At 71.0% G+C, this 224,903-nt stretch carries 202 protein-coding genes, 5 pseudogenes and 1 riboswitch (1 of these 208 cut by a window edge); of the genes and pseudogenes, 124 read left to right on the top strand and 83 right to left on the bottom strand.

Annotated elements, in window-relative coordinates; all coding sequences use genetic code 11:
* The 5 genes from ACZ7M2_RS24010 to ACZ7M2_RS23990 form a co-directional block, all read left to right on the top strand.
* Nucleotides 1–482 carry the 3' portion of a TetR/AcrR family transcriptional regulator gene (locus ACZ7M2_RS24010; RefSeq protein WP_471596978.1) on the top strand. It extends 88 nt beyond the left edge of the window, so 482 of the gene's 570 nt are visible here — the last part of the coding sequence; its start codon lies off the left edge, out of view; its stop codon occupies nt 480–482.
* A 225-nt stretch (nt 483–707) separates the two neighbouring features.
* A complete protein-coding gene (locus ACZ7M2_RS24005) occupies nt 708–1,232 on the top strand; it encodes an aldehyde dehydrogenase family protein (RefSeq protein ID WP_471596977.1) in 525 nt (174 codons plus the stop codon).
* 278 nt (nt 1,233–1,510) lie between these two features.
* A complete protein-coding gene (gene panD, locus ACZ7M2_RS24000; RefSeq protein ID WP_067360967.1) occupies nt 1,511–1,930 on the top strand; it encodes an aspartate 1-decarboxylase in 420 nt (139 codons plus the stop codon).
* 60 nt (nt 1,931–1,990) lie between these two features.
* The gene (locus ACZ7M2_RS23995; RefSeq protein WP_471596976.1) at nt 1,991–2,335 is read left to right on the top strand and encodes a GNAT family N-acetyltransferase; all 345 of its coding nucleotides are present in this window, start codon (nt 1,991–1,993) and stop codon (nt 2,333–2,335) included.
* Entirely contained in the window at nt 2,335–2,982 is a 648-nt protein-coding gene (locus tag ACZ7M2_RS23990; RefSeq protein ID WP_471596975.1) for an aspartate/glutamate racemase family protein, read from the top strand. Before ACZ7M2_RS23995 ends, ACZ7M2_RS23990 begins: the two co-directional genes overlap by 1 nt.
* A 539-nt stretch (nt 2,983–3,521) precedes the next feature.
* On the opposite strand, the gene gndA is transcribed toward ACZ7M2_RS23990, so the two are convergent.
* Complete coding sequence (gndA, locus tag ACZ7M2_RS23985) at nt 3,522–4,961, bottom strand: NADP-dependent phosphogluconate dehydrogenase (protein WP_471596974.1); 1,440 nt, start codon at nt 4,959–4,961, stop codon at nt 3,522–3,524.
* 282 nt (nt 4,962–5,243) lie between these two features.
* On the opposite strand from gndA, the gene ACZ7M2_RS23980 reads away from it, so the two are divergent.
* Complete coding sequence (locus tag ACZ7M2_RS23980) at nt 5,244–6,458, top strand: transglycosylase family protein (RefSeq protein ID WP_471596973.1); 1,215 nt, start codon at nt 5,244–5,246, stop codon at nt 6,456–6,458.
* Here the strand turns inward: ACZ7M2_RS23980 and ACZ7M2_RS23975 are convergent.
* On the bottom strand, nt 6,448–7,845 hold the full coding sequence (locus ACZ7M2_RS23975; protein WP_471596972.1) for a DMT family transporter: 1,398 nt from the start codon (nt 7,843–7,845) through the stop codon (nt 6,448–6,450). The two genes, ACZ7M2_RS23980 and ACZ7M2_RS23975, sit on opposite strands and share 11 nt — an antisense overlap.
* A gap of 210 nt (nt 7,846–8,055) precedes the next feature.
* On the opposite strand from ACZ7M2_RS23975, the gene ACZ7M2_RS23970 reads away from it, so the two are divergent.
* The 6 genes from ACZ7M2_RS23970 to ACZ7M2_RS23945 all read left to right on the top strand — a co-directional run bounded on the left by ACZ7M2_RS23970 (nt 8,056) and on the right by ACZ7M2_RS23945 (nt 17,452).
* The gene (locus tag ACZ7M2_RS23970; protein WP_471596971.1) at nt 8,056–8,805 is read left to right on the top strand and encodes a (2Fe-2S)-binding protein; all 750 of its coding nucleotides are present in this window, start codon (nt 8,056–8,058) and stop codon (nt 8,803–8,805) included.
* An 81-nt stretch (nt 8,806–8,886) separates the two neighbouring features.
* Complete coding sequence (glgA, locus tag ACZ7M2_RS23965) at nt 8,887–10,038, top strand: glycogen synthase (RefSeq protein ID WP_471596970.1); 1,152 nt, start codon at nt 8,887–8,889, stop codon at nt 10,036–10,038.
* Between the two features lie 89 nt (nt 10,039–10,127).
* Nucleotides 10,128–11,378 (top strand): glucose-1-phosphate adenylyltransferase, encoded by a 1,251-nt coding sequence (glgC, locus tag ACZ7M2_RS23960; RefSeq protein WP_471597024.1) that lies wholly within the window; start codon nt 10,128–10,130, stop codon nt 11,376–11,378.
* A 225-nt stretch (nt 11,379–11,603) separates the two neighbouring features.
* On the top strand, nt 11,604–14,210 hold the full coding sequence (locus ACZ7M2_RS23955) for a PA14 domain-containing protein (protein WP_471596969.1): 2,607 nt from the start codon (nt 11,604–11,606) through the stop codon (nt 14,208–14,210).
* A 262-nt stretch (nt 14,211–14,472) separates the two neighbouring features.
* Nucleotides 14,473–15,804: a wax ester/triacylglycerol synthase family O-acyltransferase gene (locus ACZ7M2_RS23950; protein ID WP_471596968.1), complete on the top strand. Its 1,332-nt coding sequence runs from the start codon at nt 14,473–14,475 to the stop codon at nt 15,802–15,804.
* A gap of 124 nt (nt 15,805–15,928) precedes the next feature.
* A complete protein-coding gene (locus ACZ7M2_RS23945) occupies nt 15,929–17,452 on the top strand; it encodes an SDR family NAD(P)-dependent oxidoreductase (protein WP_471596967.1) in 1,524 nt (507 codons plus the stop codon).
* A gap of 32 nt (nt 17,453–17,484) precedes the next feature.
* Here ACZ7M2_RS23945 and ACZ7M2_RS23940 read toward each other — a convergent pair whose 3' ends face one another.
* The 4 genes from ACZ7M2_RS23940 to ACZ7M2_RS23925 all read right to left on the bottom strand — a co-directional run bounded on the left by ACZ7M2_RS23940 (nt 17,485) and on the right by ACZ7M2_RS23925 (nt 21,842).
* Nucleotides 17,485–19,092 (bottom strand): serine hydrolase, encoded by a 1,608-nt coding sequence (locus ACZ7M2_RS23940; RefSeq protein WP_471596966.1) that lies wholly within the window; start codon nt 19,090–19,092, stop codon nt 17,485–17,487.
* A gap of 117 nt (nt 19,093–19,209) precedes the next feature.
* The gene (locus ACZ7M2_RS23935; RefSeq protein WP_471596965.1) at nt 19,210–20,010 is read right to left on the bottom strand and encodes an SDR family oxidoreductase; all 801 of its coding nucleotides are present in this window, start codon (nt 20,008–20,010) and stop codon (nt 19,210–19,212) included.
* Between the two features lie 25 nt (nt 20,011–20,035).
* Nucleotides 20,036–20,491 (bottom strand): hypothetical protein, encoded by a 456-nt coding sequence (locus ACZ7M2_RS23930; RefSeq protein ID WP_471596964.1) that lies wholly within the window; start codon nt 20,489–20,491, stop codon nt 20,036–20,038.
* A gap of 106 nt (nt 20,492–20,597) precedes the next feature.
* Complete coding sequence (locus tag ACZ7M2_RS23925; RefSeq protein ID WP_471596963.1) at nt 20,598–21,842, bottom strand: permease; 1,245 nt, start codon at nt 21,840–21,842, stop codon at nt 20,598–20,600.
* 565 nt (nt 21,843–22,407) lie between these two features.
* Between ACZ7M2_RS23925 and ACZ7M2_RS23920 the strand changes: the two genes are divergently transcribed.
* Nucleotides 22,408–22,581 carry a hypothetical protein gene (locus tag ACZ7M2_RS23920; protein WP_165853954.1) on the top strand — a complete coding sequence of 58 codons (174 nt, stop codon included), beginning with the start codon at nt 22,408–22,410 and terminating at the stop codon, nt 22,579–22,581.
* A 59-nt stretch (nt 22,582–22,640) separates the two neighbouring features.
* Nucleotides 22,641–23,129 carry a GNAT family N-acetyltransferase gene (locus tag ACZ7M2_RS23915; RefSeq protein WP_471596962.1) on the top strand — a complete coding sequence of 163 codons (489 nt, stop codon included), beginning with the start codon at nt 22,641–22,643 and terminating at the stop codon, nt 23,127–23,129.
* Between the two features lie 36 nt (nt 23,130–23,165).
* Here ACZ7M2_RS23915 and ACZ7M2_RS23910 read toward each other — a convergent pair whose 3' ends face one another.
* Entirely contained in the window at nt 23,166–24,509 is a 1,344-nt protein-coding gene (locus ACZ7M2_RS23910) for an amidase (protein WP_471596961.1), read from the bottom strand.
* Nucleotides 24,510–24,761: 252 nt separating this feature from the next.
* On the opposite strand from ACZ7M2_RS23910, the gene ACZ7M2_RS23905 reads away from it, so the two are divergent.
* From ACZ7M2_RS23905 to ACZ7M2_RS23895, 3 genes are read left to right on the top strand one after another with little or no spacing between them, the layout of a single operon-like run.
* On the top strand, nt 24,762–27,101 hold the full coding sequence (locus tag ACZ7M2_RS23905) for an alpha-L-fucosidase (RefSeq protein ID WP_471596960.1): 2,340 nt from the start codon (nt 24,762–24,764) through the stop codon (nt 27,099–27,101).
* A complete protein-coding gene (locus tag ACZ7M2_RS23900) occupies nt 27,094–28,989 on the top strand; it encodes a family 20 glycosylhydrolase (RefSeq protein ID WP_471596959.1) in 1,896 nt (631 codons plus the stop codon). Before ACZ7M2_RS23905 ends, ACZ7M2_RS23900 begins: the two co-directional genes overlap by 8 nt.
* A gap of 20 nt (nt 28,990–29,009) precedes the next feature.
* Nucleotides 29,010–30,542: an alpha-L-fucosidase gene (locus ACZ7M2_RS23895; RefSeq protein ID WP_471596958.1), complete on the top strand. Its 1,533-nt coding sequence runs from the start codon at nt 29,010–29,012 to the stop codon at nt 30,540–30,542.
* Nucleotides 30,543–30,617: 75 nt separating this feature from the next.
* Here ACZ7M2_RS23895 and ACZ7M2_RS23890 read toward each other — a convergent pair whose 3' ends face one another.
* Nucleotides 30,618–31,661 (bottom strand): LacI family DNA-binding transcriptional regulator, encoded by a 1,044-nt coding sequence (locus ACZ7M2_RS23890; protein WP_471596957.1) that lies wholly within the window; start codon nt 31,659–31,661, stop codon nt 30,618–30,620.
* A gap of 220 nt (nt 31,662–31,881) precedes the next feature.
* On the opposite strand from ACZ7M2_RS23890, the gene ACZ7M2_RS23885 reads away from it, so the two are divergent.
* Genes ACZ7M2_RS23885 through ACZ7M2_RS23860 form a run of 6 tightly spaced genes read left to right on the top strand, consistent with a single transcriptional unit; the run spans nt 31,882 to nt 41,399 of the window.
* Nucleotides 31,882–33,174 (top strand): ABC transporter substrate-binding protein, encoded by a 1,293-nt coding sequence (locus ACZ7M2_RS23885; RefSeq protein WP_471596956.1) that lies wholly within the window; start codon nt 31,882–31,884, stop codon nt 33,172–33,174.
* Nucleotides 33,175–33,182: 8 nt separating this feature from the next.
* Nucleotides 33,183–34,079, top strand: coding sequence for a carbohydrate ABC transporter permease (locus ACZ7M2_RS23880; protein ID WP_471596955.1), 897 nt, complete (start codon nt 33,183–33,185; stop codon nt 34,077–34,079).
* 44 nt (nt 34,080–34,123) lie between these two features.
* Nucleotides 34,124–35,041 carry a carbohydrate ABC transporter permease gene (locus tag ACZ7M2_RS23875; RefSeq protein ID WP_471596954.1) on the top strand — a complete coding sequence of 306 codons (918 nt, stop codon included), beginning with the start codon at nt 34,124–34,126 and terminating at the stop codon, nt 35,039–35,041.
* 37 nt (nt 35,042–35,078) lie between these two features.
* Complete coding sequence (locus tag ACZ7M2_RS23870) at nt 35,079–36,338, top strand: glycoside hydrolase 5 family protein (RefSeq protein WP_471596953.1); 1,260 nt, start codon at nt 35,079–35,081, stop codon at nt 36,336–36,338.
* On the top strand, nt 36,335–38,338 hold the full coding sequence (locus tag ACZ7M2_RS23865) for an endo-beta-N-acetylglucosaminidase (RefSeq protein ID WP_471596952.1): 2,004 nt from the start codon (nt 36,335–36,337) through the stop codon (nt 38,336–38,338). Before ACZ7M2_RS23870 ends, ACZ7M2_RS23865 begins: the two co-directional genes overlap by 4 nt.
* 43 nt (nt 38,339–38,381) lie before the next feature.
* Nucleotides 38,382–41,399 (top strand): alpha-mannosidase, encoded by a 3,018-nt coding sequence (locus ACZ7M2_RS23860; RefSeq protein ID WP_471596951.1) that lies wholly within the window; start codon nt 38,382–38,384, stop codon nt 41,397–41,399.
* A 40-nt stretch (nt 41,400–41,439) separates the two neighbouring features.
* Here the strand turns inward: ACZ7M2_RS23860 and ACZ7M2_RS23855 are convergent, their stop codons facing one another.
* Nucleotides 41,440–42,141, bottom strand: coding sequence for a FadR/GntR family transcriptional regulator (locus ACZ7M2_RS23855; RefSeq protein ID WP_352049912.1), 702 nt, complete (start codon nt 42,139–42,141; stop codon nt 41,440–41,442).
* Between the two features lie 199 nt (nt 42,142–42,340).
* Here ACZ7M2_RS23855 and ACZ7M2_RS23850 point away from each other — a divergent pair, with 199 nt between their 5' ends.
* From ACZ7M2_RS23850 to ACZ7M2_RS23815, 8 genes are all read left to right on the top strand, one after another.
* A complete protein-coding gene (locus ACZ7M2_RS23850; protein WP_471596950.1) occupies nt 42,341–43,408 on the top strand; it encodes a sugar ABC transporter substrate-binding protein in 1,068 nt (355 codons plus the stop codon).
* The gene (locus tag ACZ7M2_RS23845; protein WP_471596949.1) at nt 43,405–44,898 is read left to right on the top strand and encodes a sugar ABC transporter ATP-binding protein; all 1,494 of its coding nucleotides are present in this window, start codon (nt 43,405–43,407) and stop codon (nt 44,896–44,898) included. Before ACZ7M2_RS23850 ends, ACZ7M2_RS23845 begins: the two co-directional genes overlap by 4 nt.
* Entirely contained in the window at nt 44,891–45,925 is a 1,035-nt protein-coding gene (locus ACZ7M2_RS23840) for an ABC transporter permease (protein WP_352049909.1), read from the top strand. The genes ACZ7M2_RS23845 and ACZ7M2_RS23840 overlap by 8 nt, the downstream gene beginning before the upstream one ends.
* 86 nt (nt 45,926–46,011) lie before the next feature.
* Entirely contained in the window at nt 46,012–47,382 is a 1,371-nt protein-coding gene (locus ACZ7M2_RS23835; RefSeq protein ID WP_471596948.1) for an L-fuconate dehydratase, read from the top strand.
* Nucleotides 47,379–48,137: an SDR family NAD(P)-dependent oxidoreductase gene (locus tag ACZ7M2_RS23830; protein WP_471596947.1), complete on the top strand. Its 759-nt coding sequence runs from the start codon at nt 47,379–47,381 to the stop codon at nt 48,135–48,137. Before ACZ7M2_RS23835 ends, ACZ7M2_RS23830 begins: the two co-directional genes overlap by 4 nt.
* Nucleotides 48,134–49,147: an aldo/keto reductase gene (locus tag ACZ7M2_RS23825; RefSeq protein WP_471596946.1), complete on the top strand. Its 1,014-nt coding sequence runs from the start codon at nt 48,134–48,136 to the stop codon at nt 49,145–49,147. The genes ACZ7M2_RS23830 and ACZ7M2_RS23825 overlap by 4 nt, the downstream gene beginning before the upstream one ends.
* Nucleotides 49,144–49,458: an L-rhamnose mutarotase gene (locus tag ACZ7M2_RS23820; RefSeq protein WP_403698236.1), complete on the top strand. Its 315-nt coding sequence runs from the start codon at nt 49,144–49,146 to the stop codon at nt 49,456–49,458. Before ACZ7M2_RS23825 ends, ACZ7M2_RS23820 begins: the two co-directional genes overlap by 4 nt.
* Complete coding sequence (locus tag ACZ7M2_RS23815; protein ID WP_471596945.1) at nt 49,455–50,294, top strand: amidohydrolase family protein; 840 nt, start codon at nt 49,455–49,457, stop codon at nt 50,292–50,294. Before ACZ7M2_RS23820 ends, ACZ7M2_RS23815 begins: the two co-directional genes overlap by 4 nt.
* A gap of 28 nt (nt 50,295–50,322) precedes the next feature.
* Here ACZ7M2_RS23815 and ACZ7M2_RS23810 read toward each other — a convergent pair whose 3' ends face one another.
* The gene (locus ACZ7M2_RS23810; protein ID WP_471596944.1) at nt 50,323–51,744 is read right to left on the bottom strand and encodes a lipase maturation factor family protein; all 1,422 of its coding nucleotides are present in this window, start codon (nt 51,742–51,744) and stop codon (nt 50,323–50,325) included.
* 176 nt (nt 51,745–51,920) lie between these two features.
* Between ACZ7M2_RS23810 and ACZ7M2_RS23805 the strand changes: the two genes are divergently transcribed.
* The 3 genes from ACZ7M2_RS23805 to ACZ7M2_RS23795 all read left to right on the top strand — a co-directional run bounded on the left by ACZ7M2_RS23805 (nt 51,921) and on the right by ACZ7M2_RS23795 (nt 56,335).
* Nucleotides 51,921–53,210: a DUF6777 domain-containing protein gene (locus ACZ7M2_RS23805; protein ID WP_471596943.1), complete on the top strand. Its 1,290-nt coding sequence runs from the start codon at nt 51,921–51,923 to the stop codon at nt 53,208–53,210.
* A 101-nt stretch (nt 53,211–53,311) separates the two neighbouring features.
* The gene (locus ACZ7M2_RS23800; protein WP_471596942.1) at nt 53,312–55,387 is read left to right on the top strand and encodes a SpoIIE family protein phosphatase; all 2,076 of its coding nucleotides are present in this window, start codon (nt 53,312–53,314) and stop codon (nt 55,385–55,387) included.
* Nucleotides 55,388–55,474: 87 nt separating this feature from the next.
* Nucleotides 55,475–56,335, top strand: a complete 861-nt coding sequence (locus ACZ7M2_RS23795) for an Fpg/Nei family DNA glycosylase (RefSeq protein ID WP_471596941.1) — start codon at nt 55,475–55,477, stop codon at nt 56,333–56,335.
* Between the two features lie 28 nt (nt 56,336–56,363).
* On the opposite strand, the gene ACZ7M2_RS23790 is transcribed toward ACZ7M2_RS23795, so the two are convergent.
* The 3 genes from ACZ7M2_RS23790 to ACZ7M2_RS23780 form a co-directional block, all read right to left on the bottom strand.
* Nucleotides 56,364–57,020 (bottom strand): anti-sigma factor family protein, encoded by a 657-nt coding sequence (locus ACZ7M2_RS23790; RefSeq protein ID WP_352049899.1) that lies wholly within the window; start codon nt 57,018–57,020, stop codon nt 56,364–56,366.
* 236 nt (nt 57,021–57,256) lie between these two features.
* Nucleotides 57,257–57,772, bottom strand: a complete 516-nt coding sequence (locus tag ACZ7M2_RS23785) for a hypothetical protein (RefSeq protein WP_471596940.1) — start codon at nt 57,770–57,772, stop codon at nt 57,257–57,259.
* A 152-nt stretch (nt 57,773–57,924) separates the two neighbouring features.
* Nucleotides 57,925–58,464, bottom strand: a complete 540-nt coding sequence (locus ACZ7M2_RS23780) for a sigma-70 family RNA polymerase sigma factor (protein ID WP_060899753.1) — start codon at nt 58,462–58,464, stop codon at nt 57,925–57,927.
* Between the two features lie 241 nt (nt 58,465–58,705).
* Here ACZ7M2_RS23780 and ACZ7M2_RS23775 point away from each other — a divergent pair, with 241 nt between their 5' ends.
* Entirely contained in the window at nt 58,706–59,860 is a 1,155-nt protein-coding gene (locus ACZ7M2_RS23775; protein WP_471596939.1) for a CapA family protein, read from the top strand.
* Between the two features lie 39 nt (nt 59,861–59,899).
* Here ACZ7M2_RS23775 and ACZ7M2_RS23770 read toward each other — a convergent pair whose 3' ends face one another.
* The gene (locus tag ACZ7M2_RS23770) at nt 59,900–60,364 is read right to left on the bottom strand and encodes a universal stress protein (RefSeq protein ID WP_471596938.1); all 465 of its coding nucleotides are present in this window, start codon (nt 60,362–60,364) and stop codon (nt 59,900–59,902) included.
* Nucleotides 60,365–60,562: 198 nt separating this feature from the next.
* On the opposite strand from ACZ7M2_RS23770, the gene lysX reads away from it, so the two are divergent.
* Nucleotides 60,563–63,850, top strand: a complete 3,288-nt coding sequence (lysX, locus tag ACZ7M2_RS23765; protein ID WP_471596937.1) for a bifunctional lysylphosphatidylglycerol synthetase/lysine--tRNA ligase LysX — start codon at nt 60,563–60,565, stop codon at nt 63,848–63,850.
* A gap of 81 nt (nt 63,851–63,931) precedes the next feature.
* The gene (locus tag ACZ7M2_RS23760; RefSeq protein ID WP_471596936.1) at nt 63,932–64,777 is read left to right on the top strand and encodes a polysaccharide deacetylase family protein; all 846 of its coding nucleotides are present in this window, start codon (nt 63,932–63,934) and stop codon (nt 64,775–64,777) included.
* A gap of 76 nt (nt 64,778–64,853) precedes the next feature.
* Here the strand turns inward: ACZ7M2_RS23760 and ACZ7M2_RS23755 are convergent, their stop codons facing one another.
* Complete coding sequence (locus ACZ7M2_RS23755) at nt 64,854–65,516, bottom strand: class F sortase (RefSeq protein ID WP_352049893.1); 663 nt, start codon at nt 65,514–65,516, stop codon at nt 64,854–64,856.
* Between the two features lie 332 nt (nt 65,517–65,848).
* Here ACZ7M2_RS23755 and ACZ7M2_RS23750 point away from each other — a divergent pair, with 332 nt between their 5' ends.
* Nucleotides 65,849–66,751, top strand: a complete 903-nt coding sequence (locus ACZ7M2_RS23750) for a hypothetical protein (RefSeq protein ID WP_471596935.1) — start codon at nt 65,849–65,851, stop codon at nt 66,749–66,751.
* A 109-nt stretch (nt 66,752–66,860) separates the two neighbouring features.
* Here the strand turns inward: ACZ7M2_RS23750 and ACZ7M2_RS23745 are convergent, their stop codons facing one another.
* From ACZ7M2_RS23745 to ACZ7M2_RS23735, 3 genes are all read right to left on the bottom strand, one after another.
* Nucleotides 66,861–67,454 carry a hypothetical protein gene (locus tag ACZ7M2_RS23745; protein ID WP_471596934.1) on the bottom strand — a complete coding sequence of 198 codons (594 nt, stop codon included), beginning with the start codon at nt 67,452–67,454 and terminating at the stop codon, nt 66,861–66,863.
* A 223-nt stretch (nt 67,455–67,677) separates the two neighbouring features.
* Nucleotides 67,678–68,442 carry a bestrophin-like domain gene (locus tag ACZ7M2_RS23740; protein WP_471596933.1) on the bottom strand — a complete coding sequence of 255 codons (765 nt, stop codon included), beginning with the start codon at nt 68,440–68,442 and terminating at the stop codon, nt 67,678–67,680.
* Between the two features lie 15 nt (nt 68,443–68,457).
* Complete coding sequence (locus ACZ7M2_RS23735) at nt 68,458–69,021, bottom strand: hypothetical protein (RefSeq protein WP_471596932.1); 564 nt, start codon at nt 69,019–69,021, stop codon at nt 68,458–68,460.
* A gap of 282 nt (nt 69,022–69,303) precedes the next feature.
* On the opposite strand from ACZ7M2_RS23735, the gene ACZ7M2_RS23730 reads away from it, so the two are divergent.
* The 4 genes from ACZ7M2_RS23730 to ACZ7M2_RS23715 all read left to right on the top strand — a co-directional run bounded on the left by ACZ7M2_RS23730 (nt 69,304) and on the right by ACZ7M2_RS23715 (nt 74,611).
* Nucleotides 69,304–70,251, top strand: a complete 948-nt coding sequence (locus tag ACZ7M2_RS23730; RefSeq protein WP_060897635.1) for an SCO0930 family lipoprotein — start codon at nt 69,304–69,306, stop codon at nt 70,249–70,251.
* Between the two features lie 445 nt (nt 70,252–70,696).
* Complete coding sequence (locus ACZ7M2_RS23725; protein WP_470059869.1) at nt 70,697–71,509, top strand: SAM-dependent methyltransferase; 813 nt, start codon at nt 70,697–70,699, stop codon at nt 71,507–71,509.
* Nucleotides 71,506–73,641 (top strand): putative bifunctional diguanylate cyclase/phosphodiesterase, encoded by a 2,136-nt coding sequence (locus ACZ7M2_RS23720; protein WP_471596931.1) that lies wholly within the window; start codon nt 71,506–71,508, stop codon nt 73,639–73,641. The genes ACZ7M2_RS23725 and ACZ7M2_RS23720 overlap by 4 nt, the downstream gene beginning before the upstream one ends.
* Before the next feature lie 190 nt (nt 73,642–73,831).
* Nucleotides 73,832–74,611 (top strand): SDR family NAD(P)-dependent oxidoreductase, encoded by a 780-nt coding sequence (locus ACZ7M2_RS23715; protein WP_471596930.1) that lies wholly within the window; start codon nt 73,832–73,834, stop codon nt 74,609–74,611.
* Between the two features lie 34 nt (nt 74,612–74,645).
* On the opposite strand, the gene ACZ7M2_RS23710 is transcribed toward ACZ7M2_RS23715, so the two are convergent.
* The gene (locus tag ACZ7M2_RS23710; protein ID WP_054227929.1) at nt 74,646–75,527 is read right to left on the bottom strand and encodes a LysR family transcriptional regulator; all 882 of its coding nucleotides are present in this window, start codon (nt 75,525–75,527) and stop codon (nt 74,646–74,648) included.
* Between the two features lie 119 nt (nt 75,528–75,646).
* On the opposite strand from ACZ7M2_RS23710, the gene ACZ7M2_RS23705 reads away from it, so the two are divergent.
* The 5 genes from ACZ7M2_RS23705 (at nt 75,647) to ACZ7M2_RS23685 (ending at nt 80,917) form a co-directional block, all read left to right on the top strand.
* Nucleotides 75,647–76,318 carry a succinate dehydrogenase gene (locus tag ACZ7M2_RS23705; protein ID WP_471597023.1) on the top strand — a complete coding sequence of 224 codons (672 nt, stop codon included), beginning with the start codon at nt 75,647–75,649 and terminating at the stop codon, nt 76,316–76,318.
* Nucleotide 76,319: 1 nt separating this feature from the next.
* Nucleotides 76,320–78,278, top strand: coding sequence for a fumarate reductase/succinate dehydrogenase flavoprotein subunit (locus ACZ7M2_RS23700; RefSeq protein ID WP_471596929.1), 1,959 nt, complete (start codon nt 76,320–76,322; stop codon nt 78,276–78,278).
* Entirely contained in the window at nt 78,275–79,024 is a 750-nt protein-coding gene (locus ACZ7M2_RS23695) for a succinate dehydrogenase/fumarate reductase iron-sulfur subunit (protein ID WP_352049883.1), read from the top strand. Before ACZ7M2_RS23700 ends, ACZ7M2_RS23695 begins: the two co-directional genes overlap by 4 nt.
* 313 nt (nt 79,025–79,337) lie before the next feature.
* Nucleotides 79,338–80,108, top strand: a complete 771-nt coding sequence (locus tag ACZ7M2_RS23690; RefSeq protein WP_471596928.1) for a GNAT family N-acetyltransferase — start codon at nt 79,338–79,340, stop codon at nt 80,106–80,108.
* Complete coding sequence (locus ACZ7M2_RS23685) at nt 80,108–80,917, top strand: lysophospholipid acyltransferase family protein (RefSeq protein WP_403698275.1); 810 nt, start codon at nt 80,108–80,110, stop codon at nt 80,915–80,917. Before ACZ7M2_RS23690 ends, ACZ7M2_RS23685 begins: the two co-directional genes overlap by 1 nt.
* Nucleotides 80,918–80,963: 46 nt before the next feature.
* On the opposite strand, the gene ACZ7M2_RS23680 is transcribed toward ACZ7M2_RS23685, so the two are convergent.
* The 4 genes and pseudogenes from ACZ7M2_RS23680 to ACZ7M2_RS23665 form a co-directional block, all read right to left on the bottom strand.
* Nucleotides 80,964–83,312, bottom strand: a complete 2,349-nt coding sequence (locus tag ACZ7M2_RS23680; RefSeq protein ID WP_471596927.1) for an ATP-binding cassette domain-containing protein — start codon at nt 83,310–83,312, stop codon at nt 80,964–80,966.
* Nucleotides 83,313–83,358: 46 nt separating this feature from the next.
* The gene (locus ACZ7M2_RS23675) at nt 83,359–84,402 is read right to left on the bottom strand and encodes an LLM class flavin-dependent oxidoreductase (protein WP_471596926.1); all 1,044 of its coding nucleotides are present in this window, start codon (nt 84,400–84,402) and stop codon (nt 83,359–83,361) included.
* Between the two features lie 37 nt (nt 84,403–84,439).
* On the bottom strand, nt 84,440–85,654 hold the full coding sequence (locus tag ACZ7M2_RS23670) for a glycosyltransferase family 39 protein (RefSeq protein WP_471596925.1): 1,215 nt from the start codon (nt 85,652–85,654) through the stop codon (nt 84,440–84,442).
* 160 nt (nt 85,655–85,814) lie between these two features.
* Nucleotides 85,815–86,517 (bottom strand): annotated as a pseudogene (locus tag ACZ7M2_RS23665) (NAD-dependent epimerase/dehydratase family protein).
* 227 nt (nt 86,518–86,744) lie between these two features.
* On the opposite strand from ACZ7M2_RS23665, the gene ACZ7M2_RS23660 reads away from it, so the two are divergent.
* Nucleotides 86,745–87,713, top strand: a complete 969-nt coding sequence (locus ACZ7M2_RS23660) for an aldo/keto reductase (protein WP_471596924.1) — start codon at nt 86,745–86,747, stop codon at nt 87,711–87,713.
* A gap of 28 nt (nt 87,714–87,741) precedes the next feature.
* Here the strand turns inward: ACZ7M2_RS23660 and ACZ7M2_RS23655 are convergent, their stop codons facing one another.
* A complete protein-coding gene (locus ACZ7M2_RS23655; RefSeq protein ID WP_471596923.1) occupies nt 87,742–89,598 on the bottom strand; it encodes a glycoside hydrolase family 9 protein in 1,857 nt (618 codons plus the stop codon).
* Between the two features lie 546 nt (nt 89,599–90,144).
* On the opposite strand from ACZ7M2_RS23655, the gene ACZ7M2_RS23650 reads away from it, so the two are divergent.
* Nucleotides 90,145–92,070 (top strand): ricin-type beta-trefoil lectin domain protein, encoded by a 1,926-nt coding sequence (locus ACZ7M2_RS23650; RefSeq protein WP_471596922.1) that lies wholly within the window; start codon nt 90,145–90,147, stop codon nt 92,068–92,070.
* 85 nt (nt 92,071–92,155) lie between these two features.
* Here ACZ7M2_RS23650 and ACZ7M2_RS23645 read toward each other — a convergent pair whose 3' ends face one another.
* The 3 genes from ACZ7M2_RS23645 to ACZ7M2_RS23635 form a co-directional block, all read right to left on the bottom strand.
* Nucleotides 92,156–93,409, bottom strand: a complete 1,254-nt coding sequence (locus tag ACZ7M2_RS23645) for a polysaccharide deacetylase family protein (RefSeq protein ID WP_471596921.1) — start codon at nt 93,407–93,409, stop codon at nt 92,156–92,158.
* 216 nt (nt 93,410–93,625) lie between these two features.
* Complete coding sequence (locus ACZ7M2_RS23640) at nt 93,626–94,345, bottom strand: DUF4232 domain-containing protein (RefSeq protein WP_471596920.1); 720 nt, start codon at nt 94,343–94,345, stop codon at nt 93,626–93,628.
* A gap of 195 nt (nt 94,346–94,540) precedes the next feature.
* Nucleotides 94,541–95,932 (bottom strand): serine/threonine-protein kinase, encoded by a 1,392-nt coding sequence (locus tag ACZ7M2_RS23635; protein WP_471596919.1) that lies wholly within the window; start codon nt 95,930–95,932, stop codon nt 94,541–94,543.
* Between the two features lie 324 nt (nt 95,933–96,256).
* On the opposite strand from ACZ7M2_RS23635, the gene ACZ7M2_RS23630 reads away from it, so the two are divergent.
* The 3 genes from ACZ7M2_RS23630 to ACZ7M2_RS23620 all read left to right on the top strand — a co-directional run bounded on the left by ACZ7M2_RS23630 (nt 96,257) and on the right by ACZ7M2_RS23620 (nt 99,735).
* Nucleotides 96,257–97,798, top strand: coding sequence for an amidohydrolase (locus tag ACZ7M2_RS23630; protein ID WP_471596918.1), 1,542 nt, complete (start codon nt 96,257–96,259; stop codon nt 97,796–97,798).
* A gap of 201 nt (nt 97,799–97,999) precedes the next feature.
* Nucleotides 98,000–98,551 (top strand): RNA polymerase sigma factor, encoded by a 552-nt coding sequence (locus tag ACZ7M2_RS23625; protein WP_471596917.1) that lies wholly within the window; start codon nt 98,000–98,002, stop codon nt 98,549–98,551.
* A 245-nt stretch (nt 98,552–98,796) separates the two neighbouring features.
* Nucleotides 98,797–99,735, top strand: coding sequence for a hydrolase (locus tag ACZ7M2_RS23620; protein WP_143610137.1), 939 nt, complete (start codon nt 98,797–98,799; stop codon nt 99,733–99,735).
* 99 nt (nt 99,736–99,834) lie between these two features.
* On the opposite strand, the gene ACZ7M2_RS23615 is transcribed toward ACZ7M2_RS23620, so the two are convergent.
* The 4 genes from ACZ7M2_RS23615 to ACZ7M2_RS23600 form a co-directional block, all read right to left on the bottom strand.
* Nucleotides 99,835–101,184 (bottom strand): jacalin-like lectin, encoded by a 1,350-nt coding sequence (locus ACZ7M2_RS23615; protein ID WP_471596916.1) that lies wholly within the window; start codon nt 101,182–101,184, stop codon nt 99,835–99,837.
* A 42-nt stretch (nt 101,185–101,226) separates the two neighbouring features.
* Complete coding sequence (locus ACZ7M2_RS23610; protein WP_471596915.1) at nt 101,227–102,612, bottom strand: glycoside hydrolase family 43 protein; 1,386 nt, start codon at nt 102,610–102,612, stop codon at nt 101,227–101,229.
* A gap of 89 nt (nt 102,613–102,701) precedes the next feature.
* Nucleotides 102,702–104,042 carry a glycoside hydrolase family 43 protein gene (locus ACZ7M2_RS23605; protein WP_471597022.1) on the bottom strand — a complete coding sequence of 447 codons (1,341 nt, stop codon included), beginning with the start codon at nt 104,040–104,042 and terminating at the stop codon, nt 102,702–102,704.
* Between the two features lie 161 nt (nt 104,043–104,203).
* Nucleotides 104,204–106,753 (bottom strand): beta-L-arabinofuranosidase domain-containing protein, encoded by a 2,550-nt coding sequence (locus ACZ7M2_RS23600; protein WP_471596914.1) that lies wholly within the window; start codon nt 106,751–106,753, stop codon nt 104,204–104,206.
* A 246-nt stretch (nt 106,754–106,999) separates the two neighbouring features.
* Here ACZ7M2_RS23600 and ACZ7M2_RS23595 point away from each other — a divergent pair, with 246 nt between their 5' ends.
* Nucleotides 107,000–107,503, top strand: coding sequence for a phosphatase domain-containing protein (locus ACZ7M2_RS23595; RefSeq protein WP_471596913.1), 504 nt, complete (start codon nt 107,000–107,002; stop codon nt 107,501–107,503).
* Between the two features lie 168 nt (nt 107,504–107,671).
* On the opposite strand, the gene ACZ7M2_RS23590 is transcribed toward ACZ7M2_RS23595, so the two are convergent.
* The 6 genes from ACZ7M2_RS23590 to egtA form a co-directional block, all read right to left on the bottom strand.
* Nucleotides 107,672–107,887 carry a dodecin gene (locus tag ACZ7M2_RS23590; RefSeq protein WP_352047419.1) on the bottom strand — a complete coding sequence of 72 codons (216 nt, stop codon included), beginning with the start codon at nt 107,885–107,887 and terminating at the stop codon, nt 107,672–107,674.
* A 229-nt stretch (nt 107,888–108,116) separates the two neighbouring features.
* Nucleotides 108,117–108,440, bottom strand: coding sequence for a hypothetical protein (locus ACZ7M2_RS23585; RefSeq protein WP_471596912.1), 324 nt, complete (start codon nt 108,438–108,440; stop codon nt 108,117–108,119).
* 297 nt (nt 108,441–108,737) lie between these two features.
* The gene (gene egtD, locus ACZ7M2_RS23580) at nt 108,738–109,700 is read right to left on the bottom strand and encodes an L-histidine N(alpha)-methyltransferase (protein ID WP_471596911.1); all 963 of its coding nucleotides are present in this window, start codon (nt 109,698–109,700) and stop codon (nt 108,738–108,740) included.
* Nucleotides 109,697–110,506: an ergothioneine biosynthesis protein EgtC gene (gene egtC, locus ACZ7M2_RS23575; RefSeq protein WP_471596910.1), complete on the bottom strand. Its 810-nt coding sequence runs from the start codon at nt 110,504–110,506 to the stop codon at nt 109,697–109,699. The genes egtD and egtC overlap by 4 nt, the downstream gene beginning before the upstream one ends.
* Nucleotides 110,506–111,828, bottom strand: a complete 1,323-nt coding sequence (egtB, locus tag ACZ7M2_RS23570; RefSeq protein WP_471596909.1) for an ergothioneine biosynthesis protein EgtB — start codon at nt 111,826–111,828, stop codon at nt 110,506–110,508. Before egtB ends, egtC begins: the two co-directional genes overlap by 1 nt.
* 56 nt (nt 111,829–111,884) lie before the next feature.
* Complete coding sequence (gene egtA / locus ACZ7M2_RS23565; protein ID WP_471596908.1) at nt 111,885–113,195, bottom strand: ergothioneine biosynthesis glutamate--cysteine ligase EgtA; 1,311 nt, start codon at nt 113,193–113,195, stop codon at nt 111,885–111,887.
* A gap of 278 nt (nt 113,196–113,473) precedes the next feature.
* Here egtA and ACZ7M2_RS23560 point away from each other — a divergent pair, with 278 nt between their 5' ends.
* Complete coding sequence (locus ACZ7M2_RS23560) at nt 113,474–114,373, top strand: TIGR02452 family protein (RefSeq protein ID WP_471596907.1); 900 nt, start codon at nt 113,474–113,476, stop codon at nt 114,371–114,373.
* On the opposite strand, the gene ACZ7M2_RS23555 is transcribed toward ACZ7M2_RS23560, so the two are convergent.
* Both ACZ7M2_RS23555 and ACZ7M2_RS23550 read right to left on the bottom strand, forming a co-directional pair.
* On the bottom strand, nt 114,327–114,782 hold the full coding sequence (locus ACZ7M2_RS23555) for a type II toxin-antitoxin system PemK/MazF family toxin (protein WP_095851156.1): 456 nt from the start codon (nt 114,780–114,782) through the stop codon (nt 114,327–114,329). The genes ACZ7M2_RS23560 and ACZ7M2_RS23555 overlap by 47 nt on opposite strands.
* A gap of 59 nt (nt 114,783–114,841) precedes the next feature.
* The gene (locus ACZ7M2_RS23550) at nt 114,842–115,795 is read right to left on the bottom strand and encodes a LysR family transcriptional regulator (RefSeq protein WP_471596906.1); all 954 of its coding nucleotides are present in this window, start codon (nt 115,793–115,795) and stop codon (nt 114,842–114,844) included.
* A gap of 167 nt (nt 115,796–115,962) precedes the next feature.
* Here ACZ7M2_RS23550 and ACZ7M2_RS23545 point away from each other — a divergent pair, with 167 nt between their 5' ends.
* Nucleotides 115,963–116,478 carry an SRPBCC family protein gene (locus ACZ7M2_RS23545; protein WP_471596905.1) on the top strand — a complete coding sequence of 172 codons (516 nt, stop codon included), beginning with the start codon at nt 115,963–115,965 and terminating at the stop codon, nt 116,476–116,478.
* Nucleotides 116,479–116,596: 118 nt separating this feature from the next.
* On the opposite strand, the gene ACZ7M2_RS23540 is transcribed toward ACZ7M2_RS23545, so the two are convergent.
* The 3 genes from ACZ7M2_RS23540 to ACZ7M2_RS23530 form a co-directional block, all read right to left on the bottom strand.
* A complete protein-coding gene (locus ACZ7M2_RS23540) occupies nt 116,597–118,102 on the bottom strand; it encodes a flotillin family protein (protein WP_471596904.1) in 1,506 nt (501 codons plus the stop codon).
* Between the two features lie 145 nt (nt 118,103–118,247).
* On the bottom strand, nt 118,248–118,466 hold the full coding sequence (locus ACZ7M2_RS23535; RefSeq protein WP_095857581.1) for a hypothetical protein: 219 nt from the start codon (nt 118,464–118,466) through the stop codon (nt 118,248–118,250).
* Between the two features lie 108 nt (nt 118,467–118,574).
* The gene (locus ACZ7M2_RS23530) at nt 118,575–119,999 is read right to left on the bottom strand and encodes an amidase (RefSeq protein WP_403698323.1); all 1,425 of its coding nucleotides are present in this window, start codon (nt 119,997–119,999) and stop codon (nt 118,575–118,577) included.
* A 170-nt stretch (nt 120,000–120,169) separates the two neighbouring features.
* On the opposite strand from ACZ7M2_RS23530, the gene ACZ7M2_RS23525 reads away from it, so the two are divergent.
* The 3 genes from ACZ7M2_RS23525 (at nt 120,170) to ACZ7M2_RS23515 (ending at nt 123,935) form a co-directional block, all read left to right on the top strand.
* A complete protein-coding gene (locus ACZ7M2_RS23525) occupies nt 120,170–121,204 on the top strand; it encodes a LacI family DNA-binding transcriptional regulator (protein WP_471596903.1) in 1,035 nt (344 codons plus the stop codon).
* A 78-nt stretch (nt 121,205–121,282) separates the two neighbouring features.
* A complete protein-coding gene (locus tag ACZ7M2_RS23520) occupies nt 121,283–122,461 on the top strand; it encodes a 4-hydroxybenzoate 3-monooxygenase (protein ID WP_471596902.1) in 1,179 nt (392 codons plus the stop codon).
* A 37-nt stretch (nt 122,462–122,498) separates the two neighbouring features.
* The gene (locus ACZ7M2_RS23515; protein WP_471597021.1) at nt 122,499–123,935 is read left to right on the top strand and encodes a benzaldehyde dehydrogenase; all 1,437 of its coding nucleotides are present in this window, start codon (nt 122,499–122,501) and stop codon (nt 123,933–123,935) included.
* Nucleotides 123,936–123,979: 44 nt separating this feature from the next.
* Here the strand turns inward: ACZ7M2_RS23515 and trxA are convergent, their stop codons facing one another.
* Nucleotides 123,980–124,366, bottom strand: a complete 387-nt coding sequence (gene trxA, locus ACZ7M2_RS23510; RefSeq protein ID WP_054231635.1) for a thioredoxin — start codon at nt 124,364–124,366, stop codon at nt 123,980–123,982.
* 135 nt (nt 124,367–124,501) lie between these two features.
* Between trxA and ACZ7M2_RS23505 the strand changes: the two genes are divergently transcribed.
* Nucleotides 124,502–125,935 (top strand): dihydrolipoyl dehydrogenase family protein, encoded by a 1,434-nt coding sequence (locus ACZ7M2_RS23505; RefSeq protein ID WP_471596901.1) that lies wholly within the window; start codon nt 124,502–124,504, stop codon nt 125,933–125,935.
* 703 nt (nt 125,936–126,638) lie between these two features.
* Here ACZ7M2_RS23505 and ACZ7M2_RS23500 read toward each other — a convergent pair.
* Nucleotides 126,639–127,295: a peptide deformylase gene (locus ACZ7M2_RS23500; protein WP_471596900.1), complete on the bottom strand. Its 657-nt coding sequence runs from the start codon at nt 127,293–127,295 to the stop codon at nt 126,639–126,641.
* Nucleotides 127,296–127,585: 290 nt separating this feature from the next.
* On the opposite strand from ACZ7M2_RS23500, the gene ACZ7M2_RS23495 reads away from it, so the two are divergent.
* From ACZ7M2_RS23495 to ACZ7M2_RS23475, 5 genes are all read left to right on the top strand, one after another.
* The gene (locus tag ACZ7M2_RS23495) at nt 127,586–128,992 is read left to right on the top strand and encodes a PepSY-associated TM helix domain-containing protein (protein ID WP_471596899.1); all 1,407 of its coding nucleotides are present in this window, start codon (nt 127,586–127,588) and stop codon (nt 128,990–128,992) included.
* Between the two features lie 31 nt (nt 128,993–129,023).
* Entirely contained in the window at nt 129,024–129,491 is a 468-nt protein-coding gene (locus tag ACZ7M2_RS23490; protein WP_471596898.1) for a BlaI/MecI/CopY family transcriptional regulator, read from the top strand.
* A 6-nt stretch (nt 129,492–129,497) separates the two neighbouring features.
* The gene (locus ACZ7M2_RS23485) at nt 129,498–130,448 is read left to right on the top strand and encodes a M56 family metallopeptidase (protein ID WP_471596897.1); all 951 of its coding nucleotides are present in this window, start codon (nt 129,498–129,500) and stop codon (nt 130,446–130,448) included.
* Between the two features lie 236 nt (nt 130,449–130,684).
* On the top strand, nt 130,685–132,100 hold the full coding sequence (locus tag ACZ7M2_RS23480) for a hemolysin family protein (RefSeq protein ID WP_471596896.1): 1,416 nt from the start codon (nt 130,685–130,687) through the stop codon (nt 132,098–132,100).
* Nucleotides 132,097–133,116, top strand: coding sequence for a hemolysin family protein (locus tag ACZ7M2_RS23475; RefSeq protein WP_471596895.1), 1,020 nt, complete (start codon nt 132,097–132,099; stop codon nt 133,114–133,116). Before ACZ7M2_RS23480 ends, ACZ7M2_RS23475 begins: the two co-directional genes overlap by 4 nt.
* Before the next feature lie 190 nt (nt 133,117–133,306).
* Here the strand turns inward: ACZ7M2_RS23475 and ACZ7M2_RS23470 are convergent, their stop codons facing one another.
* From ACZ7M2_RS23470 to ACZ7M2_RS23460, 3 genes are all read right to left on the bottom strand, one after another.
* Nucleotides 133,307–133,654: a tetratricopeptide repeat protein gene (locus ACZ7M2_RS23470; protein WP_352047399.1), complete on the bottom strand. Its 348-nt coding sequence runs from the start codon at nt 133,652–133,654 to the stop codon at nt 133,307–133,309.
* Nucleotides 133,655–133,723: 69 nt separating this feature from the next.
* Nucleotides 133,724–134,164: a MarR family winged helix-turn-helix transcriptional regulator gene (locus ACZ7M2_RS23465; protein WP_471596894.1), complete on the bottom strand. Its 441-nt coding sequence runs from the start codon at nt 134,162–134,164 to the stop codon at nt 133,724–133,726.
* Nucleotides 134,161–134,697 carry a MarR family winged helix-turn-helix transcriptional regulator gene (locus ACZ7M2_RS23460; protein WP_471596893.1) on the bottom strand — a complete coding sequence of 179 codons (537 nt, stop codon included), beginning with the start codon at nt 134,695–134,697 and terminating at the stop codon, nt 134,161–134,163. Before ACZ7M2_RS23460 ends, ACZ7M2_RS23465 begins: the two co-directional genes overlap by 4 nt.
* Nucleotides 134,698–134,830: 133 nt before the next feature.
* On the opposite strand from ACZ7M2_RS23460, the gene ACZ7M2_RS23455 reads away from it, so the two are divergent.
* Complete coding sequence (locus tag ACZ7M2_RS23455; protein WP_471596892.1) at nt 134,831–135,796, top strand: pirin family protein; 966 nt, start codon at nt 134,831–134,833, stop codon at nt 135,794–135,796.
* Nucleotides 135,797–135,990: 194 nt separating this feature from the next.
* Here ACZ7M2_RS23455 and ACZ7M2_RS23450 read toward each other — a convergent pair whose 3' ends face one another.
* On the bottom strand, nt 135,991–136,242 hold the full coding sequence (locus ACZ7M2_RS23450; protein WP_471596891.1) for a hypothetical protein: 252 nt from the start codon (nt 136,240–136,242) through the stop codon (nt 135,991–135,993).
* 126 nt (nt 136,243–136,368) lie between these two features.
* Entirely contained in the window at nt 136,369–137,235 is an 867-nt protein-coding gene (locus tag ACZ7M2_RS23445; RefSeq protein ID WP_471596890.1) for a LysR family transcriptional regulator, read from the bottom strand.
* Nucleotides 137,236–137,392: 157 nt separating this feature from the next.
* Between ACZ7M2_RS23445 and ACZ7M2_RS23440 the strand changes: the two genes are divergently transcribed.
* From ACZ7M2_RS23440 to ACZ7M2_RS23410, 7 genes are all read left to right on the top strand, one after another.
* Nucleotides 137,393–138,427 (top strand): alcohol dehydrogenase catalytic domain-containing protein, encoded by a 1,035-nt coding sequence (locus ACZ7M2_RS23440; RefSeq protein ID WP_471596889.1) that lies wholly within the window; start codon nt 137,393–137,395, stop codon nt 138,425–138,427.
* Between the two features lie 53 nt (nt 138,428–138,480).
* Nucleotides 138,481–139,557, top strand: coding sequence for a flavin monoamine oxidase family protein (locus tag ACZ7M2_RS23435; protein WP_471596888.1), 1,077 nt, complete (start codon nt 138,481–138,483; stop codon nt 139,555–139,557).
* The gene (locus ACZ7M2_RS23430; RefSeq protein WP_471596887.1) at nt 139,545–140,099 is read left to right on the top strand and encodes a DinB family protein; all 555 of its coding nucleotides are present in this window, start codon (nt 139,545–139,547) and stop codon (nt 140,097–140,099) included. The genes ACZ7M2_RS23435 and ACZ7M2_RS23430 overlap by 13 nt, the downstream gene beginning before the upstream one ends.
* Nucleotides 140,096–141,349 (top strand): MFS transporter, encoded by a 1,254-nt coding sequence (locus ACZ7M2_RS23425; protein ID WP_471596886.1) that lies wholly within the window; start codon nt 140,096–140,098, stop codon nt 141,347–141,349. Before ACZ7M2_RS23430 ends, ACZ7M2_RS23425 begins: the two co-directional genes overlap by 4 nt.
* Nucleotides 141,346–141,672: a sulfurtransferase TusA family protein gene (locus tag ACZ7M2_RS23420; RefSeq protein ID WP_471596885.1), complete on the top strand. Its 327-nt coding sequence runs from the start codon at nt 141,346–141,348 to the stop codon at nt 141,670–141,672. The genes ACZ7M2_RS23425 and ACZ7M2_RS23420 overlap by 4 nt, the downstream gene beginning before the upstream one ends.
* Nucleotides 141,673–142,790: 1,118 nt before the next feature.
* Nucleotides 142,791–143,243 (top strand): MarR family winged helix-turn-helix transcriptional regulator, encoded by a 453-nt coding sequence (locus tag ACZ7M2_RS23415; protein WP_471596884.1) that lies wholly within the window; start codon nt 142,791–142,793, stop codon nt 143,241–143,243.
* Between the two features lie 308 nt (nt 143,244–143,551).
* Nucleotides 143,552–144,277, top strand: coding sequence for an AraC family transcriptional regulator (locus ACZ7M2_RS23410; protein ID WP_471597020.1), 726 nt, complete (start codon nt 143,552–143,554; stop codon nt 144,275–144,277).
* A gap of 112 nt (nt 144,278–144,389) precedes the next feature.
* Here ACZ7M2_RS23410 and ACZ7M2_RS23405 read toward each other — a convergent pair whose 3' ends face one another.
* The 3 genes from ACZ7M2_RS23405 to ACZ7M2_RS23395 all read right to left on the bottom strand — a co-directional run bounded on the left by ACZ7M2_RS23405 (nt 144,390) and on the right by ACZ7M2_RS23395 (nt 147,880).
* Entirely contained in the window at nt 144,390–145,409 is a 1,020-nt protein-coding gene (locus ACZ7M2_RS23405) for a Gfo/Idh/MocA family protein (RefSeq protein WP_471596883.1), read from the bottom strand.
* Entirely contained in the window at nt 145,409–146,410 is a 1,002-nt protein-coding gene (locus tag ACZ7M2_RS23400) for a Gfo/Idh/MocA family protein (RefSeq protein ID WP_471596882.1), read from the bottom strand. Before ACZ7M2_RS23400 ends, ACZ7M2_RS23405 begins: the two co-directional genes overlap by 1 nt.
* Nucleotides 146,411–146,701: 291 nt before the next feature.
* The gene (locus ACZ7M2_RS23395; RefSeq protein WP_471596881.1) at nt 146,702–147,880 is read right to left on the bottom strand and encodes a phytanoyl-CoA dioxygenase family protein; all 1,179 of its coding nucleotides are present in this window, start codon (nt 147,878–147,880) and stop codon (nt 146,702–146,704) included.
* 108 nt (nt 147,881–147,988) lie between these two features.
* Here ACZ7M2_RS23395 and ACZ7M2_RS23390 point away from each other — a divergent pair, with 108 nt between their 5' ends.
* From ACZ7M2_RS23390 to ACZ7M2_RS23380, 3 genes are all read left to right on the top strand, one after another.
* Entirely contained in the window at nt 147,989–149,035 is a 1,047-nt protein-coding gene (locus ACZ7M2_RS23390; protein ID WP_471596880.1) for a LacI family DNA-binding transcriptional regulator, read from the top strand.
* A 152-nt stretch (nt 149,036–149,187) separates the two neighbouring features.
* Entirely contained in the window at nt 149,188–149,946 is a 759-nt protein-coding gene (locus tag ACZ7M2_RS23385) for a PIG-L family deacetylase (RefSeq protein WP_471596879.1), read from the top strand.
* A gap of 214 nt (nt 149,947–150,160) precedes the next feature.
* Nucleotides 150,161–151,540, top strand: coding sequence for a multicopper oxidase family protein (locus tag ACZ7M2_RS23380; protein ID WP_471596878.1), 1,380 nt, complete (start codon nt 150,161–150,163; stop codon nt 151,538–151,540).
* 39 nt (nt 151,541–151,579) lie between these two features.
* On the opposite strand, the gene ACZ7M2_RS23375 is transcribed toward ACZ7M2_RS23380, so the two are convergent.
* From ACZ7M2_RS23375 to ACZ7M2_RS23365, 3 genes are read right to left on the bottom strand one after another with little or no spacing between them, the layout of a single operon-like run.
* The gene (locus tag ACZ7M2_RS23375) at nt 151,580–152,386 is read right to left on the bottom strand and encodes a thioesterase family protein (protein WP_471596877.1); all 807 of its coding nucleotides are present in this window, start codon (nt 152,384–152,386) and stop codon (nt 151,580–151,582) included.
* 46 nt (nt 152,387–152,432) lie between these two features.
* Entirely contained in the window at nt 152,433–152,759 is a 327-nt protein-coding gene (locus ACZ7M2_RS23370) for a branched-chain amino acid transporter permease (protein ID WP_471596876.1), read from the bottom strand.
* Nucleotides 152,752–153,519, bottom strand: coding sequence for an AzlC family ABC transporter permease (locus ACZ7M2_RS23365; RefSeq protein ID WP_352044998.1), 768 nt, complete (start codon nt 153,517–153,519; stop codon nt 152,752–152,754). The genes ACZ7M2_RS23370 and ACZ7M2_RS23365 overlap by 8 nt, the downstream gene beginning before the upstream one ends.
* A 79-nt stretch (nt 153,520–153,598) precedes the next feature.
* Between ACZ7M2_RS23365 and ACZ7M2_RS23360 the strand changes: the two genes are divergently transcribed.
* Nucleotides 153,599–154,036 carry an Lrp/AsnC family transcriptional regulator gene (locus ACZ7M2_RS23360; protein ID WP_471596875.1) on the top strand — a complete coding sequence of 146 codons (438 nt, stop codon included), beginning with the start codon at nt 153,599–153,601 and terminating at the stop codon, nt 154,034–154,036.
* Between the two features lie 87 nt (nt 154,037–154,123).
* Here ACZ7M2_RS23360 and ACZ7M2_RS23355 read toward each other — a convergent pair whose 3' ends face one another.
* A complete protein-coding gene (locus ACZ7M2_RS23355) occupies nt 154,124–155,104 on the bottom strand; it encodes an NADPH:quinone reductase (RefSeq protein ID WP_471596874.1) in 981 nt (326 codons plus the stop codon).
* A gap of 332 nt (nt 155,105–155,436) precedes the next feature.
* On the opposite strand from ACZ7M2_RS23355, the gene ACZ7M2_RS23350 reads away from it, so the two are divergent.
* The gene (locus ACZ7M2_RS23350; RefSeq protein ID WP_471596873.1) at nt 155,437–157,218 is read left to right on the top strand and encodes an FAD-binding dehydrogenase; all 1,782 of its coding nucleotides are present in this window, start codon (nt 155,437–155,439) and stop codon (nt 157,216–157,218) included.
* Nucleotides 157,219–157,480: 262 nt separating this feature from the next.
* Here the strand turns inward: ACZ7M2_RS23350 and ACZ7M2_RS23345 are convergent, their stop codons facing one another.
* From ACZ7M2_RS23345 to ACZ7M2_RS23330, 4 genes are read right to left on the bottom strand one after another with little or no spacing between them, the layout of a single operon-like run.
* Nucleotides 157,481–158,293 carry an energy-coupling factor ABC transporter ATP-binding protein gene (locus ACZ7M2_RS23345; protein WP_471596872.1) on the bottom strand — a complete coding sequence of 271 codons (813 nt, stop codon included), beginning with the start codon at nt 158,291–158,293 and terminating at the stop codon, nt 157,481–157,483.
* Complete coding sequence (locus ACZ7M2_RS23340; protein ID WP_471596871.1) at nt 158,293–159,162, bottom strand: energy-coupling factor ABC transporter ATP-binding protein; 870 nt, start codon at nt 159,160–159,162, stop codon at nt 158,293–158,295. The genes ACZ7M2_RS23345 and ACZ7M2_RS23340 overlap by 1 nt, the downstream gene beginning before the upstream one ends.
* Nucleotides 159,159–159,935 (bottom strand): energy-coupling factor transporter transmembrane component T family protein, encoded by a 777-nt coding sequence (locus ACZ7M2_RS23335; RefSeq protein ID WP_471596870.1) that lies wholly within the window; start codon nt 159,933–159,935, stop codon nt 159,159–159,161. The genes ACZ7M2_RS23340 and ACZ7M2_RS23335 overlap by 4 nt, the downstream gene beginning before the upstream one ends.
* Before the next feature lie 5 nt (nt 159,936–159,940).
* Complete coding sequence (locus ACZ7M2_RS23330; protein ID WP_075027958.1) at nt 159,941–160,753, bottom strand: hypothetical protein; 813 nt, start codon at nt 160,751–160,753, stop codon at nt 159,941–159,943.
* 261 nt (nt 160,754–161,014) lie between these two features.
* Here ACZ7M2_RS23330 and ACZ7M2_RS23325 point away from each other — a divergent pair, with 261 nt between their 5' ends.
* The 7 genes from ACZ7M2_RS23325 to ACZ7M2_RS23295 are packed head-to-tail and all read left to right on the top strand — an operon-like array spanning nt 161,015 to nt 168,309.
* Nucleotides 161,015–162,007 carry a thymidylate synthase gene (locus ACZ7M2_RS23325; protein ID WP_471596869.1) on the top strand — a complete coding sequence of 331 codons (993 nt, stop codon included), beginning with the start codon at nt 161,015–161,017 and terminating at the stop codon, nt 162,005–162,007.
* A 19-nt stretch (nt 162,008–162,026) separates the two neighbouring features.
* Entirely contained in the window at nt 162,027–163,877 is a 1,851-nt protein-coding gene (locus ACZ7M2_RS23320; RefSeq protein ID WP_471596868.1) for a B12-binding domain-containing radical SAM protein, read from the top strand.
* Nucleotides 163,878–163,910: 33 nt separating this feature from the next.
* Nucleotides 163,911–164,594: an SAM-dependent methyltransferase gene (locus ACZ7M2_RS23315; RefSeq protein WP_470048554.1), complete on the top strand. Its 684-nt coding sequence runs from the start codon at nt 163,911–163,913 to the stop codon at nt 164,592–164,594.
* 5 nt (nt 164,595–164,599) lie between these two features.
* Nucleotides 164,600–165,415, top strand: coding sequence for an HAD family hydrolase (locus tag ACZ7M2_RS23310; protein WP_471596867.1), 816 nt, complete (start codon nt 164,600–164,602; stop codon nt 165,413–165,415).
* Nucleotides 165,403–165,939, top strand: coding sequence for a P-loop NTPase family protein (locus ACZ7M2_RS23305; protein ID WP_351836774.1), 537 nt, complete (start codon nt 165,403–165,405; stop codon nt 165,937–165,939). The genes ACZ7M2_RS23310 and ACZ7M2_RS23305 overlap by 13 nt, the downstream gene beginning before the upstream one ends.
* 57 nt (nt 165,940–165,996) lie before the next feature.
* Complete coding sequence (locus ACZ7M2_RS23300; RefSeq protein ID WP_471596866.1) at nt 165,997–167,172, top strand: GNAT family N-acetyltransferase; 1,176 nt, start codon at nt 165,997–165,999, stop codon at nt 167,170–167,172.
* 18 nt (nt 167,173–167,190) lie between these two features.
* Nucleotides 167,191–168,309 (top strand): GNAT family N-acetyltransferase, encoded by a 1,119-nt coding sequence (locus ACZ7M2_RS23295; RefSeq protein WP_471596865.1) that lies wholly within the window; start codon nt 167,191–167,193, stop codon nt 168,307–168,309.
* On the opposite strand, the gene ACZ7M2_RS23290 is transcribed toward ACZ7M2_RS23295, so the two are convergent.
* Nucleotides 168,296–169,228, bottom strand: a complete 933-nt coding sequence (locus ACZ7M2_RS23290; RefSeq protein ID WP_471596864.1) for a phytanoyl-CoA dioxygenase family protein — start codon at nt 169,226–169,228, stop codon at nt 168,296–168,298. The two genes, ACZ7M2_RS23295 and ACZ7M2_RS23290, sit on opposite strands and share 14 nt — an antisense overlap.
* A gap of 123 nt (nt 169,229–169,351) precedes the next feature.
* Here ACZ7M2_RS23290 and ACZ7M2_RS23285 point away from each other — a divergent pair, with 123 nt between their 5' ends.
* The 3 genes from ACZ7M2_RS23285 to ACZ7M2_RS23275 all read left to right on the top strand — a co-directional run bounded on the left by ACZ7M2_RS23285 (nt 169,352) and on the right by ACZ7M2_RS23275 (nt 171,963).
* A complete protein-coding gene (locus ACZ7M2_RS23285; RefSeq protein ID WP_352045009.1) occupies nt 169,352–170,662 on the top strand; it encodes an MFS transporter in 1,311 nt (436 codons plus the stop codon).
* A gap of 119 nt (nt 170,663–170,781) precedes the next feature.
* Nucleotides 170,782–170,930: riboswitch (cobalamin riboswitch) on the top strand.
* Between the two features lie 35 nt (nt 170,931–170,965).
* Nucleotides 170,966–171,187, top strand: a complete 222-nt coding sequence (locus ACZ7M2_RS23280; RefSeq protein WP_054232543.1) for a CbtB domain-containing protein — start codon at nt 170,966–170,968, stop codon at nt 171,185–171,187.
* 23 nt (nt 171,188–171,210) lie between these two features.
* On the top strand, nt 171,211–171,963 hold the full coding sequence (locus ACZ7M2_RS23275; RefSeq protein ID WP_471596863.1) for a CbtA family protein: 753 nt from the start codon (nt 171,211–171,213) through the stop codon (nt 171,961–171,963).
* Nucleotides 171,964–172,090: 127 nt separating this feature from the next.
* On the opposite strand, the gene ACZ7M2_RS23270 is transcribed toward ACZ7M2_RS23275, so the two are convergent.
* On the bottom strand, nt 172,091–172,489 hold the full coding sequence (locus ACZ7M2_RS23270; RefSeq protein ID WP_352045011.1) for a VOC family protein: 399 nt from the start codon (nt 172,487–172,489) through the stop codon (nt 172,091–172,093).
* 95 nt (nt 172,490–172,584) lie between these two features.
* On the opposite strand from ACZ7M2_RS23270, the gene ACZ7M2_RS23265 reads away from it, so the two are divergent.
* Nucleotides 172,585–173,598, top strand: coding sequence for a helix-turn-helix transcriptional regulator (locus tag ACZ7M2_RS23265; RefSeq protein ID WP_471596862.1), 1,014 nt, complete (start codon nt 172,585–172,587; stop codon nt 173,596–173,598).
* Between the two features lie 57 nt (nt 173,599–173,655).
* On the opposite strand, the gene ACZ7M2_RS23260 is transcribed toward ACZ7M2_RS23265, so the two are convergent.
* Nucleotides 173,656–176,085: a SpoIIE family protein phosphatase gene (locus ACZ7M2_RS23260; RefSeq protein ID WP_471596861.1), complete on the bottom strand. Its 2,430-nt coding sequence runs from the start codon at nt 176,083–176,085 to the stop codon at nt 173,656–173,658.
* Between the two features lie 205 nt (nt 176,086–176,290).
* Between ACZ7M2_RS23260 and ACZ7M2_RS23255 the strand changes: the two genes are divergently transcribed.
* A complete protein-coding gene (locus ACZ7M2_RS23255) occupies nt 176,291–177,049 on the top strand; it encodes an IclR family transcriptional regulator (RefSeq protein ID WP_471596860.1) in 759 nt (252 codons plus the stop codon).
* Nucleotides 177,050–177,147: 98 nt separating this feature from the next.
* Nucleotides 177,148–178,317 (top strand): annotated as a pseudogene (locus ACZ7M2_RS23250) (PP2C family protein-serine/threonine phosphatase); the annotation flags it as partial.
* A gap of 902 nt (nt 178,318–179,219) precedes the next feature.
* Here ACZ7M2_RS23250 and ACZ7M2_RS23245 read toward each other — a convergent pair.
* The 9 genes and pseudogenes from ACZ7M2_RS23245 to ACZ7M2_RS23205 form a co-directional block, all read right to left on the bottom strand.
* Nucleotides 179,220–180,065, bottom strand: coding sequence for a CAP domain-containing protein (locus tag ACZ7M2_RS23245; RefSeq protein WP_471596859.1), 846 nt, complete (start codon nt 180,063–180,065; stop codon nt 179,220–179,222).
* Between the two features lie 456 nt (nt 180,066–180,521).
* Nucleotides 180,522–181,640 (bottom strand): 1,2-phenylacetyl-CoA epoxidase subunit PaaE, encoded by a 1,119-nt coding sequence (gene paaE / locus ACZ7M2_RS23240; RefSeq protein WP_471596858.1) that lies wholly within the window; start codon nt 181,638–181,640, stop codon nt 180,522–180,524.
* Nucleotides 181,640–182,158 carry a 1,2-phenylacetyl-CoA epoxidase subunit PaaD gene (gene paaD, locus ACZ7M2_RS23235; protein ID WP_452965732.1) on the bottom strand — a complete coding sequence of 173 codons (519 nt, stop codon included), beginning with the start codon at nt 182,156–182,158 and terminating at the stop codon, nt 181,640–181,642. The genes paaE and paaD overlap by 1 nt, the downstream gene beginning before the upstream one ends.
* Complete coding sequence (gene paaC, locus ACZ7M2_RS23230) at nt 182,152–182,979, bottom strand: 1,2-phenylacetyl-CoA epoxidase subunit PaaC (RefSeq protein ID WP_371643181.1); 828 nt, start codon at nt 182,977–182,979, stop codon at nt 182,152–182,154. The genes paaD and paaC overlap by 7 nt, the downstream gene beginning before the upstream one ends.
* Before the next feature lie 10 nt (nt 182,980–182,989).
* Nucleotides 182,990–183,292 carry a 1,2-phenylacetyl-CoA epoxidase subunit PaaB gene (paaB, locus tag ACZ7M2_RS23225; protein ID WP_470048586.1) on the bottom strand — a complete coding sequence of 101 codons (303 nt, stop codon included), beginning with the start codon at nt 183,290–183,292 and terminating at the stop codon, nt 182,990–182,992.
* Complete coding sequence (gene paaA / locus ACZ7M2_RS23220) at nt 183,289–184,287, bottom strand: 1,2-phenylacetyl-CoA epoxidase subunit PaaA (protein ID WP_471596857.1); 999 nt, start codon at nt 184,285–184,287, stop codon at nt 183,289–183,291. The genes paaB and paaA overlap by 4 nt, the downstream gene beginning before the upstream one ends.
* Nucleotides 184,288–184,475: 188 nt before the next feature.
* Nucleotides 184,476–185,699, bottom strand: a complete 1,224-nt coding sequence (locus ACZ7M2_RS23215; protein WP_471596856.1) for a thiolase family protein — start codon at nt 185,697–185,699, stop codon at nt 184,476–184,478.
* Nucleotides 185,692–185,904 (bottom strand): annotated as a pseudogene (locus ACZ7M2_RS23210) (phenylacetic acid degradation protein PaaN); the annotation flags it as partial. The gene ACZ7M2_RS23215 and the pseudogene ACZ7M2_RS23210, both read right to left, overlap by 8 nt.
* Complete coding sequence (locus ACZ7M2_RS23205) at nt 185,853–186,269, bottom strand: hypothetical protein (protein WP_471597029.1); 417 nt, start codon at nt 186,267–186,269, stop codon at nt 185,853–185,855. The pseudogene ACZ7M2_RS23210 and the gene ACZ7M2_RS23205, both read right to left, overlap by 52 nt.
* Nucleotides 186,270–186,416: 147 nt before the next feature.
* On the opposite strand from ACZ7M2_RS23205, the gene paaI reads away from it, so the two are divergent.
* Nucleotides 186,417–186,806: a hydroxyphenylacetyl-CoA thioesterase PaaI gene (gene paaI / locus ACZ7M2_RS23200; RefSeq protein ID WP_471597019.1), complete on the top strand. Its 390-nt coding sequence runs from the start codon at nt 186,417–186,419 to the stop codon at nt 186,804–186,806.
* Nucleotides 186,803–188,158 carry a phenylacetate--CoA ligase PaaK gene (gene paaK / locus ACZ7M2_RS23195; protein WP_403699107.1) on the top strand — a complete coding sequence of 452 codons (1,356 nt, stop codon included), beginning with the start codon at nt 186,803–186,805 and terminating at the stop codon, nt 188,156–188,158. Before paaI ends, paaK begins: the two co-directional genes overlap by 4 nt.
* A 76-nt stretch (nt 188,159–188,234) precedes the next feature.
* On the opposite strand, the gene ACZ7M2_RS23190 is transcribed toward paaK, so the two are convergent.
* Nucleotides 188,235–189,407, bottom strand: coding sequence for a S1 family peptidase (locus tag ACZ7M2_RS23190; protein WP_471596855.1), 1,173 nt, complete (start codon nt 189,405–189,407; stop codon nt 188,235–188,237).
* A 200-nt stretch (nt 189,408–189,607) separates the two neighbouring features.
* Here ACZ7M2_RS23190 and ACZ7M2_RS23185 point away from each other — a divergent pair, with 200 nt between their 5' ends.
* Nucleotides 189,608–191,254, top strand: coding sequence for an APC family permease (locus tag ACZ7M2_RS23185; protein ID WP_471596854.1), 1,647 nt, complete (start codon nt 189,608–189,610; stop codon nt 191,252–191,254).
* Here the strand turns inward: ACZ7M2_RS23185 and ACZ7M2_RS23180 are convergent.
* Nucleotides 191,248–191,868, bottom strand: a complete 621-nt coding sequence (locus tag ACZ7M2_RS23180) for a TetR/AcrR family transcriptional regulator (RefSeq protein ID WP_471596853.1) — start codon at nt 191,866–191,868, stop codon at nt 191,248–191,250. The genes ACZ7M2_RS23185 and ACZ7M2_RS23180 overlap by 7 nt on opposite strands.
* A gap of 168 nt (nt 191,869–192,036) precedes the next feature.
* Here ACZ7M2_RS23180 and ACZ7M2_RS23175 point away from each other — a divergent pair, with 168 nt between their 5' ends.
* The 3 genes from ACZ7M2_RS23175 (at nt 192,037) to ACZ7M2_RS23165 (ending at nt 195,198) form a co-directional block, all read left to right on the top strand.
* Complete coding sequence (locus ACZ7M2_RS23175) at nt 192,037–193,068, top strand: medium chain dehydrogenase/reductase family protein (protein WP_471596852.1); 1,032 nt, start codon at nt 192,037–192,039, stop codon at nt 193,066–193,068.
* Between the two features lie 75 nt (nt 193,069–193,143).
* Nucleotides 193,144–193,734 carry an ester cyclase gene (locus ACZ7M2_RS23170; RefSeq protein ID WP_471596851.1) on the top strand — a complete coding sequence of 197 codons (591 nt, stop codon included), beginning with the start codon at nt 193,144–193,146 and terminating at the stop codon, nt 193,732–193,734.
* A gap of 273 nt (nt 193,735–194,007) precedes the next feature.
* The gene (locus ACZ7M2_RS23165; RefSeq protein ID WP_471596850.1) at nt 194,008–195,198 is read left to right on the top strand and encodes a PP2C family protein-serine/threonine phosphatase; all 1,191 of its coding nucleotides are present in this window, start codon (nt 194,008–194,010) and stop codon (nt 195,196–195,198) included.
* Between the two features lie 10 nt (nt 195,199–195,208).
* Here ACZ7M2_RS23165 and ACZ7M2_RS23160 read toward each other — a convergent pair whose 3' ends face one another.
* The 3 genes from ACZ7M2_RS23160 to ACZ7M2_RS23150 all read right to left on the bottom strand — a co-directional run bounded on the left by ACZ7M2_RS23160 (nt 195,209) and on the right by ACZ7M2_RS23150 (nt 196,559).
* Nucleotides 195,209–195,469, bottom strand: coding sequence for a hypothetical protein (locus ACZ7M2_RS23160; RefSeq protein WP_471596849.1), 261 nt, complete (start codon nt 195,467–195,469; stop codon nt 195,209–195,211).
* Complete coding sequence (locus tag ACZ7M2_RS23155) at nt 195,456–195,722, bottom strand: DUF6400 family protein (RefSeq protein WP_471596848.1); 267 nt, start codon at nt 195,720–195,722, stop codon at nt 195,456–195,458. Before ACZ7M2_RS23155 ends, ACZ7M2_RS23160 begins: the two co-directional genes overlap by 14 nt.
* Nucleotides 195,723–195,854: 132 nt before the next feature.
* Nucleotides 195,855–196,559 carry a GAF and ANTAR domain-containing protein gene (locus ACZ7M2_RS23150; RefSeq protein WP_471596847.1) on the bottom strand — a complete coding sequence of 235 codons (705 nt, stop codon included), beginning with the start codon at nt 196,557–196,559 and terminating at the stop codon, nt 195,855–195,857.
* 250 nt (nt 196,560–196,809) lie between these two features.
* Between ACZ7M2_RS23150 and ACZ7M2_RS23145 the strand changes: the two genes are divergently transcribed.
* The 4 genes from ACZ7M2_RS23145 to ACZ7M2_RS23130 all read left to right on the top strand — a co-directional run bounded on the left by ACZ7M2_RS23145 (nt 196,810) and on the right by ACZ7M2_RS23130 (nt 198,575).
* On the top strand, nt 196,810–197,070 hold the full coding sequence (locus ACZ7M2_RS23145) for a WhiB family transcriptional regulator (protein WP_403698926.1): 261 nt from the start codon (nt 196,810–196,812) through the stop codon (nt 197,068–197,070).
* A 113-nt stretch (nt 197,071–197,183) separates the two neighbouring features.
* Nucleotides 197,184–197,618: an ATP-binding protein gene (locus tag ACZ7M2_RS23140; protein ID WP_471596846.1), complete on the top strand. Its 435-nt coding sequence runs from the start codon at nt 197,184–197,186 to the stop codon at nt 197,616–197,618.
* Between the two features lie 97 nt (nt 197,619–197,715).
* Nucleotides 197,716–198,114, top strand: coding sequence for a hypothetical protein (locus ACZ7M2_RS23135; protein ID WP_471596845.1), 399 nt, complete (start codon nt 197,716–197,718; stop codon nt 198,112–198,114).
* Between the two features lie 125 nt (nt 198,115–198,239).
* Nucleotides 198,240–198,575, top strand: a complete 336-nt coding sequence (locus tag ACZ7M2_RS23130; protein WP_471596844.1) for a hypothetical protein — start codon at nt 198,240–198,242, stop codon at nt 198,573–198,575.
* A 36-nt stretch (nt 198,576–198,611) separates the two neighbouring features.
* Here ACZ7M2_RS23130 and ACZ7M2_RS23125 read toward each other — a convergent pair whose 3' ends face one another.
* On the bottom strand, nt 198,612–199,070 hold the full coding sequence (locus tag ACZ7M2_RS23125; protein ID WP_471596843.1) for an ATP-binding protein: 459 nt from the start codon (nt 199,068–199,070) through the stop codon (nt 198,612–198,614).
* A 421-nt stretch (nt 199,071–199,491) separates the two neighbouring features.
* Between ACZ7M2_RS23125 and ACZ7M2_RS23120 the strand changes: the two genes are divergently transcribed.
* The 3 genes from ACZ7M2_RS23120 (at nt 199,492) to ACZ7M2_RS23110 (ending at nt 202,040) form a co-directional block, all read left to right on the top strand.
* Nucleotides 199,492–200,322, top strand: coding sequence for a lamin tail domain-containing protein (locus ACZ7M2_RS23120; RefSeq protein ID WP_471596842.1), 831 nt, complete (start codon nt 199,492–199,494; stop codon nt 200,320–200,322).
* 135 nt (nt 200,323–200,457) lie between these two features.
* The gene (locus tag ACZ7M2_RS23115; protein WP_471596841.1) at nt 200,458–201,051 is read left to right on the top strand and encodes a helix-turn-helix domain-containing protein; all 594 of its coding nucleotides are present in this window, start codon (nt 200,458–200,460) and stop codon (nt 201,049–201,051) included.
* Between the two features lie 92 nt (nt 201,052–201,143).
* On the top strand, nt 201,144–202,040 hold the full coding sequence (locus ACZ7M2_RS23110) for a class I SAM-dependent methyltransferase (protein ID WP_471596840.1): 897 nt from the start codon (nt 201,144–201,146) through the stop codon (nt 202,038–202,040).
* An 83-nt stretch (nt 202,041–202,123) separates the two neighbouring features.
* Here the strand turns inward: ACZ7M2_RS23110 and ACZ7M2_RS23105 are convergent, their stop codons facing one another.
* The 3 genes from ACZ7M2_RS23105 to ACZ7M2_RS23095 form a co-directional block, all read right to left on the bottom strand.
* On the bottom strand, nt 202,124–202,528 hold the full coding sequence (locus tag ACZ7M2_RS23105; protein WP_471596839.1) for a hypothetical protein: 405 nt from the start codon (nt 202,526–202,528) through the stop codon (nt 202,124–202,126).
* A gap of 68 nt (nt 202,529–202,596) precedes the next feature.
* Entirely contained in the window at nt 202,597–202,995 is a 399-nt protein-coding gene (locus ACZ7M2_RS23100) for a hypothetical protein (RefSeq protein WP_471596838.1), read from the bottom strand.
* A gap of 173 nt (nt 202,996–203,168) precedes the next feature.
* The gene (locus ACZ7M2_RS23095) at nt 203,169–204,059 is read right to left on the bottom strand and encodes an LLM class F420-dependent oxidoreductase (RefSeq protein WP_471596837.1); all 891 of its coding nucleotides are present in this window, start codon (nt 204,057–204,059) and stop codon (nt 203,169–203,171) included.
* Between ACZ7M2_RS23095 and ACZ7M2_RS23090 the strand changes: the two genes are divergently transcribed.
* From ACZ7M2_RS23090 to hypE, 18 genes and pseudogenes are all read left to right on the top strand, one after another.
* A complete protein-coding gene (locus tag ACZ7M2_RS23090; protein ID WP_471596836.1) occupies nt 203,986–204,528 on the top strand; it encodes a family 43 glycosylhydrolase in 543 nt (180 codons plus the stop codon). The genes ACZ7M2_RS23095 and ACZ7M2_RS23090 overlap by 74 nt on opposite strands.
* A gap of 95 nt (nt 204,529–204,623) precedes the next feature.
* Nucleotides 204,624–204,980, top strand: a pseudogene (locus tag ACZ7M2_RS23085) (beta-xylosidase family glycoside hydrolase); the annotation flags it as partial.
* A gap of 161 nt (nt 204,981–205,141) precedes the next feature.
* Nucleotides 205,142–205,279: pseudogene (locus ACZ7M2_RS23080) on the top strand (hypothetical protein); the annotation flags it as partial.
* Nucleotides 205,280–205,505: 226 nt separating this feature from the next.
* Nucleotides 205,506–207,317: an enoyl-CoA hydratase-related protein gene (locus ACZ7M2_RS23075; protein WP_471596835.1), complete on the top strand. Its 1,812-nt coding sequence runs from the start codon at nt 205,506–205,508 to the stop codon at nt 207,315–207,317.
* A gap of 49 nt (nt 207,318–207,366) precedes the next feature.
* Nucleotides 207,367–208,455, top strand: a complete 1,089-nt coding sequence (locus tag ACZ7M2_RS23070) for an NADH-quinone oxidoreductase subunit B family protein (RefSeq protein WP_403698903.1) — start codon at nt 207,367–207,369, stop codon at nt 208,453–208,455.
* An 83-nt stretch (nt 208,456–208,538) separates the two neighbouring features.
* Nucleotides 208,539–210,323: a nickel-dependent hydrogenase large subunit gene (locus ACZ7M2_RS23065; protein WP_352045042.1), complete on the top strand. Its 1,785-nt coding sequence runs from the start codon at nt 208,539–208,541 to the stop codon at nt 210,321–210,323.
* Nucleotides 210,320–210,931 (top strand): hypothetical protein, encoded by a 612-nt coding sequence (locus ACZ7M2_RS23060; protein WP_471596834.1) that lies wholly within the window; start codon nt 210,320–210,322, stop codon nt 210,929–210,931. Before ACZ7M2_RS23065 ends, ACZ7M2_RS23060 begins: the two co-directional genes overlap by 4 nt.
* Nucleotides 210,928–211,584, top strand: coding sequence for a DUF5947 family protein (locus ACZ7M2_RS23055; RefSeq protein WP_403698898.1), 657 nt, complete (start codon nt 210,928–210,930; stop codon nt 211,582–211,584). Before ACZ7M2_RS23060 ends, ACZ7M2_RS23055 begins: the two co-directional genes overlap by 4 nt.
* The gene (locus tag ACZ7M2_RS23050; protein WP_471596833.1) at nt 211,581–212,279 is read left to right on the top strand and encodes a DUF6084 family protein; all 699 of its coding nucleotides are present in this window, start codon (nt 211,581–211,583) and stop codon (nt 212,277–212,279) included. Before ACZ7M2_RS23055 ends, ACZ7M2_RS23050 begins: the two co-directional genes overlap by 4 nt.
* Nucleotides 212,276–213,718, top strand: a complete 1,443-nt coding sequence (locus tag ACZ7M2_RS23045) for a hypothetical protein (protein WP_471596832.1) — start codon at nt 212,276–212,278, stop codon at nt 213,716–213,718. The genes ACZ7M2_RS23050 and ACZ7M2_RS23045 overlap by 4 nt, the downstream gene beginning before the upstream one ends.
* Complete coding sequence (locus ACZ7M2_RS23040) at nt 213,715–214,275, top strand: hydrogenase maturation protease (protein WP_471596831.1); 561 nt, start codon at nt 213,715–213,717, stop codon at nt 214,273–214,275. Before ACZ7M2_RS23045 ends, ACZ7M2_RS23040 begins: the two co-directional genes overlap by 4 nt.
* A gap of 11 nt (nt 214,276–214,286) precedes the next feature.
* Nucleotides 214,287–214,391: a DUF6893 family small protein gene (locus ACZ7M2_RS23035; RefSeq protein ID WP_371643157.1), complete on the top strand. Its 105-nt coding sequence runs from the start codon at nt 214,287–214,289 to the stop codon at nt 214,389–214,391.
* A 192-nt stretch (nt 214,392–214,583) separates the two neighbouring features.
* Complete coding sequence (gene hypA, locus ACZ7M2_RS23030) at nt 214,584–214,979, top strand: hydrogenase maturation nickel metallochaperone HypA (RefSeq protein WP_067360395.1); 396 nt, start codon at nt 214,584–214,586, stop codon at nt 214,977–214,979.
* A 3-nt stretch (nt 214,980–214,982) separates the two neighbouring features.
* The gene (gene hypB / locus ACZ7M2_RS23025) at nt 214,983–215,753 is read left to right on the top strand and encodes a hydrogenase nickel incorporation protein HypB (protein ID WP_471596830.1); all 771 of its coding nucleotides are present in this window, start codon (nt 214,983–214,985) and stop codon (nt 215,751–215,753) included.
* Nucleotides 215,750–218,299: a carbamoyltransferase HypF gene (hypF, locus tag ACZ7M2_RS23020; protein WP_471596829.1), complete on the top strand. Its 2,550-nt coding sequence runs from the start codon at nt 215,750–215,752 to the stop codon at nt 218,297–218,299. The genes hypB and hypF overlap by 4 nt, the downstream gene beginning before the upstream one ends.
* Nucleotides 218,300–218,319: 20 nt before the next feature.
* Entirely contained in the window at nt 218,320–218,628 is a 309-nt protein-coding gene (locus ACZ7M2_RS23015; RefSeq protein ID WP_101402468.1) for a HypC/HybG/HupF family hydrogenase formation chaperone, read from the top strand.
* Complete coding sequence (hypD, locus tag ACZ7M2_RS23010; protein ID WP_471596828.1) at nt 218,625–219,749, top strand: hydrogenase formation protein HypD; 1,125 nt, start codon at nt 218,625–218,627, stop codon at nt 219,747–219,749. The genes ACZ7M2_RS23015 and hypD overlap by 4 nt, the downstream gene beginning before the upstream one ends.
* Entirely contained in the window at nt 219,742–220,830 is a 1,089-nt protein-coding gene (gene hypE, locus ACZ7M2_RS23005; RefSeq protein ID WP_471596827.1) for a hydrogenase expression/formation protein HypE, read from the top strand. The genes hypD and hypE overlap by 8 nt, the downstream gene beginning before the upstream one ends.
* Nucleotides 220,831–220,957: 127 nt before the next feature.
* Here hypE and ACZ7M2_RS23000 read toward each other — a convergent pair whose 3' ends face one another.
* Nucleotides 220,958–221,752: a COG4705 family protein gene (locus ACZ7M2_RS23000; protein WP_352045051.1), complete on the bottom strand. Its 795-nt coding sequence runs from the start codon at nt 221,750–221,752 to the stop codon at nt 220,958–220,960.
* Nucleotides 221,753–222,010: 258 nt separating this feature from the next.
* On the opposite strand from ACZ7M2_RS23000, the gene ACZ7M2_RS22995 reads away from it, so the two are divergent.
* On the top strand, nt 222,011–222,547 hold the full coding sequence (locus tag ACZ7M2_RS22995; RefSeq protein WP_471596826.1) for a VOC family protein: 537 nt from the start codon (nt 222,011–222,013) through the stop codon (nt 222,545–222,547).
* Nucleotides 222,544–223,380 (top strand): SDR family oxidoreductase, encoded by an 837-nt coding sequence (locus tag ACZ7M2_RS22990; protein ID WP_471596825.1) that lies wholly within the window; start codon nt 222,544–222,546, stop codon nt 223,378–223,380. The genes ACZ7M2_RS22995 and ACZ7M2_RS22990 overlap by 4 nt, the downstream gene beginning before the upstream one ends.
* A gap of 49 nt (nt 223,381–223,429) precedes the next feature.
* Here ACZ7M2_RS22990 and ACZ7M2_RS22985 read toward each other — a convergent pair whose 3' ends face one another.
* A complete protein-coding gene (locus ACZ7M2_RS22985) occupies nt 223,430–224,416 on the bottom strand; it encodes an LLM class flavin-dependent oxidoreductase (RefSeq protein WP_471596824.1) in 987 nt (328 codons plus the stop codon).
* 67 nt (nt 224,417–224,483) lie between these two features.
* On the opposite strand from ACZ7M2_RS22985, the gene ACZ7M2_RS22980 reads away from it, so the two are divergent.
* A complete protein-coding gene (locus ACZ7M2_RS22980; RefSeq protein WP_471596823.1) occupies nt 224,484–224,795 on the top strand; it encodes a DUF1330 domain-containing protein in 312 nt (103 codons plus the stop codon).
* Nucleotides 224,796–224,903 lie beyond the last annotated feature (108 nt).

The following is a 224,903-nucleotide window of genomic DNA, read 5'->3' as shown; positions in this document are numbered from 1 at the left end:
CGTTGAGTCCGCTCGCCGAGTCGATCGGCACCACCAAGCGCATGCTTCTGTACTACTTCGTCAGCCGCGAGAACCTGTTGGCCCAGGCACTGGCCGCCAGCCGTCCCGACGCCCACGCGATGTTCGACGACGTCCGCGACACCGCGGGACTGCGCAAGGCGGCCCATGCCCTGTGGGAGGCAATGACCGTCGGGGAGCAGTCCGGGCCGATCCGCATGCTGCTGCAGCTGCTCAGCCTGGCCGCCACCGATCCCGAGCAGTACGGCAGCGTCGCGGCCGAGACCGTCGAGGTCATGATCGGCCCCATCGCCGCGGCCTACCTCCGGCTGGGACACTCGCCACAACAGGCGCGGACCGGGGCCACGCTCCTCGTCTCCGGCCTGCGCGGTCTGTGCCAGGACCGCCTGGTGACCCATGACGTCGCCCGTACCGACACGGCCGCTCGCCGCCTCATCAGGGACGCAGTCGCGGCGGCCGACTGAGCTTGTGCCCCGCCCGGGCACCGATCGCGGAGCTCACCTCGAAGGCGGTGGCCGGTCCGGATTTCCTGCACATCGCCTCAAGGGCCCACTGGGCATGCGGCCGTACTCGTCTTCGAGGGCGCCGACGTCGAGGCGACCGTCGACGGCACCGTCGCCGACGGCTTCTGCAACGCCCACGCCGGCGGCCACCAGATCGGCGAGCGCGGCTACTTCCTCGCCTCGACGGTGATCTCGGGCCTGTGCCGGCACGACGAGATCGTGCAAGAGGAGATCTGCGCCCCCGTCCTGACGGTGCAACGGCTCGACAGCGAGGGTGAATCCGTCGAGTGGGCGAACCGCCAGCAGTATGGCCTGGCCGCGTCGGTGAGGACGAACGATCACCCACGCGCGCAACGGACCACCGCCGAACTCGACTTCGGCGCAGTCCGGGTCAACATCACCGGCACACTCACCCCGGAGGTCACCTTCGGAGGCTTTGAACACTCTGGACACGGCAACGACCTGTCCGCATGTGCCCTGAGCGCGACGGTCACCGCCGGCCCGGCTCCGGGGCCCTGGTCGAGGTCGACGTGCCGGCCGTACGCCCGTTCTCGGCTTCGCGGCCAGGAGGCACGGTGTCGTCCCGGACGATTCGGACAAGGCAGTACGGCGCCGGACCCGACCGTTCCGGCGTGCGGGAAATCCGGTGACGGCACCTCCGGCGAGTCGGCGACGTCCGCGGCGCCCACGCTCGACTCGACGGGAAGCTGAGGGCGTTGACCCTGGCCAGGTAGTAGGCCGAGGAGCCGTGGTTTTTGTCCCATCGTGACGTGACCAGGATCTCGATGCGGCTTCCCGGCTCCGGTCCGTACCCTGACTGCGAAAAGACTGCGAAATTTCGACTGGCGACCTGTCAGGAAACTCGGCAAGCGGTCAGTGCAAGTCCACCCTCAGCGGCGGCCGTCAGGTGGAGAACGGCCCGTTATAAGCTGAGTGAACAGCCCTTGACCTGCACAAAGCAGGCAGGGAGCGAATTCCGGGAGTTCTGAATGCTTCGTACTCTGTTCAAGTCCAAGATCCACCGTGCCACCGTCACCCAGGCCGACCTGCACTACGTCGGATCCGTCACGATCGACGCCGATCTGCTCGACGCCGCGGATCTGCTGCCGGGTGAGCTCGTGCACATCGTCGACATCACCAACGGCGCCCGCCTGGAGACGTACGTCATCGAGGGCGAGCGCGGTTCCGGGGTCGTCGGGATCAACGGGGCGGCGGCCCACCTCGTGCATCCCGGAGATCTGGTGATCATCATCAGTTACGCTCAGGTCTCCGACGCCGAGGCGCGGGCACTGCGGCCGAGGGTCGTGCACGTGGACCACGACAACCGGATCGTGGCCCTCGGCGCCGATCCGTCCGAACCGGTGCCGGGCTCGGACCAGGAGCGCAGCCCGCAGGCGGTCACCGTCTGAACCCCGGGTCCGGGGCAGCGGCTGAGCAAGCAGATGACCTGAGGACGCGAGGAGTTGCCCATGAGCGACACAGAGATCCGCGACGACCGTGCGGGCGGCCGCCTCGAGGCGATCGCCGGGGACGAAGTGGTCGGTCACATCGAGTACTTCGTCCTCGAGGCCCCCGCACGCGCCCTCGTCCCCGTGCACACCATCGTGGAGCCCGCGCACGAGGGGAAGGGCATCGCGGGCTCCCTCGCCCGTGAGCTGTACGGCATCGCCGCGCGCGAGGGCATCGTGGTCGCACCCCTGTGCCCGTACGTCGTGAAGTGGGCGGCGCGCCACCCCGAGGAGGCTCCGGCGGCCGACCCGGAGCTGCTCGGGGCGGCGATGGAGTGGCTCGAGGCGCACCCCGGGCGCTTCTGATGAACCGATCGGGTCCGCTCGCCCTGCTGCACACCTCGCCCCTGCACATCCCCGTCTTCGACGCGCTGCGCGACGAGGACCACCAGGGGCTGGAACTGCGGCACATGGTGGACGAGGAACTGTTGGCCCGCGCCCGGCGCGAGGGCCCGGCCGCGGTGGCCGGCGAGGTGCGGGCGGCCCTCGACCGGGCTGTCGCCGACGGGGCGCGTGCCGTGCTGTGCACCTGCTCGACCATCGGCGCCGTCGCCGAGGAGGCGGGCGCCGGGGTACCCGTGCTGCGGGTGGACCGCCCGATGGCCGCCGCCGCGGTCGCCGCGGGCCCCCGTGTGATGGTCGTCGCGACATCGGAGAGCACCTTGGAGCCGACGGTCGCCCTCGTCGAGGAGGAGGCCCGCACCGCCGGGCGCTCCGTACAGGTCCGTACGTTGCTGGTCGACGGGGCCTGGGCCCGTTTCGAGGCGGGCGACACCGACGGGTACGTCCGCAGCGTGGCGGCGGCCGCCGACTCGGTCACCGACGCCGACGCGATCGTCCTCGCCCAGGCATCCATGACCCCGGCCCAGCGGCTGACCACGACCGCGGTCCCGGTACTGTCCAGCCCCCGCCCCGGGCTCGCGGCCGGCGCGGACGCGGTGCGCCACGGATAGACGCTCCACCGGTGGAACGGCCGGGTCCGTCTGGTCCAACTGGTCCGCGCGCCCCGCGCGACGGGGTGACTGGGGGAGCGGTGGCCGGGTACGCGTGGGACAAGTCCAGGGCCGACGTATCGACTGGCTGGAGGACACCATGACGCATCCGAATCCCGATCCGGTGCAACCGGGTCCCACGCCCGGGCCGGGCCCCGACCGCCCGCAGCCCTTCCCAGACCCCCACCCCTTCCCGGACCCGACCCCGGATCCGGGCCCTCACCCTCCACCGAAGCCCACCCCTCCGCCGACCCCGGTGCCGAAGCCGCCGGGGCCCGAGCCGACCCCGCCGAGCCCGGGCCCGGTGCCGCCGGGCCCCGAGCCGGTACCGAACCCCGAACCGGGACCCCCGCTCACGTGAACAGCCGAGTGAACGGGTGAACGGGTGAACGGGTGAACGGCAGAGGCCGTCACGCCCCGGGTTCCAGGGATGTGACGGCCTCGGTGGCGCGGAGTACCCGTACGCCCGGTACCCGTACGCCCGGTACCGCTACGTCTGCCTACGCCTCGACCTCCGACCGGTCGCCGCCCCACAGCGTGTGGAACGAGCCCTCCCGGTCGACGCGCCGGTAGGTGTGTGCCCCGAAGAAGTCCCGCTGCCCCTGCGTCAGGGCGGCGGGCAGCCGGTCGGCGCGCAGCGCGTCGTAGTAGGCGAGGGCCGCGGAGAAGCCGGGTGCGGGCACGCCCTGGCGGGTGGCGGCCACCAGGACCTCACGCCAGTCGTCCTGCGCCGCCGCGATCTCTTGCGCGAACGTCTCGTCGGACAGCAGGCTCGGCAGATCGGGCCGGGCGTCGTACGCGGCGCGGATCCGGTCCAGGAATACCGCCCGGATGATGCAGCCGCCGCGCCAGATCGCGGAGACGGCACCGAGGTCGATGTCCCAGTCGTACTGGTCGCTGCCCGCGCTGATCTCGTGGAAGCCCTGCGTGTACGACACGATCTTCGAGGCGTACAGCGCCTGTTCCACCCGGTCCGCGAAGGCCGACGCCTCGGACTCCCCGAGCGGCTTCGCCTTGGGGCCCGCGAGCTCGCGGGAGGCGGCGCGCAGGTCGGCGTGCCCGGACAGCGAGCGGGCGAAGACCGCCTCCGCGATGCCGGACACCGGAACGCCCAGGTCCAGCGCGATCTGTACGGTCCAGCGGCCCGTGCCCTTCTGCTCCGCGCGGTCCTGGACCACGTCCACGAACGGCTTGCCCGTCGCCGCGTCCACGTGCGACAGGACCTCCGCCGTGATCTCGATCAGGTAGGAGTCGAGCCGGCCGGTGTTCCAGGTGCGGAAGATGTCGGCGATCTGCGCGGGGGAGTACCCGGCGACATCCCGCAGCAACTGGTAGGCCTCGCCGATCAGCTGCATGTCTGCGTACTCGATGCCGTTGTGCACCATCTTCACGAAGTGCCCGGCGCCGTCGGGACCGCAGTGGGTCACGCAGGGCGAGCCGTCCGGCGCCTTCGCGGAGATCTTCTCCAGCATCGGACCGAGCGACGCGTACGACTCCTTCGAGCCGCCCGGCATGATGCTCGGCCCGTTCAGCGCGCCCTCCTCGCCGCCGGACACGCCCGTGCCGACGAAGTGGATGCCCTGGCCCCGCAGGTCGCGCTCCCGGCGCCGGGTGTCCTCGAAGTGCGCGTTGCCACCGTCGATGATCATGTCGCCGGGCTCAAGGAGCGGGGCGAACTCCTGGATCACCGCGTCGGTCGGCTCACCGGCCTTCACCATGATCATCAGACGTCGCGGCCGCTCCAGTGCCTCGACGAACTCCTTCGCGGTCTCCGTCGCCACGAAGTCGCCCTCGTGGCCGAATTCCTCCACCAGCGCATGCGTCCGGGCCACGGTCCTGTTGTGCAGGGCGACCGTGTAGCCGTTGCGGGCGAAGTTACGGGCGAGATTGCGCCCCATGACCGCGAGACCCGTGACGCCGATCTGGGCTGAGTTGCTCATACGGTTGGCTCCTAAGAGATCCGGTAAGAGGTCTTGGTATTCATCGGTATCAGTCGGTATCGGTCGGTATCAGTACTGCCGGTGATCCTGCCGTGCCCGTTCGTCAGTACTCCTCCGGCCATCCTGACGTGTCGGAGACGTGTACGCAGAAGAACGACCCGCTGCCTCTCCGGGCGAGGGAGCGGCGCCCGGGGCGCACAGCACGGCCGATTGCGCTCTTGTCATGGCCTGTTCGCAGCGCTTACTTTTGCCGCTCCTGACGCATGTCGAGGGGGCTCCCACATGGCCGTACGCGGCCGGCACCGCCGGTATCAGCCGAACAGGATCAACCGCGCCTCACTCACCGTCACGGCGGGCGGCGCCGGAATGGCACTCCCGCTGATCGGCACCGGCGTCGCGCACGCGGCCGACGTGGACACCTGGAACAAGGTCGCCGCCTGCGAGTCCACGGACAACTGGAGCATCAACACCGGCAACGGCTACTACGGCGGACTGCAGTTCACCCAGTCCACCTGGGAGGCGTACGGGGGGCAGGTCTACGCCCCGCGCGCGGATCAGGCCACCAAGGACCAGCAGATCGCCATCGCCGAGAAGGTGCTCAAGGGCCAGGGACCCGGTGCCTGGCCGGTCTGCTCGGTGCGCGCCGGTCTCACGCGGGGCGGGGACACCCCCGACATCACCCCGGCCGCCGAGCGGACCGGCACCAGGTCGGACACCTCGCCCCAGACCACCAAGCGCTCCGTGCGCGACGTCCAGCCGCAGACCACACCCCAGTCGCGGGCCGGCACCGCCGAGATGTACACCGTCGTGCACGGAGACACGCTCTCCGGCATCGCGGGATCCCGCCACGTCCCGGGCGGTTGGCAGCGGTTGTACGACGCGAACCGCAGCACCGTCGGCTCCGACCCGGATCTGATCCTGCCGGGCCAGCGGCTGAACCTGCGGGGCAAGGGCCAGACCCCGGCGCACACCGGGAGCACCCCCTCGTCCGCGCCGAAGAAGCAGAAGACCCCCGACAAGACGTCCACGCACAGATCGTCCCCGCACAAGACGTCCCCGCACCAGACCTCCTCGGACACCGCCAAGAAGTCCGACACGCTCGTCGCCCCCGTGCACGCCGCGACCGGCACGCCCTACCGCGCCGCCGGTGCCTCTTGGTCGAAGGGCTACCACACGGGCGTCGACTTCCCGGTGCCCACCGGCACCTCCGTGAAGGCGGTCGCCGCGGGGCAGGTCGTCAGCGCGGGCTGGGGCGGCTCGTTCGGCTACCAGGTGGTGATCCGGCACACCGACGGCCGCTACACCCAGTACGCCCATCTGTCGGCGATCTCGGTGAAGGACGGGCAGAGCGTGGTGGGCGGCCAGCGCCTCGGCCGCTCCGGTTCCACGGGCAACAGCACGGGCCCGCATCTGCACTTCGAGGTGCGGACGGGGCCCGGTTTCGGCACGGACATCGACCCGGTCGCCTACCTGAGGGCGGGCGGCGTCAGGATTTGACGCGCGTGCGGTGGTGGTGGTCCAGCAGAGGCGTCGCCACTACGTAGGGCCCGCACAGGGGGCCGAAATAGGCCAGCGCGGGCGGCGCGTCCTCCTCGGACGGCTCGGGTGAGTCGGCCGGGTCGGGCGCGCTCTCCGCGGCCCCCACCATCGCCGGAGCCGGTACGAAGACGTCCTCGCCGTCGCGGTCCACGCCAAGTCCGTTTCCGAGCCCCGCGCCGAATCCGTCTCCGAGCCCGCTGTCGAACCCCTCTCCGAGCCCGCCTCCGAGTCCGTTCCCGAGCCCGATGTCGAACGCCTCCCCGAGCCCGGCTCCGAGTCCGCTTCCGAGCCCCGCGCCGATTCCGTCTCCGAGCTCGGCGTCGAACGCCTCCTCGAATCCCGCGCCGAACGCCTCTCCGCGGCTCTTGGCCGGCTCGTCCTCGTGGCCCGGTCCCGTGGACTGCTCGGGCAGCGCCGCGAGCAGCAGCGCCTCCAACGCGGAGTCCGGCGTGGCCGCTTCCGGCGCGGGCTCGGTCTCCGCGGCGGTGGGTGCGACGACCTCCGCGGTGCTCCGGGCGCTGCCGATCTGCTCGGTCGTGAGCAGGATCAGACCGCCCGCCGCGACGACTCCGCAGGCCAGCGCGAGCACGGTGCCCGTCTCGCCGTAGCGGAAGGTCTCGCCGAACATCGTGATGCCGACGGCGGCCGCCACGACGGGGTTGACGACCGTCAGTGTGGCCAGCGGCGCCGCGAGACCGCCGCCCCGGTAGGAGGCCTGCGACAGCAGCATCCCGGCCGTCGCGAAGACACCTATGAGGACGAGGCTCGGCAGGTCGGCGAGCGAGACCTGGTGCGACCAGTCCACCGCGACGGTCTTGGTGAACACCGAGGACATGCTGAAGGCTATGCCGGACCCCACCGCGAGCATCACGCTGCGCACGGCCGGGTGCCGGTGCGCGGCGCGGCCCGCCACCATGAAGGCCGCCACCGCGCCTCCCGACACCACGGCAAGCACCGTGATCTGGGTGTCGCTCAGGGACTGCGAGTCGGCCGAGCCGACCAGGGCGAGCAGGACCGCGAGGCCCACCGTGGCCATGATCGCGCCACGCCAGGCGGTCGCTCCGGCCTTGCGGCCGACGAAGACGGCCGCCATGGGGAGCGCGAACACGATGGTCAGCGCGCCCAGCGGCTGCACCAGGCTCAGCGGGCCGTAGGCGAGCGCCACCACGTGCAGCACCCCGCCGACGCCGCTCAGGGCGACCGCCGCCCACCAGCCGGGGCGGCGCAACGGCGCGTACGTCTGGTCGGGAGAGGTCAGCGCGACCTGCTCCTGGACGATCGCGCCGCCCGCGTACGCAACGGCGGAGACGAACGAGAGCAGGACGGACAGCGCGAGCGCGCTCATGAGTCCCTCCTCTGCGTGCGGCGGGGGCGCTGTGCCCGGCGCGGCGAACGATCGGCCTTCATACCCACTACGATGCCTCGCGCATCCGTTCACGTCGTCGTACCTGAGCAGGCAATGAGTAGTACTGCCGATGGAGTACGACTCGCCCCATGTCCTCCCCTGGGTGGGCGACATGAGAGGGAGACCCTCCGGTGAGAACCCCTAGGGGGCTTGGTACTACTGCTGTTCGTGGACCTCGACCCGGAACTCGCGGCGCTCGGCTCGCTCAGCGGCTTCTTCGTACTACACACCGGCGTACCGCCGGGTGCCCCGCTGCCGACGCTCGCACAGGCGTACGCGTCTCCCCGGGACGATGATCCCAGAGATGTCTGGTCGGATCCTCTGAATTTTCGTGTCCGGAAGGTCGCGGTGAGTCTGCGGGCTCCCGAGCCCCGGATCGCGGTCTCGGTGGCGCAGCAGGGCCTCGCGGCCCGTCTGTGGTCGGTCTCGCTCGGCGCCGCCGCGCTGTACGGGCAGCTGCCGGACCTCGCCCCGGGGCTGCTGCGGTGGGATCCGGACGGCAGCGCTCCGGACGACCTGTGGCTGTCCGAGGTACGCGCCCTGCCGGCGGCGGCGATCGGAGAGGTCGTACGGGACGGCCACCTCGCCCCGCTGGCGGCGGCTCTGCGCACCCGACACCGCATGTCGGAGGGCCTGTTGTGGGGGAACGCGGGCTCGGCACTCGCGGGTGCCTGGCGCCAGCTGCACCGCTGGGCCGAGGCGAACGGCCGTACGGACGTGGCCGACCGGGCCCGCGCCCTCACCGCCGACCTGTTCACGCATCCCGACCTGTCCGGGACCGTCGACCCCCGTACCCTCCGCCGCCGCAGCTGCTGCCTCTACTACCGGCTCCCCGGCGGCGGGCTGTGCGGCGACTGCTGCTTCGACCGCCCGCCGGGCGGGGCTCCGGGCCGCCGCTGAGCACCGCGGTCTTCCCCAAGCGTCCCTTCTGGGTGACCATGAAAGGCACCAGCCGGTATCCGGTACGACGGGGGGCTCTGCGTGCGAGTGGGACTGCTGACCCGGGAGTACCCGCCGGACGTGTACGGCGGCGCGGGCGTCCATGTCGAGTTCCTCGCCCGGGAGTTGCGGACCCTCACGGACCTGGACGTGCACTGCTGGGGCGAGGGCGCCGCGGGCGGCGTCGTGCGCCACCGGTCCTGGTCCTCGCTCGACGGCGCCAACGACGCGCTGCGCACCTTCTCCGTGGACCTCGCCATGGCCGCCGCCCTCGAAGGCCGCGAACTCGTCCACTCGCACACCTGGTACGCCAACCTCGCCGGCCACTTCGGCAAGCTCCTGTACGGCATCCCGCACGTCATGACAGCCCACTCCCTGGAGCCGCTGCGCCCCTGGAAGGCCGAGCAGCTCGGCGGCGGCTACGCCCTGTCCAGCTGGGCCGAGCGCACCGCCGTCGAGGCCGCCGACGCCGTCATCGCCGTGTCCGGCGCCATGCGCGAGGACATCCTCACCTGCTACCCGGCCCTGGACCCGGCCAAGGTGCGTGTCGTGCACAACGGCATCGACACCGCCCTCTACCGCCCGGACCACGGCACGGACGTCCTGGAGCGCATCGGCATCGACACCGCCCGCCCCTATGTCCTGTTCGTCGGCCGCATCACCCGCCAGAAGGGCGTGCCCCACCTGCTGCGCGCGGTACGGGACCTGGACCCGGCCGTGCAGGTGGTGCTGTGCGCGGGCGCCCCCGACACCCCCGAGATCGACCGGGAGTTCCGTGATCTTTTCCAGGAACTGAGTGCCGTACGCCAGGGCCTGCACTGGATCCCGCAGATGCTGCCCCGCCCCGACGTCGTCCAACTCCTCACGCACGCCGCCGTCTTCGTCTGCCCCTCGGTGTACGAGCCGCTCGGCATCGTCAACCTGGAGGCGATGGCCTGTGGGACGGCCGTGGTGGCGTCGCGGGTCGGTGGGATACCCGAGGTGGTCGAGGACGGCGTGACGGGTGTTCTGGTGCCGGTCGAGGAGAACTTCGAGGCCGGTCTGGCGCTCGCCCTCGACTCCGTGCTCGCCGATCCCATGGCCGCCCGGCGGATGGGTGAGGCCGGACGGGAGCGCGCGGTACGGGAGTTCGGATGGGACGCGGTGGCCCGCCGGACCGTCCAGCTTTACGAGGAAGTCCTCAAACCGGGGTAACCATCTGACAGGTGTACTTCAGTGACGGGGCCGGCCCGGCACAGCGGGCGCGGCTCGACGGGGCTTAGAGGGGCGGCGGCATGCGGCGAATGGGGTATCCCCTGGTCGAGCGGAGCCGAGACCTTGGGGAGGGACCTTCGGTACTGGGAATCGTACTTGCGGGTGGAGAGGGCAAACGGCTCATGCCCCTCACCGCGGACCGCGCGAAACCCGCGGTCACCTTCGGCGGGACGTACCGCCTGGTGGACTTCGTACTCTCCAATCTCGTCAACGCCGACATCCTGCGCATCTGCGTCCTGACGCAGTACAAGTCGCACTCCCTGGACCGCCATGTCACGACGACCTGGCGGATGTCGAGCCTGCTCGGCAACTACGTCACACCGGTCCCGGCCCAGCAGCGGCTCGGCCCGCGCTGGTACCTGGGCAGCGCGGACGCGATCCTTCAGTCCCTCAACCTCGTGCACGACGAACGGCCCGACTACATCGCGGTGTTCGGCGCCGATCACGTCTACCGCATGGACCCCCGGCAGATGCTCGCCCAACACATCGAGGGCGGTGCGGGTGTGACCGTCGCCGGGATACGGGTGCCGCGCGCCGAGTCGTCTTCCTTCGGGGTCATCAGCCCCGGCTCCGACGGGCAGACCGTGGAGGGCTTCCTGGAGAAGCCCGCCGACCCGCCGGGCCTGCCCGACGACCCCGAGTGCGTCTTCGCCTCGATGGGCAACTACATCTTCACCACCAAGGCTCTGGTGGAGGCGCTCCAGCGGGACGCCGAGGACGTGCACTCGGTGCACGACATGGGCGGATCGATTCTGCCCATGCTCACCGACCGCGGCGAGGCGCAGCTCTACGACTTCAGCGACAACCACGTGCCCGGCGAGACCACCCGCGACCAGGGCTACTGGCGTGACGTGGGCACCCTCGACGCCTACTACGACGCACACATGGACCTGATCGCCGAACGCCCCGCCTTCAACCTCTACAACCGCAGCTGGCCCATCTACACCAGTTCCGGGCAGCTCTCCCCGGCGAGATTCAACGCCGGGGGCATCGCGAGCGAGTCGATCGTCAGCGCGGGCAGTCTGATCCGGGGCCAGGTCACGCGGTCCGTGCTCTCGCCGGGTGTCGTGGTCGACCCGGGAGCCGTCGTCCAGGGCTCGATCCTGCACGACAACGTCCACATAGGGCGGGGCGCGGTGGTGCGCGGCGCGGTTCTCGACAAGAACGTCGAGGTGCCGCCGGGCGCGACGATCGGCGTCAACCCCGAGCGCGACGCGGATCTCTACACGGTCTCCAAGGGCGGGGTGATCGCGCTGGGCAAGGGCCGGATCGTGCCGTAGCGGCCGACGGCGACCGACAACGGCCCCGGTGCGTCCATGCCCATCGGGGCCGTTGTCATGTCCCTGGACAGAAAGTGGAACCCCGTGTTGTCATGCCAACTGTCGTTGGTGACCACGTTGTTCCGTCCGAGCAAGAGCCGCGCCACCCGCCCCACGCTCCTCCCGGGCCCGTCCGGCAACCGTCCTCACCACCGTCCCCCCACCCGTCCTCAACGAGGAGGATCCGTGCGTTTCGGACGACTCAGAAACCGACTCGCGTTACTGCTCGCCGCGGCCCTGGGCGCCGCGGGACTCGCCTCCGTGCCCGCCGCGGCCGACGATCCCGTCGCGGTCCACGGACTGAAGGGCGACTACTACACCCAGTCCGCACCCGGCGCCTTCGACTTCCACGAACTCAAGGCCACGGGCTTCGACCCGCAGCTCGACTTCGACGACCTGGAACCCCGACTGCGCTTCGCGACGGGCCAGGACAACGATGTCAGTGTCCGCTGGACCGGCAAACTCGTACCGGAGAAGAGCGGAGCCACCACCTTCTCGATCATCGGCGACAACGGTTTCCGCCTCTGGATCGACGGCAGACCCGTCATCGACCACTGGGTGGACGACTGGGATCGCGAGCAGACCTCCGAGCCGGTCGATCTGACGGCGGGGCACGCCTATGACGTCAAGCTCGAGTACTTCGAGCACTACGGCGGCTCCAACCTCCATCTGCGCTGGACCGAACCCGGCGGCGCCAAGGTGGCGATTCCGCAGTCGGCGTTCCTGCTGCCCGACGGCTACGACTACGACGGCGCCCTCGCGACCACCGTCCAGCCGGACGGCCGCACCCTCAGGCTCGACTTCGCACGGGAACTGTCCGCGCCCCCGGCCGCCGTCGTCGACCACCTCCAGGCCGTGATCGGCGGCGCCAAGTGGCCGCTGGGTGCTGCCGAGTTGGACCCCGCCGACCCCAGATCCCTTCTCGTCACGCTCAAGGAACCCGTCGTCGGCAACAAGACCGGCACTGCACGCGGCAACGCCGACCTGCGCTATGACGGCACGGGCGGCCTCGCCGCCGCCGGGGACGGCAAGGCGATCGGCGCCTTCTGGAGCAGCGGCCCCAACCGCTCCACGTACGAGCTGCGCACGAAGTGGGCCGACGAGGTCGGGCCGGACAACGCCCTGCCGGAATACCCCCGCCCGCAGCTCACGCGTGACGCCTGGCGCAACCTCAACGGGCGCTGGCAGTTCGCCGCCGCCACCGCGGGGGAGCAGCCCCCGGTCGGGAAGACGCTCGGCGAGCACATCCTCGTCCCGTACCCCGTGGAGTCCCAGCTGTCCGGCGTCGAACGCCACGAGGACCGCATGTGGTACCGCCGCACCTTCACCGTCCCGGCCGACTGGCACATCGGCTCGGGTCAACGGCTCCTGCTGAACTTCGGTGGCGTCGACTGGCAGTCCGAGGTGTACGTCAACGGGGTCAGGGTCGCCGAACACCGGGGCGGCTACGACAAGTTCGGCGCCGACGTCACCGACGCGCTGAAGCCCGGCCGCACCCAGGAGCTGATCGTCGGCGTGTACGACCCGACCGACGCCGCGTCCGGCGAGAACCCGCCGCTCGGCAAGCAGCGCCTCGACCCCAGCGGGATCTGGTACACCCCGACCTCCGGCATCTGGCAGACGGTGTGGATGGAGCCGGTCGCCCCGGACCACGTCGACTCGCTCAAGCTCACTCCGGACGTCGGCGGCGGCCGGCTCACCGTGGAACCGAAGGGCGTGCGCGACGGGCTGCCGGTCACGGCGACGGCGTACGAGGGAGGGCGGAAGGTCGCCACCGGCACCGGCCGTACCGGACAGCCGCTGACCCTGAAGATCGCCCACCCGCGCCTCTGGTCGCCGGACGACCCCTTCCTCTACGACCTCAGGGTGAGCGTCGGGCGCGACCGCGTCGGCAGCTACTTCGGGATGCGCTCGATCTCCGTGGAGAAGGTCGACGGCACCCCGCGCACCGTCCTCAACGGCAAGCCCGTCTTCATGATGGCCACGCTCGACCAGGGATTCTGGCCCGACGGCCTGTACACGGCGCCGACGGACGAGGCCCTCGCGTACGAACTGCGCATGCACAAGGAGATGGGCTTCAACGCGGTGCGCAAGCACATCAAGGTGGAGCCCGACCGCTGGTTCTACTGGGCGGACCGGCTCGGCCTGCTGGTCTGGCAGGACATGCCCGCCATGACCGCCGGGGTGAACCCGGGCGCCGCGGCCCGCGCCGAGTACGAGCGCGAGATGAAACTGATGATCGACCAGCACATCAGCAGTCCGTCGGTCGTGATGTGGGTGACCTTCAACGAGGGCTGGGGCCAGTACGACGAAGGGCGCATCGCCGACCAGGCCAAGGCCTGGGATCCGACCCGGCTCGTCAACGGCATGTCGGGGCTGAACCTGGGGGCCGACGGCGGCGCCGGCGACATCATGGACGAACACGGCTATCCGAGCCCTGCGCTGCCACCGGCTCCCGACGGCAGACGCGCGCTCGTCAGCGGCGAGTACGGGGGTCTGGGGCTCGCCGTGCCCGGGCACGCCTGGTCGGTCCAGCAGTCGTACGTGGACGTGGACCCGTCGACGTACACCGACGACTACCTCGCCCGCCTCGCCGAGGTGCGAGCACTCGCGTGCCGGGGCGGCAACGGCGCCGTCTACACCCAGATCTCGGACGTGGAGGGGGAGCTGAACGGGCTCCTCACCTACGACCGCAAGGTCGTGAAGCCGGACGTGGGGAGGTTGAGGGCGGCGCACGAGGCGTTGATCGCCGACGCGTCCCGGGCGACCCCCACGGGCTGCCCGGCAACCTGACACCTCGGGTCCTTCGAGGGCCTTCGCGGTCCTTCGGGCGACCCGGCGCTTCCGGTCCTTCGCGTGGCCGCGCGTCGGCGCGCGTGCCGCGGTCGGGACGCCTATCCTGATCCGACCTCACGTGCCCCTTGTGTCCCGCCCCTTTCGCGGGGGGCGGGACTTAATCTGCTGTTAACTGAGCGTAGCTTGATCGTACTTGACCGTAATCGTCTGCCGGGGTTTGACTGCTTGCTCACCCTGTCGTCGAAGCGAGAGCAAGCCGTTGACTCCTGATCTCCTCGCACCACTCGACCTGGCGTTCTGGAACATCGAGTCCGCCCAGCACCCGATGCACCTCGGCGCCCTCGGTGTCTTCTCCGCGCACTCGCCGACCGCGGGCGCGCACGCCGCCGAACTGCTCGCGGTCCGCGCGGCCGGGGTGCCCGGGCTGCGCATGCGGATCCGCGACGTCTGGCAGCCCCTCGCCTTCCCGCCCCACTTCGGGAGCGCGGCCCGGGAACCCGCGCTCGACTTCGAACCCCTCGACCACGTCCGGCTGCACGCGCCGACCGGGGACTTCCCCGCTGCCGCGGGCCGGCTCATGGAACGCCCGCTCCAGCGCGGCCGGCCCCCGTGGGAGGCGCATGTCCTGCCCGGCGAGGACGGCACCTCGTTCGCGGTGTTCTTCAAGTTCCACCACGCGCTGGCCGACGGCCTGCGGGCACTGATGCTCGCCGCCGCCCTCATGGACCCGCTGGACCTGCCCGAGCCCCGCCCGCGTCCCGCGGAGCCGCCCCGTGGACTCTTCCCGGACGTCCGCAAACTGCCCGACCTGGTGCGCGGAACCCTCTCCGACCTGGGCCGCGCCCTCGACATCGGCGGCTCGGTCGCCCGCGCCACCCTCGGCGCCCGCTCCTCGCCCGCCCTCACCTCGCAGCCCACCGGCACCCGCCGGATCGCGGGCGTCGCCCTCGACCTGGACGATGTGCACCGCGTCCGCAAGAGCGTCGGCGGCACCGTCAACGACGTCCTGATCGCCGTCGTCGCGGGCGCCCTGCGCAACTGGCTCGACGAACGCGGCGACAGCAGCGAGGGAGTCGCGCCCCGCGCCCTGATCCCCGTCTCCAGGCGCCGCCCGCGCACCGCGTACCCGCAGGGCAACCGGCTCTCCGGTTACCTGATACGGCTTCCCGTCGACGACCCGGACCCGCTCGGCCGACTCCGTTCGGTGCGTACGGCGATGGACGCCAACAAGGACGCGGGACCCAACCGGGGAGCGGGCGCCGTCGCGCTGCTCGCCGACCATGTGCCGCCGCTCGGTCACCGCCTCGGTGGTCCCGTCGTCGGCCAGGCGGCCCGGCTGCTCTTCGACATCCTGGTCACCAGTGTGCCGCTGCCCAGCCTCGGTCTGAAGCTCGGCGGCTGCCCGCTCACCGAGGTCTATCCGCTCGCCCCGCTGGCCCGCGGCCAGGCGCTGGCGGTGGCCGTGTCGACGTACCGCGGACGGGTCCACTACGGGCTCGTCGCCGACGCACAGGCCGTGCCGGACCTGAACCGGCTGGCCCGCGCGCTGACCGAGGAGGTGGAGACGCTGATCATCGCCTGCGGCCCCTGAAAAGGCCCGCGGGCACCGGTGATCATCTCGGGTTTGGCGCCTTGCCCCCTTGCTCCGTAAAATTCCGCCTTCGAAAGCGAGCGCGGTTCGAGCGCGGCGCGAGACCCGAGGAACGGCACACGCGATGACGGTGACAGAGGACGGCCAGGCGACTCTCGCCGTGGACACGGCTGAGGACGACCGGGCGGCTTCGGCCGTGGACGGGGAGGCGGTCTCCTACGGGCAGGGCATCGACCCGGAGCGGCTGGCCGTCTGCCTCAGCGTGCTCGACGAGCTCGACAAGATCGAGGTCGACCACCCGGACGCCATCGCCGTGCGCCGCGCCACCGCGGGCGTCTACCGCACGGTCAAGCAGCGCCGCCGTCAGGAGCGCAGGGCCGCCAAGACCGCCCACGACAAGGCCGTCACCGAGTCCACCGCGACCGGTTCCGCCCAGCGCATCGACGACGAGACCGAGGGCATCCTGCCCTCGTCCGTCACCGACGCCGGCGAGATCGCGGGGATACTCCAGCGCCCGCGCTCCTGCTACATCTGCAAGAAGCGGTACGTCGAGGTCGACTACTTCTACCACCAGCTCTGCCAGGACTGCGCCGCCGAGAACCGCGCCCGCCGCGACGCCCGCGCCGACCTCACCGGCAAGCGCGCGCTGCTCACCGGCGGCCGGGCCAAGATCGGCATGTACATCGCGCTGCGGCTGCTGCGCGACGGCGCGCACACCACCATCACCACGCGTTTCCCGAACGACGCGATCCGCCGCTTCAAGGCCATGCCCGACAGCGACGAGTGGATCGGCCGCCTGAAGATCGTCGGCATCGACCTGCGCGACCCGGCGCAGGTCGTGGCCCTGGCCGACTCGGTCGCCGCCGAGGGCCCGCTGGACATCCTGATCAACAACGCGGCCCAGACCGTTCGCCGTTCCCCGGGTGCCTACAGCGAGCTGCTCGCCGCCGAGTCCGGCCCGCTGCCCGCCGGTGAGCTGCCGCCCGCCGAGGTCATCGGCACCTTCGGCTCCGGCGCGGTGGCCGCGCTCCCGGTCGCCGGGGGCGGCGCGCTGACCGCACAGGACGTCACCGACCTGGCCCTGGTGTCCGGCTCGGCCTCCCTGGAGCGGATCGCGGCCGGTACGGCCATCGACGCGGGCGGCCTCGTGCCCGACCTCCACGACACCAACAGCTGGATCCAGTCGGTCGAGGAGGTCACGCCGGTCGAGCTCCTCGAGGTCCAGCTCTGCAACTCGACGGCCCCCTTCATCCTGATCAGCCGGCTGCGCGCGGCGATGGCGGCCTCCGGGGCCGACCGCACGTACATCGTGAACGTCTCCGCCATGGAGGGCGTCTTCAACCGCGGCTACAAGGGTGCGGGCCACCCGCACACCAACATGGCCAAGGCAGCCCTGAACATGCTCACGCGCACCAGCGCGCAGGAGATGTTCGAGAAGGACCGCATCCTGATGACCGCCGTCGACACCGGCTGGATCACCGACGAGCGCCCGCACCCCGACAAGATGCGTCTCGCCGACGCGGGCTTCCACGCCCCCCTCGACCTGATCGACGGCGCGGCCCGGGTGTACGACCCGATCGTGCGCGGCGAGCAGGGCGAGGACCTGTACGGCGTCTTCATGAAGGACTACGCGCCCGGCAAGTGGTGACCGCGCGCTCGGCCACGGGTGAAACCGTGCCCTCAGCTGCGGGTGAAGGTGCCCAGGCCGTCGTGGTCCCAGGCCTCGACGGTCACCCGCGACGCCTTCGAGCCGCCGGACCCCGGTGAACCCGGACCGACCTTGAAGGTCACCCCCGAGAGCCCGGTCGCGTTCTCGCCGACGGTCCGGAAAGCGAAGGTGTCGCCGTCGTAGTGGGTGAGCCGGAAGGCCGTGTGCTTCGGGCCCAGGCTCATGCTGAGCTCGCCGTTGGCCGCCGTGACGGTCAGCGGCCCGTAGTACGCGTTGTCGTACGTGCCCGTGTACCTGTCGGCGGCGCGGGCCACCGCCCCGTTGCGCGGGGGTCTGGCGTAGTCGGTGGGGGAGCGGCCCTGCTGCTCCTGCTGCCGGTAGACCCGGTCGACCAGGGGCAGCCAGTCCGTCGTGGGCTTCCCGTACTGGGCGGTGTCGAAGAAGTTCAGCGCGACCGAGTCGGCGAGGCCCACCGGCGCCCCGTTGGTCAGGACGGTGATGCCGAGCTGCTCGCCGGGCAGCATCGTCACATTGGTGTTGGCGCCGCGTTCGAAGGCGCCGGAGTGGCTGAGGCGGAGCCGGCCCTGGTCGTCGTAGCCGACGTTCCAGCCGAGGCCGTAGAAGCCCGCGCGGCCCGCCGGGGCCCGTGGGGGCTGGGCGACGATCTCGGGCAGATGGGTGCGCTCCAGCGGTGCGGCGGGGATGATCTGCCTGCCGTCCAGCTTCCCGTTCGCCAGTTGCAGTCGCATCCAGGTGGCCATGTCACGGGCCGTGGAGCTCGCGCCGCCCGCGGGCGACTGGGCGTCGGCGTCCCGGACGTACTTCGGCTGCCAGGTGCCGTCCGCGCTCTTCACATGGGTGACGGCCTTGTCCTTGGCCCGGTCGTAGTCGGAGAAGCGGGAGCTGGTGTTCTTCATGCCGGCGGGGCCGTACAGCGTGTCCTGGGAGAGTTTGTCCCAGGACGTGTCCTTCGCGTTCGCGACCGCCTGGGCCGCGGCGGTGACCCCGTAGTTGGTGTAGGCGTAGCTGGCGCGGAACGGGCCGAGCGGCTCGTATTTCAGGTGGTCCAGGATGTACGTCCGGTCGTAGCCGAGGTCTTCGAGGACGTCACCGGAGTGGTCGGGCAGTCCGCTGCGGTGCGAGAAGAGGTCGGCGTAGGTGACGTGCGCCGTGACCCAGGGGTCCTTGAGGGCGAAGCCGGGCAGCCGCGCCGCGACGGGGTCGTCCCAGCCGAGCGTCCTGCCGCCGACGACTCCCGCGACGACGGTCGAGGCCAGCGGCTTGGACAAGGACGCGAGCTGGAAGACGGTGTCCGGGTCGACGGCCCCGGACCGTCCCACCCGACGTTCGCCGAAGCCCTTGAGATAGACCACGCGGCCCTTGTGGACGACGGCCACGGCGACGCCGGGGACGCCGGTCTTCTTCATGGCCTCCCGCACGATCCCGTCGAGTCTGCCGACGGCGTCGTCCACCTTGGCCGGGGTGAGCTGCGGGGGCGGCTGGGGAGGCGGGGCCGCCGCGACGGCGGAGGGGGTGTGGCCCGCGCCGAGCAGGGCGGTCGCGGCGGCCGCGATCACCGCCGCGCATCGGTGGTGTCCCGCTCGTCGCCGCACACCCATGGTCACCATTGAACGCGCGCTGTCAGGCTTTGTCCTGCGGAGACGTGCGGCGTCCTGCGGGGCTCCGGCGGCAGCCGGGCCCGAACTGGTGGGAGCCGGTGGGAGCCGGCATGGCCGCTATGCGTCGGGCGCGCGCGTCCGCAGGCGTTCGTGGACGGTGTCGGCGGGGGAGTGAGCGGACCGGACCCGGGTCCCACCGTCGACCAGCAGATCGGCGCCCGTGATCCACCCGGCCGCGTCCGAGGCCAGCCAGACCACGGCCCGCGCGATGTCCTCGGGCCGGCCGATCCGGCCCAGCGGGAGCCCCGCGCCGAGCTCGTCCTCGGCGTTCTCCCAGACGAACCGGGCCATCTCGGTGCGGACGAGTCCCGGGGAGACGGAGTTCACCCGCACCTTCGGAGCGAGTTCGCCGGCGAGCTGCTGGGTGAGGTGGAGGAGGGCCGCCTTGCTGGTGCCGTACGCCCCCACGTTCGGCCCCACATGCCCGGCGCCCTCCGTGCACACGTTCACGACCGCGCCGCCGTGCTCGCCCATCCAGGCCCGCCAGGCACACTGCACCAACCGCAGGGGGGCCTCCACGTTGAGCGTGAACGCCTCGCGCCAGCGGTCCGGATCGGCGTCCATGAGCGGGCCGTACGGCTGGTTGGTCGCGGCGTTGTTCACCACGACGTCGATGCGCCCGAACTCCCGCAGCGCCAGCTCGGTCAGCTCCCGCAGATGCGCCGGATCGGCCACCGAGCCCGCGAGTCCGACGCCGCCGAGCCGTGCGGCGGCCCGGCCCACCGCGTCCGGGTCCCGGGCCGTCACACACACCCGCGCCCCCGCCCGGGAGAGCTCCTCGGCGACGGCGAGACCGATCCCGCGCGAGGCCCCGGTGACGATGGCGCTCCTGCCCTCAAGCCCGTACGGCGTCGTCATCCGCGTACCGTCTCATGACGGACCGTCAGTCGACAGCCCCGAGTCGCGAGTGCTGCGCCGCCACCAGTTCCAGCACCGTGCGCCAGTCCTCCAGGACCCCGGCGTCGAGACCGGGGACCCTGCCCGACTCGTCCGCGTGGCGCAGGCTCAGCACGTCGTCGGCGTCCGCGTCGTCGGCCCATCCGCCGGCGTGCAGACCGACGAGCCGGGAGACCCGCGCGCCGAGCAGCGGCCGGACCAGGTCCGCCGCCAGGTCGGCGTGACCGGTCGTGTCGCCGGGCCGCAGCAGGTGCCCTACGGCGTGGACCAGGCCCGCCACCTGGAGTTCCTTGTCCGCGGGACGACTTCGGCGCAGGAGCGCGGCGGTCTGTAGGGCGTGGTCGTGCAGATCCACTCGGCCGCCACAACGGCCCGGGGTGTCCCGGGCGCCCCGGCAGGCGTGCAGCAGATCCATCAGCTCCTCGACGCTGCGCAGCTCCATACGTCAGTCCTCCCGAGTCCTCCCGCGGGAAAAAGCCGTTTCCGGGCGCCAGCAGATCATGGCTGCCTTGCGAATCGGCCAACGGGATCTGAACTGCGCGCCGTGTTCAGTGGTGCCCGTGGCCTTCGGCCCCCGGAGTCCCGTGCCCGTGGGCTCCCGGCGCAGGTGCGCCGTGGTGGTGGCCTTCCGTCCCCACAGTCCCGTGCCCGTGGCCCTCCGGCTCCGGTGCCCCGCCCATCATCCGCAGCATCGCCTGGCCGCCCGTGCGCAGGAACCGCCACACCAGGGCCGCCGCCAGCAGCAGGAAGACGATGTTGAGCCAGGTCGTGTAGTTCCAGGAGACACCCTCCATGGGGATCGTCGCGTCGGCCTGGTCGGGGATGAGCCCGAGGCCGCCGAAGAGGAACTCCACGACGTATCCGGCGAACACCATGGCGACGTAGAAGGTGACAAGGAGGAAGCCGGTCATCCGGAGTCCGTAGTACTTCCGGTAGATGTTCAGGATCGGCAGGATCAACAGGTCGGCGAAGATGAACGCGACCACACCGCCGAAGCTGATCCCGCCCTTCCACAGCACGACGGCCAGCGGCACGTTCCCGATGGAGCAGACGAACGAGGCGATCGCCACGAGCGGGCCGATCAGGGGGCCGACCAGCCTCGCGGCGAGCGGATGGCCGTCCAGGAAGAGGGACTGCCAGAACGCGTCGGGCACCCAGGCCGCGATCGCGCCCGCGATCAGCAGACCGATCACCAGGTCGCGCAGGATCGCCGCCCACTCCATGACGAACACGTGTGCGACAGAGGTGTAGCCGTCGCGCGAGAGCAGCCGCCGCGCGAACGAGCCCTCCGTCTGGATCGACATGTCCATCGCGGCATGCCCTTCCATCGATCCGGCGAGCCCGCGCTCCGCCTGCTCCCGGGCCTCGCGCAGCAGTCGTTCGCGCAGAAAGATCCGGAAGAGCACGGCCAGCACTACGATCATGATCGGGCCGCCGACGAACTCGGCGACCGTGAACTGCCAGCCCATCAACAGGGCCAGGATCACGCCGAGTTCGACGACCAGATTGGTGGAGGCGATCTCGAACGCCATCGCCGCGGTGAAGTTCGCGCCCTTGCGGAACAGCGAGCGCGCCAGCGCGACGGCCGCGTACGAACAGGACGAGGACGCCGCGCCGAGCCCCGCGGCCAGCGTGAGCGTCCGCGGCCGGTCGTCACCGAGCAGCCGCACGATCGTCGCGCGGCGCACCACGGCCTGGACGACGGCGGAGAGGGCGAATCCCAGGATCAGCGCCCAGGTGATCTCCCAGGTCATCGACCCGGTGATGGACAGTGCGTGCAGGATCGCGTGCATCGGCCTCACTCTTTCCCGTCCGGCTTCCCCGATTCACGCGGGACTATACCCCCTAGGGGTATCTGCTGCCCTGTGGTGGGGGGCGGGTCGCGCCGGTTCAAGGTTCCGCAAAGACTTCGGAGGGCCGTCCCAAAGGGAGGCCGGGGCTCCGCGGGTCGGCCCATCACCCCTGCCTGGACGCCGGGTTGAGTCTTCCCGCCCTGGTCACGGGAGGTGTGGCGGTACGCCGAACGGGTGGCGTGGGAGGGGGGATACATCATCAAATAGACCCAGATCGAGGATCGATGGATGCTGATGGACGCAAGACAGTTACCTCGTGTTATCAGCCCCATCGAGCGGGCACCCGCTCATTTGGTTACCCTGTACCGGACGGACAGCCTGCAGGGGTTCCACCCACACCCAAGGTCCGTCCCGGGACAGCCGGTCACCACGGACTGCTCTCACGAGTTACCGGCGCCACCGCGTCCTTAACTGCCTTCGACTCAGACCCGAGGGGATGTCAGGCGACCGGAAGCAGACTGGCCCTGTACGTCCCGAGGGTGACCCGACACATAAGGAGTGCGCGGTGACACCGGAGAAGACGAATCGCGATCAGCGCCCCAAGGAACGCACGGAGCGCGGAGGCCGGCCCGAGAAGAAGCTCGGCAGCCTCGACGTGTGGGCCAGGTCCGCCCCGATCCGCCTGGCGGGGTACGAGGACGACCTCGCCGAGCCCCACATCCTGCCCAGCGTGGACTGACCGCTCGCGGCGGGACTCATCGCGATCGCTGACGGCATGGGCGTGCCGGACTCACGTCCATGCTGATCAGAGAGGCCGCGGCCGACGACTGGCCGCGGATCTGGCCTTTCTGGCACCGGATCGTCGCCGCGGGTGAGACCTGCACCTGGGGCCCGGGCACCTCCGAGGAGGCGGCCCGGGCCCTGTGGACGGCACCGGGCAAGCAGGTGTACGTCGCCGAGGACGCCACCGGAGCGGTCGTCGGATCGGCCTACGTCACCCCCGACCACGGCGGCCCCGCCGCTCGCGTCGCCAACGCCGGATTCATGGTCGACCCCGATCCCGACCACGCCGGGCTCGGCGTCGGGCGCGCGCTCGCCGAGCACATCCTCGCCGCGGCGAAGGCCGACGGCTACCGGGGCATGGTCTTCAACGCCGTCGTGGAGACCGATCCCGCCGTCAAGCTGTGGACCGCGCTCGGCTTCACGATCCTCGGCACCGTGCCGGACGCCTACGAGCACCCCCGGCACGGGCGGGTGGGACCGCACATCATGTACATGGCGCTGTGAAGTCCCCGCGCACCCCGGGGGGTGTCACCGCGCTCCTCAGTCCAGCGGCGCCGTCCGCCGCCACGGCCGCAGTTCCTCCAACTGACCCGCCAGTTCCAGGAGTCCGAGCTCGGATCCGGGGCGTCCGACCAGCTGTACGGCCGCCGGTGCCCCGCTCGGCAGGGTCCCGAACGGCACCGCCATCGCGGGCCACCCGGTGAGGTTCCACGGCGGCGTCAGCGGCGAGTAGTTCGTGTTGACCAGCACATTGCGCAGCCAGCCCCGCTCGTGCCACGGTGCGGCGGCCGGCCCCCGCCGGGCCAGCGCCGGGGTGAGCAGCACGTCGTGCTCCGCGAAGAACGGCTCCAGACGCCCGCGCAGCTGCTCGCGGCGCTCACCCGTGCGTACCCCGGCCACGAAGCGGCGCCCCACGGCGGCGTGCACCCGAGTCCGCCGGGCGAGCCGGCGCGGGTCGAGGTCCTCGGCGTCCACCGCGGTGCCCGCCGTCCAGTGCATCAGCGCGGCGGTGCCCAGCCAGTAGGGGTACGGCGGGTCGGCGGGCCGCACCTCGTGGCCCGCCCCGGCCAGCAACTCCCCGGCCTCCCGGGCCGCGTTCGCGTACGGGCGGCCGACACCCACGCCGACCAGCGGACTGCGCACGGAGACGGCCACCTTGCGGACGCGGTTCCCCGAGGGACGTATCGCCTCGGTGTCCGACAGGACCGCGAACATCAGGCGGGCGTCCTCGACCGTGGTCGCTAGCGGCCCGTTCTCCGACATGCCGAACCAGTCGCCGTGACCGATACCCGCCGGGATCGTGCCAGGGCCCGGCTTGAGGCCGACGATGCCGCAGTTGGCGGCCGGGATGCGCAGCGAACCCATCCCGTCGTTGCCCAGCGCGATCGGCACCATCCCGGCGGCGACCGCGGCCGCGCTGCCTCCCGAGGAGCCGCCCGCCGTGCGCGAGGTGTCCCAGGGGTTGCGGGCCGTGCCGTGGACACCCTCGGAGGTGCCGAAGACGCAGAGCTCGGGCACGTTGGTGAGACCCACGACCACGGCGCCCGCCGCGCGCAGCCGCGCCACCGTCGGATGGTCGTGATCGGCGGGGGTGTCCGCGGACGCGGCGGAGCCGTTGCGGTTCGACTCGCCGCGCACCGCGAGGTTGTCCTTGACGGCCACGGGCACCCCCGCGAGGGGGAGTTCGGCCAGGTCCGGGCGGCCGGCCAGCTCGTCGGCCGCCGCGAGGGCCGCCTCGGCCCGTACGACACGGAAGGCACCCACGCGCGCGTCGAGCCGCTCGATCCGCGCGAGGTGGTCGGCCACCACCTCGCGGGGCGTGGCCCGCTTCTCGCGTACGGCTGCGGCGATCTCGGTGGCGGTCCGGCCGACCCAGCTGGTCACGGGTGCTCCTCGGGGACAGGGGATTACTGGCGAGTACGAGGAGCACTGTGCCCGGCGGCGGGGTGCCGCGTCGAGAGCCGTCGCCCTTGGACATTCGGATCGGTCTTCTTGGACTTTCGCGCTCAGGCGTGTCCGGTATCTCCGCAGAGTCGCCGATCATCCGATCACTTGCTCAACTTTCGCACCTGCTCGCCCCATTGACAGGATCTGGTGGCGCCTCAATCATCAAACATCCGATGAATTGGAGCCGCTATGAGCACGTATCCAAGACGTCAGGTTCTGGGCGCCGCGGCTGGAGTGGCCGTCGCCGCCACTCTTCCCCTCGCGGCCACGGCCGAAGCGCGACCGGCGGTCGAGCAGTACGGCCAGTGGGTTCCCGTCCCCGACCCGATCCCCGTGCCGCTCGACGCGTACACCGACAACGACGGCATCGACACGGCGGCCGCCCCCGGCGGCAGCTTCGACGGCTCGGGGTACACGTTCCCCGGCGAGGAGCTCCCGGCTGGCCCCGTCGAGGTGGACGGCATCGCGTTCGTCTTCCCCTCCGCCGCCGCGGGCGCCCGGAACAACGTGGTGGCCCTCGGCCAGCGCATCGACCTCCCGAGCGGGCGCTATCTCTCGGCCCACTTCCTCACCGCGGGCAGCTACGGCGACGCCTCGGGCCGAGCCACCGTGCACTACGCCGACGGCTCGACGACCACCGCCGGGCTCGGCGGCGCGGACTGGTACGCGACCGGCGGGTCGCTGTCGGCCCCGTACCGCTACCGGCCGGACGGCACGAAGGACGAGCACGCTGTGGGGATCGGCACGGCCGAGGTCTGGATCGACCCGCGGCGCGAGGCGGTCGCCCTCACCCTGCCGACCACCAACCCCGCCGAGGCCGGCAAAGCCTCCCTCCACGTGTTCGCCCTCTCCCTCCAACCGGCCGCCCAGGGACGGGCGTTGGCCCTGCGGGACGCGCACTCCACCTTCTCCCTGGTGGAGTCGAGCGGCGCGCAGAGCGTGGAGGCCACGGTCGTCAACGCCGGCACGGTCGCCGTCCTCGCCGGTGACCGGGTGTCGATCGGCGTCGACGTGCCGGGCGCCCGCACCGTCGAGCCCGCGCACGTCATCCGCCTCGACCCAGGCGAGCAGGCGCGCGTCCGGGTCGGCATCCGCAACCGTGTGGGCACGGCACCGGGCACCGCGCGGCCCGGAAAGGTGACCGTCACCGGACGCGGGCAGCACGTCACCTCCACCGGGCGCGAGTTGACCCTCGGCGTGCCCGACTACCAGCCCACCGAGAGCTCTCTCGCCGGCCACCAGGCCCCGTACTGGTTCCACCGCGCCAAGTTCGGCATCTTCATCCACTGGGGTGTCTACTCGGTGCCCGCCTGGTCTCCGGTCGGCAAGCAGTACGCCGAGTGGTACTGGAACCACCTGCAGAGCCCGGACAACGCGGTGTACGCCTACCACCGGGACACCTACGGCGAGAACTTCGCCTACGACGACTTCATCCCGATGTTCACGGCGGAGAGGTTCGACCCCCGGGCCTGGGTGGAACTCTTCCGCGACGCGGGAGCCCAGTACCACGTGCTCACCTCCAAGCACCACGAGGGCTTCGCCCTGTGGGACACCAAGGTCTCCGACCGCAACGCCGTGAAGATGGGCCCGAAGCGCGATCTGATCCGCGAACTCTTCGACGCCTCGAAGAAGTTCACGCCCGAGCTGCACCGCGGCCTGTACTTCTCCATGCCCGAGTGGTTCAACCCCGACAACCCGTGGATGGGCCACGCCCCACGCAACCCGTACACCCTGGAGCCGCTCCCGTACACCGGATACACGGCGGGCAAGGACTATGTGAAGGACTATCAGGCCCCGCAGATGCTGGAACTGATCCACGGCTACGACCCGTCCCTCATCTGGTGCGACATCGGCGGCGCGAACGACAGCCTCCATGTCCTCGCCGAGTACTTCAACCACGGCAAGAACAGACCCAAGCCGTACGAGGTGACCGTCAACAACCGCTCGGGCATCGGCTTCCACGACTTCACCACCCCCGAGTACACGACGTACGAGAACACGGTCGTCGCGAAGTGGGAGTCGAGCCGGGGACTCGACCCCTTCAGCTACGGCTACAACAAGGCGACGCCCGACGCCGCCTACATGACCGCCGAGGAGGTCGTCCACAGCCTGGTCGACATCGTGTCGAAGAACGGCAACTTCCTGCTGGACATCGGCCCCCGCGCGGACGGCACCATCCCGGAGATCATGCAGACCCGGCTGCGCGAGACCGGCCGCTGGCTCAGGACCAACGGCGAGGCGATCTACGACACCACGTACTGGTCACGGATGGCGCAGCTCGGCGAGGACCTGCGGTTCACGGTCCGGCAGAACGAGGCGTTCTACATCCACGCGCTGACCGAGCCCGGCGCCACACTGACCGTCGAGGCGCCGGTGCCGATCCGCGGCGGGGACAAGGTGACGATGCTCGGTCACGACCGGCCGCTGACCTGGACGGTGAGCGGCGGGTCGCTGGTCGTCGACGTGCCGGAAGCGGCTCGCAAGGCGGGGCAGTACGTGTGGGTGTTCAAGGTGGAATGGCATGGTTGACCGACGCCCCGCACGGCCCGCTCGGAGCAGGTGGACCCGGAGGGCCGTCGGCTGCGTGGCGGCGCTGCTGCTGACGCTCGCCGCACCGGTCCCGGCGCTGGCGCGCACAGCGGAGGCGCGGACGGCCGCGGTGCCTCCCGTCACGGTCCCCGCCCTCGCCAACTGGACACCGGAACAAGGGAATTACTCCTTCGGTCCCGGCTCGCGCATCGTCGCGCGCGACGCCGCGGCACGCCGGGTCGCGGACACTCTCGCCGACGATCTGCGCGCGGCGGGCCACGGCACCGTTCCCGTCGTACGTCAGGGCGCGCACGCGGGTGACGTCGTGATCGGCGTCGACCCCTCCTCGTCGCGGCTCAGCACGGAGGGATACGAACTGCGCGCGGGCAAGAGCCTGCTGGTGACCGCCGCCGCCGAGACCGGAGCCTTCTACGGCACCCGCACCCTCCTCCAACTCCTCGCCCAGAGCGACCGCGTGCCCGCCGGGAGCACGGTCGACGTGCCCCAGTACAAGGAACGCGGTGTCGGCGTCTGCGCCTGCTACGTCCACATCTCCACGGCCTGGCTGGAGAACCTGGTGCGCGACATGGCGTACCACAAGCTCAACCAGCTGCTGCTCGAACTGAAGGTGAAGAGCGACGCCCACCCCGAGGCCAACGCCTGGGGCTACTACACGAAGGACGAGATACGCCGGCTCGTGGCCCTCGGCGAGAAGTACCACGTCGAGATCATCCCGGAGATCAACTCGCCCGGGCACATGGACCCCTGGATCCAGAACCGCCCGGACCTCCAGCTCACCGACGCCGACGGCGTGAAGCAGCCCGCCCGGCTCGACATCACACAGGACGCGGCCTTCACGTACTACACGAGCCTGATCGACGAGTACGCGCAGGTGTTCACGTCCGGGTCCTGGCACATGGGCGCCGACGAGTACATGCTCGGCTCCGACTTCGCCAAGTACCCGCAGATCCTCGCCTACGCACGGGCCAGGTACGGCGCGAACGCCACGCCGCAGGACGCGTTCATCGACTTCGTCAACCGCGTCCAGGCCTACGCGGCGGCCAAGGGCAAGAAGCTGCGCATCTGGAACGACGGTCTCACCGGCGCCAACACCGTGCCCGTCACGGCCGGTACGACGGTCGAGCACTGGCTGAACGTGGCGACGAAACCGAGCCGGCTCATCGCCCAGGGCTATCCGTTGATGAACGCCGCGTACTCCCTCTACCTCGTCCGCGGCGGCTTCCACACCGACACGAGGGCGCTGTACGACCAGAGCTGGGACCCGCGCAGTTTCGAGGGCGAGAAGCTCGCCTCACGCGCAGGCGTCACCGGGGCGAAGATCAGCCTCTGGCCGGACAACGGGCGCGGGGAGACCGAGAACGAGGTCGCGACGGCCATGGACCCGGCCCTGCGGCACATCGCCCAGGTCACCTGGGGCTCGCCGCACCCCGACCCGACGTACGCCGAGTTCACCGCGCGCGGTGCGGCCGTGGGGCACGCGCCCGGGTGGCGGGACCTGACCCGCGTGCCGGTGGCCGAGGGGACGTACACCTTCCGCGGTGGGGCCGCGACCGCCGATCTCCAGGTCCGGCGGACCGCGGACGGCTATGCGACCCTGCGGTCCACGACGAGCGGCGGCTGTCTGGAGGTGAGCGGCGGAAAGCTCACGCTGAACGTGCCCCTGGACCCCGGTGTCGAGGTGACCGAATCGCCGTGCGTCGCCGTGGACACCTTGCAGCGCTGGGAGCTGGACCCGGTGCGCGGCGGCGGATACCGGCTCGTCAACGCGATCACACGGATGGCGGTGCACGTGACGGACGCGGGGCGGCTCCTCCAGTACCCGCCGGACCAAGAGCCGCCCACCGTCTGGCAGTCGACCGTCCACTGATGTGAGGAGACTCCCACCCCATGGCCATCTCCAGACGCCTCTTCGTCCTGGCATCCACCGCCCTCGTCGTGTCCACCGGTACATCCGTCGCCCTCGCGGCCCCCGGCGAAGCGCCCTCCCGCATCCCCGTCAGCCCCTCCGACACCGAGGACGACCTGGTTCGCAAGGCCTCCCAAGTCCGGCCCACCGCACGACAGATCGCCTGGCAGAACCTCGGACGCACCGCCTTCCTGCACTTCGGCGTGAACACCTTCACCGGTCTGGAGTGGGGCACCGGCGACGAGGACCCGGACGTCTTCCAGCCTGTCGGGCTCGACACCGACCAGTGGGCCCGCGCCCTGCGCGACGGCGGCTTCGAGCTCGCCATCCTCACCGTCAAGCACCACGACGGGTTCGTCCTTCACCCGTCGCGCTACACCGACCACTCGGTGGCGTCGAGCAGTTGGCGCGGCGGGCGCGGCGACGTGCTGCGCTCCTTCGCCGACTCGATGCGCCGCCACGGGATCAAGGTCGGTGTCTACATCTCACCGGCCGACGAGAACCAGTACCTGCACGGCGTGTACGCCAACGGCAGCGCGCGCACGGAGCGCACCATCCCGACGCTCGTCGACAGCGACGACCGTACGAACCCGAGGACGTTCACGCTGGACGCCACCGACTACGGCGCCCATATGCTCAACCAGCTCTACGAAGTGCTCACCGAGTACGGACCCGTCGACGAGGTGTGGTTCGACGGGGCACAGGGCCGCATTCCGCCCGACAAGGTCGAGAAGTACGACTGGGACAGCTGGTACGCGCTGGTCCGGGCCCTCGCCCCCGACGCCTCGATCGCCGTGTCCGGGCCCGATGTGCGCTGGGTCGGCAACGAGGGCGGGCTCGCCCGCGAGGACGAGTGGAGCGTCGTACCGGTCACGGAGAAGGACAACGGCCGCACGGACTACGCGCTGGCCTACGACGCACCCGACGAGGGCAGCAGGGCCGCGCTGGTGGCGGCCCGGCCGGTGGCCGACTACCTGCAGTGGTGGCCGGCCGAGTGCGATGTCTCCATCCGTGACGGCTGGTTCTATCACGCCGAGCAACAGCCCAAGAGCGTGGACGAGTTGACCGACATCTACTTCCGCTCGGTCGGCCGCAACTCGGTGCTGCTGCTCAACATCCCACCCGACACGCAGGGCTTGCTGCCGGCCGCCGACGTGGTGCGGCTGCGCGAGTTCCGCGAACGCGTGGACCGGGAGCTGCCGGAGGACCTGGGGCGCGGGGCCGTGGTCCGCTCCTCCCCAGGGGTCCTCACCGTCGACCTCGGTACGGAACACGAGGTGGACCGGATCCGGCTCGCCGAGGACATCCGGCACGGCCAGCAGGTGGAGAGCTTCGTGGTCGAGGCGTACGCAGCGGGCGCCTGGAGCCGGGTGGCCGGGGCGGGCACGATCGGAGCGAGCCGGATCCTGCTGCTCGCGGTGCCCGTACGGGCCCGGCACTGGCGCCTTCGGGTGACGCGGTCACGGCAGACCGCGCGGATCGCGGAGTTCGCGCTGTATCGCTCACGGATCTGACGCGTACGGGAGGTGGATGCCCCGCACGGCGTCCACCTCCCACCGTCTCCGGCTCCGCGCCCGTCCTTCACCCTCTCAAGCCCCGCAGGGCCCCGTACTCTCCCGTTCGATCAGTCGCGGCACCGGTACCTGCACCGTCCGGGCCGGGCCGCCGTCCAGTAGTGCGGTGAGTTCCTGGGCGGCCGTGCGGCCGAACTGGACGGTGTCGCGGGAGAGGGCGGACAGCCAGGGTTTGACCACGCGGCACAGGGGCGAGTCCTCCCAGGCGACGACCGAGACGTCGCGCGGCACCAGGAAGCCGAGTTCCGTGGCGGCGGCGACGCCGGCGACGGCCATCACGTCGTTGTCGTAGACCAGCGCGGTCGGCGGGGTGCCGTTCTCCAGGACGCGGCGGGTGACGGCGGCGCCCTCCGCGTCCGAGTAGTCCGTGGGGACCGAGCGCACCTCCGTCAGACCCCGTCGCTCGGCCTCCGCGCGCAGGGTGCGGATCCGGCGCTCGGTGTGGGCGAGCCCCGGCAGGCCCGCGATGTGCACGATCCGGCGATGGCCGAGCGCGTACAGCTCGTCCACCACCGCGGCCATCGCGCCCGCGTCGTCCGCCCAGACGGTGGAGATCCCCGGGTGCCCCGCGTCCGGAACGCCGCCGATCACCACGGCGGGCAGACCCAGCTCCTCGAGCAGATCCGGACGCGGATCGTCGGTCCGCGGGTCGACGACCATGACTCCGTCCACGCGGTGCTCGGCCCACCAGCGCCGGTAGACCCCGCACTCGTCGGCCACGTCCTCCACCACCTGGAAGAGCAGGCCGAGATGACGCTCGGCCAGTACCTCCTGAATGCCGGAGATCAGCTGCAGGAAGAACGAGTCCACCCCCAGGGTGTCGGCGGGACGGGCCACCACGAGACCGACCGTCGCCGCGCCCTCGCCGGACAGCTGGCGCGCCGCCGTACTCGGCCGCCAGCCCAGCTGTTCGGCCACGCGACGGACCCGGTCGCGGGTGATCTCGGAGACCCCGGGCCGGTCGTTGAGCGCGAAGGAGACCGCGCTCTCGGAGACCCCGGCGCGCTGCGCGATGTCCTTCATCGTCGGTCGGCGCGCGGGTGACCGCTTGGCTGGCAACCCTGTTCCCCGTTCTGCTGAGCTGGTGTACTAATGCGCTTGAGCTGAGGCAATCTAAAGCGCATTAGTGATCGATTGCAAGAGGCTGCGGGAACGTCTGTGACCAGCCATGTTGTGGCACTAATGAATTTAGCTGGGCCAAATCCATTGACTTGCCCGGCGAGTTGGCTGCAAGGTCTGCCCCGGCACCGTTACCCCTGCTGCAAGAGGAGCCCCATCCGTGCGCATCTCCCGCAGAGCTCTCGCCGCCGCTGCCACCGTCGCCGTTCTCCTGCCGCTGAGTGCCTGCGGTTCCGGGAGCGACGGCGGTGGCTCGACGGACGCCTCCGGCAAGATCGAGGGCGACATCACCTTCCAGACCTGGAACCTGAGGGCCAACTTCAAGTCGTACTTCGAGGGCGTGATCGCCGACTTCGAGAAGAAGTACCCGGGCACCCATGTGAAGTGGGTCGACCAGCCCGCCGAGGGCTACGCCGACAAGATCAGCGCGGACGCGGCCGGCGGCACCCTGCCCGACGTCGTCAACGTCTCGCCGGACCTCGTCGCCCCGCTCGCCAAGGCGGGCCTCGCCCTCGACCTCGACAAGTCCGCCGCGCAGTACAAGAAGGAGTACCTGGACGGCGCCTGGGCCAGCCACCAGATACCGGGCATGACCGGCACGTACGCCTTCCCCTGGTACCTCAACACCGGCCCGCTCTTCTACAACAAGTCCCTGTTCAAGGAGGCCGGCCTCGACGCCTCCAAGCCGCCGACGACGTACGACGAACTCTTCGCCGACGCCCTGCAGCTGGCGAAGAAGAGCGACGGTAAGGTCGCCACGCTCGCCAACGTGCCCACCGTCGAGGACTTCGGCCGCTACGGCGTCGAGCTGATGAACAAGGAAGGCACCGCCTTCGCCTTCAACGACGCCAAGGGAGTCGAACTCCTCACCAAGTACAAGGAGTTGTACGACGCGAAGGCGCTCGACCCGCAGGCGCTGACCGCGACCCCGGAGTCCTCGGGCAAGAAGTTCCTCACCGAGGCCGTCGCCCTGAACCCGGGCAGCGCCCTGGACCTCGGCAACTTCAAGAAGCAGGCCCCGAACCTCTACAGGAACATCGGCATCACGGACCAGATCACCAGCACCGGCAAGGTGAACATGTACGTGATGGGCGTGATGGTCAACTCGCGCACCAAGCACACTCCCGCCTCGGTCGCCTTCGCGCACTTCGTCACCGACGCGCAGAACCAGATGTCCTTCGCCAAGAAGGTCGCGATCTTCCCGAGCACCGCGGGCTCGCTCGACGACCCGTACTTCACCAAGGAGGACGGCACCGACGAGACCCGCGTGCGGATAGCCGCCGCCAAGTCCCTGAAGAACGCGGTCAACTACACGCCGGTCCTCTTCAGCGAGCAGATGAAGACCGCGCTGCGCAACGAGGTCGCGAAGGCCCTGCAGGGCAAGGAGAGCCCCAAGACGGCTCTTGACAACGCTGTCAAGGCCTGCGACACGCTGCTCAGGCAGCAGGGCTGAGCGCAGCCATGGCGAGTTCCTCCAGCACCGCCCGGGTACGGCGCCAACTGCCGGCCAGCCCCTGGCTGTTCGCCGCTCCCGGCCTCCTGGTCGTGGGCGTGTTCATCCTCTATCCGTTCGTCTCGACCGTGGTCAACGCCTTCACCGACCGCCGCACCCTGATCCCGGGCAGGTTCGTGGGCCTCGCCAACTTCCGCGAGCTGCTGCACGACGACATGTTCTGGATCGGGCTGCGCAACAGCACGCTGTACGTCCTCGGGGTCGTCCCCGCGCTCGTCCTGCTGCCGTTGCTGCTCGCGCTGCTGGTCCAGAAGAACATCCCCGGGATCACCTTCTTCCGGTCGGCCTTCTACACCCCGGTGGTCGCGTCCATCGTCGTGGTCGGCCTGATCTGGGTGTGGCTCCTGGACGAACGCGGCCTGGTGAACTCGCTGTTGGAGTCGATCGGCGTCGGCAGGGTCGGCTTCCTCAGCGACCAGTGGCTGCTCCTGCTGAGCGCCATGGCCGTCACGGTCTGGAAGGGCCTCGGCTACTACATGATCATTTACCTGGCCGCGCTCGCCAATGTGCCGCGCGAGCTGCACGAGGCCGCGTCGGTCGACGGCGCGGGCGCGGTCCGGCGCTTCCTCACGGTCACCGTGCCGGCCGTCCGCTCCACCATGGTGCTGGTCGCCGCGCTCTCCTCGGTCGCCGCCTTCAAGGTGTTCTCCGAGGTGTACCTGATGGCGGGCCCGGACGGCGGCCCGGCGGGCGAGGACACCACCCTCGTGATGCTCGTGCAGCGCACCGGCACCGGACTGACGGGCCGGGTCGGGTACGCCTCCGCCATCTCGGTCGTCGTCTTCGTCGTCACCGTCGCGCTGATGCTGCTCGTGCTGCGCGCCGACCGCAAGGAGGACGCGTGAGCGTGCCGGAAGGAGGACGTGCGAGCGTGCGGGAAGGAGGACGCGTGAGCGTGCTGGAGAAGGAGCGTGACGTCGAGCGGCGTGCGCCGTCCGAGCGCGGGCCCCGGCTCCGCCGTATCACCGACGAGCACGGCCGCCGTGTCCGCGGCTGGGAACTCGCCCTGCGCTACCTGCTGTTGCTCGCCGTCCTCGCCCTGACCGTCGGCCCGTTCCTGTGGCAGCTGTCCACCTCGCTCAAGGGCCCGACCGAGGACATCTTCAGCTCACCGCCGAAGTTCCTGCCGGGCGATCCCACGCTGCACAACTACAAGCGGGTGGCCGACACCATCCCCGTCTGGGACTACGCCTTCAACTCCCTGAAGGTCGCGGGCGCCAACGTCGTCACCAACTGCGTCGGCTCGGCCCTCGCGGGTTACGCCCTGGCCCGCCTGCGCTACCGGGGCAGGCGCGTGGCGACCCTCGTCTTCATCCTCGCGATGCTGGTCCCCGTCGAGGGCATCATCATCGCCCAGTTCACCACCATGCGAGAACTCGGCCTGAACAACACGCTCATCGGGGTCGTCCTGCCCGGCAGCATCGGCGCGATGAACGTCCTGCTGATGCGCGGCGCCTTCCTCAATCTGCCGTACGAGATCGAGGAGGCGGCCTTCGTGGACGGCGCCAACACCTGGCAGCGGTTCCTGCGGATCGCGCTGCCCTCGGTGAAGGGCACGCTCGCCGTCGTCGCGATCTTCGCCTTCATGGGCGCCTGGGACGACTTCCTGTGGCCGCTCATCGTGCTCAGCGATCCCTCGAAGTTCACCCTCACCATCGGCCTCAACTATCTGCACGGCACCTTCGCCAACGACGAACGGCTCGTCGCCGCCGGCACGATCATCGCCGTGGCACCGCTCATCGCCCTCTTCGCCTGCCTCCAGCGGTACTTCTTCCGCGGCGTGGGGGAGGGCGCGGTCAAGGGCTGACCTCCCGCCGTCCCGATTCGCTTCGCAAGGATCCTGCATGCCTTCTGCCGTGCGCTTCGGCGTCAACTACACCCCCAGCGAAGGGTGGTTCCACCACTGGCTCGACTTCGACCTCGACTCCGTACGCGCCGACCTCGACTCCATCGCCGCGCTGGGCCTCGACCACATCCGGGTCTTCCCGCTGTGGCCCTACTTCCAGCCCAACCGCGCGCTGATCCGCCCGCGCGCCGTCGAGCAGCTGCTCCAGCTCGTCGACGCGGCCGGAGAACGGGGGCTCGATGTCAACGTGGACGGCCTGCAGGGGCACCTGTCGAGCTTCGACTTCCTGCCCGCGTGGACGCGGACCTGGCACCGGCGCAACCTGTTCACCGACCCGGAGGTCCTCGACGGCCAGGCGGCCTATCTGCGCACGCTCGCCGCGGCCCTCGCCGACCACCCGCACTTCATCGGCATGACGCTCGGCAACGAGGTCAACCAGTTCTCGGCGGGCCCGCCCCATCCGGACCCCGACCGGGCGAGCAGCGCCCAGATCGACGACTGGCTGGAGCGGATGCTCGCCGCCTGCGAGGAGGGCGCCCCCGGCAGGCTGCATCTGCACGCCGAGTACGACGCCACCTGGTACCAGGACGACATGCCGTTCACTCCGGGCCAGGCGGCCCGCCGCGGTGCCGTCACGGCCGTACATTCCTGGGTCTTCAACGGCACCGCTCAGCGGCACGGCCGTACCTCCGTGCCGACCGAACACCACGCCGCGTATCTGATCGAGCTGAGCAAGGCCTGGGCCGACGACCCGCACCGGCCCGTCTGGCTCCAGGAGGTCGGCGCACCCGCCCCCCTGATCCCGCCCGAGCACGCCGCGGCCTTCACCGAGGCCACCGTCGCGGCGGCGCTGGACTGTCCCGACCTGTGGGGCATCACCTGGTGGTGCTCCCACGACGTCTCCCGCGACCTCGCCGACTTCCCCGAACTCGAATACGGGCTCGGCCTGTTGACCAACGACCGGCGCCCGAAGGACAGCGCGCGGACGCTGGCCCGCGCCGCCCGCGAGCACCACCGCACGCCCGCCCCTCGCACCACGGCGCTGATCGTCCCCGCCGACCCCGCCGTCCGCTCGCTCTGCGCCCCGGGCGGCCCCGTCTTCGAGGCGTTCTTCCGGCTCACCGCCGACGGCGCCCGACCCACCACCGTCCTCGACGCGCGCGCGGACGACAAGGAACACCTCGCCGCGCGCGGCATCACCGAAGTCGTCAGTCCCGATCAGGTACTCCCCATCCCACAAGGAGAAACCCGCTCGTGAACCCCACCAGACGCACCGTCCTGCTCGCCGGCGCGACCGCCGCGCTGCTGCCCGCCCTGCCCGCGGTCGCGGAGACCGGGGCCGCAGCGACCGCGGCACCGCCGTACGCCTCCTACTGGTACCCCGACTCGCTGCCCTCGGGCACTCCCGGCACCGGCATCACCTGGCACAGTCTCAAGGCATGGAGCGCCGCCACCGACGCCGACCTGGCGTTCAACGCCTCGACCGTGCCGCTCGCCGCGCGCTTCACACCGACGCCGGCCAACACGACGGCCCGCAGCGGCCAGGCCCGTATCCAGTCCCTCGTCTCCTTCGGCCCCACGTCGAGCAACCCCTCGCAGGGGGCCGCCACCGCCGACTTCTACGCTCTCACCCACTGGGCCTACCTTGACGAACTCGTCTTCTGGGGCGGCTCGGCGGGCGAGGGCCTGATCCTCGCGCCGAACGCCCCGATCGTCGACGCGGCCCACCGGCACGGCGTGCCCGTCCTCGGCAACGTCTTCCTGCCGCCCGTCGCCTACGGCGGACAGCTTCAGTGGACCCGCGACCTGGTGCAGAAGGACTCCACCGGGCACTACCCCCTGGCCGCGCGGCTCGTCGCGGTGGCGGCGGCGTACGGCTTCGACGGCTGGTTCATCAACGCGGAGACCAGCGGCGGGAATACCGCGCTCGCCACCGACATGCTCGGCTTCATGAACGAACTGAAGACGCTCGGAACGGCTCAGGGGCAGCGCGTCACCTGGTACGACGCGATGACGGTGAGCGGCTCGGTGAGCTGGCAGGGCGCCCTGAACAACCAGAACAAGACGTTCTTCCAGGCCGCCGACTCCATGTTCGTCGACTTCCGCTGGTCGCAGAGCGGCCTGGCCTCCTCCGCGACGACGGCCCGGCAACTCGGACGCAGTCCCTACGAGTTGTGGGCGGGCGTCGACGTCGAAGCCAACGGCACCGGCCCGTCCGTCAATTGGGACGCCATCGTGCCGAGCGCCAAGGCCCACGTCACCTCGCTCGGCTTCTACCGGCCCGAGTGGACCCGCAACCACCTGCCCGCGAGCCGGACCCCCGGCGACTTCCACGCCGCCGACGACCTGTTCTGGACCGGCTCCTCCCTCGATCCCTCCAAGCCCGGCACGAACGCGAGCTGGCGCGCCCCGGCCGTCTCCGTCGCCGACCGCTCGACCGTCGCCTCGCTTCCCTTCGGAGCCGTCTTCAACACCGGTCACGGGCTGAAGTGGTACGAGGACGGCGAGGTCACCTCGGACACGGCCTGGAACCATCTCGGCCTCCAGGACCGGCTGCCCTCCCGCCGCTGGGTCGTGCGGACGAACGGACAGCGCCCCGCCGTCACCTTCGACTTCGCGGACGCCTGGCGGGGCGGAAGCAGCCTGCTCGTCGACGGCGCCCTCGACGCAGCCACCACGCTGGACCTGTACGCGACGAGGCTGCCGCTCACCGCGGACACGGTGGTCGAGCTCACCTACCGCACGGACGCGGGCGCCGCCGCCGTGGAGCTGGCCGTCGCCACCGCCGAGCCGAGCGCGGCGGGCGGGGCACCCCCGTACACGTACCTCCCGCTCGCGTCCTCGGGCGACGGCTGGCAGACCGCCGCAGTGCCGCTGACCGGACCGACCGGGACCGTGCACGCGCTGGGCGTGCGGCTGACGGCGAGCAGTGGTCCGGTGCGCTGGCGTCTCGGCCGGCTCGCGGTCCGCGATGCCGTGCTCACCCCCGCCGCACCCACCGACCTGCGCGTCACCGGCGCCGACGGAGGCAACCTGCGCTTCGCCTGGCAGGGCGCCCCCGGCGAAGTACGCCATTACGAGCTGTACCGGACGCTCCCCGACGGCACGCGCCGCTTCCTCGGCGGCACCTGCCAGAGCGCGTTCTACGTCGGCGGTCTCACCGCCGAGCAGGGCGAGTCGTCCGGGGGGTTCGAAGTGCGCGCGGTGGGGGAGCTGTTCACCGTCTCGACCGCCGCCACGACCACCCACACCTGGTAGCAGGACCACCTTCCCGCACCATCTTCACCCCACGGAGCACCCCATGCATGACGACCGCACCCTGGTCGAAGCCCGCCTCAAGCGCGTCCTCGACGAGCGCATCCGACCCGCCGTGTACCCCGAGTCCGTGCCGCTGGACGTCGCGGTGTGGCACGCTCCCGGTGAGCCGGTGCCCGTCGCCGAGGGGCTCGCGGCCGCACCCGAGCCGATCGAGGTGGGTGCGCGCTGGGGCGCTCCGTGGGGCACCAGCTGGTTCCGGGCCACCGGGACCGTCCCGGAGGCGTGGGCGGGGAAGACCGTCGAGGCACTGCTGGACCTCGGCTTCGACGAGAACATGCCCGGCTTCCAGTGCGAGGGGCTCGTCTACCGGCCCGACGGCACTCCGGTGAAGGGCCTCAACCCGCGCAACCAGTGGGTGCGCATCGGCGCCCCGGTCGAGGGCGGCGAGGAGGTCCGGCTGCATGTCGAGGCCGCCTCCAACCCGGTGATCCTCGACTACCACCCCTTCCTGCCCACCCAGTTGGGCGACAAGGAGACCGCGGGCACCGAGCCGCAGTACACCCTCACCCGGATGGACCTCGCCGTCCTCGACGAGACCGTGTGGGAGCTGGTGCTCGACCTGGAGGTTCTCGGCGAGCTGATGGCCGAGCTGCCGGTGGAGTCGGCGCGGCGCTGGGACATCCTGCGCGCGGTGGAGAAGGCGCTCGACGCGGTCGACCTGCAGGACGTGGGCGCGAGTGCCGCCGCGGCCCGCGAACGGCTTGCCGGGGTGCTCGCCGAGCCCGCCGTCCCGTCCGCGCACCGCATCAGCGCCGTCGGGCACGCGCACATCGACTCGGCGTGGCTGTGGCCGCTGCGCGAGACGGTCCGCAAGGTGGCGCGGACCACCTCCAACATGACCGCGCTCATCGAGGACGAGCCCGAGTTCGTCTTCGCGATGTCCCAGGCCCAGCAGTGGGCCTGGGTGAAGGAGCACCGGCCCGAGGTGTGGGCGCGGGTGAAGAAGGCGGTCGCGGACGGCCGGTTCGTGCCCGCGGGCGGTATGTGGGTCGAGTCGGACACCAACATGCCGGGCTCGGAGGCGATGGCCCGTCAGTTCGTGCACGGCAAGCGGTTCTTCCTCGACGAGTTCGGCATCGAGAACGACGAGGCCTGGCTGCCGGACACCTTCGGCTTCGCCGCAGGACTCCCGCAGATCATCAAGGCGGCGGGGTCCAAGTGGCTGCTCACCCAGAAGATCTCGTGGTCGCAGACCAACAAGTTCCCGCACCACACCTTTCAGTGGGAGGGCATCGACGGCACCCGCATCTTCACCCACTTCCCGCCCGTCGACACCTACAACTGCTCCATGCGGGGCAGCGAACTCGCCCACGCGGCCAGGAACTTCAAGGACAAGGGCGTCGCCCGGCACTCCCTCGCCCCCACCGGCTGGGGTGACGGAGGCGGCGGCACCACCCGCGAGATGGTGGCCAAGGCGGCCAGGGTCCGTGACCTCGAAGGCTCCGCCACCGTGGTGTGGGAGACCCCGACGGAGTTCTTCAAGAAGGCCGAGGCCGAGTACCCCAACGCCCCTGTCTGGGTCGGCGAGTTGTACCTCGAACTGCACCGCGCCACGCTCACCAGCCAGGCCAGGACCAAGCAGGGCAACCGCCGCAGTGAACACCTCCTGCGCGAGGCCGAACTCTGGGCGGCGACCGCGGCCGTACGGACCGGATTCCCGTACCCGTACGAGGAGTTGGACCGCATCTGGAAAACGGTCCTGCTCCACCAGTTCCACGACATCCTGCCCGGCTCGTCCATCGCCTGGGTGCACCGGGAGGCGCGCAGGACGTACGAGCGTGTCGCCGAGGAGCTGACCGGCATCATCGACGCGGCGCAGCGGGCGCTGGCGGGTGAAGGCGGCACAGAGCTCGTGTTCAACTCCGCCCCGCACAGCAGGGACGGGGTCCCGGCGGGCGGGGCCCTGCCCGCCGCCGCGACGAGCGAGGTGGCGCTCGCGCCGCGCGCAGGCGGCGGCCACGTCCTCGACAACGGCCTGCTGAGGGTCGAGATCGACGCCCGGGGCCTTGTCGTCTCCGCGTACGACATCGACGCCGACCGCGAGACGATCGCTCCTGGACGCGCCGCGAACCTGCTCCAGATCCACCCCGACTTCCCCAACATGTGGGACGCCTGGGACGTCGACGAGTTCTACCGCAACACGGTCACCGACCTGGTCGACGCCGACGAGGTCGCGCCCGGTGAGGACGGCGTGTCGGTGCGGCTCGTACGGTCCTTCGGCGCGTCGCGGGTCACCCAGGTGCTGTCGCTCGCGCCGGGGGAGCGGCGGCTCGGCATCGACACCGAGGTCGACTGGCACGAGACGGAGAAGTTCCTGAAGCTCGCCTTCCCGCTCGACGTGCACGCGGAGCGCTACGCCTCCGAGACACAGTTCGGGCACTTCTACCGGCCGACGCACACCAACACGTCCTGGGAGGCCGCCAAGTTCGAGGCATGCAACCACCGGTTCGTGCACATGGAGGAGCCCGGCTGGGGAGTCGCGCTCGTCAACGACTCGACGTACGGCCATGACGTGACCCGGACCGTCCGCGACAGCGACTCCGGTACGACCACCACCGTGCGTGTCTCGCTGCTGCGCGCCCCGCGCTTCCCCGACCCCGAGACCGACCAGGGCGTGCACCGTTTCCGGCACGCGCTGGTGCCGGGGGCCGGCATCGGGGACGCGGTGCGCGAGGGGTGGCGGATCAATCTGCCGGAGCGGCGGGTCAGCGGCGGGCATGAGGTCGCGCCCCTGGTGGAGGTGGCGCAGGACGCGGTCGTGGTGACGGCGGTCAAGCTCGCCGACGACGGCAGCGGGGATGTGGTCGTACGCTTCCACGAGTCCCGGGGCGGGCGCACCAGGGCCACGCTGACGGCCGGGTTCGAGGTCGGGGACGTCACCGTGACCGACCTGCTGGAGCGGCCCCTCGCGGACGCCGCGGTGCCGCGGCGCGACGACGACCGGGTCACCCTGTCGCTGCGCCCCTTCGAGCTGGTCACCCTGCGGCTGGCACGCGCCTGAGCGGTTGCGTGCCCGACCCCTTCGCGGGCCGCGGATCCGGCTACTGCGTGAGCTGGGTCCGCAGCCACTGCTCCACTTCGCCCACGTGCGCGGCGGCGGCAGCCCTGGCCGCCTCCGGGTCGTGGGCCACCAGCGCGCGGTGGATCGCCGCGTGCTCGCGGCGCGTGCGCTCGAAGGCGCCCTCCTCCTCGTAGCCCCGCCAGACCCGGGCACGGAACGTGCGCGAGGACAGGCCTTCCAGGATGGCCGCCATGGTGTCGTTTCCCGCGGCGGCCGCGATCTCGCGGTGGAAGGCCAGATCGTGGGCGAGGATCTCCTCCGGGTCGTCCGTCGCGTTCATCGCCAGCAGGTGTTTCTCGACCTCGGCGAGCTGGTCCGCCGTGATCCGTGCGGCGGCCAGCGCGGTCGCGGTCGACTCCAGGATCCGCCGCACCTCCAGCAGCTCGACCAGCCGCGGCCCGCGCGAGAGGTCGGCCACCACGCCGAAGGTCTCCAGCAGGTCCCCGGCCTCCAGCTGGGTGACGTAGATGCCCGAGCCGTGCCGGGCCTCCAGCACACCGAGGACCGTGAGCGCGCGGATCGCCTCGCGCATCGAGCTGCGGGACATGCCCAGCTGGGCGGCGAGATCACGCTCGGTCGGCAGCCGCTGCCCGGGCTCCAGCCGGCCCTCGCCGATCATCGCCTTGATCCGCTCGATGGCGCGCTGCGTCACGGTGCCCTTCTGCGGGGCCGACTCGTCCACGCCGTCTCCTCCTGTTGCCGGGTGCGCCGCAGTCTAACCACCAGAGTGGTCGGACCACTACGGCTGATAACGCGGAAATTTTGGCGCACGGGGGTGTTGCGGAGGTGAAGTGGTCTGATAAATATTCGTCCCGGTTGAGCGGGACGCTCGGCCACGCACCGTCACCCCCGATCGATCTCGCTCAACGAGGAGCCGTCAGATGGCCGGCAGAAACGTGCGGAACACGCGAATTGCGTCGCGGGCAGTGCGTGCGGCGGCTGCGGCCGCCTGCGCGACTCTCGCGCTCGCGGCATGCGGCAGCACCAAGGACTCCGTGTCGTCGGGCGGCGGAGGCACCGGCAAGGTCGGGGTGATCCTGCCTCTGCTGACCTCGCCGTTCTGGCAGTCCTACAACGACTACGTGCCGAAGATGGCGAAGTCCGAAGGGGTCGACGCCCTCAAGACCGTCAACTCCAACAGCGACCCGTCCCAGCAGATCACCGACATCAACAACCAGCTCAACCAGGGCGTGAAGGGCCTCGTCGTGGCCCCCCTGGACAGCGCCGCGATCGCCGCCGGGCTCGACCAGGCCGAGCGCAAGGGCGTTCCCGTGGTCGCTGTCGACGTGGCGCCCGAGAAGGGCAAGGTCGCCATGGTCGTACGCGCCAACAACGTCGCGTACGGCGAGAAGGCCTGTGAGTACCTCGGCAAGCAGATCCCTTCCGGCAAGGTCGTGCAGATCATGGGCGACCTGGCCTCCGTCAACGGCCGGGAGCGCTCCGAGGCCTTCCGCACCTGCGTGCAGAAGAACTACCCGAAGCTGAAGGTCCTGGAGATCCCCGCCAAGTGGGAGTCCGACACCGCGGCCTCCAAGCTCGACACCCTGCTGAACGCCAACCCCGACATCAAGGGCATCTACATGCAGGCGGGCGGCGTCTACCTCGCGCCGACCCTCCAGACCCTCAAGTCCAAGGGCATGCTGAAGAAGACCGGCCAGGCGGGCCACATCACGATCGTCTCGAACGACGGCATCCCGCAGGAGTTCGACGCCATCCGCAAGGGCGAGATCGACGCCACCGTCTCCCAGCCGGCCGACGCGTACGCCAAGTACGGCATGTACTACATCAAGGCCGCGATGCAGGGGAAGACGTTCAAGACCGGCCCGACCGACCACGACTCCGAGATCGTCAAGCTGCCTAGCGGCATCCTGGAGGACCAGCTGCCCGCGCCGCTGGTGACCAAGGACAACGTCGACGACCCCAAGCTCTGGGGCAACACGGTCAAATGAGTACCCCACTGGTGGAGGCGCGGGGGGTAGCCAAGCGGTACGGCCCCACCGTCGCCCTCCAAGACGGCCGACTCACCGTTCTCCCCGGTGAGTCCCATGCCCTCGTCGGGCGCAACGGCGCGGGCAAGTCCACCCTCGTCACCATCCTCACAGGCCTCCAGGCCGCCGACGAGGGCGAGGTCCGCTTCGACGGCGAGCCCGCGCCCGCGCTCACCGACCGCGACGCCTGGCGCCGCAAGGTGGCCTGCGTCTACCAGAAGCCCACCGTCGTACCGGAGCTGACGGTCGCCGAGAACCTCTTCATCAACCGGCAGCCGGTCGGGCGCGGTGGCTTCATCAGCTGGCGCAGGCTGCGGGCCGAGGCGGCGCAGGTCCTGGACACCTGGGACGTGCACGTCGACCCGGAGGCCCGCACCGCCGACCTCAAGGTCGAGGACCGCCAGATGGTCGAGATCGCCCGGGCGCTCAGCTTCGGCGCCCGGTTCATCGTCCTCGACGAGCCGACCGCGCAGCTCGACAACCGGGAGATCGAACGGCTCTTCACCCGGATGCGCGCGCTCCAGGAGTCCGGTGTCACCTTCCTGTTCATCTCGCACCACCTCCAGGAGGTGTACGAGGTGTGCCAGACGGTCACCGTGCTGCGCGACGCCCGCTGGATCACCACCGCGCCGGTCGCCGAACTCCCCCGCACGGCCCTGGTGGAGGCCATGGCGGGGGAGTCGATCGCCGAGCGGACCGTCACGCACCAGACCGTCGCCGCGGACGCCCCGGTGCTGCTCGACGCCCGAGGGCTCACCTCCGACGTGTACGAGGACATCGACCTCACCGTCCGCCGCGGCGAGGTCCTCGGCCTCGCCGGCTCCAGCGGCAGCGGCAAGATCGAGCTTGCCGAGTCCTTCGCCGGACTGCACACCCCGACCGGCGGTACGGCTCGACTCGACGGTGAGCGGCTGCCGTTCGGTGACGTGCAGGCCGCGCTCAAGGCGGGCGTCGCCTGTGTCCCGCGCGACCGGCACGAGCAGGGTCTCGTCTCCGGCATGACCATCGGCGACAACACCACCATGAGCGTCCTGAACCGGCTCGGCCGCTACGGATTCATCTCCGCCGCCCGCAAGCGGGGCTTCGCCACCGAGCTGATCGAACGCCTCGACATCCACACCGAAGGCCCCGAACAACCCGTCTCCGACCTCTCCGGCGGCAACGCGCAGAAGGTCGTCATGGCCCGCGCCCTCGCCTCCGACCCCCGCCTCCTCGTCCTCATCAACCCCACCGCGGGCGTCGACGTGAAGTCCAAGGAGTCACTGCTGTCCCGGATGGACAGCGCCAGCGAGGACGGCACCGCCGTGCTCGTCGTCTCCGACGAACTCGACGACCTGCGCCGCTGCGACCGCGTCCTCGTCCTCTTCCACGGCCGTGTCGTCGCCGAGCACCCGGCGGGCTGGCACGACCACGAGCTGATCGCCTCCATCGAAGGAGTGGACCATGGCTGACACGAAGGCCCCGTCGGCCTCGTCGCCCACCTCCGCGCGCGTCCCCGACGCACGGGCCGCCAAGACCGTACTGCTCCGCAGGGCCCGCGAACTCGCCCTCGTGCCAGCCCTGTTGGTGCTCCTGGTGCTCGGCGCGATCGTCAACGACTCGTTCCTCACCGAACGGAACCTGATCTCCATCCTGGGCGCCTCGGCGGCACTCGCGATGGTGGTCCTCGCCGAGTCGCTGGTGCTGATCACCGGCAAGATCGATCTGTCACTGGAGTCGGTGGTCGGCATCGCGCCCGCCGTCGGCGCCCTGCTGGTGCTGCCGTCCGCGCAGTCCGGCTGGGGCACGGAATGGCCGGCCGCGCTCGCCCTCGTCGCGATCCTCGTCGTGGGTGGAGTCATCGGCGCCTTCAACGGCATCCTCGTGGTGAAGTTCAAGCTCAACGCCTTCATCGTCACCCTCGCGATGCTGATCGTCCTGCGTGGCCTGTTGGTCGGCGCCACCAAGGGCAAGACACTGTTCGGCATGCCCGACGCGTTCTTCCAGCTGGCCACCTCCACCTTCCTGCGGGTCCCGCTGTCGGTGTGGCTGGCCGCGGTCGCCTTCGGGGCCGCCGGACTGATCCTCAAATACCACCGCGTCGGGCGCGCCCTGTACGCGATCGGCGGCAACACGGAGGCGGCCCGCGCCGCCGGTATCCGTGTCGACCGGATGCTGCTCGGCGTCTCCGTCGTCGCCGGCGTCCTGGCCTCGGTCGGCGGGATCATGCAGACCGGGTACGTCGGCGCGATCAGCGCCAACCAGGGCAACAACATGATCTTCACGGTGATGGCGGCGGCGGTCATCGGCGGCATCAGCCTGGACGGCGGCAAGGGCACCATGTTCGGCGCCCTGACCGGCGTACTCCTCCTCGGCGTGGTGCAGAACCTGCTCACCCTCGCCCAGGTGCCGTCCTTCTGGATCCAGGCCATCTACGGCGGAATCATCCTGGTCGCCCTGATGATCGCCCGCGTGACCACCGGCCGCGCCCAGGACTGACCTCCCTTCGTCTTCGTACGGATCCAAGGACCCACGGATCCACGGAACCCCTCCGTACGCCCCTGTCCCGGACCGAAAGGCCTCCCGTGTCCCCAACTGCCGCCCGTATCACCGCGGTCGACACCTACGACATCCGTTTCCCCACCTCGCGCGAGCTCGACGGCTCCGACGCGATGAATCCGGACCCCGACTACTCGGCGGCGTACGTCGTGCTGCGCGGCGACGCGGCCGACTGCCCGGAGGGGCACGGCTTCACCTTCACCATCGGGCGGGGCAACGACGTCCAGGTCGCCGCGATCGAGGCGCTGCGCGGGCATGTGGTCGGACGCTCGGTCGACGAGCTGTGCGCGGACCCGGGCTCCCTCGCCCGGGACCTGATCGGGGACAGCCAGCTGCGCTGGCTCGGGCCCGAGAAGGGCGTGATGCACATGGCGATCGGCGCCGTCGTCAACGCCGTGTGGGACCTGGCCGCCAAGCGTGCCGGGAAGCCCCTGTGGCAGCTGCTCGCCGATGCCGAACCGGAGTGGCTGGTCCGCCAGGTCGACTTCCGCTACCTCACGGACGCCCTCACCCCCGAGGAGGCGCTCGAACTGCTCCGTCGTGGCCGGGAGGGCGCCGCCGAGCGCGCCACGATCCTCCGGGAGAGGGGCTTCCCCGCCTACACCACCTCGCCCGGCTGGCTCGGCTACAGCGACGAGAAGCTCACCCGCCTCGCCGCCGAGGCCGTCGCCGACGGGTTCCGGCAGATCAAGCTGAAGGTGGGTGCCGATCTCGCGGACGACGTACGCCGCTGCCGGGTCGCCCGCTCGGTGGTCGGCCCCGACATCCGGATCGCCATCGACGCCAACCAGCGCTGGAACGTGGACGAGGCGATCACCTGGACCAAGGCCCTCGCCGAGTTCGAGCCCTACTGGATCGAGGAGCCCACGAGCCCCGACGACGTCCTCGGCCACGCCGCCGTCCGCGAGGCCGTCGCCCCCGTCAAGGTCGCCACCGGCGAACACGTCCAGAACCGTGTCGTCTTCAAACAGCTCCTCCAGGCCGGCGCCATCGACGTCCTGCAGATCGACGCCGCCCGCGTCGCCGGCGTCAACGAGAACCTCGCCATCCTGCTCCTCGCGGCCAAGTTCGGCGTGCCCGTCTGCCCGCATGCCGGCGGGGTCGGCCTGTGCGAACTCGTCCAGCACCTGTCGATGTTCGACTTCGTGGCGCTCTCCGGCACCACCGACGACCGGGTCATCGAATACGTCGACCATCTGCACGACCACTTCCTCGACCCGGTGGTGATCAGGCAGGGTCACTACACGGCACCCACCGCGCCGGGCTTCTCCGCGACCATGCGGCCGCAGTCCATCGCGGAGTTCACCTACCCCGGCGGCACCTTCTGGGCCGCCGACCTCGCCCACCAGAAGTCCGACAGCCGGCAGAGCGACAAGCAGAAGGGGGAAGCGGCGTGAGTGCCGACTTCGAAGGACTCAAGGCGCTGGTGACCGGTGGCGCCTCCGGCATCGGCCGCGCCACCGCCGAGCTGCTCGCCGCCCGTGGGGCGCGGGTCGCCGTCCTCGACCTGGACCCCTCGACGGTCGAAAAGCCCCTGCTCGGTTTCCGCGCCGACGTCACCGACGACGCCTCCGTACGCGTGGCCGTGGCCGCGGCCGTCGCGGACCTCGGTGGACTCGACGTGCTGGTCAACAACGCCGGGATCGGCGCCCAGGGCACCGTCGAGGACAACGCCGACGACGAGTGGCACCGGGTCCTGGACGTCAATGTCGTCGGCATGGTCCGTGCCGCCCGCGCCGCCCTGCCCCACCTGCGGGAATCCGCGCACGCGGCGATCGTGAACACCTGCTCCATCGCCGCCACCGCCGGGCTCCCGCAGCGCGCCCTGTACTCCGCCACCAAGGGCGCCGTCCTCTCCCTCACCCTGGCGATGGCCGCCGACCACCTCCGCGAGGGCGTCCGCGTCAACTGTGTGAACCCCGGCACCGCCGACACCCCCTGGGTCGGCCGCCTCCTCGACGCCGCCGCCGACCCGGCCGCCGAACGGGCCGCGCTGGAGGCCCGCCAGCCCTCCGGCCGGCTCGTCTCGGCGGACGAGGTCGCGGGCGCCATCGCCTACCTGGCGAGCCCGCTGTCCGGCGCCACCACCGGCATCGCCCTCGCCGTGGACGGCGGCATGCAGGGACTGCGACTGCGGCCGGTGGGCCAGTGAGCACGCTCGGAAGGAGCACGCTCGGGAACAGCGGTGTCGAGGTCAGTGCCCTGTCCTTCGGCGCCGCGGGCATCGGCAACCTGTTCACCGCCGTCAGCGAGGAACAGGCGCACGAGACCGTCGACGCCGCCTGGTCCGGGGGCATCCGCTCCTTCGACACCGCCCCGCACTACGGCATCGGCCTCTCCGAACGCCGTCTCGGCGCGGCCCTGCGCGATCGCCCCCGCGCCGAGTACAGCCTGTCCACCAAGGTGGGCCGCCTGCTGGAACCCACGGGCGCGGACGCGGGCGGCGACGACCTCGCCGACGGCTTCGCGGTGCCCGCCACGCACCGGCGCGTCTGGGACTTCAGTGCCGAGGGCGTACGACGCGGCATCGAGGCCAGCCTCGAACGCCTGGGCCTCGACCGCGTGGACATCGTCTACCTCCACGACCCGGACGACCACGCCGAGCAGGCCTTCCAGGAGGGCTATCCGGCCCTGGAGCGGCTGCGCTCGGAAGGCGTGGTCGGCGCGATCGGCGCGGGCATGAACCAGGCCGAGATGCTCACCCGCTTCGTCCGCGACACGGACGTGGACGTGGTGCTGTGCGCGGGCCGCTACACCCTGCTCGACCACGCCGCGCTGACCGAACTGCTGCCCGCCGCCCAGGAGCGCGGCACCTCGGTGGTCATCGGTGGCGCCTTCAACTCCGGCCTGCTGGCCGACCCGAGGCCCGGAGCGACGTACGACTACGCGACCGCTCCGGCGGAGTTGCTGGACCGCGCCCTGCGACTGAAGGAGATCGCGGAGCGGCACGGCACCACCCTGCGCGCCGCCGCGCTGGCCTTTCCCGCCGCCCACCCGGCCGTCGCGAGCGTCCTGGCCGGCGCCCGCTCGGCGCACGAAGTCCGCGACTGCGTCGAGCAGTTCACGACCCCGGTGCCGGAGGACTTCTGGCGGGAACTGCGCGAGGCGAAGCTGCTGCCCGAGGACGCCCCCGTACCCGTACCCCCACAGGACCCGTCATGAGAGTCGCCCTGCACACCAAGGTCCGCGCGGACCGCGTCGCCGCGTACGAGGCCGCCCACCGGGAGGTCCCCGAGGAGCTCACCACGGCCATCCGCGCCGCCGGAGCCACCTCCTGGACGATCTGGCGCAGCGGCACCGACCTCTTCCACGTCCTGGAGTGCGAGGACTACGAGCGCCTACTCGCCGAACTGGAGAAACTGCCGGTCAACATCGCCTGGCAGGCGCGCATGGCCGAACTCCTCGACGTCGTCCACGACTACTCGAGCGAGGGCGCTCAGGCGGGGCTGCCCGTCGTGTGGGAGCTGCCGTGAGGGTGGACGCGCACCACCATGTGTGGGACCTCTCGATCCGCGACCAGGACTGGATCACCGGGCCCGAACTCCAGCCACTGCGACGTGATTTCGGCGTGGCGGACCTCGCACCGCAGGCACGCGCCGCCGGCGTCGACCGCACGGTCCTCGTACAGACGATCACCGTGCCCGAGGAGACCCCGGAGTTCCTCGCCCTCGCGGCGCAGAGCGAGCTGATCGCGGGTGTGGTCGGCTGGACCGACCTGACCCGGCCGGACGTCGCCGAGGAGCTGGCCCGGCTGCGGGAGCTGCCGGGCGGCCGCCGGCTCAAGGGCATCCGCCACCAGGTACAGGGCGAGCCCGACCCGGAGTGGCTGCTGCGTCCGGACGTACGGGAGGGGCTCGCCGCCGTCGCCGAGGCGGGCCTCGTCTACGACCTGGTCGTGCTGCCGCACCAGCTGTCGGCCTGTGTCCGGGCCGCCGCCGGCCACCCCGGACTCACCTTCGTCCTCGACCACTTGGGCAAGCCACCGATCGCCACGGGCGCGCTGCGGCCCTGGGCGACGGCCGTCCGGGCGCTGGCCGCGCTCCCCAACACCGTGTGCAAACTCTCCGGCATGGTGACCGAGGCGGACCACGCGAAGTGGACGGTCGACGGGCTGCGCCCCTACGCGGACACGGTCCTGGACGCCTTCGGACCCGGCCGGCTGATGTTCGGCTCCGACTGGCCGGTGTGCACGCTGGCGGCGTCGTACGGACAAGTGGTCGATGCGGCCGAGGAGTTGACCGGGGGACTTGGCGCGGCGGAACGCGCCGAGGTCTTCGGCGGCACCGCCACCCGGGTCTACCGGCTCTGATCCACCCGTCCGATCCGCCACGTCCGGTCTACCGGCTCTGATCCACCCACTCCAGCCGCATCGGCGGCAGGAACTCCCGCACATACGTCCGGTGCCAGCACGCACCCGTCTCCCGCAGCTCGTGCCACGTCGTGTAGCGGTAGCGGTAGAGGCGGGCGCGGACGTACCGGGGCGGTGCGTCCGCCGGGAACGGACAGCGGCGCAACAGCCGTAGCGTGTCGCGGTCGTTCTCCAGGAGCCGTTCGACCAGGCCCGTGAACCACGAGGCGGCGTACGCGGGGGAGAGCGCCGCGAACCACATCAGCCAGTCGAGCCGCAGATGGTACGGCGCGTACTGGCGCGGCCAGTGGCGAAGATCGCCCGGCTTTCCCTTGAACTCGTACTCCTTCCACTCCGAGTCCTCCCGCGGCACGGGGTCCGCCGTGCCCTCGACGACCACCTCGTGGCGCACCCGGCTGACGCTGCCGAACGCGCCGTAGGTGTTGACCAGGTGCAGCGGGTCGAAGGAGCGGTTCATGACCTGGCGCCGGGAGATCATGTTGCGGGCGGGGCGGTAGCTGAGGGCCACCAGGCCCGTGGCGACCGCGAGGACCACGATCTCGTACCAGAGGGGTGGGCCGGCCACGTGCGGGGGAGTGGTGGGGAACTCGATCGCGGAGAGGGCCAGCACGATGGTGGTCCAGTTCAGCCAGGAGAAGTTGCCGGACAGGACCAGCCAGATCTGGGTGAGGACCATCAGCGACGCTGCCGCCGTCGCGATCGGCTGCGGGGTGAACAGGAGGACGGGCACGACGAGCTGGGTGAAGTGGTTCGCCGCCACCTCGACCCGGTGGAAGGGCTTGGGGAGATGGTGGAAGAACCAGCTCAGCGGTCCCGGCATCGGCTGGGTCTCGTGGTGGTAGTCGAGGCAGGTCAGCTCCCGCCAGCAGGCGTCCCCGCGCATCTTGATCAGCCCGGCGCCGAACTCCACGCGGAACAGCACCCAGCGCAGCAGGAAGAGGACGACGACCGGCGGGGCCACCTCGTCGTTGCCGAGGAACACGGCGAGGAAACCGACCTCCAGGAGCAGGGACTCCCAGCCGAACGCGTACCAGGTCTGGCCCACGTTGACGATCGACAGGTACATCGCCCAGGGCACCAGCCAGAGCACCATGGCCCCCCAGAGCGGGAGCCACTGGTCCAGGCCGGCGACCAGCGCCACCGACACCGCGCAGCCGGCCCAGGCCCAGGCCGCGAAGAAGCGGTCCGAGTAGCGCAGGTGGAACACGCTCGGGGCATCGCGGAAGGCGACCCGCGCAAGGAACCGCGGCACCGGAAGCATCCCCCGCTCCCCGATCAGCGCACGGAACTGGAGCGTTGCGCCCAGGAAGGCGACGACGTAGACCACGGCCAGAGCCCGCTGGAAGACCAGCCGGCTCAGCCAGTAGTCGGGGGCGACGAACCACTCCACGCGAGCCACTCCTCTTCCCTTGTCTTCCATTGTGACGCTGGGTGACCGTCTCCGCTTGCGTGAGCCAACTGGGCGACACAGACAATAGTGGACGAAAACCCCGGAATGGCCGGGAGGTCGTGGTGCAACGGGAGGAAGCAGTGCAACGGGAGAACGTGGTGCGACAGGAGAACAGCGTGGTGCACATACCCACCCGGGCCTTGGTCATGGCCTGCGCGCTCTCGGCGGCGCTCCTCGTCGCCGGGTGCGGCGGCCGAGGCGGCGAGAGCGCGGCGTCCGGGGCCGACGGGGGTGAGGTCGTCCTGCAGCCGGTCGCCGGCGGCGGCCGCGACCCGTTCACCGCGTCCACGGCCGCCGACTCGCCGTTCATCACCCGAATGCCGTACCCGGCGACACCCGCGAACCGTGGCTCCGCCCCGCAGGGCGTGCGCTCCTTTCCCGGCTCCACACCCGGCCTCTACGGCGGCACCCGGGCCGTCGGCAGCTGTGACGTCGGGAAGCAGATCGGCTTCCTCTCCTCGGACCCCGGCAAGGCGCGCTCCTTCGCGCAGGCGGCGGGCGTCGCGCAGGCGGCCGTCCCGGACTTCCTGCGCGGTCTGACCTCGGTCGTGCTGCGCGCCGACACGCAGGTCACCGACCACGGCTTCCGTGACGGCCGGGCGACCAGCTTCCAGTCGGTGCTCCAGCGGGGCACCGCGGTCCTCGTCGACAACCGGGGCGTGCCGCGTGTGCGCTGCGCCGGCGGCAATCCGCTGAGCCCGCCCGTCGTGTCCAGGGCGACCCCGGGGACCCAGGGGCAGCCCTGGTCCGGTTTCCGTCCTGGCAACGTTGTCGTCGTGACCCCGGCGTCCGCCGCGATCAGGAACGTCACGATCATCGACATCGCCGACAACAGGTGGATCGAACGGCGGATCGGGGACGACGGTCACCGGGACGTCGTCCTGCGGCCACCGGTCTCGGCCGCGAGCCCCGGCCGTCGCCCCGACGCAAGCCCTGGCACAAGCCCCAGTGCGAGCCCCGGTACGAGTCCCGGTACAAGCCCGAGCACGGTCCCGGAGCACAGCCCGCGGACGGGCCCCTTGGCGGACGCGCCGCCCGACTGTGTGGCGCCCACCCTGACCGTCACCCCGGAGGGAACCCCGGGCATGCCGGCGGAGGCGCCCGTGGCCGCGGTGTCGAACTGTCTCCCGCCCACCACGACCGCCCCGCCGCCCGCCTCGCCGACCCCACGGCCCGACATCTCCCTGCCGCCCCTGGTGCCGTGGACCCCCGCCCCCGACTCCACGGAGATCGACCGGAACGTCCCGCAGGACCCCCTCGCCCCGCTGGACCCCTCGGAGGACGAGATCGGCCCCGACACCGTTCCGGAGATCCCCGACCTGCCCGACGGCGGTGGTCTGATCCCCGACGAGTCGCCCGATGCGGACACCGTCTTCGACACCCCGACGGACGTCTTCGACGGCTGAGCGTCGAGCGGCCGGGGGAGCCCGAATCCGGACTCCCCCGAAGCCGCGTACCGGACTCCCCTGAAGTCGAATAATCGGCCGAATGCTGGCAAGGTGGGCGCATGGTTGATCGGGGAGCGAGCGCCCTGTCACTCCCGGACGACTGGCCCGCCCACCCGGATCCGATCCTGGCGCTCAACCGCATGGGCAGTTTCGACTGGGACCTGGACTCCGGTCTGATGCAGATGGACGCCCAGGCCCACGAAGTCTTCGACGTGCGTCCCGAGGAGTACGACGGCCGCCCCGAGACCCTGTCCCTGCGGGTGCCCGCGACCGAGGGGATCCGTCTCGACACGCTGGTCTCGCACGCCCTCAAGGACGGCAGCGAGAACTACGGCGCCTACTTCCGCATCCGCTGCCGCGACGGCTCACTGCGCTGGACCCACACCCAGGGCTACATCCGCCGCGACGGGACGGGCCGGCCGCGCCGGATCATCGGCATCGTCCGCGACGCCACGCAGGAGCTCGGCGAGAGCGCGGCGCGCCGCGAACAGGCGGCCCAGGACGAGGCGCGGCGCCAGCAGACGAACGTCGTGCAGATCACCACGGCCGCCCTCGCCCACGCCCGCACCGTCCAGGACGTCATCGACGTCCTCAAGGACTCCCACGGCCTCACCCATCTCGGCGCGACGAGCCTGGTCATGGGCCTGGTCGAGGCCGGACGCATACGGCTGGTCGCCGAGGGCCCCGAGGGCAGCTTCGTCCCCGGCACCATGGTCACCCGCATCGACGAGCAGTACCCGATGAGCGAGGTCGTACGCACCCTCGCCCCGCGCTTCATCGACTCGCCCGAGGACTTCTCCGACTCGTATCCGCTGCTGTGGCCGCACATCACCGACCTCAAGATCACCTCGGCCGCCTACCTGCCGCTCATCGCGCAGGCCCGCCCCATCGGCGCGATGGGACTGCTCTACAACGACCGGCGCGGCTTCTCCTCGGAGGAGCGCAACGTCCTCGTCGCGCTCGGCAGCAGCATCGCCCAGAGCCTCCAGCGGGCCATGTTCTACGAGCAGGAGAAGGACCTCGCGCAGGGCCTCCAGCAGGCCATGCTGCCGCGCTCCATACCGAACGTGCCCGGCGCCGACATCGCCGTCCGCTACCGATCCGCCTCCCTCGGCCGGGACATCGGCGGCGACTGGTACGACGTGATCCCGCTGCCCGGCGGTCGCGTCGGCGCCGTCATCGGGGACGTCCAGGGCCACGACACCCACGCCGCCGCAGTCATGGGCCAGTTGCGGATCGTGCTGCGGGCCTACGCCGCCGAGGGGCACACCCCCGCCACCGTGATGGCCCGCGCTTCGGTCTTCCTGCACGAACTCGACACCGACCGCTTCGCGACCTGCCTGTACGCGGAGGCCGACCTGTCCACCGGAGTCGTCCAGCTGGTGCGGGCCGGCCACATCGACCCGGTGATCCGGCAGAACGACGGCACCTGCCGCCGGCAGTCCGTCACAGGGGGCCTGCCGCTCGGTCTGTCCGCCTTGTTCGGGCGCCTCGAATACCCCGTCGACACGGTCGAACTGGACCCCGGGCAGACCCTGGTGCTGTGCACCGACGGCCTGGTCGAGCAGCCCGGCGTCGACCTCGACGAGGGCATGCACACCCTCCTGGAGCTGATCCGCTCGGGCCCGGATGATGTACGCGACCTCGCCGACCGGCTCATCGACGTGGCCGAGGAACGCGGCGGCGACGACGACGTGGCCCTGCTGGCGCTGCGCCGCCGGGGCCCCGGGCCCCAGCAGTCCGGCGGGCGGCTCCAGCAGCATGTCGCGCCCGGCGACCCCGACGCGCTCACCGAGGCCCGGCACATGATCCGGGCCGCGGTCCGCGCCTGGGGCGGGGGAGAGCGCGCCGACGATGTCGAACTGGTCGCCGACGAGCTGATCACCAACGCCCTCATGCACACCGAAGGCGCCGCGATCGTCACCCTGCGGGTCCTCAGCGGCCCGGACCGCCGGCTGCGCGCGGAGGTCGAGGACTCCTCCAGCGCCCTGCCGCGCCGCCGCGAGGCGGGCGAGTCCGGTGTCTCCGGCCGCGGACTCCTCCTGGTCGACCGCCTCGCCGACGTCTGGGGCGTGGAGGCGCGCGGCGGCGGCAAGTGCGTGTGGTGCGAGTTCCTGGTCCCGGAACGGGACTGACCGGGTGCGGCGGGGGACCGGCCGCCGTCGCCTCAGGAGGTGGGCGGTTCGGCTGGTGTTGTCGGTGGCGGGTGGCACTCTGGAGCCATGCCGGAACTGCCAGAGGTCGAAGCGCTCAAGGACTTCCTGGCCGACCATCTCGTCGGCCGCGAGGTCGTGCGCGTGCTGCCCGTCGCCATCAGCGTCCTGAAGACCTACGACCCGCCCGTGACCGCCTTCGAGGGCCGTGAGGTGACCGCCGTGCGCCGGCTCGGCAAGTTCCTCGACATCGAGGCCGACGGACTGCACTTCGTGACCCACCTGGCCCGCGCGGGCTGGCTGCACTGGAGGGACACGCTGCCCGACGGCCCGCCCCGCCCCGGCAAGGGCCCGCTCGCGCTGCGTGTCGCCCTGGAGACCGGCGAGGGCTTCGACCTCACCGAGGCCGGCACACAGAAGAGACTCGCGGTGTACGTCGTCAGGGACCCGGCGGAGATCCCCGGTGTGGTCCGCCTCGGCCCGGACCCGCTCGCCGCCGACTTCGACGAGGAACGGTTCGCCCGGCTGCTCGCGGATGAGCGCCGCCAACTCAAGGGCGCACTCCGGGACCAGAGCCTGATCGCCGGCGTGGGGAACGCGTACAGCGACGAGATCCTGCACGCCGCCAGGATGTCCCCCTTCAAGCTGGCCGCCTCACTGACCCCCGAGGAGACGACCCGTCTCTACGAGGCGCTGCGCTCCACGCTCACCGACGCGGTGGAGCGCTCCCACGGGCTGGCCGCGGGGCGCCTCAAGGCGGAGAAGAAGAGCGGGCTGCGGGTGCACGGCAGAACGGGCGAGCCCTGCCCGGTGTGCGGCGACACCATCCGCGAGGTCTCCTTCAGCGACTCCTCGCTGCAGTACTGCCCGACCTGCCAGACGGGAGGCAAGCCACTCGCGGACCGCCGGTTGTCCCGGCTGCTCAAATAGTCCGGGAGCAGCGGGGAACAGCCCGGGATCAGTGGGGCGTGACGGTCACCAGGTGCTTGCCGTCCGTCGTGCGCACCTCGAACCGGCTGATCTCGTCGGACTTGAGCGCGGCGCCGCCCTGCAGGGTGGTCGCCTCGCCGTTGTGCGCGGGCACCATCCAACTCGTCACCGTCTGCTGAGAACCGTCCTTGCCGATGGCGACGAGCTGACAGGGGCGCGGGCCCCCGGCGTCCTTGACCTCGACCTGGACCTGGCTGCCCCAGATGCGGTCCGCGGTGGTGACCTTGGCCCATACGCCGGTCTGCGCGTCCGTCGACGCGACCGCCGCCGTCTGGGACCCGGAACCGTGCGACGTGACCATCGCGATCGACGGACCGCCCACCGCGAGCACCACGGCGGCGGCCACCGCGTACAACCAGCGCCTGCGCCCGGCCCGGTGCCGGGTCGCCACCTCACTGAGGAGTTTGTCCATCAGGCGCGGCCCGGGGGCGGCGAAGGGGTGCACGGAGCGCGGGGTGGCGTGCCGGTACAGCATCAGCTGCCGCGTGGCGGGCCTGAACTCACTCACGTGCGCCGCGCACTGGGGGCACTCCATGAGGTGATCCTCGAAGCGGAACGCCTCCGCCTCGTCCAGCACGCCGAGCGCGTAGGCGCCGACGTCGCGATGCCGTTCCAGGGACCTCATACCGAATACCGAATCCTCGTGGCGATGGTGCGGGGGTGGGAGTGGTGTTGCTGTTGCCCACGGGTACGCACCAGACCGTCGAATCACTCAAGACTCGTTCGGAATCGCGGCCAAGACATTCGGAGCGGGCGGGCTCGCGGATTGGTGCGAGCCCGAAAAAAGTTGTGCGGAAAACTTGTTTGGCGGAGTGCGGAGCCCTGAACAGGGGTTACCGGCGGTCCGCCCGGTCGTGGCGATCAGAAGAGATGGATCGCCAGATGTCCCAGGGGCAGACCCAGTCGCCAGGCCGGTGTCCACACCTTCGGACCGTCGTCCTCGCCCGGGATCGGGCCGCCGCCGGGTACGGCGTCCAGGTCCGGGGCGAGCAGTTCGGTCTCCTCCAGCCAGCGCCAGGCCGCCCTCGCCAGTTCCAGGTCCGGGGCGGGGCCGCCGGACTCGACCGCCTCGGCCGAGCACCGCGCCATGTGCTCGCGCACCCAGTCCTGCCACGGCTGGTCGTACGCCGTCAGCGAGAGCCAGGTCTCCAACTGCGAGACGACCCGGATGCCCGAGAGTTCGCCGTCAGTGTCGGAGAGGAAGATGGTCAGTGCCAGGGCGTCACGCCCGGCGCGGAACTCGAAGGACGTGGGCGGCATCAGGTCGCCGGTCCGCAGCAGCTCGTCGGCGATGTACTCGGCGTACAACCACGCCATGGGGACGGTGAGTTCCCCACCGCCGGTGCCGTCCGTGCTCTCTTGGCCTCTGTGCAGCATCCCTTCCTGCCTTCCTCCGGTTTGCGTGCGCGTCGCCCGATCCCGAGCCCTTGGGGGTTTCCCCCCAATCCGGAACACGGATGAGGACAGCTGATTGCTCAACCATGGTCCTCAGCAAGGCGCTTTACGGAGGTTTGACTCGGCCTTCGGTTTCACCGCAGGTCGGCCGCGTATCCCGGAAGAACCCGGCGCAGGGCGCGCAGCGCGTAGTACGCACGAGACTTCACGGTACCGGGCGGAATCCCGAGCGCCGCGGCGGCCTCCGCCACACTCGCCCCCTGGAAGTACACGAGCACCAGGACTTCACGATGCTCGGGAGTGAGTGTCTTCACAGCCTCCCGCACATCGAGCGTCGCCGCCGACCTTTCGGCGTGATCCGCGCAGACCCGCGCGCTTTCCAGCACCGCGTCCCCGACCTCCGGCGGACGCGCCTGGCGGGCCCGCCGTGCATCGATCGCGAGCCGGCGTCCCACGGTGAGCAGCCAGGGGCGTACGGAGTCGAAGTCGTCGGCGCGCAGCGCCTCGGGGTGCTGCCAGGCGCGGACGAGCGTCTCCTGCAGCAGATCCTCGGCGCGTTGGCGGTCGCCGTCGGAGAGTCGCAGGAGCAGGGCGAAGAGGGGCCGGCCGTGCTCGCGCTGCAGCGCGGCCAACTCGTGTTCGGCGGTCGTCTTGGTGGTGGTTCCGGCCGTCATGGCGTGTATGCCAGCGGGTGCCGCTCCGCTGGGACAGGCCCGGAGCACGGGTCTGCGGTGGGCGGTCGATGCCGTCGGTGAACGGCGCGGTGAACGGTTCAGCGGGGCCCGGTGGCGCCCCGACGGGCGGTTCCCCGAGGGCCGGACGGGCTACGGATGCGCGTCGCTTCTTGACTCAACCCCTTCGATTGGATGGATTTACCTCACTTCCTACTTAAATATGACTACATCGAGGCTGGGAATGATCACACGTAGTCGACTGGCCGCCATCGCTCTCGGGGCCGTACTCGTCGTGGGCGCCGGCTGCCGGGCCGACCAGGAGCCGTCCGCCCGGAGCACCGGGCACCCCGGCGCGCCCCTCACCTCCCACGGCTTCACCCTCGTCGCCTCCGGCGACGTGCTGGCGCACACCTCGGTCACCGAGCGGGCGAACGCCGACGCGGGCGGCACCGGATACGACTTCCTGCCGATGTTCGAAGGGGTGAAACCCCTGGTCTCCGGTGCCGACCTGGCGATCTGTCACATGGAGACCGTGTACGGATCCGACGGCGACCACACCGGCAACCCCGCCTTCAAGATTCCACCGCAGGTGGCCGACGGGCTCGCGGCGACCGGGTACGACGCCTGCTCCACCGCCTCCAACCACTCCCTGGACGACGGCGCCGCGGGCGTACGGCGCACGCTGGACGCCCTCGACCTCGCCGGCGTACGGCACGCGGGATCGGCGCGCACGGCGCAGGAGGCGTATGTGCCCACCCTCATGCGCGCAGGCAACGCGGTGGTCGCCCACCTCGCCTACACCTACGGCACGGACGGCTTCCCGATGCCCCAGGGGCAGCCCTGGAGCGTCAATCTCATCGACCGCGACCGGATCCTCGCGGACGCCCGGGCCGTCAGGAAGGCGGGCGCCGACGTGGTCGTCGTGTCCCTGCACTGGGGCACCGAATGGCAGGAACAGCCCAACACCCAGCAGCTGACGCTGAGCCGGGAGCTCACCGCCTCGCGCACGGGCGGGCGGCCCGACATCGACCTGATCCTCGGCACGCACGCGCGTGTCCCGCAGGCCTACGAGAAGGTCAACGGCACGTGGGTCGTCTACGGGATGGGCGACCAGATCGCGGGCGAGATGTTCAACCGCCAAGGCATCCAGGACTCCCGGGGCAACGAGAGCACCCTCGCCCGCTTCACCTTCACCCCGCCCGCGCGCAAGGGAGGCCGCTGGGAGGTCACGAAGGCGGAGTTCGTCCCGCAGCTGTTCGACATCGACGCCGGGCGGGTGGTCGACATCAACGCGGCTCTGGCCCAGGGCGCCGACCTGGCCGGTGTACGCGACCGCATCCGTGACGTGGTCCTCAGCCGCGGCGCGGCCCACGACGGCCTGATGATGGCGCAGTAGGACCCACGGAGTTCACGGGGTCCCTGGGACCCACGGGGTCTATGGGACAACCGTGACCGGCCAGCGGCCTGCCTTCACCATCCGGATCGCCACCGACCCGATGATCCGGTGCCCCGCCTGCTCGGAGGCGCCGACCACCACGGCGTCCGCCTTCAGCTCGTCCGCCGCCGTCACCAGACCGTTGTAGGGATCGCCGCGGAAGGTGTGGAACTCCCAGCGCACCGCGAATATGTCCTTGACCTTCTCGGTGGCCTCCCGGATCTGTGCGATGAGGTCCTCGGCGATCCGGTCGGTCGTCTCGGCGACCGGCGCCCCGAACGCCGCTCCCGCGGCCATGACGGGCTGCACGTACACGAGGGCGAGCAGCGCGTGCTGCCGCCTGGCCAGCCCGGCGGCGTAGGCCGCCGCGCGCAGCGACGAGTCCGAGCCGTCCACGCCGACGACGATGACCTTGGGACCGTCCGTGCCACGCTCGAATCGGTGCGAGGGTTGCTGTTCCGCCACACCACCGAGGCTATCGGAAGCCGCAGGTCGGGAGCAGGGCGGGCCCGTGGCGTCCCGCATGGGACGGAACGGGGGAAGTGTCCGTCCGCACGGCCCCCCACGGCCCGCCGGGACCCGCCGCGACCGCCGTCCGCGTCGGCGACGAGTGGGACGACGCTCGACGGGCGCCCGCGGCCGGGGCTTCCTAGAGTCGACACCATGAGCGCCACCGTGGAGGCCCGCGGACCGAGGGACGCCACGGGTCCCGTACCGCCGTCCCGGGTCGGCTTCCTCAGCAAGGTGCCCGAAGGCTTCGCGGCCTTCTTCGGCGCCCTCTCGCTGCTGTGCGTCCTGCTGGCCTTCTTCGCCCCCGTGCGCCGTCTGCTGCACCCCGTCGTGGCCTTCCTCGACCTGTTGATCGTCCCGGTCAGCGCCAACCTCGCGTACGCCGTCTTCCTCTTCCTGCTCGCCGCCGCGACCGCCGCCCGCAAGAAGGTCGCCTGGTGGCTGGTCGTCGTCTACCTCGGCCTGCTGGTCTTCTTCGACATCGTGGGCCTGGCGATGGGCCTGTACGCCGAGTCGCTGCCGTCCTTCGTCGCCTGCGGACTGCTGCTGGTGCTCCTGATCGTGGCGCGCCGCGAGTTCTACGCCGACTCCCGGCGCGGCGCCGTATGGCGCGCCCTGGCCGTACTGCTCGTCGGACTCGCCGTGGCGATCCTGATCGGCTGGGGCCTGGTCGAGTGGTTCCCCGGCACACTGGCCTCGGGAGAACGGCTGCTGTGGGCGGCCAGCCGGGTGTGCGGCGGGCTGGTCCCCAGCAGCTCGTTCAGCGGGCGCCCGCCCCGCAAGCTCTTCTTCGTCCTCGGCCTCCTCGGCGCCCTCGCCCAGCTCAACGCCGTCGCCACCCTCTTCCGCTCCCAGCGACTGGAGGCGGCCCTGCGCGGCGACGAGGAGGCCCGTATCCGCGCCCTCCTGCGGGCGTACGGCGCCGACGACTCCCTCGGCTACTTCGCCACCCGCCGCGACAAGGCCGTCGTCTTCTCGCCCAGCGGCAAGGCCGCCGTCACCTACCGCGTCGAGGCCGGCGTCTGCCTGGCCAGCGGCGACCCCGTCGGCGACCGCGAGGCCTGGCCGCACGCCATCGAGGCCTGGCTCGACCTGGCCCGCCGCTACGCCTGGGCGCCCGCCGTGATGGGTACCTCGGAGGACGGCGCCAAGGCCTTCGCGCGCGCCGGGCTCGGCGCGCTCGAACTCGGCGACGAGGCGATCCTGCACGTCGCGGGCTTCGACCTGGACGGCCGCGACATGCGTGTCACCCGCCAGGCGGTGCACCGCGTGCGGCGCACGGGCGCCACCTGCCGGGTACGCCGCCACTCCAGCCTCACCGACGAGGAGATGGAGGAGCTCATCGACAAGGCGGACGCCTGGCGCGACACCGAGACCGAGCGCGGCTTCTCCATGGCGCTGGACCGGCTCGGGGACCCCACGGACGGCGACTGCCTGCTCGTCGAGGCACTGACGCCCGAGGGCAAGCTCCTCGCGCTGCTCTCTTTCGTGCCCTGGGGCAAGGACGGCATCTCGCTCGACCTCATGCGCCGCGACCGCAGCGCCCCGAACGGCGTCATGGAGTTCATGGTCGCCGAGGTGTGCGCGGCGGCCGGGACGTTCGGCGTACGGCGCATCTCCCTCAACTTCGCGGTGTTCCGGTCGGTCTTCGAGGAGGGCGCCCGGATCGGTGCGGGGCCGGTGCTCCGGCTCTGGCGCGGACTGCTGCTGTTCTTCTCCCGGTGGTGGCAGCTGGAGGCCCTCTACCGGTCCAACGCCAAGTTCCAGCCCGAGTGGTACCCCCGCTTCATCTGCTACGGCGACACCGGCTCCCTCGCCCGCATCGGGCTGGCGTCCGGCATCGCCGAGGGCTTCGTCTCCGTGCCCTCGCTGCGCAAGCTCTGGGGCAAGGGGCACCCGAGGAGCGGCGCCCAGCCCGCGAGCACCGCGGGCCTGCCCTCGCTGTCGGCCCTCGGCCTCGACGAGGGCGAGCAGGCGGCGGCCACCGATCCGACCGCGGGCCTGCCCGAACAGATCCGCCTCCGCCACCGCACACTCCACCGGCTGCGCGCCGACGGAGTCGACCCCTACCCGGTGGGCGTCCCGTCCCGCACCCACACCCTCGCCGAGGTCCGCGCGGGACCGGCGGGACAGCACGTGACCGTCGCCGGGCGCGTCGTCCTCGTACGGGACTTCGGCGGGATCGTGTTCGCCGTCCTGCGCGACTGGTCCGGCGACCTCCAGCTCGCCCTCACCCGGCTGGAGTCCGGACCCGAGCTCAGACGCTTCCGCCAGGACGTCGACATCGGCGACCACATCACCGCCGAGGGCCTCGTCGGCGTCAGCGACCTGGGCGAACCGACCGTCTTCGGCTCCTCCTGGCAGCTCACCGGCAAATGCCTGCGCCCGCTGCCCGACAAGCGCCGGGGCCTCGCCGACCCCGAGGCGAAGGTGCGCCGCCGCTATCTCGACCTGGTGTCCAGCCCCGACGCCCGCGAGGTCCTGCGGGCCCGCTCCACCGCCGTGCAGGCGCTGCGCCAGGGCCTGCTGGACCGCGGCTATCTCGAGGTCGAGACGCCGATGCTCCAGCAGATCCACGGCGGCGCCAACGCCCGCCCGTTCACCACCCACATCAACGCCTACGACCTGAACATGTACCTCCGCATCGCCCCCGAGCTGTACCTCAAGCGGCTGTGCGTGGGCGGCCTGGAGAAGGTCTTCGAGCTGGGGCGCACCTTCCGCAACGAAGGCGTCTCCCACAAGCACAACCCCGAGTTCACCATGCTGGAGGCCTACCAGGCGTTCGCCGACTACGACGTGATGCTCGACCTCACCCGCGAACTGATCCAGGGCGCCGCGACCGCCACCTTCGGCGCGCCCGTCGCCCGCAAGGACGGCACCGAGTACGACATCTCCGGCCCGTGGCCGGTCAAGACGGTGTACGACGCGATCTCGGAGGCCCTGGGGGAGGAGGTGGACCCCGGCGCGTCCGTGCCGGACCTGCACCGGCTGTGCGACGGTGCGGGAGTGCCGTATCGGCCGGACGACGGTCAGGGTGACGTCGTACTGGAGATGTACGAACGACTGGTCGAGGAGAAGACCCTGCTGCCCACGTTCTACAAGGACTTCCCGACCGACGTCTCCCCGCTCACCCGGCAGCACCGCACCGACCCGCGCCTCGCCGAGCGCTGGGACCTCGTCGCCTTCGGCACCGAACTGGGCACTGCCTACTCGGAGTTGACCGACCCCGTGGAGCAGCGGCGGCGGCTGACCGCGCAGTCGCTGCGGGCCGCCGGGGGAGATCCCGAGGCGATGGAGCTCGACGAGGACTTCCTCGACGCGCTGGAGTACGCGATGCCGCCGACCGGGGGGCTCGGCCTCGGCGTGGACCGGCTGGTCATGTTCCTCACGGGGCTGACGATTCGGGAGACATTGCCGTTCCCTCTGGTGCGTCGGCGCTGAGCTGGTCCCAACGGGTGCTTTCCTGAGTCCACACCGGTGTTGCTCAGCCGCGCCACGCCTTCGTTGGGCGACTGATGAGTCATGCAAAAGGATCAGCTGCTCACGCGGCGCCGGGCGTTGATCGCCGGTGCCGCCGTTCTCGGGGCGGCGGGGGCGGCGGGCACGGCCCGCGTCCTCACCGCGGATCCGGCCGGGAGCCCGGTACGGGGCGCACCCGTGGCCGGGGGTCCGCAGGCGCGTCAGGCGCTCAAGCCCTCCGCGTACCGCCTCGAGCCCATGACCGGATTCGCTCCGCCGCGCCGGACGCCCGGCAAGCCCGCCGTCCGGCGTGAGCCGATCATGCAGGTGAGCGGGCGCGGCCGCACGATGGTGCTGACCTTCGACGACGGACCCGATCCGCGCTACACCCCGAGCATTCTGCGCACCCTGCGCAAGCACGACGTACGGGCGACGTTCTTCGTCTGCGGGGAGATGGCCGTCGACAACAAGGACCTGCTGGCCGAGATGGCCGACGACGGGCACGTCGTCGGCAACCACACCTGGACGCACCCGTTGCTGACCGAGCTCAGCCGCTCCGAGATCCGCTCCGAGATCGCACGCACCAGCGACGTCATCGAGGACGCCTACGGCGAACGGCCCGTCTGGTTCCGCGCGCCCTACGGGGCCTGGAACCGGGCGACCTTCCAGATCGGCGCCGACCTCGGCATGGAACCGTTGGCCTGGACGGTCGACAGCCTGGACTGGACCACCCCGGGCACCGCCACCATCGTCGACCGGGTGGAGGAGGGCGCCGCCCCCGGCGTCGTCGTCCTCTCCCACGACGCGGGCGGCGACCGCTCCCAGACCGTCCGCGCCCTGCGCGAATACCTGCCGGAACTCCTCGACTCCGGCTACCACCTCACGGTGCCGCACCGCGAGGACTTCTGAGCGGGGAGCGGGCGCGGTCGCCCCCGACTCCGCCGACGGGCCCGGGAACACCGCCCGGGCCCGTCGGCGGGGAGTCTCAGCGGACCTCGACCAGGCGGGCGAACACGACGACGTTGCCGTCGTAGCCGTGCTGCTTGGAGAAACCGCCTCCGCAGGTGATGACCCGCAATTCGGGGGTGCCCTTGCTGCCGTACACGCGGTCACCGGGGAAGTTGTTCTTCGCGAATACGTCGACGCCGTAGATCTCGAATGTGGCCGTCTTCCCGTCCTTTCGCTGAACCTCGACCCGGTTTCCCTTCTTGAGGGAACCGAGCCCGTAGAAGACGGCCGGTCCCCGCATGTTGTCCACATGGCCCACGATCACGGACGTGCCCTTCTCGCCGGGTGACACCGCACCGGTGAACCAGCCGGCGAGATTGGCATTGTCGGGCGGCGGCGCGGCGACCCAGCCGGCCGAGTCAAGACCCACCGGTACGACCGGGGCATCCACCTGGATCGCCGGGATCCTGACCCGGTCCACCACGGAGTACGGCAACGCGGCGGGCCCGTTGGAGAAGGTGGCGACGGGCGTCCTGCTGTCCGCTGCCGCCGCCGTCGCGGGCTGTGGAGGGCCCACGTCGAACTCACCGGAACCATTCCGAATGAGCGCGAGGCCGGTCAGCAGAACAAGCGCTATTACGCCCCACGGGGCGCGCTTCTTCTGCCGCTCCTCCTCTTCGGCCACCTCGGACGCAAACATTCGCCATCCCCTCTCGACGCGGCCGTCGCCGCGTCCGTCGCGCATACCAGAACGCTAAGTGCAGCATGCCCGGCAGGCGACGGGGCGCGGGCGAACGGGTGTCGGGGCATCCGCGTGGTGAGCCATCCGAGTTGCCAAGGGCAGGAAATTTCTGACGGTCCGTGACCTGCGGCAATATCCGATTGTGTGTAAATCCTTCGGCGTGTCTTCTCACCAGGACGGACCATTCTCGAAATGCGTCCCCGTGCACCGCATCTGAGGGTCTGTATGGGAGGCGCTTTCTCGCCGATCGACCGGGGACGGTTCCCGGGGCGTCTTCCGCGGAGGATCACATGCGTACAACTCGTGCCCTGGCGGTCGCTGCCGCCGTGGTCGCCGCGGTGGGGCTCGCCGCCCCGGTGGCGACGGCATCGAATGAACCGGGCAGCAATGAGTCGGGCAACAACGAGCCGAGCAACGACGAGCCGAGCGGAAGCGAGCGACTGGGCAACCCCGGTGGACCGGGCAACGGCACAGGGCTGAACAACGGCGGTGGCGTGGTCGGTGGCGGCGGGGTGGTCGGCGGCGGTGGCGTGGTCGGTGGCGGCGGGGTGGTCGGCGGCGGTGGCGTCGTCGGTGGCGGGGTGGTCGGCGGCGGTGGCGTGGTCGGTGGCGGTGGTGTGGTGGTCGGCGGCGGTGGCGTGGTCGGTGGCGGCCGCCCGGGTGACATCGGTCGGTTCAACGACAACGGTCGGTTCAATGACAACGGCCGGTTCCATGACAATGGCCGGTTCAACGACAACGGCCGCTTCGACGACCGCTTCGACGACCGCTTCGATGACCGCGGCCGTCACGATGTGCGGAACATCCTCGTCCGGCCCAGTGTCATCGCGCGGGGCGGCCAGCTGTCGATCACGGTGGACGGCGAAGCGTGCCTGCGGCCCGGCAGCACGGTCTCCTCGCGGGTCTTCCGCACCACCCTGCTGCGCCGGGTGGGCGGCGACACGTCCATCGCGACGGTCACCGTCGACCGTGACGCGCGCCCGGGGTCGTACGACATCACGGCCCGCTGTGAAGACCGAAGGCTGACCCGGCCCGCCGCCTTCACCGTCATCGGCGGTGTCAGCGGTGGTCTCGGTGGCAGCGTCGGCGGAGCGGCGCCCGCCGACGTCGCGATCGGCAGCGGACTGCTGACCGCCGGCGTCGTCGGCGGTGGGCTGTTCTGGCGGCGCCGCAGGTCCGAGCGGCGGATCTGATCGGTGCTCTCACCCTTGGCGGTGCCCCGCGTACCGCGTGTCTGACAGGCCTTCGCCCCGGACCTTCTCGCCGAGATCCGGGGCGAGGAGGGCCCCGAGCGGCGAGCGGTCACGACTCCTCGTCGGTGACGCGGCGCGTCATGGACCACGCCGTGCCGACACAGCCGGCGACGAGCGCGGTTCCCAGTCCGATCTCCTTGAGGTCGAAGCCACCGCCGGAGCTCCCGCCGACACCGGCCTTGACACCTCGTAGCACGGAGGCCGGGACCTGGACCTGGGTCGGGTCGGAGTAGTCGGTGCCGGAGCGGGCGGGGGCGATGGTGAGCTCGGTGTGGCCGCTCTCGTTGCCGCACTGGAACGTCACCTGGTGCACCGAGCCCGCTCTGGCGTCCCCGTCGATCAGGGCCGTCGCCGACGACTGGCCCTTGGGGATCGTGACCGTGTCGAAGACTTCCGAGGAGACCCTGGCGACGGAGTCGCAGCTCTCCGCGGTCAGCCGGAGCCGGCCGCCCGCCGCGATGCTCTGCGGCTGCACGTCGAAGCCGAACGAGGTGATGTTGCTGTTGCCCCGGCCACTGTCACGGCCACTGGCACGGCCGCCGTCACTGTTTCCGTCGCCGTTTCCGGCGAGAGCGGCGGTTGCGGAAAGGGTGAGCGCGATCACGCCCAGCAGTGCGGCCGAAGCGACGCGTATCGGGTGCATGGTGAGCCTCCGGGTCCCCGAGGAGCCTTGCTGCGGACCTTCCGCCTGCGTCTTAAACGCGCCTCGATGTTCGAAACGCTAGGAAGGCGTGCACGTGGGCGCGATCGCAGTAGCGCGAATGGGGTAACCGGGTGGGCCGTACGGGGGAATGTGGGTGCGCGATCGGGGGACGGACCCGGTGTGGCGTCCGTCCCCCGACCCTCCGGCCGCTAAAGGAGACCGGTCACTTCGGAAGGTGCGGGAACAGTGCCGTGAAGGGTTCCGCCGAGGCTGCGATCCCCCGGCTGTAGGGCGCGTCGAAGTCCCAGATCAGGAAAAGCAGGAACGCGATCAGGGCGGAGAAGAGCCCGGCGAGGATCAGTTCCCTCTTGGTGCGCCGGATCTGGAGCGCGAACACCATCCCGATGGTGACCACGGCTCCGGTGATCAGCCCGAACCACACCACGCCCGGCATGGTCGCGTCCGTCGAGTCGGCGCGGGCGTTGCGTGCAGCGTCGGCCGCGGTCACCTGGTCGACCAGCGGCTGGTAGGTCTGGGCCTCGAAGTCCGACCTCGGCTGGTAGCCGCTGACGTCCTGGCGGACCACCTCGAAGAGCCGGCCGCCCTTGGCGGTGACACGGCCGTGGTCGGCCATGGTCTTCCACTCGGTTTTGACGACGTATCCGACGTACGCGTCGACGTCGCCGCGGATACGGTCGCGCACGTCCGGCGGATAGACGCGGACCCGCTCCGAGATCTCGTGCAGGGCCTGGGCCTCCGCCTGCACATGGTCCTGGGCGGCGCTGCGGGCCTCCCAGACTCCGGCGATGGCCAGTCCCAGGACGATGGCGTAGACCACGCCGATCATCATGGTCATGTATTCGATCACGTCCGGGGTCTCGGACGGATCCTCGTCGTCGGGGGCCCGGCGGGTGCGTACGAGGGACACGACGAGGACGACGACACACGCCGCCGCCATCGCGAGGACGAGAACAAGCCATTCCGACAAGGATGCCTCCAGGGGTCAGCGCGGACGCAGCGCCGCGACGGCGAGCAACGCGGGCACGGTGACGAGCAGGGTGAGCGAGACCAGGGACGGTCCGCTGCGGGGCGAGTGCTTGCGCGTCGGGGCGCGGTAGGCCGGATAACTCACCGGGGTGGCCGACGGTTTGGGCCGCGCCTTGTGCGTGGGCGAGGGCGTCGGTGTGGGCTTCGGCGCCGGCGGAGGTGCCGGCCTCGGCGGTGGCGCCACGGCGGGGGGCCGCGGGGTCGGCGAGGCGGGTGGAGGCGGTGGCGGGGGAGCCGGCGGCGGGGGCTTCGGCCTGGGCCTGGGCGGAGGCGCCGGGGGTGGTGGGGGCGGCGGTTTCGGAGTGGGTGGGGGCGTGGGTGACGGGGGCGGCGGGCTGATGGTGCAGAGGTCGCCGCCGGCCACCGCCACCGCGTCCGTGCCGTCCGGGCCGATGGAGGCGTACGCGCAGGAGTCGGCGACCGCCGCCGAGGCCGGCGCGCCGCCGATGATCCAGGTCAGCGTCAGCAGCGCCAACACCCGTATGACGAGGGCGGACCGGGTCCGCTGTGGTCCATGCACGACGGAGATCATGAGGCGTATCGCGCCTGCGCACGCCGGAGCCGACGGGTATTGCCCCCGAACGAAGGACGTCCGGCTCGGACCGGTTTGACGCCCCCTCGGGACACGGCCACCGGGGTGGGAACAGATGCCCGAGAAGCATGGTGGCGTGGGGTGTGTCACAGCGTTCCGAAAGTTTTTTGTGCGGCCGTTGAACACATCCGCCACTCCCGCCCGTACCTAGGGCCATGCGCGGCGCAGCAGGGCGCTGCAACCCTTAACGCGAACAGTGGGAGTTACCCAATGAAGACCTCCTGGCGGAGCGCCTCACTCGTAGCGACAGCTGCGGCCGTGCTGGCGCTCACGACGGCGTGCGGTCAGGAATCGGGCACCCAGTCGACGGGGAGCCAGAACGTGGGCGCCGCCGCGGCTGCCAACGGTTACGGTCAGGCCACCAGTAGCAGCACCACTTCGCCCAACGGCTACGGCGCCGACCAGCAGAGTGCCGCCCCCAAGGCGGAATCCGCAGGTCAGCTGGCCGTCGCGGAAAGCACGACGCTCGGCAAGGTGCTGACCGACAGCGCCGGATTCACCCTGTACCGCTTCGAGAAGGACACCGCCGAGCCGCCGAAGTCGAACTGTGACGGCGACTGCGCGACCGCTTGGCCGCCCGTTCCCGCCGACGGCGCCGTGGCCGCCACCGGTGTGGACAAGGCCCTGCTCGGCGAGGTCACCCGCTCGGACGGCACCAAGCAGCTGACGATCGGCGGCTGGCCGATGTACCGGTACGCCAAGGACACCAAGGCCGGTGACACCAACGGCCAGGGCGTCGGCGGCACTTGGTACGCCTCCGCCCCCGATGGCAAGAAGGCGACCCTGGCCTCCCTGCCGGGCCTGTCGACCCGCAACGACCCCAAGCTCGGCGAGATCATCGTCGACAAGAACGGCCGGACGGTCTACCGCTTCCTGAAGGACCAGGCCTGGCCCGTCCCGAAGTCCGCCTGCACCGGTGCCTGCCTGGAGAAGTGGCCCGTCGTGGCCCCGGTCTCCGCCAGTGACACCAAGGGCGTGCAGAAGAAGGGCCTGATGGGCTTCACCCGCCCGGACGGCGCCAAGCAGATGACCGTCAACTGCTGGCCCATCTACACCTTCTCCGGTGACAAGGCGGCCGGAGACACCAACGGTCAGGGCGTGGGCGGTACTTGGTACGCCGTCGCCCCCGACGGAAAGCCGGTCGGCGCGCCGAAGTAGAGGATCACCTCCCCAGGGTTGATCGATCTCGCCCGGAACAACGCGTACGACCCGGGTCCGCCCCCTCCGCACCGCACGGAGGGGGCGGACCTCTTGGCGTACCCGGACCGCGCGGGGCGCGCGGATCGGACGACGTGAGGCGCGCGGTTCACTTGCCGAACGAACGCCCGGGAGTTTTCCACACCGGGGATACCCGACCCCCGGATACCGTCGCGACGCTTCGTAACTCCCGCGAACTTTTTGGAATGCTTCGCATCGATTTCGCGGTGACAGGGAACGGCGTGTTCGACTGACCTGCACCGGCCGCCAATTCGGCACATGCCCGAGGCAGTGACGGTGAACGGACGGTCAATTTCCGTTTTGACTCGCTCCTTTGGCGGACGATCAGTAGCCTCAGCTCGAACACTGGATCGCCTACGTCGTCGACTACGCCTTGGAGAGATAGATGGAGCGTCCCGCCTGGGCCCCCCGCAGCATTGACATCTCGGTGCCGAGCGTGTCCCGTATCTATGACTACTACCTGGGCGGTTCGCACAACTTCGAGGTCGACCGGGAAGCCGCGCGCAAGGCGATGGAGTTCATGCCGGGACTGCCCAAGGTCATGCAGGCGAACAGGGCGTTCATGCGCCGTGCCGTGCGTTTCGCGGCCGACGAGGGCATCGACCAGTTCCTCGACATCGGCTCCGGCATCCCGACCTTCGGCAACGTCCACGAGATCGCCCAGACGGCCAGGCCCGGCGCGCACGTCGTGTACGTGGACCACGACCCGGTGGCCGTCGCGCACAGCCAGGCCGTCCTGCGGGACAACGAGGACGCGGACGTGGTCGCGGCCGATCTGCTCAAGCCCCAGGAGATCCTGGCGACTCCCCAGGTGCAGCGGTTGATCGACCTGAACCGTCCGGTGGCCCTCCTCCTCGTTGCCATACTGCACTTCGTGGAGGACGCGGACGACCCGTACGGTGCGGTGGCCGAGCTGCGCGACGCGCTGGCGCCGGGCAGCCTGCTCGTGCTCACGCATGCGTCGTACGAGGGAATCCCGCTCCCGCCGGAGCGGGCCGAGGGCGCGGTCGACGTGTACAAGGACATCCGCAACCCGCTGATCATGCGCTCGCGCGAGGAGATCGCGCGGTTCTTCGAGGGGTACGACATGGTGGAACCCGGTCTGGTGCCGATGCCGAGCTGGCGGCCCGACACGGCACCCGAGGACGAGGATCCTTATTCCTTCTCGGGGTTCGCAGGCGTGGGGCGCACGGCGTGAGCGGCGAACCGGACGGGCCGGAGGACAGACTGCGCAGGTTCGCGACGATCTGGAGCCGGGCGGTCTTTCCGGTCACCTCCACGTCGCTGACCCGGCCGGAGCTCGAGCAGCAACTCGTACCGCTCGCCAGGCTGTTGAGTGACGCGCTGAAGGCGAGGACCTTCGACGCGGCCGCGGGCCAGGCGGTCGGCGCCGCACTGGTCGCCGCGCACTGCACCGACCCCGAGGCGCTCAGCCGCAGCCTCGACTGCGTCGACGCCTATCTGGTGCTCTACTGCGGCGAGGACGGCCCCCAGGAGGCCCTGCGGACCCGCTCGGCGCGTCTGCAGCACGCCATGGCGGCGGGCTTCGCGGGGGCACTGCGGGAGCGGACGCTCGCCGAGCAGGAGGCCATCTCCCAGGCGGCGTTGAACGCGCGCAGCACGGTGGCCGAGGCGCTGCACGCGAGCGAGGCCCGGTTCCGCGCGGTCTTCGAGGGCGCGGCCATAGGAATCGGCATCGCCGACCTCGAAGGCAACATACTGCAGGTCAATGGAGCCCTGCTGCGTATGTTCGGCGGTTCCGAGCAAGGTGTGCGCGGCCGTAAGGTCTCCGAGTGGACGCATCCCGAGGACGCGCCCCAAGTCTGGCGGCTGTACGAGGAGTTGGTACGCGGCGAGCGTGAGCACTACCACGTCGAAAAAGCCTTCTACCGGCCCGACGGCACCGCCCTGTGGACCAACCTGACGGTGTCCCTGCTGCGCGACGCGGACGGCCGGCCGCAGTACCAGCTCGCGCTGATGGAGGACACCACCGAGCGGCGGCTGCTCAATCTGCGGCTGCGCTACGAGGCCACCCACGACGCGCTCACCGGTCTGCCCAACCGGACCCTCTTCTTCGAACGCCTGGAGAAGGCGGTGTCCGCGGGCAACGAGCAGCGCTTCGGCCTGTGCTACCTCGACCTCGACGGCTTCAAGACCATCAACGACAGCCTCGGGCACGCGGCGGGCGACCGGCTGCTCGTCGAGGTCGCCGACCGGTTGCAGTCCTGCGCGACCGCACCCGGCGAGATGGTCGCCCGGCTCGGCGGCGACGAGTTCGTGGCCCTCACCACCGGGCCCGACACCGAGCGCGAGGTGGACGCGCTCGCCGACCGCATCATGAACGCTCTCGTCACCCCGGTCCGCATCGACGGCCGGGAACTGACGGTCCGCGGCAGCATCGGCATCGTCGAGGGCCCGGCGGGTGAGCGCGGCCCGGCGGAGGTGCTGCGCAGCGCCGACATCACGATGTACCGCGCCAAGTCCGCGGGCGGCAACCGCTTCGAGCTCGCCGATCCCGAGGCCGACGCCCGCGCCATCACCCGGCACGGGCTCACCACGGCGCTGCCCGCGGCCCTGGACCGGGGCGAGTTCTTCATCGAGTACCAGCCGCTCGTGCACCTCGGCGACGGCAGCGTGCACGGCGCGGAGGCGCTGGTGCGCTGGCTGCACCCGCAGCACGGCGTCCTCGGCCCCGACCGGTTCATCCCGCTCGCCGAGCACACGGGGCTGATCGTGCCGCTGGGCCGGTGGGTCCTGGAGCAGTCGGTCCGCCAGGCCCGCCAGTGGCAGGAACGACACGCCGACTCGGGCCCGCTGCGGATCAACGTCAACCTGTCGCCCTGCCAGCTGACCCACCCGGGCCTGGTCCAGGACACGGTCGACATCCTGGAGCGTGAAGGCCTCGACGCCGAGGCGCTGTGTCTGGAGGTCACCGAGTCCGCACTGATCGGCGCCGACGACGATCTGCTGAAGCCGCTGCGCCGCCTGGCCGAGATGGGCGTCGACATCGCCCTCGACGACTTCGGCACCGGCTACTCCAACCTCGCCAATCTCCGCCGCCTGCCCGTGAGCATCCTCAAGCTGGACCGCTCCTTCACCCAGGGCATGCAGCAGTTCCCGGCGGACCCCGTCGACCTCAAGATCGTCGAGGGCATCGTTTCGCTCGCCCACAGCCTCGACCTCGCGGTCACCGTGGAGGGCGTCGAAACGGGCGCACAGGCCGAGCAGTTGCGGATACTGGGCTGCGACACGGCCCAGGGCTGGTACTACGCCCGCCCGGGCCCACCGGAGCGGCTGCACGAACTGGCCCTGGTGGACGCCACAGGCTGAGGCTTCGGGCGCGGCGTGGTCTCCTGGAACGGAGGCCGTGCCGCTGTCCGCGCACCCGTGACCGGCGCAGCGGCCGGCGCAGGCCCGCGAACGTCAGCTGCGTCTCGGCCTCCACGCCGACCGTCGGACGACGCCCTCCGTGAGGGCCCTGGATGTCGCCGTAGCGGAGCAATCGAAGGAGCTGAGAAGGATGGGCAGGCAACTCCAGGGAAAAACCGCCGTCGTCACCGGCGCGAGCAAGGGCATCGGACTGGCCGTCGCCGAGGCGCTGGCCGGGGCGGGGGCGACGGTGATCGCGGGGTCGCGCACCACGACGGCGGGTCTCGACGCGCTGGTCAAGCAGGGCGGTGTGTCCTGGGTACCGGTCGACCTGGCCGAACCCGGTGCCGCCGAGCGTCTCGTGGCGGCGGCGGACGGCCGGCTGGACATCCTGGTCAACAACGTCGGCGCGGCCCCCGCCCGCATGGGCGGATTCCTGTCGGTGACCGACGAGGACTGGCAGCGCACGGTCGATCTGAACCTCCTCACGGCCGTAAGGGTCACCCGCGCCGCCCTGCCCCTGATGCTGTCCGCAGGGCAGGGCTCGGTCGTGACGGTCGCCTCGGTCAACGCCACCCTGCCCGACCCGATGGTGATCGACTACAGCGCGGGCAAGGCCGCGCTGGTCGCGTTCTCCAAGGCGCTGTCCAAGGAGGTCGGCCCCCAGGGCATCCGGGTCAACACCGTCAGCCCGGGCCCGGTGGAGACCGAGCTGTGGCTCGGCGGCGACGGGGTGGCGGCCACGGTCTCGGCAGCCGCCGGGATCACCCCGGACGACGTGGTCGCCCAGGCGTCCAGTGCCACGGTCACCGGCCGCTTCTCCCAGCCGTCCGAGGTCGCCGACCTGGTCCTCTTCCTCGCCGGCGACCAGTCCCGCAACATCACCGGCAGCGACTTCGTCATCGACGGCGGCTTCATCCCGACCTGGTGACGTACCGGCCGGCCTCCTGAGCCCCCTGCGCCGGTCAGCGTTCCAGCAGCATCCGCTGGAGCTCGCGGGCCGCGCGCGGCGGAGCCACATCGCTGCGGTGGGCCAGGGCGATGACGCGGTGGAGTCCGGGGCGTGCGAGCGGTGTCACCCGCAGGCCACGTCCCGAGCGCGTCGCGACCATGCGCGGGACGACGGCCACGCCGAGCCCCGCCCTGACGAAACCCAGCACCGCGTCCATCTCGCCGCCCTCGACGGCGAAGTCCGGCTCGAAGCCCTCGGCACGGCAGGCGGCGACGGTCAGTTCCCGCAGGTCGTAGCCGTGCCGGAACATCACGAGGCGTTCGCCCTCCAGGTCGGGGATGCGCACGGTGCGACCGGTCCCCGGCGCGGGCGCATCCGGTGAGGACACCACGACCAGGTCCTCACGCAGCAGCTCCACCGTCGTCAGTGCCGGGGAGGGGGTGGGCAGCGGGAGGACGACCAGGGCGAGATCCAACGCGCCGCGCGCGAGTTCCCGCACGAGATCGTGGGAGCCGCCCTCCTCGATCAGCAGCCGGATACCTGGATAGCGGTCGTGGAAGGCGCGCAGGACGTCCGGAAGCAGGCCGGTGCACACGCTCGGCGTCGCGCCCAGGCGGACCCGGCCGCTGCGCAGCTGGGCCAGTTCCTGAACCTCGTGCCGGGCCGTGTCCGCGTCGGCGAGGATGCGCCGGGCCAGTGGCAGCAGCGCCTCGCCCGCGTCCGTCAGCGTGATGTTGCCCCGCGCGCGGAGGAAGAGGTCCGCCCCCAACTCCCGTTCCAGCGCCTTGATCTGCTGGGAAAGGGACGGCTGGGCGACATGGACCAGATCGGCGGCCCGGGTGAAGTGCCGGGTCTCGGCGACCGCCACGAAGTACTGGAGCTGCTGGAACTGCATCCCTCCATCATAGGATCCAGCTATCGAAACGAGCCGGACCATGTCTTGGACCGATCGGCACCCGTGGCCCTAGCTTCTGAGACATGGCTCTGGCAACGCGGACGGACCGACGACCGTCGATGACGCGCACCGTGTGGGACAGCTCCGTCGGGAAGAAGACCGTGATGGCGGTCAGCGGCCTGATCATGCTGATGTACCTGGTCGTACACATGTTCGGCAACCTGAAGATCTTCTTCGGTGCGGGCGACTTCAATCACTACGCCCACTGGCTGCGCACCCTCGGTGAGCCCTTCCTGCACTACGAGTGGGCCCTGTGGATCATCCGCGTGGTCCTGGTCGTCGCCGTCGTCGCCCACGCCACCGCCGCGTACCAGCTCAGCCGCCGCGACATCAGGGCGCGCCCGAACAAGTACGTCCACAAGAAGCCCAGGTCCAGCTACGCGACCCGCACGATGCGCTGGGGCGGGATCATCCTCGGCCTGTTCATCGTCTGGCACATCCTCGACCTGACGACCGGCACCGCGCACCCCGGCGGCTTCCAGCCCGGACACCCGTACCAGAACGTGATCGACACCTTCTCGACCTGGTACGGCGACGTGATCTACATCGTCGCGATGCTCGCGCTCGGCCTGCACATCCGGCACGGCTTCTGGAGTGCCGCACAGACCCTGGGCGCCGGCAACCGCAGGCGCGACCGCGCCCTCAAGACCATCGCCGACGTCCTCGCGCTGGTGCTGACGGTGGGCTTCATCTCCGTACCCGTCGGTGTCATGACCGGATTGGTGAGCTGACATGACCGCAGCCTCTGAATACGCCGCGTACTCGACCGGTGCGCCCGTCGTCGACAGCAAGGCCCCCGAGGGCCCGGTCAACGAGCGCTGGGACACCCGTCGCTTCGAGGCCAAGCTCGTCAACCCCGCCAACCGGCGCAAGCACACGGTGATCGTGGTCGGTACCGGCCTCGCGGGCGGCTCGGCGGGCGCCACGCTCGCCGAGCAGGGCTACCACGTCGTCCAGTTCTGCTACCAGGACTCGCCCCGCCGCGCCCACTCGATCGCGGCCCAGGGCGGCATCAACGCGGCGAAGAACTACCGCAACGACGGCGACTCCGTCCACCGGTTGTTCTACGACACCGTCAAGGGCGGAGACTTCCGGGCCCGCGAGTCCAACGTCCACCGTCTCGCGCAGATCTCGGTCGAGATCATCGACCAGTGCGTCGCTCAGGGCGTGCCCTTCGCGCGGGAGTACGGGGGTCTGCTCGACACCCGTTCCTTCGGCGGTGTCCAGGTGTCCCGCACCTTCTACGCCCGTGGCCAGACCGGCCAGCAGCTCCTGCTCGGCGCCTACCAGGCCCTGTCGCGGCAGATCGCGGCCGGCAACATCGAGATGCATCCGCGCACCGAGATGCTCGACCTGATCGTGGTCGACGGACGGGCGCGCGGCATCGTGGCGCGGGATCTCGTCACCGGCCGGATCGACACGTACTACGCGGACGCCGTCGTCCTGGCCAGCGGTGGCTACGGCAACGTCTTCTACCTGTCGACGAACGCCATGAACTCCAACGCCACCGCGGTCTGGCGGGCGCACCGGCGCGGCGCCTACTTCGCGAACCCCTGCTTCACCCAGATCCACCCCACCTGCATCCCGCGCACCGGCGACCACCAGGCCAAGCTCACCCTGATGAGCGAGTCACTGCGCAACGACGGCCGTATCTGGGTCCCCAAGGCCCAGGGCGACACCCGCCCGCCGAACGAGATCCCCGAGGACGAGCGCGACTACTACCTGGAGCGGATCTACCCCTCCTTCGGCAACCTGGTCCCGCGCGACATCGCCTCCCGCGCCGCGAAGAACGTCTGCGACGAGGGCCGCGGCGTCGGTCCGGGCGGACAGGGCGTCTACCTGGACTTCGCCGACGCGATCGGGCGGATGGGCAGGGCGAAGGTCGAGGAGAAGTACGGCAACCTCTTCGACATGTACGCCCGGATCACCGCCGAGGACCCGTACACCGTGCCGATGCGGATCTACCCGGCCGTGCACTACACGATGGGCGGACTGTGGGTCGACTACGACCTCCAGACCACGATCCCGGGCCTGTTCGCGATCGGCGAGGCCAACTTCTCCGACCACGGCGCCAACCGCCTCGGCGCCTCGGCCCTGATGCAGGGCCTCGCCGACGGCTACTTCGTGCTGCCGTCGACCATCAACGACTATCTCGCCCGCAACCCGCACCACGCTGAGGTGACGGACGAACACCCCGCCGTGCAGGAGGTGCTGGCCGAGACCGAGGACCGGCTGCGGCTGCTCCTCGCCGTCGACGGCGACCGCACCCCCGACTCCTTCCACCGCGAACTCGGCGAACTCATGTGGGAGTTCTGCGGCATGGCCCGCACCGAAACGGGTCTGCGCAAGGCCCTGGAGCGCATCCCGCAGATCCGCGAGGAGTTCTGGCGGCGCATCAAGGTCCCCGGCACCGGCGAGGAGTTCAATCAGTCCCTGGAAAAGGCCAACCGCGTCGTCGACTACATCGAGCTCGCCGAGCTGATGTGCCTCGACGCGCTGCACCGGTCCGAGTCCTGCGGCGGCCACTTCCGCGAGGAGTCCCAGACCCCGGACGGCGAGGCCGCCCGCAAGGACGAGGAGTTCTCGTACGCGGCCGCCTGGGAGTTCACCGACACCGGCACCGCGCCCGTCCTGCACAAGGAAGACCTGGTCTTCGAGTACGTCCACCCCACCCAGCGGAGCTACGCATGAAGCTCACCCTGCGCGTCTGGCGCCAGAAGAACGCCGACGCCGACGGAGCGATGTCCACGTACGAGGTGGACGACATCTCGGCCGACATGTCCTTCCTGGAGATGCTCGACACCCTCAACGAGGAACTCATCCTCAAGGGCGAGGACCCCGTCGCCTTCGACCACGACTGCCGCGAGGGCATCTGCGGCGCGTGCAGCCTGGTCATCAACGGCGACGCCCACGGACCCGAGCGCACCACCACCTGCCAGCTGCACATGAGGTCCTTCCAGGACGGCGACACCATCGACGTCGAACCCTGGCGTGCCTCCGCCTTCCCGGTCGTCAAGGACCTCGTGGTGGACCGCTCGGCCTTCGACCGGATCATCCAGGCCGGCGGGTACATCACCGCCCCCACCGGCGCCGCGCCCGAGGCCCACGCGGCGCCCGTACCGAAGCCGGACGCCGACTTCGCGTTCGAGCACGCCGAGTGCATCGGCTGCGGTGCGTGTGTGGCCGCCTGCCCCAACGGGGCCGCGATGCTCTTCACCTCGGCCAAGATCAACCACCTGAACGTCTTGCCACAGGGGGCGCCCGAGCGGGAGACGCGGGTGCTGGACATGGTGGCGCAGATGGACGAGGAGGGGTTCGGAGGGTGCACGTTGGCCGGGGAGTGCGCGACCGCCTGCCCGAAGGGGATTCCGTTGGTTTCCATCACCGGGATGAACAAGGAGTGGCTGCGGGCTGCGCGTAAAGCGGGGAAGCGGTAAGGCAGGGTTTCGGCTGCGCGTCGTGGGGGCTGGGCGCGCAGTTCCCCGCGCCCCTTGAGGGGCGCTGTTGCCGACCCCGATTGTTAGGTAGACGTTCGCCGGGAAGGTGCGGACGGGCGGGGCCGGGAGTGGTGCTCATTCCCGGTCCCGTCTCGCATTCGGGGGAATCGCCTGGCATTCAACATCCCCACATCCTGGCTCCTGGCACAGGTCACGCGCAGGCCAACCGGCATCGGAAGAACAGGAGCGCGCGGGCCGTACCGAACCGGTCTGCCGCCGCTGTGCCGAACCGGCCCGTGACCAGGAGAGTGCCATGACCGGCGTTTCCACCCTCGACAGCCCCCCGCAGCCCCTGGCCCCCACCCGCTACACCGTCTCCCTCGCCCGTACCGAGGCCGACGTCCGGGCCGCGCAGCGGCTGCGGCACGACGTCTTCGCCGGGGAGATGGGCGCCCTGCTGACCACGCCGCAGCCGGGGCTCGACATCGACGCCTTCGACGCCTACTGCGATCACCTACTGGTCCGTGACACGCTGACCGACCAGGTCGTCGGCACCTACCGCCTGCTGCCCCCGGAGCGCGCCGCGATCGCCGGCCGGCTCTACTCGGAGGGCGAGTTCGACGTGACCCCGCTCGACGCGATCCGCCCGGGACTCGTCGAGGTCGGGCGCTCCTGCGTGCACCCCGACCACCGCGACGGCGCCGTCATCGGCCTCATCTGGGCCGGGATAGCCCGTTACATGGTCGAGGGCGGCCACGAGTGGCTCGCAGGCTGCTGTTCGATCCCGCTCGCCGACGGAGGCGAGCTCGCGGCCGGAACCTGGGACCGGGTGCAGGCCAAGCACCTGGCACCCGAGGAGTACCGGGTACGACCGCTGCTGCCCTGGACCGCGGAGGGTGTCACCCGCCAGGTCCGCACCGAACTGCCCCCGCTCCTGCGCGGCTATCTGCGGCTCGGCGCCTGGGTCTGCGCCGCACCCGCGCACGACCCGGACTTCGGGGTCGCGGACCTGTTCGTGCTGCTGTCGATGCGCCGGGTCAACCCGCGCTATCTGCGGCACTTCCTCTCGCTCGTCCCGGCCTGATGAGCGTCTGGCTGCCCAGCGCGCCCTGCACCCCCAGGGCGTGCGTCGAGGCGACGGGGTCCGCCACGGCCGTACCGCGTGCCGTGCTGCGGCTCGCGGCGGTCCTGGTCGTGGTCGCCACCGGGGTCGTGCTGTTGCCGCTCGGCGGGCGGATCCCCGCCGAGCCGGTACGGCGCTGGTGCCGTGCGATCGTGCGGGCCGCGGGTGTCCGCGTCCGGATCACCGGCCCCGCCGTCCCCACCGGCGGGCTGCTGATCGTCGCCAACCACATCTCCTGGCTGGACATCCCGCTCCTCGCCGCCGTCCGGCCGGCCAGGATGCTCGCCAAGTCCGAGATCCGGCAGTGGCCGGTGGCGGGACCGCTGGCCGCGCGCGGCGGCGTCCTGTTCATCGAACGCGACCGGCTGCGCGCGCTGCCGGACACGGTGGCGCGGATCGCCGGGCTGCTGCGCGACGGGGCGGCCGTCGTGGCCTTCCCGGAGGGCAGCACCTGGTGCGGCAGGGCGCAGGGACACTTCCGGCGGGCCGTCTTCCAGGCCGCGCTCGACGCGGGGGTGCCGGTCCAGCCGGTGCACATCCACTACCGGCTCGCCGGGGGAGTGGCGAGCACCGCGCCCGCCTTCGTCGGGAACGACTCGCTGCTCGCCTCCCTGTGGCGGGTGGCCTCGGCACGCGGGCTGGTGGCGGAGGTCGAGGTACGGCCCACGCTCGTCCCGGGCAGCCACCCGGATCGCCGGGAGCTGGCCCGCGCGGCGCAAGGGGGGTTGCATTCCCAGGGCGCACGCGCGTCGGCCCTCGCCCATCGCTGACGTATCAGGGTGCGGCGACCTGAAGGGACGGGGCCGGTGGTAGGGGCTATCGGCCCCGAGCGAGTGCCCGGGTGAGGTAAGGAGCCGTCGTGCTGCCCTCCGTCCGCGCCACCTCGGCCGGGGGGCCCGCGGCCACGATCCGGCCGCCCGCGTCCCCGCCGCCAGGACCCAGGTCGATCACCCAGTCCGCGCCCGCGACCACCGACATGTCGTGCTCGACGACCACGACGGTGTGTCCCGCGTCGACCAGGCCGTGCAACTGGCGCATCAGCACCTCCACATCGGCGGGGTGCAGCCCGGTCGTCGGCTCGTCGAGGAGGTAGAGGGTGTGCCCCCGGCGGACCCGCTGCAACTCGCCCGCCAGCTTGATGCGTTGGGCCTCGCCGCCGGACAACTCCGTGGCGGGCTGGCCCAGTCGCAGATAGCCCAGACCCACGTCGAGGAGCGTGGCGAGGCTACGGGCGACGGGCGCGGTGTCGGCGAAGAACTCCGCCGCGGCCTGCACCGTCATGTCCAGGACCTGCGCGATGTTCCGCCCGCGGTACGTCACCTCGAGCGTCTCGGGGTTGTAGCGCGCCCCGTCGCAGTCCGGGCAGGGAGCGTAGGTGCTCGGCAGGAACAGCAGCTCCACGCTCACGAACCCCTCGCCCTGGCAGGTCTCGCAGCGCCCGCCCGCGACGTTGAAGGAGAAGCGCCCCACCCCGTAGCCGCGCCTTCGCGCTTCCTCCGCCCTGGCGAAGACCTTGCGCACGACATCGAAGAGGCCCGTGTAGGTGGCGAGATTCGAGCGCGGGGTACGGCCGATGGGCTTCTGATCGACGGAGACGAGCCGTCCCACCCCCGCCAGCTCCTCGGTCACCTCGCCGATGAGGGTGGACTTGCCCGAGCCGGAGACACCCGTGACGGCGGTCAGCACACCGAGCGGGAACGCGGCGCTCACTCCGCGCAGGTTGTGGCGACTCACCGGCCCGACCTTCAACTGCCCTTGTGGGGAGCGGACTTCACGTTCCGGCGCGAGGGAGCGGTCGAAGAGGAAGCGGGCCGTGGCCGACTCCGCCACCCCGGCCAGCTCCGCCACCGGACCGCTGTGCAGCACCCGCCCGCCGTGCTCACCCGCCCGCGGACCGACGTCGACGAGCCAGTCGGCACCCCGTACGACATCCAGATGGTGCTCGACCACGAACACCGAGTTGCCCGCCGCCTTCAGCCGGTCCAGGACCGTGAGCAGGGCCTCCGTGTCCGCCGGGTGCAGACCCGCGGACGGTTCGTCGAGGACGTACACGACACCGAACAGACCGGAGCGCAACTGCGTGGCCAGCCGCAGTCGTTGCAGCTCGCCCGCGGAGAGGGTCGGGGTGGCCCGGTCGAGGCTGAGGTAACCGAGGCCGAGTTCGGCGACGGGGGCGATCCGTGCCCGCAGGTCGTCGGTGAGGACGCGGGCCGCCTCTCCCCGGGGCTCCAGGGTCCTGGCCAGCTCGGACAGCGGCAACGCCGCCAGTTCGGCGATCGTGCGGCCCGCGAAGGTCACCGCCAGCGCCTCGGGACGCAGCCGGCCGCCGCCGCACACCGGGCACGGGGCGCTGGTCAGGAACCGCTCGACTCTGGCCCGCAGCGTCGGGCTCTTCGAATCGGAGAACGTCTTCATGACATAGCGCCGGGCGCTCATGTACGTGCCCTGGTAGGGGCGTTGGATCCGGTCCGCGTCCCGTACCGGATGCACGGTGACGACCGGCTGCTCGTCCGTGAACAGGATCCACTCCCGCTGCTCGGCCGGCAGTTCGCGCCACGGCCGGTCCACGTCGTACCCCAGTGCGTCGAGGACGTCGCGCAGGTTCTTGCCCTGCCAGGCGCCGGGCCACGCGGCGATCGCGCCCGCGCGGACCGACAGCGAAGGGTCCGGGACCAGCGACTCCTCGGTCGTACGGTGGACCCGGCCGAGACCGTGGCACTCCGGGCAGGCCCCGGCGGCGGTGTTCGGCGAGAAGGCGTCCGAGTCGAGGCGTTCGGCGCCCTGCGGATAGTCGCCCGCGCGTGAGAACAGCATCCGCAGGGAGTTGGAGAGGTTGGTGACCGTGCCCACGGACGAGCGCGAGGTGGGCGCCGAGCGGCGCTGCTGGAGCGAGACCGCGGGCGGCAGCCCGGTGATGTCCCCGACCTTCGGCGCCCCGACCTGGTGGATCAGCCGTCGCGCGTACGGCGCCACCGACTCGAAATAGCGGCGCTGGGCCTCCGCGTAGATCGTGCCGAACGCCAGCGAGGACTTGCCCGAGCCCGAGACCCCGGTGAAGACCACGAGGACGTCGCGCGGGATGTCGACGTCCACACCCTGGAGGTTGTGCTCGCGGGCGCCCCGCACACGGACGTACGCGTCGTGGCGGCGGTGCGGGTCGGACATCGACGGGACTCCTGGCGGGGGGTGGCTCGGGGCAAACCCCACGATTCTAGGCCGCGGTCAGTCCCGCGACCCGGGCGAGCCTCCGGAAGGAGTCCAGCAGGGCCCCGCGGTCGTACGTACTGGTCGTGACCAGCACCTCCTGCGCGCCGGTCTCCTCGATCAGCATCTCCAGCTCGTGCTCGACCTGCTTCTCGGTGCCCGAGATCTGCCCCGCGAGCGCCGACTCGTAGAAATGCCGCTCCTTGCCGTTCATCGGGAGATCCTCGACCCGCTCGGCGGGCGGCAGCGGCGGGAAGGTGCCGTGCGTGCGGGCGTACGCCATCGACCACGCCTCGGGGAGGAGCAACCGCATCGCCTCGTCCGGGGTCTCGGCGACCGCGACGGCGCCGGAGACGACGACGTACGGCTCCGCCGCCCACACGGAGGGGCGGAACGTCGCGCGGTAGTGGTCGATCCCGCGCCGCATCTTCTCCCGGTTCCGGATGTCCCCGATGACCAGGGGCAGGCCCGCGCGCGCCGCGATCGTGGCGCCCTCGTTCAGGGCGAGCACGAAGGGCGGCACGGTCAGCCCCTCCGAGGGGCGCGCGTGCACCCCCGTCGGCGACGGGCCGTGGAACCAGCCGAGCAGCTCGTCGAGCTGCCCCGCGAAGTCGTCGGCGACGTCCTTGTCCCGCCCCAGCGCCCTGCGCACGCCGTCCGTGAAGCCGACCGAACGCCCGAGCCCCATGTCGATCCGCCCGGGGAACAGGGACTCGAGCACACCGAACTGCTCGGCCACGACCAGGGGCTGGTGGTTGGGCAGCATCACCCCGCCGGTACCGACCCGGATCGTCCGGGTGGCGGCGGCGACCGCGGCGGCCAGCACGGTGGGCGCGGACCCGGCGACCCCGGGCACACCATGGTGCTCCGAGACCCAGATCCGGTGGTATCCGAGCCCTTCCAGCTCCTGGGCCAGACGCACGGTGTCCCGCAGCGCCTCGGCGGCGTCGTGCCCCTCGCGGGTGCGTGAGCGGTCAAGGACGGAGAAACGCGTCGCTGCGAGGCGGGAGTGCCGTCCCGGTGGACCCGCGTGATCGTGTGGGTTCGGCATGACTCCTCGGATGATACGGACCTCGCCGCACCGGCGGTCACAGGGCCTGGTGCGAAATCGTCAGCAGATAGGTGCCGTAGAAGAGGGAGAAACCGGCCAGGCCGATGAGCAGGACGACGACCGTGCGCCGCTGGGCGCGGGCCAGGGAGAGGGCGAACGGCAGCAGCAGGGGGAAGGCGGGCAGCAGCAGTCGGGGTCTGCTCGTGAAGAAGTGGGCGTCGCCGAGGGCGATGACGAGGAGAATCCCCGAGTACACGAGAAGCGGCAGCGGCTGTCGGTCCAGGACGCCGAGGACGAACAGCAGGACGCAGCCGAGGACGATTCCGGCGGAGAGATAGACGACCAGGGTGTCGTGCCCGACGATCAGGTGTTTGAACATGTGCGCGGTGTAGCGACCGAAGTCGAACCGTGAGCCCCACAGACTCTGCACCCGGAAGTAGCCGGTCAGGTCGTGTGTGCGCAGCCCCACCCAGGCGACGTACCCGAGCCACCCGACGGGCGCCAGGAGGAGGGCCACCCAGGCGCGCGGGACGGTGGGTCTCCCGTCGCGGCGGCGCTGCCAGAGGTGGGCGGCGGCGGCCGTGACGACGGCGGCGGCCACGGTGAAACCGTTGGGGCGGCACAGCCCGGCCAGCGCGGCCAGTGTCCCGGCGATCAGCCAGCGGTGGGTCAGCGCCGCGTAGAGCGCCCAGGCGGCGAAGGCCGTCATGAGGGACTCGGTGTACGCCATGGTCAGCACCACGGCGTGCGGCAGCAGCGCCCACAGTGCCGCGAGCGCCAGGCCGACCCGCCGTCCGTGCAGCAGCTCACCGACCGCGTACAGGCCCCAGGCGGCCACGGCGGCGGCGAACCAGGAGATGACGAGCGCGGCGTTGACCGGACCGATCGGCAGGACCGTGTTCAGGCCGTGGATCAGTCCGGGGAAGAGCGGGAAGAACGCCAGGTCGTTGTAGATGACCCCGTGGCCGGATTTGGCGACGACGATCGTGCCGTAGCCGTACCGGGCGATGTGCCAGTACCAGCCGCCGTCCCATTCCAGACCGAGCACGTTGCGCGGGTGCCGGCCCAGGTGCAGTGACCAGGCGGTCACCATGGCCACGCCCGTCAGCCGCGCGGCGGCGAACAGCCACAGTGCCGGCAGCGCCCGCTTCAGTTCGCCCCGCCATTGCCACACCTCGGGCGAGGCGGCAGGCGACGCGGGCACGAACTGCCGCGTGGGTCTGCCGCTCACCGTCTGGGGGCCGTCTTCCATACCGACCTCCTCGTCGCCCTGCTAGAGGGAATGGCCGGGGACGGGGTTCCACCGGTGGGAAGATCCTGACTTCATGGGACACGACGGTCCCGGCCGGCGCATTCCGGCCCGGCACGGACGGGTGAGGAGGTCGCCGGGTTCGAACCGCTCGCGCGGCCGTTCAGCCGTCGAAGTAGTGGCCTGCTTCGAGGTCCGGGACGAGCGCGGGGTGCTCGGGACGCCATCCGAGCAGCTTCTGGGTCAGGACGCTCGAGGTCGGGTTGTCGAGCGGCACGGCGGCGGCGAGAAAGCCGAACCGCCGGCTCGCGTCCTCAGTCCACCGCGAGCCGGAACAGGCGCGCCGCATCGAGCCGGTGCACGGCGGGCCGGCGGTTCGATCCGCCGCCGACGAAGGCCGACACGCCGCTCTCGCGGGCGATGCCGATCAGGCTCGGGACGAAGCCCTTGTCGCCCTCGCCGTGCACGGTCGGTGAAAGCCGCACGACCGAAGCGCGCACCCCGCGCGAGGCCAGCGCCATGGCCGCGCTCTCCGATGCGATCCGGGGTGCCACCGACCCGGGATCGGGCGTGATCTCCTCGGTCCCGAGGCGACCCGGCGCCATCATGGTGAGCATCAGGGTCCCCGAGGTCACCACGAGCGGCTTGCCGGTTCCTTCGAGCGCCGCTCCGAGCGTCTCGACGGCACGCAGGTCCAGCTTGCCGCAGGCGACGTAGTCCGAGAAGTCGTGGTGGAAGGCCAGATGGATGACGCCGTCCGCCGCGGCGGCGGTGTCCGAGCGGGCGAGGCCGACGACCTGATGCCCCGCTTCGAGAAGTTCACGGACGACGGCGGAACCGAGCACCCCGGTGCGGCATCCGGCGATACGTACGAGGCATCACCACAGCTCGGACCGTGGCACGCACCCATGCCGCCGCGCGGTCCACCCGCGCCCGCCGTTCGTCGTACGAACTCCTCGGCGGCAGGTACTGCGCCGCGCCCCCGCGACTAAGCGAACGGCGATCGGGAATGGCTTTCCCGGAGCTCTTGTCGGCGGCTCGCCGCGGCCGGGTCGGCGGGAGCCCTTCCACCCCACGGAAAGCAGGAGTGAACATGCAGTACGTGAAGCTCGGTTCCACGGGCCTGGACGTGTCCCGGATCTGCCTGGGCTGCATGAGTTTCGGGCTGCCCGGCCGAGGGCCGCACGCGTGGACGCTCGACGACGAGGGTGCCCGCCCCCTGATCCGCCGCGCGCTGGACGCCGGGATCACCTTCTTCGACACGGCGAACGTGTACTCCGACGGAACGAGCGAGGAGATCGTCGGCCGCGCGCTGGCGGAGTTCGCGCGCCGCGACGAGATCGTCATCGCCACCAAGGTGAACGGTGCGATGCACGACGGCCCCAACGGGCGTGGCCTGTCCCGCAAGGCCGTCATGACGGAGATCGACAACAGCCTGCGCCGCCTGGGCACCGACTACGTGGACCTGTACCAGATCCACCGCTTCGACCCCGCCACTCCCGTCGAGGAGACGATGGAGGCCCTCCACGACGTGGTGAAGGCGGGCAAGGCCCGTTACATCGGGGCGAGTTCGATGTACGCGTGGCAGTTCTCCAAGGCCCAGTACACGGCCCGGCTGAACGGCTGGACGCGGTTCGTGTCCATGCAGAACCACTACAACCTCCTCTATCGCGAGGAGGAGCGCGAGATGCTGCCGCTCTGCGCGGACCAGGGCGTCGGCGTACTGCCCTGGAGCCCGCTCGCCCGCGGTCGGCTCACCCGCGACTGGGACGTCAGCACCGAGCGCAGCCGCACCGACGAGTACGGCAAGCGGCTCTACCAGCCGGGCGACCGCGAGATCGTCGACGCCGTCGCCCGGATCGCCGCCGAGCGTGACATCCCGCGGGCCCGGATCGCCCTCGCCTGGCTGCTGCGCCAGAGCACCGTGACCGCGCCCATCATCGGCGCCACCAAGGTGGGGCACGTCGACGACGCGGTGGCCGCCCTCGACGTGGAACTCTCGGAGAAGGAGATCGAGCAGCTGGAGGAGCCGTACACGCCTCGCGCGATCAGCGGGCACTGACCGCGGTGTGGCGGGCGGGGGAGCGCGCTCAGCTGCGGCGTTCCGGAAGGCCGCCCGCGCGGTCGTCCTCGGCGGCGTAGGCGGCCAGCCATGCCAGCGGCGCGTTCCAGTTGATGGCCACCTCGTTCGTCGAGTACGAGCCGATGTCGTCGATGTAGCAGGCCTGGGGCGCGCAGCCGGGCAGGTGCTCCTGTGCGACCGGGTCCTGCAGCCCGCTGTTGGGCCCGCCCGCGAGGGAGCCCGCCGGCGGGTGCGGCAGCGCGGGGTCGTACTGGTGCGCCCAGAAGCGGTGGTGCTGGTTGTCGGAGTACCGCTCCCCGTATCCGGTCACGTACGACTGGCCCAGGGCGTTGCGGCCCAGCAGGTAGTCCATCGACTCCAGCACTCCGGCGCGGTAGCGCGGGTCCCCGGTCAGTTCCTGGGCGGTGGCCATGACGATCGCGTTGTCGGTGACCGCGCTGTTGGAGCCCCAGACGTATCCGGTGGCGGGGATCGGGACGGCGTATCCCTGTCCGGCCATGGTGGACAGATAGCCGTCCGCGGCGGCGGTCACCGAGGCGCGCACCCGCCGGAGGTCGGCCGCGGGCAGCCCGGTGCGTACGGTCGCCAGCGTCAGCCTGCCCAGCGCGGCGGTGTCGGCCCAGCTGAAGCCGCCGGACGTGAAGGCGTTCGCGGCGGTGTGCCAGGGCGAGGAGGTCAGCGCGTCCCGGTAGGCGCGCTCGCCGGTCGTGGCGTACAACTCGGCGGCCGCCCAGTAGAACTCGTCGGTGACCTGGGTGTCGCCATAGGCCCCGCCGCCGGTGCTGTCCGCATCCGGTGCGTACATCGCCGGGTTGGCCAGCGCCGCCGTCCAGGCCTTGCGGGCGGCGGTCAGGCAACGGTTCGCGAACGCGGTGTCGTAGGGCCGCAGGACACGGGCGCACTGGGCCGTCGTCGCCGCCAGGTTGAGGGTGGCGGCGGTGGACGGCGGGTGGAGCTCACGCGGCTGGGCGTCCTGCTCGGGCCGGGTCGGCAGCCCGGTCCAGGCGGCGTCGTGGACCTTGTGGAACGCCATTCCCGCGTACGGTCTGCCGTCCGGCACCTGCATCCGCATCAGGAAGTCGAGCTCCCAGCGCGCCTCGTCCAGGACGTCGGGGACGCCGTTGCCGCGCTCGGGAACGCGCAGCGTCGAGTCGCCGAGCGCGGACGCGGTGCCGGCTCTCTTCGCCCGTTCGAAGGAATTGACGAGCAGCCAGGTGGAAATGCCGCCGTTCACGACGTATTTGCCCTGGTCGCCCGCGTCGTACCAACCGCCCCTGACGTCCTGCGTGTAGTCGCACACCCCGGACTGACAGGGCACGTTCGTGTCGCCCTGATTGGGTGCGACTCCGAGATGCCCGGCGGGCCGCGCATAGGCGGAACCCACCAGGGAGGCTTCGATCGGTATACCGCTGCGCTGGTGGTAGAAGAAGGCCAGCGCGTCGGAGCGAAGCCCGTCGTAGAGATCCGTGCGAATGTCGAAGGGATCACTGACCGTTCCGTCGACCGTCAGGACGTAACCCGAACCGGTCCGTCCGTACGAGGAGAAGTCGGCGACCTGGGTCGGTTGCCCGGACGCGGCGTCCGTGCCCCGGCCGACGGTCCGCCCCGAGGCGACCACCTTGCCCGAGGCGATGCGCAGCCGCCAGGTGAGCGGCCCCGCGGCGGAGGTGACCACGGTCGCGCGCTTGGGACCGTCCGGCAGATAGCCGACTTGGTTGACCCGTACGGCGGTTGTCGCCGTGGCGGCGGTGGCGAGCCCCGTCGCGGAGGGGGCGGTCGCGAGGCCGCCGACGAGTAATGACCCCGCCAGCAAGGCGGCCGCCAGGTGCCTTTGGCGGCGGCGGGACAACAGGAAAGCGGACATGAGCGGCTCCCAGCGGTGAGGTGAATCCTGTGCCGCGGCCACGCACGGTGGACGACGGAGAATGGGAGCGCTCCCAAAGGGGAGCATTGCATGGGCATGCCAGGGCGTCAACGGGTCGGTGAAGGCCTTTCCGCTCTTCGGAGGCCTGGTCGGGGGCTTGCGTATGACCGCTTGTCGATGGTGGCGGGTGATTCCGAATTTCTTTTGTGGAGACCTCGGCTGACGTTCGGTCAATCCGTCCGCGCGCGACGGAAAAGGGAAGGTGACGCGATCTCTTGTTTCGGCTCGGCGCACTGTGCAAAGGTGTGCCTTGTTGGCGTGCAGACAATTCGCTTCCTTCTGTACGCGCACGGTGTGCCCGCGCGCCCCTCGCTTCAAAAGAGCTGCCGGAGAGGGCGATTGCGGTAACAACCCCCCCATGGGTAGTCCCTCCGCTTCAGCGGGCGGGCTACATACCCATTGGTATGGACTAATTCCTGCGTTACCTTTGGGAGGAAAGCGGACGTGAATGACGCAGCGGTGTCTCATTCCCCAACGCCCGGTCGCTTGTTCGAGGTTTCGGATGAGCGGCTCGCGGCGGACCTGAAGAAGAGCTCGGGGAACACGCCCGCGCACCATCCCGTCGGGGAACTCCTTGACCGCCACTGGGAAGCGGTCTTCGCCTATGCGCGCCTGTGCACCAACGGTGTGCGTCCCGCCGGAATGCTCACCACGGCCGCTTTCACCCGGCTGTTCGGTGAATCGCTGCGGCAGACCGGGCCGACGGCCGCCTGGCGGCCGCAGTTGCTGGTCACCGTACGGCGTATGACCGCCGAATGGCTCGGGGACCAACGGCGGGAGATGCTTCATCCCGAATTGCTGGCCGATTCCGACAGCCGTGACCGGGTCATGGCGCGGCTTCTGCCGCCGGAGAACAGGCGGCAGTTGTCCCGCGCGTTCCAGCGACTTCCCGAGCCCGCCCGCTGTCTGCTGTGGCACACCGAGGTCGAGGCCGAGCAACTCACCCTGCCCGCCGCGCTGTTGGGCATCGGCGACGACGACGCTCTGGTGGAACTGCGGCGGGCCCGGGAGCGCCTGCGCGAGGGCTGCCTGGAAATCCACCGCGAACTGGCCCCGGAGGAGGAGTGTCGCCGCTTCCACCGGATGCTCGATGTGTCCCTGCGCCGCGGCGGCCTCGACCTCGACGCCGATCTGAGCAGGCACATGGGCCGGTGCCGGCACTGCCGTCACACCGCCGACCAGTTGAGCCGGTTCAACGGCGATCTCGCGCTGCCCCTGGCCGAGGCCCTGCTCGGCTGGGGCGCCGCGGCCTACCTCGACTCCCGCCCCGGGCGCGTCGACGCGATCGTGGAAGTGACGGAAGTCCCGGACACCGTCCCGGCCGCGCACAGAATCCCTCCCCTTCCCCGCCACGCACCCCTCGTTCCGGGCGAGTCCCCGCGCCCCGCGTCGCGCAGCCGCGCCTCCGGTGACTCCCGCCCGCCGACGCACAAGGCGCCCCGGCGCTCCTCCCGCCGCGCCCCGCGTCGCAACAACATCGCGCTGGCCGCGCTGACCGTGAGCGGAATGATCCTGGTCCCGCTGGTCCTGTGGGTCACCCAGAGCTCGGACGGTGCGCCCGGCATGGCGGACGGCGCCGGACCCTCGGGGTCGCCCAGTTCGGGCCCGGTCAAGGCGCCCGGACCGAACCCGTCCTGGATAGGCGCCGGCGACACCTCGAAGGGCGGCGTGCGCGGCCGGCTGCGCAACACCGAGACCGGGCTGTGCATCGGCATCGTGGGGAAGAAGCCGGTGAAGGGCGTGGAGACCGCGCTCACGCCGTGTTCCTCGGCGGCGAGCCAGGAATGGTCGTACGAGGACGACGGACTGCTGCGCGACCTGGCCGCCCCCGACCTCTGCCTCGACTCCCACCTCGGCTACTCGGTCCAACTCGCGCCCTGCACCGGCGAGTCGCAACCGGGCACCAAGAACGTGCGCTACGACTTCACCCTCCAGGGCACGGTGGTGCCCCGCTGGAACCAGGACCTGGCCCTCACTCCCGCCTCCGCCAAGGGCGAGGCGTCCGTGGTCCTCAAGGTCCGGGCGGAGGAGTCCGACCAGCACTGGACGATGGACACCTCGTCGCCCTCGCTCCAGATGGAGGCGGTCAACTGGGACTCCGCCGGGCAGACGAAGACATCGTCGGGCCAGACCTCTCCCGAGCCGTCGACGTCACCGTCACCGACCGTGCCCAAATCGTCGCCCCGGCCCTCGGCCGAGCCCTCGACGCCCGCGCCCTCCTCACCCGCACACAGTTGCTCCCCGTACTCCTACTGCGCGCCTCCGAGCGGACAGTACGGCGCACCGGGGTACGGCTACGGAGATGGCTATGGGGGCTATGGCGGCTACGGCGGTTATGGCGGTTATGGATACGGCGGTTACGGGGGTTACGGCGGTTACGGACACGGCGGCGGCCAGGGCGGCCACCGCTGACCGTCCTGAACGCCATACCTACCGCGGCCGGGCCACGCGCGCCTGGCCGCGGTCGTGTTCGTAGGGGTGGTCGGCGCCGGAGTCGTCAGGAACTCGCCGTGGCCGACTGCGAGGCCGCCGTACCCAGGAACTCCGACCAGCCGCCGAGGGGCGACTGTCCCGGGTTGAGGGTGCGCAGCTTGCGCAGTACGGCCGGGTCCTGGGCCTCCAGCCACTGGACGAGCTGGCGGAAGGAGACCAGGCGGACGTCGTCGTGCCCGGCGATCTGCTCGACGGCCTGCTCGACCGCGTCCATGTATATCCCCCCGTTCCAGCGTTCGAAGTGGTTGCCGATGAAGAAGGGCGCGCGGTTGCTCTCGTAGGCGCGGCGGAAGCCGGCGAGGTAGCTGTCGCGGGCCTGGGCGCGCCAGGCGTCGTACATGGACTTGTCCCCGAGCGGGTTGGCGTGGGACTGGTTGGCCATCAGGTTGTAGTCCATCGACAGGACCTGGAAGGAGTGGCCGGGGAAGGGTATGGACTGCAGTGGGAAGTCCCAGATCCTGCCGCCCTGGACCTTGCCGGGCCACATCTGCAGGCCGCCGGGGCTGCTGGCGTCGTACTTCCAGCCGAGGGCGGCGGCGGTCGGCAGCAGGTTGGACTGGCCCTCCAGACACGGGGCCCGGCCGCCTATCAGCTCCTTCTCGTAGTCGAAGGGGAACGGTTCGAGGTCGGTGAAGCCGGTGTTGGTCTTCCACTCGGTGACGAACTTCTTCGCCTGCGCGATCTCGCTGCGCCACTCGGCGGGGGACCAGCGGCGCACCCCGTCCGCGCCGCAGAAGTGGCCGTTGAAGTGGGTGCCGATCTCGTGGCCCTCCAGCCAAGCGGACCGGATCTGCTGGATCGTGGAGTGGATGTGCCGGTCGGAGAGGTAGCCGATCGCGGAGGCGCCCACGGGGTGCTGCGGCGGGCTGTAGAGGTGCTTCTTCGACTCGGGCAGTGTGTAGATGCCGCTGAGGAAGAACGTCATCGAGGCGCCGTGGTCGGCGGCGACCTTGCGGAAGCGGGAGAACAGCTTGTTGCTGAGCTCGCCCGCACCGTCCCAGGAGAAGACCACGAACTGCGGCGGGCGCTCGCCCGGCTTCAGCCGTTCGGCCTTCGGCTGCTTGGGCTGGGCCCCGGTGTCGGCGGTGGAGCCGTCGCCGATCAGCTTCGGCTTGGGGGACTTGCCGCTCGTGTCCCCCTTGGAGCTGCTGCCCACGGACCAGTCGTTCGACGAGCAGGCGGTGAGCGCGCCCAGGCCGCCCAGCGCGCCCGCCGACGCCGTCGCGGTCAGCAGACGCCTGCGTGAGATGCCGGTCATGATGAACCCCCGAAGTTTCTCGATCCGGCTCCCGCCCACGGGCGGGAGCTTCCGTTCCTGTGACGCGCCGCTCTGCGGGGTGCGTCAAACGGTGTGATGCGTGGATGGTCGGGAAAGGTCGCCGGCATCGGCACGTGTTGCTGTTCCGTGACAAACCCCGCCGGTCCGCGGGGCGGACGGCGGGGCGGGGAGCGGGGTCGGTGACGCCGGCCGGGGTCAGGCGCCGTTGCCGGGGCGGACGACGGTCAGGGACACGGAAGAGGCGTTCCCCGACACGGGTACCTCGCCCCCCTTCCACGCCACCTTGAGCGGATCCCGCTCGTCGGGCGGGGTGACGACCAGCGTGGCGGGCGTCGCCGTCTTCGCGCCGCTGATCTCCGGGTTGGAGAACGTCAGGCCCGCCCACGCGCTCCGCCCCGGCACCAGCGTCACCGTCGTCGGCGTATCGGCGGAGCGCTTCGGGTCGGGCCCGAGCTGCTGGCCCGACGCGTCGACGAACGCCGCCCCGGGGAAGCCGCGCACGGTGCAGGTGCGATGGGAGGTGTTCGTGAGGACGACGGGGAAGTTCTCCTGACCGGCGCCCGGATTGTTGGCGCCGACCGTCGCGCGCAGCTCCGAGGTGTGGCATCGGGTACCGCCGGACGAGCCGCTCCCGGTCGAGGACGAGTTCGAGCTCGACGACGAGTTCGACGCCGCTGCCGAGGGTGTGAGGGAACCGGTCGGGTCGGCGCCCGTACCGGTGGTGTCCGTGGTCTTGTCGCCGGAGGCCGGCTCGGCCGTGCCGGAGAGCTTCTGCGGGGGACTGGCGGTGCCGTGGTCGGTGCCGCAGGCCGTGAGCAGGCCGAGCAGCGCGACACCCGCGACCAGCGCTGCCCTGTGGGTGGGGGAGGACGGGCGGCGGACGGGAACCGCGTCGCCGGGCCGGAAGGTCGCCATGTCAACACTCCTTGGAATTCACCGCACGCGTCCTGACTCGGCGTGCGAACGGCGCTCTGTGCTCCGTCACCAGTGTCCGATGCTCGGGCACGCGAAAAAGTTCGCGGACCGGACATGCGATGTCCGCGGATCCCGGAACGGGGACCGTGATCCGGGCCTCGCGGGCCTCGGTGCCGCTCGTCGGCTTCCCGCTCGTCAGTCTCCGGCCCGTAGGGAGCCGAGTACGCGGTCGGCCGTCGCGGTGCTGCCGGCGGCCTGGCGGATCTGGACGTACAGCTGTGGCTGCTGGTTCCCGCCCGCCGAGGTGAGCCCCGCCTCCGTGAGTGAGCCATGGCTGCCAGGACAGGCGTTCCAGGTGCGGATCAGCCCGTGCCAGCGCGTGCCCGTATAGGTGCGGCTGCCCTCGTAGTGGCAGTCGGTGTGGGCGATCGCCCCGACCCTGCCGCGCACGTCGCCGTCTTCGCTCAGGCCGACGAACACCCCGTCCACGCCCGAGCGCAGGTTCTGCCACTTCGCCAGGTCGTCCGCGACGGCGAGACCCGGTTCGTGCGTGTCCGACAGGCCCACGGTCCGCGGATTCCACCCGGAGTCGCGCAGTTGGCGGCCCCACCCGCCCGGAACCTCGACCGAGACCTGTCCGGAGGCGTCCTCGACCGTCACGGACGGGGCGTCGGACCGGCGGATCACGAGCGCGGTGGTCACACCGGCCGCGCCGATCACGACCGCGGCGGCCACGGCCACCAGCACGGTCCGCCGTCGACGCCGGGGCACACGGACCGCCCCCATCGACACCTGTTCGGCCAGCCGTTCCAACTCCACCGCCAGGCTCAGCGCCGTGGGCCAGCGCCGCTCGCGGTCGGGTTCCATGGCGCGCAGCAGCGCCCGCTGCACGTCCGGGGCCAGATCCGTACGCAGCCGCTCGGGTCGTACGACCTTGCCGGGCGGCCCGGGGACCGACCCTGTGACCAGGTGGTAGCCCAGGGCTCCGAGGCTGTACACATCGGCCCGCGCGTCGATGCCCGAACCGGGCTGGGCCTGCTCGGGCGGGGTGTAGCCCGCGGAACCGGCCGCCATCGTCAGTCCGGAGGCCTGCGCCAGGCTCTTGGCGAGCCCGAGGTCGGCGAGCAGGACACGGTCGGCGCCGCCGGAGGAGGTGCGCAGCAGTACGTTGGACGGCTTTATGTCGCGGTGCACGATCCCGGCCTCGTGCAGCGCGGCCGCGGCCCGTGCCGCGAGGGCCGTCAGGCGCAGTGCCTCGGCGATGGGCAGCGGACCGGCCTCGATCCGGTCGTCGAGGGTGCCTCCGTCGGCGTACTCCATGACGAAGTAGGGTCTGCCGTCGGGTAGTTCACCGATGTCGTAGACCTGGACGACCCGGTTCGAGTCGGCCTTGCGCAGCAGCCGGGCCTCGGCGAGGAAACGTTCGCGGACGTCGAGGTGGTCGGCCCAGTTGTCGGACAGTACCTTCAGGGCGACGACGGCCTCGAGCACTTCGTCGTGGGCCAGCCACACCACACCGAAGCCACCCGCGCCGAGACGCCGGTCCAGACGGTAGCGACCGATCCGATCGAGGGGATCCCTCAGCATGGACAACCCGCCGCAAAGCCCGTGAGCCGGTGGGTTCGACCACGGTCGAGAGGGCCTGGCATCTGTTCACCAGCGGGCATGTGCTCTCCAGGGCGGGGCGGATGCCACGAGCGCGGCGCTGTGGTCGCTGTCCCTAGAGGGGTTGCTGCTCCTGGCAACGGTCGGGCTCTTGAAGCCTACCGGTCACGTCAGCGGCCGAGCACGCGGGACGGGGGGAGGACCGGAGAGGCAAGGTAGGGCTAGTTTTTCTTGGTGGGTGTTCTGTTGGGGGTCGCGTCCATCGCGGTCCTGTCGAGACCGCGTGTCGTCGCGGAGGGAGGCTTTGTGGCGGACTTCGTCAGCGCCCGGCGCGGGCTCCCAGGAGGAGACCTGTCCCCGGCGACCGGGCTGACGCTCGACCGGGTGCGGCTCGGCGCGGGCGGACCGCTCGTCCGCCTGCGGGTGGCGGGCGGCAGAGTCACCCATGTCGTCGCGGCGGACGGCACCGGCGGGCGGGCGAGGCCGGCCGCCGGTGAGCGTGTCCTCGATCTGGAGGGGCGGGTGCTGCTGCCGGGCTTGTGGGACGCCCACGTCCACATGGCTGAGTGGGCGAGCACCCGTCACCGGCTCGACCTGTCCCGGACCGCCTCCGCGCGGGCGGTGGCCGACATCGTGCGGGAACGCGGCGGCGGGGCGTCCGACGGCACGGTGCTTTTCGGGTACGGGTTCCGGGACGGGCTGTGGCCCGACGCCCCGCACAAGCGGCTGCTCGACGCGGTGCTGCCCGACCGGCCCGTCGCCCTGGTCAGCGCCGATCTGCACGCCGCATGGCTGAACTCCGCCGGCCTCGCGCTCGTCGGCCGCGGTGACCATCCCAGCGGCCTGGTCAGGGAACACGAGTGCCACGAGGTCCTGTCCGCCCTCCCCGCGGCGCCGGCCGAAGTGGTCGACGGCTGGATCGCGGACGCTTGCGAGGCCGCCGCCGCGCGCGGGGTCACCGGTGTCATCGACTTCCAGTACGGCGACACGGTCGAGGACTGGGAGCGGCGCTCGGCCGAGTCCCCGCCCGCCGTGCGGGTGGCGGCCGCCGTCTATCCGAGCCGCCTGGACGCGGCGGTGGAGCGCGGACTGCGCACGGGAGTTGGACTCGGCGTGGGTGGAGGCCTGGTGCGGGTGGGTCCGCTGAAGCTCTTCACCGACGGCTCGCTGAACACCCGTACCGCCCTGTGCCGCGATCCCTACCCGGGGCTGGCGGGCACGGACGGTTCCCACGGTATCGAGGAGACGTCACCGCGGGAGCTGGTGCGGCTCATGCGGCGGGCCGCCGCGCACGGAATCGAACCAGCGGTGCATGCCATCGGCGACCGCGCCAACACCGTGGCCCTGGACGCCTTCGAGGCGGTGCGCTGCCGTGGCCGGATCGAGCACGCGCAGTTGCTGAGCCCCGAAGACCTCCCGAGATTCGCGCGGTTGGGTGTCACGGCGGGAGTGCAGCCCCGGCACGCGACGGACGACCGTGATGTGGCGGACCGGCACTGGGCGGGACGCACCGCGCGGGCCTTCGCCTACGCCGATCTGCTGGCCGCCGGGGCCCGGCTGGAGTTCGGTTCGGACGCCCCCGTCTCGCCGCTCGACCCCTGGCTCGCCATCGCGTCGGCCGTCGGCCGCACCGATGACGAGCGCCCCCCGTGGCACCCGGAGCAGCGCCTGTCCGTCCCGGACGCGCTCGTCGCGGCGGCCCGCGGGCGCCGGCTCATCAGGGTCGGGGACCCCGCCGACCTGGTGGTCGTGGACATCGACCCGCTGGACGCCGACACGGGCACACTGCGCACGATGCCCGTGCACGCCACGATGACGGACGGCCGCTGGACCCACGGGCCGTACTGAGGCAGGCTCGCACCCCGCCTCCCCGCCGGAACCGGGGAGGGGCGTGGCCTCCGGGCTGTCCGATGGAGCGGGCCGTCTGATGGAGCGGGACTCCAATGGAGCGGGACGGAGAGAGCCCCAGCCCACTGGGGCGCGCCGAACGACGCCGAGTGCGTGCGACTATGGTGCCTGGCCTCTGATCGACACCGAGGGGAGCACCCAGTGCAGGACGCGGCGGCGACCGAGGAGCTCGCGCTGCGCGCGGCCTCGGGTGATCCGGCAGCCCTTGACCTGCTGCTCCAGGGGATCCGGCCGGAGGTCGTGCGGCGCTGCGGGCGCTTCCTGCCCTGCCGCGAGGACGCCGAGGAGGCTGCGCAGGACGTCCTCCTCCAGGTGGCGCGGAAGATCACCTCATTCGAGGGGCGCAGCCGGTTCGGCACCTGGCTCTATACGGTCGTCGCCAACTGCGCCCGTCAGAAATACCGCGAGCTGAAGCGGCGGGCCGCCGAGCAGCCTGACGTCATCGACGCCTCGCAGCACGTCGACCCACGCACCACGAGCGTGATCGCCGGGTCCCGCATCGACCTCCTGGAGGCGTTGGAGCGCCTGGATCGCGAACACCCGCATCTGGTCGCGCCGTTGGTCTACCGGGACATCTGCCAGCTGGAGTACGCCGAGGTCGCCGAGCGTGTCGGCATTCCGCTCGGCACGCTCAAGTCCCGGCTGCACGAGGCGCGCAGGCAGGTCAGGCCCTGGCTGGTCGACGCGTCCTGACGGATCGGCGGCCACCTGTCGCGGTCGACCACCGCGCGAGCCGTCAACTGGCCTGCATCCCATGCCGGTTGTGGCGCAAGGTAAGAGGTTGATGATAAGTCGCGGCAGGGTCTGCCGACGGCCTTGATCATGTCGGTACTGTCCACCGTTGTGTCGGACGGCAGCCGTTCAACGGCCGTTCTACGCGCGCAGATCGGCGCCCCGCACCGCCTCTTCCCCCGCCCCCACCCATGGAGGAACGCCGGATGCTCACCCCCACCAGGCCCCGCCACAGACTCGCCGTCGCGCTCACCGCGCTCGGCGTGCTGCTCACGGGAGCCGCGCTCCAGACGACCACTGCCGCCCCCGCGCACGCGGCCACCACCCATCGCGTCCTGTTCGACAACGGCCACGCCGAGACGGCGGGCAACGCCGACTGGATCATCTCCACCAGCCAGCCGAACCCGCTGAGCGAGGACTCCTCGCCGTCCTCCGAGACCGACTGGACCGGCGCGCTCTCCTCGTGGGGCGTGGCGCTGCAGAAGACCGGCGACTACAGCCTGGACACGCTGCCTTCGGGCTCCAAGCTGACGTACGGCGGTACCTCGGCCACCGACCTGTCGAACTTCGACACGCTGGTGCTGCCCGAGCCCAACACGCTCTTCACCACGGCCGAGAAGACCGCGATCATGACGTTCGTGAAGAACGGCGGCGGCCTGTTCATGATCTCCGACCACACCGGGGCCGACCGCAACAACGACGGCTACGACGCGGTGAAGATCCTCAACGACCTGATGACCAACAACAGCGTCGACTCCACCGACCCGTTCGGCTTCTCCATCGACTCGCTGAACATCAGCTCGGGCTATCCCGCGGCGATCAGCGACAGCACCAACGCCGTCCTGCACGGCTCGTTCGGCACCGTCACCAAGAGCCTCATCGCCAACGGTACGACGGCCACGCTGAAGCCCGCCGACAACTCGGCGGTCAAGGGCCTTCTGTACCGCTCCGGTTACTCGGGCAACACCGGGGCCTTCTTCGCCACCAGTACCTTCGGTAGCGGCAAGGTCGCCTTCTGGGGCGACAGTTCGCCGATCGACGACGGCACCGGCCAGTCCGGCAACACCCTGTACGACGGCTGGAACGACACCGGCGCCACCAACGCCGCCCTCGCCCTGAACGCCACCGAGTGGCTTTCCTCGTGAGTGAGCCGAGCCTCGTGACCAGCAAGTGAGCAAGTGAGCAAGTGAGCCCGTGGCCCCTGGTGTGCGCACACCAGGGGCCACGGGCTCGGTCGTGTCCGGTCAGCGCTGGGTGTAGATGAAGCCGATCTTGTCGGCCTCGTCGCCCGTGCGGCCGTGGAACCCGGCGATCTGCCAGCCCGACGGCGCCGTGCGGGTCACGCAGTCCGAGGTCGTCGTACCGCCGGCCAGGCTGTTGCCGAGGTTGGTGGTGAACTTGGCGTAGAAGATCCGGGTGTTGCCGTCCTTCACGCCCTGGCACAGCTGCGCCGAGGTGACGTACTCGCCGCTGCCGAGTGTGAGCGACGACGCGGTGCCGCCCGTGCCGCCGTGGGCCAGCGTCGTGCCATTGCTCAGCGTCAGGCCCATCTGGTCGACGCGCGAGCCGCTGCGCAGGGTGAGGGCGGTCGCCCTGGCCCCGGCCGGCACGCTGTCGATGTCGTTGAAGTAGTCGCCGTGCGGGCCGCCGAACTGGTCGCTCAGCTGGAAGGCGGTGTTGCGCGACCAGGCGAACTTGGCGGTGATCGGGTCGTGGTCGGAGAGCATCAGCCCGTCCGAGGTCAGGAAGCTCGCGTGCTCGTTGTTGTAGCTCGTGGCGTTGAGCGTGACCAGCTTGCTGCCGCGGTACAGGATCTTGTCGACGACCTCGCAGGTGTTGGGCACGGTGGCGCCGGTCTGGTCGCAGACCAGCGCGTCGCTGCCCTTGGCGGGCGGGGTGCCGCCCCGGATGAGCTTGACCCAGGCGTCGGTCAGGCCGTTGGCCGCGCCGAACTCGGCGATCGTGTCGCCGGTGCGCGTGTAGCGGGTGTTGGTGTCACCCATGACGACCACGGCGTTGCCCTTGGAGTGGCTCTGGATGAAGGCCGTGAGCTGGTTGAGGTTGTCCGCCCGCGAGGCCAGGTCGCCGTCGTTCGTGCCCGCGTTGGTGTGCAGGTTGTAGAAGTCGACGTAGACGCCTTCGGCCAGCCGCTCCCGCATGAACGTGAAGCCCTTGGGGGTCAGGCAGTCGCCCGAGTCGATCTGGCAGGAGTTCCAGTGCACCCGCTCGAAGTCGTCGGTGTCGTAGGAGATCTTCGACAGGGTGTTGAGCCCGCTGCCGATCCCGGCGCCACCGCTGGTGGGTGTGCGGTAGGCGTGCGTGGTGTCGCCCGCGTAGAGATAGGCGTGGTAGTTGAAGTCCTCCTCCACGTGGACGATGTCGTACGGGCCGAGCCGCTGGCCTATCGCCGTGGTGCTGGTGTCGCGCGGGGTCGAGGCGCTGGAGAGGCTCTCGGGGAGTCCGGCGACGTTGTAGCTGAGCACGTTGAAGGTGCCCGAGTCGGCGGCCGCCGCGGCGGGCGCGGTCGCCGTGAGTCCGCCGAGGGCCGCGGCTGCCGCGGCCAGGGTGGCGAGGACTCTTCGGAGAGGTGACATGGGGGTGTCTCCTGGGGACTGGATACGAGGGATGACGGGGCGTCAGTAGCCGACCGAGAACGTGGCGTCGGCCTTTTCGGTGCTGGTGGAGATGGGATCGATGCGCAGGACGTAGTTTGCGTGGCGGATGTGACGGTCCGGATAGTTGAAGGAGCGGAAAGATGACCAGGAGGTGTCGGCCAGGCCCGCGGTCCGGTAGAACGTGGCGTCCTGCGCGAACGTCGTCGTGCTGTCGTTGACGTCCAGTTGCAGCTGGTAGTTGTAGTGCCTCAGATAACGCGTGGGATAGCTGACGGACTGGAAGGACACCCCGGAGCTGTCGGCGAGCCCCGGCACGAGCTTCCACTCCGCGTCGGTGTACGGGTCGAACGGGTAGGCGTCGATCCGGCCGACGTAGTTGGCGTGGCGGACGTAACGGTCCGGGTAGTTGTAGGACTTGATGCGGTTCCAGCCCGGCTTGCCGTACGCCGCCACGAGGTTGTCGTACTCGGTGGTGGTGATCGGCTGGATGGTGCCGTGCTTGGAGTTGACCGGCTGGGTGTAGAGCCGCTGGTCGACCGCGGTCCAGGTGCCCGTGGCCAGGTCGCCGGTCTGCCAGGCGTAGAAGACACCGTTGGGGGTGTAGGTGTCCCCCCAGAGGTACCAGGTGCTCGACGTCTGGGACTTCACGAGGATCGGGGCCTCGGTGCCGCCGTGCGCGACGGGTGTGCTGAACACGGTGAAGCTGCCCGGGTCCAGGGAGGTCGACTTGGCGCCGACCAGCGTCTGGTCCTTCTTGAAGTAGAGGTAGTTGACCCCGCCGACGCCCACGGCCAGGTCGCCGTCGATGATGTCGTAGCCGGGGTCGAAGAAGACCTGCGCCGTCGACGCGGTCACGAAGTCGGTGGTGTAGTTCACCATGATGACGTTGTGGCCCGTGGAGTTGACGGCCGAGTAGATGATCCCGTACTGGCCGCGTCCCGCGTCCCAGTACGCCTCCGGAGCCCAGCTGTGGGTGGCCATGTCGTGCAGCTTCAGCCGCCGGTAGCCGGTGAAGGAGCGCAGGTCGGCGGAGTCCCAGACATGAATGTACTGGCTCTGCAGGCTCCAGTCGGTGCCCTTGAGGTCGGTGGCGAGCACGACGAACGTGCCGTCCTGCTTGCGCAGGATGAACGGGTCGCGCAGGCCGCCGGTGCCCCCGGTCGGGGTCACGACCGGGTTGTTCTGGTTCAGCGGCATCCACTGGAGCGAGTCGGTGCTGACGGCGAGGTGGAGGCCGTAGTCGTCACCGAGGCCGTTCGGGGACTCGGTGAAGTAACCCATCACGTACGCGGACCCGGTCGCGGCGCGGGCGGACGGGGCGCCGACCGCGAAGGAGGCGGTGAGGGCGGCCATCGCCCCCAGTACGGTGCGGCGGGACGGCTGAAGGGGGCCGGGGCTGTCGCTCATCAGATTCATCTCCCTCTTTCTTTCGGCTGAGGCTGTGGATGTGGATATGGATATGGCTGTGGATGCTGATGAGGCTGCGGCTTCGGCGCTCATGCCCAGGCCGTCACGGGTACGAAGGAGCTGTCCTGGCGGAAGAGGTCGGTGCCGTCCGACACGTCCACACGGAGCTGGTAGTTGTAGTGGCGCAGGTAGTAGCCCGGATAGTTGTACGACTCGAAGCGGACGGCGCCGTCGGGGGTGCCGGTGCGGAGGACGAACGTGGCGTCCTTGGCGAACGTCGACGTACCGTCGGCCGCGTCGAAGCGGGCCCGGAAGTCCCAGTGGCGCAGGTAGTTGCCGGCCGCGTCCCGGAAGGAGTAGGCGTTCGCGTCGGCGAGGCCCGGCACCACGGTGAAGGTGGACGCCTGCTTCTCGGCGGTGGTGCTGGCGCTGCTGACCACGGGCAGGTTGAGCAGTGCGGACTGTTCCTGCCAGGAGCGGGTGGAGTAGTTGCCCGACCGGAAGGAACGGGTCACGCCCGTGGCCAGGTCGACACCGCCGGACACCGTCTCCTTGATCACGGTGAAGTGGCGGGCCGTTCCGGAGATGCCCGGCAGCTTCTTCGGGGCGGTCCAGGTCGCGAAGGTGTCGTAGCTGTCGCTGTAGTAGTAACTGCCGTCGCCGTAGCCGTCGAAGAAGATCCGCCAGGCGCCGTTGTCGAGCTGGATCACCGAGGGGCCCTCACGGGTGCCGCCCCAGCCGGCCCAGTCGCCGGTGCGGCTGATGGTGTACGGCCCGGTCAGGCTGGAGGCGGTGGCGTACTCGATGTACTTCGTCGTCTCGTTCTTCGGGAACGCGTGGTAGGTGGAGCCGATCTTCACGATGAACGTGTCGATGTGGTTGGCGCCGATGCCGGACAGAGGCGCGGGTGAACTCCAGGCGGTGAGCGCGGAGTTGGCGGCCTTCATCACATACGGCGTGAAGATCCACTCGTCGTCGGTGGTCGAGCACGACACAATGACGTTCACGCTGCCGTCGCTGTCGACGAACCACTCGGGCGCCCATGCGCGGGACAGACCGGTGATCGGGACCGTGTAGTCGTACAGGAAGGTCCAGTTGGCCCGGTCGGAGCTGCGGGCGAAGCCGATGGTGGTGCTGACGTCCTGCCAGGTGTGTGTGGTGTAGGTGATGTAGTAGTAGCCGTCGGTGTGCTTGAACACGCTGGCGTCGCGGATGCGGTTGCTGGGCGGGGTGTAGGCGGAGGACTTGACGAGCCGGAAGTCGGTGGCGTCGTCCGACTGGTACACGTTCACGGTGCCGTCGTCGCTGTTGAGGAACGGCACGATGGTGTAGCGGGTGGCCGAGCCGTGGGCGGGGGCTGCCGCGGCGGCCGAGCCGAGCAGGCCGGGCAGTTCGCCCAGCACGAGTGCGGTCGCGGGTATCGCGACCATCGCGCGCAGCAGACTGCGGCGGGACGGGTCGAGCGGCGTCGAGGACGCGTTCCGGTCGGGGGTGATCACTTTTGCGGCTCTCCTTGTTTCTGTTGATCCGGGTGAGGGCGCGGCGGCTCCGCGTCCTCACCCGTCCTGCGCACACGTCGAGGCGGCGTCGCCTAGGCCTGGGCCAGGGCGGCGACTTCCTCGGCCGTGAGGGTCTTGCCGTACACACGGAAGTCGTCGACCGCACCCCTGAAGAAGGGGTCGGCGTACTGCGATCGGCCGAGGTACCCGGCACGGATGTGGTTGCCGAAGTAACGTGGGTCCACCGTGACCTGGGCGTTCCGCCCGACCTCCTGCCCGTCCACGTACAGGACGGCGGTCCCGCCGCCGTACGTCACCGCCACATGCACCCAGCGGTCGGTGGGCAGCGGCGCGGCGTCGATGCGTTGCTCGGCGCCCGCGCCCCCGGCGGTGATGGCGTAGCGGAGGGTGCCGTCGCCGCTGAGCGGGGTGAGGAACATGTTGGCCGTGACGCCGGTGCCGAGGTCGAACACCCGGCTCCAGACGCCGGGTTGGCCGTCCAGCCGCACCCAGGTGGCCAGTGTGTAGACGGTGGCGCCCGCGAGGAGGTCGTCGGCCAGGCGTACGTACCCGTCCGTGCCGTCGAGCGCCACCGCGCCACCGTCGGCGCCGGCCGCCGTCCAGGCGGCACCGCCGACGAGCTGGGCCGCCTTCCCGTTCCCTGTGGCGTCGGCGGCCGTGCTCCCGGAGGTCTCGTCGAAACGGTGCCAGGCGGCGAACTCCGGTGGTGGGGGCGGCGGTTCACCGGTCTGCCAGTACACGGAGTAGTGCTGGTGGTGCACCCGGGAGATCGGCAGCAGTGAGACGTCCTCGCCGTCGGCGCGGGCGGTGAACCGCAGCGGCTCCTGCGACTCCTGCCGTACGGATCCGGTGTCCAGGCGCGGCAGCCACGGCGTCGCCCGGTCCCCGTACGCCCCTGCCAGGACCACCGGGCCGTGCAGTACCGCCTGTACGTCGGGGTCGTCGGGCGTGGGCTCGATGACCGTGCGCATGGGCAGCGACACCTCGACCCGGTCCCCAGCGCGCCACTCCCGGTCGAGGGTCAGCCAGCTGCCGGGCTCAGGACGGTCGGGCAGGGCGCGGCCGTTGAGCGTCGCGCGGGCGTCCGCGGCCCAGGACGGGATGCGGACGAGTAACTGGTGCGCGGCCCGTCCGGCGGTGACGGTCAGCACGGTCGACGACCGGTCGGGGAAGGAGTTGGTCTGCCGCCAAGTGATGTTCCGGTCCCGCCAGTTGACCTGCGACGGTATGAAAAGGTTCACCAGCAGCCGGTGCCGGTCGTGCGAGTAGACCGTGTCGACGAACTTCGCCTGCGTCTCCATGCCGGTGCCGTGGTCGCAGGAGAAGTTGTCGTAGTCGGTCGAGTACGCGTCCGGGTCGGTGCCCATGAAGGACGGCTGTTGCTTGACGGCGCCGGGGCCCAGGCCCGTGTAGTAGATGTTGAAGCCGTGCGTCGAGTCAGGGTCCTGCTCACCGAGCATCTGGTTGAACAGGGTGCGCTCGTAGTAGTCGAGCAGATCGGTGCGCCGGGGTGTGCGGAAGTGCAGCAGGCGGGTCAGCTTCAGCATGTTGTAGCTGTTGCAGTTCTCGCAGGTGTTGTTGGACAACTGGCCCGCGATGACGTCCGGTTCGTGAAAACCCTCGCCGTTGCTGTTCCCGCCGATCACGTAGGTGTGGTGGTCGGTGACGATCTGCCAGAAGTTCTCGGCGATCGTGCGGTAGCGGTCGGGCAGACCCTCCTCCCACAGGCGCAGGGCGCCGACCATCTTGGGGATCTGGGTGTTGGCGTGCAGCCCCGCTAGCTTGTCCTCGTTCCTGGCCAGCGGGTCGAAGACGCGGGCGTGCGTGAAGCGTTCGGCGACAGCGAGCCACTTGGCGTCGCCGGTGAGGGCGTGCAGATCGGCGAGCACGTCGTTCATGCCGCCGAACTCCGTCTCCAGCACTCGCTGCATCTGCTCGTACGACAACGGCTCGGTGCGCCGGTCGACCCACTCGGCCTGGCGCAGCGCGACGTCGAGGGCCTGTCCGCTGCCGGTCAGCCGGTGCTGCTCGACCAGCCCGGCCATGATCTTGTGGATCGTGTAGTACGGCGCCCATACACCGGTCCCGGCTTCGAGGCGGTCGAAGAAGTTCTCCGGGAACGCGGACAGATAGCCCGCGCCGAAGCCGGCGGCGGGGGAGGCGGCCTGGCACTCTGCGAGCGCCGCGACGAGCCGGTGACCCTTGTCGCGCAGGGCCCGCTCCCCGGTGTTGGCGTAGGCGAGGGCGAGCCCGGAGAGCAGATGGCCGGTCGAATGGCCGCGCAACTCGACGCTCGGGCCCTCCCAGCCACCGCACGGCTGGGCGGTGCTGGGCAGGCCGACGTTCGTACGGAAGGTGTGGAGCAGCCGGTCGATGTCCACGAAGCGCAGATAGGCGGAGTTGCGCTGCTGGTTGGCCCGGAAGGCGCTGTCCAGGAGGGTCACCGAGCCGAGGGGGAACGGCTCGACGGGTGTGGCGGCGTCGTGGGCAACCGGGGCGCCCGAGGTGTTGGTCCCGGTCGAGGCGTGGGCCGTGCCGCCACCGGCCGCGGCCAGGGTCAGAGCGGCCGTGGACGTGCCGGTGACGGCGAGGAAGTGACGTCTGTCGAGTGGGGGGTTCACGAAGACCTCCGCATGCCGAAGAACCGGGCGGTGGTGTCCCTTCACCGCCCCATTCTCGTTCGAAATACCGAATGTTGTGCGACATGCTGTGCAACATGCAGTGCGAGGCATCACGGTAAGGGCTTGCTGGGTGATGTGAATAGTGCTTGTGGTGAAGGAAGTTGGCGTGAGAGGGCCACGGGTTCACAGGGGCGGGCGGCGGCTGTGGTGTGCCGGGTGTCGGCGGCCCTGTTTAGGGTGGTCCGCGTGACGGAGAAGACCAGGGAGAAGACCAGCAGACCGCTCGCCGTGTTCGACCTCGACGGCACGCTCGCGGACAGCGCGCACCGGCAGCGGTTCCTGGAGCGCAAGCCGCGGGACTGGGACGCGTTCTTCGCGGCCGCGCCGCAGGATCCGCCGCTCGCGGAGGGGGTGGCCCTGGCGTTGCGCAGCACGGAGGAGTGCGAGGTGGTCTATCTGACCGGCCGTCCCGAGCGCTGCCGCCGTGACACCGTCGAGTGGCTGGCCGCGCAGGGGCTGCCCGAGGGGCGCGTCTGGATGCGACGCAACGACGACCGCAGGCCCGCCCGCCACACCAAACTGGACGTCCTGCGCCGACTCGCGCGCGAGCGCGAGATCCACGTCCTGGTCGACGACGACGAACTCGTCTGCGACGAGGCGGAACGGTCCGGCTTCCGGGTCGTCCGGGCCCGCTGGGCCACGGCGTCCGCGGCACTGAAGGACGCGCAGGAGCGCGAGGGACGGACCTAGGGGTCCGCCGGGGGAATCGAAGGGGCGCTCAGAAGCTGCCTTACGGTGGGCGGGCGGAGCGGGGTGGAGTGGGCCGGGGCTTCGGCGTGCGGTGGCGCCACCGTTGTGGGGCATCGCACGCGGGTCAGGGCGACCAGGGGCCTCCCGGGCTTCAGATGACCCCGGGACTCAGGCGCCGTCCTCCAGGCGGAAACCGACCTTCAGACCGACCTGGTAGTACTCGACCTCCCCGTCCACGATCTGCCCCCTGACCTGGGTGATCTCGAACCAGTCCAGGTTGCGCAGGGTCTGCGAGGCCCGGGAGATCCCGTTGCGAATGGCCTGGTCGACGCCCTCGTGGGAGGTGCCGACGATCTCGGTGACCCGATACGTGTGGTCGGACATGCGGGTGCTCCTCTCCGCCGTGGCGGGTGCGCCACGCGTCACTCCACGGTGCCTCACGGTGCGGCGGCGCGCGAGATGTCGGGGCACCGTGGGTGACCCAGGTGTATGGCCCTGTGAGGTTGGGGACGTGTCGTTCCTGCTCCGAGCGGCAGGGGCGGGCGTGAGCCCATGAGTCGAGCAGGGTGTAGTCGAGCAGGGTCGGGTTGAAGCATTCGACCTTGCCATGGGTCTACGGCCGGTAGGGCCGGGTGCGCTTGTGTGAGATCCCGGCAGAAGCCGGGTTCACCACGCCGTCGGCCGTCGCGACGGCGACGGTCGGCGGGGCCGCCTGCCCCACGACCTGACCGGCAGTCCGGTGGGAACTCGGGCCGGTGCGCCGCCGCGGGCCGTGGCCGGCGACGTCGAGCGCCTCGCGCGGCCTGCCGAGCGGGCCGGCGTCCCGCGTCGCCCGGGTGCAGATCGCGGTCAGCTCGGCCTCGTGCTCGGCGCGGTAGCCGGCCGGGTGGAAGCGCGGCGTCCAGCGCAGGACGCGCGACGGGCGCGGCTCCGTCATGCCAGGGCCCCCTCGGGCGGATGGCGGGGGCGCGGCGGACGGCCATCCGGCGCTCCGCCTCGGCGACGACGGCGCGCAGCCGCTCCGTCCCGGCGGCCGGCGCGGAGCGGCCGGCCTCGGCGAGGGCGTGGACCTCGCGGGCCCGGCCGTCCACGACCTCCTCGCGCTCGACCTGGCGAACGGCGGCGAGGCCGTCAGCCCGGCGGCCGAGAAAGCACCGTCAACTGGTCATCCACACCAGGCCGGAAGGCCCTCACCCGGGTGGCCCACCGTTGAGGCGGGCCACCCGGGCCGGTGTCAGCGGACCACGCTCAGCGACAGGGCGAAACGGCCCTCCTGGTCCGTCCACCAGTGGGCCAGATCGAGACCGGCGGCGGCGAGTTCGCGACGTACCCCCTCCTCGCGGAACTTCGCCGAGATCTCGGTGCGCAGTTCCTCGCCGTCGGCGAATTCGACCGCGAGGTCGAGCGCGGGGATCTTCACCGTCTGTTCGGTCAGTGACCGCAGCCGCATCTCGATCCACTCGCGCTTGTCGTCCCAGAGGGCGACATGGGCGAACGCGTCGGGGTCGAAATCGGCGCCGAGCTCGCGGTTGACGACGTGCAGCACGTTCTTGTTGAACTCCGCCGTCACCCCCGCCGCGTCGTCGTACGCGGCGACCAGCACCGACTCGTCCTTGACGAGGTCAGTACCGAGCAGCAGCGTGTCGCCGGGGGAGAGCAGCGCCCGTACGGACGCCAGGAACGTCTCCCGCTCGGCGGGCAGCAGATTGCCGATGGTGCCACCGAGGAACGCCACCAGCCGCGGCCCCGGCGTTCCCGGCAGCGCGAGGCCGCCCGTGAAGTCGGCGATCAGCGCGTGCACGCCGAGCCCCGGATGCTCGGCGATCAGCGCCTGCCCGGCCTGGGTGAGGGCGCTCTCGCTGACGTCGACCGGCACGTACGTGTGCAGTCCCGGCAGCGCGTCGAGCAGATGGCGGGTCTTCTCGGACGAACCGGACCCCAGCTCGACGAGGGTGCGCGCACCGGTCGTCGCGGCGATCTCGGGGGCCCGGGCGATGAGGATCTCGCGCTCCGCCCGGGTGGGGTAGTACTCGGGCAGTTCGGTGATCTGGTCGAACAGCTCGCTGCCATGAGCGTCGTAGAACCACTTCGGCGGCAGGGTCTTGGGGGTGTGGGTGAGGCCGTGCAGGACGTCGGCGCGCAGCGCGGCGTCCGTGGCGTCCTCGGGCAGGGTGCGGGTGAGAAGGAACGGGCTCACGTGCTGGGCTCCTTGGTGCGTGCGGATGCCAAGGGGTCGTGCGCGCCTTCCTGCGCGTGCGGGTCCTTGAGCGGGGTGAGCAGGACGTCGGTGCGGCTCGCCGCGAGCAGCGTGCGGTCCGGTACCTCCTGCCAGTGGGGGTCGTCGTCGTACGGCTCGGACGCCACGACGGTGCGGCGGCCGGGCTCGGCGAGGTACCAGAGGGTGTCGCCCCAGGCCGTCGCGGTGATCGTGTCGCCACTTGTGAGCAGCAGGTTGAGCCGGGATCCGGGGGCCGCCTCGGCGACCTCCAGGACGGTGTCGGCCAGCGCCTGGCCCTCGTTGTCACCGGAGCGCAGCCGGTGCAGGAGCAGCGCCCAGACGAGCGCGGAGTCGCAGCGGGCCTCCAGGGACAGCAGTTCGGCCGGAGGCACGCTTGTCACCAGCGGGGCGAGGGAACCCGGCCAGCCCCGTACGGCGCCGTTGTGGCTGAACAGCCAGCGGTCCGCGGCGAACGGCGCCGCCGCGGCCTCCCCGTCAGCTCCCGCCACGGTGGCGTCCCGTACGGCGCCGAGCAGCGCCGTGCTCCTGACGACCCGGGCCAGGTCCGCGAAGGACTGGTCGCCCCAGATCGGCCCGGGGCGCCGGTAGCGCGCGGGCACCGGATCCCCTTCGGCGTACCAACCCACGCCGAAGCCATCGGCGTTGACCGTCCCGTGCCGCTGCCGGCGCGGCGCCCACGACTGCCGGAACAGACTGTGCGGCGGTTCCACGAGGAGTCGCCCGAGCGGTTCCGGCGGGCCCAGATAGGCCAGGTGACGGCACATCAGGCGTTCCCGTCGCGGGCCGTGCGGAACCCGGAGAAGATCTGCCGCCGGATCGGGTAGTCCCAGTTGCGGAACGTCCCCCGGCAGGCCACCTGGTCCACGGCGAACGAGCCACCGCGCAGCACCTTGTACTCCGGACCGAAGAACACCTCCGAGTACTCCTTGTACGGGAACGCCGCGAACCCGGGATAGGGGTGCAGGTCGCTCGACGTCCACTCCCACACGTCACCGATCAACTGCCGTACGCCGAGCGGTGACGCCCCCGCCGGATAGCTGCCCGCCGGGGCCGGACGCAGATGGCGCTGGCCGAGGTTGGCGTGCTCGGGGGTGGGGTCGGCGTCGCCCCACGGGTAGCGCGTGGAGCGGTCGGCCGCCGGGTCGTGGCGGGCCGCCTTCTCCCACTCGGCCTCGGTGGGCAGCCGGCGCCCCGCCCAGCGGGCGTACGCGTCGGCCTCGTACCAGCTGACGTGCAGCACGGGTTCGTCGGGCGGTACGACCTCGGTGACGCCGAAGTGACGCCGCAGCCACTGTCCGCCCTCGCGGCGCCAGAACAGCGGCGCCTCGATGCGGTGCGAGCGGATGTGGGACCAGCCCGCCGGGCTCCACCAGCGTTCGGTGTCGTAGCCGCCGTCCTCGATGAAGGTCTGGTGGGCGGCGTTCGTCACCGGAGTGGTGTCGATGAAGAAGGGCGGGACCTCGCGTCGGTGGGCAGGGCGCTCGTTGTCCAGGGCCCACGGCTCGGTGGACGTGCCCATCGTGAACGGGCCGCCGGGGACCAGGACTTCGGCGGGTCCCGTGAACGGCGGCCCGGCAGCGGGGTCCGGCGCCGTGAGGGCGGCGGGTCCCCTGCGAAGCTGATGGGTGATCAGCATCGTCTCGTCGTGCTGCTGTTCATGCTGGGCGATCATCCCGAACGCGAAACCCGCCTCGGTCAGCGGCGTGCCCCGGAACGCGGTGCTCTCCAGGACGTCCAGCGCCCGTCCGCGTACCTCGGAGGCGTACTGACGGGCCTCGGCGGGCGGCAGCAACGGCAGCGAGGGCCGCTCGGCGCGCGGATGCTCGAACGCGTCGTACAGCCCGTCTATCTCGGGCCGCATCGCGTCCCGCCCGGCGACCGCGCGCAGCAGCCACAGCTCCTCCTGGTTGCCGATGTGTGCCAGGTCCCAGACCAGTGGGGACATCAACGGCGAGTGCTGCGCGGTCAGTTCGGGCTCCTCCACGCAGGAGGTCAGGAGCGCGGTGCGGTCGCGGGCCGTGGTCAGCGCGTCGAGCGCGCGCTCCCGGAGTGACTCCGGATCCGTGGGTGTTGAGGGGGCGGTCATGTGCGGATGTCCTTCCCGTCGAGCTGACCGTGGGACCGGCCGTGGTGACCGTCGGCCTAATCATGGCCCTGATCGCCATCGGCCTGATCATGGGTCCGACGATGGAATCGGCTGTGGAAGCGGTTCAGCAGATCGTCGGCGGGGCAGCGGCCCTGGGCCACATAGCTGTCCGTGAACTCCGCGACGGCCTCCCGCACCTCGGCGGTGGCGCCCAGGCGCGGCAACGCCTCGGCGGCGGCCGCGAAACAGGTGACGGCGGCCTCACGCAACTCGGGGTCGGTCAGGCCGTACCGTGCGGCGTCGTTCCACAGCGGGTTGCACGGAGCGGGCCGCGCCTCGGCGCGTTCCGCGAGGGGTTTGACCGTCCGGTAGGCGACCTCCGCGGCCTCCGGGTCGTCGAACAGTGCCGCCGTCACCGCCAGCGGCACGATCCACCCGTCGTCGCCGGGCTGCGCGTCGATCATGCGCAGTTCCAGATGGCCGCGCGGGCGGACCGGCGGGAACAGCGTCGTCAGGTGGTAGTCGAGATCCGCCCGGTCGGGCGGTGTCTCGGACCTGGTCCACGCCCGGAACGTCAGGCCCTCCGGTACCTGCCAGGGGCCGTCCGGCGCTCGGACGCACATCACCGGCGCGTCCAGGACGTGCCGGGCCCAGGCGGCGCGCGGATCGCCGCCCAGCGGGGGTGCGGCGGACCGTCCCGGGTCCATGGCCGCCCACAGGGACTGCCGCGTGGAGCGCCAGCCCGTGTACCGGCCACCGGCCACCGGCGAGTTCGCGAACGCGGCCACCAGGACCGCGCCCAGCTGGTGCGCCAGCCACCAGCGGCGCCCGTGCCCCAGTGGGCCGGGCTCCTCGTATCCGGCGTCCAGGCACACCTGGACGGAGGCGGAGGAGCACATCATGGCCCGCCCCTCCGGGCCGGCCCGGTCGAGGTACTGCTCCATGGCGTCGTAGCGCGGCTCATGGAGAAAGCGGCTCGGGGGGTTCCAGGGATCGTGGCCGTACCCGCTGAGGCCGAGATCCGCCTCGCGCAATACCGCGCGTACCGCGTCGAGGTCGGCCGAGACGGACCCGATGCACTCCATCAGGGAGGCGGCGGGAAGGGAGCTCAGCTCCAGCTGTCCGCCGGGTTCGACGGTGAGCGCCGAACGCAGGGGCAGGGTCCGCAGTGCGGCGTACGCCGCTCGGAGTCGTTCTGGTGATGCCGGGAGCTGCGGCTGCCGCAGCTCGTGGACGAGCCATTCCACTTCGACACCGAGGGTACGAGGCGGTCCGGTCTTGAAGCAGATGCCTCGGACCAGCGCCTCCACCTCGGCCTCGGTGACGGCGGAGCGGCGCTCCGTACAGTCACTCACCGAATCGGACATGTCGGGATCCTCCTGAGATTCCACCATGCCGCCGGCCCGACTTCTGTGGTGCCGGACCGGCATCGCTCGTCCCACCCAAGACCCTCTTGGCGGTTCGCACAAGGGTGCAAATCGTCGCTCGCGGGTTCCGGAGGCGCTGTTTGCCGGACCGCGAGGCGCTGTTTACGAGGCTGGGAAATTCCGTTGCGCCGTAGGACCAGCATCGCTCACGATGCGTTCATGGGCACGACGGGGGAGATCGCGAGGGGCGTTCTCGTGGCGCGTACGGGGGTCGCGCCATGAGTGCGCGCCTGCGCGCGCTCGCGCAGCAGACGCAGGAGATCGTCGCGGCGGGCGGGTACCGCGCGTCCGACGGACGCGCGGTGTCGATCGCCGCGGCCGTCGAGGCTGCGCGGACGGGAACGCGCATGTACGGCCCCGGACCGGTCGGGGGACCGGCCGCCGGCCCCGCGCGCGCACCGCACGGGAGCACGCTGTTCGAGGTGACGGGCGAGAGCAGTCTGGAGGCCGCCCGACGGCTCGTGCGCAAGGACGCAGGGCGCCCGGCCGACCCGGTCGCCGTCCTGAACTTCGCCTCGGCGCGCAACCCGGGCGGCGGCTTCCTGAACGGCGCACAGGCCCAGGAGGAGGCCCTGTGCCGGGCCTCCGCGCTGTACACGTGTCTGCTGCGGGCCCGGGAGTTCTACGACCACCACCGCGCCCACCGGGATCCGTTCTACACGGACCGTGTCATCCACTCACCCGCCGTGCCCGTCTTTCGCGACGACCGCGGAGCTCTGCTCGACGAGCCGTACACGGCCGGATTCCTGACCGCCGCGGCCCCCAACGCCGGAGTCGTCCTGCGTACGTCCCCGGAGCGCGCGCCCGAGCTGGGACCCGCGCTGGCCGTACGCGCCGAGCGCGTCCTGGAGACCGCCGCGGCCCACGGCTACCGCTGGCTGGTGCTGGGCGCGTGGGGCTGCGGCGTCTTCCGGAACGATCCGGCGCAGGTGGCGGGCGCGTTCCACGACCTGCTGGTCACGGGCCGCTTCGAGGGTGCTTTCGACCAGGTCGTGTTCGGCGTCCTGGACCGCACGAGGGATCAGGCGACGCGAGGCTCCTTCGAGCAGACGTTCGCCCAGGTGCGAGCCCTCAACGCCAGCCGTACCGCTCCTGCAAGCGGCGCACGACCGAATTGAACCGCATCCGGTCCAGCGCACAGGCCTCCCGCCGCATCCCGTCCTCGTGCAGCCGCAGCACCCGGTCCACATCCACCCACGAGTCCCGCCCCGACCGGTCCCAGGGCCCGCTCCCGATCGGCACCCACTCCCGGTCCCCGTCGTGCCGCTTGCTCGACAGCTGGACGGCGAGCAGCGTGCCGGCGTCCTCGCGGGCGACGACGAGCACCGGACGGTCCTTGCCCCGCCCGTCGTTCTCCTCGAACGGCACCCATGTCCAGACGATCTCGCCGGGATCGGGGTCGCCGTCGTGCGCGGGCGCGTACTCCGTCCGCACCCGTCCCACCTCGCGGGGTTCGGCCTCGGTGGTCGCGGAAGGGCCGTAGCGGCCGGGAACGTCTTCGGCGGTGTCATCGGTAAAGGCAGTCACGCGGCTCACGTTAGAGCCTGCCCTGCTCAACCCGCCGAGCGGGTGCCCGAGATGGCGGACTACCAGGCCCGGGCCGCGTGTTGGAGGCGGTCGCGGACCCGTACGACGTCCGGGTTGGCGTCGGCGCCGGGGCGTTGGACGAGGAAGAGGGTGTTGAGGGGCGGTTCGACCGGCTCGTGGAGCAGCGTGAGGCGTCCGTCGGCGAGGTGCTCCTCGCACAGGGAGCGGGGCAGCACGCTGTAGCCGGCGCCCGCGGTGACCGCGGAGACGACGGCGTACAGGTTGGGCACGGTGACCGCGGCCCGGGCCGCGAGCTGTTTGCCGAAGACGTTGCGCCAGTACCGGCGCACGAGGGGCAGATCCTCGGCGTAGGTGACCAGGGGAACGTCCCGGACCGCGGTGCAGATGTCGTCGGCCGACGGGTGCTCCTCGACGCGCCGCGCCCAGCTCGGAGCGGCGACCAGGAGGTACTCCTCGTCCGCCAGCGGCAGTGCCGCGAGGCGCCCGCGCGGCCGCCTGGTCGCGATCAGCAGATCGTGGTGGCCCGCGCGCAGGTCGTCCACGAGGGGTTCGGGCAGCCCCTGCGTGACGCGCAGTTGTACGCCCTCGGCGACGAGTGGCGCGAGCGCGGGCAGCACCCGCGTGCACAGCAACTCCGAAGGCCCGGCGAGGTGCACCGGCGCGGCCTGCCCGCCGAGTACGTCGCTGCGGCCTTCGAGGGCGGCGAGCGCGTCGAGAGGGCCCGCCACCTGGTCGGCCAGGTCATGGGCGAGGGGCGTGGGTTCCACGCCGCGCGGGAGGCGCGTGAACAGCTCGCGTCCGGTCTGCTGCTCCAGGGTGCGGATCTGGGCGGTCACGGTCGGCTGGGAGAGGCCGAGCAGCGGGGCGGCGCCGGTGAACGAGCCGGAGCGGTAGACGGCGAGGAAGGTCCGCAGCAGGTTCAGATCGACATGCGGCGTGATTCGTTCCCGGCCGGAGAGGGGCGAGGTCTCCTCGGGCGTCGCGTTCTTCATGCCGACCAGCCTAACCCCGGCTCCCATCGGAGTATCGATGGAAGAAATCGGCTCTCCTATTGGCCATCGAATGGCGGCCGAGCCTAACGTCGAAACGCCGCCACCTCCCCCGACGCCCCGAACACCCCCGCCGAACACCCTCGTCGTACCTCCTGAAGGGACCTGCCATGACCACCCAGAACGCGATCACCTGGCCCGAGCGCTACCTGCCGGGCACCGGAGACAACTTCGTCTCCAACGAGGTCGTCGTGGCAGGCCTGAGCGCCGCCGACGTCTGGCGCCACCTCGTCGACACCTCGCGGTGGGAGTCGTACTACGACAACGTCGCCGACATCGGCTTTACCCAGGGCGGTGGCCCCGTGCTGACGGACGGCATCCACTTCCGCTTCGGCACCTTCGGCTTCCCGCCGTTGGACGCGCACGTCGTGGAGTTCCAGGCGCCCGCCGAAGACACTCCGGGCCGTCTGTCCTGGACGGCGAAGCAGGACGGCACGCCCGAGGAGCGGCTCGACGTCCTGCACGCCTGGCTCGTGGAGGACCTGCCCGGCGGCCGGGTCCGCGTCCTCACCCAGGAGACCCAGATCGGTCGGCCCGCCGCAGCGCTGGCCACCGAGCGGCCGAACCCGATGCTCAACGGCCACCAGGCCTGGCTCGACGGCCTGGTCGGCGCCGCGGCCGCGTAGGCCGAAGGGGCCGAGCGGCCGGGGCGGAGGGCCGCATCGCCCACGCGGAGCGGGCGACGAGGGACTGGAACACCCTCGTCGCCCCGCCGGGATCAGTCCCCGGCGTTGTCCTTCGGCGTCACGGCTTGCCGTCCCCCTCCACCGGCACCTTCTCCGTGCGCGGCGGTACGGCCCCGTTGAGCCCGGCGGCGCCGTTGCTCCCCGTACCGTTGCCGGCCGACCCGTCCTGGTTCATCGACGAGAGCAGCTGACGGGCGAGGCCGAGGCCCGTGCCGCCCATGGTGAGCGCCTTGGCGAACATGTCCGACATACCGTCGGCGCCGTTGAGCAGCACCATGTGGTCGACGTTCCCGAACGCGCTGGCGCCCGCCTGGACGATCTCGGGCCAGTTCTCGGCGAGTTGCTGGGCAACCACCGCCTCCTGGTTCTCGGCGAGGGCCGCGGCCCTCGCCTTGATGGTCTCCGCCTCCGCGAGACCCTGCGCCCGGGTCGCCTCGGCCGCCGCGAGACCCTTGGCCTGAGCCGCTGCGGCCTCGGCCTCACCCGTGGCCCTGGTCGCCGTCGCGGCGGCCGCACCCCGGGCCTTCGTCGCCTCGGCCTCCGCGTTGGCGGCCGTCTTGACCCGGTTCGCCTCCGCCGCGGCCGCGAGCTCGGTCTCCTTGGCCTTGGCCTGAGCCGCCGAGATACGCGCGTCACGCTCGGCCTCGGCGCGGGCCCGCGTCTCGTACGCCTGGGCGTCCGCCGGCTTGCGGACGTCCGCCTGGAGCTGCTGCTCACGACGGAGGGCGTCGAGCTCGGCGATCCGGGTCTCCTGCACGACGACGTCCTGCCGGGCCGCGGCGTCCGCGAGCGGTCCGGCCTGCCGCGCCTTCGCCGCCGCCTTGTCGCGCTCGGCCTGGTAGCCGGCCTGGAGGATCTCGCTGTCCCGGGTCGCCTCAGACATCCGGGCCGCGGCCTTCTGTTCGGCCTCGGTGGCGAGACGGTTCGCCTCCGCCTGCGCGATGCGCGCGTCCCGCTGTACGGCGGCGGCGTGCGGCATCGCGAGGTTCTTGATGTACCCGGTCGGGTCCTCGATCTCGTGGATCTGCAGCGAGTCGACGATCAGACCGAGCTTCTCCATCTCCGTCCCGCACGCGGCCCGGGTCTGGCCGGTCAGCTTCTCCCGGTCGCGGATCATGTCCTCGACGGTCAACCCGCCGACGATGGACCGCAGATGACCGGCGAACACGTTGTGCACCCGCTCCGACATCATCTTCTGCTGGTCGAGGAAGCGACGCCCCGCGTTGGCGATCGACACGAAGTCGTCGCCCACCTTGAAGATGACCACACCCCGCACCTTCAGCGGAATGCCCTGGGTGGTCACGCAGTCCACGTGCAGCTCGGTCTCGTTGAGGTCGAGTGAGATCTTCCGTACCGCCTGCACACCCGGCAGCACCAGGGTGCCGCGCCCCGTCACGATGCGGAATCCCATGCCCTCTTCAAGGCCTTCGGTCCGATGCTTCGAACCGGAGATGATCAGTGCTTCGTTGGGCTCCGCGACACGCCACATGAGCTTGAAGACCACAACGATGAAGATCAGTGCGAGGACAACAGCCCCCGCCACGACGCCGACAACCATCGGCATACGCCCCCTTTGGATGGTGCCCTATCGGCACCGAACGAAGGGAGTGTGCTCCTGTGCAGGACCGGGGTACAGACGCTGACGGTTCCTTGTTGCAATCTTGACGCACACCGCTCTCACCTGGGACGGAGCGTGCGCAGACGAGCCGTCAACTGTCGTACGCGGCCGATACGTACACCGTGCGCGGCGGCAGGTACTCGACCACCATCACCACCGTGCCGCGCTCGATGCGCTCCTTCGCCGCGGCCGGGTACGCGAGGAAATGCTCGGCGCCGCCGCGGACCCGGACGATCACCTCACCGACGAGCCCGGGTCCGACCGTGCCGGTCACCCGCCCCATCAACCCGACCATCGACGCATCGTCCATGGGGCCAGCGTACGGCCCAAATCCCCTGGTCAGTGTCTTCGCGGCGAACTCGCTCACCGGCACGCGTCCCGAACTCGCCCACCGGCACGCGCAGTCGACTCGACTCGTCTACACCGCGGGGGAGTCCGCGGGCGCCCCGTGCGGCGGCCAGTGTTCGTGCCAGCGCTGGTCGGCCTCCAACTGGGCGGCCAGGGAGACGAGCAGCGGTTCGCTGTTCGCCGGACCGAGGAGCTGGGCGCCGACCGGCAGGCCGCCGTCGACGAACCCCGCGGGGACGTTCACCCCCGGCCAGCCCAGGATGTTCCACGGCCATGCGTAGGGGCAGGCGGCGATCATGGCCCGGTCGGTGCCCAGGCCGTTCAGGTCCATCATCGAGCCGATGCGCGGCGGGGGAGCGGCCGTGGTCGGCGCGAGCAGGACGTCGTAGGTGTCGAAGAGCGCGCCGATCCTCCGGTGCAGGGACGCCTCGGCGCGCCGGGCCACGCGCAGGGGTGCGCCGCCGAGCAGTCGGCCGAGCCGGGCCGCGCCCAGGGTCCGCCGGTCGAGGAGGTGCGGGTGGGGCAGGTCGCGCACCCGTTCGGCGATCCCGGCCGTCGCGCGCGGGATGAAGGTGAGCCCGATCTGCCCGTACCGGGGCTCGGCCTCCTCCACCGTGTGGCCGAGCGCCGCGAGCCGCTCCGCGAGCGCGAGCACCCGCGCCCGTACGACGGGGTCCAGGCGCGCGGGCAGCGCCGTGAACGGCGGTTTCAGCGACAGCGCGATCCGCAGCCGGCCCGGTTCGCGGCCCGCCGCCTCGGACACCCGCAGCGCGGGCGGGCGGTGCAGATCGCCGTCGTGGTTGCCGCTCGCCGCGTCCAGGAGCAGGGCCGCGTCCGCGACCGTACGGGCGAGGGTGCCGTTGACCGTGATGCCCTGGAAGGACTCCGCGCGCGGCCAGGTCGAGATCCGGCCGCGCTGCGGCTTGATGCCGATGAGGTGGGTCCAGGAGGCCGGGATGCGGACCGAGCCCGCGCCGTCCGAGCCCAGCGCGGCCGGGACGAGGCCCGCCGCGACCGCCGCCGCCGAGCCGCCGGACGAGCCGCCCGGGGTGTGCTCGGCGTGCCAGGGGTTGCGGGTGGCGCCGAAGGCGGGCCCCTCGGTGAACGGCCACTGGCCGAGCTCGCAGGTGTTGGTCTTGCCGATGACGATCGCGCCGGCCGCGCGCAGCCGACGTACCGCCTCCCCGTCCTCGGCCTCGGGCGGGAACACACCCCGGCAGCCGAACGCGGTCGGCTCGCCCGCCACGTCCATGTCGTCCTTCACCGCCACCGGCACGCCGAGCAGCGGCCTGCGCACTCCGGCGGCGAGTTCCCTGTCCGCCGCGTCGGCCTCGGCGAGCGCCGCTTCGGCGCGCACCACCCGGAAGGCGTTCAGGGAGTGCTGCGTCGCCTCGATACGGGTCAGCGCCCGCTCGACCAGCTCGCGTGCGCTCACCTCCCCGTGGGCGAGGGCGCGCGCACACTCCGCCAGACCTGCGGCACGGTCGTGAGTCATACCTGACCACCTCCGGAGCACGTCGTCTACCGCACGGTAAACGCACCACGGGCCATCCCGCATGAGATGCGGAAGTTCCCTCGCGGAAGCGGGTGTTCCGGCACGACGGGCCCACGAGGTTCCCCCGGCGCGAAGGAGCGACCGGGGTTTCTGCAAGGATGCGAGACGTCATGGTGCAGATACCGAAGCAGCCCGTCCCGCCGACGCCCGCGCAACGACCCGTGCCGACGAGTGCCGATGTGGCACGCCTGGCGGGCGTCTCCCGGGCCACCGTCTCGTACGTACTGAACAACACCAGCGCCGTCCGGATCAGCGAACCCACCCGCCGCCGCGTCCACGAGGCGGCCAAGGAACTCGGGTACGTTCCGCACGCCGCCGCCCGCTCCCTGCGCGCCGGACACAGCCGTATGGTCCTGATGCCCACGCCGAGCGTGCCCGTGGGACCGCTCTACAGCCAGTTCCTCAACGAACTTCAGTGGGCGCTGGGCCGTCTGGATTACACGGTCGTGCAGTACGGCAGTGTCGGCCTGCACGGCGACGAGGCCGCCCGCGCCTGGGCGGAGCTGCGACCGGTCGCCGTGCTGGTGCCCGGCAGCGACCTCGGCCCGCAGGGCGTGGCCGTCCTCAAGCGCTCCGGCGCCCGGGCCGTCGTCACGCTCGGCCCCGAGCGCGTCGAGGGCGCGCACGCGCTGCTCATGGACCACGACAAGGTCGGCCACAGCGCGGGCGTCCACCTGCTGGCCCGCGGTCGCCGCCGGATCGGCGTCGTGGTGCCCGAGGAACCCGGCCTGGAGATCTTCTCCCAGTCCCGGCTCGACGGCGTACGCCGGTCCCTGACCGGCACCGACGCCACGGCGACCGCGCTGCCGCTCGCGTACGAGGAGGGCGCCGCCGCCCGGCTGGCGGCGCGCTGGCGCTCGCTCGGCCTGGACGCCGTGTTCGCCTACAACGACGAGTACGCCATGCTGCTGATGCGCGCCCTCCAGGAGGAGGGCGTCGGCATCCCGGACGAGACGGCCGTCATCGGCGCCGACGACCTCATGCTCGGGCGACTGCTGCGACCCCGCCTCAGCACCGTCCACATCGAACTGCCGTCCGGGCGCGACCTCGCGGAACTGGTCGACCGGGTGGTGCGCGAACCGGGCGCGGCGCCCGAGAGCCACGAGGTACTGGGCGCACGGGTGGTGCACCGCGACTCGACCTGAGAGAGGCTGTAGCTGGTCCCCGGCCGCGTCCGACCCGTTCGGACCGGATGTGGGCTGATCAGGGACGGGAGGCGCGCCATGCGGACCATGGTCGGCATCATCGGCGGCGGCCCCGCCGGGCTCCTGCTGGCCCGGCTGCTGCACCGCGAGGGCATCGACTGCGCCGTGCTGGAGAGCAGGTCGCGCGCCCACGTCGAGCACCGCCAGCGCGCCGGGATGCTGGAGCAGGGCACGGTCGACGCCCTGCGCGCGTGCGGAGCCGCCGACCGGCTGGACGCCGAGGGCCTGATCCACCACGGCATCGAGCTGCGCTTCGACCGCGAGCGCCACCACATCGACTTTCCCGCCCTCACCGGTGGCCGTACCGTCACGATCTATGCCCAGACGGAGATCGTGAGGGACCTGATCGCCCTTCAACTCGACGCCGGGCCACCGCTGTTGTTCGAGGCCGAGGCCCTGGCGGTCGAGCGCCCGGAGAGCGACGCGCCGGTCGTGCGCTTTGTGCACGAGGGCCGTGAACAGGCCCTGAGCTGTGCCTACGTGGTGGGCTGCGACGGCTATCACGGCATCTCCCGGAACGCCTTTCCCGCCGACCGGAGCCGCACGTACGCGCACGACTACCCGTACTCCTGGCTCGGGATCCTCGCCGATGTGCCGCCCTCGGGCGAGGAGTTGATCTACGCGCGCGGTGCCGGCGGCTTCGCTCTGCACAGCATGCGCTCGCCGACCGTCTCCCGGCTGTACTTACAGGTCCCGAATGGTACCGACGTCGCCGACTGGCCCGACGAGCGCGTCTGGGACGAACTCGCCGCGCGCTTCGCGGTCGACGGCGACTGGAGCCTGGAACGCGGCCCCGTCTCCTCCAAGTCGGTTACGTCGATGCGGAGTTACGTCCACGAGCCGATGAGTCACGGCCGGCTCTTCCTCGCGGGGGACGCCGCGCACATCGTGCCGCCGACCGGGGCCAAGGGGCTCAACCTCGCCGTCTCCGACGTACGGGTGCTGGCCCGCGGACTCGTCGAGTCGCATCGCACGGGATCGACCCAACTTCTCGACCACTACTCGGACTTGTGCCTCGAGCGGGTATGGCAGGCCACCCGCTTCTCGTACGACATGACTAGGATGTTGCACACTCAACCAAATGGGGATGCCTTCGACCACCGGATCCAGCTCGCCCGGCTGCGCCGGATCACGGCATCCCGCCACGCGGCCGCCGAACTGGCCGCGAACTACACGGGACTGCCGCTGGGACCATGAGTCCCGGTGGTGAACAGTGAACGATCGGAGAGCCGACATGCCGCTGCTCGACCCCAAGACCTGGCAGTCCCGCACCCTGGCGGGCGGTGAGTACGCCGTCACCGAACCCGCCACCGGCGAGACGCTGGCCACGGTCACGCTCGCCGCCGCCGAGGATGTCGCCACGGTCGCGCGGGACGCCCGGGCCGCCCAGGCGGAGTGGGCGAAGGCACCGCACTTCGTGCGTGCCGCCGTGCTGCGCAGGGCCGGTGACCTGTTCGCCGCCCACGCCGACGAACTGCGCGAATGGATCGTGCGCGAGTCCGGCTCGATCCCGGGCAAGGCCGACTTCGAACTGCACGTCGCGGCCCAGGAGTGCTACGAGGCCGCCGCCCTCGCCTCCCGCCCCAGCGGTCAGATCCTCCCCTCCGAGGCGCCGCGTCTGTCCTACACCCGACGTGTCCCGGTCGGTGTGGTGGGCGTGATCTCCCCGTTCAACGCCCCGCTGATCCTCTCGATCCGCTCGGTGGCCCCGGCGCTCGCGCTCGGCAACGCCGTCGTCCTGAAGCCGGACCCGCGCACCGCCGTCTGCGGCGGACTCGCGCTCGCCGCCGTCTTCGCCGAGGCGGGGCTCCCGGAGGGCCTGCTGCACGTTCTGCCCGGCGGTCCGGAAGCGGGCCGGGCGCTGGTCGCCGACCCGAACGTACCGGTGATCTCCTTCACCGGCTCGACCGCCGCCGGACGCGTGGTGGGCGAGGCGGCGGGCCGCCTCCTCAAGCGCGCCCACCTGGAGTTGGGCGGCAACTCGGCGCTGATCGTCCTGGAGGACGCCGACATCGACGCGGTGATCTCCACGGCCGCGTGGGGCTCGTTCTTCCACCAGGGCCAGATCTGCATGACGACGGGCCGCCACCTCGTCCACGCCTCCCTCTACGAGGAGTACGTCGAGCGGCTCGCCGCCAAGGCCGACTCGCTCGCCGTCGGCGACCCGCACCGTGAGCAGGTGCACCTCGGGCCCATCATCGACAGCGCTCAACTCGCCAAGATCCAGGGGCTGGTGGAATCCAGCACGGCGCGCGGCGCGAAGCTCGCGGCCGGCGGCACGCACGAGGGGCTCTTCTACCGTCCGACGGTCCTCGCGGGAGTCGACGACACGACGCCCGCGTACGCCGAGGAGGTCTTCGGCCCGGTAGCGCCCGTACGATCGTTCGCGGACGCCGACGAGGCCGCGGCCCTCGCCGCCGCCGGACCCTACGGCCTCTCCCTGGGCATCGTCACCCGGGACACCGCGCGCGGCCTGGACCTGGCCGAACGCATCCCGACCGGGATCGTCCACATCAACGACCAGACCGTCAACGACGAGGCCGTGGCCCCCTTCGGCGGGATCGCCGCCTCCGGCACCGGCGCCCGCTTCGGCGGTGAGGCCAACCTGGAGGCCTTCACCGACGTGCGCTGGACGACGGTGCGAGGAGATGTGGCGCCGTACCCGTTCTGACCGAAGGGTCGCGCGGGGTTCACTCGCCTGCGGGCCCGGTGGACCTACTCGCCCTGCGGAGCCTGCTTGGCCTGCTGCTCCGCGATGGACTTGCGGACCTCGTCCATGTCCAGCTTCCGGGCCTGTCCGATGACGTCCGTCAGGGCGGCCTCGGGCAGTGCCCCGGGCTGGGCGAAGATCGCGACCTGGTCGCGGACGATCATCAGCGTCGGGATCGACTGGATGTCGAAGGCGGCGGCCAGCTCGGGCTGCGCCTCCGTGTCGACCTTCGCGAACACCAGGTCGGGGTTGGCCTCCGCGGCCTTCTCGTAGACCGGGGCGAACTGACGGCACGGCCCGCACCAGGAGGCCCAGAAGTCGATCAGGACGAACTCGTTGTCCGTGACCGTCTGGTCGAAGTTCTCCTTGGTCAGCTCCATCGTGCTGCTCATGGCGTGACTACCTCTTCCTGCTGTCGGGCCTCGGGCCTCTGGGCGAAGCCGGTGTGCACAACGCCACTCCTGGGCGGCGTATTCCGCGCACGTACCCGTGTGGCCTCCGAGCACACCACCGACCAGACTGGGCCCATGACGGAAACGGAATCCATCGTGTACGACGTCGTGGTGCTCGGGGCCGGGCCCGTGGGGGAGAACGTCGCCGATCGCGCCCGCGCGGCCGGCCTCTCCACCGCGGTCGTGGAGAGCGAACTGGTCGGCGGCGAGTGCTCGTACTGGGCCTGCATGCCCAGCAAGGCTCTCCTGCGCCCGATCATCGCGCGCGCCGACGCCCGCCACGTGCCCGGCCTCAGCCAGGCGGTGCAGGGCCCCCTCGACGTCCCCGCGGTCCTCGCCCACCGCGACTACTACACCTCCCACTGGAAGGACGACGGACAGGTCGGCTGGCTCGACGGCATCGGCGCCGTCCTGTACCGCGGACACGGGCGCCTCGCCGGGCCGCGCACGGTGACCGTCGACGGGCCCGACGGCGAGCGGCAGGTGCTCACGGCCCGGCACGCGGTCGCCGTCTGCACCGGCACCCGCGCCCTGCTCCCCGACCTGCCGGGGCTCGACCAGGTCCGGCCCTGGACCAGCCGTGAGGCCACCAGCGCGCACGAGGTGCCGGGCCGGCTCATCGTGGTGGGAGGCGGTGTCGTCGCCGTCGAGATGGCCACGGCCTGGCAGGCGTTCGGCTCCCAGGTCACCGTCCTCGTCCGCGGCAAGGGACTGCTGCCCCGCATGGAGCCCTTCGCCGGTGAGCTGGTCGCCGAGTCGCTGAAGGAGGCGGGCGTGGACGTCCGCATCGGCACCTCGGTGACCGCGGTGACGCGCGAGGGCTCCACCGTGGTGGCCCTCACGGACACCGGCGACCGCATCGAGGCCGACGAGATCCTCTTCGCCACCGGGCGTGTGCCCCGCACCGACGACCTCGGCCTCGACACGATCGGCCTCGAGCCGGGCTCCTGGCTCGACGTCGACGACAGCCTGCGGGTCACCGGCAGCAACTGGCTGTACGCGGTCGGCGACGTGAACCACCGCGCGCTCCTCACCCACCAGGGCAAGTACCAGGCCCGGATCGCGGGCGCCGCCATCGCCGCCCGTGCCGCCGGGGTGCCCCTCCTGGAGACCGATCCCTGGGGCGCGCACTCGGCGACCGCCGACCACGGGGCCGTACCCCAGGTCGTCTTCACCGACCCGGAGGCCGCGGCAGTCGGCCTCTCCCTCGCCGAGGCCGAGCGCGCGGGCCTGCGCGTCCGCGCCGTCGACGTCGACATGTCCTCCGTGGCGGGCGCGGGCCTGTACGCGGACGGCTACCGCGGCAAGGCCCGCATGGTCGTCGACGTCAACCGCGAGATCCTGGTGGGCCTCACCCTGGTCGGCCCCGGCGTGGGCGAACTGATCCACTCGGCGACGATCGCCATCGCCGGCGAGGTCCCGATCAGCCGCCTGTGGCACGCGGTCCCGTCGTACCCGACGGTGAGCGAGGTGTGGCTGCGGCTGCTGGAGATGTACCGGGACGCGTAGCCGGCGCCGGTCGTTCGGGTACGGCCGCCTGAGATCGGCGGGCCGGCACCGGCCGTTGGCACGTCGGCGGCCTGAGCGCCGAGGGCGTGGGCCCCGGCCCTCCGGGACCGACCGGCCGCATTCACCCGTTCGGCGTCCGCCACTTGGGTTCTGGCCGCACTTGGGTTCCGGCGGCGACCTTGGGGTTCGTGGCTTCAGGGTTCGGTCGATTTGGGTTCGACCGCGTTGGGGTGGCGGGGCATTGCGGAGGTTCGGGTCCCCGGCGGTTTCGGGTTCGGCCGGCTGAGGTTGACCGGCTGGGCCGGCCGTTCGGGGCTCGGCGGTTCGGCCCCGGGTATGGGGCTTCGGGAGCCTGGGATCGATGGGCCGATGGCGGCGGTCCGAGCCTCGGCGGCTCCTGGCCCCGCGCCGTCCGAGGCGGTGCCGCCGGGGCCGACGGGTCCGGCCGCTCGGGCTCCGGACCGCTACCGTTCGGGCTGCGGACCGGTGCCGTTCGGGCCCGGGCTTTCCGGGTCCGGCCGCCGACATCCCGACCGGCGGTGTCAGCCGGGCCGGCCGCGGCGCCGGGCCTGGCGTCGGCCCCGGAGAGCGTCCCGTCTCAGGCAGGTCGGTCGCGCCCGGAGCGTCGGAGCCGCCCGCAAGGCCGCACCCCTCACTCCCGTCGCCGGGCACTCTTCGCCCCAGGGCCCCGCGGCGCGCACCCTCAGTCGGGCAGGGCGAAGCCCAGTGCGGTGGCGGCCGCCGCAGGCGTCGGCTGCGTCCAGCGCTCCGCCATCACCTGGTTGGAAGACAGCGAGCGCAACTCGGCACGGTCGAGGTAGAGCATGCCGTCCAGGTGATCCGTCTCGTGCTGGACGATCCGCGCGGGCCACCCCGTGAACACCTCGTCGATCGCCCGGCCCCGCTCGTCCAGAGCCGTCAGCCGCACCTCGGCGTGCCGGGCTACCACGGCCTGCCACCCCGGCACGCTCAGACACCCCTCGTAGAACGCGGCCCGTTCCGCACCCACCCCCTCGTACGACGGATTCACCAGCACCCGGAACGGCTGCGGCACCCGCCCGCGCACCCCCCGCACCTCCTCGGAGACCGGCGCCGGATCCTCGATGACCGCGATCCGCAGGGGCACGCCGACCTGCGGTGCCGCGAGACCGACGCCCGGCGCCGCGTGCATGGTGGCGCGCAGCGCGGCGACGAAGCGGGTCAGGAGCCCCGGGTCGAGCTGGCCGGCGAAGGGCTCGGCGGGGCGGCGCAGCACCGGGTCCCCGGCGGCGACGATGGGCAACGGGCCTTCATGGCCGAGGAGTTCCTCGACCAGCTCGCTCAGGGGACGAGAGGCGCTGGGGTCACGTTCGGATGCCATCGCGCCAGGATGCCAAGGCCGATCGCGCCAAGCGAGGCGGCGCCAGGGGCGGCTGCCGGATCCCCGCACGCCCGTACGTGTGACTCAGGCCACATGGCGCCCCGGGAACTCGACGCCTCCGCGCCCCGACTTCTGGACCACCACGGACCACCAAGGACCACTCCGGGCCGGGAGTCCAACTCGCCGGCCCACGACCCGAGTCCACCCCCGTCCCTGTCCCGTCCCCGCCCCTACTCCTGTCCTCGCTTCTGTCCGCATTCCCCTCACCGTCCGACCGGAGAAGCCCGCCCATGTCCACCGCTCCCACGACCACGACGGACGAGTCCCCCAAACCCGTCGCCCCGGCCCCCACCCGAAGGGCGACCCTGCGCCCCCTGATCCTGCGCCTGCACTTCTACGCGGGCGTACTCGTCGCCCCGTTCCTGCTGGTCGCGGCCCTGACCGGCTTCCTGTACGCCGCCTCCTACCAGGCCGAGAAGATCGTGTACGCGCATGAGCTGACCGTCCCGGTCGGCAACGACAAGCTGCCGCTGTCCCAGCAGGTCGCCGCCGCCCGCAAGGCACACCCGCAGGGCGCGGTCTCCGCCGTACGACCGTCGCCGGAGGCGGACGCGACGACCAGGGTGCTGCTCTCCGGCGTTCCCGGCGTCGGCGAGGGGCACACGCTCGCGGTGTTCGTCGACCCGTACACCGCGAAGGTGCGCGGCTCGCTGGAGCAGTACGGCGCCACCGGCGCGCTCCCGCTGCGCACCTGGATCGACGAACTCCACCGTGACCTGCACCTCGGCGAGAACGGACGGCTCTACAGCGAACTCGCCGCGAGCTGGCTGTGGGTCATCGCGGCCGGCGGGTTGGTGCTGTGGTTCGGCCGGCGGCGAGCCCAGCGCAAGGTGCGGGGCACGTCCGGGCGCCGTCGCACCCTCGGGCTGCACGGCACCGTCGGTGTGTGGGCGGCGGCCGGGTTCTTCTTCCTGTCGGCGACCGGACTCACCTGGTCGACCTACGCCGGCGCCAACATCGACGAACTCAGGACCTCGCTCGGCCAGGCGACCCCCTCGGTGTCCGCGTCGGTGGCGGCCGGCGGTGAGCACGCGGGCCACACCGGCACGGGGTCCGGCGGCACCACGGCCTCGACCACGCCCCAGGACCTCGACAAGATCCTCGCGGCCGCCCGCGCGGAGGGTCTCGGCGACCCCGTCGAGATCGTCGTGCCCGCCGACGCCTCCACCGCGTACGTGGTCAAGCAGGTCCAGCGCAGCTGGCCCGAGAAGCAGGACTCCGTCGCCGTGGACCCGACGACGGGCAAGGTCACCGACGAACTCCACTTCGCCGACTACCCGCTGCTCGCCAAACTGACGCGCTGGGGCATCGACGCCCACAGTGGCGTCCTCTTCGGCCTCGTCAACCAGATCGCCCTGATGGCCCTCGCGCTCTGCCTGGTCCTGCTGATCGTGTGGGGCTACCGCATGTGGTGGCAGCGCGGCCGTGCCTCCGCGTTCGGCCGCCCCATCCCGCGCGGGGCCTGGCAGCAGGTCCCGCCGCAGATTCTCGTCCCGCTCATGGCGGCCGTCGCCGTGCTCGGTTACTTCGTTCCGCTCCTCGGCATCCCGCTCGCGGTGTTCGTCGCCGTGGACGTCGTGCTCGGCGAGATGGCGTACCGCCGTGGCAAGCGCACCCAGGGAGGCCAGGTAGCGTGATCGGGTAGGGGAACGCCGGAGGGAGACGGACATGGCGCAGCGCGACCGCGAGGACCCGCACCGGCCTTCCAGGCGCCGCGGGCAGGGCGAGTTGGAGAGCCAGGTGCTCGGTGCACTGCGCGAGGCGGAGGCCCCGGTGACCGCCGCCTGGGTGCAGGAACGACTCGGCGGCGACCTCGCCTACACCACCGTCGTCACCATCCTGACCCGGCTGCTCGCCAAGGACGCGGTGGCCCGCGAACGACGCGGACGCTCCTTCGTGTGGCGGCCCACCGCCGACGTCGCGGGCCTGGCCGCCCTCAAGATGCGCCGGCTTCTCGACGGCGAGAGCGACCGCGAGGCCGTCCTCGCCAGCTTCGTCACCGCGCTGCCGCCGGACGACGAACAGGTCCTGCGCGCGCTCCTGGAGACGGCCCACGCTACGGACGGGGCCGACGCGACGGGCAGGACCGATGTGGTGGGTGGGGCCGACGGGGTGCCCGACAGTACGGAAGACTGAGGTCTCATGGGGGTCTTCGTCTTTCTGCCGCTCGTCCTTCCACTCAGCGCCTGGCCGGTGGCACGCCTCGCCGAACTGCGTCTGCATCCGCGTACGGCCACCCGGCTGCTGACGGCGGTCGCCACCGTCATGGCCCTGTGCAGCACACTCTGCCTGGCCCTGCTGATGGTCGTCGGGACCGCGCAGCTACCCGGCAACCCGCTCCCGGACGGCTGGTCCGACGCGGAGGTCCGCGCCGCCGTCCCGCACGACGAGATCGCGGGCAAGGCGGCGATCCCGGCCCTGGTCCTGGTCCTCGCGGTCTGCGCGCGCACCCTGTGGCGCCACCACCGGGTCGCCCAGCGCGCGCGGCGGGCACTCGCCGCACTGCCCAGCCGTTCCGTGGTCGTACTCCCCGAGGAGAAGCCCTACGCCTACGCTCTCCCCGGCGGACGCCGCGACCGCGTGGTGGTCACCACGGCCCTGCTGCGCGGCCTCACCTCGCCCGAGCGCCGTGCCCTGTTCGCGCACGAGCGGGCCCACCTGGAGGCCGCTCACCACCGCCACCTGCTCGCCGTACGACTCGCGGCGCGCGCCAATCCGTTCCTGCGGCCGCTGCGTACGACCGTCGTCTACACCACGGAGCGGTGGGCGGACGAGGACGCGGCCCGGTCGGTGGGCAACCGCACGGTGGTGGCGCGGGCGATCGGCAAGGCGGCCCTGCTGTCGGGCGGGGGCCCGGCGCCGGCGTTCGCCGCGTTCACCGGCTTCGCCGGATTCGCGTCCGCGGGTCCTGTGCCGCGCCGGGTCGCCGCCCTGCTGCGCCCCGCGCCGGCGGCCCGCAGCTGGCCGTCCGTGTTCACGTCCGTGGGGCTGGCCGCGTGGGGCGCCGCGGTCGGCACCCTCGTCTCCGCGATGTCGTCGGCGAACTCGGCCGTGACGATGGTCCTGATCCTGCACGCGGCCACGCCGCTCTAGACCGGCCACCACTCCTCTGTCGTTCCGCCACCACACCCCTCCAGGGGTTTCTACAGCCGCGTAGAAAGAACGTGGGTGGCATGGGAACTCGTTTGCGAACAGAATCGTTTCCCAGGGACACACCGACTTCAGAGGAGCGCTTCCTTGTCCGCCAGACCGACGGACCCCCCGGGACACAGTCCCGAACCACCCCGCCTGATTTCTCTTGATCGCGGCACAGAGTGGGGTGGTGTTCGATGAGTGCCGCACTCGGCCTGCTGGCCGTCCTCGTCCTGACCGCCGGCACCGGCTACTTCGTCGCCCAGGAGTTCGCGTACGTCGCCGCCGACCGCCTCGCGCTCGCGCGGGAAGCGGCAGCGGGCGACCGACAGGCCATGCGCGCCCTGAAGGTGCTGGAGCGGCTGTCCTTCATGCTGTCGGGCGCCCAGCTCGGCATCACCGTGACCGGTCTGGTCGTCGGTTTCCTCGCCGAGCCGTCCGTGTCCGCCCTGCTCAATCCCGTCCTCACCGGGATCGGCATCCCGGACGGCGCGGTCACCGGCGTTTCGGTGGTGCTGGCCTTCGTGTGCGCGACGGTGCTCCAGATGGTGCTGGGCGAACTGGCTCCCAAGAACCTGGCCCTGGCCGTCCCGGAGCGCCTCGCGAAGGCCCTGGCGGGCTCCACGCTCGCGTATCTGAAGGTCGTCGGTCCGGTCGTACGGCTTTTCGACGGCGCCGCCGACAAGCTGCTGCGCAAGGTCGGCATCGAGCCCGTCGAGGAGCTCCACCACGGCGCGACCCTCGAAGAACTCGGCCATCTCATCGGAGAGTCGCACCAGCACGGGCAGCTGCCGCGTGAGACCGCCGATCTCCTCGACCACGCCCTGGAGTTCTCCGACCGCACCCTCGACGAGGTGATGGTGCCGCGCGCCGACGCCGTCTTCGTCCGCAAGGACGCGACGGCCACGGAGGCCGTCCAGCTGATCGCCGAACACGGACACTCGAACTACCCCGTCCTCGGTGACCACCCGGACGACATCACCGCCGTCCTGGGCGTACGCGAGCTGATGCGGCTGCCCGCCGACCGGCTCACCCGCACGACGGCCGGCGCGCTCGGCCGCAGACCGCTGCTGCTGCCCGACACCCTGCCGCTGCCCGAGGCCGTGGCACAGATGCGGGCCCACGACGACGAGTTCGCCGTCGTCCTCGACGAGCACGGGGGCGTGGCGGGCATCGTCACCTACGAGGACATCGCCGAGGAACTCGTCGGCGACATCGCGGACGAGACCGACACCGTCAAGGAGATCGCGGTCGCCGACGGCGAGGGCTGGCTCGTCGACGCCGGCCGTCGACTGGACGAGGTCGCCGAGGCGACCGGCATCGACCTGCCCGAGGAGGACGACTACGACACGGTGGCGGGGCTGATCGTCGACCGCCTCGGCCGCTTTCCCGCCCTCGCGGACCGCGTCATCGTCGAACTGTCCGACACAGGCCGCGTCTCGATCGACGTACAGGCCCTGGACCGCCACGTACCGGAACGGGTCCGCCTGGAACGCCTGCCGACGACGGACCGTACGGACCGTACGGATGGCGTGAACGGTACGGACGGTGTGGGCGGCACGGGCCGTGTCCACCGCATCCACCGTGTGGACACTGCGGAGGAGCAGGCATGAGTTTCTCGATGGCGCTCTTCGTGACCGTACTGCTGCTGGTCGGCAGCGGGTTCTTCGTGGCCGCCGAGTTCGCGTTGGTCGCCGCCAAGCGGCACCGGCTGGAACAGGCCGCGGCGGCCGGGCAACGCGGTGCCAGGGCAGCACTGGCCGGAATGCGCGAGCTGTCACTGATGCTCGCGGGCGCCCAACTGGGCATCACCGTGTGCACGCTGGGCCTGGGCTCGGTGTCCAAGCCCGCGATCTCGCACGAACTCGACCCGTTGCTCCACAAGGCGGGCCTGCCCAGCGGCCTGAGCTACGGCGTGTCCTTCGCGCTCGCGATGTTCGTCGTCGTCTTCCTGCACATGGTGGTCGGCGAGATGGCCCCCAAGTCCTGGGCCATCGCGCACCCCGAGCGTTCCGCCATGCTGCTCACACCGCCCTTCCGGGCCCTGACCCGGGCGGTGCGTCCGTTGATCGTGGGGCTGAACAAGGTGAGCAACGCGCTGGTCCGGCTCTGCCGGGTCACGCCGCGCGACGAGCTGGCCTCGGTCCACAACCGTGAGCAACTCACCCACCTCGTCGAGGAGTCGGAGCGGCTCGGGCTGATCAGCAAGGAGGACTCCGAGCTGATCACCAGCTCTCTGACCGAACCGCAGCACCCGGTCGGCGACCTCCAGATCCCGGCCGACCGGATCACCTCGGTCCCCGCCGACGCGGCGATCGACGCCGTGCTGGGCGTCGCCGGGGACAGCGACCGCACCCGCCTGCTGGTCCGCGACGGTGTCACGGTCCTCGGCTCGGTGCACGCCCGTGACGCTCTGGTCGCCCGCGCGCAGGGCCGGGCCGCGGTCGCCCGCGACCTGGCCCGCCCCGTCCCGGAGCTGTCACCGCACGACACGGTCGCCCACGCCGTCGAACAGTTGCGCCTGCACCGCGCCTCTCTCGCCGTCGTACGCGACGACACGGGGCGGCTGACCGGCCTGGTCAGCCTGGATGACCTGCTGGCACGGCTGATGGAGCCGCGCACGGCGTGACAGGGCGGAGGCCGGGTGCCGCGGCTGTGGCCGGTCACCTCGATGACCAGCCACGGCGCTCCGGCACCCGGCCTCTTCGTCCTGCTCCCGGGGACGTTCACGGCCTCGGGCGACGTTCATGCCCTGGGGAGACGTTCACGTCCTCAGTGGGCGGTCGCACCCCCAGGGGCGGTCACATCCCTGGGGGCGGTCACACCTGCTCGAAGTCACCCGCGAGCGCGGCGGCGATGCGCAGGTGCGACTCGGCCTCGTCGTGACGCCCCTGGCGCTGGAGCGTGCGCCCCAGCATCAGCCGGGCGTAGTGCTCCACCGGGTCACGCTCGACGAGCGCGCGCAGCTCGGTCTCAGCGCGGTGCAGTTGGGCCGAGTGGTAGTACGCGCGGGCCAGCAGCAGCCGCGGTCCGGTCTGCTCCGGCACCTCGTCCACAAGGCCGCCCAGAACGCGCGCCGCACCGGCGTAGTCCTTGGCGTCGAAGAACAGCTGCGCCCGCTCCCAGCGCTCCGCGTCCGTCCCCTGGTCGTAGTACTTCGTGTCCACTGCTGACCTCCTTCGCGTGCCAGAACCTCAGCTGATGATTGAATATTCCACCACCTCGGCCCGTGGGCGTCATCCGCCGGCCAGCTCCGCGTTGGCTCGCTCCGTCACCAGGGTCAGCACGCGCCCTACCGTCGCCAGGTCCTCGGCCGGTATGCCCGCGTACAGCCGGGCCGCGATCTCGCTCCCGGCCGTGCGGATCTCTTCGAACACCTCACGGCCGTGCTCGGTGATCGACACCAGCGGAGCGTCCGTCTCCGTCAGTAGCTTCAGGGCCGTCATCTCCGCGATGGTCTCCTCCGCCACCGACTCCTCGATCTTCAGTGCCTCGGTCAGCCGGCCCACGAGCCGGTCGCGCTCGACGGTGCCGCCCTGGTCCGAGACGGCCCGCAGGGCCACCGACTGGTTGAAGGTGCTTCCGATACGGACCAGCGCGGCCTCCAGGGCCGCTCGGCTCGCGTAGTGGGCCAGTCCTACGACCTGGCCGCCGACCGGGGGAGTGGGAATGCTCATGGCTGCTCCTCGTCAGAAGGTGAAGAGAGATGTGTGTCGAGAGATGCATCGCCCGGCGCGTCGCCCGGCGCATCGAGCGATACGTCGAGCGATACGTCGAGCAGGGTCGCCAATTCGCGGCTGAACGCCTTCGTGCGCTCGCCGCCGAGTCCGCCGAGCGGTTCGAGAAGCTGCTCCAGCAGCCCCTGGACCACCCCGATCGCGCGCCGTGCGACCTCGCGTCCGTCCTCCGTGAGTGACAGCTGGATCGCCCGCGGATCGGCGGGATCCCGCGTCCGGTCGACGACACCGGCCGCCTCCAGGGCGCGGGCCAGCTTCGATACGTAGAGCGGTTCCAGTCCGGTGTGATCGGCGAGCTGACGCTGGCTCGGCCGCCGCCCGGCCCTGTGCATCCCGTACAGCGACGCGACCAGCGAGTACTGGGCGTGGGTCAGACCCAGCGGCGCGACCGCCCGATCGACGGCCACGCGCCACTTGGTGGACAGGCGCCAGACGAGGAAGCCGGGGGTCGCGTGCTCGGATGTCGAACTCATGAGAAAAACCATACATGGCTACTATGTCCATGGCTACTATTTCGCGTAGTACCCCCGTCCGGGGAGCCCAGGAGAGCCCAGGGGAGGGAGGACGGCCTGACGGACGGTGCCCGACGGGGCTAGGTTGTGGCCCATGAGCAATCTTGATCGCGAGGCAGTTCCCGCGCTGTGCGGTGGCCGCGGTTTCGTGGTGGCCGAGCCGGTGCGTGAACTCCTCAGTCCCCGTCGGGTCAAGCTCGGCGAGTCCACCGAAGTCCGCCGCCTGCTGCCCAACTTGGGCCGCCGCATGATCGGCGCGTGGTGCTTCGTCGATCACTACGGGCCCGACGACATCGCCGACGAGCCCGGTATGCAGGTCCCGCCGCACCCGCACATGGGACTCCAGACCGTCAGCTGGCTCCACGAGGGCGAGGTGCTGCACCGCGACTCCACGGGCAGCCTGCAGACGATCCGCCCGCGCGAACTGGGCCTCATGACGTCCGGAAGGGCCATCAGCCACTCCGAGGAGAGCCCCACGTCGCACGCCCGCTTCCTGCACGGCGCGCAACTGTGGGTCGCCCTCCCCGACAGCCACCGCCACACCGACCCGCACTTCGAGCACCACGCCGAGCTGCCGCTCGTCACGGCCGCCGGCCTCAAGGCCACGCTGATCCTGGGCACCGTCGACGGCGCGACCTCGCCCGGCACGACGTACACCCCGATCGTCGGCGCCGACCTGTCCCTCGCGAGCGGCACCGACGTACGACTGCCGCTGGAGCCCGACTTCGAGTACGCCGTCCTGTCCATGTCCGGCGAGGCGCACGTCGACGGCGTACCGATGCTCCCGGGCTCCATGCTCTACCTCGGCTGCGGTCGCACCGAACTCCCCCTGCGCGCAGAGTCGGACGCGTCCCTCATGCTCCTGGGCGGCGAGCCGTTCGAGGAGGAGTTGGTCATGTGGTGGAACTTCATCGGCCGTTCCCAGCAGGACATCGAAGAGGGCCGCAAGGACTGGATGGAGGGCACTCGTTTCGGCGAAGTGCACGGCTATGACGGCGCCCCACTGCCGGCTCCCGAACTCCCGCCCGTACCACTGAAACCGCGCGGAAGGGTGCGTTGACCTGGGGCTGGGCTCCTGGAGCGGGCGTCTCGCGAGGTGTGCTCGGCGTCCCCCCGGGGGCAGGAACGGCTCAGGGGGAGAGCCGTGTCTCGTGGCGAGCGACTCGAACTGTAGTACGACGTACAGGTGTTGGCGTCTGTGAGCAGGTCTGATCAGACACTTGCCGGCCCTTTGCTGACGCTACTGGCGAGTAATCAAGTGTGCGGGTCGTGCTCGTGCGTACGCCGAGTCTGGTCCTGTCCGGCTGTCACCGTGCCCGAGCGGGGGAGCGGGCGGCCGTGCCGGCGGGCGAGACCTGCGTCGTGGCCGCGCAATGACTCGCGGCCGTCTCGTAGATCGTCGTGCGCCAGGGGTTCCTGCGAGACGGTCCCTGGAACGCCGTCGAAGAACGGCTTCTTGTGCCGGTCGTGGACGGCCGCTGCTTCGACGCGGAAGGCCTTGTCCATGGTGAGGGTTGAGGACGATTTCTGGATATGCGATGCCGGCGGCGCTGGATTCCTGACGGTGATTCCGGTAGGGGTGCCGGAGTTATGGAGGCATAACCTCTGTCAATCACTCACGCCCTCATCGGCCTACTGCGTGAGAGCCGCGACGAAGTCCTCCAAGTCGGCCGCGAGCGGGGTGTCGTTGTCCCACACGGCCTCGTACGCGATTTCCACGGGAGCGCCGGCTCGGACCAGGGGGCGGCTGCTGCCGTTGCCGTGTGTGATCTTGGACTGGGGCAGGAGGGCGGCGCCCACGCCCATCCGTGCCCACTCGTCCAGCACGCGGTAGTTGGAGGCCTCGCCGGGATAGGTGCGCAGCGCCAGGTCGTGGCTGTGGAAGAGCTCGGTGGTGAAGGTGGTCAGCCCGCAGCTGTCCGGTACGAGGATGTAGGCCGCGTCGGCCGCGGCGTGCAGCTCGACCGGGCTCTCGGTCCGGGGGTCGGCGGGGTCGATCACGACGACCGGCTCGCGGGCGATGACGCGATGCCGGAAAGTGGGCATGGCCTGCACGGCGGGCACGAGGACGATGTCCAGCTGTCCTGCCTGGAGGTCGTCGCGCAGGTGTCTGAGATCTGCCTCGCGCAGGACCAGGTCGCGTGGGCGGTCCAGGTGGCGGGCGGCGTCGAAGGCCCGGGCGACGAGGTCGGCGCCGATCAGGGGCGAGACGCCCATGCGGATCGTGTCGGGGGCCGGGTGTGCCAGCCGCTGGGCCTCGGCGACCACCGAGTCGAGAGCGTCGAGGGCCCGGTCGATCATGGGCAGGATCCGTGCGCCGTGCGGGGTCGGCTTGACGCCGCGAGGTGAGCGCTCGAACAGCGTCACGCCGAGCTCCTGCTCCAGGCGTGCGATGCCGTTGGACAGGGCGGGCTGGGTGACCCCGTAAGCTCGCGCGGCCGCACTGAACGACTGCGTCATGGACACGGCCCGTGCATAGCGCAACCCCTCGATGTTCATGCTGCTGCTCCCCTCCTTGCTATAGCTGTTGTTTATACCCCTATTCGCCGTGATCCTCTACCGGGGTCGTCCGGTACGTCCTACGGTGCAGGCAGAGCCACGTGAGCGGTAATCCGTGGGTATCCGCGTCGGCTGTTGATTTCAAGGAGAGTTTCTCGTGTCCCGGAATTCTGACCGTATTCACAGGGCCGCACAGGTGGCGGAGCCCGGGGCTGCCGTACGGGTCGTCCCTGTTGAGGAGCGGCCACCTGGGGTCGGCGAGGTGCGTATCGACGTGGAGGCGACCGGCATCTGCGGCGCCGACATCGGTACGGTCCGCAATCCCGCTCCGCCGGCCGGCTTCCCGGTCACTCCGGGCCATGAGATCGCCGGCGTGATCGCGGAACTGGGCCCCCAGGTGGAGGGCTGGGACGTGGGGGACCGAGTGGCCGTCGGCTGGTTCGGCGGCAGCTGCGGGCACTGCTCGGCATGCCGTGCCGGGGATGTCGTGCACTGTCCGGAGCGGAAGGTGCCGGGCATGGCGTATCCCGGCGGCTGGTCGAGCACCATCACGGTTCCCGCCTCCACTCTCGCCCGGATCCCCGAGGGCCTGTCCGCGGCGGAGGCCGCGCCCTTCGGCTGCGCCGCCGTCACCACCTTCAACGCCCTGCGGTACTCCGGTGCCGGGCCGGGCGACCTGGTCGCCGTCCTCGGGATCGGCGGTCTGGGGCATCTGGCGGTGCAGTTCGCCGCGGCGATGGGGTTCGAGACGGTGGCGATCGGCCGGGGCGAACGGAAGCGGAAACTCGCCGAGGAACTGGGCGCACGGCACTACATCGACACCGAGCGGGCGGAACCCGGAGCGGCGCTGGGGAAGGTAGGAGGGGCGCGGCTGATCCTGTCCACGGCCTCCAGCAGCAAGCCACTCGCGGAGCTGGTCGACGGGCTGGCCTCGCACGGGAGGCTCACCGTCGTCGGTTTCGACGGATCTCCCCTGCACCTTCCCCTGGCCAAGCTCGTCATGGGGGCTCGCAGCGTCACCGGTCATCTGACCGGCAGCCCCGCCGACACCGAACAGGCCATGCGCTTCGCGGTCGCCACAGGTGTCCGCCCCCGGGTGCAGACCGTCCCGCTGGAGGAAGCGCAGCAGGCACTCGACACCCAGCGGGACGGCAGGGCCCGTTGCCGGATGGTCCTCATTCCCGGCGCCTGACCGCCGTCGTAGAGCGTCATAGAGCGTCATAGAGCGAAGAAAGGAGGCCGTACATGCTCCAGCATGACGGCCACGACGTCGTCGTGGTCGGTGCCGGGATCGCCGGCCTTGCCGCGACCGCCGCCCTGGTCGCCGCCGGGCGCGACACCGTGTGCCTGGAGGCCCGGGACCGCTGCGGCGGGCGTCTGCTCAGCACACCCGCCCCGCCCGGGGCCCTCGACCTGGGGGCCACCTGGTTCTGGGACGGTGAGCGGCGCATCGCGGATCTCGCCGCGCGGCTCGGTGTCGGCACCTTCGAGCAGCACTTCGCGGGGGACACGCTCGTGCAGGAAGCCACCGGTGTACGAAGGCTGCCCGGCAACCTGATCGACGCCCCGGCCCGACGCTTCGCGCTCGGGGCGGACGCCCTTGCCCGTGCCCTCGCGGCTGAACTCCCCTCGGACGTCCTGCGGCTGGACACCCCGGTCACGGCGCTCCGTCGCCGCGCCACCGGTGGGCTCGAAGTCCGTACGGCGGGCAGGGTGCTGCACGCTGAACACGTAGTGGTGGCGGTGCCTCCCGCACTCGCCCTCGCACGCATCGACGTCGGCTCGGACCTGCCCGCGGAACTGGCCCGTCTCGCCAGGTCAACCCCGGTGTGGATGGGGGCGGTCGCCAAGGTCGTCGCCCGCTATCCCACCGCCTTCTGGCGCGGCGAAGGGCTCGCTGGAGCGGTGGTCAGCAGGACCGGCCCGCTGCAGGAACTGCACGACATGTCGGGCCCCGACGGACGGCCCGCCGCGCTGCTCGGCTTCGCTCCGGCCCAGGCCGTCGGCTCAGGCTTCGAGCAGGCGGTGATCGCTCAGCTGGCGCAGCTCTTCGGTCCTGCCGCCGCCGAACCCGAAACGCTCCGGGTGCAGGACTGGAGCAGCGAGCGGTGGACCGCTCCGCCCGCCGTGCACCACCTGGCCGACTACTCACTGTTCGGGCATCCCCTCTACCAGCGGCCCGCGCTGGGCGGCAGGCTGCACTGGGCCTCGACCGAGACGGCCGCCCAGTACGCCGGGCACATGGAGGGCGCTCTCGCCGCCGCCGAGCGAGCGGTGACGGCGTCCCTGACGATGGATGAGGTGAACTCATGTTCCAGATAGACGCGTTGCTGCGCGAGTACGACCGTGCTTGCGCCTACACCGACGAGTTGTGGAAAGACCTCACGCCGGACGAGGTGACCTGGCGCCCGCACGAGGACTCGAGCGCCATCGGCTGGCACCTGGGCCACCAGGCCCACGTCGCCCACTTCATGATCCGCAACCTCACCGCGGCCGAGCCCAGCCCGGACCCGGAACTGGACGGGCTCATGGATTCGGCGAATCCGGAGAAGTTCCGCGGCACACTGCCCACGGTCAAGCGGCTCACCGAGTTCCGCACCACCGTCGCCGAACGCGTGCACGCCCGCATCGGGGACATCGCCACCGGCCGGGTCGGCGCCCCCACGCAACTCACCGTCGTCGCCACTCACTTGCTCACCGTGCTCATCAACCACGAGTACCAGCACGACCAGTGGATCAGCGAGGTCCGCGCGGGCGACCTCGGGCATGCGCTCCCCTCCGACCCCGACAGTGAGCACATACGCCGTGTCGACGGCTATCTCGTCGTCGACGTTCTGCAGCCGTGGGGAGAGACCCGCCTGTGACAAGCACCGCCCGGGACACCACTGCCGTCATGTCCCCGCGGCCCGAGGCACAGCGTCGCGTGCTCGCCGTCCTGGTCAGCAGCCAGATACTGAGCGGGGCGGGACTCGCGGCCGGCATCACCGTCGGAGCCCTCCTGGCGCAGGACATGCTCGGCACCACCGAGCTCGCGGGTCTGCCCAGCGCCCTGTTCACCGCGGGCTCGGCCCTCGCCGCCGTCGCCGTGGGTCGCGTCTCCCAGGCCCGGGGCCGCCGGCCGGGTCTGGCAGCGGGATACCTGACGGGCAGCGTCGGCAGCGCGGGCGTCATCGCCGCCGCCGTCGCCGACAGCCCCGTGCTGCTCTTCATCGCCCTGTTCGTCTACGGCGCCGGTACGGCCACCAACCTCCAGGCCCGGTACGCCGGAGCCGACCTCGCCGAGCCTGCCCACCGCGCCCGGGCCGTCTCCACCGTCCTGGTCGCCACGACCCTCGGCGGAGTGGTCGGCCCCAACCTCGCCGCGCCCACCGGCGACCTCGCCGACACCCTCGGCATCCCCGCCCTGGCCGGGCCGTTCCTGCTCTCCGGCGCCGCCTACGCGCTGGCCGCCCTGGTCCTCGCCGTCTGGCTGCGCCCCGACCCCCTGCTGCTCGCCCGCAGCCTCGACCTCCAGGAGCGGCGCACGACGGGTGACGCCGCCGGGACGGTTCCCGCACACCAGCGTGGTCCCGGGCTGATACCAGGCGCGCTGACGATGATCCTCACCCAGCTCGTCATGGTCGCGATCATGACGATGACCCCTGTGCACATGCACGACCACGGCCACGGAACCGCAGCGTCCGGTCTGGTCATCGCCCTTCACGTCGGCGCGATGTACCTGCCCTCGCCGCTGACCGGCTGGCTCGTGGACCGGTACGGCCCGACCGTGATCGCCGCAGCCTCCGGTCTCTCCCTCCTCGCCGCCGGAATCGCCGCCGCCGCGGCGCCCGCGGACTCCGTCGCCTTGCTGGCCTTGGCGCTCGCCCTCCTTGGCCTCGGCTGGAACCTCGGCCTCGTCTCCGGCACGGCGATGATCACCGACGCCGTGCCCCTGGCCACCCGCGCCAAAACCCAGGGCACGGTGGACGTCTCCATCGCCATCGCCGGCGCCACCGGCGGCCTCGCCTCCGGCCTCGTCGTGGCCGCCGCCGGCTTCCCCGTCCTCGCCCTCACCGGCGGCCTCCTCGCCCTCGCGGTCCTCCCCGCCATCGCCGCCACCACAAGCGGCCGATGAGACACCCCACCCAGCCCGCCCAAGCGGAACTCACCGTCGACGGCACCGGCCTGCTCTGCGTCGCCCTCCTGCTGCGCCTGCGCCGGGCCATCGACGGGGCGGCACCAGGCACCATCGTTCACGTCATCGCCACCGACCCCGCCGCACCACTCGACTTGCCCGCCTGGTGCCACCTGACCGGACATCAGTATCTCGGGCCCGTCCCCGCAACCGACGGGACGGTGTACGCGCTGCGGCTCGCCGCCGGCGCGCATCCCACCCGCTCGGACGCGCCGTGGCAACGGACCGAACGCCAGGATGAGCTGGGACGCAGTCGGCAGTGAACGCGGTCGCGCGCACCGCCGACAGGACGGTGACCTTCCACATCACCCAGTGACCGCCCCGAGCCACGGCGGTAAGGCTGTGCACGACACGCCACGGCCCTACGACCGATGGACCGATTCCCGGCCGAGGCGGAGCGGACGACATCGAGGGGGCCGGGCGGCACGGCGCCGGACACGGCTCGGCGGTCACCCAGCCGTATCCCCCGCGAGCAGTGAGTTCCTGCCCGATGCTGAACCACGTGGCACGCCATGCGAACAGGTCGAGAACCCGGTCGTACGACGTACCGGTACACCGGGTGACCGGCGGCGCCCCAGTACCCCTCGGGGATCTCGGCCGAGAACGCGCACACGCACCGTGGGTCGCGCGGCCGGTCCCCTTTCCCGGCATCGAGGACGGCCTCCGCGACCGGTCCCGGGGCGGCGGGATCAAACCCCTCGTAGCCGATCAGGAACTCGGTGATCCGGTTCAGCAGCGCCGCCTCGGCGCCGGCCCCGAGGGTGCCCTCGGCTACATACACGTCGAGCATGGGGCATGGCTCGGTTTCCCTTCTCGACCACTGCGGCCCCACCAGAGCGGCGACTCGGAACCACACGCGATGCGGCGCCCCCCACACCCCTTCGGCAGCCCGGACCTGCGTCACCACACACCACGCGGCCGCCAACACCCCTGATGGACACTGTTGTTGCTCGACAACAACAACAGGCGGACGCCGCAAGGTCGAGTGTTGCCCCCGATCAATCTGGCGGCAGGATTCGGTCGCGGCCCCGGACCGGGCCGTCCGGGGCTCGCGGCCTGTTCAGGGGCTCATCCTGCGCGGCTCTTGCCGGCGCCCGCCCCCAGGTCGGTGAAGGAGGGGCACGCTCATGCACGGCCCGGCCATCCCCCCGCGGTGCAGCGGCTGGGTGAACAAGCCTGCGAGTGCCTCCATCTGCAGCGGATCCACATGGTGCGCCTCCAGCGCCGTCATCGTGGCCGCCGTCGCTCAGCCTGCAGACGCGCAGGTGGATCCGCGGTCCTTCAGCCCGGTGAGTGCCACGCGCACAGGTGATGGGGAGGGGCCCCTTCACGGATGCGAGTACATGCTCGTATCCTGGGGGGTGAAGCTCTGGAGGAAACGATGACCGCTCCGTCAACGAACCGCGACGACCCGTGCAACAACCTGGCGCTACGCAAGGCGGCCCGGTACCTCGGCGCGACCTACGACAAGGCCCTGGCCCCGGTCGGTCTTCGTGCCACGCAGTTCAGCATCCTGCAGAAGCTCAGCGCCCACGGAGAAGTGACGATCACCGCCCTTGCCGACATGATCGCCATGGACCGTACGACGATGGCCTCGAACCTCAAGCCGCTCGCGCGGGAGGGCCTGGTGACCGTCGAACCATCGGCCGTCGACCGCCGCGCACGGATCGTTACGCTCACGCCGGACGGCCTCGCCCGAATGAAGGCGGCGCTACCACTGTGGCAAGCCGTGCAGGCCCAGTTCGAGGAGCGCTACGGCACCGGCGACGCGGCCCAGCTGCGAACATCCCTCGGAGCCGTTCTCCAGACCGGCTTCGAACCCTGGGCTGAGTAAGGCACAACTCCGAGGAGTGATACCGAGGCCGACCTCGGCGGCCCGCATGTCACAACACCCCTGTGGCTCCGACCGGCCCCCGGTGCGCGTCAGGCGTTCGGGGAGCTGTTCGACAGTCCGGCCAGGGCCTCCACCATGAGGACGCCTCGACCGTGCTGGACCTGGGCGTTGTCCTCTTCGGGGAGTGCCAGAAGCGAGGGGCCGGCGGGCTGCTGCCGGAGCCTCGTACCTTGAGCCGGACGTGGTCCGCGAAGGCCCATAGGCGGATGTCGACATCGGTGCCGATGTGGGTGACGCCCGCGCCGCCGATGGTCTTGCCGCGCTTGCGGGCGGCCTCGTGGCCTTCGAGGGCGCGGTCGCCGATCGCCGGGCAGCAACAGCGGGGAAGCATGGTCGCCGGGCCCGGGTTCGGGTCCGGAGGCGGGGTCCGGGCGTGGGGAGAGAACGTCGAGTGCGTGCAGGTGCGCCTGTCCCCGGTGATCGCACGCGCGGTTCTGGGCGCCTCGCCCGCCGACCTCGACGGTGCCGTCGTGTCCTTGGGCGACCTGTGGGGCCGGGAGGCGTCCCGGATTCGCGAGCAACTGCGCAATGTCCCGTCGTGGCAGGATCGCTTCGCGTTGACGGACGCGCTGCTCGCCCGCCGGTATGAGGCGGGGCCGCCGGTAGAACCGGAGGTGGCCTGGGCCTGGCACCGGATCATCGGCAGCCGTGGCCTGGCCCGGGTCGACGGACTCGCGGCCGAGGTCGGATGGAGCCGTAAGCGCCTGTGGTCCCGGTTCCGGTCGCAGCTCGGCCTGCCGCCCAAGCGCGCCGTGAGGCTGGCCCGCTTCGACCATGCCGCCCACCGCCTGGTCGCGGGTGAGGGCGCGGCCCAAGTCGCGGCCGACGCGGGATACGCCGACCAGTCCCACCTGCACCGTGACGTCAGGGCGTTCACCGGGGCAACCCCCGCGACCGTGGCCGGCGAGCTGTTTCTCGCCGTTGACGACATCGCATGGCCCAACTGCGGAACACCTGACAAGCCTCAGGTCTGAACGTCACGGCGGCCACTTGTGTGCTCTCTCAGTGGGCCTTCTACCGGGGGGCCGCACAGGGAAGGGGAGAGGGCGGTACCGGACCGTTCCGCCCTCTCCCGTTCGCTCTTCGTCATGCCGTGGCCGGCAGGACCGTACGTGGCCGTACCGGGAACCCGGCCGCCCGGTAGGAGTCGTCGATGAGCCGCATCGTGGTCAGCGCGTCGTCGGCGTCGAGTGCCGGCGGCGTCCCGTGCCGCAGGTGGGCGGCGAAGGCCTCGAGTTGGTAGGTGTACGAGGACCGGCGGCCGAGTTCCTCGGTGCGCTCACCGGCGGCCGTACGGACGACGACCCGGTCGTCCAGATGCGGCTGTACGAAGTTCACCGCCGTGGCTTCGCCGCGCGAGCCCACGACGCGGCAGCTCATCTGCCATGTGTGGTGGGCCATGTGGCAGCGGGCGCTGCCCGTGGCGCCGCCCGGGAACTCCAGATCGACGTCCAGCCACTCGTCGACTCCCGCCGACCGAGCCTTCTCCCCGCCGCGCGCGGTGACCAGCCGGGGCGCCCCGCCCGCCCACGGCGCGAGCATGCGCTGGGCGTGCAGGCTGTAGCACCCGAGGTCCATCAACGCGCCGCCCGCCAACGGGAGTTGCCACCGTACGTCGTCGTCCGGTGGCGCGGGCATGGCGACCATGGTCTCGACGTGCCGTAGGTCGCCCAACTCCCCGCTGTCCAGCAGCTCGTGCAGGCGCCGGGTGACCGGGTGGAACAGATAGTGGAAGCCCTCCATGAACACCGTGCCCGCCTTGGCGACGGCCTCGTGGACCTCGGCCGCCTCCGCCGTGTTGCTCGCGGACGGCTTCTCCGTGAGGACGTGCTTGCCGGTCTGGAGGGCGGCCAGGTTCCACGGCCCGTGCAGGCTGTTGGCCAACGGGTTGTAGACGACCTCGATCTCCGGGTCGGCGACGAGCTCGGCGTAGGAGTCCACCACCCGCTCCACGCCGTGCGTGGCGGCGAAGGCCTCGGCACGGTCGCGGTCGCGGGCGGCCACCGCGACCAGGCGGTGGCCGGTTGCCCGGGCCGGTCCCACGATCGACAGCTCGGCGATCCGGGCCGCTCCCAGGACTCCGATCCGCAGGGGTTCGTCCGTCATCACGTGCGCACCTCTTCGAGTCGTACGGGCCGGTGTTCACGCAGGGACAGGGTGCACGCCTCGGCGATCGAGCTCGCCTCGATGGCGTCCGCGACCGTGCAGGGGGAGGTACGGAGGCCGGCGACGACTTCGGTGAACGCGGTGAGTTCGCCGCGGTAGGCGTCGGCGAACCGGTCCATGAAGAAGGTGTGCGGCGTTCCGGCCGGGAAGGTGGTGCCCGGTTCGACGGAGCGCAGCGGCAGCCTGTCCTCCAGGCCCACCGCGATGCTGTCCTTCATGCCGTGCAGCTCCAGACGCACGTCGTGACCGCGGGCGTTGTGGCGGGAGACGGAGATGACGGCGATGGTGCCGTCGTCCAGGGTGAGCAGGGCGGACGCCGTGTCGACGTCGCCCGCCGCACGGATGTACTCCGCGCCGCGGTTGCCACCGGTCGCGTAGACCTCGACCACCTCGCGGCCGGTCACCCAGCGCACGATGTCGAAGTCGTGGACGCCGCAGTCGCGGAAGATGCCGCCGGAGACGGCCACGTAGGCGGGCGGCGGCGGGGCGGGGTCGAGGGTGGTGGACCGTACGGTGTGCAGGTCGCCGAGCTCACCGCTCAGCACGGCCCGGCGCGCGGCCGCACAGCCCGCGTCGAAGCGTCTGTTGAAGCCGATCTGCACCTCGACGCCGCTGCCCTCCACCGCACGCAGCACCTCCAGGCTCTCCTCGGCCCGGCGGGCCACGGGCTTCTCGCAGAAGACGGGGATGCCCGCCTGCACGGCGGCGAGGATGAGGTCGGGGTGCGCGTCGGTCGCGGCGGCGATCACGACGCCGTCGACGCCGGCGGCGAGCAGGGCCTCGGGAGAGTCGGTGGCGGTGGCCCCCAAGCGTTCGGTGGCCGTGGCGACGGCCGCGGCCACCGGGTCGGTGACCACCAGGGAGTCCACCCCGTCCAGCCCGGCGAGGGTCTCCGCATGGAAGGCGCCGATGCGGCCCAGCCCCATGACTCCTATGCGCATGAGATGCGTGCTCCTTCTGCCCGAGGGCGGCTCGGTCCTGACCGCCGAAGACGATGTGGTCCCAGCGGTGGGCGGGGGCGGCGTTCGTGCGTCAGGCCGGCGAGAGCGGTCTTGGCCGCGGGGTACGGCGCCCGGCGGCGCGGCCCGCCGTGGGCGTGGTGGGAGCCGATGCCGACGACGGCCGCGCCTTCCCCTGCGCCGGCCCGCACGATGCCCGCGCCGACGTCTTGGCTCCCGCCGTTTCCGAGGACGGCCTTGTCCTCGTGAAGTCCCCTGAGTGCCGTGTCGCTGTCAGCTCTGGCGGCGCTTGGCGCCCGCCTGCAGTTCCTGGCGCAGCCGCTCGGGGTCCCAGTTCTCGGCGACGGCCTGCCGGACGGTGTCCGCCTGGGAGGGCGGGGCGAGACCGTCCACCGGCGGGTCGAGGTCGAGGTTGGTGGGGAAGGGGTAGCCCTCGGCGGTGGCCGCGATCACGCGGCGCAGCCAGTCCTCCGCGACGCCCTCGGACTTACGGCGCAACAGCACCGGGAACAGGGCGTTCGCCATCGCCTCGCGGTCCACCGACTCCATGGCGCGGCCGAAGGCGGAGGAGATCTGCAACAGATTGGCCATGCGCCTGATGTCGGCCGAACGGTTGTGCCCGGCGGCGTGGAAGAGCGCCGGGTTGAAGAAGACCGCGTCGCCCTTCTCCAGGGGGAGTTGGACGTGGTGGGCGTCGAAGTACTCGACGAACCACGGGAGTCGCCAGGCGAGATAGCCGGGCTCGAACTTCTGCGAGTGCGGCAGGTAGAGGGTCGGGCCGGACTCGACGGGCATGTCGCAGTGGGCCACCGCGCCCTGCAGGGTCAGCACCGGCGAGAGCCGGTGGACATGCGCCGGGTAGGCCGCGGCGCGCTCCTGGGAGAGGAAGCCGAGGTGGTAGTCGCGGTGGACGTTCTGCGCCGCGCCTCCCGGGTTGACCACGTTGACCTGCGAGGTGACCTGGTAGGCGGGGCCGAGCCAGGCCTCGGCGATCAGCTCCAGGATGTCGTTGGCGTAGTAGTCGGCGAACACCTCGGGCGCCCGTACGGCCACCTTGTCCAGGGCGTTCCAGACGCGGTCGTTGGCGCCGGGCTTGGCGAAGTGGTCGCCGCGGGCCGTGCCGCTCGCACGCTCCTCCTCGATCAGTGCGCGGAAGGCCTCGGACGCCGCGTCCACCACGGCCGCGTCCGGGAAGGCGCCCTTGAGGATCACGATGCCCGGCCCGTCCGACAGGACCCCGGCCAACTCGTCCTGCACGCTCCGACGGCCTTCCGGGGAGATCGCCAGAGAGCGGAGCCGATCGCTGTCGTACAGCGGGACGTTCTGGTCGACCCGTTCGGCCGAGGGGTGGTCGGCGGGGTCGGTGCGCTGCTCCACGAGCGAGCGGAACGCGTCGAGATCGCAGTCCGCCTCGGTCAGCCAAGTCCGCGCTCCTGCGGCTGTGGGAGACATCCGGGTCCTTTCGCAGTCCGTGCGTTTCTGCCAGTCTTGAGCCCATCAATCCATCATTCAATGCTTGTCAGTACATCAAAAATGCATCATCGGCTCTTGGGATCAGTCATGCGACACCGCTACCCGATCAGGGAAATCGCCCGGCAGGCCGGACTGAGTACGGCCACGGTCGACCGCGTCCTCAACGAGCGGGGCAACGTGACGGAGAGCACCGTCAGGGAGGTGCACGAAGCCATCAAGGACCTGGACCGCCAGCAGAGCCAGGTCCGGCTCGGTGGCCGCACCTTCATGATCGACATCGTGATGCAGACTCCGGAGCGGTTCTCCACCGCGGTACGGGACGCACTCGAAGCCGAACTGCCCTCTCTGCATCCCGCTCTCGTACGTTCACGCTTCCACTTCCGGGAGACCTGCCCTCCCGCCGAACTGATCGGCACCCTGGACAAGATCGCGAGGAGTGGTACGCAGGGCGTGATCCTCAAGGCCCCCGACGAGCCGGAGATCGCGGCCGCGGTCGGTCGGCTGGTCGCGGCCGGCATCCCCGTCGTCACCCTGGTGACCGACCTGCCCCACAGCGCACGCCTGGCGTACGTCGGCATCGACAACCGCGCGGCCGGGGCCACCGCCGCCTACCTCCTCGGACAGTGGCTGGGCAAGCGGCCCGGCAACGTGCTCACCACCATCAGCCGGGGCTCCTTCCGGGGCGAGGAGGAACGCGAGATGGGCTTCCGCAGCGCGATGCGCCTCGCCGACCCCAGACGATCCCTGGTGGAGGTCACCGACAGCGACGGCCTGGACGCCACCCAGCACGATCTCGTCCTGGAGGCACTGAAGCGGGACGAGGACATCATCGCCGTCTACTCCGTGGGCGGGGGCAACCTCGCCACCCTCGACGCCTTCGACGCGCTCGGGCGGGAGTGCGAGGCGTTCATCGCCCACGACCTCGACCACGACAACACCCGTCTGCTGCGCGAACGCCGTCTGTCCGCGGTCCTCCACCATGACCTGCGCCAGGACATGCGCCGCGCCTGCCAGATCATCATGCGCGCCCACAAGGCACTCCCCGACGACGGACCGTCGCTGCCCTCGGCCATCCAGGTGGTCACGCCGTTCAACATGCCACCGGGTGCTCCGTCCGTGCCCGTCGCCGACTGAAACCGAAAGCCCCGACACCGCACCACGGATTCCGCTACGGCCCCTCAACCAGGCCGCCCACGGCGCGACTCGGCGGCAGGCCGGAGGCCGGTAGCGCGCCGCCCCGGGGGACGTACGATCGGGTCTCCTTCGCGCTGGAAGGCGGTCCGTCCATGCCCGTGCCGAGCCTGCTCGCGGTTTTCGCGCACCCGGACGACGAGTCACTGTCGGCCGGCGGGGTGCTCGCCCGTCACGCAGCCGCGGGCGCGCGCACCGCGGTGGTGACGGCGACCTGGGCCGCGGACACCCCGCGCGCGGCGGAGTTGGCCGAGGCACTGCGGATCCTCGGCGCCGGCACACCGCGGATGCTCGGCTACGCAGATGCGCGTGTACCGCAGTCGGCCCCGGGCTGTGCGCGGCTCTGCGAGGCGCCGCTCGACGAGGCGGTGCGCCGGCTGGTGACGCACATCCGCGCATTCCGCCCGGACATCATGGTCACCCATGACGCCTACGGCGGGCTGCCCGGTCACCCGGACCACGTCCACACCCATCGGGTGACCATGCTCGCTGCCCAAGCGGCAGGGCTTGGGCAGCTCTACCCGGATGCCGGTGCCCCCTGGCAGCCGCGTGCCCTCTACCTGGCCACGCACCCGCACTCGGCCGTGCCGGCGCTGAGAGACGCGATCGGTGCGCGCAAGACGGTGTACAGCGTTCCGGACGAACAGGTCACCGCGACTGTCGATGTCGGCCCCTGGATGGAGCGGAAGATCGCCGCCGTACTGGCGCACCGCTCCGAGGTCGAGCGGGGAGCTCTGCCGGGGGTGATCGCCGGTCTTTCGCCGGAGGCACGGGAGCGGCTGTTCGCCACCGAGTGGTACATCCGCCACGCCCCCATGACCGCGGCCCCGGCCCAGACGGAGCTGACCGCCTGACCATGCGTCCCTGAGTCGAATCCAAGTTCACTGGGGGTCGTGGCCGATTTCGCCTGATTTCACCATGCATGATGACGGCTCACGGCCGCCCGTTTTCCCTCTGTGCCATGCATGGGAGTTCAGCTTGTCCGCACATGCCCGCCGCACCCGGACCGTCATCGGATCCGCACTTGCCGCACTCGCACTGGCCGCGGGGTGTACCACGCACACCGAGATGAGTGCACTCGAGCATCCGGAGGTGTCGACGGGTCCTCTGCAGACCGTGTCCCCGTCGCCGGCCCTCACCGCGCGGGCAACGCAGGATCTGCGCGACCCCGTGCAGATCGTGAGCAGGAACGGACTGCTCAGGACCAGGATCGTCGTCGAACGCAAGAAGGTGCGCCTGGCAGGCCGCGATCTGTGGGCCCTGACGTACAACGGGATGTACATGCCGCCCACGCTCCGTCTGAGGCCGGGGGACCGGATGGTGATCTCCTTCGAGAACAAGCTCGACCATCAGACGAATCTGCACGTCCATGGCATGCACGTCTCGCCCGCCGGCCATGCGGACAACGTCTTCCTCAAGGTCGAGCCAGGGAAGACCTTCACCTACGAGTACACCTTCCCCAAGAGCCTCGAGCCGGGTACGTACTGGTACCACCCCCACCCGCACACGCTCTCCACCTCCCAGACCGCCGGCGGCATGTCCGGCCTGATCGTGGTGGACGGCCTCGACACGTATCTGCCCGCGCCGCTCCGCGGGATCACAGAACACGCCGTCGCGCTCAAGGACTTCCAACTCGTGGGCGACCAGATCAAGACCTCGCATCTCAAGATCGGTGCACCCACGACACGCACCGTCAACGGGCAGCTCAACCCGCGGATCCGGATCAGGCCCGGCGAGACCCAGTTGTGGCGCCTCGCGAACATCGGGGCCAACATCTTCTACAAAGTGACGCTGCCGGGCACCAAGTTCCACATCGTCGCCCAGGACGGCTACCCGGTGAACAGGGTCTACTCCGTCGACTCCATGGTCATCCCGGCCGGTGCCCGCTACGACGTGCTCGTACAGGGCCCGAAGGCCGGCGAGTCGCAACTGCGGACCCTGCCGTACAACTCCGGCAAGGCCGGAAACCAGTTCCCCGAGGCGACACTGGCCACGGTCCGGTCCGAGGGTGAACCGATGCGACCCGCGGCCTTGCCCACAGCCTTCGCCCCGGTGGACGACCTGGCGAAGGAGGCCGTCGCGGCACGCAAGACGGTCATCTTCACGGAGAACAAGGCGGGCACGCTCTTCTACATCAACCACAAGCAGTTCGACCACAACCGCATCGACTTCCGGGCCAAGCTCAACACCGTCCAGGAGTGGACGATCAAGAACGACAGCGACGAGGTGCACTCGTTCCACATCCACACCAACGACTTCCAGGTGATGAGCATCAACGGCGAGCCGCAGGTCAACTACGGCTTGCGGGACACCGTCGACGTCCCTCCACGCGGAAACATGGTCGTCCGTATCCGGTTCCTCGACTTTCCGGGCAAGACGGTCCTGCACTGCCACATCCTCAACCATGAGGACGCGGGAATGATGGCGGTACTTCAGATCGACAAGTGACCGCCCCGCTTCCGAGCCACGAGCAGGCGGCGCCCGTGATCACTGGCCCGGTATGGGGCGGACGGTGAGGACCTGTTGTGCGTGTCCGACCGGGCCGTTGAGGTCGTGCAGGACGGTGCTGGTGAGGCCTTGGCCGGTGGGGCCGAAGGTGACCGTGGTGTCCAGGCCGGTCCAGTGGCCCTCGGGTTGGCGGTGGAGGTGGACCGTCAGGTCGACGTTGGGGTACATCCAGGCGGTGGGCGGCTGCCGTACGGCGATGCCGTTGGCGGTGTCGACGAGGGCGAGGTAGGACGCGAGCGTGCTGCTGGGCTCGTCGGCCACGAGGGCGTGGCGGGTGGAGATCCAGGCGGTCGTACGGCCCGTCCGGGGTGGTGCGACCGGGCGGACGTCCAGAGAGGCGATGTATCCGCCGGGCCACAGCGAGGCCATCGCCCACGGGGTGAGCGCCTGGGGAGGGGTGAGCCGGTCGTCGGGCCCTCCGGCGACGGCGGAGGTGTCGACGGTGGCGAGGAGCCAGGCACGGGCGCGGACCACGGGCCGGTCGGCGATGAGCACGACGGCTTCCAGCAACTCGATGGTGCGGCCCGGGCGGATGGTCTCCACCCGGATCTCGCACTCGTCGAGGGCGGGTCGGCCCAGGATGTCGTAGCTGATCCGGGACAGGACCAGGCCGGTGTCCGGCCGCCCGGCCAGATGACGGTCGACGGCGTGGACGACGAGGCCGCCGAGCGGGCTGAAGTGCTGTTCGTCGGGGTCCCAGGCTCCGCCCGCGTGGGCGGTCGGCTTGTAGCGGTGCTCGTCGATGCGCTCGTAGTAGCTGTCGGGGGCCGGGGTGCCGGTGTTCAACGGACGTTTCTCCTCGGGCGGCTCGCGGGGCTGATCACAGGGCTGATCACAGAGTATTGAGCAGGACGACGTAGACGGCGGTGCCGATGCCCACGCTCAGGATCGTGCGGCGGCCGAAGGCCAGGTGGACGCCGAGGGTGACGGCGACCGCGAGCAGCGCGTACCCCGTTCCGTGCGGGTCGCGTGTGATCGTGCCGTGCAGGGCCGTCACGGCGAGGATCGCGAGGATGCCGACCGGCATCCACACGGACAGTCGCCGCACCAACGCCGAGCCACGCAGGGTGCGCAGTACCGCGAACGGCAGGGCGCGCAGGGCGAAGGTGAGAGCGAAGACGATCGCCAGGACGGCGATGAGATACGAGGTGCTAGGCATCGGTGGTCTCCTGGGCGGGTCGGCGAGTGGTGAGCGTGTGGCGCACCAGGAGCAGGCCGACGAAGATCAGCAGCGCGGTGAACATGGCGAGGCCCGGGGTCAGTACGAGCGCGAGCGCGGCGCTCGCACCGGCGAGCAGGACGGAGGGGAGTTCGCTGCGGGAACGGAACGCGTCCAGGGTGAGCACGGTGAACAGGGCGCACAGGGCGAACTCCAGGCCCTTGACCGGCGCGGGCAGCGCGGCGCCGAGAGCGACCCCCACCAGACCGCCGCCGACCCAGTAGGTCTCGCAGGCGATCTGCATCGCCAGCAGCCGGGGCGCCGAGCGTTCCGCCTCGGGCAGGGAGGCGTTGACGGCGTATGCCTCGTCGATCATGGCGTAGACGGCGTAGGTCTTCGCGACGGGGTGCTTGACCAGGTGGAGGGGGAAGGAGAAGGCGTAGAAGACGTGCCGGAAGTTGACCACGAGGACGGTCAGCGCGACCGCGGCCAGTGGGGTGACGGTGGCCATCATGCCGACCAGCAGCAGCTCCAGGGAGCCGGCGAACGCGGCCAGGGACAGGGCGGGGGCGAGCCACCAGGGCAGGCCGGCCTGCATGATCAGCAGGCCGAGAGCGATCCCCAGGGGGAAGATCCCGAGGCCTGCGGAGAAGGAGTCGCGGACTCCCAGGGTGATCTGCCGGCGCCGCTCGGCGGGAGCCCGGGCCGCGAGCGGGGCGGCTTCCGGCAGGGCCGCGAGGGACGGAACGTCGTGGTGCATGTGTTTATCGTCCCGGAAAACGCGCGCCATGTGGTTGCGAAGATTGCGCGCTCGACGGTCTGGGGTGCAATCTTCTGACGTGGATACGATCGATCTGGCAATCATTGCCGAGCTGGAGCGGGACGGGCGGCTGACCAACGTCGAGCTGGCGCAGCGGGTCGGGCTCACGACGGGGCCCTGCCTGCGGCGCGTGCAGCGGCTGGAGGCCGACGGTGTCATCCGCGGTTACCGGGCCGTCATCGACCCCCTCGCGGTCGGCCGCTCCTTCGAGGTGCTCATCGACCTCAGCCTCGAAGCCCAGGACGCGGAGACGGTCGAACGCTTCGAGCAGACCATGGCGCAGGCCGAGGAGGTCATCGAGCTGAGGAGGCTGTTCGGCAGCCCGGACTACTTCGTGCGTGTGGCGGTCGCGGACCTGGCCGCCTACGAGACCTTCCTCAGCGGGCAGGTGATGACCATCCCGCGGATCAAGAACGTCACCTCACACTTCACTATGAAGGCGGTGAAGACGACCTGACGGCTCGGTGGCCGGCCGTCCCGTCAGCCGTCCCGTCAGCCGTCCCACCGGCCGCCCCGCGACGGTGGCCCGGTCGGTCGGGGACGGTCAGTGGGGGACGGTCACCAGCACCCTGCCCCGGCCGCCGGCGTCGACGCGGTCATGGGCTTGGGCGATGTCCTCCAGCGGGTAGCGGTCGCCGATGTCGACGGTGAGGGCGCCCACGGCAGCCGCGGCGGTGAGGTCGCGGGCCGCCTGGCGTCGGGCCGCGGCGGGGAAGTCGTCGCTGCCGATCAGCCGCAGGGTGACGTTGTTGAACAGCAGCGGCCAGAAGGGGATTTCGGTCCGGTCGGCGCGGGTGGCGTAGGCGGCGATGACCGCGTCCGTCGCGGCGACGGCGGTGTCCAGGTCGGCGTTGTCGGAGAGCGCCACTTCGATGATGCGGTCCACGCCCCGGGGCGTGTACGCGCGGATTGCCGCCGCCGGGTCCGCGGAGTCGAGGGCGACGGCGTGGGACACGATGGCCGGGTCGACGCGGTCCAGGTCGGCGCCGCGGCGGACGGTGGCGAGCACGGTGGCTCCGCCCCAGCGGGCGAGCTGAGCGGCCAGGGAGCCGACCCCGCCGAGCACTCCGTGCACCAGCACGGTCCTCCCGTCCACCGGCCCGTCGCTGAACACGGTCCGGTGCGCGGTGATCCCGGGAATGCCCAGGCTCGCGCCGAGTTCGTCGCCGAGGTGGTCGGGCAGGGGAACAGCCAGGTCCCCGGGTACGACGGTGTACTGGGCGGCGGTGCCGAAGGGCCGGTACGACTGGGCGCCGTAGACCCAGACCCGTTGTCCGACCCGGCGCGCGTCGACACCGTCCCCCACGACGTCGACCACCCCGGCGGCATCGCTGTGCGGAATCACCCGCGGATACGGCATCGACGAGCCGAGCCACCCGCGCCGCTTCTTCGTGTCCCCGGGATTCACCCCCGACACGGTGACACGGACCCGGACCTCACCGGGGCCGGGCTCGGGGTCGGGGAGTTCGCCGACCCCCAGCACGGCCGCGGCCGGGCCTTGTTCGTCGTACCAGGACGCAAGCATGTGGGACCTCCGTCGTCGCTCAGCTCGCGGGTTCTCCGAGCGTAGGGGGAGCGTTCTCGGTGCGCGCGGCGCCGGGCTCGGGGGCGTGCCCGGCGAGGACCTGGCGGAGCCAGTCGGGAGAGGAACGCCAGGACGGTGAGAGGCGGGTGAAGCCGGGCTGGGGGTAGGCCTGCGGCGGTCTGTTCTGGTGGTGGTCGCCACTTCGCTCACGCGGGCTCGGTTTCCCCGGGTGCTACCGGCGGTAACAACAGGGATGTCGCGGCACACCGTTGTATGTCCGGCGTACTTCCCGCACCTCCCGCACGTCCCGTACCTCTTCCGGAAGGCATCTCATGGAGAATTCGGCGTCCCCCACGGTGATCAGCAGACGAAGAGCCCTGACGGTGGCCGGCGGCGTGGTCGCCGGCGCCGCCCTCGCCGCGCAAGCGTTACCGGCGTTCGCGGCCGGGTCGGCGGACGCCGACGCGATCGTCGTCGGCGGTGGCCTCGCCGGTCTGGTCGCGACGGCCGAACTGGCCGCCGCGGGGCGCAAGGTGCTGCTCCTGGACCAGGAACCCGAGTCCAACCTGGGCGGTCAGGCGTTCTGGTCCTTCGGCGGTCTGTTCCTGATCGACTCCGACGAACAGCGGCTGATGGGAATCAAGGACTCCCGCGAACTGGCGTGGCAGGACTGGCTGGGTACGGCAGGCTTCGACCGCGGTGTCGACGACCCGGGCGGTCAGGACTACTGGGCCCACAAGTGGGCCGAGGCGTATGTGGACTTCGCCGAGGGTGAGAAGCGGTCCTGGCTCTACGGACTGGGGATCCGCTGGTTCCCGATCGTGGGCTGGGCCGAGCGCGGCGGCGGCCTCGCGGACGGACACGGCAACTCGGTGCCCCGCTTCCATGTCACCTGGGGTACCGGTCCGGCCGTGGTCGAGCCGTTCGAGAAGCAGGTGCGGGCCGCGGTCGCGAGCGGGAAGGTGACCTTCAAGTTCCGGCACCGCGTCGACGAGATCGTGCGCACCGGCGGTGTGGTGACGGGTGTGCGCGGCGCGGTCCTCGAACCCAGTACGGCGGCGCGCGGCAAGGCCAGTTCCCGCACGGTGGTGGGCGACTTCGAGCTCCGCGCTCCCGTCGTGATCGTCACCTCGGGCGGGATAGGGGCCAACCACGATCTGGTACGGCAGAACTGGCCGGCCCGGCTCGGCACCCCGCCCAAATTCATGGTCACCGGTGTGCCGGCGTATGTGGACGGGCGGATGCTGGGGATCACCGAGGCGGCGGGCGGCCGTATCGTCAACCCCGACCGGATGTGGCACTACACGGAGGGCCTCAGGAACTACGACCCGATCTGGGCCAACCACGGCATCCGTATCCTCCCGGGACCGTCGTCGATGTGGTTCGACGCGACCGGCAAGCGTTTCTCCGCCCCCGACATGCCCGGCTACCACACTCTGCACACCCTCAAGTCGATCACCGACAGCGGCTACGACTACTCCTGGTTCGTCACCACACAGAAGATCATCGCGAAGGAGTTCGCGCTCTCCGGTTCCGAGCAGAACCCGGACCTCACCAACAAGGACATCCTGATGCTTCTCTCGCGCATCTGGCAGACGCCGGAGCCGATCGAGAAGTTCAAGAAGAACGGTGTCGACTTCGTCGTCGGCTCCAGCCTCTCCGAACTCGTCACCGGGATGAACAAGCTGACCGGCGACGGCCTGATCCAACTGGCCGACCTCCAGCGGCAGATCGAGGCGCGGGACCGGGAGATCGACAACCCGTACACGAAGGACGTTCAGGTGATGGGTATCCGCAACGCGCTGGCCTACACGGGGGATTCACTCAGCCGCACCGCCGCGATCCACAAGATCCTGGACCCCAGTGCGGGACCGTTGATCGCAGTGCGGCTCAACATCCTCACCCGCAAGACCCTGGGCGGCCTGCAGACCGATCTCTCCGGCCGCGTTCTGGACGCCTCCGGCGCCCCGGTTCCCGGTCTGTACGCGGCCGGTGAGGTCGCGGGATTCGGCGGCGGAGGAGTGCACGGCTACCGCTCTCTGGAAGGCACCTTCCTCGGCGGCTGCCTGTTCTCCGGACGCCAGGCAGGACGCGCGGCGGCCGCGGCGATCTGAGCCGCACGGTCGGCCGCACACCGACCTCCCGAAGCGCGCGACCGCTCTCCACCTCCCGGCGACTCAGCGACCGTGCCCGGGGCATCGCGCTCCCGTCACGGCCGCTGAGTTCCGGTCGGTGGCGGCGCGGGTCGCCTCCCGCCGAACGGCGGGTGCGCAGACGGTCGTCAGGGCTCCGCCGGAACGGAATGTGCCGTGCACACAGCCGAGTCCGGCGGCGCGGCCGCGAGCGTGGCGAAGAACGCCGACGGCGCCCGCGACGTCACCGAGCCGCGGCGTGGTCGGTCAGCTGGTCCAGGAAGCTGTCGACCGTGGCCACGGGGGTCGGCCAGCCGAGTCGTCGGCCGAGCCGGGCCATCTGGGGCTGTTCGAAGGCGGACATGGACGGACTCCTGGCTCCCTCCAGCCAGCGCTCCACAGGACCGTCCCACCGCACGCGGCCTTCGGACAGGACGACGACCCGGTCGAAGTTCTCCGCGCAGAAGTCCGTGTCATGGGTGATGGCCAGGATCGTCCTTCCCCGCTCGTGCAGGTCTGCGATGAGTTCTTCGAGCAGGACGACGGAGCGGTGGTCCTGGCCGGTGGTGGGCTCGTCCAGGACGATGATCGGGGTGTCCATCGCGAGGACCGAGGCGAAGGCGACCCGTTTGCGCTCGCCGAACGACAGATGCCGGGGATGGCTGTTCGCCTCCCCGGTCAGACCGGTCACCTGCAGTGCCCACTGCGTGAGGGCGGTCCGACGGTCGGCGGGGAAGCCGAGGTTGCGAGGGCCGAAGCCGACTTCCTTGGCCACCGTGGCGGCGTGCAGCTGGTCGTCCGGGTTCTGGAACACGAAGCCCACGCTGCGGGCCAGTTCGGCGATCTCGAGCCCGGCGGCATCGCGACCGTCCACCGTGACCGTCCCCGACGTGGGGCGGGCGATGCCGATCAGGTGCCGGGCCAGCGTGCTCTTGCCCGCCCCGTTGGGGCCCACGATCGCCACACGTTCGCCGGCCCTGACGGTCAGCGAGACGTCCGCGAGCGCGGTCGTTCCGTTCGGATAGCGATGGGAGAGGGAGTCGACGCGCAGCACCATCACATGCCTCCGGCGGTTCTCGTGCTCTTGAGCGAGGCGGTGAATCCTTCCGTGGCCGCCTCCAGGGTCACCGGCAGCGCGCGGTCCGACTCCCACAGGCCGCGCCCGGCGGCGCGGCGTGCGGCCGTGGTGTAGCGCAGCGGGGCCACTCCCCACTCCGCGAGCCGGGGGTCGGTGAGGACATCGGTCGGCGGCCCGTCCGCGGCGGTGCGCCCCTCGTTCAGGATCAGGACGCGGTCCGCGCACCGGGCCAGCCGCTCCAGCCGGTGCTCGAACAGGATGACGGTGACGCCCTGCGCCCGCAGGGTCTCCAGCGCCTCGAACACCACGCCGGTCGCCACCGCGTCGAGCTGTGAGGTCGGTTCGTCGAGCACCATGACGGCCGGCTTCATCACCAACGCCGATCCGATGGCCAGAAGTTGCTGCTGCCCACCGGAGATTTCGTACGGGGAGAGGTCGGCCAGGGCGGTGAGCCCCAGGTCGGCCATGACGCGATCGACGCGTCGGATCATCTCGGCCCGCTCGACGCCGAGGTTCTCCAGGCCGAAGGCGAGCTCCTCGCGCAGCGAGAACCGTGCTCCCGACAGCTGGTTGAACGGATTCTGCATGACCAGGCCGACTTCGCCGACGAGTTCGGACGGCTGCGTCTCCGCCAACAGCTGCCCACCCACCCGTGCCGATCCCGTGGTCTCGCCGCCGGTCATCTGCGGGACGACGCCGCTGATGACTCCCGCGAGGGTGGTCTTGCCCGCGCCGTCGGCGCCGGCCACGGCACAGAACTGGCCACGCGGCACAACGAGATCGATGTTCTGGAGGGCAGGTCGGGAGCCGGTCGGATAGGTGAGGGAGAAGTCCCTGAATTCGATCACCGGAGCACTCCGAGTACGTTGGTGACGACGGCGGTGAGGGCGCACAGTCCCATGACGGTCCGGGCGACCCGCTGTGCCGCGGTGTCCGGCACCTCGGTCAGATACGTGGGGCGGCGGGTGGTGCCGAAACCCCGGGTCTCCATGGCCACCGCGCGGTCCCCCACTTCTGTGAGGGCGCCGAGGATCAGCGGCCCGGCCATCGGAACCAGGGCCCGGACCCGGCCGCCCAGCCCCGTGACCGGCAGGCCGCGCGCCTGCTGGGCGTGCATGATGCCCTGGGCCCGGGTGGTGAGGGCGGGCGCGATCTGCAGGGCGGCCGAGACGACATAGACAGTCTTCGGCGACATGCCGCGCTGTGTCATCGCGCTCATCAGCGCGCCGGGTTGCGTGGTGAGGAGAAGCAGGAAGAATCCCCCCATGAGCGCCAGAAGACGCAGTGCGGTCTGCGTGGCAAAAACCAGGCCCTCATATTTCAATTCCAGGGGGCCGATTTCAGCCACCACTCGGTGAGTGTCCGGATAAAAAAAGCCCTGAATCAGGTAAACCGTGAGCGCGACGGGCACCCACAGGGCAAGAAGCATGGGCACGAATTTACGAAGGGTTCCTGAAATTATCACCATGGGAAGTACCGTGGCGCAGAAGAGCAGCAGCGGCCACCAGGTCATGGTGAGGGCGAATGCGGATACGGTGACGGTGACCGCGAAGGTCAGCTTGGTGAGCGGATTCAGCCGGTGCACGGGCGAGTCGTCGGTCGCGTGCGGGGATATGTCCATGCGGGTCACGTCCTTCTCGGCATCAGGCGGTGAACCGCCAGTACCCGATGCTGCTGCACAAAGGGGAAACGGTGCACATAGCCGGAGGGCAGGCCTGCCAGCAGGGTCAGGGCCAGTGCGACGGTCAGCGCTTTGTCCAGGGGGTCCGCGACCAGCCCTTGCAGGCTGGCGGCCTTCAGCATGCTGTTTCCGTAGGCCTGGAACGTCGCGATGACGGCAGACTGCCCCACCGTGCCGCCGGCGTTGCCGAAGACGAAGGCGGTGATGGGGGCGGAGACGATGCCGGCGGCCACGCCGATCACACCTCCCGCGAGCAGGGCGGTCGGCAGGCGCCGGAACCAGCCGGCCCGCGCCAGGGTTCCCGCGATGAAGCCGATCAGGGCGGCGGTCACCGCGTAGGGCAGAGCTCCGGGAGTGATGGTCATACCGACGACGATGCTGGCCAGAGCCCCGGTGGCGGCGCCCGCTGCCGGTCCGGCCAGGACGCCGACGAGCACGGTGCCGATCGAGTCGAGCTGGAGCGGCAGGCCGCTGAAGTAGACGATCTTTCCCATCACGATGTTGATGGTGATCGCCACCGGCAGCAGGGCCACGGTCGTCGTCGGCAGCCCTGCCACCGCGCCGGAGACGATCAGCATCGCCCCGAGCGTGTAACCGCACAGGGCGAGGAGGGCGGCCGGACCGCCCACGCCGCCGTGCACGGAATCGGGTTTGGCTGAAATCAACCCCCCGTAAGTGATGGCGACGATTACCGCGCCGATCCCGATGCGCCAGCGTGGAGAGAGGCGCCAAGGGTTTAACAAAATCCGGCCTGTCACTTGATCTGCCACCCCCGTGTGTGGGCAGGCCCCATTGGCCGCCGGTCATCATGCAGAGACCGAGTCGTCGGTGTCAACACCGACTCGCCTCTGCCCGACTGGGACGTATTTCCCTTCGTCAGGGAATTGAAAACGTCATTGACAAACGAAGATCTCCAACGCTCTACTCGATTGAAACCGAGCTCGCCACGGATGTCGCTTTGTCCGTTTTGAAGGCAGGTGGCGAGTTTTTCGTCTATCACCAGAAACGGGGAAGATGTCATGGCCAACTACCAGTCGTTTGCGGATTCCTACACGGCCGGGCTGCGCGACGTACTCGCGGACGGCAATGACGTGGACTCGGTGCGCGATCCGCTCTCCAAGGCCTCGGGTTTCGGCCAGAACGACCGCCCGTACCGCGAACTCCTGGCCTATCAGACCCGTATCGCCGACCCGACCTCCTGTCTCGCGGTCACCCCGCACCTTCCGGTCAATCTCTCCTACTGCTTCGGTCTGCTCGCCTGGTCCCTGGACGGCCGCAACGACGTCGACACCCCGGCGTACTACCGCCGCGGCGCCCATGAGTACTCGGACGACCAGCACACGCTGAGTGGTGCTTTCGGCCATCGGCTGCTGACCTCCAGGGGGAACCAGTTGGAGGAAGTGGTCGGCCGAATCGAGCGCGACCCCGCCCACCGGCGTGCCTTCGCCCTGGTGTTGCAGCCCGAGGACAATTTCCGCCAGTCGCGGGAGTACCCGTGCGCCGTGGGCGTCCACCTCTTCCTCCGGGACGGCGCGCTCACCTGGATCACCGTCATGCGAGCCCAGCAGGCGCTGACGGTCCTGCCGTACGACGCCTTCCTCTTCATGGGGATGCAGCAGTACGCGGCTTCGCTGCTGAACGTCCCGAGCGGCCCGTACATACACCAGTCGGGCACCTTCCACTTCTACGAGAACGAGGTGGAGCTGGCCCGGAAGGTCACCGAAGCGCCGGTGGAGGCCGTGGCGCTGCCCGCGTTCCCGGGCACCCCGGACGGCGGCCGGGAGGCCGCGCGCGAACTCGTCGACTTCGAGCGGCGGCTTCGGCTCGCGGCACAGTCGGGAGATGTCTCCATCGTGGACGAGATCGCCACGCACAAGGCGAACACCGAGTTCGCCGACGTGGCCCGGGCCTGCCTGGCCACCCACGCCTACCGCAAGCTGGGCGACACCACCTCGCTCGTGACCAGCCCGGCGTCGAACGGTGGCGTCGCGAACCTCATCGCCGCGATCTGATCGCGCCGGGGAATCACACGTGAGGACAACGATTCGTACCCCGCTGAAGCCCCACCGTCCGGACGCGGCGGCATCAGACGGGAAAGTGACGGAACTCGTCGTCCGGCGGCGCCGGTTGTTCACGGCGCACCCGGGCGAGGCCCGGTTCACCTATCCGGTCATGGCGGCACTGGTCCCGGTGGCGACCAGCAGGGGCGGGGAGGTCGCCTATCCAGGTGATCCGATGTGCCTGTACTCGGCGCTGACCCTCACCATCCAACGCTCGGTTGCCCGCCTGAGTGCGGGGCTGCCCGAGGAGCCGTCCCTCGACGACGTCTGCCCCGACTGGGGGCAGTGCCCGGACGACGACTACCGCCGCACGGCGAACGGGCCGCGGACCACGCTGATCGCCGACAGCCCGACCACCGACGGCCACGTCTTCGACCCCCGCATCTGGGACGAGGTGGCCCAGGAGCGGTTCATCGCCGAGCTCCGCGCGCTCCAGCCCAAGGTCCTCCTGCTCAGCGCGGTGTCGGCGGCGCACCGGTACGCCCTGGAGATGGCCGAGCTGGCCAAGGTCCACGCGCCCCACTGCGTCGTCGTCCTCGGCGGCCGGCACGCCGACGAAACGATGAAGTACCGCGACGCCGACGGCACGGCGGACTTCTCCTGGAGCAGCACCGTGGAGGTCGTCCGCGACGGCCGCGCGGCTCAGGTCGTCGACTTCGTGGTCGCCGGTGACGGCGCACCCCTGCTCGACCTGCTGCTGCGCGCCCTCTCACTGACGGTCACGCCCGGCTTCGGTCCGACCGACAACGCGGCGGTGCTCGACGCCCTTCCGCTGGTCGCCGACGCTGAGCCAATGCTCCGCGGTTCGGGCACGATCGTGGGCTTATGCCCCGGTGAGGCGGTGGTGGTACCGGTGCGGGGCGAGCGACTCGGCTCGGCCGAACTCCCGTCGCCGTACGAGGCGTTCTCCATCCGCGCGCGCTTCGGCGTCTTCACCGAGGCGGGCAGCCACTCCCTCGGCAGCCGTACGGCGCACATGATGACGCTGGACTCCTGCCCGTTCAAATGCACCTTCTGCTCGGAGAGCATCCAGGTCTCCCAGCGGCCCACCCGCTTCGCGGTGAGCGAGACCGAGCACGTGGCACAGCGCGTCCGCCGGCTCATGGACTGGGGCGCGGAAGCCGTGTTCTTCGACGACCCGGTGTTCTGGGGCGGGAACTGGAAGGCGATCACCGAGTTCTGCCAGGACCTGCTGCGCCAGGGCACGGACCTGCCCGGGGGCACCCGCCTGGAGTGGGGCGGACAGCTCACCGTCGACGTGGTGCTCAACCGCGCCAAGGCCGACGAGGTGCACGCCGCGCTCGAACTGATGCGCCGCAGTGGCTGCACCTACATCTACATCGGCATCGAGAGCATGGCCGAGAGCGTGATGGCCCACGTGGGCAAGAACCTGCTGCGCCGCAACCCCGAGGCCTGGGTGGGCAAGGTGCGCGAGGCACTCGCGATCATCCGGGGCCACGGCATCCGGGTCGGCAGCTCGGTCCTCTTCGGTCTGGACGGCGAGAGCCGGGAGACCATCGAGGAGACGATCGAGCAGATCGGCCGGCTGATCGACGACGAACTGCTCGTCATGGCCAGCCCCAACATCCTCACCTACCATCCGGGTACGGCGATCACCGCCGCGCACGGCCAGGACCGACTGGACTATCACTCGCGCAAGGACAACAGGCCTCCGTACACGTACTTCGAGGAGGCCTATCCGGAAGTCGTCTCCCAACTGCTCACCGAGGACGACATCTGGTACATCCACAAGTCCGCGGCCGAGCGCTGGGGCACCGTCCGCAACAGCGCGGCCGAGCCACTGACCGAGGCGGCCAGATGACCACCGGCACCGACAACAGCCTTGGGAGGGCGCGTGCTTGACGTCGATCGCAAGAGTTACTGGGGCGACTACTACTCCTACTTCCCCGCCCTGGCCCGCTACATCCCGCTCGGCGAATACGCCCGGCGCGTCCAGCCGCGCGCCTGCGTCCTGGGCGTCTCCGACGGCAAGTTCGCCCTGCCGCTGCTGCGTGCGGGCTGGCAGGTCGTCGGCGTGGAGAGCGACGACCTCTTCCTCAACGGCGGTGAACTGGACCTCGTCGACGGCCACCACGACGTCGTGGGCCTGCGCCAACGGCTTGCCGCCGAGGGCCTGGAGGACCGGTGCACCGTGGTGGAGCAGGACTACATGACCCTGCCTGCCGAGGGCGACTTCCAACTGGTGCTGGGCAGCGGCCTGTGGTCGATGCCGCCCAACCGGGCCCACACGATGGAAGCCCTCGTCCACCACGCGATGGACATGGTCGCTCCGGGCGGACTCTTCTTCGGCGAGTACCTGATCGGGCTCAACGACGACGAGCGGCAGTGCGGCTACTACCCGACCGCCACGGAGATGGAGCGGATCGTCACCCGGCCCGGCTGGGAGCTGTTCGAGAACGCCGACCTGGGCATCCGCGGCGAGAGCCACCTGGGCTACGAGCAGTGGCACTACCACCGGTACGCGGCCGCCATCGCCCACCGCATGCCGCCGCCCCGTGAGCCCGCTCGGGAGAAGTGACCTTCGTGACCGGAACGCATCTCAGCGGCTGTCCCCGCATCCGGGGGGACAGCCGCCCGGCTGTCGTGGTCACCGATCTCGACGGCACACTGCTGCTGTCCGACGGCAGCGTGAGCGAGCGCGCGGTGGCGGCCCTGCGCGCGGTCGCCGCACACGGGACCCGCGTCGTCTTCGCGACGGCCCGCCCGGCCTGGTCCGCCCGCGGGCTGCTGTCCGCCGCGTCCGGTCTGGGCGCCTTCCTGGTGTCGTCGAACGGCGCCGTCGTCAGCGACCTGGACGGCGGGGGCGTACGACGGATCCGGGCGATGACACCCGCCACCGTCCGCGCCGAGATCGCGACGCTGGGGGAGCGCCCCTGGGCCGTGGACCGGGAGCACGACCGACTGCTCGGCCCCGGCTGGCCCGACATCCTCGCGAGCGGTGCCGGGACGGCCCTGCGCGTCGGTGACGTCCCGGACGGCTCGCCGGTGCTGTGCCTGATGGTGCACATCGATTCCGCCGCTCCGCCTCCGGCACCCGGGGCGCGGGGGGCGGTGCGGTGGACCTCCTCGGGGCCGGGCCTGCTGGAGGTGTCGGCCCCGGAGGCGGACAAGGTGTCCGCGGTCGCCTCGGTCCTCGCCGGCCTCGGCATCGGCTGGGAGCGGGTCGTCGCCTTCGGTGACGCGCCCAACGACGCGGGGCTGCTCGCCGCCGCGGGCCTCGGCGTGGCCGTCGCGAACGCGAGCGCGGACGTGCGCGAGGCCGCCGACGCCCTCACCGCGTGCAATGACGACGACGGCGTGGCCGCCTGGTTGGAGGGAATGTGTCTGTGCCACGTGTGAAGACCCTTGCGGAGGCCCGCCGGGTGTGGATCGTGGGAGGTCCCGGCTGCGGCAAGTCGACCCTCGCCCGCGCCCTCGCCGAACGGCGTGGCATCCCGCCCGTCACACTCGACGCCCTCTTCTGGGGACCGGCCTGGACACCGGTGCCCACGGAGGTCTTCCTCGCCGGTGTCGAACGGGAACTGACGGCCGACACCTGGGTCGTCGACGGTCAGTTCGCCGCGAGCGTCGAGGCGTTCGCCGACCGCGCCGACTGCGTGGTGTGGACGGATCCGCCACTGCGTGTCACCTGGCCGCGCCTGCTGCGCCGTACCGTACGGCGCTGGATACGCCGTGAGGAACTCTGGGGCGGTGTCCGGGAAACGTTCTGGACCGTCGTCGGCCCCCGGTCCATCCTCTGGTACGCCGTGCAGGTCCGCAACTCCCAACGGCTCGCCAACCAGAGGCTGTTCGACGAGCTCAGCGGCACCGGCATCCTGCTCCTGCACACGCGCGACAGCGATGTGCGATCTCTGCTGGAATGAACCCCGGCACCGTTTCCCCCTACACTCATCCGATCCACCCTTTCTGGAGTTTCCCCCATGCACGTCTCCTCGTACGACTCCGTTGACCAGCTGCCGGCGGCGGAATGGGATGCTCTGGAGATCGGCGGAACGATCTACTCCAGCAGCGGCTTCGCCGGCGTACGCGCGGAGGAGTTGCCGCCCGGAGCCGCCGCCCGCTATCTGCTGGCGCGCGACGCGCAGGGAACGCCGGTCGCGGCAGCCGAGGCGTACGCGTTCACCCGTCCGCCGCACCTGCTCTACACCCCCGCCGACCTGCTCGCCGGTCTGATCGACGACGAGCGGCATGCCCAACTCGCCGCCCGGCCCATGGTGTTCGGCGCGGGATGGTCGGAGTTCCGCGGCCAACTGCCGGGCCGCGAGGGAGTGACGGCACAGGAGCGCACGCAGGCGGTGCGGGCGCTCACCACGCGGACCCTCGACTTCGCCCGAACCACCGAAGCGGACGTCCTCGGGTACTACTACCTGCCCCGGGCGGAGGCGCTGGAGGTCGCCGAGGCCCATGCCGAGGACGGGGCGGTGCTCCTCTATCACGACGTGGAGACGGTCCTTCCCGTCGGCCTGTGGCAGAACCTGGACGACTACTTCGCCTGGCTGCCCTCCGGCCGGCGGCCCCGGGCCCGGCGGGAGAGAAGGGACTTCGGCCGCAGCGGGCGGACCATCCGCGAGGTCTCCCTCCCCGAGGTCGTCAAGGAGATCGCCCCGCTCAACAGCGCGCTGATGCGCAAGCACGGACACGCCTACGGCGAGGAGCGCGCGGCAGCGGTGTACGACCGCCAGGGCCGCCACCTCGGCGACCGCAGCACGCTCCTCCTGGACGAGGACGCCGGGCAGCCCATCGGATTCGCGCTGCGATACCGGCACGGCGACACGCTGTACGCGCGCGTGGCTGGTTTCGACTACTCGGTGCCCAACGTGGCCGACTATTTCAACCTGGTCTTCTACCACCCCATCGAGTCGGGCGCCGGTCGCACCGTGCGGGCGATCCACCTCGGTCTTGGCACCTTCCAGGCAAAGCTGGCGCGCGGCGCCCAGCCGCATCCCCTGTACAGCGTGTTCGTGGGAGTGGACCGGCCGTTGGCGGCGGACGAGAGAGAGGTCCGTGAACGCAACCGGGCCGAGGCGGAGGCGTTCGGCGCCGAGTACGGCCAGTACGTGGTGGGTGGGTTGAACACCGACGACTGGCTGCTGTGAGCAAGGGGAGGAAGACACATGCCTGATGTGAGGCACTTCGAGACGATCGACGACATCGACCGGGAGGCCTGGGACGCGCTCGCGCCGGGCAGTCGCTTCTACCAGAGCCATGCCTGGCTGCGGGGGCAGGAGCGGCCCGAGTTCGCCACCCCGGGTTACCTCACGGTCGAGGCCGACGGCCAACTCCTCGCCGGGACGCCGTACTACGACTTCCCGGCAGAGAACGCACCGCCCCTGCCGGACGTGGCCGAGGGCCACGCCGTGCTCAGACTTGGTACCCGTACCGGCTACCACAACGAGTTTCTGCTGCCGAAGGACCCCGGAACGGCAGGGGAGGCACTTGACGCCCTGGTCGCCGGTGCCGCCGAGAGGGCCGCGGCGCTCGGCTGCGACGCGCTGCTCTTCGACTTCCTCACCACCGACAGTCTGCGGCTGCTCGCGGGCCGGTTCGGGGTGCGGGCGCAGTTGCGCGCCGCCGAGGCCGTGGTGCACAACGACGGCGGCACCTTCGAGTCCTACCGTGAGCTGCTCGGCCGCAACGTCCGCAAGCGCGAGTACGAGATCCGGCGCTTCACGGACTCCGGGCTGCACGTGGAGACGGCCCCGCTGTCCGCGTGCGTCGACGAGTTCGCGCCACTGGTCGGCCAGACCATGGACCGGTACAACGCCTCCCTCGACCTGGCGGAGATCCACACGTTCCTCACCGTCCAGGCGAACTGCCTGGACGACCTGAGCACCGTGTTCCGCTGCGTCGACGAGAAGGGGGAACTGGTCGGCGCCAGCCTGTGCTTCGCCTGGCGGGACACCTTCTACGCCCGGGTGGCCGGCTTCGACTACGAGCAGACGCGCAACGCCTACGAATACTTCAATGCCGTCTACTACGAACCGCTCCGCCACATGGAACGCAACGCGATGACCACGCTCCACCTCGGGCCCTCCGCCCTGAAGGCGAAGGTTCACCGGGGATCCTCGCTACACCCCCTGTGGGCGGCCGTCGTTCCCCTGCCGGCCACCGCGCCCGCTGGACTGCGACGGGACACGGTGGCGGACCAGGCTCTCGCTGACGCGGTCCGTGAGGAGGCGGGCGCCGGCATGAGCGAGGAGGAGTGGGACCTGACCCGATTCACTTCCCTGTGAGGGAGGCCTCCGGGCCGTCGGGCTCGCGGACGGGCCACAGCACCGGGCAGAACTCCGGGTCGGAGTAGTCCGGTTGACCGGCGGGAGTCCTGCGGACCAGGAAGTCGTGTTTGTAGGGCTCCTGACGGCCGTCGGACAGGGTGTGGTCGCGGTAGGCGTTCGTCCCGTCCTGGAGATGGAACGAGATGGCCCGGCGCGGCCGCGGACTGCGGTTGGCGCCGCTGCCGTGGTAGAGAAGGCAGTGGTGGAAGGTCATGTGTCCCTTGGGAATGTGCACCGGAACCTTCTCGGCCACGGCGCCGTTTCGCTCCGCGTCTCCGTTCAGGAGATAGTCGCGCCCCACGTCCCGTGGATCACCGACCGGCCGGGCGGCGCCGTGCCGCTGCCGCCAGCGATGGCTTCCGTTCACCATGGTGATCGTGCCCGACTCCTCGGTGCAGTCGTGGAACGGAATGAAGGCGGTGAGCATTTCGTCCGACGAGCAGGTGGGCCAGAAATACTTGTCGAAGTGCCAGGAGACAATGTTCGACTTCTCCTCGGCGATGGGTGGCTTGTAGATCAGCGTGGCCTGGAAGACACGTATTCCAGGCGTCTGCGCCAAGCGGGCGGCCACCGCCCCGACGATGGGTTTCCTCAGGATTTTCCTCATCGTTTCGTCTTGGTAGTGGATGTAGTCGTTGTTGCGTTGGACATCTCCGTCGGCGGGGGTCCAGTCGGCCAGCCGGTCCGGCCGTGTCGGAAGTTCCCGATCGCGCTGACCTGCGTAGTAGCGCTCGCTCGCGTCGGTCAGGGCGTCCACTTCGGCGTCGGTGAGCAGCTTCTCGGACAAATACCAGCCACGCTCCGAATAAAGCCGGACATCTTCCTCGGACGGGAGCAGTTCGACTTCCTCGGCGGTAAGTCCTGAATGGTCGTACATTCCGCGACTCCTGTTACCGTGAATGGGGTGCAACAGCGACATCCACTCGCACGCTAGCGGACCACGGTGCGCCATGCTAGCGTTGCCGTGATTTTTTTCATGAAGACTTGACCGGGGGTTGCGGTGGCCATATTCGACAAGGATATTCGAATCCTGATCGCGGACAACAAAGACTTCCGCAACATCTGGCTCGGAGAAACGTCGGCGCATTTCGGCGGACAGCTGACCAGTTTTCTCCTACCCTTGATCGCGGTCACCTACCTCCATGCCGACGGCACGGGCGTGGGACTCGTCTCGGCGGTGCAGTTCGTCCCCGTCGTGGTGCTCTCGCTGATCGCCGGGGTCATGGTCGACCGGTATCCGCCGCGCCGCACCCTCGTCACCGCGAGTGTCGCCCAGGGTGCCGCGCTTGCGGTGCTCGCCGCGTTCCAGGCGGCCGACGGGCTGAACTTCGGCCAACTTGTTGTCGCCGCCGCCGTGATCGGTGTCGCCACCGTCTTCTATGAAGTCGCCTACCAGTCCACGCTGCCCAGGCTCCTGCCGCTGAACTCCATCGCCGCGGCCAACGGCCTGCACCAGGCGACGTATTCGGTCAGCACCCTCGCCGGTCCCGCCGCGGCCGGCTTCCTCGTCGGCCAGTTGGGGGTGTCACCGACCCTGACGGTGGCCGCCGCGTGCGCCGCCGGTGCCGCCGTGAGCGGTCTGCTGCTGCGGGGTGTCAAGGCCCCCGAACAGCCACGTGAGTCGGCGCTGAAGGCGATCGGCTCCGGGCTCCGCTACACGTGGTCCTTGCGCCCGATCCGGGACCTGTGTGTTCAGGCCGGCCTGTCGAACCTGCACGAGAAGGCCTTTCTGACCGTCTTCCTGGTGTTTGCCGTGCGTGATCTCGACATGAGCGGCACCGTCGTGGGCGTGATCACCGGCATCGGCAGTGTGGGGGCCCTGATCGGTTCGCTCTGCGCCACCCGGCTCACTCAACGGTGGGCCGTCGGCGGTGTGCTGGCCCTGGGTGCGGTGCTGGCCGCGGTGGGTCTGCTGCTCGTACCCGCCGTCAGCCAGGTCGGCGGGTACGTCGCCGTGCTCGCGTCGGTCGCCATGATGGTGAACGGCTTCGGTGTCGCCCTGTTCAACGTGTTCGCCGTCAGCCTGCGACAGGCCATTCCGCCGGAGCACCAGATCGGCGCGGTGACCGCGAGTTACCGCCTTGTCGCCCTGGGAACGCTGCCCTTGGGAGCCCTCGTCGGCGGTGCCCTGGCCGACGCCCTGTCACCCGGCACGGCGCTGTGGGCCGTCGGGATCTCCTACCTCGTCGTCTCCTTCTGGCTCACGTTCTCCCCTCTCCGCGGGGCTCGCACGCTGGAGGAGGCACAGAAGCTCGGTCGTACGACGGACACGCCCGAGTCCCAGGACGCGGACCGGTCCCCTTCGGTCTGAGAGCGAGGCCGGGGCCCGAACTCAGCTGGGTTCCGCCACCACTGACCCCCTGTTCGCAGGGGACCGGCCACCGGGTGCGAGAGGAAGATCACGCCAGGTGGCGCGGTCTTGGCCCCGCACCCGACACGCGGTACGGTCGGTGCGATATCGATGACGGCAAGACGGAAGCCGGTGGGAAACCGGCACGGTCGCGCCACTGTGAACGAGAGGCTCCAGCCCGCTGGAACCCCTTGTGAGTCAGACCCGTAGCCGTCGTCCAGTGCACCACCGAGATGGGACGCGAACTCCCGAGGAGGTCCTGCCATGGCGCAGACCGTCGCCCAGCCGACAACCACCACCCCCGTCGTTCCCGCGAAGCTGCCGCTCAAGGCGATTGCTCCGTGGGCGGTCTTCTTCGGCATTCTGATGCTCGTCCTGCTGTACTTCGTCGGTGCCGAACAGGGCGCCACCTCCGTCGTTTCCGGCTCGGACGTCCACGAGTGGGTACACGACGCCCGCCACCTTCTCGGCTTCCCCTGCCACTGACCGAGGGGACCCGCAGCACTGCCATGAACTCCGCAACGGTAAGAAATCTGCTCGTGCGGGGCATGCTGGCCGGCCTCGGTGCCGGCCTGCTCGCCCTGGTTGCCGCCTACTTCCTCGGTGAGCCGAACGTCGACAGCGCGATCAGCTTCGAGGAAGCCCACTCCCACGAGCACGAGATGGAGATCGTCTCCCGCTCTCTGCAGTCCACCGCCGGTCTCGCCACCGGCGTCCTGGTCTACGGCGTCGCCTTCGGCGGTATCGCCGCGCTCGCCTTCGCCTTCGCGCTCGGCCGCGTCGGCCGCTTCAGCCCGCGGGCGACCGCACTGCTGCTGTCCGGCTGCGCGTTGATGGCCGTGTACGTCGTGCCGTTCCTGAAGTACCCGGCCAACCCGCCGTCGGTCGGCAACCCCGACACCATCGGCAAGCGGACCACCCTGTACTTCCTGATGATGGTGCTCAGCGTGCTCCTCGCGATCGCCGCCACCATCCTGGGCAAGCGGCTGGCACCCAGGATCGGCACCTGGTACGCCACCGTTGGCGCGGTGGCCGCTTTCGCCGTCGTGATCGGTCTGGCGTACGCGTTCCTGCCGGTCATCAACGAGGTGCCGAAGGACTTCCCGGCCGCCCTGCTGTGGCGGTTCCGTCTCTCCGCACTGGCCATCCAGACCGTCCTGTGGGGCGGATTCGGCCTGGTATTCGGCGAGTTGGCCGAGCGGTTGCTGAATCCCAAGCCGGTGAAGGCCGCCGCGAGCGGACGGGTCGCCGTCCCCAGCTGACACGACCCACCACACGAGTCAGGCCCCCGGAACCATCCGGGGGCCTCTCGCGTTCTCCGCGGTCTCGTAAGTCCCCTGCCGTCGGGGCGTGTTCCGTGGACGTTGGAAGTGGTCGCCCTCGGCGCGGTCAGGAAGCGAACTTCCTGACGGCGTCAGGGCTGACGGGGGTGAAGAAGTTGACGAGGTTGCCGTCGGGGTCGCGGAACAGCAGCGAACGGTTCCCCCAAGGCATGGTGGTGGGCTTGTTGACGAAGTCCTCCACGAAGCCGGTCAGGTTCTCGTACACGCCGTCCACGTCGTCGACGAGGAACTCGATGATCACGGAACGGTTGTCGGACGGACGGGCGGCGTCAGGCGCGAACAGCGGCACGGTGCGGACGCCGGCGATCGCGAGAGTGGCCGACGCCGTCCTGAGCTCGGCGAAGTCCTGGTGGGACCAGCTCGCCCGGGTGCCGGTCGCGCGCTCGTAGAAGTCGACGAGGCGTGCGACATCGCCCGTGATGACGCGGATCGAGACGAGGTTCACGATGATCTCCAGTGCGTTCGGTGGGATGCGTACGCACGGAGACTAGGAGGGATAGCGGACACATTCCGCCCGGTATTGCGGGCACACTTCTGAACATGCCCAGGCCCACAGCTCGCGTGCTGACCCTGCTGGAACTCCTGCAGTCGGGCGGCACCAGGACAGCCGCCGAACTCGCCGAGCGGCTAGACGTCGACGAACGCACCGTGCGCCGGTACGTGGACCACCTGGTCGACCTCGACGTGCCCGTCGAATCGGTGCGCGGCCGCTACGGCGGGTACCGGCTCGCCCCCGGACACCGCATGCCTCCGCTCATGCTCGGCGACGACGAAGCGCTGGCCGTGCTGCTCGGCCTGATCGCCGGTCGCCGAGCCGGGCTGCCGACGACCACGGGCACCGCCCAGGAGACGGCCACGGCCAAGATCCGGCGGGTCCTGCCCAAGCGCCTCGCCCGACGACTCGACGCCGTGCTCGACTCCCTCGCCTTCACCGCTCCGCCCGATGAGACAGCCGCACCGCAGAGCGCGGTCCTGCTCTCGATCGCCGACGCGATCCGCCATCGCCGGCCGATCTCGATCCGGTACACCGCCGCAGACGGCCGGCACAGCGCCCGCACGGTGCACCCGTACGGGCTCGTCGTCCACTCGGGCCGGTGGTACGTAACCGGTGCGGAGCCCGAGAGCGGTGAGGACCGCACGTTCCGGCTCGACCGCATCGCGGACGCGAGGTCCCTGCCCGGCTCCTTCGAGCCGCCCGCGGGAGTCGATCCGGCGCGACGCGTTCTGTCGGGGTTCGCCGAGGCCCCGTACCGGCACGAAGTGATCCTGAGGATCCGGGGGACGGCCGAGCAGATCCGTGTCCGGCTTCCGGCGAGCCTCGCGATCGTCGAGGAGCAGCGGGCAGCGGGCCGTGCGGACGGTGATGGCGAGCTCTGGTCGCGTGTCCGGTTGCGTGTGGAACGGCTCGACTGGTTGCCTCCGGTGCTCGCGTCGCTCGATCTGCCCTTCGTCATCGAGCGACCTGACGAGCTCCGCGATCTCGTCGTCGCGCTCGCCGACCGGCTGGTGAACTCCGCCCGGTGGCGCCCGCCCGACGTACGACCGGTGCCGTGAGCCCACCGCCACCACCGCCATGGCCGGCGCCGGTGGCGGTGCAGGGTCGTGCTGGTGTCACGCGGGCAGTGGCTGTTCGGCCCAGATGGTCTTGCCGGTGGCGGTCTGGCGACTGCCCCAGCGCTCGGCGACCTGGGCAACCAGCAGCAGCCCGCGCCCGCCCTCGTCGAAGATCCGGGCTCGGCGCAGGTGCGGGGCGGTGCTGCTGCCGTCGGAGACCTCGCAGATGAGCGTGGAGTCGCGGATGAGGCGTAGCCGGATCGGCGCCTCGCCGTAGCGGATGGCGTTGGTGACCAGTTCGCTGACGATCAGTTCGGTGGCGAACACCGTTTCACCCAGCCCCCACGCGGCCACCTGTTCGCCCGCCACCTTGCGGGCCCCGGCGACGGCCGCGGGATCCCGCGGCAGGTGCCAGGTCCGCATCTGCCGGGCGTCGAGCGCGGAGGTACGGGCCAGGAACAGGACGATGTCGTCGGCGGGACGGCGGGTCAGCACGGTGCTCAGCACCTGGTCACAGGTCTCCTCCAGCGTGTCGGCCGGACTGCTGAGCGCCCGGCGCAGCAGTTCGAGCCCGACGCCGATGTCCCGGTCGGCGGCCTCGACCAGGCCGTCGGTGTAGAGAGCGAGCAGGCTTCCCTCGCCGAGCTCCACCTCGGTGGACTCGTACGGCAGGCCGCCGAGGCCGAGCGGCGGCCCGGCGGGCAGGTCCAGGAACCGCACGGTGCCGTCCGCGGTGACCAGGGCGGGCGGCGGGTGCCCGGCGCGGGCCAGGGTGCAGCGGCGGGACGCCGGGTCGTACACGGCGTACAGACAGGTGGCCCCGACCTCACCCGACGTCTCCTCCGCCCGTCCGCGCGCCTCCGGACCCTCTTCCCGGTCGAGCCTGATGACGAGGTCGTCGAGTTGGGTGAGCAACTCGTCGGGGGCGAGATCGATGTCCGCGAGAGTCCGTACGGCGGTCCGCAGGCGCCCCATCGTGGCCGAGGCCTGAATGCCATGGCCCACCACGTCGCCCACGACCAGGGCGACCCGCGCGCCGGACAGCTGGATCACGTCGAGCCAGTCCCCTCCGATGTCGGCTCCGGAACCGGCCGGGAGGTAACGGTAGGCGACCTCCACCGCCGTGAGGGCCGGTGGCCGCTCGGGCAGCAGACTGCGTTGGAGTGCCAGCGCCGTGCGGCGTTCATGGGTGTAGCGGCGAGCGTTGTCCACGCTCACCGCCGCCCTGGCGACGATCTCCTCCGCGAGCAGCAGGTCGTCCTCGCCGAAGGACTCCGGCGTCCGGTGCCGCAGGAAGTGCACCAGGCCCAGGGTCACGCCCCGGGCCCGCAGCGGGACCATCATCACCGAGTGGATCATGTACTTGCCCACGGTCTCGGCACGGGCGGGGGATGATTCGACCCACGCCCGCAGCGCCGGATCGTCCGACCGGTGCCGGGTGCCCCGGCCGCTGACCAGCGCCAGCACCGGCAGCGAATCCGCCGGGTAGAGACTCGTGCCGCCCGAGGCGACCACCGACTCCGGGCATCCCCTCAGCACCGATCGCTGCGCGGTGCGGCGGACCGTGACCGACTCGCCGGGCGGCACCGACCGGGGCTCCTCGCCTTGCGCCACGGATTCCAGCAGGTCCACGGTGACGAAGTCCGCGAACCCGGTCACCGCCACCTCGGCCAGCTCTTCGGCCGTTCGGGTCACATCCAGGGTGCTGCCGATGCGCAGGCTCGCGTCGTTGAGCACGGCCAGGCGCTGTCGGGCCCAGTACTGCTCGGTGGTGTCGAACACCGCCGCCGACAGCCCGTGCACCGTGCCGTTCTCGTCCTTCAACGGCGACAAGAACATCGACCACGCATGCTCCCGCGTCTCGCCGGGAGCCTGGCCGTGCTGCTCATGGAAGATCATCTCACCGGTGCGCAGCACCTCCCGCTGGAGGCGGTCGTACTCGTCGAAGGGCCAGTTCGGCTCGATCTCCCACAGCGTCAGGCCCCGCATCTCCTCCTCGGTCCTGCCCATCACCCGCGTCATGACCTCGTTGGCGGCCACGAGGCGCGCATCGAGGTCGTAGACCGCCACCGGCAGCGGGAGCTGCGCCAGCGTGCGGCCCCACATCGCGGCCGCGTTCGGGTCGGACGGTCCGGCAGGGTTCATCAGCGCCGCGCCGGTCACGAGCCAGAGCCTGCGGCGCGCCGCGTCCACCAGGGGCGCTCCCCGCAGCCGCACCACGACACGACCACCCTCCCGGTGCCGAAGCGCCACCTCGGTGGCCCACTGGCGCCCGTCGGCGATGTGACGCCGCGCGGAGGCGGGCAGGTCGGCGGCGAGCAGGTCGGTGGCGTGGCGGCCCACGATCTCCTCGGGTTCGTAGCCGAGCAGCTGCGTGGCTCCGGCACTCCACACCATGACCGACCCCCGGGCGTCGACCACGACCGCGGAGTCCTCCGGTACGGGCGTCGGCGCCTTGCCTCCGGACGCGCCGTGCTCGCTGTCCATGGGTTCTTACCCTCGTCCTCGCCTCGGCGGAGCCCTGAGGAGCGCCCCGGGGGAAACCGGGCGCACATCGCGGGCGTCGTCTCCAGCCTCCCGCGGCGCCGTTCCGCCCTCAAGCCAGGGCATCGGCCGTACGCCGGATCCGTGCGCGGGGTCGGCGGGGCGGTGCCGCCTTGCTCGTGTGGCGTGTCCGGCGCAGGCTGGTCGTATGGGTGTTCGTGACGGCCCCACGCTGATCACGTCCGTGCAGCGGGCGTTTCGTCTGCTGGAGGCGGTGGGCGCGCACGAGAACGGTGTGCCGGCGAAGCAGCTCGCGCGGGAGACGGGGCTGCCCCTGGCCACGGCGTATCACCTGCTCCGGACGATGGTGCACGACGGCTATGTGCGCAAGCTGGACGACGGCGGGTTCGTGCTGGGGGACAAGGTGCAGTCGCTGCACAGTTCGGGGCGTGGGCAGGCGTTGCTGGGGCGGGTGCGTCCCGCACTGGCCGCGTTGCGGGACGAGATCGCGGCTGCCGCGTATCTCACCTTCTACGAGGACGGTGAGATCCGGGTCGCGGAGATCGTCGACGGTCCCCGGGCACCGCGGGTGGATCTGTGGGTGGGGATGGAGGACGCGGGGCACGCGACCGCGCTGGGCAAGTGTGTGCTGCGGGAGCTGGACGACGAGTCGCGCGAGGAGTACCTCTCGCGGCATTCCCTGGCGGATCTCACGCCGCGGACGATCACGAGTCCGTCGGAGTTGTTGCGGCGGCTGGATTCCTCGCCGATGGCTCCGGCCGTCACGGATCTGGAGGAGTACGCGCTGGGGACGGTGTGTGTCGCGGTGCCGGTGTACAGCGGGGAGACGCTCGGTTCGCTCGGCGTCTCGCTGCCGGTCAACCGGCTCTCCCGGCTCGAGGAGGCTCTGGAGCGGTTGACGCCGACCGCGAACCGCGTGACCAGGAGCCTCTCGCTCACTATCTGAAATCCCTGTCCTTGTCGCGTCCGACCCGAAGCCGTTTCCTGGATGAAACAGACATTTCCGGAGTGCGGGTGGCGCACGGTGAGGACTGCGGACGAAACATGAGTCAGCCCCGAGACCGTGGTGGCGCCCCCTGGCCCATAGAGCTGTTCAGGAACCGCGTGGCCGGTCCCGGGGCGTCGGCCCGGACACGCGCCGCCGCACACCTGGCTTCGGGTACGCCGGTCCTGTCCGTGCTGATCGTTCTCGGTGTCGTGCTCGTCGGCCTCGTCGGCCTCGTCGGCGGAGCAGGCGTGATCTGGCTCTCCCTGCTCGTGGCCGGGCCCGCGCTGGCCGCCACCACCAGTGGACCGCGCGGGGTCTTGTGTGTCGGTCTCCTCGCCGCGGTGCTGGGTGCCGCGCTCGGGATCCGGGACGGTATGCCGGGCCGCGAACTGGTGGCCGTGCTGTCCGCGCTGGCGGCCGTCACTCTCGCGAGTGGCCTGTCCGGCGCGCTGCGGGGGCGTCGTGAGCGGGTGCTCGCGGCCGTGCGCTCGGTCGCGGAGGCCGCGCAGCACGCGCTGCTCAAGCCGGTACCGGCGACGGTCGGGCCGTTTCAGGTGGCGGTCCGCTACAGCGCGGCGGCGGCGGAGGCCCGTATCGGCGGCGATCTCTACGCGCTGCTGCCCACTCCGTACGGCGTCAGGCTGATCGTCGGGGATGTGCGCGGCAAGGGGCTGCCGGCCGTGAGCACCGCCGCACTCGTCCTGGGTGTCTTCCAGGAGGCCGCCTACGACGAGCCCGACCTCCTCGCCGTCGTCGCCAGGATCGAGCGGAGCCTGGCGCGCAACCTCGGTACCGACGACTTCGTCACCGCGGTCGTGGCCGGATACCCGCAGACAGGGCATCTGGAGGTGGTGAACTGCGGACACGCGCCGCCGCTGCTGGTGCGTGCGTCCGGAGACGTGGTGCCGGTGGATCCCACCCATCCCGCCCCGCCGCTCGGGCTGAGCGCTCTCACGGGCGAGACTCCCAGCCTCCAGGTGCTGCCCTTCGCCGACGGGGATCAGCTGCTGCTCTACACCGACGGGGTCACCGAGGCCCGTAACCACCACCGCGAGTTCTACCCGCTGGCCGAGGGGCTGGCGCGCCACCTGTGCGACGAGCCGGCGCGCACGCTCACCGCGCTGCATGACGAACTGCTGGCGCATGTGGGCGGCCGACTGCACGACGACGCGGCACTGCTCCTGCTCCACAAGCCGACGGTCGCCGTCCCGGCGGTTGCCGTCCCGGCGGTGCAGGACCCGACGGTTGCCGTCCCGGCGGTGCAGGACCCGACGGTTGCCGTTCCGGTGGTGGCGGATGCGGCGGTTGCCGTCCCGGCGGTGCAGGACCCGACGGTTGCCGTTCCGGTGGTGGAGGATGCGGCGGTTGCCGTCCCGGCGGTGCAGGATGCGGCGGTTGCCGACCTGGCGATGGAGGGCCCGGCGGTTGCCGTCTCGGCGGTGGGGGATGCGGCGGTTGCCGTCTCGGCGGTGGCGGATGCGGCGGTTGCCGACCTGGCGGTGGAGGGCCCGGCGGTTGCCGTTCCGGTGGTGGAGGACGCGGCGGTTGCCGTTCCGGTGGTGGGGGATGCGGCGGTTGCCGACCTGGCGGTGGAGGGCCCGGCGGTTGCCGTCTCGGCGGTGGAGGATGCGGCGGTTACCGACCTAGCGGTGGGGGATCCGGCGGTTGCCGTCTCGGCGGTGCAGGACGCGGCGGTTGCCGACCCAGCGGTGGAGGAGCCGTCAGTTGCCGACCCAGCGGTGGAGGAGCCGTCAGTTGCCGACCTGGCGGTGCAGGACGCGGCGGTTGCCGACCCGGCGGTGGAGGAGCCGTCAGTTGCCGACCTGGCGGAGCACGACCCGGCGGTCGCCGACCTGGCGGATGCTGACCCGGCGGTCCAGGACCTGACAGTTCGCGACCCGGCGGTTGCCGACCCGGCCCTTCCTTACCCGGGCTTTCCCTACTCGGCCGTTCCCGAACCGGTGGCGGAGGTCGGTCGCGACGGCTGCCCCGGCTCCGTCCCGCCCCGAGGCAGCCGGGTCCGGTTCGCCGAGCGGGCCGGCGGACCGGTGGACCCGGGTGCTGCGCTCGGCTCCTTCACGCCGTGCGGCCGCAACGGAGGCTGACGAAGGCCGCCGCGAGGCGTAGGTCAACGGGCCGTGCCGAAGTCCTGCGTCCAGTAGCTGCCGGGCTGTGAGAGGCCCACGCCGATCTCCTTGAAGCCGCAGTCCAGGATGTTGCGCTTGTGGCCGGGACTGGACATCCAGCCCGCCATGACCTCCTCGGGCGTGGAGTATCCGAACGCGACGTTCTCGCCGTACGCACTCCAGGTGTAGCCGGCGGTCGTGATGCGTTGACCGGGATCCGAACCGTCGGAGCCCGTGTGCGACATGTTCTGGTGGCTCGCCATGTCCGCGCTGTGATCCTGGGCGGCCTTCGAGAGCTTCGCGTTGAGGGTCAGCGGGGAGCAGCCGACCTTGCCGCGCTCACTGTTGACCAGGGCCACCACACGAGTCACGGCGGCGGACGCCGGGGCCGTCGTGCCCGCGGTGCTCGGGGACGCGCTGGCCGTGGCTTCGGGCGCGGAGGGTGCGGAGGGTGCCGACGAGGCGGGCGCCTCGGGTGTGGCGGGCGCCGTGGAGGCGGGTGCCTCCGGTGCGGCGGGAGTCGTGGAGGCGGGTGCCTCGGGCGCGGCGGGCTGCGTCGTCGCGACCGGCGCTTCAGGCGCGGAGGGCGTGGCGGGCGCGGTGGTGGCGTGCGAAGTCGGCTTGTGGGTCCGCGCGGTCCACCCGCCGCCCTTCCACCGCTCCTGCTGGGACGCGTTCTGCCAGTTCCGCCAGCTCTTCGAGCCCTGCCACTGACGGGAGGACCCGGCGTCCGGGGCGCTCTGGTCGTTCATGCACGCCATGGCGGCGGTCGGTACTGCCAGCGCGCTCAGCACGACGGCAGCGATGGTGATCTGCCGGTGGCGCGTCTTCCTGCGGTGCTTGCTCATGCGGGCCTCGCTCGGTCGTCGCGGGGGCGCCACCGGTGGGCCGGCTCCGCACGGACACTGTGCCTGAGCTGTGGTGACGCCGTTTTGCGCCGCCATTGTTAAAACCTGCGTGAGTAAGCGGCAACGAGCGCCACTACTACCCGGCCTCGTAGACCCCGAACGTCCTTGAATCGGGCGTATCGGTGTGCAGACCCGGCTGACCGGAGCGCGGCATGGTCTGACGATCCGTCAGAAGCCTTCATGTGCCCGGCGGGCGGCGTGACACGACCGCGTGTGGCGTGCGCCGGAGGAGCATGCGCATGTATGTCGGATTGTGGGTGGCAAGTCTGGCTATATCGCCCAGGCGCCGTGTACTACCGCACCACGTTGATACGGGAACTCGGCGTGACGGATGTCACGCCGAGCTACCGCAACCATTCCCGGCGATGGTGATGGCGATGGTCATGGACGACCGCGTCAGCTGTCGTAGTCGACGGCGAGCGTCTCCGTGACCGGGAACGACTGGCAGGTCAGGACATACCCCGCGTCGACCTCGGCGGGTTCGAGGGCGAAGTTGCGGCGCATGTCGGCCTCGCCGTCGGTGACCAGGGCCCGGCAGGTGCCGCACACGCCGCCCTTGCAGGCGAAGGGCAGGTCGGGGCGGGTCTTCTGGGCGCCGTCGAGGATGCTGCGACCGCGGGGCAGGGCGGCGGTCGTGGAGCGGCCGTCGAGCGTGATGGTGACCTCGCTGACCGGGCCCACGGTGGCCGTGTCCTGGTGGTGCACCTCCCGCACGGGCTCGTCGTCGGCGTAGAACAGCTCCTGGTGGATCCGGCCGGCCGGCACGTCGAGCCCGGCCAGCACCCGCTGGGCGTCGCGGACCATGCCGTGCGGGCCGCACAGCCACCAGTGGTCCGCGCCCGCCACGTCCACCAGCGAGCCGACGAGCGCCGACAGCCGCTCGGCGTCCAGTCGGCCGGAGAGCACCTCGGCCTCGCGGGGCTCGCGGGACAGGACGTGGGCGAGCTGGAACCGGGCCGGGTAGAGGTCCTTCAGGTCGGCCAGCTCGTCGGCGAACATCACGGTGTCGGTGCGCCGGTTGCCGTAGAAGAGAGTGACCGTCGAGCGGGAGTCCGCGGCCAGCACCGACTCGGCGATGGACAGCATGGGGGTGATGCCGGAGCCCGCGGCGATCAGCACATGATGGCCGGGGGTGGCGAGGTCGGGCGTGAAGGCGCCGGTCGGGGCCATGACCTCGACCATGTCTCCGGGGCGCACCTCCCGCACCAGCCATGCGGAGAACAGGCCGCCCGGCACCACCCGCACCCCGATGCGCGGCACCGATCCGGCCGGCGAGCAGATGGAGTACGAGCGGCGCTCGTCACGGCCGTCGACCTCGCGCCGCAGGGTGAGTGACTGTCCGGGGGCGAAGGCGAACTCCTCGGCCAGCTCCGCCGGGATGTCGAAGCTGACCGCGGCCGCGTCCTCGCACAGGGGCTGCACGGCGGCGACCCGCAGGGAGTGGAAGGCCGGCCGACGGCGGGTACGCGGGCGTACCGCCGGGGCGGAGGCGGCCGACTCCATCAGGTCGTCCATCAGATCTCCTTGACGTACTCGAACGGTTCCAGGCAGGCGCGGCAGCGCCAGAGCGCCTTGCAGGACGTGGCGGCGAAGCGGGAGGTCTCCTCCGTGTCCGCCGAGCCGCAGCGCGGGCAGGGCACGGCGGCTCGCCGCGTGGTGGTCAGCACGAGCGGCACCGGACCGGCCGGACGCCGAGGCGCGGCGCCGGGCGGGGCGATCCCGTGTTCGGTGAGCTTGCGGCGGCCCGCCGGGGTGATCCAGTCGCTGGTCCACGGCGGGTCGAGGACGGTACGGATCTCGACGCGCTCGTACCCGGCGGCGGCAAGCCTGGCGGCCACGTCGGCGCGCATCTCCGCCATCGCCGGGCAGCCCGAGTAGGTCGGCGTGAGGCTCGCGACGACCGTGCCGTCGGGGGCGAGCGACACCTCGCGCAGCACGCCCAGGTCGGCGAGGGTGAGCATGGGCAGCTCGGGGTCGGGCACCTGTTCGGCGATGTGCCGGGCCCGTCGCACATCGGTCAGTACGCTCACCATGTCGCCTCCGGGTGGGCGCGGGCCACGCTCTGCAACTCGGCCAGCAGCGGCGCCAGATGCTCGGTGTGCTCGCCCGCACGTCCGGAGCCGGGCAGCGGCCGGTACACGGGCATGGGCAGTCCACCCGCCTCGGTCACCTGGCGGAGCACGGCGACGACCTCGTCCCGTACGTCGTAGGCCGTGAACAACTCGCCCAGGTACGGGGCGACCCGCTCCAGCGCCGTACGCATCCTGCGGTGGGACTCCGCCGTACCGTCGCCCAGGCGCACGGCCCACTCGGCCGCGTACTGGCGGTGGTAGGCCAGTTCCTTGACGCCCTTCGCGGCGATGGCGGAGAGCACCGGGTCGGGGTGCGCGGCGAGGCGCTCGAAGTGTGCGAGCCGCCAGCTGGACAGTGCCAGGAGCCGCACGACGGAGAACGCGAAGTCCCCGTTGGGGAGTTCGGCCAGGCGTACGTTGCGGAAGTCGTCGGCGTCGCGGAAGTAGGCGTAGGCGTCCTCGTCGCGGCCCGTGCCGTCCACCTGGCCGGCGCGCGCGTAGAGCAGGCGGGCCTGGCCGAGCAGGTCGAGGCCGATGTTGGCGAGCGCCACCTCCTCCTCCAGCTCGGGGGCACGGGTGGTCCACTCGGCCAGTCGCTGGGCGCACACGAGCGCGTCGTCGGCGAGCGCGACGCAGGAGGCGGCCAGCTCCGCGGCGTCCAAGCCGTCCGGCACGGTGGTGTCGACCCCGTGCAGAGGGTCCTCGAAGCCGGTGCCGTACGCCCAGCGGGTGTCGTCCTCGTGTCCCTCGGCGAGGGTCAGGTAGACGTGGTCGTCACTCATGCCCTGCTCCTCAGATGTGCGGGACGTCGTCGGGGATGTCGTAGAAGGTCGGATGGCGGTAGACCTTGTCGGCGCTCGGCGCGAAGAACGGGTCCTTCTCGTCGCGGGTGGAGGCGGCGATGTGCTCCGAGCGCACCACCCAGATGCTGACGCCCTCGTTGCGACGCGTGTACAGGTCACGGGCGTGGGTGAGGGCCATCGTGTCGTCGGCGGCGTGCAGCGAGCCGACGTGTACGTGGTTCAGTCCGCGCTTGCCACGTACGAACACCTCGTACAGCGGCCAGCCGTCCTTCTTGCCGTCGATGTCGTTCATGCCGCCGCTTCCTTCCGGGCTCGCTCGCTCTGCTTGGCCGCGTGGGCGGTGGCCGCCTCACGGACCCAGGTGCCCTCCTCGTGGGCCGTTCGCCGCCGGGAGATCCGCTCGGCGTTGCACGGTCCGTCGCCCTTGATGACCCGCATCAGCTCGTCCCAGTCCGGGGTGCCGAAGTCGTGGCGTCCGCGCTCCTCGTTCCAGCGCAGCTCGGGGTCGGGCAGGACGACGCCCAGCTTCTCGGCCTGCGGCACGGTCATGTCCACGAAGCGTTGGCGCAGTTCGTCGTTGCTGTGGCGCTTGATCTTCCAGGCCATGGACTGGGCCGAGTTGGGGGAGTTGTCGTCGGGCGGCCCGAACATCATCAGCGACGGCCACCACCAGCGGTCCACCGAGTCCTGCACCATCGCCCGCTGGGCGTCGGTGCCGCGCATCATGGTCAGCAGCAACTCGTACCCCTGGCGCTGGTGGAACGACTCCTCCTTGCAGATCCGCACCATGGCGCGCGCGTAGGGGCCGTAGGAACTCCTGCACAGCGGCACCTGGTTGCAGATCGCGGCGCCGTCGACGAACCAGCCGATCACGCCGACGTCGGCGAAGCTCAGGGTGGGGTAGTTGAAGATCGACGAGTACTTCTGACGGCCCTCGATGAGTCGCTCGGTGAGGTCGGCGCGGTCCGCGCCCAGGGTCTCGGCCGCCGAGTACAGATACAGCCCGTGCCCGGCCTCGTCCTGGACCTTCGCGAACAGGATGGCCTTGCGGCGCAGCGACGGTGCGCGGGTGATCCACTCGCCCTCCGGCTGCATGCCGATGATCTCCGAGTGCGCGTGCTGCGCGATCTGCCGGATCAGCGTCTTGCGGTAGCCGTCGGGCATCCAGTCGCGCGGCTCGACCCGCTGGTCACGCGCGACGGTCGCGTCGAAGTGCTCCTGGAGCCGCTCTTCGGCCGCCGGCCCGACGCCGTCGGCGCCGGTGGCGGCGGAGTGTGTCGTGGTCATCGATACCAGCTTCCCTACCGACCATTCGTTCGGTTCCAGTGTGACGGGTTTCCTCCGGCCGGGCAAGACTTTCGTGCGGCCGGGCAGGACCTTCGGCCGACCAGGCACGGCGTGCGGTGCGCGGATCACCGGCCCGCTGATGGTGTCGCGGGCCTCGGGGTGAACAGCGGGGGACTCGTCCGTGGCGCTCAGACGCGCTCCACGAGCATCGCGACGCCCTGGCCGACACCCACGCACAGGGTGGCCAGGCCCCGGCGGGCGTCCGCGTGCTCCAGTCGGCCGATCAGCGTGAGCAGGATGCGGGCGCCGGAGCAGCCGAGGGGATGGCCGAGCGCGATGGCACCGCCGTCGGCGTTGACCTTCTCCTCGTCGAGCTTCAACCGCCGCATCACCGCGAGTGCCTGCGCGGCGAAGGCCTCGTTCAGCTCGACCGCGTCCAGGTCGCCGCTCTCCAGGCCGGCCCGGGCGAGGGCCTTCTCGGTGGCGGGGACGGGGCCGAGTCCCATCAGGTTGGGCTGTACGCCGGCCGAGGCGGCGGTGATGATCCGGGCGCGCGGGGTGAGCCCGTACCGCTCGACGGCCGCCGCGCTCGCCAGCAGCAGCGCGGCGGCGCCGTCGGACAGCGGCGAGGAGGAACCGGCCGTGACGATGCCGTCCGGCCGGAAGATGGTCCGCAGGGTGCCGAGCTTCTCCAGGGTCGTGCCGGGGCGCGGGCCCTCGTCGCGTGTGACCTCGCCGTCCTTCACCCGCACCGGCACGATCTCGCGGTCGAAGCGGCCGGCCTCCTGTGCGGCCACCGCCCGCTGGTGGCTGCGCAGCGCGAAGGCGTCGGAGTCGGCGCGGGTGATGCCGTCGAGCGCGGCGACCTCTTCGGCGGTCTCCCCCATCGACAGGGTCACCTTGGCCGACTCCGGCCCCGCGCCCGCCGGTACGGCCCGGTCGGCGGCCGTGAAGCGCGGGTTGGTGAAGCGCCAGCCCAGCGAGGTGTCGTGCACCTCGCCCGGCTTGGCCCACGGGGTGCCGGGCTTGGCCATCACCCAGGGCGCGCGGGTCATCGACTCCACGCCGCCGGCGACGACGAGGTCGGCCTCCCCGGACCGGATCGCCTGGGCCGCGTTCGCGACCGCCGTCAGTCCGGACGCGCACAGCCGGTTGACGGTGTAACCGGGCACGGTGTGCGGGAGGCCGGCGAGCAGCACGGCCATGCGGGCCACGTCCCGGTTGTCTTCACCGGCCTGGTTGGCCGCGCCGAGGATCACCTCGTCCACGGCCTCACCGGGGATCCCACTGCGCCGCACCGCCTCGCCGACGACCAGGGCCGCCAGGTCGTCCGGCCGTACGGAGGCCAGCACGCCCCCGTACCGGCCCTGGGGGGTGCGGGCGCCGTCGATCAGAAAGACTTCGTCAGGCATGTGCGGACTCCTCGGTGTGTTGCTCGGCGGTGGCGGGCCGACGCGACTGGAGCGTGGCGAAGCGGCCGGCGCCGAAGGCGGGGTCGGAGAGGGTGGCGCCGGCCGCCGGGTGGGCGGCGCTGCCGTGGAAGTCGCTGAAGGCGGCGGACTGGTTCACGAAGACGCCGCCGGTGAGGTTCTCCGGCAGGTGCACTCCCGCGTCGAGCGTCCGCCCGACTGGAACACCCTCGCGAAGGCCTGGCCGGTGGTGTGCTGCACGGCGTGCACGATCTCGAAACTCGCGGCGTTCGGCCGGGCCGGGATCTCCGCCGCCGCACCGGCCCCGGCGTCGGGCCCCGCGGCACGCCGGGGGCCGCTCGCCAGGTGGCCGGGCAGCTCGAAGGGAGCGCCCAGCCGCTCGTGGAAGGCCCCTTCCCCCGCCTTCGCCGCGTCCTCCCCGTACACCGACTTGCTGGGCGACTCCGGACACGGGGTCCCGTGGCCGCGGCTCGCGGTGGCGGCGACGGCATGCTCCAGCAGGGCGCGGTGACGGGCGAAGAAGTCCGGACGCTCGGGGAGGTTCTGGGGCATGCGTTCCACCTCTTGACAGGCAGTGGTGATGCTGGATTACTAAGCCGTGCCGCACGCTAACCGAATGTTCGGTCGGGATACAAGGTGGTGAAAAAGGTGACGCAGGCCACAGGGGCGACGACGGCCGGAGCGACGTCCGCCGAGGCGATGTTCGCCGCGGACGAGGCGTCCCGGGCACTCGGTATCGAGCTTCTCGAGCAAGGTGAAGGGACCGCCGTGCTCCGGATGACCCTGACGCCGGAGATGGTGAACGGACACGGGATCGCCCATGGCGGCTATCTGTTCCTGCTCGCCGACACCGCCTTCGCCTGCGCCTGCAACAGCCACGGACCCGTGACCGTCGCGGCCGGGGCCGACATCGACTTCGTCGCCCCGGCGTACGAGGGTGATGTCCTGGTGGCCACGGCACGGGAGCGGACCAGGTTCGGCCGCAGCGGCATCTACGACGTGAGCGTGCTGCGCGGCGACGAGGTGATCGCGGAGTTCCGCGGACGCAGCCGCAGTATCAGAGGCACGACGACGAAGGAGTCGCGATGAACACCGCAGCGACTGCGGGCGCGGCCACGGGACCCCGCCCGGCCCGCCGGGGAGAGCCGCTTCCCCAGGATCTGCTGGACGAGGGCGAGCGCCTCACCCGCGAGCAGCTGAGGGAGCTCCAACTCGACCGGCTGCGGGCGACGTTGCGGCACGCGTACGACAACGTGGCGCTGTATCGCAGGAAGTTCGACGAGGCCGGGATCAAGCCCGACGACTGCCGCTCTCTGGAGGACCTGTCGCGGTTCCCCTTCACCACCAAGGCGGATCTGCGGGAGACGTACCCCTTCGGCATGTTCGCCGTCCCGATGGCGGACGTGCGGCGCATCCACGCCTCCAGCGGCACCACGGGCCGCCCCACGGTCGTCGGATACACCGAGAACGACCTCTCCATGTGGGCCGACATGATCGCCCGCTCCATCCGTGCGGCCGGCGGCCGGCGCGGACACAAGGTGCACATCTCCTACGGCTACGGCCTGTTCACCGGCGGCCTGGGCGCGCACTACGGCGCCGAGCGCGCCGGCTGTACGGTGATCCCCGCCTCCGGCGGCATGACGGCCCGTCAGGTGCAGATCATCCAGGACTTCGAACCCGAGATCATCATGGTCACCCCGTCCTACATGCTCACCCTGCTCGACGAGTTCGAGAGGCAGGGTGTCGACCCGCGCACGACCTCCCTCCAGGTGGGCATCTTCGGGGCCGAGCCGTGGACGGAGGCGATGCGCCGTGAGATCGAGGAGCGCATGGACATCCACGCGGTCGACATCTACGGCCTGTCCGAGGTGATCGGCCCGGGGGTGGCGCAGGAGTGCGTCGAGACCAAGGACGGGCTGCACGTGTGGGAGGACCACTTCTACCCCGAGGTGGTCGATCCGTTCACCGGCGCCGTGCTGCCCGAGGGCGAGGAGGGCGAGGTGGTCTTCACCTCCCTCACCAAGGAAGCCCTGCCGATCATCCGTTACCGGACCCGCGACCTGTCCCGGCTGCTGCCCGGCACCGCCCGCCCCGCCTTCCGCCGCATCGAGAAGATCACCGGCCGCTCCGACGACATGATCATCCTGCGCGGTGTGAACGTCTTCCCCAGCCAGATCGAGGAGATCGTGCTGCGCACCCCCGGAGTCGCCCCGCACTTCCAGGTGCAGCTGACCCGGCGCGGCCGGATGGACCACATGACCGTTCGCGTCGAGGCGCGTCCCGGGGCCGGGGCCGAGCAGCGGGAGGCGGCCGCGAAGACGATCGCCCAGGGTGTCAAGGACGGCGTGGGGGTCACCGTCGAGGTGGCGATCGTCGACCCGGAGACCCTGGAGCGCTCACTGGGCAAGCTCCGCCGGGTGAAGGATCTCCGTCAGCAGTGACCTGCGGGTGACCGCGGGAGCGTCTCTCCCCGACCGCGGGCCGAGCGGGGAACGCTCGGCCCGCGGCCTGTGGCGGTCAGGCGGTGACGAGGGTGAGTCCGTACGTACTGAGGATCTCGTTCACGGGCTGGAACCAGGTCTGGCCGCCGCTCGTGCAGTTGCCCCAGCCGCCTGAGGTCACGCCCTGGGCCTGGTCGCCGGTGATGAACGAGCCGCCGGAGTCGCCGGGTTCGGCGCAGACGCTGGTGCCGGTCAGGCCGTAGACGGCTCCCTGGCTGTAGTTGACGGTTTCGTTCTGAGTCAGCACGGTGCCGCAGTGCCAGTGGGTGGTGGAGCCGGAGCGGCAGATGGACGAGCCGACGGGGGCCACGGCCGAACCGCGGACCAGTACGTCGCTGACGGTGCCCCAGCCGAGCACCACCGGTACGGTCCACCAGCCGTTGCCGATCCGGATGTACGAGTAGTCGTTGCCCGGGAACGACGATCCGGCGAAGGTGCCCATCGCCGAGCCGTCCCAGCCGGCCACCGAGCTCCCGGCCGAGCCGCAGTGTCCGGCGCTCACGAAGCCGCCCACCACGGAGAAGCCTATGGAGCAGCGGGTGTTGCCGTTGATGTAGTACGGGTCGCCGCCGACGGTGCCCGCGGAGAACGTGCGCGGCGTCCGCGCGGTCGCGGAGGTGTGGACCGTGAGCAGACCTGCCTCGCGCGCGGGCGCCAGGAACGCCGTCACCGCGGCGCTGTGTTCCGCGCCCTTTCGGACCTCGGCCACCAGGCTGCTGGTGCGGGGGTCGACATGCCAACTGCGGACGGCTGTGGGGGCGCCGTCCGACGTGGCGGTGTCGTCGAGGGCGGCCTTGGCCGCGTCCAGCGTCCGGGCGCCGTGCGCGACCCGTACGACCGTGGCGCCGGTCGCTCGTACGGCGTCGGCCGCCGCGGTGCCCGTGTCGGTGACTCCGACGACGAGGGTGCCGCGCGCCGGGTCGTACCAGGAGCCGCCGAACGTCCGCCCCGCCGCCCGTTCGGCCCGCGGCGCGAGCTCGGCGGCGGCGGTTTCACGCTCGCCCCTGGTGCGGGCCTGCGACGCGGTGAGGCCGAGGTCCCGCTGCACGGCGGCGACCAGGCCGGGGGAGAGGGGGCGGGGACTGGACGGTTGTGCCGTCGCCGTGTCGACGGGCAACAGCCCCAGAGTGCACGTGCCGAGGGCTAACAGGACGGACAGGCCCCAGCGAAGACGCGTGACACGTCGCATGGGTGAACCCCTTCCATTCTCAACTGCCGGAGAAGGTATGGACCTTTGGGGTTCAGTGTTGGAAGCGTGTTGCGTGCATGTCAATAGATGTCGATGAGGAGCGAGCCCGTCGCATCTCTCGTGCTCGCCTCGCTCGGACGTTAAAGTGTCAATATCGCCTAATTGCGATGTTCATCCCCTTTGGTGCAAGGGTGAGGGGCATGGGCACTACCGAAGCGGCACCCGCCACGCGGGCCGGACCCCCCGGCCTGAGGCGAGAAGTCGGATTCATCGGGCTGATCTGGGCCTCGGAGGGGTCGATCATCGGCTCCGGCTGGCTGTTCGGCGCACAGGGCGCCCTGGCGGCAGCGGGCCCGGCCGCGATCATCTCCTGGGGGATCGGCGGCGTCGCGATCCTCATCCTGGCCCTGGTGCACGCCGAACTCGGCGGCATGTACCCGGTGTCCGGCGGTACGGCCCGCTTCCCGCACTACGCGTTCGGCGGCGCGGCGGGAGCGTCGTTCGGCTGGTTCTCCTGGCTCCAGGCGGCCACGGTGGCACCGATCGAGGTGCTGGCCATGATCACGTACGGCCAGCACTACTCATGGGCGAACGGCTGGCTGAAGACCCAGGGGGGCCAGCACATCCTGACCGCTTCCGGGATCGCCGTCGCGGTCGGGCTGATGGCGGTGATCACCGCCGTCAACTTCCTCAGCATCCGCCTGCTGGCCCGCACCAACAGCGCGGCGACCTGGTGGAAGGTCGGCATCCCGCTGCTGACGATCTTCGTGTTCGCCCTCGCCCAGTTCCATGTCGGCAACTTCACCGCCGCCGACGGGTTCAACCCCTACGGCGCCAAGGGCATCCTGTCCGCGGTCTCCTCCAGCGGCATCATCTTCGCGCTGCTCGGATTCGAACAAGCCGACCAGCTCGCCGGTGAGAGCGCCCACCCGAAACGCGACATCCCGCGTGCGGTGATCGGCTCCATCGTGATCGGCGCGATCATCTACATCCTGCTTCAGGTCGCGTTCCTCGCCGCGCTTCCCGCCCCCCAGATCCAGGGCACCTGGGCCACCGCCGCCTTCAACACCCTCACCGGTCCGTTCGCGCAGGTCGCCACGCTCATCAGTCTGGGCTGGCTGGCCACGGTCCTCTATCTCGACGCGGTGGTCTCGCCCGCGGGTACCGGCCTGATCTACATCACCGGCTCCTCGCGGGTCTCCTACGGACTCAGCCGCAACGGCTATGTGCCGTCGGCCTTCGAGGCGACCAACCGGAGCGGGGTGCCGTGGGTCGGTCTCATCGCCGCCTTCGTGGTCGGCTGTGTGTGCTTCCTGCCGTTCCCGAGCTGGCGCTCGCTCGTGGGGCTGATCACCAGCGCCAGCGTGCTGATGTACGCCGGTGCGCCCCTGTCCTTCGGGGTCTTCCGCCGCCGCCTCCCGAACGCCGACCGTCCGTACCGGCTGCCCGGCGGCGGCTGGATGTCCCCGTTGGCCTTCGTCGTCGCCAACTTCCTGATCCTGTGGTCGGGCTGGACCACGGACTGGAAACTGGGCATCGCGATCCTGATCGGCTACGTCATCCTCATCGCCAACCGCGTGTTCAGGATGAACCCGATCACGCCCCAACTCGATCTGCGGGCCGCCCAGTGGCTCCCCGCCTACCTGATCGGCATGGGCCTCATCGTCTACGCCAGCGACTTCGGCCCCCTCAAGCATCCGTGGTTCCCCTTGTGGTGGGACATGGCGGCGGTCACGGTCCTCAGCCTCGCCGTCTACTACTGGGCCATGGCGGTTGCCCTCCCCACGGAACAGATCCAGCGCATGGTCGACCAGGTGGTCGTTCCGGAGGATGCCGCGCTTCACTGAGTACGAGGAGCGGGGCGTCGGTCTCCTCGGTGCGTCGGTAGGCCGTCCAGTTCGGCGGCGAACATCAGGGCGGGGTCGACGTCCATCCCGGTGAAGTGGCCGGCGAGCTCCAGGGACAGCAGTCCGTGCCGCCGGGTCCAGAAGGTCAGGGCTCGGCGCAGGGCCTCGGGGCCGTCCGGGGGCGACGCGGCGCAGGCGTCGAGCAGGGTCGTCATGATCTCTGACGCGATCCCGGTGACGTCGTCGGGCGCGTGGTAGCCGGGGACGGGTGTGCCGTAGGCGAGGAAGTACCGCTGGGGGTCGTCCAGGGCCCACCCGCGCAGGGCATGCGCCAGAGCGGCCGGTCCGGGACCGGACCCGGAGGCCGCGGTCGCGCGGAAGGTGTCGGCGAGGCTTCGGTACGCCTCCCTGACGAGCTCGGTGATCAACTCGTTGCGGCCGGCGCAGTACCGGTAGAGCGCGGGTCCGCTCATGCCCATCTGCTTGGCGATCGCGTTGAGGGAGAGCGCGGAAGCCCCCGCGGTGGCGATCTGCTCCCATGCGCGTTCCCTGATCTCCGCACGTACGTGGGCGCGGTAGCGCTCGCGCGGGGTCCGCGTGCCCGTGTCGACCATGACCAGCCACCTTTCCGCGGTCGCGAAGTGTCCGCAGTCGCGAAGATAGAGGTTCAAGATGCAGTTAGAAGGTATCACCAAACTTCTTGACTCTCTCCTTCGCATTGCGTTATAACTTCTAACGAACGCAAAAGTGAGTAACCAACGCGGAGAGCAGTGGAGGTCGTCATGAACGCCGAAGGACTCGTCGAGGTCGTACTGCCGGGCAAGGTGGAGCCGGAAGGGCTGGAGATCCGGCACGGAGCCGTGCCCGTCGCGGGCCCCGGCCAGGTCGTGATCCGGATGGAGGCGACCGGGGTCTCCTTCGCGGAGCAGCAGATGCGCCGAGGCCGGTACTACGACCAGCCGGCGTTCCCGTTCGTGCCCGGCTACGACCTGGTCGGCACCGTCCTCACGACCGGCGAGGGCGTCGAGCCCGCTCTGGCCGGCACCCGGGTGGCCGCACTGGTCAAGGTCGGCGGCTGGGCGAGCCACGTGCTCGTCGACGCGGCGGACGTGGTGCCGGTGCCCGACGGGATCGGCGCGGCGGAGGCGGAGACCGTGGTGGTCAACGGCATCACCGCCTGGCAGATGCTGCACCGCAAGGCACGCGTCCGCGCGGGGCAGACCATCCTGGTCCACGGTGCCAACGGCGGCGTCGGCTCGGTCCTGGTCCAGCTCGCCCAGGCCGCGGACGTGAAGGTCATCGGCACGGCGTCCGCGCGTCACCACGACGCGCTGCGGGAGCGGGGCGTCATCCCCGTCGACTACCGCACCGAGGACGTGGCCGCACGGGTCCGCGAGCTCGCCCCCGCCGGGGTGGACGCCGTCTTCGACCACGTCGGCGGTCGCAGCGCGGTCGACTCCTGGCACCTCCTCGCGCCCGGCGGCACGCTCGTCTCGTACGGCAGCGCCTCCACCCGGGACGACGAGGGCTCCAAGCAGTGGCCCGTGCTCAAGCTGCTCGGCCGGGTGTGGCTGTGGAACGCGCTGCCCAACGGCCGCCGCGCCTACTTCTTCAACGTCTGGGCCGGACGGGCGCTGGCCAAGAACCGGTTCCGGGCCCAGCTGCGCGCCGACCTCACCCAGGTCTTCGGAGCCCTCCAGCGCGGTGACGTCACCGCCCAGATCGCCGCCCAACTGCCCCTCACCCGCGTCGCCGACGCCCTGCGACTGGCCGAGTCCGGCACCGTCGCCGGGAAGGTCGTACTGAACCCGTAGCAGGTTCTTCCGCAGCCGCCGATCGCACACCTTGCCCCTGCCGTCCCTCCTTTATCCGAAACGCGAGGAACCGCCATGACCGCCACCCCCACCACCCACACCGCCACCTCGAAGCGTCACCGGGCACGGCTCCTCGTCCCCGCGGCGATCGCCGCCCTCGCCTTCACCGCCACGACAGCCGCCGCGGACACCTCACCGACCCCCGCGGCCGGGCGGACGGCCACGGCCCACGACCGTCGGGCGGCCGAGCACGAGCCGAAGGCGATGCTCGACGCGTGGCTGCGGCTCTGGAACGGCGATTTCGCCCAGGCCCCGGGGATCATCTCCCCCGGCTTCCGGGTCCACGCCGCCCTCCTCGACGGCGGTGACGGCAGCTCCATCCGCGGCGTCGACGGCCTGGTGGCCTGGATCGGCCAGACCCGCGCGGCATTCCCCGACCTGCGCTTCACCATCGAGGTCCCCCCGCTGGTCGACGGCCGCTACGCATCGGTGCGCTGGACGGCCACCGGCACCTACGCCGGCGGCTTCCCCGGCGCCAAGGCCCGGCCGGGGACCGTGGTCACCTTCACCGGCACCGACACCCTCCGCATACGGGACGGCAGGTTCGCGGAGTACTGGGTCAACTCCGACACCCTGAGCCTGCTCACCCAGCTCCAGGCACTCTGAAGCACGCACTCCCCGAGGCAGGGGCCGTGACGGGTGTGTCGTCGGCACGGTCCGGTGCCTGACATGCCGCTGAGTGGAGCAATGACGGGTACGCCGTGCCGAGGCGCAGCAGGCTGGGCGTCTTGCCGAAACCGTGTGCCAGGAGTTCCGTGTGAACAGGCTGCATGAAACGAGCCGTCAGTCGTGTCGTCCGCTCGCGGGTCCGCTCTCGGTGCACCCCCCTGCCTCGCTGGTGTCAGAGCATCCGCCTCGCGCACAGCGTCCCGGGACACCGTGAGGTGGCGAGGCCGTGGCGCGGAGGCGGAGAACGCCGCGCCGCACCCGAACAGCACGGGCCGCTCGCTGCCGGCACCCCCCGTGTGGATGCGCTGGCTCCCCGTCTTCTACGTCGCGGCCGTCCTTGTGATCGAGCCCATCACGCCCGTGGAGTGGCCGGTGAGCTTCCTGCTGATCGCTCTCCCGCTGGTGGCCGCCTTCGCCCACGGTCCCGTGATGGTCGTCGGTGTCACCGTCTTCGCCGTGGCGTTCGAAGGGGTTCTGGCCGGTACCCCGTGCTGTGCGGGACGTTCCGTCGGCTACCTGTGGGACCGCCACTACGTGGCCGCCTACTTCTGCACCGCTCTCATCGGCACCCTGGGAACCATCCTGGCCGTCAGCCGGATGCGACGGGAGCGCACGCTGGCCACCGTGCGCTTCGTGGCCGAGATCGCCCAGCGCGTCCTGCTCAGGCCCGTTCCGCACCGCGTCGGTGACATCCTGGTGGAGAGCTTCTACCTCTCCGCCGACGCGGAGGCACGCGTCGGAGGCGATCTCTATGAGGCGGTGCCCACGACGCACGGCCTCCGCCTCGTGATCGGCGACGTCCGGGGCAAGGGTCTGTTCGCCGTGGAGACCGCCGCCACCTTGCTCGGCGCCTTCCGCGAAGCCGCCCACGACGAACCCGACCTCGCCGCCCTGGCGGAACGGGTGGATACCAGCATGAGCCGCCGGGCCGCCGACTACGCCAGCAGCGACATGGCCGAGCGCTTCGTCACCGCGGTCTTCGCCGAAATCGTGAGCCCCGACCGTGTCGTGCGGATCGTCAACTGCGGCCACCCGCCCCCGCTGCTCATCAGCGCCGCCGAAGTCACCGAACTGGAGACGGACCAGGCCTCACCGCCCCTCAACCTCGGCGTGCTCGTCGGAGAGCCCTACCGCGCCGAAGAACATCCCTTTCGGCCGGGCGATCAGCTCCTGCTGTACACCGACGGCGTCACCGAGACACGCGACGAGGACGGCGCCTTCTACCCGCTCGTCCAGCGCATCCGCTCCTGGGGCGTCCTCCCGCCCCGGGAGCTCCTCGACCGGCTCCACCACGATCTGCTCGCCTACAGCGCCAACCGTCTCAACGACGACACGGCCGCACTCATCGCCTGCTACATCCCCGACGAACCGCGGGCACCCACCGACCCGCACGCGCTCTGAGCCGGATCGATCAGCGAGGGTCAGGGCGGCCGCTCGTGATGCGGTTCCACAGGGAGCGGGTGGCACCGAAGCCGGTCTCGTGGACCCACACGTGCGTGCACGACGGGCACTGAAGGTGGAGCAGGCTGCCGGTGTTGGACAGCAGATAGCGCCAGTGTGCGGAGCAGGTGCGCCGCTCCTCGCACGGTGCGCAGCCGCGACTGTCGTTGCAGTTCGGACAGCTCACCCAGGCACGCCGCCCGCGGTCCGCCTGCGGGTCAAGCGGCAGCATGGCCGCCGCCGCGCGGGGGCAGCACGCCGGCCGCGACCAGGTCGTCGTAAAGGCGCTGCTGCTCCTCGTCGAGACCGGAGTACAGCAGGTCGTACGCGGCCTCCTCGCCGCGCATGACCTCCATCGGATCCCAGTCGGGGCCGAGAGCGGCCAGGACCTGGGCCTGTCGTCGCACCTCCTGTGCGCTGAGGTCGACGGAGAAGTCGACCAGCGCCGGGGTGCCGTCGGGAGGCGGGGGGGTATGTGGGGCCATGAGACGAAACTTAGGTATGCCTTCTTTGCCGGGGCAAGAGGGGGTGGCCGAAGTCACAGCAGGTCGGCGGCTGTTTCGACGGTCTCCGCCGGGCTGTTCGTGCTGGATCGCCGCCCGTGGCGACCGGAGCGGTCAACTGGGCTTTTCGCCGGTTTCGCAGATGCGGCGGGCGATCTCGCGCAGTTTGATGTTGTGGTCCTGGGACGCCTTCTTGAGCAGCTTGAACGCCGCGTCCTCGGTCAACGAGTAGCGCTCCATGAGGATGCCCATAGCCTCGCCGATCTCGTGACGGGTCTCCAGGGCGTCACCGAGCTGCTGATGCGTACGGGCCGCGGAGAAGGCCACGGCCGCGTGCGAGGCGAGGATCCAGCCGGCCCGCTGAGCGGCCTCGTCGAAGGTGCGCGGCCGGCGGGAGTACAGATTGAGGGCCCCGAGCTCGTCGTCCTCGGTGAAGAGGAGGAAGCCCATCACGCTCCCCATGCCCAGCCTTCTCAGCTCGGGGGCGAAGTGGGACCAGCGCGCATGCGGCCGGCTCAAGTCCTCGATGGTGTAGATCTGCTGACGGTCGGTCACGGCGTCGAAGCACGGGCCTTCCCGTAGATCCTGCTGGATCCGGTCCGCCCGGCGCACCACGTCGCTCGTCGCCGCCAGAGGACGCACCTCGCCCCGCCGCACGGTGAGGACGCCGGCGTCGTCACAGCCGTTGATCAGAACCGTCGCATGTTCCACGACACGGTCCAGTGTGCCCTGGACGGTGTCCTGGGCCAGCAGATCCCGCGCCATTTCCGCCAGCGCGACGGCGAACTGCTCCCAGACCTCGCCGGGCTCGTGCGACATGTGTCACCTGCTTGTTCGTCGAAGCGCCGCCGACGCTCATCCGCGGTCCCATTTTGCCACTCGGGCGTCCCGGCCGCGCCGGACGGGGGCGCCGTGCCCGTACACGGCTGTCCCCGTCGTTCCTCGTTCAAACCGTGCTGTCGCCGCGAAACCGTCTGTTTCGCAGGTGCGATCAAGGGTGACCCGGAGGAGGACCGAAGTCCCACGAACAACAGATCGCGCAACACCATCGCGATCACAGGAGGCCTCCATGAACGACTGGCGCGAGTCCGCGGCCTGCCGGAACGTCGACCCCGATCTGTTCTTCCCCATCGGCAGCACAGGCCCCGCGCTGCCGCAGATCGAGGAGGCGAAGGCAGTCTGCCGACCCTGCCCCGTCCGTGAGGAGTGCCTGAGCTGGGCGCTCGAAACGGGGCAGACCATCGGCGTCTGGGGCGGTACGAGCGAGACCGAACGGCGCGCGCTGAGGCGGCGTACGGTCGCCCGCAGGTCCCGGGACACCGGATCGTAGGCACGCGGGTCGCGAAGGGTGGGAGACGCCCGCGCGGTGCGAGGACACCCTGCGTGAAGGCGCGTGGGGCGAGGTAGAGCAAGACATCCCGCCGACTAGACCGGGGAGGCGCGATGGAAAGCGACCCGAACGGGGACGAGAAGGTGCCGGGCGACGAGCCCCCGGGCCTCACCAGCACCTTTCCCGGACAGCTGCGCGACGTGACCGACGCCCGCCTCATGGCGGACGAATATCTGTGCGCACTCGCGCGGACGTCACCGCCGGGAGCGGCCGAGCACTGGGACGACGTCCTGCTGGTGGTGACAGAGCTGGCGGCCAACACGGTCCAGTACGCTCCCGGCCCCTTCGAACTCCGGATCCGCCCCACCTTCGACGGCGTGCATGTCACGCTCCGCGACAGCAGCACGACGCCGCCCGCGCCGCGTCGCGTCGACCCGGCCCACGGCGCGGGCGGAATCGGCTGGCACCTCCTCCACGCGCTCTGCCACCAGGTGAGCATCGTGGTGCGGCCCGACGGCAAGGATGTGCATGCCTTCCTGCCCTGGTGAGCGCTTCTTCGCTGCCGGCAGGTGTCGGTTCGCGCGACCGGGGCACACGGGACTGCCGAAGGACACACCAGCCCCCGCACCCGAACGAGGTGGAGCAGTGAGCCTGGAGCAGCACCGCGCGTCCGGTCCCGTCGACGACACGGGTGATGAGGTGCCGGAGCCCTCCGACGAAGAGCGTGCTGCCTGGGCCCGGGTACGCCGTTCGGCCACGGGAATGCGCCACCACGAGGCGAGGTCCGCGCTGGCCACCGCCCGGAAGGCGGCTCGTGGCGGTTCGACCACCGGCAGGAGCGCGGTCGTCGCACGGGCGGAGGCCGAGGAGTGGGAGCGGGTCACCGGGACGCTCGCCGACCACGCGGGACCCTACGACCCCGCCGACGACCCCTTCGTCCAGGGCGAGCAGGACGCTCGCGACGGCCGCGCCGCCGTTGCCCCTCGCGCACAGACCCCACAGCAGCCCCGACCGCATTGTCAGTGCCCTCCGCAACAATGCTGAGCAGCGAGAACGTCACCGCTCCCGGCGGTACGCGATCGAACCCGTCCGTCGAAAGGCCGCCCGCACATGACGCCCGCTCTCCGACGCCGTGCCGTGCCGCGAGCCCTGGACGGAGACCGCTGACGATGCTCCGATCCCTGCCGCGGACGCCCGCTCCGCTCGGCCCCGGTGGTGCCGAGGTCCTGCGTCTGATCACCGTCCAGCGCGTTCCCGTCTGCCTCACCGTGCATGCCAACGGGCGGCGCCGGTACGGCTACTGGCAGCCCCTCAGTCCCGGTTCCGGGCGCGGCGGTTGTCACGTGGCCCTGCCCACGGACGAGTGCGACGCGCTGCACGCGGCGGGCCGGATCGAGCTGGGCGACCCGGTGGTGGATCCGGCGAAGACCACGTACCCGGTGCGCCCCGTTGTGCGAGGCGCACCCTCCGCGACCGGCACGCCCCGCCAGGCCCTCACGGCGTGATCCGCCGGACAGGCCCCCGCCCTGGAGATCCCCGTTCTAGTGCCGTGAGAGCGGTACGACGGCCGTGATGCGCTTGCCGCCGGCGCGGAGCTCCGCGATGGTGATGTCGCGGGCGAGGCGGCAGATGATCGGCCAGCCATGGCCTCCGATCCTCATGGATCCCGGCTCGTCGGGGTGCTCTGCCGGTGTGGGCAGTTCCCGGCTGTGGTCGCTCACCGACAGGCGTATTTCCCGGTCGCCCAGCATCACCTCGAACGCGGTGACACCGCCGCCGTGCAGTATCGCGTTCGTGGTGAGTTCCGAGGCGACGAGCAGGGCGTCGCCGACGGCGACGGCATCGCTCGCGCTGTCGTGCCCGCCGGACCGTCGTACGTCCGCTCCGAGCGCGTGCCTGACCGCCTCGCGCACCTCGGCCGGGGTGCGCGGTCCGGGTGAACGCAGCCTGCCGGTCACGGTCCTGGTGTCGGGGGAGTTCGTCCGGTGCTCCGCACACATGCCTCTCTCCTCTGCGCTCTACCCCTACGCCTGACCTGGGAAGCTCAGTGCAAACCTGTCCGTTGCGGCAGGACGCCCGCCGGGGGCCGTGATCCACTTTCGGGTGATGGCCGGGTCGAGCATGGAGGGGCGGGACGCCACATGGACCCGTCCGAGGCGTGTGCCCGCAAGGGAAAGTCGCCTGACGAAACGGCAAATCATCGCATTCAGGACATAAATGGACGTTACATCCGAGTGTCACGGAAATATGGATGATCGGTAACAGGGCTCATGTATCGCCGGAATCATCGAGGGTTGAGAGCAAGGTGTGCGCGTCGGCCAGTAGGCCGCACACCCGCACACGCACCCCGGAACGGACCGCGTAGGACGGCCGCGGGATGCCAGCACCCAGTAGGAGGGCTTTGTGTCCGCTTCTGCGTTTGTGACCGTTCGTCGTCTCGCCGCAGCCACCTTGACGGTGGTGGCGGTGGCCGGTGCGGCGACGCTGCCGGCGTCCGCGGCCGACCGCACGGATCGCCGGGCCGCCGTACGCATCGCCGACGTGCAGCACGGCCTCGTGGGCCACGGGGTCCGCTCCAACCGGTCGCTCAACAGCGAGTGGGTGGAGGTCACCAACGGCGCCCGCCGTGCGGTGAACCTGAGCGGCTGGACGCTGTCGGACCGTGACGGTCACACGTACACCTTCCACCACTACCGGCTGGACGGCCGCTCCGTCGTCCGTGTCCACACCGGCATGGGCCGCGACAGCTCCCGCGACCTCTACCAGGACCGCCGCACCTCCGTGTGGGGCGATCGCTCCGACACGGCCGCCCTGCGCGACGAGCACGGCCGCCTGGTCGACACCCTCTCCTGGGGCGCCCGTCACCCCGGAAACCGCGACGGCGGCTACCGGGGCGAGCGCGGAGTCGAGTACCGCGGCGGGCGTGCCGGTGAGCACCGGGGTGAGCGTGGTGGCGAGTACCGCGGCGAGCACGACGGCCGTCGTGACGTCGGTGGGCGCCACGACCTCGGTGGCCGCCATGACCTCGGTGGGCGCCACGACCTCGGTGACCGTCGTGACGTCGGTGGCCGTCACGACGTCGGTGAGCGTCATGACGTCGGTGGGCGCCACGACCTCGGTGACCGTCGCGACGTCGGTGGGCGCCATGACGTCGGCGAGCGCCACGACCTCGGTGGCCGCCATGACCTCGGTGGGCGTCAGGACGTCGGCGGGCGTCATGACCTCGGAGGGCGTCACGACGGCCGCCGTTGATCCTGTTCCGCCGCTGACCGTATAGCCGTACGGCGGCTAGACCGGCATGGTGTGGAGGACCCCGCCCTGGTGGCGGGGTCCTCCACCGCGTACGCCGCTGACCGCACCTTGCCGCAAGGGCATACGATGTTGCTCATGGCGCAAGACGACGGTGAGCTGGACAGCCTGGTACGCAAACGCCTCCGCGCCCTGCGCGTGGCCCAGGGCTGGTCCCTGGAGGAGCTGGCCGCCCGCGCCCGGGTCAGCCAGTCCACGCTCAGCCGCATCGAGAACGGCCGGCGCCGCCTGGCGCTGGACCAGCTCGTCACCCTCGCCCGCGCCCTGGACACCTCCCTCGACCAACTGGTCGAGACCGCCGCGGACGACGTCGTCTCCCACCCGATGATCGACGCGGCCCACGGGCTGATGCGCTGGCCCATCAAGGCGGAACCCGGCATGACCGTCGTACGCCAGCGCATGACCGACCCGCCGCCCGACAACCCCTCGCGCCTGCGCGCCCACCCGGGCCGCGAATGGCTCGTCGTCCTCTCCGGCACCGCGAGCCTGCTTCTGGGCAATCGGCGCTTGCGGATCGAGACCAACCAGGCGGCGGAGTTCCCCACGATGCTTCCGCACGCCATCGGCGCCGAGGGCGGACCGTGCGAGATCCTGGGCATCTTCGACCGCGACGCCCGCCGCGGGCACCAGCGTGGCGATGACGTCGGGAAAGCGAACCGCCCGTCAGCGTGACCGTTTGCGTGTTCCGCAGCCCAGCAGGCCATCGTCTTGCGCATTCAGCAACCCACCAGGGCACACGCGGACTGCCCGCTTAGCGTGGGCGCATGAACCACCCCTCCCCGCACACAGCGCCCCACGGCGCGCACCATGTCCACGAGCACGAGCACGAGCACGAGCACGAGCACGAGCACGATGCAGGCGATCAGGCGGAGATCCTCGACCTGGACGCGGAAGTGCTCGCCGAGCACATCGCGTCCATCACCGCCTGGCTGCCCATCGGGACCAGCCCCCGCCGCATCGTGGATCTGGGCTGTGGGACCGGAGCCGGCACCCTCGCTCTGCTCGAGCGCTTTCCCGAGGCGGAGTTGACGGCTGTCGACCTGTCAGCCGCCCACCTGAACCGTCTGCGGGAGAAAGCAGCCGCAGTCGGTGCGGACGACCGCGTGCGCATGGTGCGGGCCGACCTCGACGCGACGGTGTGGCCCGAACTCGGTACGCCGGAGCTGGTGTGGGCATCGGCCTCCATGCACCACATGCCCGACCCCGACCGCACTCTGCGCCAGGTCCACGACCTGCTGGCACCGGGCGGGCTGTTCGCCGTCGTCGAGCTGGCCGGCTTCCCCCGGTTCCTGCCCGAAGACGCCCCGGAGGACGCTCCCGGTCTGGAGGAGCGCTTCCATGCCGCACTCGACCACCATCACGCCGAGCAGGTCCCCCACCGCGGCGCCGACTGGGGAACCAAGCTGACGGAGGCCGGCTTCACCGTCGAAGGCGAGCGCACCGTCACCGTCGACATCGGCCCGCCCTGCACCGACGCGGCAGGCCGCTACGCACTCAGCAGTCTGCACCGCATGCGCGGCGGCGTCGCATCCGCCCTGACGGCCGAGGACCTGGCCGCTCTCGACCGGTTGCTCGACACCGGCAGCCCGCACAGCATCCTGCGCCGCATCGACCTGAGTGTGCGCACCGAGCGCAGGGTGTGGGCCGCACGCCGCACCTGACCTCCTCGTTCACCGAGTCCTCCCGGGCCACGCCGCCCGTCGTGAAGTTGCTTCTCGGCGTCCGAGCGGCCGTCGGGGCGCCGTTACGACGTGCAGACGGTCTTCAACTCGTCGGCCGCGTCATTGATCTTGCCGGAGTCCGGGTTCGTGTCGCCGTTCAGGATGGCTTCGTTGTAGTCGGCGACGGCCTTGTCGAGCTTGTCGACCGCCTTGCCGACCTTGCCGTCGTCCGTCTTGTCGCCGATCCTGTCGAGGTTCTTGTTGATGGTCTCGATGGACTTGTCGGTCCGGGTGGGATCCTTCGCCGCGTCCAGGCCGGCCTCGTTGATCGCCTTGAGGCTGTCGGCGATCGTGTCGGCGTTCTGCAGGCAGTCCAGTGAGTTGTCGACGCCGTCGCAGCCGGTGGCGAGCCCGGCGGTCAGGGCGACGGCGGCCAGGGTGGTGGCGAGGGTGGCGACGCGACGTCCACGTCGGTGGTCGGCGGGCATGGGAGGGTCCCTTCAGGAATGCGGGCGTGACGGGCGAGGGAGCAGCGGAAGCGGGGTGGGCCGGCCGGTCAGTACCTGGGCTGGTCGACCGCCTGGACCGGCTTCTTCCGGCGGCCGGCGAGGAGGCCGCCGGCGGCGCCCAGCGAGACCAGACCCATGCCGACGGCGGCCATGATCCCCTTCACGCCGTCCATGGTGATGTAGCAGACCGCGGCCACGGCGCCGTTGAACAGGAACAGGAACCACAGCACCGGCGGCGTCGACAGGAACGCCTTGATCCTCGGCTTCTTCGCGATGCGTGAGCCGGCCACCAGTGACACGGCGATACCGGCGTACGTGGCCACGTCTTTCTGCGTGCCGTCGAGGACGGCGCCGGAGGCGGAACTCGCGGCGAGGCCGCCCACGAAGAACGACCAGAGCAGCAGGTTGGCGACGAACGACCACACGGCGGCGAGCAGTGACTTCACGGGATTTTCCTTCGGCAGGGGACGCGCACGTCCGTTGCGATCTCTGCCGTCAACGATCCCGTCGCCCGCCCGCCGCGACGAGGGACCGGCCCCCCGGATCGATGGTGTAGCGCGTTACACCATGCGAGTCACCACGGAGGGGCCCAGCGAGGGCCTGGAGGCGCGGGGGAGGGTCAGAGCAGGATGCCCGCCAGTTGGCGCCACTCCTCGCGCGGGAGGGACTCGGGGGTCTGTCCGGTCACCACCTGGAGCGCCACATGGTCGGCGCCCGCCGCGTGGAAGGCCTCGACACGGGCGCGGATACGGTCCTCGTCGCCCCAGGCGAACATCGCGTCCACGAGGCGGTCGCTGCCGCCGTCCGCGAAGTCGGACTCGGCGAAGCCCAGCCGCAGAAAGCTGTTGGTGTAGTTCGGCAGCGACAGATAGAAGGCGAGGACGCCCCGGGCGAGAGCGCGGGCGCGGTCCGGGTCCGTCTCCAGGACGACCTTGAACTCCGGTGCCAGCAACGGGACTTCGCCCAGGATCTCGCGGGCCTGCGCGGTGTGCTCCGGCGTCACGAGGTAGGGGAGCGCCCCGGCGGCGCGGTCCCGTGAGAGCTCCAGCATCTTCGGGCCGAGGGCGGCGAGCATCCGGCGTCCCGCGGGCACTCCCTTCGCGTCCAGCTCGTCCAGATACGCGACCATGCTCGCGTAGGGGCGACGGTACTGGTCCGCCGTCTTGGCGTGGCTCACCCCGAGGCCGAGCACGAAGCGGCCGAGATGGGCCGTCTCCAGCTCCGCGAAGCCCGCCGCGCTCGCGAAGACGTCCTGCGTCCAGATGCTCTGGATGCTGGTCCCCACGACGAGCCGCTCGGTCGCCGCGAGGAGCGGCGCCGCGTTCTGCGCGGTGCCGCTGCCGCCCAACCAGGCGGCGCCGAAGCCGAGTTGCTCCAGCTCGGCGGCTGCCTCGGCGCGCTCGCCATGCCCCTGCGGATCCTCCGAGCGCAGGCCCATGCTCCAGATGCCGTACCGCCCCACGGCCTCCTTCAGCGAGCGGACCTGGTTCTCGGTCGTGACGTCGTTCATCGATTCCGATCCCTTCGGTGTGGACGGGCCGCCGGCGGAGGAACCACCGTTGCCTGCGAACGTGTTCGACACTACGGTCCTCTTCGATCACCCGCTCTCGATCATCGCCCGTCGAAGGAGACGTATGCGGCAGCGGACCGCGCGGGTCGTCCGGAACGCGGTCCTGGCCGGCTCGCATCCGGACCCGTCCATCCTCCGCGTGGGAGCCGATTTCTACCTGGCGACCCCGACGTTCGAGTGGTGTCCCGGGGGTACGGCTGCACCCTCGTCTACAGCAATGTCTTGTTCCACCTCGTCTACAGCAATGTGCCGACGTAGGCCGACGGTCGTAGCCCGTGCCGCCGTCCGCGGTCAGCAGGTAGTACCAGGGGCCGCGGCGGTAGAGGTTGGGGCCCTCGATCCAGCCGCCCTGGGCGGCAGCACGACGGGTTCGGGCTCGCCGGCCAGGCGACGCGTGGCCTGGTCGTAGCGGGTCGCCTCCAGGCCGGCCGAGGTGGCGGGCGGTGATCAGGGGGCCCGCGGGGTCGCGTCGCCCGGCCGTACACACGGCACGGACCGTGCGTCCTGGGCCGCGAGACCGCGCCGGCACCCGTCACCTGGACCCCGGCCGGATGGCCGCGTACCCCCGGCGGCCTGCCCGCCCTGGAGATACCGGCCCCCGGCCCACTTGTCGACGGCACGGGCCGACGCCCGGACGACCTCGACGACCTGGGGGACCCGGCGGATTCCGACGGCTTCGACCGGCCCCTGCTGGGACCCCAGTGGTCCACACTGCGTCGGCCCCCGGCCCCCGACTGGCTGTCGCTGACCGACCGCGCCTCGCACCTGCGGCTGACCGGCGGTCGCTCCCCGCAGAGCCTCATCGCCCCCAGCCTGGTGGCACGCCGGGTGACCGCCGCGCGCTGCGTGTTCGAGGCAACGATGGAGTACCGGCCGCGGACCTTCCGGCAACTGGCCGGGATCACCGCGTACTACATCACCCGGCCCGCGACCGGGGCGGCCTCACCGTCGACGAAGCGGGCGGGGAACCCCTCGGCGACACCACGCGGCTGCGTCTCGGTCTCGACGGATCCGCCCCGCGCTTGCGCTACGACACGGGCCCCGGCCGGCGTCCCCTCGGCCGGACACTCGACGCGACCGTGCTCTGTGACGAACACGCCGAGGAGATGGAGGGCGACCGGATCCGCGCCCTCGGGTTCACCGGCGTCTTCGTCGGACTCCGGGCCTGGCACCTGACCGGGGCCGGTCTACCCGCCGACTTCGACGAGGCGACGTACCGCACTCAGGGCCTGTCGTCCGGATCAGGACCGGGCCGCCGGGTGGCGGGTAGGCGTCCGCTTTCGGGTGACCCCTCAGCCTGTCGTCGGGGGCCGGCGGTCCGGCGTGTCCGAGCATCGCAGTCGACCGGGGCGTCGCCGCCCGCATCGTCCGCCGCCGGAGCTCGCCGTGCACATCCTGCTCGTGGCCAGCGCGTTCAACAGCCTCACCCAGCGCGTCCACGTCGAACTGCGCGACCGCGGGCACACGGTCGCGGTGGAACTCGCGCTGCCCGAGCGCCCGTTGGCCGAGGCTGTCCGACGGCACGCGCCGGACCTCGTGCTCGCGCCGATGCTGAAGACGGCGATCCCCCACGAGGTGTGGGCCGCGTACCCGTGTTTCATCGTCCACCCGGGGCCCTTCGGGGACCGGGGGCCGTCCTCGCTGGACTGGGCGATCCAGCGGGGCGCCGACCGGTGGGGGGTGACGGTCCTTCAGGCGGTCGAGGACATGGATGCCGGGGACGTCTGGGCCTCGGTCGACTGCGTGGTGCCGCCGGTGGGCAAGAGCGACCTGTACCGGGGCGAGATCGCCGACGCCGCGCTCACGGCCGTCCTGCTCGCCGTGGAACGCTTCGCCGGCGGGACCCACACCCCGCGCCCACAGGGCCCGGCCCACGCCGAATACACCCCGGTGCGCATCCGCCCGTACCTCGACCAGAGCGTCCGGCGGATCGACTGGGACGCCGACTCCACGGCGACCGTCCTGCGCAAGCTGCGCGCGGCGGACTCGCAGCCCGGCGTGCTGGACGTGCTGTGCGGCGCCGAGTGGTACCTGCACGGCGGCCACTTCGAGGGCGGCCTGGGCGGCGCCCCGGGGGAGTTGCTGGCCACCCGGGCCGGCGCGATCTGCCGGGCCACGACGGACGGCGCCGTGTGGATCCCCGAGCTGCGGCGCAGGCGGGCTCCCGGACAGCCGCCCACGTACAAGCTGCCCGCCGTGCAGGCCCTCGGCGACCGGCTGCCGTCCCTGCCGGAGCTCGCCGCACCGGACTGCGCGGACCCGCGCCGGAACACCTGGACGGACATCGGGTACCGGGAGGAGGGGAGCGTCGGAGTCCTCTCGTTCTCGTTCCCCGGCGGCGCGATGAGCACCACGCAGTGCCGACGCCTGCTCGACGCCTACCGACAGGCGTGCGCGCGGCCCACCTCGGTGCTGGTGCTGGGCGGGCAGCGGGACTTCTTCTCCAACGGGATCCACCTCAACGTCATCGAGGCCGCAGAGGACCCCGCCGCCGAGTCCTGGGCCAACATCAACGCCATCGACGACCTCGTCGAGGCGGTGCTGACCACCACGGACCGCCTCGTGGTCGCCGCGGTCGCGGGCAACGCCGCGGCGGGCGGGATGATGCTCACCCTCGCAGCCGACGAGGTCTGGTGCCGCGCCGGCGCCGTACTCAACCCGCACTACCGGCTCATGGGCCTGTACGGCTCGGAGTACTGGACGTACACCCTGCCGCGCCGCGTGGGTGCGGCGACGGCCGAGCGGCTGCTGGGCGAGGCCCTGCCGATGAGCGCGGCGAGCGCCCGCGACCTCGGGCTCGTCGACCGGGTGGTCGACTGCGGCCCCGGGGACTTCGCCGCCGAGGTCGGCCGCCTCGCGGCCCGGCTGGCGGCGCTGCCGGGATCACCGTCCCGGATCGCCGCGAAGAAGGCCGAACTGGAACGCCAGGAGTGCGGCGAGCCCCTGGCCGCCTTCCGGGAGCGGGAGCTGAGCAGGATGCGCCGCACCTTCGACGACCCGGACGCCTCCTACCACGCACTGCGCCGCGCGTTCGTCCACAAGCGACGACCGGAGTCCACCCCGCCGCACCTCGGCCTCGCGGTGACCACCGCCACCAGGACGGCGGCGGGAGCGGACCGGTCCACGAGGGCGCGTGTCACTGGAACGGCCCTGGATGACCTCTCGCGTCGGCCGGAGGGCTGGTACCAAGAGAGCTGATGGTCGAAATATAAGCTTTTGTCCCTCACCTCCCCGAGGAGGCGGTCCCATGACAGCGGCGACACCCAGTACGGCCGGCGCGACGAACGCCGGTGGTGCGCCCGCCGACGAGACGCCCACGATCCACGTCCTCTGGATCAATGCCGGGCTGAGCTGCGACGGCGACTCCGTCGCGCTGACGGCGGCCATGCAGCCGAGCATCGAACAGATCGCGCTCAGCGATCTGCCGGGTCTGCCCAAGATCGCCGTCCACTGGCCCCTCATCGACTTCGAATGCGGTCCGGTCGGCGGCGCGGACACGTTCATCGAGTGGTTCTTCAAGGGGGAGCGGGGCGAGATCGATCCGTTCGTGCTGGTCGTCGAGGGGTCCATCCCCAACGAGTCGATCAAGCCCGAGGGCTACTGGTGCGGCTTCGGCGACAACCCTGAAACGGGCCAGCCGATCACGACCAGCGAGTGGATCGACCGGCTCGCGCCCAAGGCGCTCGCCGTCGTGGCGATCGGCACCTGTGCCACGTACGGCGGCATCCACGCCATGGCGGGCAACCCGACCGGCGCGATGGGTGTGCCCGACTACCTCGGCTGGGACTGGAAGTCGCACGCGGGCATCCCCATCGTGTGCGTCCCGGGCTGCCCCATCCAACCCGACAACTTCGCCGAGACGCTGACCTACCTGCTCTACCAGGCGGCCGGCTCGGCCCCGATGATCCCGCTCGACGACAAGCTGCGCCCGTCCTGGCTGTTCGGCGCCACCGTGCACGAGGGCTGCGACCGCGCGGGCTACTACGAGCAGGGTGAGTTCGCGACGACCTACGACTCGCCCAAGTGCCTGGTGAAGCTGGGCTGTTGGGGACCGGTCGTCAAGTGCAACGTGCCCAAGCGGGGCTGGATGAACGGCATCGGTGGCTGTCCGAATGTCGGCGGCATCTGCATCGCCTGCACCATGCCCGGGTTCCCCGACAAGTTCATGCCGTTCATGGACGAACCTCCGGGCGCGAAGTTGTCCTCCAAGGCCAGCGGCGCCTACGGCGCGGTGGTCCGCAGACTCAGGTCGCTCACGATCAACACCGTGGACAAGGAGCCGAAGTGGCGCCACACGGGAGACAAGATCACCACCGGATACCGGCCGCCGTGGTGACCCCCCGCCCCACCTGAGACGCAGCTCCACCACCCCGTCCACACCCTCCCGGACCACCCGCGAAGAAGGGCACGACACACACGATGGCACCGAAGACGAAGCCGGCCGGCGACGGTAGCGGCCTGATGGAGATGGCCTGGGACCCGATCACGAGGATCGTGGGCAGCCTGGGCATCCACACGAAGATCGACTTCAAGCAGAAGCGGGTCGCGGAGTGCTACAGCACCTCGTCCGTCTTCCGCGGCTACAGCGTCTTCATGCGCGGCAAGGACCCCCGCGACGCGCACTTCATCACCAGCCGCATCTGCGGGATCTGCGGGGACAACCACGCCACCTGCTCGGTGTACGCGCAGAACATGGCGTACGGCGTGAAGCCCCCGCACCTCGGTGAGTGGATCATCAACCTCGGCGAGTCCGCCGAGTACATGTTCGACCACAACATCTTCCAGGAGAACCTGGTCGGGGTCGACTACTGCGAGAAGATGGTCAAGGAGACCAACCCGGGAGTCCTCGAACTCGCCGAGCGCACCGAGGCGCCGCACGCCGCCGAGCACGGCTACCGCACGATCGCCGACATCATGCGGTCCCTGAACCCCCTCGAAGGCGAGTTCTACCGCGAGGCGCTCCAGGTGAGCCGCTACACCCGGGAGATGTTCTGCCTCATGGAGGGCCGCCATGTGCACCCCTCCACGCTCTACCCGGGCGGCGTCGGCACCATCGCCTCCGTCCAGCTCTTCACGGACTACCTCAGCCGTCTGATGCGCTACGTGGAGTTCATGAAGCGGGTCGTCCCCCTCCACGACGACCTGTTCGACTTCTTCTACGAGGCTCTGCCCGGGTACGAGGAAGTGGGACGCCGACGGGTGCTGCTCGGCTGCTGGGGCGCGCTCAACGATCCCGAGTACTGCGACTTCACCTACGCCAACATGACGGACTGGGGCCGGCGGATGTTCGTCACCCCCGGGGTGATCGTCGACGGCAAGCTCGTCACCAACGACCTCACCAAGATCAACCTCGGTATCCGCATCCTGCTGGGCAGTTCGTACTACGAGGACTGGGAGGGCCAGGAGCAGTTCGTCACCCACGACCCGCTCGGCAACCCGGTCGACCCGCGCCACCCGTGGAACCAGCACACCATCCCCGCCCCGCAGAAGCGGAACTTCGACGACAAGTACAGCTGGGTCATGTCGCCGCGCTGGTTCGACGGCAAGGACCACCTCGCCCTCGACACCGGCGGCGGCCCCATCGCCCGTCTGTGGTCCACCGCCCTGTCCGGCCTCGTCGACACGGGCTATGTGAAGGCGACCGGCCACAGCGTGGTCATCAACCTGCCGCGCACCATGACCAAGCCGGAGACCACCTTCGAGTGGAAGATCCCGCGCTGGAGCAACGCGCTGGAACGCAACCGCGCGCGCACCTACTTCCAGGCCTACACCGCCGCCGTCGCCCTGCACTTCGCGGAGAAGGCGCTGGAGGAGGTCCGCGCCGGACGCACCCAGACCTGGGAGAAGTTCGAGGTGCCCGACGAGAGCATCGGCGTCGGCTTCACCGAGGCGGTCCGCGGTGTCCTCTCCCACCACATGGTGATCCGCGACGGCAAGATCGCCAACTACCACCCGTACCCGCCGACCCCGTGGAATGCCAGCACCCGGGACACCTACGGCACGCCCGGCCCGTACGAGGACGCCGTGCAGAACACGCCGATCTTCGAGGAGAACTCCCCGGAGAACTTCAAGGGCATCGACATCATGCGTGCCGTCCGCAGCTTCGACCCCTGTCTGCCGTGCGGCGTGCACATGTACGTCGGTGGCGGCAAGACCGTCCAGAAGATGCACATGCCCACCGGCCTGAGCGGACTGGGCGGATGAGCGCGGGCACAACCATCGACGCGGCCAAGGCGGCACCGGCGGTCGACGCGGTGCGCACCGGGCAGCGGATCGAGGACGTACTCGACCGGCTCGCCACCACCGGTGACCCGGCCACCCGCGCGGCGGCCGAGGAACTCGTCCAGGCCCTCATGGACTTCTACGGTGCGGGCCTGGCCCGGATGCTCCATCTGCTGTCCACGCCCGTGGGCCGCAGAACCCCCGGTGACCCCCTGGCGGGCCTGCTCGGTGACGAACTGGTCGCGAGCCTCCTCGTCCTGCACGACCTGCACCCCGAGGACCGGACGACCCGCATCACCCGCGCGCTCGACAGCATCCGCGACCACGAACTGGACGTCGTGGACTTCGACGAGGAGACGGGCACCCTCCGGCTGCGGGCGGCCGGAGGCGGCGGATGCGGCTGCGCGGCGAGCGGTACGACGGCCCAGCAGGCGGCCGAGGACGCGCTGGCCTGCTTCGCGCCGGAGGTCACCGCGGTCGAGCTACAGGCCGCCGGCCGCTCGGGGGAGCCCACGCTGCTCCAGATCGGCACCGGCCCCGGAACCCGCGCCGCCGCCACCGCAGGCCCGGCCCCGGCGAAGGCTCCATGAACGCGCCCCCGGCTTCCCGGCCGGCCACGCGCGACTTCGGGCTGCGCAGGTTCCTGACCGGACGTGAACCGCGGCCGGAGCGGTGCGGACTGTGCGCGGTGGCGGTGGACGAGGAACGCCACCGCCACCTGGTGGACACCGAGCAGCGGGCCATCGTCTGCGCCTGTACGTCCTGCGCCCTGCTGATGGAACAGCCGGGCGCCGCACGCGGCCGATTCCGCGCGGTTCCGGACCGCTTCCTCACCGACCCGGACCACCACCTCGACGAGGGTGCCTGGGAGGCGCTGCAGATCCCGGTCGGCGTCGCCTTCTTCTTCCGCAACGCCGCGCTCGACCGGCTGGTGGCCCTCTATCCGAGCCCGGCCGGGGCCACCGAGAGCGAACTCGATCCGGCGACGTGGAGCGCCGTCCTCGGCGACAGCCGCCTCGCCGAACTGCTCGAACCCGATGTGGAGGCGCTGCTGCTGCGCCGCCACGAGGGCCGCTGCGAGTGCTATCTCGTGCCCGTTGACATCTGCTACGAACTGGTCGGCCGGATGCGCCTGTTGTGGCAGGGCTTCGACGGCGGCGCCGAGGCCCGCGCCGCCCTCGACACCTTCTTCGCACACGTCGGACGACGCGCCCGCGCCGTACGCGAGGAGGGCCCGGCGTGACGGAATTCGCCTTCACCTGCACCGGCGTGCGCGCGGACCGGTTCGCCGCCGGACCGACCCTGGTCTTCCGGCTGCGCATCACCGCGACCGGCGACGAACCGGTCCACGCCATGGCGCTGCGCTGCCAGATCCGTATCGAGCCCGCCAAGCGAGGCTACGAGACCGCGGAGGCCGAGGGGCTCGCCGATCTCTTCGGCGAGCGCTCGCGCTGGGGCAGCACCCTCCAGCCGGTGCAGTTCGCCCAGGTCTCCGTCATGGTCCCCGCCTTCACCGCGGAGGCCGAGACGGACCTCGTCGTGCCGTGCACCTACGACATGGACATCGCCGCGACCCGCTACTTCGACGCGCTGACCAACGGTGAGGTGCCGCTGTTGATGCTGTTCTCCGGCACGGCGTTCACCGGAGCCGGCGGCTTCCGCGTCGAACCCGTCCCGTGGGACCGGGAGGCGGTCTTCCGGATGCCGGTGGCCACCTGGCGGGAGATGGTCGAACAGCACTTCCCCGGCTGCGGCTGGATCCGGCTGCCCCGCGACACCATGGACGCCCTGCTCGCCTTCCGCTCCCGACGGGCCCTGCCCTCCTGGGAGGCGACCGTGCGGGCCCTGCTCGACGAGAGCGGCGGGGCGGCTCCCGCACCACCCCGCAGATTCAGTCTCACCGGCATCACCAGCACCACCGGAAGGACCGCTCCGTGAGCGTGACCACGTTCGCCCCGGAGACCGAGGCCCGCCTCGCCGTCGCCCGGCAGGTGGCCGACGCCGTCCTCTTCGAGGGCTACGTGCTCTACCCCTACCGTGCCTCCGCGGCCAAGAACCGGCTGCGCTGGCAGTTCGGCGTGCTCGTCCCGCCCGCCTGGGGCGCGGACTGCGAGGAGCACGAATTCCAGCACACCGAATGCCTGATGGAACCCAAGGCGGACGCCACCCTCGCTGTCGAGCTGCGCTTCCTGCGCGCCCGGCGCCGTACGGTCCAGCAGGCGCGCCCGGACGGCGGCTTCGAGACGGTTCCCGAACTCCGGCTCGGCGACCGGACACTGGTCCCCTGGGACGAGGGAACGGAGGAGCGCGTCGAAGCCTTCGTGCCCGTCGACGAACTCCTGGGCGACGGCGTGCGGGTCCCCTTCGACCGCCCCGCGGGTGAGGACACCGAGCCCGTCCTCGACGAGAGCGGTCGCGTCGTCGGCCGGACGGTCCGCCGCTACGAGGAGACGAGCGGCGTACTCCGGTTGTCCGCGAGCGAACTCGACGGGCCCTACCGTGTGCTGCGGCTGACCGCGATCGTCGAGAACACCAGCACCTGGACACCCCCGGACGGCACCGCGGCCGACCGGGACGCGGCCCTCCCGCGCTCCCTGGTCGCCACCCACCTCCTCATGGGGCTCGGCGCGGGGTCGTTCCTGTCGATGACGGATCCCCCCGAGTGGGCGAAGGGCGCGGTCGCGTCCTGCCGCAATCTGCACACCTGGCCGGTCCTCGCCGGTGAACCCGGGCGCCGCGACGTGGTGCTGTCCTCGCCGATCATCCTGGAGGACCACCCGGCGATCGCCCCGGAGAGCCCCGGGGCCCTGTACGACGCCACCGAGATCGACGAGATCCTCGCCCTGCGCACCGCCGCGCTCACCGACGAGGAAAAGCGCGAGGCCCGGGGCACCGACGACCGGGCGGCCGCGGTGATCGACCTGGCGGACACCATGCCGCCCGAGGTCCTGGAGCGCCTGCACGGGGCGGTGCGCAGTCTGCGCGAGGTGACGGGAGCGGGCGCGGGAAGGGGGTCGGCTCCGGCCGTGGACGGCTTCCCCGACGAGTTCGGCGTGCCGCGTCCCGACACCCCGTGGTGGGACCCGGCGAACGACGCCGGTTTCGACCCCGGGCAGGACCGGATCGTCGTCGACGGCCGTTCGCTGGGTGCGGGAAGCAGGGTGCTGCTGCGGCCCGGGCTGCGCCGCACCGACGCACAGGACCTGTTCCTGGCGGGCCGTACGGCGAAGGTCGAGGCCGTGCTGCACGACGTGGACGGCGGAGTGCACCTGGCGGTGACGGTCGAGGACGATCCGGGCGCCGACATCCGCCGCGAACAGGGCCGTTTCCTCTACTTCCAGCCCGACGAGGTCGAACCGCTGGAGGACGAGACATGAGCCCACCCTCGGACCCACCCCGCCAGGAGCGCGGCAAGGTCCTCGTCGCCGGGATCGGGAACATCTTCCTCGGGGACGACGGCTTCGGCGTGGAAACCGTGCGCGCGCTCGCTGGGCGGCAACTGCCCCCGCACGTCGAGGCCGTGGACATCGGCGTACGGGGCGTGCACCTCGCGTACCAGGTCCTCGACGGTTACGACACCCTGATCCTGGTGGACGCCACCGCGCGCGGCGAGCGCGCCGGCACCCTGTACGTCATCGAACACGACAGCGCCGACGCGGGCGAGCCGCACGGCGTCCCGCTCGACGGCCATCGGATGACCCCCGACACGGTGCTCGCACTGCTGGGGACCCTCTGCGCCGGAACGGGCGGGCAGCCGCCGCACCGCACGCTGGTCGTGGGATGCGAACCCGCGTCCGTCGAGGAGGGCATCGGGCTCAGCCCGCCGGTGTCGGCCGCCGTGCCGGAGGCCGTCCGGCTGATCGAAGAGTTGCTGCGGGCCGACGAACCGGGAGAGTCCGCGCCGCGGGCCACGGTCGGCGAAGCCGCGAAGTGAGGAGAGAAGCCATGATCAAGACCCTCGTCGGCGGCGTGCTGGCCGCCGCTGTCACCGCCGTCCTCGTGCAGATCCTGCCCGACCTCAGACGCTACCTGCGGATCCGGAGCATGTGAGCCGACACCCGCCGCTCGTACGCCCTCTGCCGTCTTCTGCCGCGCTCCTGCCGTCTTCTGCCGTGCCGCGCCGTGCCGTTGCGGCGAACGGCGTACGCGGCCGGCCGACGACGGCGTGCCGGTCCGCCGCCCTCGGACGCCTCCCCTCTAATGAGGGGCGGCGGACGCCCTGCCCGAGACGGAGACCGGTCGATGCACGAGATGTCCCTCGCGATGGCGGTGATCGGCCAGGTGGAAGAGGCGGCGCAGCGGGCCGGCGACGTCACGGCCGTGCGCTCGGTGCGGCTTCAGGTGGGCGAGCTCGCCGGTGTCGTACCCGACGCCCTCTCCTTCTGCTTCGAACTGGCCTGCGCCGGAACCGTGCTGGAAGGCGCCGAACTGGTCACCGAAGCCGTGCCGGGACGGGCCCGCTGCGCACCTTGCGCGCACGAATGGGCCGTCGGCATGCCGCCCGCGCTGACCTGCCCGCGGTGCGGCGGAGCCACCACAGAGCTGCTGGCGGGCCGGGAACTCCAGATCCTCAGCGTGCAGTGGGAGGACGGCCCGACGCACGCCCACCCCCGCGAACCGATCTCCGAGGAGCGCTGAACCATGTGCCGTGTGGTCGACCTGCAGCAAGCCGTCCTGGCCAAGAACGACGAGACCGCGCACGCCCTGCGCGCCGGCCTCGCGGCCCGCGGCACCACGGTCGTCAACCTGCTCTCCAGCCCCGGCAGCGGCAAGACCGCCCTGCTGGAACGGGAACTGGGGCTCGCGCGCGAGCGGTCCGTGCCGGTCGCGGCGCTCACCGCCGACCTCGCCACCGAGAACGACGCGGAGCGGCTGGCCCGCTCGGGTGTCCCGGTCAAGCAGGTACTCACCGACGGGCTGTGCCATCTGGAGGCCGGGATGCTCGGCCGCCACCTGGAGGGCTGGCTGCCCGACGACATCCGGCTGCTGTTCGTCGAGAACGTCGGCAACCTCGTCTGCCCGGCCTCCTACGACCTCGGGGAGACCCTGAGAGTGGCGCTCGCCTCCGTGACCGAGGGCGAGGACAAGCCGCTCAAGTACCCGACCGCCTTCGGCCTCGCCCACTTGGTGGTGGTCACCAAGACCGACATCGCCGAGGCCGTCGAGTTCGACGAGGCGGAGTTCCGCGCGAACGTCGAGCGGGTCAACCCCGGAGTGGACGTGCTGCTGACCTCGGCCCGCCGCAGCCGGGGCGTCGGCGCCCTGCTCGACCGGGCGCTGGCGGCCGCGGACGGCGTCCCGCTCCATGAGCCCGTCATGGCACGCCGGCCCGACGGCGCCTCACCCACCCACCGACATCACGGCCACGAGCACCCGCACGGCACCGGCGCCATGGCGCACTCCCACTCGTGAGCGGTCCGCTCTCCCCGGCCGCCGTCGCCGACGGGACACCGCTGCGCCGACGGGTCACCGTACGGGGTGTGGTGCAGGGCGTCGGCTTCCGCCCGTACGTCTACACCCTCGCCACCGGCCTCGAACTGTCCGGCCATGTCACCAACACCCCCGAGGGCGTCATCGCGGAGGTCGAGGGCGCCCCCTCGGCCGTCGCCCGCTTCTGCGACCGCATCGCCGTCCAGGCACCGCCGCTGGCCCGCGTGGACTCCGTGCACCACGACGACGTACCCGTCACCGGTGACGCCGCGTTCACCATCCTCGCCTCCCGTACGGGCGGCCCTGCGGGCACCCTGATCCCGCCGGACACGGCCACCTGCGCCGACTGCCTGCGCGAACTCGCCGACCCCGCCGACCGGCGCCACCGCCACCCCTTCATCAATTGCACGCACTGCGGCCCCCGGTTCACCATCGTCACCGGCCTGCCCTACGACCGCTCCCACACCACCATGGCCGGCTTCCCGATGTGCGCCGACTGCGCCCGCGAGTACGCGGATCCGGCCGACCGCCGCTTCCACGCGCAACCCGTCGCCTGCCCGGCCTGCGGCCCGCGACTGCGGCTGCTCGTCCCACGACCGGGCGTGAGCGGGCCACCGGAGCCCGTCGCCGGAGCGGACCCGGTCGCCGAGGCCCGCCGGCTCCTGGCGGACGGCGCGATCCTCGCGGTCAAGGGCCTCGGCGGCTACCACCTGGCCTGCGACGCCACGAACCCCGAAGCCGTCGCCCTGCTGCGCCGCCGCAAGGCCCGAGGGGACAAACCCTTCGCCGTCATGGCCCGGAGCCTCGACGACCTCTGGCACCTCGTAAGGATCGGCGCCGAGGAGCGGAGCCTGCTCGACGGCGCCACCCGACCCATCGTGCTGCTGCGCCGCCGTAGGAAGGTACCCGTGGCGGGGGCACCACGGCCCGCCGACTCCGTCGCGCCCGGCAGCCCCGACCTCGGCGTCATGCTGCCGTACACCCCCCTGCACCACCTGCTGTTCGGACTGCCCGGCGACCCCGATGGGCCCTCGTTGCTCGTCATGACCAGCGGCAACGTGTCCGGTGAGCCGATCGTCACCGACGACGGGGAGGCGCTGGAGCGGCTGGCGCGGCTGGCCGACGGCTGGCTCACCCACGACCGTCCGATCCATGTGCCGTGCGACGACTCCGTGGTGCGCGTGTGCGACGGCGCGTTGTTGCCGCTGCGTCGTGCCCGCGGCTATGCGCCCCTGCCGCTGACCCTGCCGGTCCCGGTGCGTCCGGCCCTCGCCGTCGGCGGAGACCTCAAGAACGTGCTCTGCCTCGGCGAGGGCCGCCGGGCCTGGCTGTCCGCGCACATCGGCGACATGGGCGATCTCGCCACCCAGCACGCCTTCGAACGCGCCGTTGCCCAACTGGAGTCCATCACCCCCGTACGTCCCGAACTGCTCGCGGTGGACCGGCACCCCGCATACCGTTCGGCGCGCTGGGCCGACCGGAACGCGTCGGGTCGGCCCGTCGTACGCGTCCAGCACCATCACGCCCATGTCGCCGCCGCGATGGCCGAACACGGGCTGGACGGCAGCCGGCCGGTGATCGGGGTCGCCTTCGACGGCACGGGTTACGGCGACGACGGGGCGGTGTGGGGCGGGGAGATCCTGCTCGCCGACTACGACGGCTTCACCCGGTTCGGGCACCTCGCGTATGTGCCGCTGCCCGGCGGTGACGCGGCGGTGCGACGGCCGTACCGGATGGCGCTCGCGCATCTGCGTGCGGCGGGGATCGACTGGTCGGAGGAGCTGGCCTGCGTGAGCGCCTGTCCGCGCGACGAACGGCGCGTGCTGGAGCGGCAGTTGGAGCGCGACCTGAACTGTGTCCCCACCTCCAGCATGGGCCGCCTCTTCGACGCGGTGTCCTCCCTCGTGGGCGTGTGCCATGCGGTCGGCTATGAGGCCCAGGCCGCGATGGAGCTTGAGGCCGCAGCGCTGGAGGCCCCCGCCGGGGACCGTGTCGCGTACGCGTTCGCCCTACGACCGGCAGGACCGACCGAAGGCGCCCCGGCCGGTGCTCCCCGTCCGGGCGGCGGTGCGCCATGGGTGGCGGCCCGGTCCGCGTCGGACTGCCGTTCGACGCCCGTGGACATGGGCTCCGCGCCCGGCGGCGGCAGTCGCGCACCCGGTGTGCGCGGCCGGATGGATCAGGGCCCCGTCCTCGCGGATCCCGCACCTGTGCTCGCGGCGATCGTCGAGGACCTGCGGTCGGGGGCCGGACCGGCCGTCGTCGCGGCGCGCTTCCACCGGGCCGTCGCCGGTCTCGTGCACCGCGTCTGTGTGCTGGCGCGCGAACAGCACGCGGTGGAGACGGTGGCCCTGACCGGTGGGGTGTTCGCCAACTCGCTGCTGTCCTCCGCCTGTGCGGCGGCCCTGGGCGCGGACGGTTTCACGGTCCTGCGCCACCGCCTGGTCCCGCCGGGCGACGGCGGTCTGGCCCTCGGGCAGCTCGTGGTGGCCGCGCGCGCCGAGGACCGTACCCGAGCCAACGACTGACCAAGAGCGAGGAGAGGCTCATGTGCCTGGCGGTACCCGGCAGAGTGCTGGACATCGAGGAACGGGACGGCACCCGGATGGCCAACGTCGACTTCGGCGGTGTGGTCAAGGAGGTGTGCCTGGAGTACCTGCCCGACCTCCAGGTCGGCGAGTACGCCATCGTGCACGTCGGATTCGCCCTTCAGCGCCTCGACGAGGAGTCGGCGAAGCAGACGCTCGAACTGTTCGCCACCCTCGGCCTGCTGCAGGCGGAGTTCGGCGACCCCTGGGAGATGGCCGCGGAGGCGGGCGAGGCCCTGCCGTCCGCGGGAGAGGAGGCGCGCAAGTGAAGTACATCGACGAGTTCCAGGACCCCGACCTGGCACGTCGGCTGCTCGACGACATCCACTCCACGGTGACCAGGCCATGGGCGCTGATGGAGGTCTGCGGCGGACAGACGCACACCATCATCCGCCACGGAATCGACCAACTCCTGCCGGACCAGGTCGAGTTGATCCATGGGCCGGGGTGTCCCGTGTGTGTGACCCCGTTGGAGGTCATCGACAAGGCGCTGGAGATCGCCTCCCGGCCCGGGGTGATCTTCTGTTCCTTCGGCGACATGCTCAGGGTGCCCGGCACGGGACGGGACCTGTTCCAGGTGCGGGGCGCGGGCGGCGACGTACGGGTCGTGTACTCCCCGCTCGACGCCCTGCGGATCGCCCAGCAGAACCCCGACCGCGAGGTCGTCTTCTTCGGCATCGGTTTCGAGACGACCGCGCCGCCCAACGCGATGACGGTGTATCAGGCCCGCAAGCTCGGCATCCCGAACTTCAGCCTGCTGGTGTCCCACGTCCGCGTACCGCCCGCCATCGAGGCGATCATGCAGTCACCGACCTGCCGCGTCCAGGGCTTTCTGGCGGCCGGGCACGTGTGCAGCGTGATGGGGGTGGGGGAGTACCCGGAACTGGCGGAGCGCTTCCGGGTCCCGATCGTCGTGACCGGATTCGAACCCCTGGACATCCTCGAAGGCGTACGCCGGACCGTGGCGCAGCTGGAGCGCGGCGAACACACGGTCGACAACGCCTATCCCCGTGCCGTCCGCCCGGAAGGGAACCCGGCGGCGCGGGCCATGCTGGAGGATGTCTTCGAGGTCACCGACCGGGCCTGGCGCGGCATCGGGGTGATCCCCGACAGCGGCTGGCGGCTGTCCCAGAAGTACCGGGAGTACGACGCCGAGCACCGCTTCTCGGTCGACGGCATCCAGACCCGCGAACCGGCCGCCTGCCGCAGCGGCGAGGTCCTGCAGGGCCTGCTCAAGCCGCACGAGTGCGAGGCGTTCGGCACGCTCTGCACCCCCCGCACCCCGCTCGGCGCCACCATGGTCTCCAGCGAGGGCGCCTGCGCCGCGTACTACCTCTACCGGCGCCTGGACCTCACCCCCGCGCCCCGGGAGGCGACCCCCGTTGTCTGAGACCACCGGCACCACCGAACTCCGTACGCCCGTACTCGACCCCGCCGCCTGGACCTGCCCGGCCCCGCTGCGCGACCAGCCGCGGATCGTCATGGGTCACGGCGGAGGCGGAGCCCTGTCCGCCGAACTCGTCCAGCACGTCTTCGCGCCCGCGTTCGGCGGTGACGTGCTCGCCCAGCTGGGCGACGCCGCGGCACTGTCGCTCGGCGGTGTCCGGATGGCCTTCTCCACCGACTCCTTCGTGGTGCGGCCACTGTTCTTCCCCGGCGGCAGCATCGGTGACCTCGCCGTCAACGGCACCGTCAACGACCTCGCCATGAGCGGCGCCCGGGCCGCCTACCTCTCCTGCGGCTTCATCCTGGAGGAGGGCGTCGAGATGGAGACCGTCGCCCGCGTGGCCGCGGCACTCGGCACGGCGGCGCGGGCCGCGGGCGTCGAGGTCGCGACCGGCGACACCAAGGTGGTGGAGGCCGGTCACGGCGACGGGATCTTCATCAACACGGCCGGTGTCGGGCTCATCCCGGCGGGCGTCGACCTGCGCCCGCAGCGGGTCGTGCCCGGCGATGTCGTGATGGTCAGCGGTGCGATCGGCGTGCACGGCGTGGCGATCATGAGCGTGCGCGAGGGCCTGGAGTTCGGGGTGGAGATCGAGAGCGACTGTGCGGCGCTCGGCGGTCTGGTCGACGCCATGCTCGCCGTCACCCCGGATCTCCATGTGCTGCGCGATCCCACCCGGGGCGGGCTGGCCGCCGCCCTGAACGAGATCGCGGCGGCCTCGGGCACCGGCGTCGTCATCCGGGAGCGTGACGTCCCCGTCCCGCCGGCCGTCGCCAACGCCTGCGCCGTGCTGGGCCTCGACCCGATGTACGTGGCCAACGAGGGCAAGCTGGTGGCGTTCGTGCCCCGAGAGCATGCCGACGACGTCCTGGACGCCATGCGGGCGCATCCGCTGGGCACGGAGTCCACGATCATCGGCGAGGTCGTGGCCGCCCATCCGGGCATGGTGGTGGCCCGCACCGGGCTGGGCGGCACCCGGGTGGTCGACCTGCCGATCGGGGAACAACTGCCGAGGATCTGCTGACGCGTGGTGGGACGGCGGCGCGGGCGTCGGGTGGTGAACCGCACGTGGACGACCGCGCGCCAGTCGGTCCGCGGTCGTCCGCCACTCCGAGCGCGGACCCGCCGGTCGCCCCCGCACGGCCGCTGCCCTACGCGAGGCGCTCGGTGTCCTTGACGTCGTTGCGGGACACGGCCAGGTAGCCGACGAAGCCGATGATGGCGACGGTCCAGGACAGGGTGACCGGTCCCAGTCCGAGGTCGAGGCCGCCGCGGGCGTGGCTCAGGGCCATCCAGTCGGCGACCGAGGCGCCGAGCGGGCGGGTGAGGACGTACGCGGTCCAGAACGCGGCCACCGCGTTGAGGGCGCCCCACTTGTGCATGACGGCGGGGACGGCGATGGCGACGGCGTACAGCACGGCCGAGCCGAGGTAGCCGAGGCCGACCGTGGCGGAGAGGTCACCGGCGGCGGTGCCGAGCGCGAAGGTGGCCAGCACGGTGGCCCAGTAGAAGAGCTCGCGGCGGCGGGTGTGGATGCTGTGGATGGAGAGGGTCTTCTCGCTGGCGTACCAGACGGCGAAGACGGCTGCCAGCGCGGCCATGAAGAAGGGGGTGGAGATCGTGTACGGGACGCCCAGGCCCACGTGCAGGACGTCCGCGGCCATGGTGCCGAACACGCTGACCATCACGATCGCCGTCCAGTAGATCCAGGCGACGTAGCGACGGGCCTTGAGCTGGACGCAGAGCGCCACCACGAGGGCCAGGCCGCCGAGGCCGACGGCGGGGATCGGCCCGAGCTTCTTGGCGAGGAGGTCCGAGGCGGTCTCACCCATGCCGGTGGTCAGCACTTTGATCACCCAGAAGTAGACGGTGACTTCTGGAACCTTGCTCGCCAGATGGGTGGGGCCGGCGACGCGACGGCGGCGGGTGAGGTGCTCTGTGCTCATGCCCGCACGATGACATGGCGAACAGTGCTGGCTACAGGGGTCTTTGCCATTGCTTTGGGGCTTCTGGTGCAGGAGTTGCCAGGGCCAGCGCGCGGCCTGAACACAACCTGAACACCCACGCCGTGCCCCCCGGATCCATGGGGGTTCGGCATGCCTCCGATGGTACGAAGGAAGGTCGTCGCCGGGCCTCGCGACGGCCCCCGGTCCCTCCATTGCGCTTCCCGATCACACGTGAGAATATCATTCTCATTTCGAAGAATGAACTTCTTTACTGTGGTTGAACTCAACGACGAGGGAGACACGTTGGAAGCGACGGAGTACGGGCAGGCGGCCGTCGGCCGGGTGCTGAAGGCTCAGGACCAGTTCCATCTCGGTATCGTCGTCGAGGACTTCGAGACGACCCTGGCCGAGTTCTCTTCCCTGTTCGGGTACGAGTGGTGCGGCGAGATCAGCGGACCGGTCCCGGTCACGCTGCCGGACGGAGACGCCGTGGTCGAGCTCGGGTGCGTGTTCTCGACGACGACTCCCCGTCTCGAGATCGTCCGGCGCGTCCCGGGGACCCTGTGGGAGCCGGCGGCCGGCGGCGCCGTTCATCACGTCGGCTACTGGTCCGACGACGTCGCCGCGGACGCCGCCGAACTGGAACGCCACGGTTTCGTCCGGGAGGCGACGCGCAAGGGTGCCGACGGCGCCCCGTTCGCGTTCCTCCGCAGTCCGGCCAGCGGCTACCGCGTCGAGCTGGTGAGCCGGGTGGCACAGCAGAGCCTGGAACGGTTCTGGGGGATGAGCGCATGACGACCGTCGGGATCGTCACCGGCGCCGGCCGCGGGATGGGGCTGGCCTGCGCGCAGCGGCTCGTCGACCAGGTGGACAGGCTGCTCCTCGTCGACCGGGACGAGGCGACCGTGACCGCGGCCGCCAAGGACCTCTCCGCCACCGGGCGGGGGGCCGTCGTCGAACCGTTCCTCCTCGACATCACCGATGCCGCGGGCCTGGCCGGGCTCGCCGCACGCGTCGGCGAACTGGGCACCCTGCGCGCCGTCGCCCACGCCGCGGGCATCTCGCCCACCATGGCCGACTGGCGTCGCATCTTCACCGTCGACCTCGTCGGGACCGCCCTGCTGGCCCGCACGCTCCGCCCGCTCGCCACCGAGGGCACGGCCCTGGTGTGCTTCGCGTCGATGGCCCCGCTGCTCGGCGGCACCGATCCCGACCCGGCCGTCGACGCGGTGCTGGACGACCCGCTCGACGAACGGTTCCTCGACCGCGTCCACGAGGCCGTCGGGCCGGGCATCGAGGACACCGGTATCGCGTACGCGTGGGCCAAGCGCGGGGTGCACCGCTTCGTCCAGCGCGAGGCGGTGCGCATCGGGCCGCTCGGTGCCCGTGTCTGCTCGGTGTCCCCCGGGCTGATCGACACGCCTCAGGGGCGGCAGGAGTCCGCGAGCCATCCGGGGATGGAGCTGCTGCTGCGGCAGACCCCGCTCGGCCGGCAGGGGCGGCCCGAGGACGTCGCCGCGGCCGTCGCCTTCCTGTTGTCGTCCGAGGCCGGATTCCTCAGCGGGATCGACCTCCTCGTGGACGGCGGTGTGTGCGCCGCCGTCCGGACCCGAGCCGGCCGCACGTGAGTCCGCACGCGTGCAGGTGAGGCCCGTACGCCCCGGAGCGCCGGTGCGTTCAGCGGCCCGCCGCCGACCGCTGTCGGTGGGCGGTGGCGAAGGCGCGCAGCTCGCGGGCCACATCCGGCCCGCTCGGTGTGTAGACGACCTCGTGGAAGCCGAGGTCGGCGAGCCGCGCCAGGCTTCTGCCGACCCTGGCCGTGTCGCCGACCATCGTCTTGAGGTCGATGTGATCGAGGAGTCGGCGGTCGCGGTCGGGGAGGTGCGTGACATGGCCCTCGAAGGTGAGCAGATGGCGTTCGGCCTCGGGGGCGAGATCCTCGAGAGCCGCCCGCCAGGCCCGGCCCCCCGGCAGGGCGTCGACCGCCTGGGCGCCGCCCTTGGCGTACGCGTTGTGCCAGTCGACGACCCGCCAGGGTCCGACCGCCTCCCGGACGCGGTCCGAGTCCCGGTCCTCGCCGGGGTCGAGCACGGTGCCGGAGATGATGGTCGCGGTCGGGAGCACGGGGTGCGGAGGTCCGATGACGCCGTCGGCCACCTTCTCGGCCAGCGCGGTGCCCCGGGGGCCGAACACGCTGATCCAGAGCGGGACCTGGATCGGTCGCGAGGCAGTGAGACCGCCCGCGTGCAGCATCCGCACCGGCTTGCCGTCCGCGATCGCCGTCTCCCCGGCGAGCAGCCGGCGCAGAGCCGTCATGTAGTCGGCGAGGGCGTCCAGCGTCATCGGGCGCCGGCCCACCGCGAGCCGGGCCGTGAACCCCGTACCGAAGCAGGCCCGGAAGCGCCCGCCGGAGACACGGGCGACGGTGGCGATGCCGGAGGCCATGGTCATCACCGACCGCTGGCCGGGGATGAGGACGGCCGTGCTGAGCCCGATGCGGGTCGTCCGCCGTGCGGCGAGGGCGAGATGGACGAACGGGTCCTCCCACAGCGGCGCCGAATCGTAGATCCACACCCTGGAGTAGCCGAGGTCCTCGGCCAGTACGGCGAGGTCCGCGAAGTCCGGGCCCGGCGGGAGCCCGCAGGACAGTTCGAGATCCCGCATGACTGATCTCCCTCCCATTCTTGACTTACCGTCATCAAATTGTGCTTATCGACGTAAAGGAGAACCAATGCCCAAGGGCTATGTCATCCTCACCGAGGCCATCAAGGACGAGGCCGGAATGGAGGCCTACGGCCGGGCGTCCGCGGGATCGATCGCGCAGGGCGGAGCCGCCGTCCTGGCGGTGGACACGGAGCCCCAGGTCCTGGAGGGCGGCTGGCACGGCAACCGTACGGTCGTCCTCGAATTCGAGAGTGTGGAAGCGGCGCGTGCCTGGTACGAGTCGGACGCGTACGCGGAGGCGAAGCCGCTGCGGCTGGCCGCGGCCGACTGCAACGTCGTGATCGTCTCCGGGTTCGAGATGCCGTCGCGATCCGCGTGAAGGAGCCTTGCCGGTCGCGGGGTTGGAAAGGGGTGGGGGGAGGGAGGAGGCGGGCCACGGGGGAGGGTGGGGGGGGGGAAAACCCATCCTCCCCTCCCCCAGCTCCCC

Source organism: Streptomyces sp. NPDC111507, assembly GCF_055638955.1.
Note: the sequence above shows the minus strand (reverse complement) of the source record. Positions and strands in the feature narration are given on the sequence as shown.

Excerpts from the sequence above, each read along its gene's own strand:
- ACZ7M2_RS23150 (WP_471596847.1), bottom strand. The coding sequence starts at position 196,559 with ATGTCGCACGAGCCCGGCGAGGTCTGGGAGCAGTTCGCCGTCGCGCTG.
- ACZ7M2_RS23535 (WP_095857581.1), bottom strand. The coding sequence starts at position 118,466 with ATGGACGATGCGTCGATGGTCGGGTTGATGGGGCGGGTGACCGGCACG.
- ACZ7M2_RS23115 (WP_471596841.1), top strand. The coding sequence starts at position 200,458 with ATGGCGCAAGACGACGGTGAGCTGGACAGCCTGGTACGCAAACGCCTC.
- ACZ7M2_RS23610 (WP_471596915.1), bottom strand. The coding sequence starts at position 102,612 with ATGAGCGACAGCCCCGGCCCCCTTCAGCCGTCCCGCCGCACCGTACTG.
- ACZ7M2_RS23655 (WP_471596923.1), bottom strand. The coding sequence starts at position 89,598 with ATGTCCGCTTTCCTGTTGTCCCGCCGCCGCCAAAGGCACCTGGCGGCC.
- paaI (WP_471597019.1), top strand. The coding sequence starts at position 186,417 with ATGTTCGCCGCGGACGAGGCGTCCCGGGCACTCGGTATCGAGCTTCTC.
- ACZ7M2_RS23405 (WP_471596883.1), bottom strand. The coding sequence starts at position 145,409 with ATGACGGACGAACCCCTGCGGATCGGAGTCCTGGGAGCGGCCCGGATC.
- hypB (WP_471596830.1), top strand. The coding sequence starts at position 214,983 with ATGTGCCGTGTGGTCGACCTGCAGCAAGCCGTCCTGGCCAAGAACGAC.
- glgC (WP_471597024.1), top strand. The coding sequence starts at position 10,128 with ATGGGGTATCCCCTGGTCGAGCGGAGCCGAGACCTTGGGGAGGGACCT.
- ACZ7M2_RS23725 (WP_470059869.1), top strand. The coding sequence starts at position 70,697 with ATGGAGCGTCCCGCCTGGGCCCCCCGCAGCATTGACATCTCGGTGCCG.
- ACZ7M2_RS23520 (WP_471596902.1), top strand. The coding sequence starts at position 121,283 with ATGCGGACCATGGTCGGCATCATCGGCGGCGGCCCCGCCGGGCTCCTG.
- ACZ7M2_RS23660 (WP_471596924.1), top strand. The coding sequence starts at position 86,745 with ATGCAGTACGTGAAGCTCGGTTCCACGGGCCTGGACGTGTCCCGGATC.
- ACZ7M2_RS23915 (WP_471596962.1), top strand. The coding sequence starts at position 22,641 with ATGCTGATCAGAGAGGCCGCGGCCGACGACTGGCCGCGGATCTGGCCT.
- paaK (WP_403699107.1), top strand. The coding sequence starts at position 186,803 with ATGAACACCGCAGCGACTGCGGGCGCGGCCACGGGACCCCGCCCGGCC.
- ACZ7M2_RS23790 (WP_352049899.1), bottom strand. The coding sequence starts at position 57,020 with ATGAGGTCCCTGGAACGGCATCGCGACGTCGGCGCCTACGCGCTCGGC.
- ACZ7M2_RS23260 (WP_471596861.1), bottom strand. The coding sequence starts at position 176,085 with ATGGACAGCGAGCACGGCGCGTCCGGAGGCAAGGCGCCGACGCCCGTA.
- ACZ7M2_RS23700 (WP_471596929.1), top strand. The coding sequence starts at position 76,320 with ATGACCGCAGCCTCTGAATACGCCGCGTACTCGACCGGTGCGCCCGTC.
- panD (WP_067360967.1), top strand. The coding sequence starts at position 1,511 with ATGCTTCGTACTCTGTTCAAGTCCAAGATCCACCGTGCCACCGTCACC.
- ACZ7M2_RS23845 (WP_471596949.1), top strand. The coding sequence starts at position 43,405 with ATGAGTACCCCACTGGTGGAGGCGCGGGGGGTAGCCAAGCGGTACGGC.
- lysX (WP_471596937.1), top strand. The coding sequence starts at position 60,563 with ATGAGCGCCACCGTGGAGGCCCGCGGACCGAGGGACGCCACGGGTCCC.
- ACZ7M2_RS23685 (WP_403698275.1), top strand. The coding sequence starts at position 80,108 with ATGAGCGTCTGGCTGCCCAGCGCGCCCTGCACCCCCAGGGCGTGCGTC.
- trxA (WP_054231635.1), bottom strand. The coding sequence starts at position 124,366 with ATGAGCAGCACGATGGAGCTGACCAAGGAGAACTTCGACCAGACGGTC.
- ACZ7M2_RS23065 (WP_352045042.1), top strand. The coding sequence starts at position 208,539 with ATGGCACCGAAGACGAAGCCGGCCGGCGACGGTAGCGGCCTGATGGAG.
- ACZ7M2_RS23180 (WP_471596853.1), bottom strand. The coding sequence starts at position 191,868 with ATGGTCGACACGGGCACGCGGACCCCGCGCGAGCGCTACCGCGCCCAC.
- ACZ7M2_RS23690 (WP_471596928.1), top strand. The coding sequence starts at position 79,338 with ATGACCGGCGTTTCCACCCTCGACAGCCCCCCGCAGCCCCTGGCCCCC.
- ACZ7M2_RS23215 (WP_471596856.1), bottom strand. The coding sequence starts at position 185,699 with ATGCCTGACGAAGTCTTTCTGATCGACGGCGCCCGCACCCCCCAGGGC.
- ACZ7M2_RS23040 (WP_471596831.1), top strand. The coding sequence starts at position 213,715 with ATGAGCCCACCCTCGGACCCACCCCGCCAGGAGCGCGGCAAGGTCCTC.
- ACZ7M2_RS23760 (WP_471596936.1), top strand. The coding sequence starts at position 63,932 with ATGCAAAAGGATCAGCTGCTCACGCGGCGCCGGGCGTTGATCGCCGGT.
- ACZ7M2_RS23820 (WP_403698236.1), top strand. The coding sequence starts at position 49,144 with ATGAGAGTCGCCCTGCACACCAAGGTCCGCGCGGACCGCGTCGCCGCG.
- ACZ7M2_RS23000 (WP_352045051.1), bottom strand. The coding sequence starts at position 221,752 with ATGAGCACAGAGCACCTCACCCGCCGCCGTCGCGTCGCCGGCCCCACC.
- ACZ7M2_RS23840 (WP_352049909.1), top strand. The coding sequence starts at position 44,891 with ATGGCTGACACGAAGGCCCCGTCGGCCTCGTCGCCCACCTCCGCGCGC.
- ACZ7M2_RS23780 (WP_060899753.1), bottom strand. The coding sequence starts at position 58,464 with ATGACGGCCGGAACCACCACCAAGACGACCGCCGAACACGAGTTGGCC.
- ACZ7M2_RS23525 (WP_471596903.1), top strand. The coding sequence starts at position 120,170 with ATGGTGCAGATACCGAAGCAGCCCGTCCCGCCGACGCCCGCGCAACGA.
- ACZ7M2_RS23175 (WP_471596852.1), top strand. The coding sequence starts at position 192,037 with ATGAACGCCGAAGGACTCGTCGAGGTCGTACTGCCGGGCAAGGTGGAG.
- ACZ7M2_RS23205 (WP_471597029.1), bottom strand. The coding sequence starts at position 186,269 with ATGCCCCAGAACCTCCCCGAGCGTCCGGACTTCTTCGCCCGTCACCGC.
- ACZ7M2_RS23460 (WP_471596893.1), bottom strand. The coding sequence starts at position 134,697 with ATGAGTTCGACATCCGAGCACGCGACCCCCGGCTTCCTCGTCTGGCGC.
- ACZ7M2_RS23420 (WP_471596885.1), top strand. The coding sequence starts at position 141,346 with ATGAGACACCCCACCCAGCCCGCCCAAGCGGAACTCACCGTCGACGGC.
- ACZ7M2_RS23385 (WP_471596879.1), top strand. The coding sequence starts at position 149,188 with ATGCCCGTGCCGAGCCTGCTCGCGGTTTTCGCGCACCCGGACGACGAG.
- ACZ7M2_RS23465 (WP_471596894.1), bottom strand. The coding sequence starts at position 134,164 with ATGAGCATTCCCACTCCCCCGGTCGGCGGCCAGGTCGTAGGACTGGCC.
- ACZ7M2_RS23590 (WP_352047419.1), bottom strand. The coding sequence starts at position 107,887 with ATGTCCGACCACACGTATCGGGTCACCGAGATCGTCGGCACCTCCCAC.
- ACZ7M2_RS23110 (WP_471596840.1), top strand. The coding sequence starts at position 201,144 with ATGAACCACCCCTCCCCGCACACAGCGCCCCACGGCGCGCACCATGTC.
- ACZ7M2_RS23435 (WP_471596888.1), top strand. The coding sequence starts at position 138,481 with ATGCTCCAGCATGACGGCCACGACGTCGTCGTGGTCGGTGCCGGGATC.
- ACZ7M2_RS23990 (WP_471596975.1), top strand. The coding sequence starts at position 2,335 with ATGAACCGATCGGGTCCGCTCGCCCTGCTGCACACCTCGCCCCTGCAC.
- ACZ7M2_RS23560 (WP_471596907.1), top strand. The coding sequence starts at position 113,474 with ATGAGTGCGCGCCTGCGCGCGCTCGCGCAGCAGACGCAGGAGATCGTC.
- ACZ7M2_RS23695 (WP_352049883.1), top strand. The coding sequence starts at position 78,275 with ATGAAGCTCACCCTGCGCGTCTGGCGCCAGAAGAACGCCGACGCCGAC.
- ACZ7M2_RS23645 (WP_471596921.1), bottom strand. The coding sequence starts at position 93,409 with ATGACCGGCATCTCACGCAGGCGTCTGCTGACCGCGACGGCGTCGGCG.
- ACZ7M2_RS23975 (WP_471596972.1), bottom strand. The coding sequence starts at position 7,845 with ATGAGCGCGCTCGCGCTGTCCGTCCTGCTCTCGTTCGTCTCCGCCGTT.
- ACZ7M2_RS22995 (WP_471596826.1), top strand. The coding sequence starts at position 222,011 with ATGAACTTCTTTACTGTGGTTGAACTCAACGACGAGGGAGACACGTTG.
- ACZ7M2_RS23275 (WP_471596863.1), top strand. The coding sequence starts at position 171,211 with ATGAACTCCGCAACGGTAAGAAATCTGCTCGTGCGGGGCATGCTGGCC.
- paaB (WP_470048586.1), bottom strand. The coding sequence starts at position 183,292 with ATGAACGACATCGACGGCAAGAAGGACGGCTGGCCGCTGTACGAGGTG.
- ACZ7M2_RS23785 (WP_471596940.1), bottom strand. The coding sequence starts at position 57,772 with ATGCTGCACAGAGGCCAAGAGAGCACGGACGGCACCGGCGGTGGGGAA.
- ACZ7M2_RS22980 (WP_471596823.1), top strand. The coding sequence starts at position 224,484 with ATGCCCAAGGGCTATGTCATCCTCACCGAGGCCATCAAGGACGAGGCC.
- ACZ7M2_RS23130 (WP_471596844.1), top strand. The coding sequence starts at position 198,240 with ATGCTCCGATCCCTGCCGCGGACGCCCGCTCCGCTCGGCCCCGGTGGT.
- ACZ7M2_RS23390 (WP_471596880.1), top strand. The coding sequence starts at position 147,989 with ATGCGACACCGCTACCCGATCAGGGAAATCGCCCGGCAGGCCGGACTG.
- ACZ7M2_RS23635 (WP_471596919.1), bottom strand. The coding sequence starts at position 95,932 with ATGCTGAGGGATCCCCTCGATCGGATCGGTCGCTACCGTCTGGACCGG.
- ACZ7M2_RS23670 (WP_471596925.1), bottom strand. The coding sequence starts at position 85,654 with ATGGAAGACGGCCCCCAGACGGTGAGCGGCAGACCCACGCGGCAGTTC.
- ACZ7M2_RS23060 (WP_471596834.1), top strand. The coding sequence starts at position 210,320 with ATGAGCGCGGGCACAACCATCGACGCGGCCAAGGCGGCACCGGCGGTC.
- ACZ7M2_RS23945 (WP_471596967.1), top strand. The coding sequence starts at position 15,929 with ATGACGGTGACAGAGGACGGCCAGGCGACTCTCGCCGTGGACACGGCT.
- ACZ7M2_RS23345 (WP_471596872.1), bottom strand. The coding sequence starts at position 158,293 with ATGGTGCTGCGCGTCGACTCCCTCTCCCATCGCTATCCGAACGGAACG.
- ACZ7M2_RS23980 (WP_471596973.1), top strand. The coding sequence starts at position 5,244 with ATGGCCGTACGCGGCCGGCACCGCCGGTATCAGCCGAACAGGATCAAC.
- ACZ7M2_RS23710 (WP_054227929.1), bottom strand. The coding sequence starts at position 75,527 with ATGCAGTTCCAGCAGCTCCAGTACTTCGTGGCGGTCGCCGAGACCCGG.
- ACZ7M2_RS23935 (WP_471596965.1), bottom strand. The coding sequence starts at position 20,010 with ATGACGACGCCGTACGGGCTTGAGGGCAGGAGCGCCATCGTCACCGGG.
- hypA (WP_067360395.1), top strand. The coding sequence starts at position 214,584 with ATGCACGAGATGTCCCTCGCGATGGCGGTGATCGGCCAGGTGGAAGAG.
- ACZ7M2_RS23295 (WP_471596865.1), top strand. The coding sequence starts at position 167,191 with ATGCCTGATGTGAGGCACTTCGAGACGATCGACGACATCGACCGGGAG.
- ACZ7M2_RS23350 (WP_471596873.1), top strand. The coding sequence starts at position 155,437 with ATGGAGAATTCGGCGTCCCCCACGGTGATCAGCAGACGAAGAGCCCTG.
- ACZ7M2_RS23995 (WP_471596976.1), top strand. The coding sequence starts at position 1,991 with ATGAGCGACACAGAGATCCGCGACGACCGTGCGGGCGGCCGCCTCGAG.
- ACZ7M2_RS23860 (WP_471596951.1), top strand. The coding sequence starts at position 38,382 with ATGCATGACGACCGCACCCTGGTCGAAGCCCGCCTCAAGCGCGTCCTC.
- ACZ7M2_RS23255 (WP_471596860.1), top strand. The coding sequence starts at position 176,291 with ATGGGTGTTCGTGACGGCCCCACGCTGATCACGTCCGTGCAGCGGGCG.
- ACZ7M2_RS23930 (WP_471596964.1), bottom strand. The coding sequence starts at position 20,491 with ATGGAGCTGCGCAGCGTCGAGGAGCTGATGGATCTGCTGCACGCCTGC.
- ACZ7M2_RS23355 (WP_471596874.1), bottom strand. The coding sequence starts at position 155,104 with ATGCTTGCGTCCTGGTACGACGAACAAGGCCCGGCCGCGGCCGTGCTG.
- ACZ7M2_RS23105 (WP_471596839.1), bottom strand. The coding sequence starts at position 202,528 with ATGCCCGCCGACCACCGACGTGGACGTCGCGTCGCCACCCTCGCCACC.
- ACZ7M2_RS23730 (WP_060897635.1), top strand. The coding sequence starts at position 69,304 with ATGAAGACCTCCTGGCGGAGCGCCTCACTCGTAGCGACAGCTGCGGCC.
- ACZ7M2_RS23450 (WP_471596891.1), bottom strand. The coding sequence starts at position 136,242 with ATGGACAAGGCCTTCCGCGTCGAAGCAGCGGCCGTCCACGACCGGCAC.
- ACZ7M2_RS23415 (WP_471596884.1), top strand. The coding sequence starts at position 142,791 with ATGACCGCTCCGTCAACGAACCGCGACGACCCGTGCAACAACCTGGCG.
- ACZ7M2_RS23430 (WP_471596887.1), top strand. The coding sequence starts at position 139,545 with ATGTTCCAGATAGACGCGTTGCTGCGCGAGTACGACCGTGCTTGCGCC.
- ACZ7M2_RS23750 (WP_471596935.1), top strand. The coding sequence starts at position 65,849 with ATGCGTACAACTCGTGCCCTGGCGGTCGCTGCCGCCGTGGTCGCCGCG.
- ACZ7M2_RS23615 (WP_471596916.1), bottom strand. The coding sequence starts at position 101,184 with ATGTCACCTCTCCGAAGAGTCCTCGCCACCCTGGCCGCGGCAGCCGCG.
- ACZ7M2_RS23445 (WP_471596890.1), bottom strand. The coding sequence starts at position 137,235 with ATGAACATCGAGGGGTTGCGCTATGCACGGGCCGTGTCCATGACGCAG.
- ACZ7M2_RS23070 (WP_403698903.1), top strand. The coding sequence starts at position 207,367 with ATGACAGCGGCGACACCCAGTACGGCCGGCGCGACGAACGCCGGTGGT.
- ACZ7M2_RS23880 (WP_471596955.1), top strand. The coding sequence starts at position 33,183 with ATGGCGAGTTCCTCCAGCACCGCCCGGGTACGGCGCCAACTGCCGGCC.
- ACZ7M2_RS23190 (WP_471596855.1), bottom strand. The coding sequence starts at position 189,407 with ATGCGACGTGTCACGCGTCTTCGCTGGGGCCTGTCCGTCCTGTTAGCC.
- ACZ7M2_RS23400 (WP_471596882.1), bottom strand. The coding sequence starts at position 146,410 with ATGCGCATAGGAGTCATGGGGCTGGGCCGCATCGGCGCCTTCCATGCG.
- ACZ7M2_RS23675 (WP_471596926.1), bottom strand. The coding sequence starts at position 84,402 with ATGCCGAACCCACACGATCACGCGGGTCCACCGGGACGGCACTCCCGC.
- ACZ7M2_RS23335 (WP_471596870.1), bottom strand. The coding sequence starts at position 159,935 with ATGGACATATCCCCGCACGCGACCGACGACTCGCCCGTGCACCGGCTG.
- ACZ7M2_RS23850 (WP_471596950.1), top strand. The coding sequence starts at position 42,341 with ATGGCCGGCAGAAACGTGCGGAACACGCGAATTGCGTCGCGGGCAGTG.
- ACZ7M2_RS23185 (WP_471596854.1), top strand. The coding sequence starts at position 189,608 with ATGGGCACTACCGAAGCGGCACCCGCCACGCGGGCCGGACCCCCCGGC.
- ACZ7M2_RS22990 (WP_471596825.1), top strand. The coding sequence starts at position 222,544 with ATGACGACCGTCGGGATCGTCACCGGCGCCGGCCGCGGGATGGGGCTG.
- paaA (WP_471596857.1), bottom strand. The coding sequence starts at position 184,287 with ATGACCACGACACACTCCGCCGCCACCGGCGCCGACGGCGTCGGGCCG.
- ACZ7M2_RS23380 (WP_471596878.1), top strand. The coding sequence starts at position 150,161 with ATGAGTGCACTCGAGCATCCGGAGGTGTCGACGGGTCCTCTGCAGACC.
- ACZ7M2_RS23540 (WP_471596904.1), bottom strand. The coding sequence starts at position 118,102 with ATGCCGATGGTTGTCGGCGTCGTGGCGGGGGCTGTTGTCCTCGCACTG.
- ACZ7M2_RS23480 (WP_471596896.1), top strand. The coding sequence starts at position 130,685 with ATGAGTGCCGCACTCGGCCTGCTGGCCGTCCTCGTCCTGACCGCCGGC.
- egtA (WP_471596908.1), bottom strand. The coding sequence starts at position 113,195 with ATGTCCGATTCGGTGAGTGACTGTACGGAGCGCCGCTCCGCCGTCACC.
- ACZ7M2_RS23455 (WP_471596892.1), top strand. The coding sequence starts at position 134,831 with ATGAGCAATCTTGATCGCGAGGCAGTTCCCGCGCTGTGCGGTGGCCGC.
- ACZ7M2_RS23755 (WP_352049893.1), bottom strand. The coding sequence starts at position 65,516 with ATGTTTGCGTCCGAGGTGGCCGAAGAGGAGGAGCGGCAGAAGAAGCGC.
- ACZ7M2_RS23550 (WP_471596906.1), bottom strand. The coding sequence starts at position 115,795 with ATGAAGAACGCGACGCCCGAGGAGACCTCGCCCCTCTCCGGCCGGGAA.
- ACZ7M2_RS23170 (WP_471596851.1), top strand. The coding sequence starts at position 193,144 with ATGACCGCCACCCCCACCACCCACACCGCCACCTCGAAGCGTCACCGG.
- ACZ7M2_RS23620 (WP_143610137.1), top strand. The coding sequence starts at position 98,797 with ATGCTCACCCCCACCAGGCCCCGCCACAGACTCGCCGTCGCGCTCACC.
- ACZ7M2_RS23925 (WP_471596963.1), bottom strand. The coding sequence starts at position 21,842 with ATGCACGCGATCCTGCACGCACTGTCCATCACCGGGTCGATGACCTGG.
- ACZ7M2_RS23485 (WP_471596897.1), top strand. The coding sequence starts at position 129,498 with ATGGGGGTCTTCGTCTTTCTGCCGCTCGTCCTTCCACTCAGCGCCTGG.
- ACZ7M2_RS23015 (WP_101402468.1), top strand. The coding sequence starts at position 218,320 with ATGTGCCTGGCGGTACCCGGCAGAGTGCTGGACATCGAGGAACGGGAC.
- ACZ7M2_RS23125 (WP_471596843.1), bottom strand. The coding sequence starts at position 199,070 with ATGTGTGCGGAGCACCGGACGAACTCCCCCGACACCAGGACCGTGACC.
- ACZ7M2_RS23290 (WP_471596864.1), bottom strand. The coding sequence starts at position 169,228 with ATGTACGACCATTCAGGACTTACCGCCGAGGAAGTCGAACTGCTCCCG.
- ACZ7M2_RS23145 (WP_403698926.1), top strand. The coding sequence starts at position 196,810 with ATGAACGACTGGCGCGAGTCCGCGGCCTGCCGGAACGTCGACCCCGAT.
- ACZ7M2_RS23795 (WP_471596941.1), top strand. The coding sequence starts at position 55,475 with ATGCCGGAACTGCCAGAGGTCGAAGCGCTCAAGGACTTCCTGGCCGAC.
- ACZ7M2_RS23680 (WP_471596927.1), bottom strand. The coding sequence starts at position 83,312 with ATGTCCGACCCGCACCGCCGCCACGACGCGTACGTCCGTGTGCGGGGC.
- ACZ7M2_RS23475 (WP_471596895.1), top strand. The coding sequence starts at position 132,097 with ATGAGTTTCTCGATGGCGCTCTTCGTGACCGTACTGCTGCTGGTCGGC.
- ACZ7M2_RS23500 (WP_471596900.1), bottom strand. The coding sequence starts at position 127,295 with ATGGCATCCGAACGTGACCCCAGCGCCTCTCGTCCCCTGAGCGAGCTG.
- egtC (WP_471596910.1), bottom strand. The coding sequence starts at position 110,506 with ATGTGCCGTCACCTGGCCTATCTGGGCCCGCCGGAACCGCTCGGGCGA.
- ACZ7M2_RS23900 (WP_471596959.1), top strand. The coding sequence starts at position 27,094 with ATGGTTGACCGACGCCCCGCACGGCCCGCTCGGAGCAGGTGGACCCGG.
- ACZ7M2_RS23585 (WP_471596912.1), bottom strand. The coding sequence starts at position 108,440 with ATGACGGAGCCGCGCCCGTCGCGCGTCCTGCGCTGGACGCCGCGCTTC.
- ACZ7M2_RS23505 (WP_471596901.1), top strand. The coding sequence starts at position 124,502 with ATGACGGAAACGGAATCCATCGTGTACGACGTCGTGGTGCTCGGGGCC.
- ACZ7M2_RS23395 (WP_471596881.1), bottom strand. The coding sequence starts at position 147,880 with ATGTCTCCCACAGCCGCAGGAGCGCGGACTTGGCTGACCGAGGCGGAC.
- paaD (WP_452965732.1), bottom strand. The coding sequence starts at position 182,158 with ATGGTGAGCGTACTGACCGATGTGCGACGGGCCCGGCACATCGCCGAA.
- ACZ7M2_RS23035 (WP_371643157.1), top strand. The coding sequence starts at position 214,287 with ATGATCAAGACCCTCGTCGGCGGCGTGCTGGCCGCCGCTGTCACCGCC.
- egtB (WP_471596909.1), bottom strand. The coding sequence starts at position 111,828 with ATGACCGCCCCCTCAACACCCACGGATCCGGAGTCACTCCGGGAGCGC.
- ACZ7M2_RS23365 (WP_352044998.1), bottom strand. The coding sequence starts at position 153,519 with ATGCACCACGACGTTCCGTCCCTCGCGGCCCTGCCGGAAGCCGCCCCG.
- ACZ7M2_RS23715 (WP_471596930.1), top strand. The coding sequence starts at position 73,832 with ATGGGCAGGCAACTCCAGGGAAAAACCGCCGTCGTCACCGGCGCGAGC.
- ACZ7M2_RS23530 (WP_403698323.1), bottom strand. The coding sequence starts at position 119,999 with ATGACTCACGACCGTGCCGCAGGTCTGGCGGAGTGTGCGCGCGCCCTC.
- ACZ7M2_RS23280 (WP_054232543.1), top strand. The coding sequence starts at position 170,966 with ATGGCGCAGACCGTCGCCCAGCCGACAACCACCACCCCCGTCGTTCCC.
- ACZ7M2_RS23495 (WP_471596899.1), top strand. The coding sequence starts at position 127,586 with ATGTCCACCGCTCCCACGACCACGACGGACGAGTCCCCCAAACCCGTC.
- ACZ7M2_RS23545 (WP_471596905.1), top strand. The coding sequence starts at position 115,963 with ATGACCACCCAGAACGCGATCACCTGGCCCGAGCGCTACCTGCCGGGC.
- ACZ7M2_RS23870 (WP_471596953.1), top strand. The coding sequence starts at position 35,079 with ATGCCTTCTGCCGTGCGCTTCGGCGTCAACTACACCCCCAGCGAAGGG.
- ACZ7M2_RS23095 (WP_471596837.1), bottom strand. The coding sequence starts at position 204,059 with ATGAACGACGTCACGACCGAGAACCAGGTCCGCTCGCTGAAGGAGGCC.
- ACZ7M2_RS23905 (WP_471596960.1), top strand. The coding sequence starts at position 24,762 with ATGAGCACGTATCCAAGACGTCAGGTTCTGGGCGCCGCGGCTGGAGTG.
- ACZ7M2_RS23155 (WP_471596848.1), bottom strand. The coding sequence starts at position 195,722 with ATGGCCCCACATACCCCCCCGCCTCCCGACGGCACCCCGGCGCTGGTC.
- ACZ7M2_RS22985 (WP_471596824.1), bottom strand. The coding sequence starts at position 224,416 with ATGCGGGATCTCGAACTGTCCTGCGGGCTCCCGCCGGGCCCGGACTTC.
- ACZ7M2_RS23410 (WP_471597020.1), top strand. The coding sequence starts at position 143,552 with ATGGTCTTGCCGCGCTTGCGGGCGGCCTCGTGGCCTTCGAGGGCGCGG.
- ACZ7M2_RS23800 (WP_471596942.1), top strand. The coding sequence starts at position 53,312 with ATGGTTGATCGGGGAGCGAGCGCCCTGTCACTCCCGGACGACTGGCCC.
- ACZ7M2_RS23300 (WP_471596866.1), top strand. The coding sequence starts at position 165,997 with ATGCACGTCTCCTCGTACGACTCCGTTGACCAGCTGCCGGCGGCGGAA.
- ACZ7M2_RS23160 (WP_471596849.1), bottom strand. The coding sequence starts at position 195,469 with ATGCTGCCGCTTGACCCGCAGGCGGACCGCGGGCGGCGTGCCTGGGTG.
- ACZ7M2_RS23245 (WP_471596859.1), bottom strand. The coding sequence starts at position 180,065 with ATGAGCAAGCACCGCAGGAAGACGCGCCACCGGCAGATCACCATCGCT.
- paaC (WP_371643181.1), bottom strand. The coding sequence starts at position 182,979 with ATGAGTGACGACCACGTCTACCTGACCCTCGCCGAGGGACACGAGGAC.
- ACZ7M2_RS23490 (WP_471596898.1), top strand. The coding sequence starts at position 129,024 with ATGGCGCAGCGCGACCGCGAGGACCCGCACCGGCCTTCCAGGCGCCGC.
- ACZ7M2_RS23140 (WP_471596846.1), top strand. The coding sequence starts at position 197,184 with ATGGAAAGCGACCCGAACGGGGACGAGAAGGTGCCGGGCGACGAGCCC.
- ACZ7M2_RS23605 (WP_471597022.1), bottom strand. The coding sequence starts at position 104,042 with ATGGTCGCGATACCCGCGACCGCACTCGTGCTGGGCGAACTGCCCGGC.
- ACZ7M2_RS23940 (WP_471596966.1), bottom strand. The coding sequence starts at position 19,092 with ATGGGTGTGCGGCGACGAGCGGGACACCACCGATGCGCGGCGGTGATC.
- ACZ7M2_RS23265 (WP_471596862.1), top strand. The coding sequence starts at position 172,585 with ATGCCCAGGCCCACAGCTCGCGTGCTGACCCTGCTGGAACTCCTGCAG.
- ACZ7M2_RS23705 (WP_471597023.1), top strand. The coding sequence starts at position 75,647 with ATGACGCGCACCGTGTGGGACAGCTCCGTCGGGAAGAAGACCGTGATG.
- ACZ7M2_RS23775 (WP_471596939.1), top strand. The coding sequence starts at position 58,706 with ATGATCACACGTAGTCGACTGGCCGCCATCGCTCTCGGGGCCGTACTC.
- ACZ7M2_RS23325 (WP_471596869.1), top strand. The coding sequence starts at position 161,015 with ATGGCCAACTACCAGTCGTTTGCGGATTCCTACACGGCCGGGCTGCGC.
- gndA (WP_471596974.1), bottom strand. The coding sequence starts at position 4,961 with ATGAGCAACTCAGCCCAGATCGGCGTCACGGGTCTCGCGGTCATGGGG.
- ACZ7M2_RS23090 (WP_471596836.1), top strand. The coding sequence starts at position 203,986 with ATGCTCCAGATGCCGTACCGCCCCACGGCCTCCTTCAGCGAGCGGACC.
- ACZ7M2_RS23895 (WP_471596958.1), top strand. The coding sequence starts at position 29,010 with ATGGCCATCTCCAGACGCCTCTTCGTCCTGGCATCCACCGCCCTCGTC.
- ACZ7M2_RS23515 (WP_471597021.1), top strand. The coding sequence starts at position 122,499 with ATGCCGCTGCTCGACCCCAAGACCTGGCAGTCCCGCACCCTGGCGGGC.
- ACZ7M2_RS23370 (WP_471596876.1), bottom strand. The coding sequence starts at position 152,759 with ATGCCTAGCACCTCGTATCTCATCGCCGTCCTGGCGATCGTCTTCGCT.
- ACZ7M2_RS23745 (WP_471596934.1), bottom strand. The coding sequence starts at position 67,454 with ATGCACCCGATACGCGTCGCTTCGGCCGCACTGCTGGGCGTGATCGCG.
- ACZ7M2_RS23055 (WP_403698898.1), top strand. The coding sequence starts at position 210,928 with ATGAACGCGCCCCCGGCTTCCCGGCCGGCCACGCGCGACTTCGGGCTG.
- paaE (WP_471596858.1), bottom strand. The coding sequence starts at position 181,640 with ATGGACGACCTGATGGAGTCGGCCGCCTCCGCCCCGGCGGTACGCCCG.
- ACZ7M2_RS23640 (WP_471596920.1), bottom strand. The coding sequence starts at position 94,345 with ATGGCGACCTTCCGGCCCGGCGACGCGGTTCCCGTCCGCCGCCCGTCC.